General features: G+C 59.9%; 212 protein-coding genes, 11 tRNA genes and 2 pseudogenes (2 of these 225 running past the window's edge). 167 read left to right on the top strand and 58 right to left on the bottom strand.

Going from position 1 to position 230,686, the window contains the following annotated elements; translation table 11 throughout:
• The 9 genes from LPC22_RS02535 to LPC22_RS02495 form a co-directional block, all read left to right on the top strand.
• Positions 1-482: the final stretch of a C1 family peptidase gene (locus LPC22_RS02535; RefSeq protein ID WP_229131886.1), read on the top strand. The gene continues 883 nt to the left of window position 1, outside the view; 482 of the gene's 1,365 nt are visible here — the last part of the coding sequence; its start codon lies off the left edge, out of view; its stop codon occupies positions 480-482.
• A 170-nt stretch (positions 483-652) separates the two neighbouring features.
• Positions 653-1,774, top strand: a complete 1,122-nt coding sequence (locus LPC22_RS02530; protein WP_373312882.1) for a 3-deoxy-7-phosphoheptulonate synthase — start codon at positions 653-655, stop codon at positions 1,772-1,774.
• A complete protein-coding gene (locus tag LPC22_RS02525) occupies positions 1,771-2,991 on the top strand; it encodes a 3-deoxy-7-phosphoheptulonate synthase (RefSeq protein ID WP_229131884.1) in 1,221 nt (406 codons plus the stop codon). Before LPC22_RS02530 ends, LPC22_RS02525 begins: the two co-directional genes overlap by 4 nt.
• Positions 2,992-3,055: 64 nt before the next feature.
• Positions 3,056-3,790, top strand: coding sequence for a 5'-methylthioadenosine/S-adenosylhomocysteine nucleosidase (gene mtnN, locus LPC22_RS02520; protein ID WP_229131883.1), 735 nt, complete (start codon positions 3,056-3,058; stop codon positions 3,788-3,790).
• 280 nt (positions 3,791-4,070) lie between these two features.
• Entirely contained in the window at positions 4,071-4,592 is a 522-nt protein-coding gene (gene rplJ, locus LPC22_RS02515) for a 50S ribosomal protein L10 (RefSeq protein ID WP_024626821.1), read from the top strand.
• A 103-nt stretch (positions 4,593-4,695) separates the two neighbouring features.
• Positions 4,696-5,076, top strand: a complete 381-nt coding sequence (gene rplL, locus LPC22_RS02510) for a 50S ribosomal protein L7/L12 (protein ID WP_045924837.1) — start codon at positions 4,696-4,698, stop codon at positions 5,074-5,076.
• Between the two features lie 394 nt (positions 5,077-5,470).
• Positions 5,471-7,045, top strand: coding sequence for a variant leucine-rich repeat-containing protein (locus LPC22_RS02505; RefSeq protein ID WP_229131882.1), 1,575 nt, complete (start codon positions 5,471-5,473; stop codon positions 7,043-7,045).
• Positions 7,046-7,053: 8 nt separating this feature from the next.
• The gene (locus tag LPC22_RS02500; RefSeq protein ID WP_229131881.1) at positions 7,054-10,761 is read left to right on the top strand and encodes a PDDEXK-like endonuclease domain-containing protein; all 3,708 of its coding nucleotides are present in this window, start codon (positions 7,054-7,056) and stop codon (positions 10,759-10,761) included.
• A complete protein-coding gene (locus LPC22_RS02495) occupies positions 10,761-11,006 on the top strand; it encodes a hypothetical protein (RefSeq protein WP_229131880.1) in 246 nt (81 codons plus the stop codon). The genes LPC22_RS02500 and LPC22_RS02495 overlap by 1 nt, the downstream gene beginning before the upstream one ends.
• Positions 11,007-11,015: 9 nt before the next feature.
• Here LPC22_RS02495 and LPC22_RS02490 read toward each other — a convergent pair whose 3' ends face one another.
• The 4 genes and pseudogenes from LPC22_RS02490 to LPC22_RS02480 all read right to left on the bottom strand — a co-directional run bounded on the left by LPC22_RS02490 (position 11,016) and on the right by LPC22_RS02480 (position 13,517).
• A complete protein-coding gene (locus LPC22_RS02490; protein ID WP_373312880.1) occupies positions 11,016-11,426 on the bottom strand; it encodes an MscL family protein in 411 nt (136 codons plus the stop codon).
• 688 nt (positions 11,427-12,114) lie between these two features.
• A pseudogene (locus LPC22_RS08440) lies at positions 12,115-12,453 on the bottom strand (SAF domain-containing protein); the annotation flags it as partial.
• A gap of 72 nt (positions 12,454-12,525) precedes the next feature.
• Positions 12,526-12,738 carry an FmdB family zinc ribbon protein gene (locus LPC22_RS02485; protein WP_024626815.1) on the bottom strand — a complete coding sequence of 71 codons (213 nt, stop codon included), beginning with the start codon at positions 12,736-12,738 and terminating at the stop codon, positions 12,526-12,528.
• Positions 12,739-12,839: 101 nt separating this feature from the next.
• On the bottom strand, positions 12,840-13,517 hold the full coding sequence (locus LPC22_RS02480) for a 5-formyltetrahydrofolate cyclo-ligase (protein WP_229131878.1): 678 nt from the start codon (positions 13,515-13,517) through the stop codon (positions 12,840-12,842).
• Between the two features lie 80 nt (positions 13,518-13,597).
• Here LPC22_RS02480 and LPC22_RS02475 point away from each other — a divergent pair, with 80 nt between their 5' ends.
• From LPC22_RS02475 to rpmG, 13 genes are all read left to right on the top strand, one after another.
• On the top strand, positions 13,598-14,251 hold the full coding sequence (locus LPC22_RS02475; protein ID WP_229131877.1) for a GNAT family N-acetyltransferase: 654 nt from the start codon (positions 13,598-13,600) through the stop codon (positions 14,249-14,251).
• Positions 14,252-14,327: 76 nt separating this feature from the next.
• Positions 14,328-15,758: a hypothetical protein gene (locus tag LPC22_RS02470; protein ID WP_229131876.1), complete on the top strand. Its 1,431-nt coding sequence runs from the start codon at positions 14,328-14,330 to the stop codon at positions 15,756-15,758.
• A gap of 178 nt (positions 15,759-15,936) precedes the next feature.
• Positions 15,937-16,230, top strand: coding sequence for a co-chaperone GroES (gene groES / locus LPC22_RS02465; RefSeq protein ID WP_015022393.1), 294 nt, complete (start codon positions 15,937-15,939; stop codon positions 16,228-16,230).
• A 119-nt stretch (positions 16,231-16,349) separates the two neighbouring features.
• Entirely contained in the window at positions 16,350-17,450 is a 1,101-nt protein-coding gene (locus tag LPC22_RS02460; protein WP_229132309.1) for a histidinol-phosphate transaminase, read from the top strand.
• A 178-nt stretch (positions 17,451-17,628) separates the two neighbouring features.
• Positions 17,629-18,117: a class Ib ribonucleoside-diphosphate reductase assembly flavoprotein NrdI gene (nrdI, locus tag LPC22_RS02455; protein WP_229131875.1), complete on the top strand. Its 489-nt coding sequence runs from the start codon at positions 17,629-17,631 to the stop codon at positions 18,115-18,117.
• 65 nt (positions 18,118-18,182) lie between these two features.
• On the top strand, positions 18,183-19,178 hold the full coding sequence (gene nrdF / locus LPC22_RS02450; protein ID WP_229132307.1) for a class 1b ribonucleoside-diphosphate reductase subunit beta: 996 nt from the start codon (positions 18,183-18,185) through the stop codon (positions 19,176-19,178).
• A gap of 175 nt (positions 19,179-19,353) precedes the next feature.
• Entirely contained in the window at positions 19,354-19,851 is a 498-nt protein-coding gene (nrdI, locus tag LPC22_RS02445; protein WP_015022389.1) for a class Ib ribonucleoside-diphosphate reductase assembly flavoprotein NrdI, read from the top strand.
• 51 nt (positions 19,852-19,902) lie between these two features.
• Positions 19,903-22,098, top strand: a complete 2,196-nt coding sequence (gene nrdE, locus LPC22_RS02440) for a class 1b ribonucleoside-diphosphate reductase subunit alpha (RefSeq protein WP_229131874.1) — start codon at positions 19,903-19,905, stop codon at positions 22,096-22,098.
• 170 nt (positions 22,099-22,268) lie between these two features.
• The gene (nrdF, locus tag LPC22_RS02435; protein WP_029678084.1) at positions 22,269-23,264 is read left to right on the top strand and encodes a class 1b ribonucleoside-diphosphate reductase subunit beta; all 996 of its coding nucleotides are present in this window, start codon (positions 22,269-22,271) and stop codon (positions 23,262-23,264) included.
• Between the two features lie 116 nt (positions 23,265-23,380).
• A tRNA-Tyr gene (locus LPC22_RS02430) sits at positions 23,381-23,462 on the top strand.
• A gap of 1 nt (position 23,463) precedes the next feature.
• Positions 23,464-23,535 (top strand) — tRNA-Thr (locus LPC22_RS02425).
• A gap of 4 nt (positions 23,536-23,539) precedes the next feature.
• A tRNA-Met gene (locus LPC22_RS02420) sits at positions 23,540-23,613 on the top strand.
• A gap of 46 nt (positions 23,614-23,659) precedes the next feature.
• Positions 23,660-23,827 carry a 50S ribosomal protein L33 gene (gene rpmG / locus LPC22_RS02415; protein ID WP_015022386.1) on the top strand — a complete coding sequence of 56 codons (168 nt, stop codon included), beginning with the start codon at positions 23,660-23,662 and terminating at the stop codon, positions 23,825-23,827.
• 160 nt (positions 23,828-23,987) lie between these two features.
• Here rpmG and LPC22_RS02410 read toward each other — a convergent pair whose 3' ends face one another.
• From LPC22_RS02410 to LPC22_RS02390, 5 genes are all read right to left on the bottom strand, one after another.
• On the bottom strand, positions 23,988-25,319 hold the full coding sequence (locus LPC22_RS02410; RefSeq protein ID WP_229131873.1) for an O-acetylhomoserine aminocarboxypropyltransferase/cysteine synthase family protein: 1,332 nt from the start codon (positions 25,317-25,319) through the stop codon (positions 23,988-23,990).
• A gap of 112 nt (positions 25,320-25,431) precedes the next feature.
• Positions 25,432-27,213, bottom strand: a complete 1,782-nt coding sequence (locus LPC22_RS02405; RefSeq protein WP_229131872.1) for an ATP-binding cassette domain-containing protein — start codon at positions 27,211-27,213, stop codon at positions 25,432-25,434.
• Positions 27,210-29,030 (bottom strand): ABC transporter permease, encoded by a 1,821-nt coding sequence (locus LPC22_RS02400; protein ID WP_229131871.1) that lies wholly within the window; start codon positions 29,028-29,030, stop codon positions 27,210-27,212. The genes LPC22_RS02405 and LPC22_RS02400 overlap by 4 nt, the downstream gene beginning before the upstream one ends.
• 9 nt (positions 29,031-29,039) lie before the next feature.
• Complete coding sequence (locus LPC22_RS02395; RefSeq protein WP_229131870.1) at positions 29,040-30,230, bottom strand: ABC transporter substrate-binding protein; 1,191 nt, start codon at positions 30,228-30,230, stop codon at positions 29,040-29,042.
• 50 nt (positions 30,231-30,280) lie between these two features.
• A complete protein-coding gene (locus tag LPC22_RS02390) occupies positions 30,281-31,345 on the bottom strand; it encodes a uroporphyrinogen decarboxylase family protein (RefSeq protein WP_229131869.1) in 1,065 nt (354 codons plus the stop codon).
• A 392-nt stretch (positions 31,346-31,737) separates the two neighbouring features.
• On the opposite strand from LPC22_RS02390, the gene LPC22_RS02385 reads away from it, so the two are divergent.
• From LPC22_RS02385 to dapC, 4 genes are all read left to right on the top strand, one after another.
• Entirely contained in the window at positions 31,738-32,967 is a 1,230-nt protein-coding gene (locus tag LPC22_RS02385) for an FAD-binding protein (protein WP_373312863.1), read from the top strand.
• Positions 32,968-33,060: 93 nt separating this feature from the next.
• A complete protein-coding gene (locus tag LPC22_RS02380) occupies positions 33,061-34,584 on the top strand; it encodes an amino acid permease (protein WP_229131868.1) in 1,524 nt (507 codons plus the stop codon).
• A gap of 57 nt (positions 34,585-34,641) precedes the next feature.
• The gene (gene fdxA / locus LPC22_RS02375) at positions 34,642-34,959 is read left to right on the top strand and encodes a ferredoxin (RefSeq protein WP_015022367.1); all 318 of its coding nucleotides are present in this window, start codon (positions 34,642-34,644) and stop codon (positions 34,957-34,959) included.
• Positions 34,960-35,029: 70 nt separating this feature from the next.
• A complete protein-coding gene (gene dapC / locus LPC22_RS02370; RefSeq protein ID WP_229131867.1) occupies positions 35,030-36,184 on the top strand; it encodes a succinyldiaminopimelate transaminase in 1,155 nt (384 codons plus the stop codon).
• Here the strand turns inward: dapC and dinB are convergent.
• Entirely contained in the window at positions 36,181-37,452 is a 1,272-nt protein-coding gene (gene dinB / locus LPC22_RS02365; RefSeq protein WP_229131866.1) for a DNA polymerase IV, read from the bottom strand. The two genes, dapC and dinB, sit on opposite strands and share 4 nt — an antisense overlap.
• Before the next feature lie 226 nt (positions 37,453-37,678).
• Between dinB and LPC22_RS02360 the strand changes: the two genes are divergently transcribed.
• Positions 37,679-37,765, top strand: a tRNA-Ser gene (locus tag LPC22_RS02360).
• A 209-nt stretch (positions 37,766-37,974) separates the two neighbouring features.
• Here LPC22_RS02360 and LPC22_RS02355 read toward each other — a convergent pair.
• Positions 37,975-38,637 (bottom strand): IMPACT family protein, encoded by a 663-nt coding sequence (locus LPC22_RS02355; RefSeq protein WP_229131865.1) that lies wholly within the window; start codon positions 38,635-38,637, stop codon positions 37,975-37,977.
• Between the two features lie 107 nt (positions 38,638-38,744).
• Between LPC22_RS02355 and LPC22_RS02350 the strand changes: the two genes are divergently transcribed.
• The 29 genes from LPC22_RS02350 to LPC22_RS02210 all read left to right on the top strand — a co-directional run bounded on the left by LPC22_RS02350 (position 38,745) and on the right by LPC22_RS02210 (position 60,044).
• Positions 38,745-39,377: an AbrB family transcriptional regulator gene (locus tag LPC22_RS02350; RefSeq protein ID WP_024626795.1), complete on the top strand. Its 633-nt coding sequence runs from the start codon at positions 38,745-38,747 to the stop codon at positions 39,375-39,377.
• 204 nt (positions 39,378-39,581) lie between these two features.
• Positions 39,582-40,031: a 50S ribosomal protein L13 gene (gene rplM, locus LPC22_RS02345; protein WP_024626794.1), complete on the top strand. Its 450-nt coding sequence runs from the start codon at positions 39,582-39,584 to the stop codon at positions 40,029-40,031.
• A 20-nt stretch (positions 40,032-40,051) separates the two neighbouring features.
• A complete protein-coding gene (rpsI, locus tag LPC22_RS02340; RefSeq protein ID WP_229131864.1) occupies positions 40,052-40,543 on the top strand; it encodes a 30S ribosomal protein S9 in 492 nt (163 codons plus the stop codon).
• Positions 40,544-40,906: 363 nt separating this feature from the next.
• Positions 40,907-43,636 carry a bifunctional acetaldehyde-CoA/alcohol dehydrogenase gene (adhE, locus tag LPC22_RS02335; RefSeq protein ID WP_373312878.1) on the top strand — a complete coding sequence of 910 codons (2,730 nt, stop codon included), beginning with the start codon at positions 40,907-40,909 and terminating at the stop codon, positions 43,634-43,636.
• A 285-nt stretch (positions 43,637-43,921) separates the two neighbouring features.
• Complete coding sequence (rpsJ, locus tag LPC22_RS02330) at positions 43,922-44,230, top strand: 30S ribosomal protein S10 (protein WP_006295278.1); 309 nt, start codon at positions 43,922-43,924, stop codon at positions 44,228-44,230.
• A 16-nt stretch (positions 44,231-44,246) separates the two neighbouring features.
• Entirely contained in the window at positions 44,247-44,900 is a 654-nt protein-coding gene (gene rplC / locus LPC22_RS02325; protein ID WP_229131863.1) for a 50S ribosomal protein L3, read from the top strand.
• A gap of 4 nt (positions 44,901-44,904) precedes the next feature.
• On the top strand, positions 44,905-45,579 hold the full coding sequence (gene rplD / locus LPC22_RS02320) for a 50S ribosomal protein L4 (RefSeq protein WP_015022358.1): 675 nt from the start codon (positions 44,905-44,907) through the stop codon (positions 45,577-45,579).
• A 5-nt stretch (positions 45,580-45,584) separates the two neighbouring features.
• The gene (rplW, locus tag LPC22_RS02315) at positions 45,585-45,887 is read left to right on the top strand and encodes a 50S ribosomal protein L23 (RefSeq protein ID WP_015022357.1); all 303 of its coding nucleotides are present in this window, start codon (positions 45,585-45,587) and stop codon (positions 45,885-45,887) included.
• Positions 45,888-45,922: 35 nt separating this feature from the next.
• Positions 45,923-46,753, top strand: a complete 831-nt coding sequence (gene rplB / locus LPC22_RS02310) for a 50S ribosomal protein L2 (protein WP_015022356.1) — start codon at positions 45,923-45,925, stop codon at positions 46,751-46,753.
• Between the two features lie 15 nt (positions 46,754-46,768).
• Positions 46,769-47,047: a 30S ribosomal protein S19 gene (gene rpsS / locus LPC22_RS02305; RefSeq protein ID WP_015022355.1), complete on the top strand. Its 279-nt coding sequence runs from the start codon at positions 46,769-46,771 to the stop codon at positions 47,045-47,047.
• Between the two features lie 21 nt (positions 47,048-47,068).
• Positions 47,069-47,428, top strand: a complete 360-nt coding sequence (rplV, locus tag LPC22_RS02300; protein WP_024626790.1) for a 50S ribosomal protein L22 — start codon at positions 47,069-47,071, stop codon at positions 47,426-47,428.
• Positions 47,428-48,273 carry a 30S ribosomal protein S3 gene (rpsC, locus tag LPC22_RS02295; protein WP_024626789.1) on the top strand — a complete coding sequence of 282 codons (846 nt, stop codon included), beginning with the start codon at positions 47,428-47,430 and terminating at the stop codon, positions 48,271-48,273. The genes rplV and rpsC overlap by 1 nt, the downstream gene beginning before the upstream one ends.
• Positions 48,274-48,276: 3 nt before the next feature.
• Positions 48,277-48,696, top strand: coding sequence for a 50S ribosomal protein L16 (rplP, locus tag LPC22_RS02290; RefSeq protein WP_015022352.1), 420 nt, complete (start codon positions 48,277-48,279; stop codon positions 48,694-48,696).
• Entirely contained in the window at positions 48,696-48,959 is a 264-nt protein-coding gene (rpmC, locus tag LPC22_RS02285) for a 50S ribosomal protein L29 (protein WP_015022351.1), read from the top strand. The genes rplP and rpmC overlap by 1 nt, the downstream gene beginning before the upstream one ends.
• A 2-nt stretch (positions 48,960-48,961) precedes the next feature.
• Entirely contained in the window at positions 48,962-49,228 is a 267-nt protein-coding gene (rpsQ, locus tag LPC22_RS02280) for a 30S ribosomal protein S17 (RefSeq protein ID WP_015022350.1), read from the top strand.
• Between the two features lie 79 nt (positions 49,229-49,307).
• A complete protein-coding gene (rplN, locus tag LPC22_RS02275) occupies positions 49,308-49,676 on the top strand; it encodes a 50S ribosomal protein L14 (RefSeq protein WP_015022349.1) in 369 nt (122 codons plus the stop codon).
• Position 49,677: 1 nt separating this feature from the next.
• The gene (gene rplX / locus LPC22_RS02270; RefSeq protein WP_015022348.1) at positions 49,678-50,013 is read left to right on the top strand and encodes a 50S ribosomal protein L24; all 336 of its coding nucleotides are present in this window, start codon (positions 49,678-49,680) and stop codon (positions 50,011-50,013) included.
• Positions 50,010-50,582, top strand: a complete 573-nt coding sequence (rplE, locus tag LPC22_RS02265) for a 50S ribosomal protein L5 (RefSeq protein WP_024626788.1) — start codon at positions 50,010-50,012, stop codon at positions 50,580-50,582. The genes rplX and rplE overlap by 4 nt, the downstream gene beginning before the upstream one ends.
• A 1-nt stretch (position 50,583) precedes the next feature.
• Entirely contained in the window at positions 50,584-50,769 is a 186-nt protein-coding gene (locus tag LPC22_RS02260; RefSeq protein WP_015022346.1) for a type Z 30S ribosomal protein S14, read from the top strand.
• An 80-nt stretch (positions 50,770-50,849) separates the two neighbouring features.
• Positions 50,850-51,248 carry a 30S ribosomal protein S8 gene (rpsH, locus tag LPC22_RS02255; protein WP_024626787.1) on the top strand — a complete coding sequence of 133 codons (399 nt, stop codon included), beginning with the start codon at positions 50,850-50,852 and terminating at the stop codon, positions 51,246-51,248.
• 16 nt (positions 51,249-51,264) lie between these two features.
• Complete coding sequence (gene rplF, locus LPC22_RS02250; protein ID WP_024626786.1) at positions 51,265-51,804, top strand: 50S ribosomal protein L6; 540 nt, start codon at positions 51,265-51,267, stop codon at positions 51,802-51,804.
• 1 nt (position 51,805) lies between these two features.
• Positions 51,806-52,177 carry a 50S ribosomal protein L18 gene (gene rplR / locus LPC22_RS02245; protein ID WP_015022343.1) on the top strand — a complete coding sequence of 124 codons (372 nt, stop codon included), beginning with the start codon at positions 51,806-51,808 and terminating at the stop codon, positions 52,175-52,177.
• A complete protein-coding gene (gene rpsE / locus LPC22_RS02240) occupies positions 52,174-52,935 on the top strand; it encodes a 30S ribosomal protein S5 (RefSeq protein WP_024626785.1) in 762 nt (253 codons plus the stop codon). Before rplR ends, rpsE begins: the two co-directional genes overlap by 4 nt.
• Positions 52,935-53,120 (top strand): 50S ribosomal protein L30, encoded by a 186-nt coding sequence (gene rpmD / locus LPC22_RS02235; protein WP_045924814.1) that lies wholly within the window; start codon positions 52,935-52,937, stop codon positions 53,118-53,120. The genes rpsE and rpmD overlap by 1 nt, the downstream gene beginning before the upstream one ends.
• A 2-nt stretch (positions 53,121-53,122) precedes the next feature.
• Entirely contained in the window at positions 53,123-53,587 is a 465-nt protein-coding gene (rplO, locus tag LPC22_RS02230) for a 50S ribosomal protein L15 (RefSeq protein ID WP_029676013.1), read from the top strand.
• Between the two features lie 185 nt (positions 53,588-53,772).
• The gene (gene secY, locus LPC22_RS02225) at positions 53,773-55,101 is read left to right on the top strand and encodes a preprotein translocase subunit SecY (protein ID WP_024626782.1); all 1,329 of its coding nucleotides are present in this window, start codon (positions 53,773-53,775) and stop codon (positions 55,099-55,101) included.
• A 239-nt stretch (positions 55,102-55,340) separates the two neighbouring features.
• On the top strand, positions 55,341-55,913 hold the full coding sequence (locus LPC22_RS02220; RefSeq protein ID WP_229131862.1) for an adenylate kinase: 573 nt from the start codon (positions 55,341-55,343) through the stop codon (positions 55,911-55,913).
• A 242-nt stretch (positions 55,914-56,155) separates the two neighbouring features.
• Complete coding sequence (locus LPC22_RS02215) at positions 56,156-58,039, top strand: ABC transporter ATP-binding protein (RefSeq protein ID WP_229131861.1); 1,884 nt, start codon at positions 56,156-56,158, stop codon at positions 58,037-58,039.
• Entirely contained in the window at positions 58,032-60,044 is a 2,013-nt protein-coding gene (locus tag LPC22_RS02210) for an ABC transporter ATP-binding protein (protein WP_229131860.1), read from the top strand. Before LPC22_RS02215 ends, LPC22_RS02210 begins: the two co-directional genes overlap by 8 nt.
• Before the next feature lie 231 nt (positions 60,045-60,275).
• Here the strand turns inward: LPC22_RS02210 and gdhA are convergent, their stop codons facing one another.
• Positions 60,276-61,622, bottom strand: a complete 1,347-nt coding sequence (gdhA, locus tag LPC22_RS02205) for an NADP-specific glutamate dehydrogenase (protein ID WP_229131859.1) — start codon at positions 61,620-61,622, stop codon at positions 60,276-60,278.
• A gap of 383 nt (positions 61,623-62,005) precedes the next feature.
• Between gdhA and LPC22_RS02200 the strand changes: the two genes are divergently transcribed.
• The 14 genes from LPC22_RS02200 (at position 62,006) to yicI (ending at position 74,095) form a co-directional block, all read left to right on the top strand.
• Positions 62,006-62,467, top strand: a complete 462-nt coding sequence (locus tag LPC22_RS02200) for an Hsp20/alpha crystallin family protein (RefSeq protein ID WP_029678055.1) — start codon at positions 62,006-62,008, stop codon at positions 62,465-62,467.
• Between the two features lie 184 nt (positions 62,468-62,651).
• Positions 62,652-62,870 carry a translation initiation factor IF-1 gene (gene infA / locus LPC22_RS02195; RefSeq protein ID WP_015022331.1) on the top strand — a complete coding sequence of 73 codons (219 nt, stop codon included), beginning with the start codon at positions 62,652-62,654 and terminating at the stop codon, positions 62,868-62,870.
• 25 nt (positions 62,871-62,895) lie between these two features.
• Positions 62,896-63,009, top strand: a complete 114-nt coding sequence (gene rpmJ / locus LPC22_RS02190) for a 50S ribosomal protein L36 (protein ID WP_015022330.1) — start codon at positions 62,896-62,898, stop codon at positions 63,007-63,009.
• Positions 63,010-63,142: 133 nt separating this feature from the next.
• The gene (gene rpsM / locus LPC22_RS02185) at positions 63,143-63,520 is read left to right on the top strand and encodes a 30S ribosomal protein S13 (RefSeq protein ID WP_015022329.1); all 378 of its coding nucleotides are present in this window, start codon (positions 63,143-63,145) and stop codon (positions 63,518-63,520) included.
• Between the two features lie 80 nt (positions 63,521-63,600).
• Entirely contained in the window at positions 63,601-63,999 is a 399-nt protein-coding gene (gene rpsK / locus LPC22_RS02180; protein ID WP_015022328.1) for a 30S ribosomal protein S11, read from the top strand.
• Between the two features lie 75 nt (positions 64,000-64,074).
• Positions 64,075-65,070: a DNA-directed RNA polymerase subunit alpha gene (locus tag LPC22_RS02175; RefSeq protein WP_015022327.1), complete on the top strand. Its 996-nt coding sequence runs from the start codon at positions 64,075-64,077 to the stop codon at positions 65,068-65,070.
• Between the two features lie 124 nt (positions 65,071-65,194).
• A complete protein-coding gene (gene rplQ, locus LPC22_RS02170; RefSeq protein WP_229131858.1) occupies positions 65,195-65,839 on the top strand; it encodes a 50S ribosomal protein L17 in 645 nt (214 codons plus the stop codon).
• Between the two features lie 78 nt (positions 65,840-65,917).
• Positions 65,918-66,880, top strand: coding sequence for a tRNA pseudouridine synthase A (locus tag LPC22_RS02165; RefSeq protein ID WP_229131857.1), 963 nt, complete (start codon positions 65,918-65,920; stop codon positions 66,878-66,880).
• Positions 66,881-66,988: 108 nt separating this feature from the next.
• A tRNA-Ser gene (locus LPC22_RS02160) sits at positions 66,989-67,074 on the top strand.
• A 134-nt stretch (positions 67,075-67,208) separates the two neighbouring features.
• On the top strand, positions 67,209-68,237 hold the full coding sequence (locus LPC22_RS02155) for a LacI family DNA-binding transcriptional regulator (RefSeq protein ID WP_229131856.1): 1,029 nt from the start codon (positions 67,209-67,211) through the stop codon (positions 68,235-68,237).
• 200 nt (positions 68,238-68,437) lie between these two features.
• Entirely contained in the window at positions 68,438-69,730 is a 1,293-nt protein-coding gene (locus LPC22_RS02150; protein ID WP_229131855.1) for an ABC transporter substrate-binding protein, read from the top strand.
• Between the two features lie 112 nt (positions 69,731-69,842).
• Positions 69,843-70,811 (top strand): carbohydrate ABC transporter permease, encoded by a 969-nt coding sequence (locus tag LPC22_RS02145; RefSeq protein WP_024626773.1) that lies wholly within the window; start codon positions 69,843-69,845, stop codon positions 70,809-70,811.
• Positions 70,812-70,815: 4 nt separating this feature from the next.
• Positions 70,816-71,673: a carbohydrate ABC transporter permease gene (locus LPC22_RS02140; protein ID WP_024626772.1), complete on the top strand. Its 858-nt coding sequence runs from the start codon at positions 70,816-70,818 to the stop codon at positions 71,671-71,673.
• 1 nt (position 71,674) lies between these two features.
• Positions 71,675-74,095, top strand: coding sequence for an alpha-xylosidase (yicI, locus tag LPC22_RS02135; RefSeq protein ID WP_229131854.1), 2,421 nt, complete (start codon positions 71,675-71,677; stop codon positions 74,093-74,095).
• Between the two features lie 432 nt (positions 74,096-74,527).
• Here yicI and LPC22_RS02130 read toward each other — a convergent pair whose 3' ends face one another.
• A complete protein-coding gene (locus LPC22_RS02130) occupies positions 74,528-75,412 on the bottom strand; it encodes a hypothetical protein (RefSeq protein ID WP_229131853.1) in 885 nt (294 codons plus the stop codon).
• Positions 75,413-75,483: 71 nt separating this feature from the next.
• Here LPC22_RS02130 and nusA point away from each other — a divergent pair, with 71 nt between their 5' ends.
• From nusA to ribF, 5 genes are all read left to right on the top strand, one after another.
• On the top strand, positions 75,484-76,542 hold the full coding sequence (gene nusA / locus LPC22_RS02125) for a transcription termination factor NusA (protein ID WP_229131852.1): 1,059 nt from the start codon (positions 75,484-75,486) through the stop codon (positions 76,540-76,542).
• A gap of 183 nt (positions 76,543-76,725) precedes the next feature.
• Entirely contained in the window at positions 76,726-79,494 is a 2,769-nt protein-coding gene (gene infB / locus LPC22_RS02120) for a translation initiation factor IF-2 (RefSeq protein WP_229131851.1), read from the top strand.
• 129 nt (positions 79,495-79,623) lie between these two features.
• Entirely contained in the window at positions 79,624-80,127 is a 504-nt protein-coding gene (gene rbfA, locus LPC22_RS02115; protein WP_229131850.1) for a 30S ribosome-binding factor RbfA, read from the top strand.
• Positions 80,111-81,169 carry a tRNA pseudouridine(55) synthase TruB gene (gene truB / locus LPC22_RS02110; protein WP_229131849.1) on the top strand — a complete coding sequence of 353 codons (1,059 nt, stop codon included), beginning with the start codon at positions 80,111-80,113 and terminating at the stop codon, positions 81,167-81,169. The genes rbfA and truB overlap by 17 nt, the downstream gene beginning before the upstream one ends.
• 119 nt (positions 81,170-81,288) lie before the next feature.
• On the top strand, positions 81,289-82,422 hold the full coding sequence (gene ribF, locus LPC22_RS02105; RefSeq protein WP_229131848.1) for a bifunctional riboflavin kinase/FMN adenylyltransferase: 1,134 nt from the start codon (positions 81,289-81,291) through the stop codon (positions 82,420-82,422).
• A gap of 21 nt (positions 82,423-82,443) precedes the next feature.
• On the opposite strand, the gene LPC22_RS02100 is transcribed toward ribF, so the two are convergent.
• The 4 genes from LPC22_RS02100 to radA form a co-directional block, all read right to left on the bottom strand.
• Complete coding sequence (locus LPC22_RS02100) at positions 82,444-83,211, bottom strand: amino acid ABC transporter ATP-binding protein (RefSeq protein ID WP_229131847.1); 768 nt, start codon at positions 83,209-83,211, stop codon at positions 82,444-82,446.
• Positions 83,208-84,065, bottom strand: a complete 858-nt coding sequence (locus LPC22_RS02095) for an amino acid ABC transporter permease (protein WP_144085064.1) — start codon at positions 84,063-84,065, stop codon at positions 83,208-83,210. Before LPC22_RS02095 ends, LPC22_RS02100 begins: the two co-directional genes overlap by 4 nt.
• Positions 84,066-84,090: 25 nt before the next feature.
• Complete coding sequence (locus LPC22_RS02090) at positions 84,091-84,954, bottom strand: ABC transporter substrate-binding protein (protein ID WP_029676010.1); 864 nt, start codon at positions 84,952-84,954, stop codon at positions 84,091-84,093.
• Between the two features lie 123 nt (positions 84,955-85,077).
• The gene (gene radA, locus LPC22_RS02085; RefSeq protein ID WP_229131846.1) at positions 85,078-86,484 is read right to left on the bottom strand and encodes a DNA repair protein RadA; all 1,407 of its coding nucleotides are present in this window, start codon (positions 86,482-86,484) and stop codon (positions 85,078-85,080) included.
• Positions 86,485-86,574: 90 nt separating this feature from the next.
• Here radA and LPC22_RS02080 point away from each other — a divergent pair, with 90 nt between their 5' ends.
• Together LPC22_RS02080 and LPC22_RS02075 are read left to right on the top strand one after the other, a co-directional pair.
• A complete protein-coding gene (locus tag LPC22_RS02080; RefSeq protein WP_198199798.1) occupies positions 86,575-87,225 on the top strand; it encodes a hypothetical protein in 651 nt (216 codons plus the stop codon).
• A 67-nt stretch (positions 87,226-87,292) separates the two neighbouring features.
• Positions 87,293-87,382, top strand: a complete 90-nt coding sequence (locus tag LPC22_RS02075) for a 30S ribosomal protein bS22 (protein WP_004268639.1) — start codon at positions 87,293-87,295, stop codon at positions 87,380-87,382.
• Between the two features lie 86 nt (positions 87,383-87,468).
• Here the strand turns inward: LPC22_RS02075 and rpiA are convergent, their stop codons facing one another.
• The 4 genes from rpiA to LPC22_RS02055 all read right to left on the bottom strand — a co-directional run bounded on the left by rpiA (position 87,469) and on the right by LPC22_RS02055 (position 92,208).
• Positions 87,469-88,167 carry a ribose-5-phosphate isomerase RpiA gene (gene rpiA, locus LPC22_RS02070; protein WP_198199799.1) on the bottom strand — a complete coding sequence of 233 codons (699 nt, stop codon included), beginning with the start codon at positions 88,165-88,167 and terminating at the stop codon, positions 87,469-87,471.
• A 106-nt stretch (positions 88,168-88,273) separates the two neighbouring features.
• Entirely contained in the window at positions 88,274-89,317 is a 1,044-nt protein-coding gene (locus LPC22_RS02065) for a ribonuclease H family protein (protein WP_198199801.1), read from the bottom strand.
• 60 nt (positions 89,318-89,377) lie between these two features.
• Positions 89,378-91,051 (bottom strand): phosphoglucomutase (alpha-D-glucose-1,6-bisphosphate-dependent), encoded by a 1,674-nt coding sequence (gene pgm, locus LPC22_RS02060; protein ID WP_229131845.1) that lies wholly within the window; start codon positions 91,049-91,051, stop codon positions 89,378-89,380.
• A 62-nt stretch (positions 91,052-91,113) separates the two neighbouring features.
• Positions 91,114-92,208, bottom strand: a complete 1,095-nt coding sequence (locus LPC22_RS02055) for a diacylglycerol/lipid kinase family protein (RefSeq protein WP_101432755.1) — start codon at positions 92,206-92,208, stop codon at positions 91,114-91,116.
• Between the two features lie 221 nt (positions 92,209-92,429).
• Here LPC22_RS02055 and LPC22_RS02050 point away from each other — a divergent pair, with 221 nt between their 5' ends.
• The 7 genes from LPC22_RS02050 to LPC22_RS02025 all read left to right on the top strand — a co-directional run bounded on the left by LPC22_RS02050 (position 92,430) and on the right by LPC22_RS02025 (position 98,432).
• The gene (locus LPC22_RS02050) at positions 92,430-93,107 is read left to right on the top strand and encodes a serine dehydratase beta chain (protein WP_198199805.1); all 678 of its coding nucleotides are present in this window, start codon (positions 92,430-92,432) and stop codon (positions 93,105-93,107) included.
• A gap of 12 nt (positions 93,108-93,119) precedes the next feature.
• Positions 93,120-93,995, top strand: a complete 876-nt coding sequence (sdaAA, locus tag LPC22_RS02045; RefSeq protein WP_229131844.1) for an L-serine ammonia-lyase, iron-sulfur-dependent, subunit alpha — start codon at positions 93,120-93,122, stop codon at positions 93,993-93,995.
• A gap of 143 nt (positions 93,996-94,138) precedes the next feature.
• Positions 94,139-95,425, top strand: a complete 1,287-nt coding sequence (gene serS / locus LPC22_RS02040; RefSeq protein WP_121914100.1) for a serine--tRNA ligase — start codon at positions 94,139-94,141, stop codon at positions 95,423-95,425.
• Positions 95,426-95,518: 93 nt separating this feature from the next.
• Positions 95,519-95,603, top strand: a tRNA-Ser gene (locus LPC22_RS02035).
• A gap of 170 nt (positions 95,604-95,773) precedes the next feature.
• A complete protein-coding gene (locus tag LPC22_RS02030) occupies positions 95,774-96,271 on the top strand; it encodes a hypothetical protein (protein WP_045924785.1) in 498 nt (165 codons plus the stop codon).
• Positions 96,272-96,446: 175 nt separating this feature from the next.
• Positions 96,447-96,578 carry a hypothetical protein gene (locus LPC22_RS08380; RefSeq protein ID WP_284143454.1) on the top strand — a complete coding sequence of 44 codons (132 nt, stop codon included), beginning with the start codon at positions 96,447-96,449 and terminating at the stop codon, positions 96,576-96,578.
• Positions 96,579-96,872: 294 nt separating this feature from the next.
• Positions 96,873-98,432, top strand: coding sequence for a ClC family H(+)/Cl(-) exchange transporter (locus LPC22_RS02025; protein WP_373312877.1), 1,560 nt, complete (start codon positions 96,873-96,875; stop codon positions 98,430-98,432).
• A gap of 11 nt (positions 98,433-98,443) precedes the next feature.
• Here LPC22_RS02025 and LPC22_RS02020 read toward each other — a convergent pair whose 3' ends face one another.
• Positions 98,444-99,055, bottom strand: coding sequence for a Type 1 glutamine amidotransferase-like domain-containing protein (locus tag LPC22_RS02020; RefSeq protein ID WP_229131842.1), 612 nt, complete (start codon positions 99,053-99,055; stop codon positions 98,444-98,446).
• A 147-nt stretch (positions 99,056-99,202) separates the two neighbouring features.
• Here LPC22_RS02020 and LPC22_RS02015 point away from each other — a divergent pair, with 147 nt between their 5' ends.
• Positions 99,203-99,922: an HAD family hydrolase gene (locus LPC22_RS02015; RefSeq protein ID WP_229131841.1), complete on the top strand. Its 720-nt coding sequence runs from the start codon at positions 99,203-99,205 to the stop codon at positions 99,920-99,922.
• A gap of 8 nt (positions 99,923-99,930) precedes the next feature.
• On the opposite strand, the gene LPC22_RS02010 is transcribed toward LPC22_RS02015, so the two are convergent.
• Together LPC22_RS02010 and LPC22_RS02005 are read right to left on the bottom strand one after the other, a co-directional pair.
• Positions 99,931-100,632, bottom strand: coding sequence for a LuxR C-terminal-related transcriptional regulator (locus LPC22_RS02010; protein WP_229131840.1), 702 nt, complete (start codon positions 100,630-100,632; stop codon positions 99,931-99,933).
• 99 nt (positions 100,633-100,731) lie between these two features.
• Positions 100,732-101,982, bottom strand: coding sequence for an ATP-binding protein (locus tag LPC22_RS02005; protein WP_229131839.1), 1,251 nt, complete (start codon positions 101,980-101,982; stop codon positions 100,732-100,734).
• A gap of 176 nt (positions 101,983-102,158) precedes the next feature.
• On the opposite strand from LPC22_RS02005, the gene LPC22_RS02000 reads away from it, so the two are divergent.
• Both LPC22_RS02000 and LPC22_RS01995 read left to right on the top strand, forming a co-directional pair.
• On the top strand, positions 102,159-104,063 hold the full coding sequence (locus LPC22_RS02000; protein ID WP_229131838.1) for a PspC domain-containing protein: 1,905 nt from the start codon (positions 102,159-102,161) through the stop codon (positions 104,061-104,063).
• Entirely contained in the window at positions 104,056-104,463 is a 408-nt protein-coding gene (locus LPC22_RS01995; protein ID WP_229131837.1) for an ABC transporter permease, read from the top strand. The genes LPC22_RS02000 and LPC22_RS01995 overlap by 8 nt, the downstream gene beginning before the upstream one ends.
• On the opposite strand, the gene LPC22_RS01990 is transcribed toward LPC22_RS01995, so the two are convergent.
• From LPC22_RS01990 to LPC22_RS01965, 6 genes are all read right to left on the bottom strand, one after another.
• Positions 104,413-105,969 (bottom strand): alpha/beta hydrolase family protein, encoded by a 1,557-nt coding sequence (locus LPC22_RS01990; RefSeq protein ID WP_229131836.1) that lies wholly within the window; start codon positions 105,967-105,969, stop codon positions 104,413-104,415. The two genes, LPC22_RS01995 and LPC22_RS01990, sit on opposite strands and share 51 nt — an antisense overlap.
• 65 nt (positions 105,970-106,034) lie before the next feature.
• Positions 106,035-106,670 carry a DUF4125 family protein gene (locus tag LPC22_RS01985; protein WP_229131835.1) on the bottom strand — a complete coding sequence of 212 codons (636 nt, stop codon included), beginning with the start codon at positions 106,668-106,670 and terminating at the stop codon, positions 106,035-106,037.
• A 12-nt stretch (positions 106,671-106,682) separates the two neighbouring features.
• Positions 106,683-108,722, bottom strand: a complete 2,040-nt coding sequence (locus LPC22_RS01980; RefSeq protein WP_229131834.1) for a DUF4037 domain-containing protein — start codon at positions 108,720-108,722, stop codon at positions 106,683-106,685.
• A 128-nt stretch (positions 108,723-108,850) separates the two neighbouring features.
• A complete protein-coding gene (locus tag LPC22_RS01975; RefSeq protein ID WP_229131833.1) occupies positions 108,851-109,432 on the bottom strand; it encodes a hypothetical protein in 582 nt (193 codons plus the stop codon).
• Positions 109,425-110,627 (bottom strand): AAA family ATPase, encoded by a 1,203-nt coding sequence (locus tag LPC22_RS01970; protein ID WP_229131832.1) that lies wholly within the window; start codon positions 110,625-110,627, stop codon positions 109,425-109,427. The genes LPC22_RS01975 and LPC22_RS01970 overlap by 8 nt, the downstream gene beginning before the upstream one ends.
• A 250-nt stretch (positions 110,628-110,877) precedes the next feature.
• Positions 110,878-110,951: transfer RNA gene (locus LPC22_RS01965), tRNA-Pro, on the bottom strand.
• 128 nt (positions 110,952-111,079) lie between these two features.
• Here LPC22_RS01965 and lysS point away from each other — a divergent pair.
• The 4 genes from lysS to LPC22_RS01945 all read left to right on the top strand — a co-directional run bounded on the left by lysS (position 111,080) and on the right by LPC22_RS01945 (position 115,545).
• Complete coding sequence (lysS, locus tag LPC22_RS01960) at positions 111,080-112,708, top strand: lysine--tRNA ligase (protein ID WP_229131831.1); 1,629 nt, start codon at positions 111,080-111,082, stop codon at positions 112,706-112,708.
• Between the two features lie 34 nt (positions 112,709-112,742).
• Positions 112,743-113,723: a 1,4-dihydroxy-2-naphthoate octaprenyltransferase gene (gene menA, locus LPC22_RS01955; protein WP_229131830.1), complete on the top strand. Its 981-nt coding sequence runs from the start codon at positions 112,743-112,745 to the stop codon at positions 113,721-113,723.
• Positions 113,724-113,789: 66 nt separating this feature from the next.
• A complete protein-coding gene (gene menA, locus LPC22_RS01950; RefSeq protein WP_229131829.1) occupies positions 113,790-114,737 on the top strand; it encodes a 1,4-dihydroxy-2-naphthoate octaprenyltransferase in 948 nt (315 codons plus the stop codon).
• 67 nt (positions 114,738-114,804) lie between these two features.
• Positions 114,805-115,545 carry a phosphoglyceromutase gene (locus LPC22_RS01945; protein WP_024626731.1) on the top strand — a complete coding sequence of 247 codons (741 nt, stop codon included), beginning with the start codon at positions 114,805-114,807 and terminating at the stop codon, positions 115,543-115,545.
• A gap of 166 nt (positions 115,546-115,711) precedes the next feature.
• On the opposite strand, the gene LPC22_RS01940 is transcribed toward LPC22_RS01945, so the two are convergent.
• Together LPC22_RS01940 and LPC22_RS01935 are read right to left on the bottom strand one after the other, a co-directional pair.
• Positions 115,712-117,943 carry a hypothetical protein gene (locus tag LPC22_RS01940; protein ID WP_229131828.1) on the bottom strand — a complete coding sequence of 744 codons (2,232 nt, stop codon included), beginning with the start codon at positions 117,941-117,943 and terminating at the stop codon, positions 115,712-115,714.
• A 238-nt stretch (positions 117,944-118,181) separates the two neighbouring features.
• Positions 118,182-119,195, bottom strand: a complete 1,014-nt coding sequence (locus LPC22_RS01935) for a LacI family DNA-binding transcriptional regulator (protein ID WP_229131827.1) — start codon at positions 119,193-119,195, stop codon at positions 118,182-118,184.
• A 334-nt stretch (positions 119,196-119,529) separates the two neighbouring features.
• Here LPC22_RS01935 and LPC22_RS01930 point away from each other — a divergent pair, with 334 nt between their 5' ends.
• Genes LPC22_RS01930 through LPC22_RS01920 form a run of 3 tightly spaced genes read left to right on the top strand, consistent with a single transcriptional unit; the run spans position 119,530 to position 122,623 of the window.
• Positions 119,530-120,804 (top strand): ABC transporter substrate-binding protein, encoded by a 1,275-nt coding sequence (locus tag LPC22_RS01930; RefSeq protein WP_229131826.1) that lies wholly within the window; start codon positions 119,530-119,532, stop codon positions 120,802-120,804.
• A gap of 14 nt (positions 120,805-120,818) precedes the next feature.
• The gene (locus LPC22_RS01925) at positions 120,819-121,715 is read left to right on the top strand and encodes a carbohydrate ABC transporter permease (RefSeq protein WP_229131825.1); all 897 of its coding nucleotides are present in this window, start codon (positions 120,819-120,821) and stop codon (positions 121,713-121,715) included.
• A 53-nt stretch (positions 121,716-121,768) separates the two neighbouring features.
• Positions 121,769-122,623 carry a carbohydrate ABC transporter permease gene (locus LPC22_RS01920; protein WP_373312876.1) on the top strand — a complete coding sequence of 285 codons (855 nt, stop codon included), beginning with the start codon at positions 121,769-121,771 and terminating at the stop codon, positions 122,621-122,623.
• A 93-nt stretch (positions 122,624-122,716) separates the two neighbouring features.
• Here LPC22_RS01920 and phoU read toward each other — a convergent pair whose 3' ends face one another.
• Entirely contained in the window at positions 122,717-123,394 is a 678-nt protein-coding gene (gene phoU, locus LPC22_RS01915) for a phosphate signaling complex protein PhoU (protein ID WP_229131823.1), read from the bottom strand.
• Positions 123,395-123,595: 201 nt separating this feature from the next.
• Between phoU and LPC22_RS01910 the strand changes: the two genes are divergently transcribed.
• Positions 123,596-124,846: a sensor histidine kinase gene (locus LPC22_RS01910; RefSeq protein ID WP_229131822.1), complete on the top strand. Its 1,251-nt coding sequence runs from the start codon at positions 123,596-123,598 to the stop codon at positions 124,844-124,846.
• On the opposite strand, the gene LPC22_RS01905 is transcribed toward LPC22_RS01910, so the two are convergent.
• Positions 124,779-125,066 (bottom strand): hypothetical protein, encoded by a 288-nt coding sequence (locus tag LPC22_RS01905; protein ID WP_024626728.1) that lies wholly within the window; start codon positions 125,064-125,066, stop codon positions 124,779-124,781. The two genes, LPC22_RS01910 and LPC22_RS01905, sit on opposite strands and share 68 nt — an antisense overlap.
• A 140-nt stretch (positions 125,067-125,206) precedes the next feature.
• On the opposite strand from LPC22_RS01905, the gene manA reads away from it, so the two are divergent.
• The 4 genes from manA to LPC22_RS01885 all read left to right on the top strand — a co-directional run bounded on the left by manA (position 125,207) and on the right by LPC22_RS01885 (position 129,789).
• Positions 125,207-126,592, top strand: a complete 1,386-nt coding sequence (gene manA, locus LPC22_RS01900) for a mannose-6-phosphate isomerase, class I (protein ID WP_229131821.1) — start codon at positions 125,207-125,209, stop codon at positions 126,590-126,592.
• Positions 126,593-126,876: 284 nt separating this feature from the next.
• Positions 126,877-127,788, top strand: a complete 912-nt coding sequence (locus LPC22_RS01895; RefSeq protein ID WP_024626726.1) for a CHAP domain-containing protein — start codon at positions 126,877-126,879, stop codon at positions 127,786-127,788.
• Between the two features lie 69 nt (positions 127,789-127,857).
• Complete coding sequence (locus tag LPC22_RS01890) at positions 127,858-128,571, top strand: C40 family peptidase (protein ID WP_229131820.1); 714 nt, start codon at positions 127,858-127,860, stop codon at positions 128,569-128,571.
• A gap of 171 nt (positions 128,572-128,742) precedes the next feature.
• A complete protein-coding gene (locus tag LPC22_RS01885) occupies positions 128,743-129,789 on the top strand; it encodes a universal stress protein (protein WP_024626724.1) in 1,047 nt (348 codons plus the stop codon).
• An 88-nt stretch (positions 129,790-129,877) separates the two neighbouring features.
• Here LPC22_RS01885 and LPC22_RS01880 read toward each other — a convergent pair whose 3' ends face one another.
• Positions 129,878-130,291 carry an OsmC family protein gene (locus tag LPC22_RS01880; RefSeq protein WP_024626723.1) on the bottom strand — a complete coding sequence of 138 codons (414 nt, stop codon included), beginning with the start codon at positions 130,289-130,291 and terminating at the stop codon, positions 129,878-129,880.
• A gap of 142 nt (positions 130,292-130,433) precedes the next feature.
• On the opposite strand from LPC22_RS01880, the gene LPC22_RS01875 reads away from it, so the two are divergent.
• The 3 genes from LPC22_RS01875 (at position 130,434) to LPC22_RS01865 (ending at position 132,606) form a co-directional block, all read left to right on the top strand.
• Positions 130,434-131,309, top strand: coding sequence for a thymidylate synthase (locus LPC22_RS01875; protein ID WP_229131819.1), 876 nt, complete (start codon positions 130,434-130,436; stop codon positions 131,307-131,309).
• A gap of 89 nt (positions 131,310-131,398) precedes the next feature.
• Positions 131,399-132,067, top strand: coding sequence for a dihydrofolate reductase (locus tag LPC22_RS01870; protein WP_229131818.1), 669 nt, complete (start codon positions 131,399-131,401; stop codon positions 132,065-132,067).
• Entirely contained in the window at positions 132,067-132,606 is a 540-nt protein-coding gene (locus LPC22_RS01865; protein ID WP_024626720.1) for a low molecular weight protein-tyrosine-phosphatase, read from the top strand. Before LPC22_RS01870 ends, LPC22_RS01865 begins: the two co-directional genes overlap by 1 nt.
• 66 nt (positions 132,607-132,672) lie before the next feature.
• Here the strand turns inward: LPC22_RS01865 and LPC22_RS01860 are convergent.
• The 3 genes from LPC22_RS01860 to galE form a co-directional block, all read right to left on the bottom strand.
• A tRNA-Phe gene (locus LPC22_RS01860) sits at positions 132,673-132,748 on the bottom strand.
• Between the two features lie 47 nt (positions 132,749-132,795).
• Positions 132,796-132,869: transfer RNA gene (locus LPC22_RS01855), tRNA-Asp, on the bottom strand.
• A 72-nt stretch (positions 132,870-132,941) separates the two neighbouring features.
• A complete protein-coding gene (gene galE / locus LPC22_RS01850; RefSeq protein WP_229132290.1) occupies positions 132,942-133,952 on the bottom strand; it encodes a UDP-glucose 4-epimerase GalE in 1,011 nt (336 codons plus the stop codon).
• Positions 133,953-134,095: 143 nt separating this feature from the next.
• Between galE and trmB the strand changes: the two genes are divergently transcribed.
• The 4 genes from trmB to LPC22_RS01830 all read left to right on the top strand — a co-directional run bounded on the left by trmB (position 134,096) and on the right by LPC22_RS01830 (position 139,024).
• Entirely contained in the window at positions 134,096-134,908 is an 813-nt protein-coding gene (gene trmB, locus LPC22_RS01845) for a tRNA (guanosine(46)-N7)-methyltransferase TrmB (protein ID WP_229131817.1), read from the top strand.
• Between the two features lie 42 nt (positions 134,909-134,950).
• Positions 134,951-136,933 carry an elongation factor G gene (locus tag LPC22_RS01840; protein WP_284143453.1) on the top strand — a complete coding sequence of 661 codons (1,983 nt, stop codon included), beginning with the start codon at positions 134,951-134,953 and terminating at the stop codon, positions 136,931-136,933.
• A gap of 114 nt (positions 136,934-137,047) precedes the next feature.
• Positions 137,048-137,434, top strand: a complete 387-nt coding sequence (locus LPC22_RS01835; RefSeq protein ID WP_229131816.1) for a VOC family protein — start codon at positions 137,048-137,050, stop codon at positions 137,432-137,434.
• Between the two features lie 57 nt (positions 137,435-137,491).
• Positions 137,492-139,024 (top strand): xylulokinase, encoded by a 1,533-nt coding sequence (locus LPC22_RS01830; RefSeq protein WP_373312856.1) that lies wholly within the window; start codon positions 137,492-137,494, stop codon positions 139,022-139,024.
• A gap of 292 nt (positions 139,025-139,316) precedes the next feature.
• Here LPC22_RS01830 and LPC22_RS01825 read toward each other — a convergent pair.
• Both LPC22_RS01825 and LPC22_RS01820 read right to left on the bottom strand, forming a co-directional pair.
• Positions 139,317-139,388: transfer RNA gene (locus tag LPC22_RS01825), tRNA-Glu, on the bottom strand.
• 60 nt (positions 139,389-139,448) lie between these two features.
• A complete protein-coding gene (locus LPC22_RS01820) occupies positions 139,449-140,342 on the bottom strand; it encodes a glycosyltransferase family 2 protein (RefSeq protein ID WP_229131814.1) in 894 nt (297 codons plus the stop codon).
• A gap of 90 nt (positions 140,343-140,432) precedes the next feature.
• Here LPC22_RS01820 and LPC22_RS01815 point away from each other — a divergent pair, with 90 nt between their 5' ends.
• From LPC22_RS01815 to LPC22_RS01770, 10 genes are all read left to right on the top strand, one after another.
• Complete coding sequence (locus LPC22_RS01815; protein ID WP_229131813.1) at positions 140,433-141,872, top strand: AI-2E family transporter; 1,440 nt, start codon at positions 140,433-140,435, stop codon at positions 141,870-141,872.
• Positions 141,872-143,098: a glycosyltransferase family 2 protein gene (locus LPC22_RS01810; protein ID WP_024626710.1), complete on the top strand. Its 1,227-nt coding sequence runs from the start codon at positions 141,872-141,874 to the stop codon at positions 143,096-143,098. The genes LPC22_RS01815 and LPC22_RS01810 overlap by 1 nt, the downstream gene beginning before the upstream one ends.
• A 55-nt stretch (positions 143,099-143,153) precedes the next feature.
• The gene (locus LPC22_RS01805; RefSeq protein WP_229131812.1) at positions 143,154-143,999 is read left to right on the top strand and encodes an ABC transporter ATP-binding protein; all 846 of its coding nucleotides are present in this window, start codon (positions 143,154-143,156) and stop codon (positions 143,997-143,999) included.
• Positions 143,996-145,627, top strand: a complete 1,632-nt coding sequence (locus LPC22_RS01800; RefSeq protein WP_229131811.1) for a hypothetical protein — start codon at positions 143,996-143,998, stop codon at positions 145,625-145,627. Before LPC22_RS01805 ends, LPC22_RS01800 begins: the two co-directional genes overlap by 4 nt.
• Before the next feature lie 110 nt (positions 145,628-145,737).
• On the top strand, positions 145,738-147,162 hold the full coding sequence (locus tag LPC22_RS01795) for a D-alanyl-D-alanine carboxypeptidase/D-alanyl-D-alanine-endopeptidase (protein WP_229131810.1): 1,425 nt from the start codon (positions 145,738-145,740) through the stop codon (positions 147,160-147,162).
• A gap of 37 nt (positions 147,163-147,199) precedes the next feature.
• Positions 147,200-148,291 (top strand): tRNA lysidine(34) synthetase TilS, encoded by a 1,092-nt coding sequence (tilS, locus tag LPC22_RS01790; RefSeq protein ID WP_229131809.1) that lies wholly within the window; start codon positions 147,200-147,202, stop codon positions 148,289-148,291.
• Positions 148,278-148,880, top strand: a complete 603-nt coding sequence (hpt, locus tag LPC22_RS01785) for a hypoxanthine phosphoribosyltransferase (RefSeq protein ID WP_024626706.1) — start codon at positions 148,278-148,280, stop codon at positions 148,878-148,880. The genes tilS and hpt overlap by 14 nt, the downstream gene beginning before the upstream one ends.
• The gene (ftsH, locus tag LPC22_RS01780; RefSeq protein WP_229131808.1) at positions 148,877-150,991 is read left to right on the top strand and encodes an ATP-dependent zinc metalloprotease FtsH; all 2,115 of its coding nucleotides are present in this window, start codon (positions 148,877-148,879) and stop codon (positions 150,989-150,991) included. Before hpt ends, ftsH begins: the two co-directional genes overlap by 4 nt.
• 82 nt (positions 150,992-151,073) lie before the next feature.
• Complete coding sequence (locus LPC22_RS01775) at positions 151,074-152,156, top strand: dihydroneopterin aldolase (protein WP_229131807.1); 1,083 nt, start codon at positions 151,074-151,076, stop codon at positions 152,154-152,156.
• A gap of 20 nt (positions 152,157-152,176) precedes the next feature.
• The gene (locus LPC22_RS01770; protein ID WP_229131806.1) at positions 152,177-152,707 is read left to right on the top strand and encodes a DUF3180 domain-containing protein; all 531 of its coding nucleotides are present in this window, start codon (positions 152,177-152,179) and stop codon (positions 152,705-152,707) included.
• A gap of 104 nt (positions 152,708-152,811) precedes the next feature.
• On the opposite strand, the gene LPC22_RS01765 is transcribed toward LPC22_RS01770, so the two are convergent.
• Both LPC22_RS01765 and ettA read right to left on the bottom strand, forming a co-directional pair.
• Complete coding sequence (locus tag LPC22_RS01765; RefSeq protein ID WP_229131805.1) at positions 152,812-153,726, bottom strand: acyl-CoA thioesterase; 915 nt, start codon at positions 153,724-153,726, stop codon at positions 152,812-152,814.
• A gap of 39 nt (positions 153,727-153,765) precedes the next feature.
• On the bottom strand, positions 153,766-155,442 hold the full coding sequence (gene ettA, locus LPC22_RS01760; RefSeq protein WP_229131804.1) for an energy-dependent translational throttle protein EttA: 1,677 nt from the start codon (positions 155,440-155,442) through the stop codon (positions 153,766-153,768).
• Positions 155,443-155,747: 305 nt separating this feature from the next.
• Between ettA and LPC22_RS01755 the strand changes: the two genes are divergently transcribed.
• The 3 genes from LPC22_RS01755 (at position 155,748) to LPC22_RS01745 (ending at position 158,240) form a co-directional block, all read left to right on the top strand.
• On the top strand, positions 155,748-156,374 hold the full coding sequence (locus LPC22_RS01755) for an ECF transporter S component (protein ID WP_229131803.1): 627 nt from the start codon (positions 155,748-155,750) through the stop codon (positions 156,372-156,374).
• A 90-nt stretch (positions 156,375-156,464) separates the two neighbouring features.
• Positions 156,465-158,093 (top strand): peptide ABC transporter substrate-binding protein, encoded by a 1,629-nt coding sequence (locus tag LPC22_RS01750; protein WP_229131802.1) that lies wholly within the window; start codon positions 156,465-156,467, stop codon positions 158,091-158,093.
• Positions 158,094-158,163: 70 nt separating this feature from the next.
• Positions 158,164-158,240 (top strand) — tRNA-Ile (locus LPC22_RS01745).
• Positions 158,241-158,575: 335 nt separating this feature from the next.
• Here the strand turns inward: LPC22_RS01745 and LPC22_RS01740 are convergent.
• Together LPC22_RS01740 and LPC22_RS01735 are read right to left on the bottom strand one after the other, a co-directional pair.
• The gene (locus LPC22_RS01740; RefSeq protein ID WP_229131801.1) at positions 158,576-159,283 is read right to left on the bottom strand and encodes a hypothetical protein; all 708 of its coding nucleotides are present in this window, start codon (positions 159,281-159,283) and stop codon (positions 158,576-158,578) included.
• Positions 159,284-160,681: 1,398 nt separating this feature from the next.
• The gene (locus LPC22_RS01735) at positions 160,682-161,458 is read right to left on the bottom strand and encodes a helix-turn-helix transcriptional regulator (RefSeq protein WP_229131800.1); all 777 of its coding nucleotides are present in this window, start codon (positions 161,456-161,458) and stop codon (positions 160,682-160,684) included.
• Positions 161,459-161,599: 141 nt separating this feature from the next.
• Here LPC22_RS01735 and LPC22_RS01730 point away from each other — a divergent pair, with 141 nt between their 5' ends.
• Positions 161,600-162,811 carry a MalY/PatB family protein gene (locus LPC22_RS01730; protein WP_229131799.1) on the top strand — a complete coding sequence of 404 codons (1,212 nt, stop codon included), beginning with the start codon at positions 161,600-161,602 and terminating at the stop codon, positions 162,809-162,811.
• Positions 162,812-162,899: 88 nt separating this feature from the next.
• Here LPC22_RS01730 and LPC22_RS01725 read toward each other — a convergent pair whose 3' ends face one another.
• Entirely contained in the window at positions 162,900-163,673 is a 774-nt protein-coding gene (locus tag LPC22_RS01725) for a (S)-acetoin forming diacetyl reductase (RefSeq protein ID WP_229131798.1), read from the bottom strand.
• Positions 163,674-163,880: 207 nt separating this feature from the next.
• Between LPC22_RS01725 and rpmE the strand changes: the two genes are divergently transcribed.
• The 8 genes from rpmE to LPC22_RS01685 all read left to right on the top strand — a co-directional run bounded on the left by rpmE (position 163,881) and on the right by LPC22_RS01685 (position 172,121).
• Positions 163,881-164,093, top strand: coding sequence for a 50S ribosomal protein L31 (gene rpmE / locus LPC22_RS01720; protein ID WP_015022244.1), 213 nt, complete (start codon positions 163,881-163,883; stop codon positions 164,091-164,093).
• A gap of 103 nt (positions 164,094-164,196) precedes the next feature.
• Positions 164,197-165,285 (top strand): peptide chain release factor 1, encoded by a 1,089-nt coding sequence (gene prfA / locus LPC22_RS01715; RefSeq protein WP_024626694.1) that lies wholly within the window; start codon positions 164,197-164,199, stop codon positions 165,283-165,285.
• Positions 165,282-166,241 carry a peptide chain release factor N(5)-glutamine methyltransferase gene (gene prmC / locus LPC22_RS01710; protein ID WP_229131797.1) on the top strand — a complete coding sequence of 320 codons (960 nt, stop codon included), beginning with the start codon at positions 165,282-165,284 and terminating at the stop codon, positions 166,239-166,241. Before prfA ends, prmC begins: the two co-directional genes overlap by 4 nt.
• A 40-nt stretch (positions 166,242-166,281) precedes the next feature.
• Positions 166,282-166,977, top strand: a complete 696-nt coding sequence (locus LPC22_RS01705; RefSeq protein WP_373312855.1) for an L-threonylcarbamoyladenylate synthase — start codon at positions 166,282-166,284, stop codon at positions 166,975-166,977.
• Positions 166,974-168,164: an MraY family glycosyltransferase gene (locus tag LPC22_RS01700; RefSeq protein ID WP_024626691.1), complete on the top strand. Its 1,191-nt coding sequence runs from the start codon at positions 166,974-166,976 to the stop codon at positions 168,162-168,164. The genes LPC22_RS01705 and LPC22_RS01700 overlap by 4 nt, the downstream gene beginning before the upstream one ends.
• A 66-nt stretch (positions 168,165-168,230) precedes the next feature.
• Positions 168,231-169,778 carry an IMP dehydrogenase gene (gene guaB / locus LPC22_RS01695; protein ID WP_229131796.1) on the top strand — a complete coding sequence of 516 codons (1,548 nt, stop codon included), beginning with the start codon at positions 168,231-168,233 and terminating at the stop codon, positions 169,776-169,778.
• A 194-nt stretch (positions 169,779-169,972) separates the two neighbouring features.
• Positions 169,973-170,674: an oligoribonuclease gene (orn, locus tag LPC22_RS01690; protein ID WP_229131795.1), complete on the top strand. Its 702-nt coding sequence runs from the start codon at positions 169,973-169,975 to the stop codon at positions 170,672-170,674.
• A 40-nt stretch (positions 170,675-170,714) separates the two neighbouring features.
• On the top strand, positions 170,715-172,121 hold the full coding sequence (locus LPC22_RS01685) for a PIF1 family DEAD/DEAH box helicase (protein ID WP_229131794.1): 1,407 nt from the start codon (positions 170,715-170,717) through the stop codon (positions 172,119-172,121).
• A 45-nt stretch (positions 172,122-172,166) separates the two neighbouring features.
• On the opposite strand, the gene LPC22_RS01680 is transcribed toward LPC22_RS01685, so the two are convergent.
• A complete protein-coding gene (locus tag LPC22_RS01680; protein ID WP_229131793.1) occupies positions 172,167-172,637 on the bottom strand; it encodes a GNAT family N-acetyltransferase in 471 nt (156 codons plus the stop codon).
• Between the two features lie 229 nt (positions 172,638-172,866).
• On the opposite strand from LPC22_RS01680, the gene LPC22_RS01675 reads away from it, so the two are divergent.
• Positions 172,867-174,681, top strand: a complete 1,815-nt coding sequence (locus tag LPC22_RS01675) for a proline--tRNA ligase (protein WP_229131792.1) — start codon at positions 172,867-172,869, stop codon at positions 174,679-174,681.
• 127 nt (positions 174,682-174,808) lie between these two features.
• Here the strand turns inward: LPC22_RS01675 and LPC22_RS01670 are convergent, their stop codons facing one another.
• The gene (locus tag LPC22_RS01670) at positions 174,809-175,663 is read right to left on the bottom strand and encodes an exodeoxyribonuclease III (RefSeq protein WP_229131791.1); all 855 of its coding nucleotides are present in this window, start codon (positions 175,661-175,663) and stop codon (positions 174,809-174,811) included.
• Between the two features lie 371 nt (positions 175,664-176,034).
• On the opposite strand from LPC22_RS01670, the gene LPC22_RS01665 reads away from it, so the two are divergent.
• On the top strand, positions 176,035-176,544 hold the full coding sequence (locus LPC22_RS01665; RefSeq protein ID WP_229131790.1) for a single-stranded DNA-binding protein: 510 nt from the start codon (positions 176,035-176,037) through the stop codon (positions 176,542-176,544).
• 119 nt (positions 176,545-176,663) lie between these two features.
• On the opposite strand, the gene LPC22_RS01660 is transcribed toward LPC22_RS01665, so the two are convergent.
• Entirely contained in the window at positions 176,664-178,757 is a 2,094-nt protein-coding gene (locus tag LPC22_RS01660; RefSeq protein ID WP_229131789.1) for a M13 family metallopeptidase, read from the bottom strand.
• A 176-nt stretch (positions 178,758-178,933) separates the two neighbouring features.
• Here LPC22_RS01660 and LPC22_RS01655 point away from each other — a divergent pair, with 176 nt between their 5' ends.
• From LPC22_RS01655 to LPC22_RS01645, 3 genes are all read left to right on the top strand, one after another.
• Positions 178,934-179,632: an HdeD family acid-resistance protein gene (locus LPC22_RS01655; RefSeq protein WP_229131788.1), complete on the top strand. Its 699-nt coding sequence runs from the start codon at positions 178,934-178,936 to the stop codon at positions 179,630-179,632.
• Between the two features lie 103 nt (positions 179,633-179,735).
• A complete protein-coding gene (map, locus tag LPC22_RS01650) occupies positions 179,736-180,512 on the top strand; it encodes a type I methionyl aminopeptidase (RefSeq protein WP_024626681.1) in 777 nt (258 codons plus the stop codon).
• A gap of 325 nt (positions 180,513-180,837) precedes the next feature.
• Entirely contained in the window at positions 180,838-182,127 is a 1,290-nt protein-coding gene (locus tag LPC22_RS01645; protein WP_229131787.1) for a citrate synthase, read from the top strand.
• 19 nt (positions 182,128-182,146) lie between these two features.
• On the opposite strand, the gene dapD is transcribed toward LPC22_RS01645, so the two are convergent.
• On the bottom strand, positions 182,147-183,106 hold the full coding sequence (dapD, locus tag LPC22_RS01640) for a 2,3,4,5-tetrahydropyridine-2,6-dicarboxylate N-succinyltransferase (RefSeq protein WP_229131786.1): 960 nt from the start codon (positions 183,104-183,106) through the stop codon (positions 182,147-182,149).
• A gap of 146 nt (positions 183,107-183,252) precedes the next feature.
• Between dapD and LPC22_RS08375 the strand changes: the two genes are divergently transcribed.
• The 12 genes and pseudogenes from LPC22_RS08375 (at position 183,253) to LPC22_RS01585 (ending at position 197,641) form a co-directional block, all read left to right on the top strand.
• Positions 183,253-183,384: a hypothetical protein gene (locus LPC22_RS08375; RefSeq protein WP_259465285.1), complete on the top strand. Its 132-nt coding sequence runs from the start codon at positions 183,253-183,255 to the stop codon at positions 183,382-183,384.
• 107 nt (positions 183,385-183,491) lie between these two features.
• Positions 183,492-184,625, top strand: a complete 1,134-nt coding sequence (prfB, locus tag LPC22_RS01635) for a peptide chain release factor 2 (protein WP_101432689.1) — start codon at positions 183,492-183,494, stop codon at positions 184,623-184,625.
• Positions 184,626-184,722: 97 nt separating this feature from the next.
• Positions 184,723-185,754: pseudogene (gene ftsE / locus LPC22_RS01630) on the top strand (cell division ATP-binding protein FtsE); the annotation flags it as partial.
• Positions 185,755-186,578: 824 nt separating this feature from the next.
• Positions 186,579-187,502 (top strand): permease-like cell division protein FtsX, encoded by a 924-nt coding sequence (ftsX, locus tag LPC22_RS01625; protein ID WP_229131785.1) that lies wholly within the window; start codon positions 186,579-186,581, stop codon positions 187,500-187,502.
• 87 nt (positions 187,503-187,589) lie between these two features.
• Positions 187,590-188,978 (top strand): CHAP domain-containing protein, encoded by a 1,389-nt coding sequence (locus tag LPC22_RS01620; RefSeq protein ID WP_229131784.1) that lies wholly within the window; start codon positions 187,590-187,592, stop codon positions 188,976-188,978.
• Positions 188,979-189,071: 93 nt separating this feature from the next.
• The gene (smpB, locus tag LPC22_RS01615; RefSeq protein WP_024626674.1) at positions 189,072-189,548 is read left to right on the top strand and encodes an SsrA-binding protein SmpB; all 477 of its coding nucleotides are present in this window, start codon (positions 189,072-189,074) and stop codon (positions 189,546-189,548) included.
• 289 nt (positions 189,549-189,837) lie between these two features.
• Entirely contained in the window at positions 189,838-190,776 is a 939-nt protein-coding gene (locus LPC22_RS01610; RefSeq protein ID WP_229131783.1) for an ABC transporter substrate-binding protein, read from the top strand.
• A 109-nt stretch (positions 190,777-190,885) separates the two neighbouring features.
• Positions 190,886-191,860 carry an amino acid ABC transporter permease gene (locus LPC22_RS01605; protein ID WP_229131782.1) on the top strand — a complete coding sequence of 325 codons (975 nt, stop codon included), beginning with the start codon at positions 190,886-190,888 and terminating at the stop codon, positions 191,858-191,860.
• Between the two features lie 16 nt (positions 191,861-191,876).
• Positions 191,877-192,689: an amino acid ABC transporter ATP-binding protein gene (locus LPC22_RS01600; RefSeq protein ID WP_229131781.1), complete on the top strand. Its 813-nt coding sequence runs from the start codon at positions 191,877-191,879 to the stop codon at positions 192,687-192,689.
• Between the two features lie 87 nt (positions 192,690-192,776).
• Positions 192,777-194,669 (top strand): glutamine--fructose-6-phosphate transaminase (isomerizing), encoded by a 1,893-nt coding sequence (gene glmS / locus LPC22_RS01595; protein WP_229131780.1) that lies wholly within the window; start codon positions 192,777-192,779, stop codon positions 194,667-194,669.
• A 6-nt stretch (positions 194,670-194,675) separates the two neighbouring features.
• The gene (locus tag LPC22_RS01590; RefSeq protein ID WP_229131779.1) at positions 194,676-195,428 is read left to right on the top strand and encodes a pseudouridine synthase; all 753 of its coding nucleotides are present in this window, start codon (positions 194,676-194,678) and stop codon (positions 195,426-195,428) included.
• A gap of 110 nt (positions 195,429-195,538) precedes the next feature.
• On the top strand, positions 195,539-197,641 hold the full coding sequence (locus tag LPC22_RS01585) for a beta-galactosidase (protein ID WP_229131778.1): 2,103 nt from the start codon (positions 195,539-195,541) through the stop codon (positions 197,639-197,641).
• Here LPC22_RS01585 and LPC22_RS01580 read toward each other — a convergent pair.
• Entirely contained in the window at positions 197,598-198,395 is a 798-nt protein-coding gene (locus LPC22_RS01580; protein ID WP_198189307.1) for a type III pantothenate kinase, read from the bottom strand. The two genes, LPC22_RS01585 and LPC22_RS01580, sit on opposite strands and share 44 nt — an antisense overlap.
• Positions 198,396-198,540: 145 nt before the next feature.
• Between LPC22_RS01580 and LPC22_RS01575 the strand changes: the two genes are divergently transcribed.
• The 10 genes from LPC22_RS01575 (at position 198,541) to LPC22_RS01530 (ending at position 208,897) form a co-directional block, all read left to right on the top strand.
• Positions 198,541-200,187, top strand: coding sequence for an ABC transporter substrate-binding protein (locus LPC22_RS01575; RefSeq protein WP_229131777.1), 1,647 nt, complete (start codon positions 198,541-198,543; stop codon positions 200,185-200,187).
• Positions 200,188-200,189: 2 nt separating this feature from the next.
• The gene (locus tag LPC22_RS01570; protein ID WP_229131776.1) at positions 200,190-201,167 is read left to right on the top strand and encodes an ABC transporter permease; all 978 of its coding nucleotides are present in this window, start codon (positions 200,190-200,192) and stop codon (positions 201,165-201,167) included.
• A 77-nt stretch (positions 201,168-201,244) separates the two neighbouring features.
• Positions 201,245-202,195, top strand: a complete 951-nt coding sequence (locus LPC22_RS01565; RefSeq protein WP_229132283.1) for an ABC transporter permease — start codon at positions 201,245-201,247, stop codon at positions 202,193-202,195.
• Positions 202,186-202,980: an ABC transporter ATP-binding protein gene (locus tag LPC22_RS01560; protein ID WP_229131775.1), complete on the top strand. Its 795-nt coding sequence runs from the start codon at positions 202,186-202,188 to the stop codon at positions 202,978-202,980. Before LPC22_RS01565 ends, LPC22_RS01560 begins: the two co-directional genes overlap by 10 nt.
• Positions 202,967-203,815, top strand: a complete 849-nt coding sequence (locus LPC22_RS01555; RefSeq protein ID WP_229131774.1) for an ABC transporter ATP-binding protein — start codon at positions 202,967-202,969, stop codon at positions 203,813-203,815. Before LPC22_RS01560 ends, LPC22_RS01555 begins: the two co-directional genes overlap by 14 nt.
• A 245-nt stretch (positions 203,816-204,060) precedes the next feature.
• Positions 204,061-204,426, top strand: a complete 366-nt coding sequence (locus tag LPC22_RS01550) for a GntR family transcriptional regulator (RefSeq protein WP_045924708.1) — start codon at positions 204,061-204,063, stop codon at positions 204,424-204,426.
• Entirely contained in the window at positions 204,423-205,283 is an 861-nt protein-coding gene (locus LPC22_RS01545) for an ATP-binding cassette domain-containing protein (RefSeq protein ID WP_229131773.1), read from the top strand. The genes LPC22_RS01550 and LPC22_RS01545 overlap by 4 nt, the downstream gene beginning before the upstream one ends.
• Entirely contained in the window at positions 205,280-206,242 is a 963-nt protein-coding gene (locus LPC22_RS01540) for a hypothetical protein (protein WP_101432673.1), read from the top strand. Before LPC22_RS01545 ends, LPC22_RS01540 begins: the two co-directional genes overlap by 4 nt.
• Positions 206,243-206,332: 90 nt before the next feature.
• Positions 206,333-208,336: a RecQ family ATP-dependent DNA helicase gene (locus LPC22_RS01535; RefSeq protein ID WP_229131772.1), complete on the top strand. Its 2,004-nt coding sequence runs from the start codon at positions 206,333-206,335 to the stop codon at positions 208,334-208,336.
• Positions 208,337-208,414: 78 nt separating this feature from the next.
• A complete protein-coding gene (locus LPC22_RS01530) occupies positions 208,415-208,897 on the top strand; it encodes an S-ribosylhomocysteine lyase (protein WP_029678668.1) in 483 nt (160 codons plus the stop codon).
• A gap of 79 nt (positions 208,898-208,976) precedes the next feature.
• Here LPC22_RS01530 and LPC22_RS01525 read toward each other — a convergent pair whose 3' ends face one another.
• The 5 genes from LPC22_RS01525 to LPC22_RS01505 form a co-directional block, all read right to left on the bottom strand.
• A complete protein-coding gene (locus tag LPC22_RS01525; protein ID WP_229131771.1) occupies positions 208,977-209,876 on the bottom strand; it encodes a dihydrodipicolinate synthase family protein in 900 nt (299 codons plus the stop codon).
• A 2-nt stretch (positions 209,877-209,878) separates the two neighbouring features.
• Positions 209,879-210,676 (bottom strand): amidohydrolase family protein, encoded by a 798-nt coding sequence (locus LPC22_RS01520; protein WP_229131770.1) that lies wholly within the window; start codon positions 210,674-210,676, stop codon positions 209,879-209,881.
• Between the two features lies 1 nt (position 210,677).
• Complete coding sequence (locus tag LPC22_RS01515; RefSeq protein WP_101432670.1) at positions 210,678-211,946, bottom strand: MFS transporter; 1,269 nt, start codon at positions 211,944-211,946, stop codon at positions 210,678-210,680.
• Between the two features lie 8 nt (positions 211,947-211,954).
• Entirely contained in the window at positions 211,955-212,746 is a 792-nt protein-coding gene (locus LPC22_RS01510; protein WP_229131769.1) for an SDR family oxidoreductase, read from the bottom strand.
• Positions 212,747-212,829: 83 nt separating this feature from the next.
• A complete protein-coding gene (locus LPC22_RS01505) occupies positions 212,830-214,113 on the bottom strand; it encodes an enolase C-terminal domain-like protein (RefSeq protein WP_229131768.1) in 1,284 nt (427 codons plus the stop codon).
• Between the two features lie 150 nt (positions 214,114-214,263).
• Here LPC22_RS01505 and LPC22_RS01500 point away from each other — a divergent pair, with 150 nt between their 5' ends.
• The 7 genes from LPC22_RS01500 (at position 214,264) to LPC22_RS01470 (ending at position 222,336) form a co-directional block, all read left to right on the top strand.
• Positions 214,264-215,319, top strand: a complete 1,056-nt coding sequence (locus LPC22_RS01500) for a LacI family DNA-binding transcriptional regulator (protein WP_229131767.1) — start codon at positions 214,264-214,266, stop codon at positions 215,317-215,319.
• A 146-nt stretch (positions 215,320-215,465) separates the two neighbouring features.
• Positions 215,466-216,101, top strand: a complete 636-nt coding sequence (locus tag LPC22_RS01495) for an N-acetyltransferase (RefSeq protein WP_229131766.1) — start codon at positions 215,466-215,468, stop codon at positions 216,099-216,101.
• Positions 216,102-216,144: 43 nt separating this feature from the next.
• Positions 216,145-217,503, top strand: a complete 1,359-nt coding sequence (gene alr / locus LPC22_RS01490; protein WP_229131765.1) for an alanine racemase — start codon at positions 216,145-216,147, stop codon at positions 217,501-217,503.
• Positions 217,504-217,573: 70 nt separating this feature from the next.
• Positions 217,574-218,032, top strand: coding sequence for an Ohr family peroxiredoxin (locus LPC22_RS01485; protein ID WP_024626651.1), 459 nt, complete (start codon positions 217,574-217,576; stop codon positions 218,030-218,032).
• Positions 218,033-218,050: 18 nt separating this feature from the next.
• Positions 218,051-219,334 carry a deoxyguanosinetriphosphate triphosphohydrolase gene (locus LPC22_RS01480; RefSeq protein WP_229131764.1) on the top strand — a complete coding sequence of 428 codons (1,284 nt, stop codon included), beginning with the start codon at positions 218,051-218,053 and terminating at the stop codon, positions 219,332-219,334.
• A gap of 57 nt (positions 219,335-219,391) precedes the next feature.
• Positions 219,392-221,482, top strand: a complete 2,091-nt coding sequence (gene dnaG, locus LPC22_RS01475) for a DNA primase (RefSeq protein ID WP_229131763.1) — start codon at positions 219,392-219,394, stop codon at positions 221,480-221,482.
• A gap of 80 nt (positions 221,483-221,562) precedes the next feature.
• Entirely contained in the window at positions 221,563-222,336 is a 774-nt protein-coding gene (locus LPC22_RS01470) for an HAD family hydrolase (RefSeq protein WP_229131762.1), read from the top strand.
• Positions 222,337-222,346: 10 nt separating this feature from the next.
• Here the strand turns inward: LPC22_RS01470 and LPC22_RS01465 are convergent, their stop codons facing one another.
• The gene (locus LPC22_RS01465) at positions 222,347-222,679 is read right to left on the bottom strand and encodes a nucleotide pyrophosphohydrolase (protein WP_229131761.1); all 333 of its coding nucleotides are present in this window, start codon (positions 222,677-222,679) and stop codon (positions 222,347-222,349) included.
• A gap of 67 nt (positions 222,680-222,746) precedes the next feature.
• On the opposite strand from LPC22_RS01465, the gene LPC22_RS01460 reads away from it, so the two are divergent.
• The 4 genes from LPC22_RS01460 to LPC22_RS01445 all read left to right on the top strand — a co-directional run bounded on the left by LPC22_RS01460 (position 222,747) and on the right by LPC22_RS01445 (position 228,811).
• Positions 222,747-224,900: a DUF2075 domain-containing protein gene (locus tag LPC22_RS01460; RefSeq protein WP_229131760.1), complete on the top strand. Its 2,154-nt coding sequence runs from the start codon at positions 222,747-222,749 to the stop codon at positions 224,898-224,900.
• A 106-nt stretch (positions 224,901-225,006) separates the two neighbouring features.
• Positions 225,007-225,951, top strand: coding sequence for a uridine-preferring nucleoside hydrolase UriH (uriH, locus tag LPC22_RS01455; protein ID WP_229131759.1), 945 nt, complete (start codon positions 225,007-225,009; stop codon positions 225,949-225,951).
• A 5-nt stretch (positions 225,952-225,956) separates the two neighbouring features.
• Positions 225,957-227,384, top strand: coding sequence for a uridine transporter UriT (gene uriT, locus LPC22_RS01450; protein WP_229131758.1), 1,428 nt, complete (start codon positions 225,957-225,959; stop codon positions 227,382-227,384).
• 245 nt (positions 227,385-227,629) lie between these two features.
• Positions 227,630-228,811, top strand: coding sequence for an SLC13 family permease (locus tag LPC22_RS01445; RefSeq protein ID WP_229131757.1), 1,182 nt, complete (start codon positions 227,630-227,632; stop codon positions 228,809-228,811).
• Positions 228,812-228,822: 11 nt separating this feature from the next.
• On the opposite strand, the gene LPC22_RS01440 is transcribed toward LPC22_RS01445, so the two are convergent.
• Positions 228,823-229,005: a hypothetical protein gene (locus LPC22_RS01440; RefSeq protein WP_229132338.1), complete on the bottom strand. Its 183-nt coding sequence runs from the start codon at positions 229,003-229,005 to the stop codon at positions 228,823-228,825.
• Between LPC22_RS01440 and LPC22_RS01435 the strand changes: the two genes are divergently transcribed.
• Complete coding sequence (locus LPC22_RS01435; protein WP_308443377.1) at positions 228,947-230,113, top strand: MFS transporter; 1,167 nt, start codon at positions 228,947-228,949, stop codon at positions 230,111-230,113. The genes LPC22_RS01440 and LPC22_RS01435 overlap by 59 nt on opposite strands.
• A gap of 48 nt (positions 230,114-230,161) precedes the next feature.
• On the opposite strand, the gene LPC22_RS01430 is transcribed toward LPC22_RS01435, so the two are convergent.
• Positions 230,162-230,686, bottom strand: the 3' portion of a protein-coding gene (locus LPC22_RS01430; protein WP_229131755.1) for a DNA-3-methyladenine glycosylase. 81 nt of this gene lie beyond the right edge of the window; only the last 525 of its 606 coding nucleotides appear in the window; its start codon lies beyond the right edge, outside the window — the gene reads right to left on this strand; the stop codon is at positions 230,162-230,164.

Here is a 230,686-nt window from a genome sequence, read left to right as displayed (position 1 = left end):
GTGGTGATCCCACCGAGTACCTGAACGTTCCTGTGGAGGTCATGAAGGACTGTGCCCGTCGTCTGATGAGCGAGCAGGGCCTGCCGGTCTGGTTCGGCGCCGACTGCCACCCCATGATGGACCGCAAGGCCGGTCAGTGGGCGACTGACCTGTTCGAGTACGGCAGGGTCTACGGAGTGGACTTCGACATGGACAAGGAGCAGCGGGTGCGCTTCGGCGATTCGGCCCAGAACCATGCCATGGCATTCGTGGGCGTGGATGTGGCCGATGACGGTCGAACCACCAACCGCTGGCGGGTGGAGAACTCCTGGGGCGGTGACATCGCCAACAAGGGCTACTTCACTATGAGCGACGACTGGTTCAGTCAGTATGTCTACGAGGTGGCCGTGCCCAAGTCCATGCTGTCCGAGGAGTATCGCCAGGCCTTCGACCAGGAGGCCATCATGCTGCCCGCCTGGGATCCCATGGGTGCCCTAGCCTGAGCAACCACACCTAATTTATCCATCTAATTGTTCGTTTCCGCGGTCTGCATGGGCTGCGGGAACGAGCCGTCCGCATTGGCCCGGATGTGGGCGGTCATAAGGAATTCGGGCAAGATCGTCGCAGTACGACAGAGAGGAGAGCGACCGTGGCATTCGTCAAGGAACCGGATATCATCCCGGAAGAGGAGCGGCAGTATTTTGCCGATACGGCCGTCTTTCCCGAAACAGTGGATGTCAACATTCGTCAGCTGGATCCCATCCCGGCTCCCAGGGTTTTTCTGCGCTCGCGACCCCTGGATCCGGAGCGTATGGAGCTGGTACGGGACTCCCGCCAGGCCATTCGCAATGTTCTGCATGGCAGGGACGACCGGCTGCTGGTCATCACCGGCCCCTGCTCAGTCCACGACCCGAAGGCTGCGCTGGAGTACGCCCGTCGCCTGTCGGCGGTCAATGAGCGATTGAAGGATCAGCTGCTGATCGTCATGCGGGTCTACTTCGAGAAACCCCGGACCACGGTGGGCTGGAAGGGGCTGATCAATGACCCCGATCTGGATGGAACATTCAACATTCGCAAGGGGATTCGCCTGGCACGTCAGGTGCTCTGGCAGGTTCTGGGACAGGGGATCCCGGCGGCCACAGAATGGCTGGATCCCATCACCCCACAATATCTCTCTGACGCGGTCAGCTGGGGGGCCATCGGTGCTCGGAACACGGAGAGCCAGGTCCACAGGGAACTGGCCAGCGGCATGTCCATGCCCATGGGTTTCAAGAATTCGACCGAGGGCAGCGTAAAGGCAGCGGTTGATTCCTGCCTGGCAGCAGCATCCGAGCATCACTTTCTGTCCATCAATCTGGACGGCCATGTCATCGCTGCCGAGACCAGGGGCAACCCTGACTGCCACATAATTCTGCGCGGTTCCAGCCATGGCCCCAATTACGATTCGGAATCCGTCCGGTCCGCCCTGGAAGCCATGCATCAGGCTCCGCTGGGTCCTGGAGCCTGCCGGGGCCTGATCGTTGACGCAGCCCATGGCAACTGCAGCAAGGATCCAGTGCGTGAGGCCCAGGTGGTTGAAGAGTTGGCAGACCGCCTCGCCAAGGGTGAGCAGGGCCTGTCAGGCATCATGATGGAGAGCTTTCTTGAGGGCGGCCACCAGAAACCGGCCCCACTGGATCAGCTGGTCTTCGGCCAGTCCGTCACCGACGCCTGCATTTCCTGGGACAGGACCGAGGAACTGCTGCAGATCCTGGCCGATGCTGTGCAAGCTCGTCGGGAAAGGATGAAGGCATGAGCCGGATGAAGGATGAGCCGCAGGAGCCTCTGCCCCGACCCAGTAAGGCCTACGAGGTTGAACTGGTGCATAAGGCGCTGGCGGCAGGTGTCAACCCCCTGCAGACAGGAAACGTGCCCAGGTGGGAGGACGAGGTAGGCATAGGCCGGATCGTCAACAGGCGAGTTTTTGAGCTTGACCGTTTGCCTTCGCCCGCGCAGATGCTGACTCGTTATCCCTTGGATGGACCGGCCAAGGACCTGGTCATCCGCTCCCGGCAGGAGATCGTGGATTGCCTGCATGGGCGGGATGACCGGTTGCTGGTCATTGTGGGCCCCTGCTCCATCCATGACCCCGATGCCGCACTGGACTATGCTCGTCGTCTGTCGGCCGTCAATGAGCGGTTGAAGGATCGGCTGCTGATCGTCATGCGGGTCTACTTCGAGAAACCTCGGACCACGGTCGGTTGGAAGGGTCTGATCAACGATCCCGACCTGGATGGCAGCTATAACATCCAGAAGGGCCTGGTCCTGGCACGGCGCATTCTGCTGGGGGTGCTGGAAACCGGACTTCCGGCGGCCACGGAATTTCTTGAGCCTACATCGCCGCAGTACATTTCTGACGCGGTCAGCTGGGGGGCCATTGGTGCCCGGAACACGGAAAGCCAGGTCCATCGGCAGCTGGCCAGCGGCATGTCCATGCCCATCGGCTTCAAGAACGCCACGGACGGCAGCGTGGATGTGTCCATTGATTCCTGCTACGCGGCCTCCCAGCGCCACACCTTCTTCGGGATAGACCATGAGGGTCAGGCTGCGGCAGTGGCGACCATGGGCAACCCAGACTGCCATCTGGTCCTTCGCGGCTCCAAGTCCGGCCCCAACTATGATCAGGATTCAGTGCGGGCAGCCCTTGCCGTACTGCGCAAGCGCATGCCTAAGGACAGCGCGGCTGCCCACGGACTGCTCATCGATGCTTCCCACGGCAATTCCGGCAAAGACGAGCGGCGCCAGATCCAGGTTGTCCATGAGCTGGCCCGGCGGATAGGCGACGGTGAGGAAGGCGTCACTGGCCTGATGATGGAGAGTTTCATACGTGGAGGCAATCAGAAGCCGGCCCCATTGGACCAGCTGGTCTACGGGTGTTCGATCACCGACCGTTGCATCTCCTGGCCTGATACCCAGGACCTGCTGGAGGAGCTGGCAGGAGCAGTGGACCGTCGTCGAAGCGCGGCTCGTTGACTTGCGCCTGCAGTAGTCTGGTCGGGCTGCAGTTGCAGGTGAAATCTTGGATAAGGAGTCAGGTATGAGCGAAGCGGATGCTTCCCTGGAGGGTGAAGATCGGCGGCCGGTTGCCGTCATCGGGGCCATGGATGAGGAAGTGGCCCTGATCGGCCGAGGTCTGAAGCAGGCGGACCGGGATCCCCATGCTGGTGATGCTGGCCTGAAGGTCATATGTGGCACCCTTGATGGGGCACACGGCCCGGTTCGTCTGGCTGCCACCGTGGGTGGCATGGGCACTGTCAACATCGCCGCCACCACACAGTATTTGATCGATGCCTTCCATCCCAGGGCCGTTATCTTCTCTGGTATTGCGGGCAACCTGAACAAGGATCTGCACATCAACGACGTGGTCCTTGGAGGTACCCTGCGGTATCTGGACACTGATATGCGCTTGGTGGCCCAGTCGGCCCCCGGCACCGAGGAGTTCCACTCGGATCCTCACCTGCTGGATCTGGCAAGCCGTACTCTGGACTCCATGGGGATCAAGCACATCGTCGGCACCATTGCGACAGGTGACTACTTTGTGGACAGCCCTGAGAAGATTGCCGAAGTCAAGGAGCAGACCGGGGCCGATGCGGTCGAGATGGAGGGGGCAGCTGTCTGCCATGTGGCGGCCCGCAACAAGGTGCCCGCCCTGGTTATTCGCGCTCTGAGCGACAATGCCGACACCGACTATGAGGTCTTCCGGGAGTTCGATATCTCCGAATATGCCGACACGGCCGCCAGGCTGGTGCTGGGCATCGTGCGCGAGCTCTGAGCGCCGGTTAGCAAGAAGCCCTCGGCCGTGCAACTTGGCACCTATGGGCCTGCGAACTTGACGGCTGCAGCTGACCTGTGTACTATTTCCCTTTGCATACCAAAGACCGTTGGTCGGGACCCTTGGGTCTCCTAAGTTCGGTTGATCGAGCCAGCACAGGTTGAGTTTTAGATTGGTCCTCGTGGCCTGTTTTCCGCTCTGCCTGTCGGCAGGGCTTTCTTTTTGCCTGCCATGCTCGGTCGTCCGGCTCCCTCCAGAGGTCTGTCTAGGAAGGAACGCCATGAAAAGGCCCGAAAAGGAAGAGGCTGTCGCCAGGCTGACGGACAAGTTCCGTGACGCCGATGCCATCATCCTCACCGAGTACCGCGGGCTCAGTGTTCCGCAGGTCGCCGATCTGCGAAACAAGCTAGGCCGCGATACTTCCTACAACGTGGCGAAGAACACGCTAGCCCGGATTGCGGCCAAAGAGGCCGGAATCGAGGGTCTCGATGAGATGCTTGCCGGCCCCTGCGCCATCACCTTCGTCAAGGGTGATTACGTCAATGCCGCCAAGACGTTGCGTGATTTCGCCAAGGACAACCCGGCACTGATCGTCAAGGGCGGCTTCATCGATGGAGCCGTTGCTGACGCGGATGCCATGAAGAAGATCGCGGATCTGGAATCCCGCGATGTTCTGCTCTCCCGTATGGCCGGCGCGCTCAAGGGCACCATGTCCAAGGCCGCCAACCTGTTCGTCGCTGTGCCTACCAAGGCTGTGCGCACGTTCGATGCCCTGCGCGAGAAGCAGGAAAAGGCCGCCTGAGTCCACGGCCACTGGCCCGGATCCATACGGTAAACACAAAAAAAGATGTTCGGTGATCGGCCTACCAGTCAATGCCGGTCGCCACAAATGAAAGGAAGCCATTATGGCCAAGCTCTCCGCTGACGAGCTCATCGACGCGTTCAAGGAAATGACTCTGGTCGAGCTGTCCGACTTCGTCAAGAAGTTCGAGGACGAGTTCGACGTCGAGGCCTCCGCCCCCGTGGCCGTGGCCGCTGCCGCCCCCGGTGCTGCTGCTCCTGCTGAGGAGGAGAAGACCGAGTTCGACGTCGTGCTCTCCGCCATCGGCGACAAGAAGATCCAGGTCATTAAGGCCGTCAAGGCCATCACCAACCTGGGCCTTGCCGACGCCAAGGCTCTGGTTGACGGTGCCCCCAAGGCCGTCCTGGAAGGTGCCAAGAAGGAGGACGCCGACAAGGCCAAGGCTCAGCTGGAAGAGGCCGGCGCCACCGTCGAGCTCAAGTAGTCATCGGCTCTTTCCGAGCCCTTGCATGCTGGAAAGCCCTGTGTCGTCACCGACGGCCCGGGGCTTTCCCATACCCGGCCATACCCTGGGGGATGGGTATGCCTGTTGGGTCGGCCTTGGACCAAACGATTATGAGTCGTTTGCTTTCCGCACAAGAGTGGATCGAAGTGTCTGAATTGATTCATGGCAGGCAATGAACCGCCTGCCGTTTACCACAATCAGACCTGCAGATACTCCCGATCCGGACGGCTCCAAGAGGTGCGCTATGCCTGCGAGCCTCTCATGTGTCCTTTATCAGGTAATTCGGCACGCAATCAATCCTATCTCTGGGTTTCATGACAGAATAGGCGGTAGTACCGAGTGAAGGCGGCTGCAGATTTGGGAGGTCGAAAACGTGAGTGACGATCGGCGACCGGGGCAGGTGTGGATAATCAAGTTCAATGGGGCGGAAGAGACCCGGCTCAAGCCTGGCGAGACCGTCGAGATTGGCCGCAAACCCCTGCGTCCGCTGGCCGATGACGGTCGGCGCCGTCTGGAGGTGCCCGATCAGACTAAATCCATGTCCAAACGACATGCCATTTTTTCCGTCGACCAGGACGGTCTGGCCACCCTGCGCGATATGGGTTCCACCAACGGCTCCTATCTGATCCAGTCCGACGGCTCCCTGGTCAGGCTGCCTGTGGACGCCGCCTTCCCCCTGTCCAGCAGCTCGGCTCGCTTCCAGTTCGGTGATGTCCCGGTCGACTTCGTGCGCATCAACAATCCCGAAGAGGATACGACCAATCCCTCGCCCCGGGTGCCTGACCTCTTCTCATACTCCACACAGCCCCGGGGCATGGTGGAGCCTGATGCGGCTGAAATGTCCGTCGACGACATTCTGGACATGCGCGCCGGCGAGCCCACTGGCATCTTCAAGGCCGACGGGGTTCGCAACCGGGTCACTGCCCTTCACGATATGGCCTTGGGCGCTGCCAAGACAGCCGATTCTTCCCCAGAGGCCGGCGGCGCTTCACCAGATCGTCCCAGGAATGCCCCAGCCGCTCGCGGTTCAGAGGGCAATCCGTCGTCACCTTTCTCAGGAAGACCGGAGCCAGCAGATTCCCGAGGCCAGCAAGTTCGTTATTCTGACAATGCTGATTCAGCCGAGCATGGCCAGACCGACAGGAGGCCGGCCGATGTCGGCTCGGCTGAGGGCCAGGAATCATACCCTCGCGGAGCCTATTCCGACCAGCCGGATGATGGAGTATTCGAGGATCGCGAAGGTGACCGGCGTGGTGGCGAAGCCCGCCAGCCTCTGCCATGGCAGGAACGCGAATCCGAGCAGAGTCTGCCCTTGGTCGGCACTCGGGAGGAGGATAGCCAGCCGGTCGATCGCGATCTTTTCGCTGATGCTCGTCGTTCCCGTTCCGCTGAATCGGCCCCCGATCAGGATCGCTATGACCAGGATGCTCGCGATGCCCGTGATGATCGTCGTCATCGCGATGATCGCGCAGCTTCTGGCCGCAGGGGTCATGCAGATGGTCAATCTCGGCAAGGCCGGGTGAGCCAAGCGGACACGGGCCAGGGATTCACTCCGCTGGGAGCCGTAGAGCTGGCCCGCCTTTCCAAGAAGGAATCAGATCAGGATCGGCGTCCTCAGCCAGCGGATCAGCCGGATGATGACCAGCGGTATCAGCCGGCTTTCGAGCCTGGATCCGTTTTTGAGCGGGTTTCCAAGGGTGACTATGACCGTGGTCAGGAGGCCATCGAGGTGGATGGGATGAGCTCCGATGATGCCAAACGCACCGGGGATTTCGCCCTGCAGTTCGCCATGGCCAAGCATCGCCAGTTGCTGCCCTTCCTGGCGATGAATCCGGCCCTTTATGATGATCTGTACGCCTGGTTGGAGGCTCAGGGTGACCAGGACATCGACGCGGCCCTGCGCAACAATGACGGGTATCACGAATATCTGAACGCCGTGCGGAAGTGAGTGGACGGATGAGCGAGACGGTAATGAGCACCGGTGGATCGGAAGAGGACAAACGGGCTGATGCACAGGCATCAACGGCTGGGTCCTCCTCCGAGCGTGCGGCAGAAGAGGTCAAGGCTCCGTTGACTCCCCTGGAGCGAATCCGGGGATGGCGCCAGGACTATCAGAACCAGGTGGGACTGACTCCCTTGGAGAATGTGTCGCAGCTGGCCGCTCAGATGGATCTGACGCACGCGCATCCTTCCGGGATTGCCCAGCTTTTCGCCAGCGGCCAGGTTCATCTGGATGCGCTTTTCCGGGATCGCGGCATGCTGCGTGCGGCCCACCGTCGCATGGAGCGGGTTCTGGATGATCAGGCCGCCAAGGAGCGTGCCAGCGGTTTCGCCCAGCTCTCCATGGTGGTGGGGGTGGCTGCCTGGCAGGGGCGTGACATGCCCGTACTGCTCTATCCCGTGCGCATCGATGAGAGCACACAGGGGGCCTCCAGGGCCTCCATCAGATTCACAGGCAAGGTGGATCTTAATCCTGCTTTGATCTCGGCCATGCGCGAGCGGGGTATCACCCTGGATCCGGATCGTCTGTTTTCCGCCTCCCATTATCAGGGCGGCACCCCTGAAACCTCGTCGCTTTTCAAGGACATGACGGCCCTGATCACGCCGCATATCAGCGACTTCACCATTGAGCGGAAAATTGTTCTGGGGTGCTTTATCGAGCCATCGGCCCAGCTGCTGGGCGAAAGCCTGCGGATTCTGGACCGGATGACCGCTGGATCCACCGGCAACGATTTGCTCGATGCCCTAGCTGGCGACCAGGCGGCCTCCGAGCGGCTCAAGGGCGGACCAGTGCCCGACTACAGCCCCTTCGATGCTGACCCTCACAGCGAGTTTGAGGCTGGAGATGTGGACAACCGGGTCCGTTATGCCGCCCAGCTGGTGGCGACCGGGCACAGCGTGCTTGTGGATGAGCAGACCGGCCGTCACAGCGCCGATGATGCCCTGGCCATCGCCTCGCGCTGCGTCACCGCCGGCAGGACCGTGCTCTATGTGCCCTGCGTGGTGGAGGAGAAGCGGCGTTTCCAGCATCGTTTGGATGCCGCTGGGATGGCTGACATGGCCCTTGATCTGACTGACGACCAACTGGGCAGGATCCTGGACCAACGATTGATCGATGCAGTGGGGTTCAAACCCGGCAAGTCCAGCGAGCATTTTGATCAGGTGGCTGACGAGCTTGTGGGTGTCCGCTCCCGACTGACCCGCTACCTGGGCGATCTGCATGGGGTGGATTCCAGCTGGGGGGTTTCGGCCTACCAGACCATTCAGAATCTGGCCAACATCGCCAATATGCCTACGCATCCTGCCACCCGTGTCCGTCTGGGCGCGGCCACGGCCCACAACCTGCAGCCCGAGTTGGATACGTGGGCGGACAAGCTGGAGAGGGCTGCTGAGCTGGGCGAATTCGTCATCGGCCCCCAGGACACCCCCTGGTACGGCGCCACCCTGGTCAGCGAGAACGAGGCTGTGGACGCTTACTCCCGCGTGGTCCGTCTTCTGCAGCGGCTTCTGCCGGACACCCGTGAGCAGGTCAAATCCACTGTAGAGACCTGTGGATTCCCTGTGCCGGCTACCGTCAAGGATTGGGGGCGGCAGGTGGTGGTCCTCAAGAACCTGCGACGGGTTCTGGATGTCTTCCAGCCTTCCATCTTCGAGCGTGACATCCCCGCCATGATCGAGGCCACCAAGTCCAAGGCCGATCGCAAGGCCAATGGCACCAATCTGGGATTCTGGGAACGTAGACGTCTGGTCAAGGAGGCCAAGAGCCTGCTCAGGCCCGGCGCCCAGGTCGAGGATCTGCATGAGTCGCTGGTGGTGGTCTCCAAGCAGGCCGAGCAGTGGCGGACCTTCGTCCCCCACGGCGGCTGGCCGGTCCTGCCGCCCAAACTGGACGTCATCATCGACACGCAGGAATCCCTGATCCGCGACATGACAGCTCTTGACACCGTCCTGGACTCGACTCCGGCAGGCGGCGATCTGGAGACCATGGACTTCAACAAGGTGGAGGAGCGGCTCAAGGCGCTCTTTGACGACCATACAGCCTTGGATACCTTGCCTGAGCGCTGCGCTTTGGAGGGTGAATTCAGCGAGGCAGGGCTGCAGGACCTGGTCCAGGACCTGCGCAACCGTCAGGTTGAAGGCAAGGCGGTACGGGCCGAGCTGCAACTGGCCTGGTGGACCACGGTCTTCGACGACATCATGCGCTCCTCGCAGATCATCTCCAACCAGGATGGTTCCGCCCTGTCCAACGCAGCCGACCGTTTCAGCCAGGTGGATGCCCAGCATGTGGCCAGCGTAGGGCCCATGGTTGCCCAGGAGAGCGAAAAGCGTCTTTCCGAGCTGCTCTTCTCGCGCACCCAGGAGGCCAATCAGCTGCACACCATGCTGGCCGGAAACCCCGGTGCCTCCCTTGCGGTCTTCCAACAGGCCCACCCTGGCATACTGTCGGCGGCCAAGCCCATCATCATCGCGACTCCGGCCACGCTGGCAACGAGGACCAATCCGACACAGCTGGCCGACACGGTCATCATCGATGCCGGGGCCCATATGCCCTCCATCCAGGTGCTGACTGTGCTGGCTCGGGCCCGGCAGGTGGCGGTCATCGCCCACCGGCCTACCATCACTTCGGATGGCCTTTTGCAATTGATCGACCATCTGGTCCCAGTCACCGTCAAAGCCCGCCCCTCACGCCGCTCGACTCGGTTGGACGCCTTCCTGAAGGATCACGGCTATGGGGATCTGTCGGCACCTGTCCCCGATTGTCGGGAACCTGGCAGGGTGACGCTGACCAGGGTGGAGGGCGCTGGCGTCCCGGTCATGGCCACCGGTCTGGTCGAGTCCAGTCAACAGGAGGTCGCTGCCGTTGTCGACATGCTCAAGCGCAGGGCAGGATCCTTCTCCCTGGTGCCGAATAGTTATCTGCTGACTGTGGTCACCCTGTCGGCAACCCATCGCTCCCGGCTGGGCGCCGAACTCAAATCGGCAGCAGCCAAGGACAGGGTTTTTGCCAAGTTCCTGCGGCATGTACGCATCGTCGGCATTGACGAGGTCTGTGGTGCTCGAGCCACGGATGTAATCCTCACTCTGGGCTTCGCCAAGACCACTCACGGCCGTCTCCTGCAGCAGTTCGGCGATCTGGAAGGCGAAGGGGGCAAGGGTATGCTGCTGGATGCGCTTGTTCTGCCGGATCGGAATCTGGACATCGTCGCGGCATTTTCCGCGGAGGATCTGGAGGACGACCGCCTTCACCAGCCCGGGCCGCGTCTGCTCAAGGATCTGCTGACCTGGGCTGAGCACCCTGATGCGGAACCGGTCCGACCCGAGCAGGCCGAGCAGTCCACCAATGTGCTCTTCCGGGATCTGGCCCAGCGGCTGCGGACCCGGGGGCTGGATGTAGCTCTGGATTACGGATACGACCAGGCGCCCAGAATTCCGCTGGTGGTCGGGCTCAAGAACAAGCCCTATGCTTTGGCGGTGCTGACAGACGACGCCGAGTTCATGCATACCCAGTCCACCCGGGAACGTCACCGGTTCACCACCGAGGACCTGCAGTATCTCGGATGGTCGGTCATGACCGTCTGGAGCGTTTCGGCCTTTGTCAACCCTGACAAAGAAGCCGACAGGATCGTCGCCCGCCTTGCCGATATCTACCAGCAGGCGCGTTAATGGCGAAGGATGATCAGCCAGAACGCGGGAAGCAGACCGGTGAGCCTGGTGAGCCTGCAACTTCGCGCCCGCGCCGGCATCACCGGGTGGTTCGCCCAGGCAGGGAACGGTTCGATGTTGATGGCATCGAGGAAGATCCTCAGGACCGGGTCTGCCCGCAGGATCGTCTTGACGGGGATGACCGGAGGATCCTGGGCGAGCTGCCTCCGCATTGGGGGCTCTTCCCCAATGAGCGTGGCGACTGACCGCTGATCCTAATCCTGACCCTTGGGCAGTTCGGTTCCGTCCTGTTGCCTGTCTGTACCTGTTGACCGGTGGATATCGTCGGCGATCTGGCGAAGCAACTGCAGGCTCTGGTCTTGCGGGCTGGGTGCATTGGGCTGGTCCTTGATGCCCGAGGCCGCCCGGCTCAGTTGCCGCAGCTTGTTGATGGGCATGATGATGCAGAAGTAGACGGCGATGGCGATCAAGAGGAAGTTGAGCAGGGCCGTCAGAATGGCGCCAAAGGAAATAGTGGCGTTCCGGTAGCTGATGGTCAGGAGTCCTGACAGGTCCGGTTTGCCGAAGATCATGGCGATCAGCGGGCTGATCAGATTGTTGACGATGGCGTTGACCACGCTGGTCACCGCAGAACCCATGACCACGCCCACGGCCATATCCACCATGGATCCGCGCGAGATGAACTGCTTGAACTCGCCCAGCACGCCCTTGTTGCTGATCTGTGAGATTTTGTGGACTGCTTCGGCGGTATCCTTGGCCGCCACTTGATTGATCGAGGCCATCCTGCATCCTTCCGTAGCTGATGTCAGGCATGGAGTGCCCATACCTGCTTCTTCCTCCATTATCGTGGGCCCAGAATGGTTTCGGTTTTCCGACATGATTAGAGGGTGTTGGTGCGGGAGTGCTGTCGGGGCGGATGGCGATGACGGGGGTTGATGGATCCAGCGACAGCAAGAGCAGAGCCTGACCAGCGTTCAGAGCGAAGACGGCCTGGGACGCTTGCCGGACTTGGTCGCCCTCCCGTCCTTCCGGGTCGGATCGGTCCCTGGGAATTGTCTGCGCCGGTTGTAGCGCCAGAGCTTTCTCGGCTATCATGCAGTTTCCGCTGCCTGAGGCCTGCCCGGAAGTAGGTGTCTGCAGGTCGCTGGTTTGCTGGCTATGGGGAAGCCCTGGTGTCCTATCAGAACCTGGTCGGTCTTGGGCGGGATGCGGGCTGGCGGCGGATGGGCAGTTCCCCGAAGCCAGCAAACTCACCTGGTCGCCAGCCTGCAGGTTGCCCGGATCGTCGGCAAGGCGGACCGTCACCGGGGTCGTTCCGGGTGGCTGTGCCGGTCTGCTACTGATCATGGCCGTGGTCAGCGGTTGCCCCGAATGGACGCTGATCATCAGCCGCCGTCCGCGGACTTGTGCAAACGAGGAGATCAGGCCGGGCAGACCTTCCCTATCATGCATGATCCGCGTTTCGACCATGGCAGGTTCGATGGCTGATCCGCGTGCAATGGGTCGTGCGGCGACCAATATAGACAGGTGGCCTTGGGCCTGGATCAGGATCTGCAAGGTGCAGAAAACTGCCAGCCCCAATGCCAGGGCGGTCCCCAGGCGCCTCAGCCGAAAAAGTCGCCGTCGGCGGGTCAGGGATCCGGCTGCCGTTGAGGGCTTACCCTTGTTGCTGAAGATGGAAAAATCGACCATGTCCCCAGCCTGCCAGAAGCTTGGCCGGCGTCAGGGTCTGCATGGTCGATGTGGTCGAATGTGCCTCTTGGTCTACTTGCTGCTTGTAGAGCTCGAAGAGGAGGATGAGGCTCCGTCGGTCCGGTAGAAGCCATGGCCCTTGAACTCGATGGGCACTGCGGAGAAGATCTTACGGACCTGCTGTTGCCCGCACTTGGGGCAGATGGTGATGGGTTCGTCGTTGAAGGACTGCTCCTTGGTGAAGTCGTATCCGCAGTTCTTGCAGCGATAATGATAGGTGGGCACCGTTCTTTCCCTCCGCTGATGGTCGGTTCGCGCGACGATTGGTTCAACACCCAATATCCTAGTGGTGGCTTCGACCAGAAGAATCGGTACCGGGCCTCTCGTCAGCCTTGTTCATCACTATTATGGTCTGTGCCGGGCCTTCGTGACAGACCTGTGGCTGTGGGCGTGAAACCTTCAGGCGTCAGGACTGCATCCACGGGGAGATCATGGTCCAGATGGGGCAGGGGGGCTTCCACGAATTCGCCGGGCCAGCAGATGCCCACCACTGGGGACTGTTCGGCACGCAGGCCTAGAGCCCGGTCATACCAGCCGCCGCCCCGACCCAGACGAATGCCGGCATGGTCGATGGCCAGCGCTGGCACCAGAATCAGATCGGCCTTACCCAAGACCCGTGCCGGCAGGGCAGGCATATCGGGTTCGTCAGGCCGCCAACCTGGAATCCGCTTCATGTCATCCAGATCCTGCCGGGATTGCAATCGACCCCAACCTACCTGGGTGCCTGTTCCCAGCATGGGGATGAGCACCTGGTCGCCCCGGCCCAGTAGCAGGTCCAGGCTGGGGTCCATGGCTATCTCCCCGCGAATGGAGGCAAAAGCAGCTACGGTCAGGCTTTGGCCGCCTCGGGAGCGTTCGACCCTGGCAAGTACCTGGCCTGCCAGCAGATCGGCAAGCTTGCGCCCTGCGTCCAGGCACTGGGTCAGGTCGATACGTCGTCGGGCTTCAAGCAGCCGGCTGCGTCGATCCTGCTTGTCCCTATCGATGCGTTCCTGCTCGTTCATGTCCTCAGTTCTACCAGCAGGGGGTTCTCCCTGGTGGACGCATGTCTGCCTCAGCTGCCGTTCGGTGAGAACATGGAGTCATGTCGGTTCTGCATACCTTCCGCCAGGTCTGGCAGGGTTCCCGAGCCCGTTCGGACCATGCCCTGGATTTGCCTGACGGTCTGACTGCGCCCCCGGGTCATGGGGACTTCCTACTGAGGCCCATCCGCGAGGGCGACCAAGCAGCCTGGAACGCGGTCCGATGGAGAAATCGCGATTGGCTGGCCCCGTGGGAGTCAGGGGATCCCCGCCACGGGCCTGGCATGACCTATGCCCAGTGGATGCAGGAGCTGGAACGTGCCCGGCAGGAGGGCACTACCGCGGTCTTTCTGATGGAGTTTCATCAGAGCATCGTGGGGCAGATTTCCCTGGGCGCCATCCGCTACGGATCCATGCGTACAGCGACAGCGGGCTACTGGGTGGATCAGGATTGGATTGGTCATGGGTTCGCACCCCTGGCTCTGGACATGCTGGCTGACTGGGCATTCAGAGACAGGAGGGGACCCCATCTGCACCGGCTTGAGGTGGCGATTCTGCCTGAAAACGAACGATCCCTGCGCGTAGTCCAGAAGCTGGGCATGGAGCCGGAGGGGCTGCGCCGCAGTTACATGTATGTCAACGGACAGTGGCGGGACCACCTGACCTTTGCCTGGATCAGCGACCAATTCGATCCGGATTTGCTGGCTCGTCTATGAGCCCCTGGGACGGACATGGTCGACACGCTGAGTTTGACTTGCCGCTTGGGGCATACCGTCAACTAACGTAGTACCTATGGTTTATGAATCACTCAGCAGCATCGTGGTTTTGGTGATTGCAGTGATTCTGGTGCTGGGTTGGTTGCCGTTTCGCACCGTCAAGGGCATGAAGCGGGCCTCGGAGCATCGCCAGGACAGGCTTTCCACCTCCCTGCATATGGTGGGTCGGGAAGACGGCATGAGGTTCTGCGACAGGCAGTCGAGGACGGTGAAAGGGTTGGTCATGCAGCAAGGGCAGCAGGATGGCAACCGGCGCAGTCAAGCCCAGCGCATCAAGCAGATCAGACAGTTGCGCCGCGCGGCCATACGTCGTCGTCGCATCCTGGTCCTTGCCCTCTTGGTCGTCACCCCGCTGGTGGCTGGTTGCTCCTTCCTTATGGACTACAGCCCATGGTTTACTCTGATTCCCCTGGCGCTGGTGGTGGTGGTGTTGGTCGCTGGCGCGCATGCTTCGGCCCAGGCCCGGGCCTGGGAGCGCAATTTAGCCCAGCGGCGTGCCCGGCAGCGTCGTCAGCAGGCAGCCATTCTGACTAAGAGCAGGACCCCCAGCAAACCTGGGCAGGCCAAGAATGAGGGCGGCACGGAAACTGCCACGGATGTGCTTGATCAGGGTGAGATTCGTCAAACACTGGCCCAGGCCAAGGCTGATCAGCAGGCAGCCCTCAAAGCCAGGCAGCACAACTCGGCCAAGCCTGCAAAGTCTACAGTCAATAGCAACAAGGCCAAGAGTTCAGCCGGGTCCGCCAAGTCGAGCGAAAAGACTGCTGCACAGACCGCACATACGTCGAACAAGCCGTCCGCCGCCAAGAAAGCCTCTGCACGGATCCCAGCCAAACAAACGGCTTCTCGACTGGAGGCTTCGAAACCGGTAACTACCAAATCTTCAAGGGCCCAAGAGGCTGCCTCCAAGCCAGCAGCGCCCAAGTCGTCAGTGGACAAGTCCGCCGCCTCTCCGCAGTCGGCATCCGTGCAATCCGCTACCACACGGGCAGGTAAGTCTGGATCGGTCTCTGTGTCTGCCGGCAAAGAGCGCCCAGCTTCGTCGGCTCAGTCCTCCACATCCGGGGGATCATCGTCCTCGGCAAAGGCTCAGGACGATGCCACCAATGAACTCAAGCGCATCAATCCCTCTCCGGCCTTGGACGCCTTCGGTATGGCGGCGGGCCAGGATCTGATCTCCTTCTCCCTGGGTTCAGCCCGTGGTGAGGGATCGGACAAGGGCGGCAAGAATAACGAAGACGAGGGTCCTCACAGCCTGGAGATCAAGTCCACCCGGCAGGTCTCCGTGGCCCGTCCCCCCGAGAAGAAGAAGGCCGATGGGCAGCCCGACGACTTTCACAAGAGGGAGATGCAGGCTCAGGTCGAGGTGCCCGACCGCAGCGAGGACTCCCTGTCCATCGGCGTGGAGGCCATATTGGCTCGGCGTCGTCCGGCGGACAAGTCCTGAGGGACCAATCGGCGATCATTCTTTCACCACCAGCGTTAGCACTCAAGTTGGCAGAGTGCTAATTTCGCGCTACTATGACTTGTAGCGCAAAGGAATGCGTGGTGAGTGTTCGTCAGCCTCTCATCGACGTTCCGGCGTGGGTTCATTGGCTGTTCTCACAAGATGTAGGAGGTCCACAGTGTCGATTTCACTCACACCGTTGGAAGACAAGATCGTCATCAAGCAGGCTGAGGCGGAGACCAAGACCGCTTCCGGGCTGGTCATTCCCGATACCGCCAAGGAGAAGCCCCAGCAGGGCGAGGTGCTGGCGGCAGGCCCCGGCCGTCGTGACGACAAGGGCGAGCGCATCCCTATGGATGTCAAGGTTGGCGACAAGGTTCTGTACTCCAAGTACGGCGGCACCGAGGTCAACTACGGCGGCGAGGACTACCTGATCGTGTCCGCGCGCGACGTTCTGGCCATCCTCAAGTAAAGAGGCGGTGATATTGGCCCCTGGTCCTGCGTAAGGACCGGGGGCCATTCGCGTCTCGGGAGGACCGTGCAGCGGAACAGACACTGCAGGAGCATATGGCGGCCACTAGCATGGTGCCCATGTACTATCGTCATCGCGCCAGCATTGATTCCCTTCCCGGATACCGGCAGGGCAGTCCGGCACCAGCCGTTCCCGGGTTGACCAGCTACAAGATCTCCAGCAACGAGAACCCCTATCCGCCCCTGCCCGGCGTGGTCCAGACCGTCTCCGAACAGGCCTTGGGCCATCTGAACCGTTATCCGGATATGCGTGGCACCTCTCTGGTAGAGCGGCTGGCCCAGCTGCACGGGGTGGATCCCGCATGCATCCAGCTGGGATGCGGGTCCACTGAGGTCATTACCCAGCTGGTTGACCTGGTGGCCGGCCATGGCGACCAGGTGGTCTATCCCTGGCGCAGTTTCGAAGCCTATCCCATCATCGTCACCTCGGCTGGAGCCACAGGTGTGCCCGTGCCCTTGGATAAAGAGGGGCGGCATGACATCGATGCCATGATCGCCGCGGTCAACGACCACACCAGACTGGTCATCGTCAACAATCCCAACAATCCGACTGCGACCAACGTCGACCGCGACCAGGCCGAACGTCTGCTGCAGGCTCTGCCCGCCGACCTGCCGGTGCTCTTTGACGAGGCCTATATACAGTTCAACGACGACCCTGACCGCGCCGACGGATTGTCGCTCATGCGCGAGCATCCCAATGTGATAGTGGCCCGGACCTTCTCCAAGGCCTACGGACTGGCGGGGCTGCGGATCGGATACGCCGTGGCTGCCGAGCCGATCATTGCCGGCATGAACAAGGTGGCCCTGCCCTTCGGCGTCTCCGATGTGGCCCAGACGGCGGCAATGGCCAGCCTGGACGCACAGGACCGCCTGGCCGAACGGGTCCAGGCACTCAAGCAGGAGCGGGCTAGAATCCTGGCTGGTTTGCAGGAGCAGGGGTGGAATATCCCCCAACCTCGAGCCAACTACTACTGGCTGCCTCTGGGCCAGGCCGCCACGCAGGCTGATCAGCGTTTCCGTGATGCAGGCCTGTCGGTCAGAACCTTCCCTGGTGAGGGCATCCGCATCACTGTGGGGGAGCGGGAGGCCAACGACCGTGTCCTGGAGGTTTGCGCCGACCTGCGGCGACAGGGTCTGCCACAGGGGCCAATCTCTGACTGACGGCCGCCATGGTGCGAGTGTAAAGGCAAATGCTTGCCGTCTCTGTCCTTGTATGGAATCTCACAGCGGAGGTGGTTTTGCTTCTGTGAACTTGTGTCGTCTTGGATAAACCTATATATTGTGGTTGGCTGGCCAAGTCAATCCAATATATAGTGTTTACCAAGGAGCAGCAGTCCCTATGTCTTCAGCAGATATGGATCGGCACGATCCTCCCGATGGTGCCTCCAGGCTGGTGTATTTCTCCAGCGTCTCCAACAACACCCACCGCTTTGTGCAGCGGCTGGGCGTGGAGGAGCCCATCCGCATCCCCTTGTACGAGCGGCGCCAGCCCATGCCCGTTATGGATGCGCCCTACCTTCTGCTGGTGCCCACCTATGGTGGTGGGTCAGCCAAGGGGGCCGTGCCCAAGCAGGTCATCCACTTCCTGAACAATCCGGTCAACCGCGGACTGATTCGCGGGGTCGTCACCTCGGGTAACCGGAATTTTGGCAGCGCCTATTGTGCGGCCGGCCCGCTGATAGCCCGCCGGTGCGGTGTCCCTGAGCTCTATCGCTTCGAGCTGCTGGGCACCTCGGAGGATGTTCAGGCGGTCAGAGCCATTCTGGCCGGAATGGGAGTGCAGCTCCAGCAGCAGTCGACTGATTCACGAAAGGCGGTTTTGTCATGAGCCAGCAGGAAAGCACCAAAGAGAGCACCAAGTCAGAGGCCGGTGTCTATGCCGACGACGAGATGATGCGCAAGTCCATCACCCCGCCCCAGTACCGTGTCACCCCTGAGGCCAGGATCCGTCCGGTCAACTGGAACAACATCACCGACGAGAAGGATCTGGAGGTCTGGAACCGCCTGGTCTCCAACTTCTGGCTGCCCGAAAAGGTGCCGCTGTCCAATGACATCCCATCCTGGAATACCCTGACCGATCATGAGCGTCAGACCACCGTCCGCGTCTTCACCGGACTGACCATGCTGGACACCACCCAGGCCACCATCGGCGAGCTGGTGCAGATCGATCACGCCCGCACCGAGCAGGAGCAGGCCATCTATACCAATATCGCCTTCATGCAGTCGGTCCACGCCCGCTCCTACTCCTCGGTCTTCTCCACCCTCTGCTCCAGTGAGGAGATCGACAAGGCCTACCGCTGGGCTGTGGCCAACGACGTCCTCCAGGAGCGCGTCCACACGGTCCTGCACGAGTACGTCAGTGAGGATCCCCTGAAGCGCAAGGTGGCCTCCACCATGCTCTCCTCCCTCATGCTTTACGCGGGCTTCTACCTGCCTCTTTACTTCTCCAGCCATGCCAAGCTGATGAACACGGCCGACATGATTCGGCTGATCCTGCGCGACAAGGCCATCCATGGCTATTACTCGGGCTACAAGTATCAGCGGGGTCTGGAGGAGAGGACCCAGGCCGACCAGGCCATGCTGGAGAAGTTCACCAACGATTTGCTGGACAAGCTCTACGACCTGGAGATGGTCTACTCCGGGCAGATATATGACGGCTTCCCCTTCGTCGATGATGTCTTCGCCTTCGTTCGCTACAATGCCAACAAGGCACTGATGAACCTGGGCTACCCGGCCCGGTTCGCAGCCGACCAGACTGATGTCAGTTCGGAGATCCTGGCGGCCCTGTCGCCATCGGCCAACGAGAACCACGATTTCTTCTCGGGTTCGGGCTCCTCCTACGTCATGGGGCACTCCGAGTCCACGGACGACGACGACTGGGACTTCTGAACGAATCGGAACCGGTGTGATATTGGGCACAGAAAACCCTAGATATGCTCACCGTTTCCGATATCAACAGCACATATAGTAGTTCAGGCTCGCGCTGGGCGGGTTCTGATCGGTCCGTCCTCAGGGCGGGCATCACCGTCAAGACAGGCTCTGGATGGCCTGATCAGGAGGAAGCATGGAGCAACAGCAGACCGCCGGAACTGATTCGGAGCTCAGCGCTCCCGAGTTCGCCGCCCAGGGTCAGCGCCTGGGGGCTGTGGTCTACTTCTCGTCGGCCTCGCGCAACACCGCCCGGTTCATTGCCAACTGCCATTTGGATGACGAGGGGATTGACGTCTTCCGTATCCCTCTGAGACCCAAGGATCCGCCGCTCAACATCCGGCAGCCCTACATCCTGATCGTTCCCACCTATGGGGGCGGATCAGCCAAGAAGGCGGTCATGCCGCAAATCAAGCGCTTTCTGAACGACCCGGCCAACCGGGCCGGCATCCGCGGGGTCATCGCCTCGGGCAACACCAACTTCGGGGAGGCCTTCTGCATGGCGGGGGACATCATTTCCCGCAAGTGCAATGTGCCCTTCCTCTACTATTTCGAGCTCATGGGCACCAAGGAGGACCAGGAGAAGGTCCGCCGCGGGGTTGTGGATTTCTTCCGCAACCACCCCGAGTCCTGAGCCAATTTCATTACACGCACTATCACAGCAATACTCATGAAAGGACACCCGATGGGAGCAAACGAGGACACGTCCCTGGCCCTGGATAGGACCGCATCCGAGGATGAGGAGACCTTCGATCCGGCTCACGACTACCATGCCCTGAACGCCATGCTGAACCTGTACGACAAGGACGGCAGGATTCAGTTTGACAAGGACCATGAAGCCGAGCGCCAGTACATGGACCGGCACGTGCGGCCCAACACCATGACCTTCCCCTCCACGGCTGAGAGGATTGCCTACCTCCTGGATCACGAGTACTACGACCGGAAGGTTTTTGATCGTTACACACCGGAGTTCCTGGACAAGATCTATCAGCATGCAGCCGAGAGCGGTTTCGAATTCGAGACCTTCCTGGGTGCCTTCAAGTTCTATACCTCCTATGCGCTGAAGACCTTCGACGGCAAGCGCTACCTGGAGGACTTCCCCCAGCGCTGCGTGGCCGTGGCCCTGGAGCTGGCCGACGGGGACGAGCAGGCCGCCATGAAGTACACGGATGAGATCATCTCCGGCCGCTTCCAGCCCGCCACCCCCACCTTCCTGAACCTGGGCAAGGCCCAGCGCGGTGAGCCGGTCTCATGCTTCCTGGTGCGCATCGAGGACAACATGGAGTCCATCTCCCGCGGCGTCAACGCCGCCCTGCAGCTGTCCAAGAGGGGCGGCGGCGTGGCCCTGCTGCTCAGCAACCTGCGCGAGATGGGTGCACCCATCAAGCACATCGAGAACCAGTCCAGCGGCGTGGTCCCGGTCATGAAGCTCCTGGAGGATTCCTTCTCCTATGCCAACCAGCTGGGTGCCCGCCAGGGTGCCGGCGCCGTCTACCTGTCAGCCCACCACCCCGACATCATGCGCTTCCTGGATACCAAGCGGGAGAACGCGGATGAGAAGATTCGCATCAAGTCCCTGGCCCTGGGCGTGGTCATCCCCGATATCACCTTCGAGCTGGCCAAGCGCAAGGAGCCCATGGCTCTCTTCTCGCCCTACGACGTGGAGCGGGTCTACGGCAAGCCCTTTGCTGACATCTCCATCACCGAGCACTACGAGGAGATGGTCAAGGACAAGCGGATCCACAAGAAGTACATCGACGCCCGCGACTTCTTCATGACCCTGGCCGAGATCCAGTTCGAGTCCGGTTACCCCTACATCCTCTTCGAGGACACGGTCAACAAGGCCAACCCCATCGACGGCCGGATCACCATGTCCAACCTCTGCTCGGAGATCCTGCAGGTCCAGGAGCCCAGCACCTACTCCGAGAACCTGAACTATGAGCATATCGGCCGCGACATCTCATGCAACCTGGGGTCCCTGAACATCGCCAAGGCCATGGACGGCGGCCTGGCCGACACGGTCGAAACCTCGGTGCGGGCACTGACCTCCGTCTCCGACCACACCAACATCGAGGCTGTTCCCTCCATCAAGCGGGGCAACGATGAGGGCCATGCCATCGGCCTGGGTCAGATGAACCTCCATGGCTTCCTCGCACGCGAGGGCATCCACTACGGATCCGAGGAGGGGCTGGACTTCACGGACATGTACTTCATGACCGTGGCCTACCACGCCTACAGGGCCTCCCATGCCCTGGCCGTGGAGCGGGGGAAGGCCTTCGCCTCATTCGCCAAGTCCGACTACGCCAAGCCGGCAGGCCAGGGGAACTACTTCGACAAGTACACCGAGGGCAGCCGTTCCCTGGAGCCCAGGACCCAGCGGATCAAGGACCTCTTCGACCAGTACCAGGTCCACATCCCCACGGTTGAGGACTGGAAGGAACTCCAGGCGGCCATCCTCAAGGACGGCATCTACAACCAGAACCTCCAGGCCGTTCCTCCGACCGGGTCCATCTCCTACATCAACCACTCCACCAGCTCCATACACCCGATTGCCTCCAAGATCGAGATCCGCAAGGAGGGCAAGATCGGGCGCGTCTACTACCCGGCTCCCTACATGACCAACGAGAACCTGGACTACTTCGAGGATGCCTACGAGATTGGCTGGAAGAAGATCGTGGACACCTACGCCGAGGCCACCCAGCATGTGGATCAGGGGCTCTCGCTGACCCTCTTCTTCCCTGACACGGCCACCACCCGCGACCTGAACAAGGCTCAAATCTACGCCTGGCGCAAGGGGATCAAGACCCTCTACTACATCAGGATCCGCCAGCAGGCGCTGGAGGGCACCGAGGTCGAGGGCTGCGTCAGCTGCATGCTCTAAGGCGTCTGCCCCAAGGCATATGCAATCCCAGGTCGGTGCCGTCTTTGAGGGCGGCGCCGGCCCTTTGGTATCCACATCCACAGGCCGGGTCCGTCCATGCGGTAGACTGACGGTCCAGTCATGATCCGCTTCGCACTGTCGAACACCTATCCAACAAGGAGCAATCAACCATGGTCCCACCCATTTCCATTCCCCGGCAGCCGCTGAAGCTGATCGACCGGGTCTCCGCCATCAACTGGAACCGTCTGGAGGACGAGAAGGACCTGGAGGTCTGGGATCGTCTGACCGGCAACTTCTGGCTGCCCGAGAAGGTTCCCGTCAGCAATGATCTGCCCTCCTGGCAGGCCATGAGCGAGGAGGAGCACACTCTGACCATGCGGGTCTTCACCGGGTTGACCCTTCTGGACACCATCCAGGGGACCGTGGGTGCCGTCAGCCTGATCCCGGATGCACTGACCCCCCATGAGGAGGCTGTTTACACCAACATCGCCTTCATGGAGTCGGTCCATGCCAAGTCCTACTCCTCCATTTTCTCGACTCTGGCTTCCACCCCTCAGATCGATGCCGCCTTCGAGTGGAGCGAGCACAACGAGTTCCTCCAGCGCAAGGCCCAGATCGTTCTGGACTACTACGAGGGCGACAACCCTCTGAAGCGCAAGGTGGCCTCCACCCTGCTGGAGTCCTTCCTCTTCTACTCGGGCTTCTACCTGCCCATGTACTTCTCCAGCCATGCCAAGCTGACCAACACGGCTGATCTGATCCGTCTGATCATCCGCGATGAGGCCGTGCATGGCTACTACATCGGCTACAAGTACCAGAAGGGACTGGCCAAGGTCTCCGACTCCGAGCGCCAGGCCATGAGCGACTACACCTACGAGCTCCTGGGCGACCTGTACGACAACGAGGTGGAATACACCGAGAGCCTGTACTCCGGGGTGGGCCTGGTGGAGGACGTCACCAAGTTCCTGCGCTACAACGGCAACAAGGCGCTGATGAACCTGGGCTATCCTGCCCTCTTCCCCTCGGACACCACCGATGTGAATCCCGCCATCATCGCATCCCTGAGCCCCAATGCCGACGAGAATCACGACTTCTTCTCCGGCTCGGGCTCCTCCTACGTCATGGGCAAGGCCGTGGAGACGGACGACGACGACTGGGATTTCTGACCTGTCTGTCCCGCTCTGACGCGGAAGACACGACGTTGGAGCGGGACTTGCGGAAAACAGAAAAACATGTCATTATAGGCAAGTTGCCGTACGGAGCTCCGGTTCTAGTGCGACATGGCGGATTTCCCAAGCGGTCAAAGGGAGCTGACTGTAAATCAGCCGCGTAATGCTTCAGAGGTTCGAATCCTCTATCCGCCACGCCTCGGTAGCTCAGTGGCAGAGCACTTCCTTGGTAAGGAAGAGGTCGTGAGTCCGATTCTCACCCGAGGCTCTCTGGCGGGGTAGCTCAGCTGGCTAGAGCGTACGACTCATAATCGTAAGGTCAAGAGTTCGAGTCTCTTCCTCGCTACTGTGGCCGACATACGTCGGTCGTGCAACGACTATAGAGGTGAACCATGGCAAAAGCCGCAGATATCCGTCCTGGCATTACGCTGGCGTGCACCGTGTGCAAGGAGCGTAATTACATTACGACCAAGAACCGTCGTAACACTCCTGACCGTCTGGAGCTCAAGAAGTTCTGCCCCCGTTGCGGCAAGCATACCCTGCACCGGGAGACCCGCTGAGTTCTTCCTGTCTTTTGGCTTCATCAGGACCCGACCAAATGGTCGGGTCCTTTTTTATACACAGGTTTTTCTTTATGCAAATCTGCCTATATGCCTGTTCCGCATTGTTTGAAGATACTGCTGGGAGCAGAACGGGTTTGGTGATGTAGGGGACTCAGCCTTAGAAAGTGCCCTGGTAGGCGGTCGCAAATGCCTGATCCAGATCGGCGATTAGGTCGTCCGGGTTCTCCAGGCCTACGGAGATTCGAATCAGGTCGTCGCCCACACCGGCGCTGAGGCGGTAGGGTTCTGGAACCTCCCTGTGGGTGATCCTGGCCGGGTCCACAATCAGGGTGCGACAGTCGCCGATGTTAGGCATATAGCTCATGAGATGCACCGAGTCCACAATGCGCTTGACCTGCTCGTAGCCTCCCTGGACTTTGAAAGACAGGATCGTGCCGACGCCCTTGGGCAGCAGGGTCGAGGCCAGGCGGTCCTGCTGGTCTGCATCCCCTTGGTGCCGACCCTCGGGAATGCCCGAATAGTTGACCTGCTCCACCTGGGGAATGGTCAGCAGGTGGCGGGCCAGAATTGTCGCCGTCTTCACCTCGGTGGCGACCCGCTGGGGCAGAGTCTCAAGGCCGGTCAGCTGCAGGTAGGCGGTGAAGGGGCTCATGACCGCTCCGAAGGTATGTAGGTACTTGGTATGGACCCTGCGGAGAAAGGCCATCTTGCCGAAGGCATCCAGAAAGCTGACCATGGACCCGTGCCGCTCGTCGCTGATGATCAGTTCGGGCTGGCTCATCTGTGGGAAGCGGCCGTTGCCCCAGTCGAACCGTCCTGCGTCCACGATGACCCCGCCCAGGGAGTTGCCATGGCCGCTGATCCCCTTGGTAGTCGAATGGACGACGATGTCGGCACCGAAGTCGATCGGGTTGAGCAGGTAGGGCGTGGGCACCGTATTGTCGATGATCAGGGCCAGCCCATGCCGATGGGCCAGGTCGGCCAGGCCGGGGATGTCGGCTATGGCCGTGGACGGATTGGCTACGGACTCAGCGAAGATGGCCCTGGTGTTGTCCTGGATCAGAGATTCCACCGCGTCAAGGTCGTTGATGTCGTCCACAAAATCCGTTTCAATGCCGAAGTTGGGAAAGAAGGTCTTCATGGTATCCACGGAGGTTCCATAAAGATCGACAGGGGAGATCAGCCTCCCGCCACCTTCGGCTGCGCACATGAGGGCGGATGACACGGCGGCCATCCCTGAAGCCATGGCCACAGCCCCCTTGCCACCCTCCAGACTGGCAAGACGCTCCTCCAGGACCTTGACCGTGGGGTTGGCCAGGCGCGAGTAAGAGAACCCTTGAATTTCGCCGGCGGCCAGGGCATCTCCCCGGTCGGCGGTGACCATGTCAAAAGCCGCCGACTGATAGATGGGGACGCTGGACGCGCCTTCGCCCTGGCTTTGACAGTCATAGCCGTCATGGACGGCTTTTGTTGCAAATCCTTTGCTCATGCGGGTGTCTTCCTCTGCTTATGTCCGGTCGTGAATCCTTCACTAGCCCACCATCGAATCTTCTTTCTGGGTCTCGGGCAAGGCTCCGCTCATAGGTGTTCCTTATTGCCCGCTATCGGGAGGTTGCCTTGCCCAGGTATGCCTGGCGGACACGTTCATCATTCAAGAGCTGTCTGGCGGGCCCCTCCAGACGGATCAGGCCGTTCTGCAGCACGTACCCGTAGTCGGCGATGGACAGGGCCAGCTCGGCCTGCTGCTCGACCAGAAGGATGGAGATGCCCAGTTGATCCCGAAGGGAGGCGATCTGCTCAAGCACCTGGTCGACCAGCTTGGGGGAGAGACCCATGGTCGGCTCGTCCATGCATATCAACCGGGGATGGCTCATCAGGGCCCTGCCGAAGGCCAGCATCTGCTGCTCGCCTCCTGAAAGGGTGCCGGCCTGCTGCCCACGACGTTCGGCCAGGCGGGGGAAGCGCTCATATATAGCTTCCAGATCCTGCTCAATCTGACTGCGTTCCCTTTGGGTGTAGGCACCCATGCGCAGGTTCTCTTCCACGCTCATGGCGGCGAAGACCCTTCTCGCCTCAGGCACCGAGGCGATTCCGGAACGGACCCGATCCTTGGTGGGGGTGTGGGTGATTTCCCGTCCATCCAAATGGATGGTCCCCTCCTTTGGGGCCAACAGGCCCAGGATGGTCTTCATGGTTGTGGACTTGCCCGAAGCATTCCCGCCCAGAAGGGAGACGATGCCGCCTTGGGGAACGCGAAGACTGACATGGTCCAGGGCCTTGACCGGGCCATAGCTCACATTGACGGCATCCAGGGAAAGCAAGGTTCGGTCCCCTTCGGTGGTTGGCTTCCCCCCATCGTCATCAGACGACTCAGCTTTGGTTTTTAGCTTGGTTCCTGTGCTGTCGGAATCCTGGCCATCGATCGGTTCTACAACGGTGGCCGGAGCCAGGGCGTTCTGCCGGGCCAGAACATCTGCCTGCCCGTTCATGGGGGCATCGTTGCGGGGTCTGCGGTCGCCCAGGTATGCGGTGATGACGCGGGGATCGGCACTGACCTGCTTGGGAGGTCCGGAGGCGATGATCCTGCCGCCGTCCATGGCGATGACCTGGTCGCACAGTGCTTCGATCAGGTCAATCTTGTGCTCTACCAGGAGCATGGTCTGGCCCTGGGCCTTGAGTTCCAGGAGCTGCTGCAGCACCTCGGCGGTCTCCGACTGGTTCATTCCTGCCGTGGGCTCGTCCAAAACCAGGATGTCGGGGGAGCTGACGTGGGCTCTGGCTATCTCGGTGCGTCGTCGGTTGGCGTAGGAGAGTGTGTAGGCGGCCTGGGTGCGATGTTCCTCCAGGCGCTCGCTGAATCTGTCAATTTCGGACTGGACGGCCTTGCGCTCGACGACCGCCTCCCTCCGGCAGGCGGGACCGGGCACCAGCGTCAGCCAGGTCTGCGTCAGCAGGGGGATCCATCGCAGGATGGGCCACCGCTCCAGGCGGCGAAAGGGTCTGCGGGCTTCCAGGCGTCTATGGAACCCTACAGCTACATTCTCCTCAACGCTCATGGTCGGAAAGACCCTGCCGTTCTGGAAGGTGCGGGACACCCCCTGCTCGGCCATGTCCGTAGCGGGTAGGCCGGTCACGGTGCGTCCCTTAAGGCTGATCTGGCCCGAGTCGGGCTTGAGAAAGCCGCAGATCAGGTTGATGGTCGTGGACTTGCCTGATCCGTTGGGGCCGATAATGCCTATCACCTGGCCGGATGCCAGATCCATGTTCACGTCGGCCACTGCCTGCAGTCCCTGGAAGCTCTTGCTCAGATTGCGCACGCTGAGCAGGGGCTGATCGGGACTGTCGCGTACAGGTTCGGGATTGTGCCGGCTGCCCGTCATCATGCCCTCCTTTTGGTTGAGAACAGACCCTGTGGTCTGCAGATGATGAAGATGATCAGGACGAGTCCGTAGGCCATGATTCTCACCTCGGGCAGGATGCGCAGCAGTTCAGGGGCCCCTACCAGGATCAGGGAGCCGATCACGGCTCCGGTCGGGGATTTCATGCCACCCAGGACGATGATGGTCAGAATCAGGGTCGACATGGTCGGGTTGAAGAGGGTCGGGTCGATATAGGTGTACTGGTGCGCCAGCAGGGCGCCTGCGATACCCGTAGCACCGCATGCCAGGGCGTAGGCCAGCGCCTTGTAGGCCCCTGTCCTGATCCCCAGGGACCAGGCAGCTTGTCCGTCCTCGCCGATGGCTTCGAAGACGTGACCCAAGTGTGAGGACCTGATCCGAGAGATCACTGCGAGGACTAGTAGAAGAACGATCAGGTCCAGTAGGTACTGCATCTGCTGGGTGTAGAGCGGCTTGCCAAGGAAGGTCGGTAGCGGAATGCCCTGCAGACCTAGCGAGCCCCTGGTCAGAGGTTCCCAGATGCGGATGATGGCGACCATGACTGCTCCCACCCCTATGGTGGCGATAGCCACATAGTGGCCACTGAGCTTCCATACCGGGAATGTCAGCAGGGATGCGGCCAAGGCCGCGATGACGGCCGCGCCCAGCAGGGAGAGCGTGAAGGGCCAATGCAGACGCATGGTTAACAGAGCCGAAGCGTAGGCTCCCACGGCCACAGGTCCCGCCAACCCCAGGATGGTCTGCCCGGCCGAGCCCGAGATCAGCGTCAGGCCCACTGCGGCAATGGCGTAGATGGCAACCTGGGTCCCGATGCCGGCCAGATGGTCGGAGAAAATGAATGGGGTGGCCAGAGCGGCTGCCGCAAGGCCGAGGTTGGCCCAAAGTGGCAGTCGGATGGGTCTGGCGGCTTCCGGGAGGGTTCCGGTCATGGGCTCCTTGCCCATGTCTGCCTTGCGGCCCAGGAATCCTGAAGGTTTGAGGATCAGAACCAGCAGGAGGGTGCCGAAGGTGATCAGGTCATGCACACCATCGCCGAAGAGTCCTACGCCGACGGCCTCGGCCAAACCCAGCACCAGGCCACCGATGATGGCTCCGGGGATGGAGCCCAGCCCGCCGATGGCGGCGGCCACAAAGGCCGTCATGCCGATGGCGTTGCCGTCCATGGGGTTGATGTTCGTCTTGAACAGACCGATGAAAATTCCGGCGATACCAGCCAGGACCGAGCCGATAACGAAGGCTATGGTGCGAATGGAGGTGACCGGTACTCCCATCTGCAATGCGGCCTGGGAATCCTGGGAGGTGGCCCTGATGGCCTGTCCGGTCCTGCCGTAGGTCAGGAAGGCCCAGAGCGCAGCCATGCTGGCCAGGGCGACCAGACCCATGACCAGGTCGGAGGTGCCGAAGCTGATGCCCAGCGCATGCAGGTTGTGGGTGGGCAACAGCTGGGGGAAGGCCCTGGTCTGAGAGCCGAAGATCAGCTGCATCCCGTTATCCAGGACCTGTCCTAGGCCAACGGTGCCCAGGAGGGCTGCAATTGGCTGCCGGCCCTCCAGGGGGATGATGACCAGGAGATTGGTGACCAGACCGACCAGGCCTGTGACCAGGACGACGGCCAGGATGGTGGGGATGAGCCCCCAACCGAGGGTGGAGCCCACCCACCATCCTGTCATCATGCCGACCGCTACCAGCGACCCCTGTGCGAAGTTGGCCACATTGGTCACTCCGAAGACCAGGGACATACCCACGGCGGCCAGGGCGTATACGCCGCCGTGGATGAGTCCGGAAAAGAGCGTCTCGACCATGATCGCTGCTCACTCCTCGATCTGTTTGAATTTGCCCTGATCCACCTGGAGGAGGATGGGCTTGATCGTATCCGCCCGGCGGGTCTTGGTGTTGAACCGGAAAGTCCCTCCCTGGCCTTGGTAGAGCGGGAAGTCCTTGACCTTGCTTAGGGCCTCCTGTATGCCCTCCCTGGTGGGGCTGGTCTTCTCGCCCGCGTAGGCCAGGTCCTTGATGGCCTGGTAGGCAGTGATTTCGAAGTTGCCGGGGACGGTGTGATACCGGTCCTCAAAGCTCTTGACGAAGGCTTTGGCTTTCGCATCCTTGGTGCCTGTTGCCGAAAAGACGCCGGTGATAATGGCCCCTTGGGCGTTCGCTCCGGTCAGGGAGAGGAACTCCTTGGTCTCCTGACCGCCGAAGAAGGGTCCCTTATAGTCCAGTTTGTCCCGCAGGGTGTTGGCGATCAGCGCCCCATCTGGTCCGTAACCGATGTCCACCACGGCCTCGGGGGCGGCATTCTTGGCCGGGATCAGTATTGGAGTCAGGTCCGTGGAATCGGGCAGATAGGAGGACTGGTAGACGATCTGCACCCCGAGCCGTTCCGCAGCCTCCTTGAAGTACTGGAAGGATTCCTTCCCCCAGTCGTTTTCTATATAGACGACGGAGATCTTCTTGGCTCGCTTGGACACCGCTTCAGCGTTGGCTTCCTGGTAGGTCTTCTGCGATATTTGAGGTGTCCATACATGATCACCCGAATTCGTGAAGGTCGGCGAGGAGTTGTTGAAGCCGTAATGGACCAGCCCGGCCTGTTGGAAAATAGGCGATGCGGCTGAGGAGGCCGGCGAGGAGTAGTCGCCCACAACGGCGATGACCGACTTGTCGGAGGCGATCTTTGGGGCGACGGCGGCATCCTGTTTGGCATCTGATTGGGTGTCGTAGTAGTCGATGTCCAGGCGCTTGCCCTGTATTCCGCCCTTCTTGTTGACCTGGTCCTTGGCCAGGTCGAAGCCCTGCTGGAACATCTTTCCGTACTCGGCGTAGAGACCGGTCTTAGGGTAGATGGCAGCGATGGTCACATGGTCTGACGATCCTGCGGAGGAGCCCTTGTCGCCTCCCAATCCGCAGGCCGACAGCGCCCCGGCCATGGCCATGGTGGTCATGAGGGCAGCCATTGCCCTGATGGTGCCACGATGCTGCCGGTGCTGCTTTGATGTGATGACCATGATGTCTCCCTTGGAGTTTGACGGTTGATGTCGGTGGGTTGTTTGTGGTTTCAGACTTGCTTGGGGGCCCGGGTTCCGCTCAGAAGGCGCAGGGCCTCCTCGTCGGCGGGCGTCGGGATGGTGCATGAGGGCGCCAGGAGGAAGGGACGGCCTTGACGGGCCTGGATGGTCTGATCCAATTCCTGGCGGATCTGGTTTACATCGCCGCCTGGGTTGAAGAGTTCGAAGTCGGCTCCTCCCACGGGTACCGCTGGAAAGTCGGTACTGATTTCAGGATTGCCTGGGCGGAACTGGTCCCAGTGGAGAAAATCGGGATTCAGGTCGGTGAATTCTTCGGGATGGGCATCCTCCCGGCAAGTATGCACCAGGTCCAGGGCTTCCGGATTGGCCTGTCTGACCGCTTGGATCACGATCCGGTCATAAGGCTTGGCCCATTCCTCCAGCTGCGCCTGGTTGAAGTAGCCATGGCTGGCCAGACCCGTCTCGGCGAAGAAGATGCCGTCCAGACCAGCCCCGCCCTGCTCCTTGGGGCTGACCAGCAGAGCTGCGTAGTCGGCAAGGGTCCGGGCGATCTTGTCCAGCGCCGACTTGGCCGCCTCGGGCTGGTCGAAGATCAGCGTCTGTCTGTTCAGACCCCTGTCATCCTCCTGCGCGGAGCCCTGCCCCTCGGGATAGAGGGGGAGATCGGCCAACTGAAGGAGGACTGAGAGTGGGGAGAAGACCGTGTCGATGACTGCTCGGTCCTCAAGGCCGTCTCGGATGCCTCTGGCAGCTTGGATCTGCTCTTGGAGCACCTTGTTGGTTTCAGGGTCGCGATAGTCGATGCGGGCGATATCCCCTGCCTCCTGGATGGCCGTGCGGACGGTGCGCGGGATCAGCCAGTCATAGTGATCCTTGTCGTAGACTGCGTCCCAGACCTCGGCGTAGTAGATGGCCCTCGGGTTGATCTTGACCCAGTCCCAATCCCACTTGCGAACGAAGTCCAAGGTGGCTGCGGCAAAATTCTCAGCACCGTACTCGTGTCCGATGTGGTGCTGCCAGGCAGAGGTCAGCCAGGGGCGGCTTGTCTGGCCATGGGCTGTCTGATGGAACTGGGTTCTTCTGTCTTCTGTCATTGCATGCTCATTTCCTGGTATGTGTCCTATGGACGCCCGGTCAGGTGTCCAGGTGGTTCCGGTGCCCTTCGTCCGGAAACAGGGCTTTGGAGATTCCCCTTCCCAAAGCTCTTGTCACATAAAACCCCCAGGAAGCAGGCCCGTCAACGACCTGACATATAGGTAATATCTATCGCCGCTAATCGTCCCCTGACCCTGCGCGGGTCTTGCGAAAGCTATAGGAAAAGCTAATAGGGGGTCAGACAGGACTTCGCAGTCACCTTGATGCCCTTGCTTTGCTATCCGAGTATGACCGATTGATGATCGCCAAGGGAGACAGGGGGCATTTCAGGTCTGGCATGGCTCCTGCTCGGGAGAGGCCCTCATAAGGGGACGATGATACAGTGAATTGCATGTCTGACGTATCCTCCAGAGACACCATTCCGACCTTTGCCGATATCACCACTGTGGGTGTGGGCGGGAGCATGGCCGCCTTCGTTCAGCCCCAAAGCCGTGTGGGCATGATCGAGGCTGTGGAGGACGCGGATTCCAAGGGGTTGCCCCTCTGCCTGATCGGCGGGGGATCCAACCTGCTGGCCTCCGACCAGGATTTTCCTGGCGTGGTTGTGCGTGACACCCGTCAGGACATCAGCGTGCCCGACGAGGTGGCTCCGCCTGAAGGTGGTGCTCCTGTTGTTCACATCAACGCAACGGCTGGGACCAACTGGGATGATCTGGTCTCCTACTGCGTGCGCATGCACCTGATCGGGGTAGAGGGCCTATCCGGCATCCCCGGGACTGTCGGGGCCTCGGTGGTCCAGAACATCGGCGCCTACGGCCAGGAGGTCGGCCGCCTGGTCGACTCGGTCGAGGTCTGGGACCGCCAGGACAAGGTCACTGCCTATCTGCGAGCCTCAGATCTAGATTTCGGATACAGGACCTCCCTGCTCAAGCAGACCATGTATCAGGCGCCGGCTGTGCCCGACGCACGGTTCTTCCCCACGCCGCGCTACGTGGTCCTTTCGGTCACCCTGGTCCTGCGACATGGGTCCGCCGCTCAGGTGGGTTCCGCCCAGCTGGCTAAGGCCTTGGGTGTGGAGGTCGGGGCAACCCTTCCCCTGGAGCGGATCCGCCGGGCGGTTCTGACCGTCAGAGCAGGCAAAGGGATGCTGGAGGATCCCTACCGGTACCTGACCGATTGGATGGGATCCTGCCGTCGAACCTCCGACCTGGAAGAAGCTCTGGAGGCAGTCCAGGATGACCTTCACGGCCCCAGGGGCGAGCGGGTGCTACTTGACCGCCACAGCTGCGGGAGTTTCTTCACCAATCCGATCATCAGCCCTGAGGCCGCGGATGCCCTACCGGTGGATGCCCCGCGCTATCCTGTCGAAGACTCGGCGTTGGTCAAGACCTCAGCGGCTTGGCTGATCGATCATTCAGGCTTCCACAAGGGATTCGCCTTGGAGGAGGCGTCGGCTGCCGCCCTGTCCGACGTGCACACACTGGCTTTGACCAACCGCGGAGGTGCCGGCTCCGATGACATGGTGGCCCTGGCCCGTGCCATCCAGAAAGGCGTGGATTCCACCTTCGGCATCCGCCTGATTCCCGAGCCCGTTACCCCAGGCATCGACCTGGCTTGGTAGCTCCTGCTTTCACCTGATGAGCGTATTTCGGTTTTGTACGGCATCATATCCTATGATTACTGGCCGGAGCGGGACTCGTGAGTCGGGAGCAAGATGGAGTTATTCAGGAAGAAATCGGTTGAACAGACCCTGGCAGAGACCGGGGAGGAGGGCAGGTCGCTCAAGCGGACGCTGACCACCTGGGACCTGGCCATCATGGCCGTCGCAGTGGCCGTGGGCGCCGGCATCTTCTCGGTGGGAGCCCAGGCAGCGGCCTTCCATGCGGGTCCGGCCGTCATCATCTCCTTCGTCATAGCAGGCATCGTCTGTGCTGCGGCCGTCATGTGTTACGCGGAGTTCGCCTCCATGATCCCGGTTTCAGGCTCGGCCTACACCTTCACCTACAACACCATGGGCGAACTTGTGGCCTGGATCATCGGATGGGACCTGATTCTTGAGATGCTCATGGCCGCATCGGTGATCTCCAAGTACTGGGGCGTCTACCTGAACGACTTCATCCACCTGATGGGCGGTACCTCCTTCAGCTCCAGCTTCCATCTGGGTAGCCTGGATGTGGACCTGGCCCCGTTGGCGGTCGTCACCCTCTTCACGGTTCTCCTGGTCCTGGGCACCAAGCTTTCAGCCCGGTTCGACGGCGCCCTGACCGTCCTCAAGATCGGCATTGTGGTCTTCGTCATCGTGGTGGGCTTCTTCTACGTCAAATTGGACAACTACCGGCCCTTCATCCCGCCTTCCGAGCCGGCCTCGGCCGTTCCGGGTGCCAGCGTGCCAGGGATCATGGGCCAGCCCCTTTGGCAGTGGGTTTCAGGCATGCAGCCCACCATCTACGGTATCCCTGGCATCCTCTCAGGCGCGGCACTGGTCTTCTTCGCTTTCGTAGGTTTCGATATCGTCGCCACCACCTCCGAGGAGGCCAAGGAGCCCCACAAGACCATTCCCCGCGGAATCGGCCTGGGCATGCTGATCGTCATCACCCTGTACATCCTGGTCGCCATCGTCACCACCGGCATGGTCTCCTACAAGGATCTTGCCAAGGCCAAGAACCCCTCACTGGCCACCGGCTTCGAGATGGTGGGGGCTCCCTGGGCTGCCAAGATCATCTCCTTCGGCATCGTGGTGGGGCTGACCACCGTGGTCATGGTGCTCCTGCTGGGGCTGACCCGCATTGTCTTCGCCATGAGCCGCGACGGGCTTCTTCCGCGTGCCTTGTCCCGCACCGGCCGCCATGGCACGCCGGCCCGCATTCAGATCCTGGGTGGCATCGTAGTTGCCGTGGTGGCATCCTGCTTCCCCATAGACGTCCTGTCCGACATGGTCAACATCGGCACGCTTTCGGCATTCCTTCTGGTGGCCATCTCCCTGCCCATCATGCGCAAGCGCCGGCCTGACCTGCCCCGGTCCTTCAAGATGCCCGGCAACCCTTGGGTGCCCATTCTGATCGCTCTGGCCTGCCTCTGGCTCATGCTCAACCTGACCGTGCTGACCTGGATTCGATTCGTGGTCTGGCTGGCTGCAGGCCTGGCCATTTACTTCGGCTATTCCTACTGGCACTCCCTGCTCGGTCGTCATCAGCTCAGCGGGAAGATATCCAAGGCCACCCAGGCCGGTCTGGACTGACCTGGAGCGTCGGCGCTGCAGTGTAGAGTGAATACTCGCATACTCAGGAGGTAACCCATGACCTACGTCATCGCTCAGCCCTGCGTGGACGTCAAGGACAAGGCCTGCGTGGACGAATGCCCGGTGGACTGCATCTACGAGGGCGTCCGTTCGCTCTACATCAACCCCAACGAGTGCGTGGACTGCGGCGCCTGCGAGCCGGTCTGCCCGGTGGAGGCCATCTTCTACGAGGATGATCTGCCCGAGGAGTGGACCTGGTACAAGGATGCGGCGACTGATTTCTTCGCCCAGGTGGGGGATGCCGGCGGCGCTGCTGCGGTCGGCCCCTACGATCATGATCCGGAGGGTGTGGCAGCCCTGCCCCCAAACAAGTAGTCAATTCAGGCTGACGAGCCGCGGATGGGATCCATCCCTCCGCGGCTTATTCATACGAGAAAGGCTGACCATGGGTTTCCACTCCTTCGAATCCCCCTATGACTGGTCGAGGATTGACCCCTACCGGAGGCGTGCTGAGCAATGCCCCGGCGGTCTGGTCGATCTGTCGGTAGGTTCGCCGGTGGACCCTGTACCCAGGTCGGTCAGGGATGCCTTGGCTGCCGCTTCGGATGATGGTCAGGCACGAGGTTATCCCAAAACTGCCGGTGATGGATCTCTGAGGCAGGCCGCGGCCGACTGGTTCCGTCGTCGCCGGGGGGTAGATCTGAATGCTCTTGGCGCGGATCTGGTGCCCACGGTCGGGTCCAAGGAGGCGGTGGCGCTCATGGCCTCCCTTCTGCATCTGGGACCGGGGGACCGGGTGGTGCAGCCGACGGTATCCTATCCCACCTATGCCATCGGAACCCAGCTGGCTGGGGCCCAGGTGACGACCGTGGACGATCCGACTGATACGGATTCATGGGTGAATCTGCCCGGCGTGCGAGCAATATGGATCAATTCGCCAGGCAACCCCAGTGGGCGGATCATCGACCGAGCCGGGCTGGCGAAGATTGTACGGGCGGCCCGTTCGATAGGGGCCACGGTCCTAAGTGACGAGTGCTACGCCCTACTGGATTGGTCAGAACCCGCCCAGGTCGGGCAGGATGTGCAGATCACCGCCTCGCCTTGCATCCTGGAGCCCCAAGTCTGTGGCGGCGATGCCAGCGGGATACTCTGCCTGTACTCAATGAGCAAGCAGTCCAACATGGCCGGATACAGGGCAGCTTTGGTGGCGGGAGATGCTCATCTGGTGGAGGCCATGACCGCCTACCGCAAGCAGGTGGGGCTGATTGTGCCGGGTCCGGTGCAACGGGCCATGCGGGCCGCCTTGGAGGATGGCGATGCTGTGATGGCCCAGCGCGAAGTCTATGCCCGCCGCCTGCATGCCTTGGCTGAAGGTCTCAGATCATACGGATACGATGCCGTCATGCCGCAGGGCGGCTTATATATCTGGGCACAAGCCCGCTCGGGCGACTGTTGGGCCGATGTGGCAGACCTATCCCGTCTGGGTATTCTGGCCAGTCCCGGGGAGTTTTACGGGGATGGCCACTATCTGCGATTTTCGTCAACCATCACTGACGAGCAGCTGGAACTGGCCCTGGGACGTCTGCGGAGTGCGGCTTAGAGGCCCATGGTGACTGAGCCCCTGCCGTAGCGGCTCCTGATGGAGTCCATGGTGGCCTCTGCCTGATCCAGGCGCTGGGCCTCGCTGCCGGTGCGGCGTTTGCTCTCGTGGATGATGTCATCCAAGGATGGCTGGATGGGCGTGTCTTCCACCCGGCTCAGACCGGATGCGCTGACACCGGCCAGGCGGATCAGCCTGGGCAGGGGTGTGTCCATGGGCACACCATCGGGCAGCCCCAGCATGGCCTTGAGCAGACCGACTGCCTGCGGATAGATGCGGTTGGCTGAGTTGACCGGGGTCTCCAGGGTGTGGGCCTTGGTCATATAGCGCAGGTCATCGAAGCGTAGTTTGACGGTGATGGTTCGGGCGATCAGGTCGTGCGATCGCAGTCCGGTCGCCACTTCGTTGCTGCAGACGCGCAGGAGGTCGCAGACCTGCTTCATGCTGGTGGTGTCGTGCAGAAAGGTGCGTTCCGCACCTAGGGACTTCTCTGGCGCTCGCGGCTGGACAGGATCGTCGTCCAGACCGTGGGAGGCCTGCGCCAGCTTCCTGGCTGTAAGGTTCGAACCTGTGGCTCTAGTCAGATCCCGCTCGCTCATGGTAGCCAGGTCGGCCACGTCCTTGATGGCCCAGGCGTTGAGCCGCTTCTCCAGGGCCGGTCCGATACCGGGGATGCCGCGCAGGGGCATCAGCTGGACGAACTCGGCCTGTCGGGCCTTGGGAATCAGCAGCATGCCGTCGGGCTTGGCGTTGGTGGAGGCCATCTTGGCTACCAGTTTGTTGGTGGCGATGCCCACCGAGCAGGTCACGTGGAATTGGCGGGCCACGCTGGCTCGAATCCACCGGGCTATGGCCGTGGGCATGCCCCAGCGCATGAGTGCCCCGGACACGTCCATGTAGCACTCGTCTACTGAGACTTGCTCGATCTGATCAGTAATTCGTGAGAAAACCGTATCAAATATCCTACGTGAGATATTCCGGTAATAGGTCATATCGACCGGGAGGAAGACCCCTTGAGGACACAGTCGTTCGGCACGTGCCAGAGGCATGGCCGAGTTGATGCCGAAAGCCCGGGCTTCATAGCTGGCCGCAGAGACCACCGAACGCCGTCCGGTGCCGATGATGACCGGCCGGCCCTGCAATTGAGGGTGTCGGGCGACTTCGCAGGAGGCGTAGAAAGCATCCATGTCAATGTGCAGCACCGTGCAGCCGGTCTCGTCATGTCCCCAGTCTTTCTTGGCGGCTGCAAGCCTTGGTGCGGTACTCATGGCTCCATGATAGAAGGGGGTCCCAGAGGAACATGCAATAAATTATTCTCAGCCGTAAATTCTTGAAAAAGATTCACATTTATGGTTTTTATCCATGAAAATGAACGAATCCGCACTGTGCTGCATCGCACCCTGTCGCACCGGCGAGTCAGGTCGGTCTAGCATGGTATTCTATTGTTTTGTTCTCGAGACTTTGGGACTGGGGTCCTGAACCGGGAGCCTGCATGGAGACGTGCCTGAGTGGCCGAAAGGGGCACCCTGCTAAGGTGTTGACTGCGCAAGCGGTCCAGGAGTTCGAATCTCCTCGTCTCCGCCTGATGACCGGTGATCGCTGATTTTGCACGATCGCCGGTCTTATTCATTACTGGCGTTCATTGCCAAAGGTGCTTATTCCCATTTCCTTTGTGGAGCTCGGGCCTGGAAGGTCGCGGTCTACATGGCGGAAGAGCGACGGCGTGCGGCGTGAGCCTGTCCGGCGAGTAAGGCTGCAACCGAGCAATGGTTGCATGACCCTCCCGACAGTCATGAGGCAGACGAAGCCTGGTTTCCGGACAGGGGGATCAGCCTGCGGCCTTCGCCCAATGCGCGCGGCTGAGCCCGGCCTTGCAGAAGGTCGTCCAGCCGACCATGGAAGGCTGGCACCGCGGTGGGTTCCAGGTCGTAGGTCAGCTGGACCTGATCAGTGAAATCCTCAGTCTCCACCTGCCCCCCGGAGGTGCGGATCAGACGGCGCAGGGGATCGTACTCCGAATAGTCCACGGTGATCGTGAATCGCTGGGTCGGGAGCACACGTGCCTGCTTTGCCGCCTTGAGTGCCAGGGAGGCTGCTGAGGAGTAGGCCCGGATCAACCCCCCTGACCCGAGAAGGATCCCTCCGAAGTAACGGGTCACCGTCAGGACGCAGTCCGTCACCCCCTGCCGACGCATGACCTCAAGTATGGGCTTGCCGGCCGTCCCGGAGGGCTCCCCGTCATCGCTCATGCGTTCGCTGGTGCGGCCCTCCGGTCCCCAGATCGCGCAGTGGCAGACGTGCCGGGCCTTGGGGTGCTGCACACGGACCTCTTGGACGAAGGCCATGGCTGCCTCCTGATCCTCCACATGGCAGGCCTGGCCGATGAACTCGGACTTCCGCTCAGTCAGAGAGCCCGTAGCCGGCTTCTGCGGCGTATCCAGTATGGTGAGCAATCGGCTTGCCTCCTATGCCTATCGTCTCCTCGGTTCTTGCATTATCTCCATGCTAAAGGGGATCTCGGGCCGGGTCTGATATCAAGGAGGCGACCTAAGCTGACCGCATGACCAATCCCCAGGACCAACCGGAAACCGAATCCCCATCACCCGGCAAGCCCCATGAGGCCCTGACCGTTTTCTATGAAAGGCTCAGGCACTCCACAGATACGGCCGAGCTGCACGAATTCGCCCGCAGCCCCCTGCCCGACAGGTCCGACCAGGCCGCCTTCTCACGCTTCACGGCACTGCTGGAGGCGGTGGCTGGCAATGAGCACACGCCGGTGGAGGACAGGGTCTACCTAGCGCAGACCATGCCCTTCCCCAACATTCTGGTCAAGCTCTCCCAGGATTCCAGCGCAGACGTCCGCCGGGCGGTGGCTGCCAACAAGGATGACAAGAACTGGCTGGCCGGTCTGCTCACCAAGGACCAGGACGCCGGAGTCAGGGCTGCTGCGCTGACCAATCCCATGACCTCCTGGAAGATGCGCCTGGAGGGTGCCCAGGATGAGCGTACCGATGCCGATACCCTGGACTTTCTGGGGGCTCTGGGCACGCGCGACGAGCAGAATGCCCCCCATGTGCTGGCCGCCATGGTCCGCCGGGCAGTGGCTCTGAATCCCAACACCGGGCAGGCGACCCTTGAGGCTCTGCGCAAGGACCCGGATGGGCAGGTGGCACGGGCAGCCGCCTCGCGCTGAAACTTAGGGCCGACGCGAATTTTGACGAACGGCACTCAGGCGTTACAATAATGGATTGTTGTGTTTCCCTAAGGGGTCCTCAAAGCGCTTTTCCCACTCGCCGTCTAGGACTTTCAGGGAGCCCACGGAATACATGGCTTTCGGCCAGCATGGCAGCATGCGGTGCGGAGAGCCCGAAACACAATGCAAGGAAAAGGTTGAATCGTGAAGACTTTCACCCCGAAACCAGCCGATCTGACACATGACTGGTATATCGTCGACGCCTCCGGTGTGGTGCTGGGGCGTCTGGCAGCTCAGGTGGCCGATCTGCTGCGCGGCAAGAACAAGCCCACCTATGCGCCCTACGCCGACTCCGGCAACAACGTCATCGTCATCAATGCGTCCAAGATGGTGCTGACGGGCAACAAGAACGACAAAGTGCTCTACACCCACTCCGGCCGTCCTGGCGGTCTGCGTCGCGACTCCTACGGGCAGTTGATGGAGCACAACCCCGAGCGCATCATCACGACGGCGGTCAAGGGCATGCTGCCCAAGAACAAGCTGGCCAAGGTCCAGCTGACCAGGCTGCGGGTCTTCGCAGGCGAGGAACATCCTCACACCTCTCAGCAGCCCATTGAGTACAAGATCCACCAGGTCGCCCAGCAGGCCAAGTAGGACCAGAGGAGATAATCACCATGGCTGACAACAACAACAGCTCCGCGGTTCTTGAGGCCGAGGAGACCAGCGCTTCCTACACTTCCGAGACCAACGCCGGTGCAGGTACCGGCACCTCCGCCATCGAGCCGGGCTATGGCACCGGCCGCCGCAAGGAGGCAGTCGCCCGCGTTCGTCTGATTCCGGGCTCTGGCAAGTGGAGCATCAACGGGCACACCCTGGAGGAGTACTTCCCCAGCAAGCTGCACCAGCGCGAGGTCAACTCGCCCATTGTGCTGCTCAAGCTCGAGAACAAGTTCGACGTGGTTGTGCGCGTCGAGGGCGGCGGCGTGACCGGCCAGGCCGGAGCAGTCCGTCTGGGCGTCGCACGTGCCCTGAACGCCATCGATAGGGAAGCCAACCGTCCTGCCCTGAAGAAGGCCGGGTTCCTGACCCGTGACGCCCGCGTGGTGGAGCGCAAGAAGGCCGGTCTGCACAAGGCCCGTCGCGCCCCGCAGTTCTCCAAGCGCTGACGTCCGCAGTTTCTTCCATCCCCGAGGTTCCCCCGGACCTTGGGGATTTTTCATGCCTGGATTCACGCCTGGACGGCCCATTCTGAAGCGAACGGCAAAGTGCACGTTCGGGTGCGGAAAATGACCAGAAAAACCACGAATTCCCACACGACACGCTTCAAGCGAACGTTCGCTCATCCTGGGGCTCAAAGGTGCCCCCTCTGGTCTATATTGTGACTTTCGTCACGTTATGACGGATGCCTTTCGTGGACCGGCGCGGTCTGAGACCGCCTCAGACTTTCTGCTGGCCCTCATCGGTATTCGCGGAACATGAGGAGGGCCAATATCTTGGCTGGAACGCAGAAGCAGAAGCATGACCATCAAGTGAAGGAGCCAGAAGCCGGCAGGGAAGGCGCCCGGGCCGACAGCACTGAGCTGGCCCGCAGGGAGGTGGATGCCCTGGTCGTCCGAGCGCAGTCGGCTTTGCACGCCTTTGAGGAGCTCGACCAGGAACAGGTGGATCGGATCGTGGCCAAGGCCTCGATCGCGGCCCTGAACCAGCACCTGCCCCTGGCACAGATGGCCGTCGAGGAGACCGGTCGAGGCCTGGTGGAAGACAAGGCCACCAAGAACATCTTCGCCTGCGAGCATGTGACCAACTACCTGGCCAGGCAGCGCACTGTGGGCATCATCAGTGAGAACGATGTGGACGGTATCATCGAGGTGGCCGAGCCGGTTGGAGTCGTGGCTGGCGTGACCCCGGTGACCAACCCCACTTCGACAGCCATCTTCAAATCGCTGCTGGCCCTGAAGACCCGCTGTCCCATTGTCTTCGGATTCCACCCCTACGCCCAACGTTGCTCGGTGGAGGCGGCAAGGATCGTCCGCGACGCCGCCATCGAGGCAGGCGCACCGCAGGATTGCATCCAGTGGATCGAACACCCCTCGGTCGAGGCCACCGGTGCGCTCATGCAGCACCCCGGCGTGGCCACCATCCTGGCCACCGGCGGTACCGGTATGGTCAAGGCCGCCTACTCCTCGGGAAAACCGGCCTTGGGCGTAGGTGCAGGCAATGCCCCGGCCTATGTGGATCGCAGGGTCAACGTCCCACGGGCCGTCAACGACCTTATCCTGTCCAAGCATTTCGACTACGGCATGATCTGCGCCACAGAGCAGGCCATCATCGCCCATCAGGATGTGCATGACCGGGTGGTCGAGGAGATGAAGCGGCGCAAGGCCTACTTCGTCAACCCTGAGGAGAAGGCCAAGCTGGAGGAGTACATGTTCGGCGTGCGGGCCCATGCCGGTGCTGATGCTCCCGCTCCCAGGCTCAACTCCGAGGTACCGGGCAAGTCCCCCCAGTTCATCGCCCGCCAGGCCGGCTTCGAGATCCCCGAGGATGCGACCATCCTGGCAGCCCAATGCGACCAGGTCGGCCCCATGGAACCCCTGACCCTGGAGAAGCTGGCTCCGGTGCAGGCCGTGCTCAAGGCCAGCAATAAGGAGGAAGGTTTCACCCTCTGCGAGCAGATGCTGCGCTACGGCGCCGGGCACACGGCGGCCATCCATACCGATGACGAGAGGCTGGTGCGCGAGTACGGCCAGCGCATGCACGCCTGTCGGATTGTCTGGAACCAGCCCAGCTCCCTGGGCGGCATCGGCGACATCTACAACGCCATCGCCCCCTCCCTGACCCTGGGCTGCGGGTCCTACGGCGGCAACTCGGTCTCGGGGAACGTCCAGGCGGTCAATCTGATCAACATCAAGCGGATTGCGCGGAGGAACAACAACATGCAGTGGTTCAAGGTGCCGGCCAAGACCTACTTCGAGCCCAACTCCGTCCGCTATCTGCGTGACATGTTCGGCATTCGCCGGGCCGTCATCGTCTGCGACAGGGTCATGGAGCAGCTGGGAATCGTCGACAAGATCATCGATCAGCTGCGGGCCCGGCCTGAGCCGGTCACCTTCCGCATCATTGACTACGTAGAGCCGGAGCCCAGCGTCGAGACGGTGGAGCGCGGCGCGACTATGATGCGTGATGAGTTCGGCCCCGATACCATCATCGCCGTGGGCGGCGGCAGTCCCATGGACGCGGCCAAGATCATGTGGCTGCTCTATGAGCATCCGGAGATCTCCTTTGCCGATGTCCGCGAGAAGTTCTTCGACATCCGCAAGCGGGCCTTCAAGATTCCGCCCCTGGGCACCAAGGCCAAGCTGGTCTGCATTCCCACCTCCTCGGGCACAGGTTCGGAGGTCACCCCGTTCGCGGTCATCACCGACCATAAGACCGGATACAAGTACCCCATCACCGACTACGCCCTGACCCCCAGCGTGGCCATCGTGGATCCGGTTCTGGCCCGTACCCAGCCCAAGAGGCTTGCCTGCGACTCGGGCTTCGATGCCCTGACCCACTGCATGGAGGCCTTCGTCTCGGTCTACGCCAACGACTACACCGACGCCATGGCCCTGCATGCGGCCAAGCTGATCTGGGACAACCTGGAGCCTGCCGTGGGCACCGCGGGCGGCGAGGTCAAGGTACGCGCCCAGGAGAAGATGCACAATGCGGCGACCATGGCGGGCATGGCCTTCGGCTCGGCCTTCCTGGGCATGTGCCACGGCATGGCGCATACCATCGGAGCCCTCTGCCATGTGGCCCATGGGCGCGCCAACTCCATCCTCCTGCCCTATGTGATCCGCTACAACGGACGCATCCCGGAGGAGCCGACCAGCTGGCCCAAGTACAGCGAGTATGTGGCCCCGGAGCGCTACAGGCAGATGGCCCATGTGCTGGGTATCGAATCCGCTACTCCCGAGGAGGGGGTGGAGCTCCTGGCACGTGCTGTGGAATCCTACAGGGACGAGCGCCTGGGCATGGATGCCTCCTTCCAGGCTGCCGGAGTGGATGAAGACCTCTACTGGCAGTCCTTGGATCAGATTGGCATGCGGGCCTATGAGGACCAGTGCACGCCAGCCAACCCCCGCATTCCGCTGATTGAGGACATGAAGGACATCGCCGTGGCCGCCTACTATGGGGTCAGCCAGGAGGAGGGCCACCGGATGAGGGTGGCCCGCCAGTGCGAGGATGTGGTCCAGGAGGCCTCCCAGCGGGCCTGACAGGGCCGGAATTGAGGCGAGGGTTCCCCTGGAAGCGGCGCGACACGCCCGGATTCTTCTAGGGGAACCCTCGTGCTTTAATAAGAAAGTTGCCTGTTTTGGGCTCGCATTTTGTCAATCACAATAGCGGGTGCAGCGAGGAGTCCCATCCCCACGGGATTCTCCACGGCTGCGCATGGATCCGGCTGAGGCCTGTCGGGAGGAATGTCTCCTGTGGCTGTCGTTCCGTGCCCTCGAAACAGACTGGGTAATCAGTTCATAGATCGCTAGAAAGGGCGGACGGCAATGGCGGGACAGAAAATCCGCATCAGGCTAAAGTCCTATGACCACGAGGTCATCGACCAATCGGCGAAGAAGATCGTCGAGACGGTGACGAACGCGGGCGCAACTGTGGTTGGCCCCGTTCCGCTGCCGACTGAGAAGAACGTGTATGTCGTCATCCGTTCTCCTCATAAGTACAAGGACTCCCGCGAGCACTTCGAGATGCGCACCCACAAGCGCTTGATCGACATCGTGGATCCCACGCCCAAGGCTGTGGATTCGCTGATGCACATCGATCTGCCGGCGGACGTCAACATTGAGATCAAGCTGTAGGGGAGGAGGAAACCGCATGGCTGAAGAGCAGAGGAACCACAAGGCTCTCCTGGGCCGCAAGCTGGGCATGTCCCAGGTCTGGGACGAGAACGGCTTCTTCGTCCCGGTGACCCTGGTGGATGTGTCCACCAACGTGGTGACCGCGGTCAAGAATCAGGAAAAGGACGGCTACCAGGCCATCCAGATCGGCTACGGACAGATCGACCCCACCAAGGTGACCAAGCCACTGGCTGGACACTTCGCCAAGGCCGGAGTGACCCCGCGTCGCCACTTGGTCGAGGTCCGCACCGCCGATGCCGACAGCTATCAGCCCGGCCAGGAGCTGGGCCTGGATCTGCTGCCCGAGGGCAGCGAGGTCGATGTGACCGGCACCACCAAGGGCAAGGGCTTTGCCGGCACCATCAAGCGTTGGGGCTTCAAGTCCTACCGCCGCACCCACGGCTCGCACAAGAACGAGCGCCGTCCCGGTTCGGTGGGCGCCTGCGCCACGCCCAGCCGCATCCTCAAGGGCAAGCGGATGGCCGGCCGTATGGGTCATGACACCTCGACCGTCCAGAACCTGACCATCGTCTCCGCAGATGCCGAGAAGGGCGTCATCGCCATCAAGGGTGCCCTGCCCGGGCCCCGCGGCGCCATCGTCCTGGTTCGTTCGGCAGTGAAGGGAGCCTGAAACCATGGCTAAGTTGACTCTGAACATCACCGACGCCCAGGGCAAGAACACCGGGACCGTGGATGCACCCGAGCAGATCTTCGGCATCGCCGAGGAGGATGTCCGCTCGCATGTGCCGCTGATCCACCAGGTGGTCGTGGCCCAGCTGGCTGCGGCCCGCCAGGGCACACACTCGGTCAAGACCCGGTCCACCGTCTCCGGCGGCGGCCGCAAGCCTTGGAAGCAGAAGGGCACCGGTCGTGCTCGTCAGGGCTCCATCCGTGCTCCCCAGTGGACCGGTGGCGCCATTGTCCACGGCCCGCAGCCGCGTGACTACTCCCAGCGCACCCCCAAGAAGATGAAGGCCGCAGCCCTGCGCTACGTCCTGTCCGACCGGGTCAACGCCGGACGCGTGCACGTGGTCGACTTCGGCATTGGCGAGACCCCGTCCACCAAGGCCGCCAAGGCAGCACTGCTGCCCCTGGTCGACAACCGATTCACCACCGTCGTGCTGTCCCGCGAGAACATCAACGAGTGGCTCTCCGTCAGGAACCTGCCCACCGTCCATGTCCTCTTCGCCGATCAGCTCAACACCTACGATGTGGTCACGGCCGAGGATGTCGTCTTCAGCAAGGATGGCTTCGATGCCTTCCTGGCTGTCAAGGGCGGCGCCAAGTCCGAGACCGTCAAGGAGGCCTGATTTTCATGGCAGCTATTCACAAGCCAGCACACGACATCATTCTGCGCCCGGTCGTCTCCGAGAAGAGCTACGCCAACTCGGACCGCGGCCAGTACACATTCGTGGTGGACCCTGATGCCAACAAGGTCGCCATCAAGCAGGCCATCGAGCAGATCTTCAACGTGAAGGTCACATCGGTCAACACCCTCAATCGGCAGGGCAAGCGGACCCGGACCCGTACGGGCTGGGGTCGTCGCGCCGCCGAGAAGCGCGCCATCGTCAAGGTGGCCGAGGGCCAGTCGATCGATGTCTTCGGTACCAACAACTGAAGGCTAGCCGAGAAAAGTTAAGGAAGAACTAGATTATGGCTATCCGTACATACAAGCCGACGACCGCGGGCCGTCGCAACGCCTCGGTTTCGGACTTCGCCGAAATCACGCGCTCCAAGCCCGAGAAGTCGCTGGTTCGCAAGCTGAGCAAGACCGGCGGACGTAACTCCTATGGTCGCGTCACCAGCCGCCACCGTGGCGGCGGGCACAAGCGCCAGTACCGTCTCATCGACTTCCGTCGTTGGGACAAGGATGGCGTGCCCGCCAAGGTGGCTGAGATCGAATATGATCCCAACCGCTCGGCCCGCATTGCCCTTCTGCACTTTGCAGATGGCGAGAAGCGCTACATCATCGCGCCGCAGGGCATCAAGCAGGGCGATGTCATCGAGACCGGTCCCCAGGCCGACATCAAGCCCGGCAACAACCTGCCTCTGCGCAACATCCCCACCGGCACCATCGTCCACGCCATCGAGCTGCGGCCCCTGGGCGGCGCCAAGATCGCCCGCTCGGCTGGCGCTGCCGTCCAGCTGGTGGCCAAGGACGGAGCTTACGCCCAGTTGCGTATGCCCTCGGGCGAGATTCGCAACGTCGACTCCCGCTGCCGTGCAACGGTGGGCGAAGTCGGCAACAACGACCACGCCAACGTCCAGCTCGGCAAGGCAGGACGTGCCCGTTGGATGGGACGCAGGCCTATCACCCGTGGTGAATCCATGAACCCGGTCGACCACCCGCATGGCGGACGCACCCGTGGCGGCAAGCCGCCAGTGTCTCCCTGGGGCAAGGGCGAGGTTCGCACCCGCAGGCCCAAGAAGGCCTCCAACAAGATGATCGTGCGTCGTCGTCCAAATGGTAAGAACCGCAAGTAAGGGAGTGTCGGAAAGATGACTCGTAGCATCAAGAAGGGCCCATTCGTCGACGCCCACTTGCAGAAGAAAGTCGACGAGCAGAACGAGAAGGGCACCAAGAACGTCATCAAGACCTGGTCCCGTCGTTCCATGATCACCCCGGACTTCATCGGGCACACTTTCGCTGTGCACGATGGCCGCAAGCATGTCCCGGTCTTCGTCACCGAGGCCATGGTCGGCCACAAGCTCGGCGAGTTCGCCCCCACCCGGACCTTCAGGGGTCACGTGAAGGACGACAAGAAAGCACGCCGCTGAGGCGAGGGAGAGTAGAGACACATGGAAGCTAAGGCAATTGCACGTCACGTTCGCGTGACGCCTCGCAAGGCTCGCCGCGTCGTCGACCTCATCCGAGGCAAGCAGGCGACCGAGGCCGTGACCATTCTGAAATTCGCCCCCCAGGACGCGGCCGTTCCGGTCCGCAAGTGCCTGGAGAGCGCCATCGCCAACGCGCGTGTCAAGGCGGACAAGGCCAACCAGCCCTTCCGCGAGAACGAGCTGATGGTTCGTGAGACCTACGTGGACGAGGGAACCACCCTGAAGCGGTTCCGCGCCCGCGCCCAGGGTCGTGCGGCCCGCATCAACAAGCGGACCAGCCACATCACCGTCGTGGTGGCCGACAAGGAAGGAGCCCGATAATGGGGCAGAAGATCAACCCGTTTGGGTACCGACTCGGCATCACCGAGGAGCACCGCAGCAAGTGGTACTCCGACTCCAACAAGGCGGGGGAGCGTTACAGCGACTTCGTGCTTGAGGACGACAAGATCCGCAAGGAGATGAACAAGGACCTGGAGCGCGCAGGCGTCTCCAAGATCGTCATCGAGCGGACCCGTGACCGTGTGCGCGTCGACATCCACACCGCCCGGCCGGGCATCGTCATCGGCCGTCGCGGAGCCGAAGCCGAGCGTGTGCGCGCCAAGCTGGAGAAGATCACCGGCAAGCAGGTCCAGCTGAACATCTTCGAGGTCAAGAACGCCTCCATCGATGCCCAACTGGTGGCTCAGGGCATCGCTGAGCAGCTGACCAACCGCGTCACCTTCCGCCGGGCCATGCGCAAGGCTCAGCAGGATGCCATGCGGGCCGGCGCCAAGGGCATCAGGATCAAGCTGTCCGGCCGTCTGGGTGGAGCCGAAATGAGCCGTTCGGAGTTCTACCGCGAGGGTCGTGTGCCCCTGCAGACTCTGCGCGCCCTGATCGACTATGGCTTCTTCGAGGCCAGGACCACCTACGGTCGCATCGGCGTCAAGGTCTGGATCTACAAGGGCGATATGACCGAGCGTCAGTTCGAGGAGCAGCAGGCTCAGCAGAACAACCGCCCCGGTCGGCGCGGCGATCGTCGTCCTCGTCGTGGCGTCCGTCCCTCCGAGGGGCGTACCCGCCGCGAGCAGGATGCAGCCAAGCAGAACAGCGGTGTGGCCACGCCGCCGGCGGCGACTCAGGAGCAGACCGCCTCGGCACCCGTCGCAACCGAAGCAAAGGAGTGAGCCGTGCTTATCCCAAAGAGGACTAAATACCGCAAGCAGCATCGTCCGGGTCGTTCGGGCATGTCCAAGGGCGGCAACGAGATCGCTTTCGGCGATTACGGCATCCAGGCCCTGGCTCCGGCTTACCTGACCAATCGGCAGATCGAGGCGGCCCGTATCGCCATGACTCGGTACATCAAGCGTGGTGGCCGAGTCTGGATCACGGTCTTCCCGGATCGCCCCCTGACCAAGCACGCTCTGGGATCCCGAATGGGTTCCGGCAAGGGTGCGCCCGAGTTCTGGGTGGCCAACGTCCGTCCCGGCCGGGTGCTCTTCGAGATCGGCGGCGTGAGCGAGGATGTGGCCCGCGAGGCCCTTCGCCGCGCTACTGACAAGCTTCCCATGAAGTGCCGGATTATTGCACGTGAAGGCGGTGACATCTGATGTCAGTCGGAACAGCCGAGTATTCCATCAAGAATCTGAATGAAAAGACCAATGCGGAGATCGAGGATTTCCTGAAGAAGTCCAAGGAAGAGCTGTTCAACCTGCGCTTCCAGTCGGCCACCGGTCAGCTGGAGAACACCTCTCGCCTCAAGGCCGTCAAGCACGACATCGCCAGGATGTACACCGTCCTGCGTGAGCGCGAGCTGGGCATCAGCCAGGAGCCCGCCGAAGCAAAGGCCGAGAGCAAAGCTGAGGAGAAGTAAGCATGGCTGACAAGCAGGAGCGCAACTTCCGCAAGGTTCGCAGCGGCTACGTCGTGTCCGACAAGATGGACAAGACCATCACCGTAGAGCTGGAGCAGCGTTCGACCCACCCCCTGTACGGCAAGGTCGTCCGCAGCAACCGCAAGGTCAAGGCCCATGATGAGAAGAACGAGGCCCATGTGGGCGACTTCGTGAGTATCATGGAGACCCGTCCTCTGAGCAAGACCAAGCGCTGGCGTCTCGACTCCATCGTCGAGCGCGCCAAGTAACAAGTTCGGCCAGGCTCCGCATTTCATCCCGCCCTGGTGCGGGGTGTCTGCGGAGAACCAGCGCGGCTAAGGAGAATCAATGATTCAGCAGGAATCGCGGCTTCAGGTCGCCGACAACACGGGTGCCAAGGAGATCCTGGCCATCCGCGTGCTCGGCGGGTCGAAGCGACGCTATGCCGGCATTGGCGATGTGATTGTCGCCACCGTCAAGGATGCCATTCCCGGCGGGTCGGTCAAGAAGGGCGAGGTCGTCAAGGCGGTCGTCGTCCGTACGGTCAAGGAGCATCGTCGTCATGACGGCTCCTACATCAAGTTCGACGAGAACGCGGCGGTCATCCTCGGCACCGGCCGTGAACCCCGCGGTACTCGTATCTTCGGACCGGTTGGTCGTGAGCTGCGCGACAAGCGCTTCATGAAGATCGTGTCCCTGGCACCGGAGGTGATCTGAAGTGGTAGCCAAGATCAAGACAGGCGACCAGGTCAAGGTCATCCGCGGCAAGGATCGCGGCAAGGAGGGCAAGGTTCTGCGGATTCTGCCCAATGACCGTCTGATCGTCGAGGGTATTCAGATCGTCAAGAAGCATGTGCGAGCCACCCAGCAGGGTCAGGAGTCGGGCATCGTCCCGACCGAGGCTCCCATCCATCGCTCCAATGTGATGGTCATCGACCCGGAGACCAAGAAGCCGACTCGCATCGGCGTGAACATCAAGGAGGAGGCGCGTGACGGCAAGGTCAAGGTCGTGCGCACCCGCTTCGCCAAGAAGTCAGGCAAGGAGCTGTCATGAGCGATACCACCGTTGAAGCACCGGCAGTCCCTCGTTTGCTGCAGCAGTACCGCGAGAGCATCGTGCCCGAGCTGGAGAAGGAGTTTAAGTTCTCCAACCCCATGCAGGTGCCCAGGATCGAGAAGGTTGTGGTCTCCATGGGCGTGGGGGCCGCGGCACGCGACTCCAAGCTGATTGAGGGCGCGGTCAAGGACCTGACAGCCATCACAGGCCAGAAGCCCAAGATCACCAAGGCCAAGAAGTCCGTGGCGCAGTTCCACCTGCGTGAGGGACAGGCCATCGGCGCCTTCGCCACCCTGCGCGGCGTGCGCATGTGGGAGTTCCTGGATCGACTGCTGACCCTGGCTCTGCCCCGTATCCGCGACTTCCGCGGCATCAGCGACCGTCAGTTCGACGGCCAGGGCAACTACAACTTCGGTCTCACGGAGCAGTCCATGTTCCACGAGATCGATCCTGATCAGATCGATCACCAGCGTGGTATGGATATCACCGTGGTGACCTCCACCAAGAACGATCAGGAGGCCCGGGCGCTGCTCAAGCAGCTGGGCTTCCCCTTCAAGGAGAACTGATATGGCAAAAACCGCTCTGAGAAACAAGGCGGCACGCAAGCCGAAGTTCAAGGTGCGTGGCTACACGCGCTGCCAGGTCTGCGGTCGTCCTCATTCCGTCTATCGCAAGTTCGGCCTGTGCCGCATCTGCCTTCGCGAGAAGGCCCATCGCGGCGAGCTGCCGGGTGTGACGAAGTCCAGTTGGTAAAGATCGACGCTGAAGGTCCGCGGTCGAGGCAGATTGCTGCCCGGCGGCGGAAACCACGGCGAGGAAGGGCATAAGCCCACATGACAATGACAGATCCCATCGCAGACATGCTGACACGTCTGCGTAATGCGAGTGCGGCCAAGCATGAAACAGTCGACATGCCGTACTCCAAGTTCAAGGCGAACATCGCGCAGATTCTCAAGCGCGAAGGCTTCATCGCCGATTACCGCGCCAAGGAGGCGCGTGTCGGGCAGGATCTGGAGATCACGCTCAAGTACGGTCCCGATGGACGCCAGTCCATTCAGGGCATCAAGCGCGTCTCCAAGCCCGGTCTGCGCCGGTACGCCAAGTCGGATTCCCTGCCCATGCCCCTGGGCGGGCTGGGAATCGCCATCATCTCGACCAGCTCGGGACTGATGACCCAGAAGGAATGCCTCGACAGGGGCATCGGCGGCGAAATCGTCGCCTACGTATGGTGAGAAAGGAGAGCTGAACATGGCATCGCATATTGGTAAGCTCCCCATCGCCGTTCCGGCAGGTGTGGAGGTGGCCTTCAAGGGCCAGGAATTCACCGCCAAGGGCCCCAAGGGTTCCGACGCATACACGCTGCCTGAGGGCATCACCGGCAAGGTTGAGGGCAACGAAATCATCATGACCCCCGCCGACGAGGACCGCACCACCAAGGCCAAGCACGGACTGAGCCGCTCCATCGTGGCTTCCATGGTTGAAGGCGTCTCCAAGGGCTACAGCAAGCACCTGCAGATCGTCGGCACCGGCTATCGCGTGGTCGCCAAGGGCAAGTCCCTGGAGTTCTCGCTGGGCTACTCGCACACCATCACTGTCGACCCCCCGGAGGGCATCACCTTCGAGACGCCGAACGCCAACGAAGTGGTCGTCTCCGGCATCGACAAGCAGGCTGTCGGCCAGGCCGCGGCCAACATCCGCGCCCTGCGTGCTCCCGAGCCTTACAAGGGCAAGGGCATCAAGTACGCCGATGAGCACATCCTGCGCAAGGCTGGAAAGGCTGGTAAGTGATATGACGGTCTCGATACTAGGCAAAGGCAAGAAGATCGCCCGTCTGCGCCGCCATGCCCGTCTGCGCAAGCACGTCTCCGGCACGGCAGAGCGTCCCCGTCTGGTGGTTACTCGGACCAACCGCAATATGATCGCCCAGATTGTCGACGACACCAGGGGCGTCACCCTGGTCAGCGAGTCGACCATGGCTTCGGACTACGGCTCCTTCAAGGGCACCAAGACCGAGGCCGCCCGCAAGGTCGGCGAGCAGATCGCGGCCAAGGCCAAGAAGGCTGGCATCACCACCGTGGTCTTCGACCGTGGTGGCAACAAGTACCACGGAAGGGTCGCAGCGGTTGCGGAAGGCGCCCGTGAGGGAGGTTTGGCACTGTGAGCGACAACGAAACGACAAAGGAAACAACCCAGGTGACTGAAGATTCCACAAACGCTCAGTCCAGCCAGGGTGGCAGAAGGGATCGGAACGACCGGAACGATGATCGCCGAGGCGGTCGTCGGGGCGGTTCCCGTGACGGCCGTAGGGATGGCCGTCGTGGCCGTCGCGACCGCGACGAGCGTGACGACATGCTCGACAGGGTCGTGACCATCAACCGCGTCTCCAAGGTCCACAAGGGAGGCCGTACCTTCAGCTTTGCGGCCCTGGTGGTCGTGGGCGACGGCAAGGGCACCGTGGGCGTTGGCTACGGCAAGTCCCGCGAGGTTCCCGCAGCCATCTCCAAGGGTCAGCTGGATGCCAAGAAGCATATGTTCACCGTTCCCCGCATCCGCGGCACCGTCACCCACCCGGTGATCGGCCACGATGCGGCCGGTACTGTCCTCCTGCGGCCTGCAGCCCCAGGAACCGGCGTTATCGCCGGCGGTCCGGTTCGCGCCGTCCTGGAGTGCGCCGGCATCACCGACATCCTGAGCAAGTCCATGGGATCGGCCACGGCCGTCAACATGGTGCGGGCCACTGTAGCTGCCCTGAAGCAGCTGGAGGAGCCCGAGGAGATCGCGGCACGCCGCGGTCTGCCCCTGGAGGAGGTCGCCCCCGACTCCCTCCTGCGTGCACGGGCCGCCGGCATTGCCGACGAGCGCAAGGAACGCGAAGAGGCCAAGGCCAAGGCTGACGAGCAGTCGAAGGCAGGTGAGTGATGACCAAGCAGATCAAGATCACCCTGGTCAAGGGCGTGGCTCATGCCACCGACCGCCAGAAGGAGAACGTCAGGTCTCTGGGCCTTCACAAGATCGGCCAGACCGTCCTGCGTGAGGACACCCCCGTCTACCGGGGGATGGCCGACAAGGTCCGCCACCTGGTGAACGTAGAGGAGGCAGACTGATTATGGCCAGCGACAAGCAAGAGCCCACCATCCTGCAGATGCACGATCTGCGTCCTGCTCCGGGCGCCAAGCGCGACCGCATCCGTGTGGGTCGCGGTGAGGGGTCCAAGGGCAAGACCTCCGGTCGTGGCACCAAGGGCACCAAGGCACGCTACCAGGTCCGTCCGGGCTTTGAAGGCGGCCAGCTGCCCCTGTACATGCGGCTGCCCAAGCTGCGTGGATTCAGGAGCCCCTTCAAGAAGGAGTATCAGGTGGTCAACCTGGGTGCTCTGGAAGGACTCTTCCCCAAGGGCGGCGAGGTCACCGTCGAGGATCTGGTCAACAAGGGAGCGGTTCGCAAGGGCCGCCCTGTCAAGGTCCTGGGTGACGGCGACGTCAAGGCCGCTTTCACCCTCAAGGGCGTCAAGGCCTCGGCCTCGGCCAGAAGCAAGATAGAAGCCGCAGGCGGGTCCGTCTCCGAGAACTGATGCTCGCAGGGGACAGACCGCAAGGCAGATGATTCCGGCCCTCCCCGCTCCAAGCGGGCGGGGGCCGGAATTCGTTTCCGACCCGGTTGCCATCATGATTTGACGGAACCATCGGTTAAGCTGGTCGGAGCAAGAAGGTGCGATGCACCGAGACCAACGCGCGGTCGCGTAGGGAGGGAACTTAGGTGAGGACGTTAATCCAGGCCTTCAAGACCAAGGAGCTGAGGAAGAAAATCTTCTTCGTTCTTGGCATCATCATCATCTATCGCATTGGGTCGTTCATACCTACCCCAGGCGTGGATTATCCTTCCGTGCAGAAGTGCATCACCACGGCCGGCAATGAGGACTTCATCGGTCTGGTCAACCTGTTCTCGGGCGGAGCTCTGCTGCAGCTGTCCATCTTCGCACTGGGCATCATGCCCTACATCACCGCATCCATCGTGGTGCAGTTGCTGCGCGTGGTCATTCCTCGCTTCGAGGCTCTGCACAAGGAGGGTCAGTCGGGCGAGGCCAAGCTGACCGAATATACCAGGTATCTGACCATCGGTCTGGCCGTGCTGCAGTCCACGACCATTCTGGTTACAGCCCGCAACGGTGCGCTCTTCAACGGGGCATGCCAGCAGCAGGTCATTCCCGACAGCTCCGTTTGGAATCTGGTGGTCATGGTCCTGATCATGACCGGCGGCACCGGTCTGATCATGTGGATGGCCGAGTTGATCACCGACAAGGGCATCGGTAACGGCATGTCCGTCCTGATCTTCATCTCCATCTGCTCCGGCTTCCTGCCCCAGCTCTGGAACATCGGCTGGGGGACCAACGGCAAGAACGGTGACTGGGTCAAATTCGGCATTGTGGTGACTGTTCTGGTGGTCATCCTGATTCTGGTTGACTACGTGGAGCTGGCGCAGCGCCGCATCCCCGTCCAGTACACCAGAAGAATGATCGGCCGCAAGATGTACGGCGGATCCTCCACCTATCTGCCGCTCAAGATCAATATGTCAGGCGTGATTCCCCCTATTTTCGCCTCCTCTATTCTGGCTATTCCCACCCTTATCGCCCAGTTCGGCAAGTCCGATCAGAACTGGGTCAAGTGGATCAACGCCAACATGGCCAACACGACCTCGGTCTGGTACATCGTGCTCTATTCGGTCATGATCGTCTTCTTCTGCTTCTTCTACACCTCCATCACCTTCAACCCCGATGAGACGGCTGACAATATGAAGGAGTACGGCGGCTTCATCCCGGGTATCAGGGCCGGACGGGCCACCAGCCGGTACCTGTCATACGTGATGAACCGGCTTAACACGGTTGGAGCCATCTATCTGCTCTTCGTGGCCCTGATTCCCACGGTGCTGATCATGCTGCTGAAGATCAACTCCAAGCTACCCTTCGGCGGGACCACCATACTGATTATCGCCGGCGTCGGCCTGGACACCCTGCGTCAGGCCAGGGCGCAGACCGAGCAGTTCCAGTACACCGGTTTCCTGCTGGAGGGCGACCACAAGGAGGGCTGACCCTTCGGCCAGACACCTGCAAGTGGTATCAATCCAAACAGCTTATGGTCCGACCCTGTCACTTGTTGACATGGAGCCGGACCATTTTGTTTCAGGCCCGCGCCAGGAAGGCAGTTCGTATGAGTTTGAGTGCGCTGAACCTCTTGGACCGGGCAGACGCTAGCATACGGTAAAGAGGGTTCTGCGCGGTTTGGTCCGCCTAGGACTGTAGACCAAGAACAACAAACAAAGGATAGGGAATGGCACAGCGACTGTTGATCATGGGACCTCAAGGTGTAGGCAAGGGCACGCAGGCGGCCTTGCTCAGTAAACATTATGGGATTCCGGCCATATCCACTGGTGACATTTTCCGATACAACCTGAAGAACGGAACCGAGCTGGGTAAGCAGGCCAAGGCCTACACCGACAAGGGCGAACTGGTTCCAGACGAGCTGACCAATAAGATTGTCAAGGACCGCTTGGGCATGGATGATGCCGCCCAGGGCTGGATTCTGGACGGCTACCCCCGTTCGGCATCCCAGGTCGAGGCGCTGGACGAGATGCTCAAAGAGCTCGGTACACCGCTGACAGCTGTGGTGGCCCTGGATGCCGACCATGAGGTGCTCATGCAGCGCATCGCCAAGCGTGCCAAGGAGGAGGGCCGGGCGGACGATACCCCCGAGGCCATCGCCAAGCGGCTGGATATCTATGCCAAAGAGACCGCCCCGCTGCTGAACACCTATAAGACTCGTGGCCTTCTGATCGCAGTGGACGGCCAGGGTGAGGTCGATCAGATATCCAAGAATATCATCACTCAGCTTGACGAGCGTTAACTCATCACCTGCCAGGCGAGAGGCCTGTCACCCCTTGAATCAGACATTGCCAGATAAAAACCAAAATTAAGAGTGGCTGGTTCGCAAGACGCTGATAAGGCCGGCTAAGGCAAAGAAGCTGCATGACCCAAGTGGCATGGCAGCTTCTTTTTGTGGAGGGCGGAAATCCCTGCGCGTCCGCCCAACACTGGCGGACAGGGTGATAGCCTTGGTGCATTCAGACCCTCTGGCGAGGGTATTGCATGTCGGTGATTGGCCGGGAAAATACAGAAACCAGTACAGTAACAGAAGAGGTCTACTTGAAGGGCTCTACGGCATCCGTGGTCAGATCGGATAAGCAGGAACCAGCGCGTCCAAAGCACACCATCCGAACCATTCTGCGCTCCCTGCGCGAATACCGGAAGGCCAGTTTTCTGGCTCCGGCCTTCGTCTTTCTGGAGAGCGTCCTCGAGATTGTGATCCCGACCATCATGGCCTCCCTGATTGACCAAGGGGTCTCGGGGAGGTCCATGCCGGCCATCTTCAAGTTCGGGCTGATATTGCTGGCCTGCTCGGCCGTCTCCCTGTTCTCCGGGTTCATGTCCGGGCGGTATGCGGCCATCGCCTCTTCCGGCCTGGCCAAGAATGTCCGCAGCGATCTGTTCGCCAAAGTGCAGTCCTTCAGCTTTACCAACATCGACCGCTTCTCAACTGGGTCCATCATCACCAGGCTGACCACCGATGTGACCAACCTGCAGAACGCCTATCAGATGGTGATCAGGGTCGGGGTCAGGGCGCCGATCATGGTCATCGTGGCCTGGCTCTTCTCTTATAGGATCTCCAGGCCCATATCCCTGGTCTTCCTGATCGCCATCCCCATCCTGGGCTTTGGCCTGATCGGTCTGTCCCTGCTGGTTCATCCCATCTTCGAGCGGGTCTTCCACACCTACGACCACCTCAACAATGTGGTGGACGAGAACCTTCAGGGCATCAGGGTGGTCAAGTCCTATAACCGGGAGGACTACGAGGAGCGCAAATTCAACGGTATCTCCCTGGCTATCTACCGTGCCTTCTGCAAGGCCGAGCGGATCATGAGCCTGAACCCGGCATTGCTGAACTTCTGCATTTATGCCTCTCTGCTGGTCATATCCTGGATGGGCGCCTCCCAGATTGTGGCATCCGGGAACAATGCGGCCCTAGGACTGACCACAGGCGATCTGACCGCCCTGGTCACCTATGCCATCCAAATCATGATGGCCATGAACATGGTCTCCATGATCGTGGTCATGGTCGTCATCTCCCAGGCCTCGGCGGAGCGCATCTGCCAGGTGCTGAATGAGGTCAGCACTGTGCATGATCCCGCCAAGCCGGTCATGAAGGTGGCCGACGGGTCCATCAGCTTCCAGGATGTGACCTTCCGCTACTCGGAACGATCCGAACGCCCTGTTCTGAGTCATATCAATCTTGACGTTCCCTCGGGCTCCACCCTGGGCATCGTGGGCGGGACCGGCTCCTCCAAATCCAGCCTGGTCCAGCTCATACCCCGTCTCTACGACGTGACCGAGGGGTCCCTCCAGGTGGGCGGCGTGGACGTACGCCAATACGACCTGACCGTCCTGCGCGACCAGGTGGCCATGGTGCTCCAGAAGAATGTCCTTTTCACCGGGACCATCGCCGAGAACCTGCGCTGGGGTAATCCTCAAGCCACGGACGAAGAGCTGGTGCGCGCCTGTACTCTGGCCCAGGCCGACGGTTTCGTGCGGGAGTTTCCCGATGGCTATCAGACCTACCTGGATGAGGGCGGTACCAACCTCTCTGGCGGCCAGCGACAGCGTCTGTGCATAGCGCGTGCCCTGCTGAAGAAGCCCGACATCCTGATTCTGGATGACTCTACCAGCGCCGTGGACACCAAGACGGACCAGCTGATCCGCCGGGCCTTCGGCCAGGAGATCCCCGACACCACCAAGATCATCATCTCCCAGCGTCTGGCCTCTGTGGAGGACGCCGACATGATCGTGGTCCTGGACGAGGGCAGGATCCTCGACAAGGGCACCCACCAGGAGCTCCTGCGAACATGTCAGGAATACCGATCCATCTACGAGTCACAGACCAGGAACCAGAGCGAGGAGGACAAGGACCATGAGTGACGGATCATTCAAGGACCGCAAGCCCCGTCTGGACAAGGCCGCGCCGGGAACGACCCGTCGCATCCTGCGCTACCTGCTGGCCTACCGTTGGCAGTTGGTGGTGATTGTGGTCTGCATCATCATCAGCGCCGGGGCCCAGGCGGCATCGGCCTTCTTCCTCCAACCGCTGATCGACCATTACATCCTGCCGCTGGTCGGAGCCGCCGACCCTGACTGGGGACCGCTCATGAGGACCCTGATTCTGATGGGCTGCCTCTATGCAGTGGGGACCTTCTGCTCCTGGTTCTGGAACTGGCTGATCGTCAAGGTGGAGCAGGGCACTTTGAAGACCATCCGCGACCAGATGTTCGCCCACCAGCAGGAGCTGCCCATCGGCTTCTTCGATACCCATGAGCACGGCGACACCATGAGCCGCTACACCAACGACACGGATACCCTCCGTCAGGCCATCTCCCAGTCCTTCCCGCAGATGGTCTCCTCGGTCCTGTCCGCCTTGGCAGCCCTGATCTCCATGCTCTGGCTCTCCATCCCCTTCACCGTTCTAACCCTGGTCTTCGCGGCGGTCCTGATTGTAGTGGTCCGGGTTCTGGTCACCCGAAGCGGTCGCTACTTCGTTCACCAGCAGCGCTATCTGGGCCAGGTGAACGCCTTCGTGGAAGAGGCCGTCAACGGACAGAAGGTCATCAAGGTCTTCAACCATGAGGATGCCACCGCCAAGGTCTTCGAGCAGAGGAACCAGGAGCTCTTCCAGGCTTCGGCCGAGGCCAACACCTACGGCAACGTCACCATGCCGGTCGTGGGCAACATGGGCTACCTGCTCTATGTCATCCTGGCCATCGTTGGCGGACTGGCCGGCATCGCCGGCATGGGCAATGTGGGGCTGACCGGGGCAGGGCCGCTGACCCTGGGAACCATCGTCTCCCTTCTGACCCTTTCCCGCTCCTTCATCAACCCCATCGGCCAGGTCTCCATGCAGTTCAACATGGTCATGATGGCCCTGGCCGGCGCCTCCAGGATCTTCGATCTGATGGACCAGCCTGTCGAGTCCGACCAGGGCACGGTCAGATTGGTCAGCGTCGAACTGGCCTCGGACGGCCGGACCATGACCCCCGTCGACCATGAAACCGGGCACTGGGCCTGGAAGCGTGAGGCCGATGACGACGGCAGGCGCTCGCTGGAGGCCGCCATGAAGCTTCCAGGCGATGCCCGGGATGTGGCCCTGAAGGCCAAGGATCAGGCGATCACCTCGCCTGATGGCCGATACACCCTCCTGCAGGGGGATGTCCGATTCACCGATGTCAGCTTCGGGTATGACCCGAGCAAGCCTGTCCTGCACGACATCACCTGGTTTGCCAAGCCCGGGCAGAAGGTGGCTTTGGTCGGCGCCACGGGGGCCGGCAAGACCACGATCACCAACCTCATCAACCGTTTCTATGACATCCAGCAGGGGCAGATCCTCTATGACGGGATCGATGTGAGGAACATCCGCAAGCCTGACCTCCGCCGCTCCCTGGGCATCGTCCTTCAGGATGTCAACCTCTTCACGGGCACCGTCCTGGACAACATCCGCTACGGGCGCCTGGATGCCACGGACGAGGAGTGCATCGAAGCTGCCAGGATGACCAACGCCGACAGCTTCATCCGCATGCTTCCCCAGGGCTACCAGACCGTTCTAGAGGGGGATGGAAGCGGGCTGTCCCAGGGTCAGCGCCAGCTGATATCCATTGCCAGGGCGGCTGTGGCCGATCCTCCGGCCATGATCCTTGACGAAGCCACTTCCTCAATCGACACACGCACCGAGGAGGTGGTCCAGCAGGGCATGGACGCATTGATGCGCGGCCGAACGGTCTTCGTCATCGCCCACCGGCTCTCCACGGTCCGTAACTCCGATGTGATCATGGTTCTGGATCACGGACGGATCATCGAGCGCGGCAATCATGATGAGCTGATAGCCAGGCACGGCGAGTACTACCAGCTCTACACCGGAGCCCTGGAACTGGAGTAGGGTTCTCCTGAATTGCCGAACCTTGGGAGAAGGCACCGATAGTTTGCGATTCGACAATAAGCAAAACCAGTGGGGCGGGGCGACACGTGACTGATGCTTCCGCCCCTACACGTAGCTGATGGCTTGGCAAATTCAATCCCCTTCTGAGTTACTGGTATCCCCATGAAAAGAAGGGCCTGACCTGCAAATTCAGCAGGTCAGGCCCTTTATGAATAGGAATCAGGTTCGATCTCAGAGGATGCCCTGGGCCACCATGGCATCGGCCACCTTGGTGAAGCCGGCCACGTTGGCACCCAGCATCAGGTCGCCCTCATGCCCGTATTCCTTGGAGGCTTGGTAGGACTTCTGGAAGATTCCAGTCATGATGTCCTTCAGTCGCTGATCCACCTCGTCGAAGGTCCACTGCAGGCGCAGGGAGTTCTGGCTCATCTCCAGGCCGGAGACGGCCACGCCGCCGGCATTGGCGGCCTTGGCGGGCCCGTAGAGCACCTTGTTATCCTGGTAGACCTGGATAGCCTCGGGGGTGGAGGGCATGTTGGCGCCCTCGCAGACCACGGTGCATCCGTTGGCGACCAGGGTCTTTGCGGATTCCTCGTCGATTTCGTTCTGTGTGGCGCAGGGCAGGGCGATGTCGCAGGGCACGGTCCAGACGCCCTTGCAGCCCTCGTGGTACTCAGCGGAGTCCACGCGGTCCGCATACTCGCGAATTCGGCCGCGGTGGCCCAGTTTGATGTCCTTGACCACGTCGAGGTCAATCCCATTGGGGTCATAAACGTAGCCGTTGGAGTCGGATGCCGTTACCACCTTGGCGCCCAGCTGTTGGGCCTTTTCGGTGGCGAAGATGGCCACGTTGCCCGAACCGGAGATGACGACGGTCTTGCCCTGGAAGGAATCCTTGCGCAGTGTCTGCAGGGCCTCCTGGGTGTAGTAGCACAGGCCGTATCCCGTGGCCTCGGTCCTGGCCAGGGAGCCGCCGAAGGTCAGGTCCTTGCCAGTCAGAACACCCGAGTACTCGTCCCGCATTCTCTTGTACTGGCCGAACAAGTAGCCGATCTCGCGGGATCCTACGTTGATGTCGCCGGCGGGCACATCGGTGAACTGTCCGATGTGGCGCTGCAGCTCGGTCATGAAGGCCTGGCAGAAGCGCATGACCTCGGCATCCGAGCGGCCCTTGGGGTCGAAGTCGGATCCTCCCTTGGCGCCGCCCATGGGCAGACCGGTCAGCGAATTCTTCAGAATCTGCTCGAAGCCCAGGAACTTGATGACCGACTCGGTCACGGTCGGGTGGAAGCGCAGGCCACCCTTGTAGGGGCCGATGGCCGAATTGAATTGGAACCGGTAGCCGCGGTTGACCTGAACGTGGCCCTGATCGTCGGTCCAGGCCACACGGAACTTGACTGCACGTTCGGGCTCGACCAGACGCTCCAGCACGCCATTGGCCTCATACTCGGGATGCCGCTCCACCACGGGTTCCAGGCTGGAGAAAACTTCGCGAACAGCCTGCAGGAATTCCGGCTGGTCGCCGTCGCGCTTCTCAACCTGCTGGTATACGCGCTTGATGTATTCGTTGGTGAGCATCTGAGCTCCTTTGACTAGGAATGGCCGGTCCGTCCGGTCCACATGCGATTGGGTCCGCCCTCAAGAGCCTGCGGGGGCTGGCGGAATCTTATCCTATGGTAAATGCCTCAAAGTTACGTCACAAGAATTCTGTCCCGTAATGTCTGACATGTGGTCATTGAAGGCCCGAAGAATGAGAGGACCAGGAAGAGCAAGCTGGGTTACTGTCAAAAGTTGAGTCTTCTAGACTCAACTTTTATTCCTTGGGTGAACATTGGGCATGAAACTCGGGGCCTGCGGTTTGGACAAAGTGAAGGGCAGGGAGCCCGGGAGGACAGGTCAGGATGTCCACCTGGGGTTCTGGTCCGCAGAAACTATGACTTAGAGAATCAGGAGATGTGATTATGGCTATGTTTCCCGCATTGATGAACAATTCGATCTTCGGCGACTTCTTCGACGATCCCTTCTTCAACAACTGGCGTGACGGGCGTCGGCAGGGCCAGGGCGCCAAGAACGCGCTGAACAGCCCCTTAATGAACACGGATGTGCGTGAGAAGGATGGACAGTACCAGCTCTCCATCGACATGCCCGGCTTCGACAAGAAGGACATCGGCCTGCGTCTGGAGGACGGTTACCTGATTGTCTCCGCCCAGAAGAACGGTGACCAGGGTGACAAGGATGACCAGGGACGGTGGATTCGGCGTGAGCGCTACACCGGATCCTGCTCCCGTAGCTTCTACGTTGGTGACAAGGTCCGCCAGGAGGACATTCATGCCCACTATGCCAACGGCACCCTGGAGGTGACTCTGCCCAAGACCAGCATCGAACCTGCTGACAACACGCAGAACATCGCCATCGAAGACTGAGGGACTCGGATCCGTAACGGACCGCCTGAATGACTGCTATACTGATTGAGCGGCAGCCGTCCAGACGGCCCTTTTGTCGTGTCAACACGCTATTGCCCAATTCTGGGTCTACTCATGCTATACTTACCATTTGGCGTGTCTTTCGACGCGCTGTGTAACCGGCCGAGGATCGGATAGAAGGCTTATGGCAAAAGATGGTGTGATCGAGGTGGAAGGGCGTGTGGTCGAGGCTCTCCCGAATGCGATGTTCCGCGTCGAGCTCGAGAACAAGCACCTGGTGCTGGCCACCATTTCCGGCAAGATGCGTAAGAACTACATTCGCATTCTGCCCCAGGATCGGGTGGTGCTCGAAATGAGTCCCTATGATCTGAACCGCGGACGGATTACGTACCGGTATAAGTAACAAGGTACACAAGCAAAGGAAAACCATGAAGGTCAGCCCTAGTGTGAAGAGAATCTGCGAGAACTGCCGCGTGATTCGTCGTCACGGCCGCGTCATGGTGATCTGCAAAAACCCACGCCATAAGCAGCGCCAGGGCTGAGCGGATTCCCAGCGGCAACGAACACCAAAGGCGCTGAGTCACAGCCAACAGGCTGAACCCCGGGTGCGCAGGCCCGGGCCGGGAGACCGGAAGACTCGGTGCACGACCTGCGTAGAACAAAAAAGGAATCGCAATGGCACGTCTTGCCGGAGTCGACATCCCCAACGAGAAGCGCATAGAGATAGCCCTCACCTACATTTTCGGTGTTGGGCGTACCCGCGCCAAGGAAACACTTGCCGCGACCGGAGTGAATCCGGACACCCGCGTCAAGGATCTCACGGATGAGCAGCTCATTACGCTGCGTGATTACCTCGAAGGCAACTATAAGATCGAGGGTGATCTGCGTCGTGAGATCGACGCTGATATTCGCCGTAAGATCCAGATCAATTGCTATCAGGGCCAGCGCCACCGCAGGGGTCTGCCCGTGCGTGGTCAGCGGACCAAGACCAACGCCCGCACCCGTAAGGGACCCAAGCGCACCGTCGCCGGAAAGAAGAAGGCGACCAAGTAAGGCCGAATGCGAAGCGGGGATGAGGGTCCCCGATGAATCGCACTAGCAATCAGTTATTCGTGACAAGGAAACGAGGATCAATGGCAGCAGCAAAGCAGGCCGCGCGCAAGCCTCGTCGTCGGGATCGCAAGTCGGTTCCGGTCGGGCAGGCGCATATCAAGTCAACATTCAACAACACCATCATCTCCATCACCGATCCTTCCGGTGCTGTAGTGGCCTGGGCTTCAGGCGGCGACGTAGGCTTCAAGGGCTCCCGCAAGTCCACTCCTTACGCAGCGGGCATGGCCGCCGAATCCGCAGCCCGCAAGGCCATGGAGCATGGGGTCAAGAAGGTGGATGTCTTCGTCAAGGGCCCGGGTTCGGGCCGCGAGACCGCCATCCGCTCCCTGCAGTCCGCAGGCCTGGAGGTCGGTTCCATCTCTGATGTGACCCCACAGGCACACAATGGCGTTCGTCCTCCCAAGCGCCGTCGCGTCTGAGCACTAAAAAACCCATGAATCCACCCGCGAAGACCGGTGAGTGCACCACCGGTTGGAGCTGAAAGGATAGCAACAGTGCTTATTGCACAGCGTCCGACTCTTACTGAAGAAGTCGTCAATGCCCAGCGCTCCCGTTTCACCATCGAGCCGCTGGAGCCCGGATTCGGGTACACCCTGGGCAACTCCCTGCGTCGTACCCTGCTGAGCTCCATACCCGGTGCGGCTGTGACCTCGGTCCGCATCTCGGGTGCCCTGCACGAGTTCACCACGCTGCCTGGTGTGGAGGAGGACGTCACTGAGATCCTGCTCAACATCAAGGGCATCGTGCTGACCAGCGAGTACGACGAGCCTGTGGTCATGTATTTGCGCAAGAGCGGCAAGGGCGAAGCCACCGCCGGGGACATCACCCCGCCGGCCGGTGTCACCGTGGCCAATCCTGATCTGCATATCGCGACCCTGGCCGAGGATGGCGAGTTGGAGATCGAGTTTACGGTGGAGCGTGGGCGTGGATACGTCCAGGCCCAGCTCAACAAGCAGGACAACGATGAGATTGGCCGCATCCCGGTCGATTCCATCTACTCTCCAGTACTCAAGGTCAGCTACAAGGTCGAGGCCACCCGTGTCGAGCAGCGCACGGATTTTGACAAGTTGATCCTGGATGTGGAGACCAAGCCGGCAATCTCGCCGCGTGACGCGGTGGCATCCGCCGGGTCGACCCTGGTTGAACTCTTCGGTCTCTGCCGCGAGCTCAACACCCAGGCTGAGGGCGTGGAGGTCGGACCCGAGCCTGTGGTGGAAGAAGCCGATCCGCAGATGTCTGTGCCGATTGAGGATCTGAACCTGACGCAGCGTTCCTACAACTGCCTCAAGCGCGAGGGAATCCACACCATCGGCGAGCTGGTCTCGCACACCGAGCAGGATCTGCTGGACATTCGCAACTTCGGCATGAAGTCCATCGACGAGGTCAAGGAGAAGCTTGAGGGCATGGGGCTGTCGCTGAAGGCCTCCCCGCTGGGCTTCGACACCAATAATCTCGAGGGGGGCACCTTCTTCTCGCCTGACGACGAGTGAGAGGCTGCAGCCTTCGTATGAGCGGGCGAGGGGAAGGGTTCCTTTGCCTGCTGACAGCAATTCCGGGAAGTCGGATGTTCGGGCGTATGCCCACCTGTCCTCCCGGCCGTAAGGAGATAATCCAATGCCAAAACCTAGCAAGGGCCCACGTCTGGCCTCCAGCCCGGCACACGAGCGGCTGATGCTGGCCAACATGGCCACCAGCCTCTTTGCCAACGGCCGTATCACGACCACTCTGCCCAAGGCCAAGCGCCTGCGTCCCCTGGCTGAGCGGCTGATCACCTTCGCCAAGCGTGGGGATCTGCCTGCCCGCCGTCGTGTCATGCGTGTCATCCGTGACAAGTCTGTGGTCCACATCCTGTTCACGCAGATCGCCGAGCAGATGCAGCAGCGTGAAGGTGGCTACACCCGCATCACCAAGATCGCGCCCCGCCGTGGAGACAACTCCCCACAGGCCGTGATCGAGCTGGTCACCGAGCCCCTGTCGGCCAAGAAGGCCGTGGTCAAGGAGGCTGAGTCCGCAGCCAAGGTGGCCGCCAAGGACGAAAATGCCGAGGTGGCAGCAGCCACCGATGCCGCTGTCGCCGAAGGCGCTGCCAAGGATGCCGTCGACCAGGCTGTCGAGGCCAATGAGTCCGATCAGGACGTGGCCCAGGCTGACCAGGCCGCTGAGGATCTGGAACAGACCGCCGACAAGGCGGATCAGGCCGAAGCCCAGGCTGAGGAAGATGCCGACGTGGCTGAGGATGCCGAGAAGTCTGCCGAGTAATCGGTTATTGCATTCGATGACGGGGTCGGGGAGCATGGCTCTCCGGCCCCGTTTGTCATTGCTGCCAGGGAGGTCTTGATGGAAGGTCAGGAGGGGAAGATGTCCCTTGTCAGGCTGCGCATGGATCTGGCCTACGACGGCGGTGGCTTCCATGGTTGGGCCCGGCAGCCAGGGCTTCGCACGGTCCAAGGTTGCATCGAGCAGGCCCTGTCTCTGATCACCGGAGCCCGCGGCTCACAAGGCGGAGTTCCTCATAACCACGACGTCTGGGAACCAAGACTGATCGTGGCTGGCAGGACCGACACCGGGGTTCACGCTTCCCACCAGGTTGCTCACCTGGACATTCCCGATATTGTGCTCGATTCCTGCAGGGGCCATATGGAGGTCGATGGTGTTGAGGCCCTGGAACGCCGCCTCCGGCACCTGCTGCCTGCTGACATCGTCCTGCTCGGTCTCAGATTGGCCCCAGCGGGTTTCGATGCCCGTTTTTCTGCCCTGGAACGCACCTATCTGTATCGGGTCAGCCAGGGAGGCCAGCCAGGGGATCCTCGCATGCGAGGCTTTGTGCTGAATCTGGAGGGAAGCCTGGATCTGCGAGCTATGAACGAGGCTGCAGCGGAGTGCATCGGGCTGCATGACTTTGGGTCTTTCGCCAGGCCAAACCCCGGCGGCACGACCATCCGCAAGATCCTGGCCGCACACTGGGATCTGGTTACGACTGCGAATCTGTTCGGTACTGCTCCGGATCAGAGCGCCGTCGGATACCTTCCGGCTTTCATGGAATCCGGGCTGACCGTTTTTCGGATCGTAGCTGATGCATTTGCCCATAATATGGTCCGCTCACTGGTCGCAGCCTGCATTCAGGTGGGCCTGGGACGCCGGTCCGTGCAATGGTTTGCCGACAAGGTAGCCCACCCACTGCGCGAAGGTTCCACCGGTCCCATAGATGCCCGGGGCCTGACCCTGGAGCATGTGGCCTACCCACCTGATGACCAGCTGGCTGAACGGGCGCAGGCCATCCGGGCTCGCCGTACACTATGACTCTCTGACTGTTCATGGTAACTGTTAACTGCGCCACGCCGCTTGCCAGGTAGGGACTCTGTGGCATAATAGAAAAGTTGTTGTTCGGCAGTGTCGGGCAACGACCATGGTTGAGTGTCCGAGCGGTCTAAGGAGCACGCCTCGAAAGCGTGTGAGGGCAACTCCCTCCGCGAGTTCGAATCTCGCCTCAACCGCCCCCATTGGTCCCGGCCCGACGGTCGGGGCCTTTTTTCATATACTGTCTGGTGAGGGTATGTGCATGAGCCTTGGTGTGCAAGACTAAACCTTAAGATAAAGGGGCTCATGTTTTCCTGCTGAAGGAGGTTCTTTGGCCGGTATCAAGGATGTGGCTGCTCTGGCGGGAGTTTCCATAAGTACCGTTTCTTATGTATTCTCGGGCAAGCGGCCTGTAAGCGATACAACGAAGATCAGGGTTCTCAAGGCAGTCCAGCAATTGGATTACCACCCCGGTTCCGGAGCCGCCATACTCCGCAGGGACCGCAGGACCCACCTGATCGTGCTGAGCTCACCCATGCATCCCTATACCGACTATTCGAACTATGCCACCTTTTTCTTCGCCGTGGTGGCCAGGGCCAGACACTACCACTACAACGTGGTGCTTCTGATGGATGAGAACGATACGGACGAACTCCTTCGAATGTCATACAGCGGCATGATTGATGGCGTCCTCCTCTTGGATGTGACCATGGAGGATCCACGTGTGGCCCAGGCACATACCTCCTTGGTGCCCTATGTCTCCATTGGATATGCCAGAGATCCGTCCAATTTGATTTCCGTTGACGTGGATTTTCATGCCATGGGCCGACGAGCTGTCGATGAGTTCTATCGAATGGGTCATCGGCATATGCTCATGGTCGGATCCAACAGCCAGTCCTATGAGCAAGGTTCCAACTTCCTGGTTCGAACCAAAAAAGCTGCCATCGACAGAGCCCAGGTGCTGGGGATAAAGACGACTTTCCTGTATTCCACCGGCGACGATGCCAGGCATGTCAGTCAGTTGATTGATCAGGCTTTTCGGCTGGACCCTGAGATCACGGCGATCATGGCTCAGACCAGCATCAGTCACATGAACAACGTCATTGTTGCGCTGTCAAGACGTGGACTTTCGATTCCAAAGGATGTTTCCATGCTGGCATTAAGTACTTTCGGCAATGCCTCCGTTCTGGAACGTCCTCTTGATGAGATTCCCATGAGACCTCATGAAACATGCTCTCGCGGGGTGGATATGTTGATGGAGTGTTTGGAAAGCGTTGGGGAAAAACCGGGAACAGTGGAGCTGATCCGTTCCGACTACAAACGCAGGGGATCTGTTGGGCCGGTCCGGCTACATAGCTGAGAACCTTAAACTGATGTTCTGTGCACCGTCGCACAGGGGATAAAACCGGGTTTCATGTAGCGTCATAGGTTATCGAAAAACATCGAAATACTATGTCAATTATAGTCAAATCATTAAATTAACAAATGGTTGTCCAATAAGGAGAATCGTCAAGCGATGAAGCTAGGAAAAGAGGAGCGATGAAGTTTCCCCGGAGAATCATGGCAGCTGTTACGGCTGTGGCAAGTCTGGCGGGCATCATGGCCTTATCCGGATGCGGCGGCAGTGACAGCGCCCAAGAGGAGCATCCTGATTCCATCAAGATCTGGTATTACGAGGAGGATAACGGCGCCCAGGGCAAGGCCTGGAAGCAGGCCATTGCTGATTTTCAGAAGAAGACCGGTATCAAGGTCAACTTCGAGAAGAAGACCTTCGAGCAAATCAGACAAAACGCCAGCCAGATCCTCAACTCTGATGACGCCCCAGATGTGATGGAATACAACAAAGGCAACGCCACTGCGGGCCTGCTCTCAAGCCAGGGTCTGCTGTCCAACCTCAATGACTATGTCAAGAAATACCAGTGGAACAAGAAGATCACTGGATCCTTGGCGGTCCCGGGCCGGTATGACGAGAAGGGCGTCATGGGATCCGGCGACTGGTACGGCATCACCACCTATGGCGAGGAGGTGATGATGTACTACAACAAGGACATGTTCGACAAGTATGGCATCGCCATACCGAAGACCATGCCCGAATTGGAGCAGGCCATGCAAAAGTTCAAGGACAACGGCGTCACAGCCTTGTCCGAGGGCGTGGCTGAATACCCGCTCCAACATCTCTGGTGGCAGTTGGTCCTGCAAAAAGCCGACCAGCGCTTGATCGACGCCTATCAGCGCTACGACGGGAAGGTGGACTGGCAAGGCCCGGCCATGACCTATGCGACTGACACGATCAAGGACTGGGTCAACAAGGGTTACATCAGCAAGGACTCGACGGGTCTCAAAGCCGAGGATGCAGGACAGAACTTCATGAAGGGGACCTATCCCATGCTGTTCTCGGGTTCTTGGTGGTTCGGACGTTTCCAAAGCGATATTCCCAATGTCAATTGGGAGGTCGGCCTCTTCCCTGAAACCAAGAAGATCCCCGGTGGATCGGGCAACATCTGGGTGATTCCCGAGCGTTCCAAGAAAAAGGACGCTGCAGCGAAGTTTATCGACATAACGCTGAGCAAAGAGAATCAGAACCTGATGGGCAACTCCGGCGGATTGCCCATTGCAGCAGATCCTGCACAGATAAGCGATCCCAAGAGCAAGGAGCTGATCGCCGGTTTCAACCAGGTCATCAAGGATGATCGTCTGGGCTACTATCCGGACTGGCCTACCTCAACCTTCTATGACGAGCTCAACGCGGGTCTACAGGAATTGGTCAACGGGACCAAGGACACCAAGGCCGTGCTGACGGAGCTTCAGGGCAAATATGACAAAGGCGTCGAGACATCGGGGCTGAAAAAGTAGTCAAACCATAGGCCGGCGGGTGCGCTCTTGATACGGCCTCGCCGGCTTCCATCCCGCTGCCATCTGCAGCGGGCCCTGATAGACACATTTTCAGGCTGAGGAGAAACGAACAATGGGATCTCGAAGTGCAAATCCTGCACCGGTCGCTGCCAAGACCGATGAGGAACGCGGGATGTCCAGGATACCGGGCAATCCCTCAAATCGATTCTGGTGGTATCTGATACCGGGGTTGTTGGTTCTTTTATGGATCATCATCGTGCCGGCAATCTGGAACATTTATTTAAGCTTTACCAACTACCGCGGGATACGGCCTCCGCGGTGGATCGGGATTGACAACTGGTCGCGGCTGATCAGGGATGCTACATTCTGGGCTTCTTTCCGCAACTCCATCTGGATGATCGTGGCCATGGTCGTTATCCCCATTCTGATCGGCCTGATTCTGGCCTCGCTGGTCTTCGATGTGGTCCAAAAACGGTTCGGAGCCAAGACCGCTTCAACCATGCGCGCTGTTTACTACTTCCCTCAGCTTCTGCCTATCTCGGTGGCGGCTCTGGTCATGGGCTGGATCTTCCGACCCGAAAACGGCGCTCTCAATGCCATACTCAAAGGGCTGGGACTGGGACGTTTTCAGCATAACTGGCTGGGATCGCCCGATACCGCCTTGATATTCCTGATGATCATCATGATTTGGATCCAGCTGGGTTATCCCCTGGTCATATTCATGTCCGGTCTGCAGCGTGTCGATCCTGAGCTCTACGAAGCGGCGAGTCTGGACGGGGCCAATTGGTGGCAACGGTTCAAAGTCATTACCCTGCCGGCAATCAAGCCGGAAATCTTCGTGGTAGCCCTGACCTGCACCATTGCAGCCTTGAAGGTTTTCGCTCCGGTGTACATGCTGACCAAGGGAGGGCCGGGCGACAGCACCATCGTGCCCTCATACTATTCGTACACGCAGTTCTTCCAATCTCAACAGGTCGGCTATGGCGCCGCCATATCCACGGCTCTGACCATCGTGATCATCGTGATCTCTGTCGTTTTCACCAACGTCCAGCAGCGGGTCGAGCAAGAGGACGAGGAGTAACATCATGACAGCTGTAAGCAAGATTCCCAAGGCACGGAAGAATCGGACGACAGGAGATTGGCTGATTCTGGCCTTGCTGATCGTCGGCGGACTGATCATGCTCTTTCCGTTTTTTGTTCTTCTGCTGAACGCCTTCAAAACCACGGCGGACTACAACGCCTCAGGTCCTCTTTCCTGGCCGCACGAATTCAGCGCCGTTGGACTGGTGAAATTCTGGACCAGAGTTCGATTCCCCCAGAAAGTCTGGAACAGCGTATGGATTTGTGCACTGGTGTCATTTCTGGCTGTCGGGCTGTCGGTGCTCAACTCCTTCGCTCTGGGCATCGGCCGCGTCAAGGGCAGGCGCTGGATCGTCCTGCTGATTATGCTGGCCAACATGATGCCGCAGGAAGCTCTGCTCTATCCGCTCTATATCATGTTCAAGGCCATGGGCCTATACAACTCACAATGGTCGATCGTCATCATATTCACAGTCATTCAGAGCGCGTTCGGCACCTATCTTCTCTCCAGCGTCTACGGAACCTTCCCCAAGGCCATTTTGGAAGCTGCCACAATCGACGGGGCCAGCCGGTGGAGGATTCTCAAAGACATTGTCTTCCCCATCTCCAAGCCCACGCTGAGCGTCATGCTGGTCTTCTTCTTCATCTGGACCTGGAATGAGTACATGATTCCCATGGCCTTCCTGATCGATAATTCCAAGCAGACGGTGCCCATTGCTATCGCGTCGCTGACCGGAGACAGGTTGATGGATGTGACCACCACGGCTGCGGCCTCGCTGATCAGCATCGTACCTACGCTGATCTTCTATCTGATCTTCCAAAGAACCCTTTCCAAGGGCATTACTACAGGAGCTGTGAAATAACATGAAGTTCACCAATGGATATTGGCTGACCCGGCCCGGCGTCGAGGCTCTCTACGCACGTTCTCCCTATGAATTATCGGTAGGACCTGATGGGAGGAGCATCGATGTCCTGGCTACGACCAGGGTCGTGACCGGCAGGGCCGACACTCTGAACCTGCCGACCTTCCGGATCCATGCCACCTCGCCGGCTGAAGGGGTCATCCGGGTGCAGGCAACCCATTGGAAGGGGACCAGGACCTGTCCGGGCTTCCCTGTGCACGAGCAGGATCCTGATTCCGGATTCGTCAAGGCTACCGCTCAAGGCGCTGGCGACGGCGAGGTCGGAGAGGATGGGGCTTCGGTGACTCTGACCTCGGGCAATCTGAGCCTGACCATGACCAAGGGTCCTGTTTTCGACATGGCCTTTGCCTGCGAGGGCAAGGAACTCACCCATGCCAGGGGCAAGTCTTTGGCAAGGTTCGCTCTGGCTCCCGACGCCGCCGTAAGTACGCAACCGGTGGGTGAGTTCGGCGTCGCGCCCACGGCCAGAGCTTATGATGAGTCTCCGGTCTTCACTGCCATGCAACTTGGGCTGACAGTCGGGGAGAGGGTCTACGGCTTCGGCGAAAGATTTGGCCCCTATCTGAAGAACGGGCAGAGCATAGACATCTGGAACGAAGATGGCGGCACAGCCAGCGAACAAGGGTATAAGGACATTCCCTTCTATATGACCAGCAAGGGCTACGGTGTACTGGTCAACAACCGCGGGCATGTCTCCTTCGAAGTGGCCACAGAAAACACGGAGACCGTGCAGTTCAGTGTGCCCGGGGAAGTTCTGGATTTCTATCTGATCGCCGGTCCGAACCCTGAACGAATCCTGGAGCGATACACGGCATTGGTGGGTCGTCCGGCCAAGGTCCCCGCCTGGTCGTATGGGCTCTGGCTGACCACATCCTTCACCACGAAATATGACGAGGAGACCGTGACCTCCATGATCGATGGCATGGCTCAACGGCATATTCCCCTGAGCGTCTTTCACTACGACTGCTATTGGATGAGGGAATTCCACTGGACAGACTTCCAATGGGATCGACGCTTCTTCCCTGACATAGAGGGGACCCTGGGGCGCCTCCACCGGGAGAAGGGGCTGCACGTGTGCGCCTGGATCAATCCATATATCGGGCAGGAAAGTGTCCTCTTTGACCAGGCTGCAGACAAGGGCTACTTGGTTCGCAAGCCCAATGGAGACATATGGCAGACCGATCTTTGGCAGGCTGGCATGGGGTTGGTGGATTTCACTAATCCAGACGCATGCAAGTGGTTCAAAGAGAACGTCAAGCATCTTCTCAAGCAGGGCGTAGATGCCATCAAGACCGATTTCGGCGAGCGCATCCCTGCCGATGTGGTCTGGTTCGACGGTTCGGATCCCGCGAGCATGCATAACTGGTATACGCAACTGTACAATCAGACCGTCTTCAAGGCCATCGAAGAGGTCTACGGAAAAGGGCAGGCTTGCCTGTATGCCCGATCTGCCACGGTGGGAGGCCAGCAGCAACCTGTTCACTGGGGCGGTGACTGCGAGTCCACCTTCAACGGCATGGCGCAGACCTTGCGGGCTGGCCTGTCGTTGGTAAGTTCCGGTTTTGGTTTCTGGAGCCACGATATCGGCGGTTTTGAGGGAGCAAGACCCGACCCTGCCGTTTACAAACGCTGGATAGCATTCGGTCTGCTCTCCTCTCACTCCAGGCTGCATGGCTCCACTGTCTACCGGGTTCCCTGGCTCTTCGATGAGGAGGATCAGCGCAGGGGAGTGGTCAATCCTCCTGAGCAGACCGCAGTGAGTGTGCTGCGAAAGTTCACCAGGTTGAAGATATCCATGATGCCCTACCTCTACCAGGTCGGACTTGGTGCACATGAGCGGGGGATCCCGGTCATGCGTTCCATGTTCATGGAGTTTCCTGACGACAGAACGGCACTGGATTGCGACCGCCAGTACATGCTGGGACCATCGCTTTTGGTGGCGCCGGTTTTTTCCTACACGGGTGATGTGGAATACTACCTGCCCCAGGGGGTATGGACGGATTGGTTCACAGGCCGGCAGGTGGACTGCCGACAGTCCGGCCAGTGGATGCACGAAAAGCATGGCTTCGACACGGTTCCGCTCTGGGTGCGTGATGGCACTGTTTTGGTCACTCGCCCGGGACAGGACTCAACAGAATATGCCTATGGAACCGATTCTACGGTCTCAGTCTTCCTGGCTCACGATGGAAGAGCCAGTGCGACGGTAACCGAGGAAGATGGAAGCAGCCTTGTCTTCCAGGCGGAACGCTCAGGAAACGCAGTAACCATCACTTCCTCCGATGGTCGGGAATTCACCGGTTGCCTAGGTGTGGGCGAGGGTAAGGCTTCCCGGAACGGGCGTCTGGTTCTGTCAGCAGATTGAACAAGGAGGGCTGCATCCGTATAAAGGCTGTCGGTTTGCCGGTCGAGTCGTATGTTCGCGTAATACCACAAGCAGCCCGACACGGCTCTGAGCTTCGAGTTGAGCAAATGAAAAAAGACCGCCCAATGCAGAAGGCGATGCGATGGCCAGCACCCGGTCGCCTCCTGCATTGCACGGGTTCATACCCCCCGCGTTCCTATGGAATGCTCCTGTGGAACACGTTCTATAGTATCACTGCCTGAACCTTTAACGCCACCCGCAAAGTTTCGTGAAATCTACGGTAAGTGATGGTTAATCTATTGTGCTTGGCGATTGATCTTCATGTTTGATCAGGTCTTGAGCACGCATTGGCAGGGCTTGTTCGTATATGCGGATGAGGAAACCTGAGGGTGCGATCAGAGCGGCCTGCGGGCGGCTGATCCGTCTTGGAAGTCAGCGCTTTGGTGTCTGCAGCAGGGTTGACGAAGTGGTCGGGTAGCCAAGGTTCATGGCCATGGACAAGTGGGCTACGATCATGTCAACCAGGGCAAATGTGGCCTCCTGGCGGCTTTTCGCGTTCTGGTTGACATCAGTTCGTATCGTGCCTGAGGATCCGTTCAGTTTTCTCCCCACGGCCAGAAGGGTCCGGGCCGTATCCATCTCGATCAGGGCAGGAGTGGGGGCCTGTATTCCGTTGGCGGGATCGGTGCACTCGTCAGGGTGCGCCAGCAGATCAGTGGTGGGATAGACCCCCTGCCGGGGATCGTGCTTGGTGTGACCGACCAGAATCTGCGCCGCAGTAGTGTGTGCATCGGCTAAGGTCAGCATCCATGCAGCATCCGTCTTGCGGGCCGCAAGGACCGAGAGTTCGAATCCGGAACGGTCTTCGCCGGTGATGGCTTGATCGGCTAATTCGGTGGGCAGCGCCTTGGCCAGCGGATCCAACCGCTGTGCAGCCTGGACCAGCCTGAGCGTAGCCTTTTGGCGATTTACCTGTGCGTCGTCCTGGGAGGCCGTCAAAGCCTGGGCTGCGTGTACCGTAGCTTCGTCCAGGCGAGCAGGGCACTCGCGGGCCGCTTGGACCCAGGCCTGGGCCCGGCTGTCTGCCTGATCCTGCTGAACCCGCTCCGACTGCCTGGCTTGCGTCCACGCCTGCTCGCAGGCTGTGGGGCGGAGATTGTCGGGGTCGTGCTGACTGACATGCACCGCTGAGGATGCGCATCCTGAAATGGTGACGGCCAGCAGAAGCACGCCGATACCGGCTCTCATCCGTCGTGCCAGGATCGCTGGCCGACGACTCGCCCACCCGTGGTATTCAGGAACCGGCTGTGTCTGCATGAAAGGCTAGAATAGTAGGCATTGCAGACTAAAAGAAGCGCAGTCTGAATAACTTCATAGGAGGTCTTGACATGGAACTGGACCTGGCTGAAATTCATCAGCTGGCACACGAACAAGGGATTGATGCCGAGACCTTGGATCAAGCATTGAGCGAGGCCCTTCTTCTGGCCTACCAGAAGTCGCCTCACGCAGCCAAGCACGCACGGGTGGAGCTGGACGAACGTGCGGGGACTTTTACCATTTGGGCACAGGACGAAATCGCTCGGGAGCCCACGCCAGAAGAGCCTGAACCGGGACATGACCTGGGCGAGGAATATGACGACACACCGAAGGACTTCGATCGGTTGGCGGCCTCCACGGCCCGCCAGGTCATCCGCCAGCTCTTCCGCCAGGCTGATGACGAGCGTGTCTTCGGAGCTTTCTCGGGTCAGAAGGGCCATCTGATCACCGGAGTCGTGCAGCAGGATGCCAGCGATCCAGGCAATGTGCATGTGGCCGTAGACAATGTCGAAGCCATTCTGCCCCGCCGCGAGCAGGTGCCTGGAGAGCATTACCGGCACGGCCAGCGGATTCGCGTCTACGTGGTCAATGTCTCCCGTGGGCTCAAGGGGCCGGAAATCATCGTGTCGCGTTCCCACCCGGAGCTGGTCCGTCGCCTCTTTGAGCGGGAGGTGCCTGAGCTGGTCTCCGGCGCAGTCTCCATCATGGCCATCGCTCGTGAGGCCGGGGCCAGGACCAAGATCGCGGTCCGTGCCAACACCAAGGGGGTCAATCCCAAGGGTGCGCTGATCGGTCCGGCTGGCGCTCGCGTCCGTGCCGTCATGGAGAATCTGGGACCCGAGAAGATCGACATTGTGGACTGGTCCAAGGATCCTGCTGAATTCGTAGCGGCGGCCCTGTCCCCGGCCGTGGTCCGCCAGGTGCAGATCGTCAGCGAGTCCAACCGCACGGCCATTGCCTTTATCAAGGACGCCCAGCTCTCCCTGGCCATCGGCAAAGAGGGCCAGAACGCCCGTCTGGCCGCCAAGTTGACCGGCTGGAAGATCGGCATCGAGTCCGAGGAGGCCCACCAGCAAAAATTGCGTGAGCTGCAGGCGCAATCGACTTCGGCTGCTGGTGAAGACGCCTGAGAGCAAACATCCGACGACGCGAGTATGCTGGATCCGGTATCCCGAGTCCGGTGGTTCATGCCGTCGGCCCCGGCACAGAGACGAGGTAACACGATCATGGTCGCACGATGAGACAGGATATGTTCGCCGTCATCAAAGAGTGATCGCGCCGGTCATATGCGCGGTCCGGTAAGGAGAAAGTAAGTGCCCAAAGCACGCGTGTATGAGCTGGCCAAGGAATTTGGCGTAGACAGCAAGACTGTTCTGGCGAAATTGAAGGACATGGGCGAGTTCGTCAAGTCCGCATCCTCTACTGTTGAGGCCCCAGTGGTTCGTCGACTCAAGAACGCTTTCCCTCAGAAGGGACAGGGTGACGCCGGTCAGGCCGCTGCACGAAATGCACGTCCCGGCAGTCCCAATCATGGAAGCAGCCAGGGTCAGCATGGCCGCCCGCAGTCCGGTGGCACTCAGAAATCCATGTCTGCGCCCAAGCCCGGACAGGACCGTCGGCCCTCGGCGGGTGGCGACGCCCCACGGGGTCAGCAGCGTCCCGGTGGTCACTTCCCCAAGCCCGGTGCCCCTCAGGGCAACCGCAATGAGCATGGGCAGCGCAATCAGTCCCGTGGGCCCAAGCCTTCAGCCATGGGTAGGCCCGGCCCTCAGGGGTCGCGCAACAATGGTCGCCCCGGCGGATCCAACGCTGCAGCAGCGCGTCATGGCGCACGGCCGGGAGCGTCCACGCCTCGTCCAGGCAACAATCCTTTCAGCCGCAAGCAGGGGATGAAGGCCCCTATGCCTTCAGACATCCCCAGGCCACACCCCATGGCCAGGCCCACCGTCAACGACTCCCGCAGGGGCCGGGGCGGGTTCCGCAACGGTCGTGGTGGCCGTTCCGGGCAGGGCGCCCGTCCAGGGCAGTGGGGCCATAGCCGTCCCGGTCAGCAGACGCATCAGGGCGGCGGCCGTTTCGGTGGCGCTTCATCGGCACCCTCAGGCGGTTTCCGCGGCGGTTCAGGCCGTGGCGGTCGCGGTCGTGGCGGCGCTGCTGGAGCCTTCGGTCGCCAGGGAGGCAAGTCCTCCAAGGCCCGCAAGAATCGGATGGCCAAGAGGCATGAATTCCAGGAGATGAAGGCACCCGTCATCGGCGGCGTGCGCATCCCTGCAGGCAACGGTCGTACTGTCCAGTTGCGTCAGGGCGCCACCCTGGCCGATCTGGCCGACAAGATCAACGTCAATCCCGCCGCCCTGGTTACGGTGCTCTTCCACCTTGGCGAGATGGCCACGGCCACCCAGTCCCTGGATGAGGCCACCTTCCAAATCCTGGGCGACGAGATCGGATGGAAGATCCGCATCGTTTCAGCCGAGGAGGAGGACAAGGAGCTTCTTCAGCAGTTCGACATCAACCTGGACGAAGAACGTGAGGGCCAGGATGACGCGAACCTGCAGCCCAGGCCTCCGGTAGTTACGGTCATGGGCCACGTCGACCACGGCAAGACCCGTCTGCTGGACACCATCCGCAAGACCAATACGACCACCCAGGAGGCCGGTGGCATCACCCAGCGTATCGGTGCCTACCAGGCCACGGTCACCCTGGACGGGGAGGATCGCAAGATCACCTTCCTGGATACCCCTGGCCACGAGGCCTTTACGGCTATGCGTGCCCGTGGTGCTGAGCTGACCGATGTGGCCATCCTGGTGGTGGCCGCAGACGACGGCGTCATGCCTCAGACCGTTGAGGCCATCAATCACGCCCAGGCTGCTCATGTACCCATCGTGGTGGCTGTCAACAAGATCGATGTCGAGGGAGCCAATCCCCAGAAGGTGCGCGGTCAGTTGACCGAGTTCGGTCTGGTATCCGAAGAGTACGGCGGCGACACCATGTTCGTCGACATCTCCGCCAAGCTGGGCACCAACGTGGACAAGCTCCTGGAGGCCGTCCTGTTGACTGCCGACGCTGACCTTGACCTTCGGGCCAACCCCGACATGGACGCTCGAGGCGCCACGGTCGAGGCCCGTCTGGACAAGGGCCGTGGAGCAGTAGCCACCGTGCTGGTCCAGCAGGGGACCCTGCACGTGGGCGATGCCATCGTGGCTGGATCGGCCTACGGCCGTGTGCGCGCCATGCTCGACGAGAACGGTCGGCAGATGGATGCCGCCGGTCCTTCCACACCTGTCCAGGTGCTGGGGCTTACCTCGGTGCCCACTGCCGGCGACCTCTTCCTGGTTGCGCCCGACGATCGTACCGCTCGACAGATCGCCGAGAAGCGCGAGGCCTCTGCCCGTGCCGCTCAGCTGGCCAAGCGCCGCAAGGTGGTCTCTCTGGAGAGCCTGAAGGAGCAGTTCGCCAAGTCCGAGGTGGACATGCTCAACATCGTCATCAAGGGCGATTCCTCCGGCTCGGTCGAGGCCCTGGAGGACTCCCTGATGAAGATCGAGGTCTCCGACGAGGTCGGGATCCAGGTCATCCACCGGGGCGTGGGCGCCATTACCCAGAACGATGTCAACCTGGCCACGGTCGACAAGGCCGTTATCATCGGCTTCAACGTCAGGCCCAACCGGCAGGTCCAGGATCTGGCCGACCGCGAGGGTGTGGAGATCAAGTACTACTCGGTCATCTACAACGCCATCGAGGACATCGAGGCTGCGCTCAAGGGCATGCTCAAGCCGGAGTACGAGGAGGTCACCACCTCCCACTCCGAGATCCGCGAGATCTTCCGTTCCTCCAAGTTCGGCAACATCGCGGGTGTCATGGTTCAGGACGGCACCGTCAAGCGGGGCACCAAGGCTCGCATCGCCCGCAACGGGGTGGTCACCATCAACGACCTGGAGATCTCCTCCCTGCGCCGGTTCAAGGACGATGTCAACGAGGTGTCCGAGGGCTACGAGGCTGGTATCAACCTGGGCTCCTTCAACGACATCGAGGTGGGCGACATCATCGAGACCTACGAGATGCAGGAAGTGGAGCGCAAGTAGAGCCTGTCGACCTTCCGACTACATGTCGGAGGATCTGTGGCGATCCGCCCCGGTCTGGGTACTCCCTGGCCGGGGCGGATGTCCATGAATGCGACGATTGGTCATAGACGGTTCGAGAAAGGAATCATGATGGCTGGAAATCCCCGCGCTGTACGCATAGCGGCCCTGATACAACGGGTCGTGGCTTCTGCGCTGGAGTCCCAGATGCACGACAAGCGCCTGGCAGGGGTCACCGTCACTGAGGTTCGGGTCACCAACGACCTGCAGATAGCCAAAATCTACTGGACCCAGCTGGGTAGGTCCGGTCATGAGGCTGGGGAACGCAAACGCGCCCAGCAAGCCCTGCGGCAGGCCTCCGGTCGGCTGCGTACCCTGGTCGGTGCCCGGGCTGGTCTGCGGCTGACACCTACGCTGCGCTTCATCTATGATGAGGTGCCTGCCGAGGCGACCGAGATCGAGGATGTGCTGACTGCAGCCCGTCACCGGGACGAGGCCATGGCCAAGGCCCGGGTCAATGCCAGCTATGCTGGCGACCCCGATCCATACCGCCATGACGACAAGGAAGAGGCCGATGGTTCGGACTCTGCTCCTAATGAGTCTGCAGCTGAGGATGCGGATGAAGCCGACCGCTGAGCCGTCGGGCCTGATGGATTCCAGTCATGGTGAACCGACCTCGGGCATCATCCTCGTTGACAAGCCGAGCGGTGTGACCAGCCATGACGTGGTGGCAGCCGTCCGGTCCAGCCTCGGCATGCGCCGCGTAGGCCACGCCGGGACCCTGGATCCCATGGCCACCGGCCTGTTGGTTATTGGATTCGGTCAGGCCACGCGCTTGCTGACTGTCATCGTCGGTCATGACAAAACCTACCGGGCCACCATGCGTCTGGGGCTGGGCACCACCACGGATGATGCGGACGGGGATTTGTTGCCGGTGCGTCCTGGAGCTGCGCAGAGGGTGGACGAGCTGACAGCTCAGGGTCTGCAGGATCTGATTGATCGCTGCTTCACCGGCTGGATCGACCAAGTGCCCGATGCCTTCTCCGCCATTAAGGTCAAGGGCAGGCGGGCCTATGACCTGGCTCGGGCAGGCCAGGAGGTCAAGCTGGAACCCCGCCGCATTCGGATTGCATCCTTCCGTCTGCTGGACTTGCGCCGTGTGGACCTGCCCGACCAGGGCACCAGGGTGGTCGATGCGGATGTGGAAGTGACCTGCTCCAGCGGCACCTACATCCGAGCCCTGGCTCGCGATCTGGGCGAGCGACTGGATCTGGGCGGCCACCTGACTGCCCTAAGAAGGATTCGTGTGGGTCCATTCGACCTGGAGGATTCCGACCTGACATCCAGGGTACTGGGCGGTCATGTGGCCCCTCACACCTACCGGAACCGGCAAGGTCAGACGGCTGTCCGCAGTCGTATGGTTCTGGACCGTGACCGACAGGCGATCTTGGATGATTCGCTGAGTTTGGCACAGGCGGCACGTATGAGCATGCCCGTCCTGAGCCTGGATACCGATCAGGCCGCCAGAGTGGCCAATGGTGGATTCTTGGATCTGCCTGTCGCCGGGCCCACGGCCGCCCTGGCCGGACCTGCTGGCAGGCAACGTCTGGCTGCCATCCTAGTGCCCAGTTCACGGGGCGGGGCCAAGCCGGATGTGGTCTTCCATACAGAGGCCTGAGCGGGCAGGCTCGGGTTTGGCCCTAGGGTCTTGCCAGGGTGCGACGGTAGGCATACAGTGCTTAAGGAATTTTCGGCGCCCGGGTTCGGGGGCCGCCATGACTAAGTGATGGGAAGCGGATGAAGGTCAGCCATGTCAGCCCGGATGAGTCGGGCATTGTCAGGTGGCCGGGAACCTTGGGGGCCCGGTCCAGCGTGGTCACCATCGGTGTCTTTGATGGCATGCATCGGGGTCATCAGGCCCTCCTGCGCCGGGTGGTCGAGCTCGCGGCCAAGGGTCGGGATCGGTCCATGGCCATGGTCTTCGACCCCAGTCCCAAACTGGTCCACAGCTATGCTGACAGCCATGACATGACTGAACCGTCCCTGGATCTGATTCGCCATGACCCTGATCAGATCATGCGGCTGGAGGAGCGCCTGCGGCTCATGGCCCAACTGGGGCTGGAGCAGGTTGTGGTGGTGCGATACACGCTGGCCTTTGCAGCCAAGTCCTATCGGTTCTTCCTCAAGCAGCTTACCGAACAGTTGGCCATGCGGACGTTGGTCCTGGGCCGCGACGCGCAGATGGGCGCAGGGCGGGTCGGCGATATCAAGGCCATTGGTGATCTGGCAGATACAGGACTGTTCAACTTGGAAGTCGTGGATGACCAGGGTCCGGGTGACTGCACCCTGCCTGACGCTGACGGCCTGGCGCGACGTCGGGTAAGGGCCTGGAGCAGCTCTCATCTTCGGCAGCTGATCCTGGATGGCGATGTGGATACGGCCCTGGATATTCTGGGCCGGCCACACATGGTTCAAGGCATCGTGGTCCATGGGGAGCAGCGGGGCCGCCGCTTGGGATTCCCGACTGCCAATCTAGCACCCGACAGTCAGGGGATGATGCCCGCAGACGGGGTCTATGCGGGCTGGCTGGTCGACCTGGGTCTGCCTACGGATCCTATGGCGACGCCGGAGGGACGAGAGGGTCGGCTGGCTCAGGGTTCGCCCTGGCGAATGCCTGCCGCCATCTCCATTGGCACCAAGGAGACCTTCCTAGCCCCAGGAGAACAGGTGCCAAGAATCCTGGAGGCCAACGCTGTACGGCAGGATTGGGTGGATCTGTACGGCCACTGGGTCCGCGTGGAGTTCCTCAGCCATCTGCGCGGTCAGAAGCGGTATGCGGGCGAGGAGCCCCTCAGGCGACAACTGGCTCTGGATGCCGATCGCACCCTGGAACTGACCCAGGCGGCAGAAAGAGCGTTTTCCGCCGACTGAAGACTGTAGGCACCTGGGAACTCACAGTCCTCGGAAGTGGCTGAAGAATTCCCTGGTGCGCGGATTCTCGGACTCGTCCATGACCTCTTGCGGTGTTCCGTTCTCGGCGATGACGCCGTCCAGCAGCAGGACCACCCGGTTGGCCGCATGATGGGCGAAACTCATCTCGTGGGTGGCCATGAGGATGGTGGTGCCACCAGCGGTCAGTTCCGATACCATGGCCAGAACCTCGTCCACCAGCATGGGGTCCAGGGCTGAGGTGATCTCATCCAGCAGGAGCAGTTCCGGGTCGGTCATCAGGGCTCGGGCGATGGCCACCCGTTGCTGCTGTCCACCGGAGAGCTGATCGGGGTAGGCTCCGGCCTTCTTCCTCATGCCGATCCGGTCCAGGAGTTCCAGGGCTCGCTCTCTGGCTTCTTCCTTGGGCATGCCATGAACCTTGACGGCCCCCAGGGTCACGTTTTTTAGGACGTTCATGTGGGGGAAGAGGTTGAACTGCTGGAAGACCACGCCGATTCTGGCTCGGCAGGCATCCTGGTTGATACGGGGGTCGGTAATATCGGTGCCGCCCAGCCAGATCCTTCCGTCGTTGACGGTCTCCAGCAGGTTGATGCACTTCATCAAGGTGGACTTGCCCGACCCGGATGGGCCCAGCAGGGCCACGGTCTCATGGGGCATGATGGTCATGGAGATGCCGCGCAGGACCTTGTTGCCACCAGGGTAGGTCTTTCGCACATTCTCCAGACGGAGCACCGGCTGGTTCTGTTCGGCGCCTGCCTGTTCGCTCATACCATGCCTCCGCTCTGTTCGCGCTTGCGCAGCCGGTTGGAATACCAGTCGTTGAGAAGAATGAAGGGGACCGAGGTGGCGATGAAGAGCACCGAGGCCACCACGTATGGAGTGAAGTTGTAGGAGGTGGCCACGATGATCTGGGCCGCTCTGACCGCGTCCACAGCACCTAGAACCGAGATCAGTCCCACGTCCTTCTGCATGGAGATGAAGTCGTTCATCAGTGCCGGTGCCACCTTGCGCAGGGCCTGGGGAATGACGACCAGACGCATGGTCTGCCCCGAAGTCAGGCCCAGTGAGCGGGCCGACGCCCTCTGGGAGGGGCCGACATCCTGGAAGCCGGCCCTAAGCACCTCGGCGATGTAGGCCGAATAGGAGAGGATGATCGCCACGGTGCCCAGCAGGGCTGCCGGAATCCGGTTGAAGATGGCCAGCCCGGGAATGCCGAAGCCGATCAGGTAGAGAACCACGATCATGGGGATGCCTCTCATGATCGTGGTGTAGACCTGGGCAAGCACCCGCAGGGGGAAGAGCAGTGGGTTCCGGCTGGTGCGGATCATGGCCAGCAGGGTGCCCAGCAGTGCCACGCCGATGACTGCGAAGAAGAGGACCTCCAGATTGAGCCAGAGCCCCTGGAGGACCTTGGGGAAGGCTTGGGCGAAGTAGGCGCCGGAGAAAAACGACTGTTTGACTCGGGGCCAGCCGGGTGAGGCGTGCAGCCCTAGGGCAATAAGCAGGGCCAGTACAAGCGTGCTGGCGATGCTGATTGCCACGGAGCGCAGATTCTGTCGACGGCCATAGCGTTCCCGTTCCCGTTGGATATCGCTGACCGCGTCCTGTGCCGAGGGGGCCATGAACGACAAGGTTTCCTTTCTTCTCTCAGCCCAGGGTGGGCAGGGAGGTGTAGACGTGCAGCCACTGCTTCTGCAGCTTGTCCAGGGTTCCATCCTTCTTCAGGGTGGTGACAGCCTTGGAAGCGGCCGGGGTCAGCTTGGAGCCCTTAGGCAGGACTATGCCCATGCCCTCCGGGTCCTGCGATCCCTTGATCTGCCCGAGGATCTTGGCATCCTTGACCTGCTTGGAATCGACCATGGTCACGGCTGAAGGAGTATCCACAACAAGCGCGTCGATCTGGTTGGCATCCAAGGCCTGGGATGAAGCCACGTCGTCATTGAAGGTGTCGATGTCAGGCTTGACCAGCTTGTGGGCCATCTCGTAGGAGGTGGAGCCGACCATGGCTCCTATCTTGGCGTCCTTGATCTGGGCAAGGGAGGTGGCAGAAGCGTATGGCGAGTTTTTCCTGACGACCAGCGACTGGGTGGAGTTGTAGTAGCTGGGTGTGAAGTCCACAGCCTGACGGCGCTCCGGGGTGATGGAGAACTGCTGGATGTTCAGATCGTAGTCCTTGCTGCCTGGGGCGATGGCGGCATCAAAGGTGGTCCGGGTCCAAGTGACGTGTGCCTTGTCGAAGCCCATTTTCTCTGCCACTGCATAGGCCACGGCCGCCTCGTAGCCCTTGCCGGATTCTGGCTTGTTGTCCTGCACGTATGGGGCGTAGGCCGGATCTCCGGTGGCAATGGTCAGGTTGCCGGGTTTGATGGTCTGCTGGGTGATGTCTTGCTTGTCTGCTGACTGCCCGCTGTTGCCCGATGAGGAGCCACAGGCCGCGCCGGCCATGAGCGTGACTGTCGTGAGTGCGGCCGCCGTCAGCCTGCGTATGGTTTTCCTGGTGAAGATGGTCATGCTGATCTGCTCCTCGCGATGATGATGGGTGTCGGTCTTCCGGCGACTCCATCCTAGTCCGGCAGGTTAACGAGTCGGCAGGTGAGCGCCATAGGGTGCGATAGGGGACCAGCGGCCGCTGGCTCAGACCAGTCCCAGGGCCTCCAGGGCCTCGGCCAGATAGGTGACCTCGACCACTTCCAGTCCCTGAATGGGCTTGCGACCTCTTGAATGCCGGTCGGGCGGAACCAGCGCTCGCGTAAATCCCAGACGAGCGGCCTCCTGTAGGCGGTGGTTGAGCTGAGGCACAGGCCTGACCTGCCCTGTCAACGAAATCTCGCCCATGGCACAGGTCGTGCGCAGGATGGGCCGGGACTTGGCTGCACTGGCCAGGGCGGCCACGATGGCCAGGTCGCATCCGGGTTCCTTGGCCAGCCCGCCGGCGATGGTGGACACATACAGGTCCCTTGTCAGCAGATTGACACGGCCGTGGCGGTAGAGCACCGCGGCCAGCATGGCCAGGCGGTTGGCATCGATCCCGTTGGTGTTGCGTCTGGGCGTGGGCAGAACCGAGGAAGTGACCAGGGCCTGGATCTCGATGGGCAGACTGCGGTGGCCGTCCAAGGTAAAGGTCACACAGGTGCCCTCCACCTCCTGCCCGGTCGTGGACAGGAAGAGCCCGGTGGGATCGCTGACCTCCTCGATACCCTGTTCACCCATGTCGAAGCAGCCCACCTCGTCGGTGGGGCCGAACCGGTTCTTGACGGCTCTCAGTAGGCGCAGGGCGGTCTGGGAGTCGCCTTCGAACTGGCAGACCACATCGACCAGATGCTCCAGGGTCCGTGGTCCGGCGATGGAGCCGTCCTTGGTCACGTGGCCGACCAGGAGGATGGGGATGTCGTGCGATTTGGCCATGTCGATCAGGCTGATGGCCACCTCACGCACCTGTGTGGAGCCTCCGGAGATGCCGTCAACCTGGTTGGAGACGATGGTCTGGGCTGAGTCCACGATGGCCAGTGCCGGCTTTTCACGCTCGATCAGCCCCAGCACCGTGGCCAGGTCGGTCGTGGAAGCCAGCAGCAGCGAGTCCTTGAGGGCCCCCACCCGACTGGCCCGCATTCGCACCTGGGCCTGGGACTCCTCGCCCGACAGGTAGAGCACCTTGCCTCCCTGGCCGCCCCGGCCGGCTACGCGGCCGGCTGTCTCCAGCAGGAGGGTGGACTTGCCTATTCCCGGCTCGCCGGCAAGGAGGATGACCGACCCGGGTACGATGCCTCCGCCCAGCACTCGGTCGAACTCCTCGAATCCTGTGGGGATGCGCTTGACCTGGTCCGTGCCCACCCTGGTGATGGGCCGGGCCAGGCCGGTCTTTGGAGGCGCAGGCGCCGTGTGGCTGCCTCCTGAGGAGGACAAGCCCCCTCCTGCACCCACGCGGGCTTCGTGGAACTCTTCGATGGTTCCCCACTGGCCGCATTCCGGGCAGCGTCCGAACCACTTGCCGCCGGTCCATCCGCACTCCGTGCATACGTATTGCGTCGTCGTCTTGGCCATACCTGCACGCTATCGGGATTCAGGGACGAGGACCCGGGCTTTCACGCCATCTTCGCAGTGCCGACACCCTGCCCATGAGAGAATGGAGACATGGCTGACAATCCTTCTGCACCCCTGTCCTCTTCGCCCGATTCCTCTGCGCATGCCCGGCAACGCCGTCGACGTATAGGCTTGGTCATCGCCTTGGCTGCGGTAGTGGTTCTGGTGCTCCTGTCGGCTTTCGTATGGCCGCACTGGGCGGTGCGCAGCCAACAACCAGATGCACAAGCCCAGGCCTCCGCTTCTTCACGACCCTCCCAGGCCAGCCCGAAGGCCACGGCGGCGCCCCTGCCGGATTCGGCCTCGGAGCTGCTCAAGGCCATGCCTGACACTGTGGGCGGCTTCGCCCGAGTCAAGGCTGATTCCGACAGCGAGTGGAGCACCCGTACGCCTATAGAGGAGTACAGCCTGGTCTACTCCACCGGCAGGTCGGGCGGGGACGTGACCCTCCACCTGGCCCAGTGGTCCAGGAGCGAGGATGCCAAGGCCCTCTACGACAGCCAGTCCACAGGCATGTCCGGCAAGGAGCTGGCCTCGGGCAAGGTTCGCAGCGGCGGCACGGTCACCGGATCCTACCTGGAGAAAGCGGATGGTGACGACGAGCACAAGGCGCTGGTCATCTGGCAGAACGACACGGTGGTCTTCCGCGCTCAGGGTCAGCGGACAGCGCTGGAGGCTTTCTATAAGGCCTTCCCGCTCTGATCGTCCCCCAAGCGGTGTACGATAAGCAAGTTGGACACTTCCAGGTAACTAAGGATCGGAGGCTCGGATGGGTTCTGTCATCAAGAAGCGCCGCAAGCGGATGAGCAAGAAGAAGCACCGCAAACTGCTGCGCAAGACTCGTCACCAGCGCAAGTAGCTCTTTATGGCTTATGGCCCGCTAGGGCCGACGAAGCCCCCCGTATCGATTGGACACGGGGGGCTTCGTGTATATCCGTCTATTTTTCACTTGTTGGCGTTGGTCATGACCCGGGGCCCGTTGGGGTCGCCCACGATGACTGTGTCAACCATGTTGAGGAAGAGACCATGTTCCACGACGCCCACGGTGGTGATCAGGTCCTGGGCCAGGTCCTGCGGGTGCTCGATCCGATCCAGATGCAGGTCGATGATGTGGTTGTGCTCGTCGGTCAGGACCGGCTGTCCCTGGCCGTCCAGCCGCAGTACCGGGTTGTAGCCGCGCTCCTTGAAGCGGTCCAGGACGTGGCGTTCGCCGAAGGGAATGACCTCCACTGGCAGGGGGAAGCGGCCGATGGTGTCGACCACCTTGGACTCGTCCACGATCCAGATGATCCTTCGAGAGTTGGTGGCTACGATTTTCTCCCAGAGCAGGGCTGCGCCGCCGCCCTTGATGCCGTTAAAGTTCTTGTCGACCTCGTCGGCACCGTCGATGGTGACGTCGATGTGGTCCACCTGGTCGATGTCGACGATACGGATTCCGTAGCCTTCAGCCTGTTCTTTGGTACGCCGAGAGGTGGTCACGCCGGTGAACTCCAGGCCCTCTTCCTTGACGCGCCGTCCCAGCTCATCCACGAAGAACCGGACCGTGGATCCGGTGCCCAGCCCGGCGGTCATGCCGTTCTCGACCAGCTTGGCTGCCTCGATGCCGGCGGCCTTCTTCAGTCTGTCCTGCTCGGTCTTGTCCATAGACGCTCCTTCATGCCCGTCATGCCTTAACGGCTGATATCTGCGGGTCTTGTTCGTTCAGGTTCACTCCAGTGTAGACGATGGCCCTTGACGGTCCATGAACGGCTCAATCCTTGACTTCGATGGCATGCAGACGGAATGGGGCCTCCTGGATGTTCACGTAGCCGTCAGGGTCGATGGCGGCGTCCAGATCAATGCTGCCGACTATATGCAGGTCCTGTCCGGTGAACATGCTGCTGCCAGAGGGAGGAGGCGTGATGCGGATCCGGCCGCTGGCTCTCAGCCCTCGAGCGCCGGAATTCTTGGTCTCTTGATCAACCGTGTCGGTGTCCGAAGTATCGTTGAAAGCCGGCGAGGGGTTGTCTTTTTGATCATCGGCTATGTCAGAAGCGGGCGTGTCATTGATGGCTTTAGACGGCACGTCGTCCCGCTCATCTGCTGCTGCGGCCGGCGACCCTGAGAATGTTGCGGCTACGGACTCGGCTTGCTCGGCATCCACGGCCTCGGATTCGACGGCGGTTTCGGCCAGGTCCTTCTGCTCTTTCTGGTCCAGGCGAACCTTCTTGCGGCCAAGATCGTCCAGAACCTGGGGTCCTCCGTCCAGCTCCTCCTTGACTGTGGACGGCACCTGCGTGCCCTTGGCGTAGGGGGAGGCCAGCAGTGATCGCCAGCCCTCAACGGGCAGACAGCCTTCCCGATCGCCTTTGCCTGCAGCTGTGGCATAGCCGCGGGCCAGCGTGTCCACTTTCTCGTTGAAGGTGTCGCCGGCGTGGCCCTTGACCCAGACAAACCTGACTGATCCCGGCCGTGCCTGGATCTCCCGATCGATAGCCTCGATCAGAGGACGGTTCTTGACCGGCTTGCCCTGGGAGTTCTTCCAGCCCTTCTTCTTCCACCCGGGCACCCAGGTGGTGGAGCAGTTGATGGCGTATTGGGAGTCGGTTTCGATGACCAGCGGGCGCTCGCCTGGGTGGGCGCGCAACGCCTGCAGCACGGCGCATAGCTCGCCGATCTGATTGGTGCCGTTGCTTGCGCCGCCTGCATCCGCGTCGCCGCCCTCATGGTCGGCCCAGGCCCAGCCCATGGGGCCGTTGGGATTGCTCAGTGCGCTGCCGTCGGTCGAGACGACCAGATTCTTGTCATTGGTCATGATTCCAGTCTAGACAGGGAAACAAAGAACCCTCGTGCCAGCGATGGTCTTGTCCGCAGCTCAGCCCAGGGCCTTGGCTACTACCTGGTCGGCGTCGTCCAGAACCTGATCCAGGGCCTCGGGGGAAACAAAGGATTCGGCGTAGACCTTGTAGATGTTCTCGGTGCCGGAGGGGCGGGCGGCGAACCAGTTGTTCCGGGTGGTCACCTTGATGCCGCCGATTTTGGCCCCGTTGCCCGGGGCTTCGGTCAGCTTGGCAGTGATGGGCTCGCCGGCCAGGGTGGAGGCCGTTACATCGTCGCCGTTCAGCCGGGCGAACTTCTGCTTCTGCTCCAATGTGGTCGGGGTGTCCACCCGCTTGTACCAGCTTTGGCCGAAGCGCTCCACCTGCTCCTGGTGGAGCTGGGCCGGGTTCTTTCCGGTCTTGGCTGTAATCTCGGCAGCCAGCAGGTCGGGGATCAGCCCGTCCTTGTCGGTCGTCCAGACGCGGCCGTCCCGACGCAGGAAGCTCATCCCGGAGCTCTCCTCGCCGCCGAAGGCCACCTCTCCCTTGAAGAGGGGGTCGACGAACCACTTGAAGCCCACAGGCACCTCGATCAGCCTGGCGCCTATGGAGACAGCCACACGGTCGATCAGGGAGGAGGAGACCAGGGTCTTGCCGATGCCGGCGCTCTTAGGCCATCCGGGACGGTTGCCGGAGAAGAGGTATTCCACGCAGACGGCGATGTAGTGGTTGGGGTTCATGACCCCTGTTCCTGGGCAGACGATGCCATGCCTGTCGGCGTCCGGATCGGTACCGCCCACCAGGTCGTAGGAGTCCCAAGCCCCTGCATTCAGGCGATCCACCAGGCCCTTCATGGCATAGGGGGAGCTGGGATCCATGCGAATCTTCCCGTCGTGGTCAATGGTCATGAACCGCCAGGTCGGATCCACCTCGGGGTTGACGACGCCGATGTTCAGCCCATACTTTTCGTTGATCAGCGGCCAGTAATTGACCGAGGCCCCGCCCAGCGGATCGATGCCCAGGCGGACCCCAGAGGATCTGATCAGGTCGAAGTCGATGACATTGCCCAGGTCGGCCACGTAATGTTCCCGGTAGTCGAAGCGCTCCACCAGGTCGGATTTGATGGCATCTTCAAAGGGGATCCGCTTGACCTGCCTGTAGTCGCCCAGGAGCTCGTTGGCCCGTTGCGCTATGGCATTGGTGGTTTCAGCCGGAGCCGGGCCGCCTGTGGGCGGGTCATACTTGAATCCGCCGTCGGTGGGCGGGTTGTGGGAGGGGGTGACCACGATGCCATCGGCCAGGTCCTTGCCGGAGAAGCGCTGGGTCCCGTCGGCCGCCCGGTTGTGTGTCAGGATGGCCTGAGAGACGGTGGGGGTGGGAGTGTAGTCATCATTGGCGTCAATGCGCACCCGTACGCCGTTGGCTGTCAGGACCTCGATAGCGGTCTTCCAGGCAGGCAGGGAGAGGGCGTGGGTGTCGCGGCCCAGATAGAGCGGTCCGGTGACTCCATCCTTGGCTCGCTGTTCGGTTATGGCCTGGCTGATGGCCACAATGTGGGCCTCGTTGAAGGAGGTGGTCAGGGCGGAGCCACGATGCCCGGAGGTGCCGAAAGACACCCGCTGGGAGGGTATGGAAGGGTCTGGGATGGAATCGTAATATCTGCCGATCAGATCGTCGACGTTGATCAGATCTTCTGGGCTGGCAGGCTTGCCCGCGTTCTGTGCTGTCATGGCTCCCATCATGCCACCCCGGCATGAGAAAGCATGCAGATGGGGAATAGACTCCTTCGGTCTCAGTCGGACTGGGGGACCCGCACGTTCAGAGCCCGGTGCTCAACACTGAGTGCGAGGTGGCAGGTCTCGCCCAGAATGTCGCCGTCCACCTGAGCCAAGGCGGGCTTTTCCAGGCGGATTTCTGCCTTGGTTCCCTGCAGCTGGACGATGGTGGAGTTGGTCGACAGGGGGCTCTGGCTGGCCTTTCGGGTGATGGTCTGATGCATGACGTCTCCGAAGAGGTTGGCCCAGCCGATCAGGCCAGCGGAGGTGTCGATGATCTCGAAGTCCAGGATGCCGTCCTCGTAGGAGGCGTCGGGCATCAGGGAGAATCCTGGGATCTCCCCGCAGTTGCCGGCCATGAAAGTGCGGAAGGTCACCGAGGTGTTGGTCTGTGTGACCTGGTCGGGCCGGGTGATGGTGATGTCGGCTGTGTACTTGGGCGCGAACAGATGTTTGGCGCCGCTGATGAAGTAGGCCAGCCAGCTGACCGTCTTCTTCAGATTGGGGTCGGTGTCATCAATCATCAGGGCGTCGAAGCCGATGCCGGCGATGATCAGGAAGGCATGACCGCGGCCTTGTTCCTGATCGTCCTGGTCCAGCAGAGCCATGCGACCCACGTCGACCTGGGTGGATCCGTACGAGGTGGCCACGGCCAGGGCGGCGTCCAGATCGCCAACGGGAATGCCCATGTTCCTCGCGAAGAGATTCCCGGTCCCTATAGGGATGATGCCCATGACATGGTCGCTGGATGCCATGGCGCTGGCTACGGTGCGTACGGTCCCGTCCCCGCCCACGGCAACGACTACGTTGGCTCCGCGCTCCAGTGCCATGCGGGCGCAGGCCTTTCCGTCCCGATCCAGCTGGGTTTCGATGAAGCTGAATTCGCGGATGCCCTTGTCGCGGCAGTATTGCTGGATGCGCTCGCGGGCAGCGGCGGCCTGGGGCTTGGAGGGGTTGATGACGAAAGCGTAGCTGAGCTGGTCGTCATCCCGAGCCAGGATCTGCATGGCGAACCTATGCCGTCTTTGGGCGCGGATGATCAACACCACTGCTGTGACGACAATGGCCGCCACCGCCAGGATGCCGAGGATGACGACCGCTGGAATTGGCATGATTCTATTGTGCGCGCGGTGTCGACCCGAATCCCCCTGGGTGTGTCCGACGTGAACGAACCCTCTACAGCAATCACGCTGACAGTATCAGTTGATTGAGTTATGAAAACCGGAAAGTTATGATGTCATTCGGTCCATGTGGTCCCTTCGGTCTGGAGCTGCAACGGCTTCGTGCGCTGGAAGTCCGGGAAAGCCCGGGGGTATGGGAAGAGGAGGCAGGCATGGATAAGTACAAGAGCGTGTTCGACATCATAGGACCCATCATGATCGGACCCTCCAGCTCGCACACAGCCGGGGCAGTGGCCATTGGACGGGTTGGGCACATCCTTGCCGGCGGTGTCCCCAGCCGTGCCGACATTCATTATTATGATTCTTTCGCTCGCACGCACAGCGGCCACGGTACCGACTATGCCATCATCAGCGGCCTGCTGGGTTTTGCGCCGGATGACTCCCGGGTGCCGGATGCCATCGGCATCGCCCGCAGACAGGGCATGGATTTGACCTTCCACGAGGAGGACGAACCCAGTCCCATCGACCACCCGAACACCGCCGTCCTGGACTTGCAGGGCCCAGCCGGTCGGGTGATCTACGCGGCTTGTTCCATCGGAGGCGGAACCATTGAAGTGCGGCGTATCAACCTGGACGGCTGCCTGATCACTCCTCCAGGGCTGCTGCCCATCCTGCTGGTGGAACTGGATGAATCCGACGAGGGCTCCGGTCGGCGCTTGGAGGGCATACGCGATCTGCTCCGGGAAGAGGGCGTGACCAAGCAGACCAGGTATGAGCCCGCGGGTCCGGCCGGCACGGCAGTGTACGAGTTCGATTTGGACAATCCGCTGTCCACGCAGCGGCAGCAGCAGATTGCCGGTCACTCGTCCCGGATGATTTATATCGACTAGGAGGCATGGCGCATGTTCACTTCGATCGCTGAACTCGTGAGTATGGCTAAAGAGCGCGGCTCGTCGATATCTGAAGTGGCCATCGACGAGGAAGTGCGGCGTTCGCGCCAGACGCGTGAGCAAATATGGGCAAGAATGGCCAAGAACCTGCAGGTCATGCAGGCTGCCGTGGCCAGGGGGTCCCAGGGCGATGGCGTGTTTTCCAAGACTGGGCTGAGCGGTGGCCAGGCTGCTTTGCTGGAGCATTACCGGAAGACGCGAACCAGTCTGAGCGGCGATGCCATGCTGCAGGCCGTTGAGGCCGCCATGGCCACCAATGAGGTCAATGCGGCCATGGGCATCATCTGCGCGACGCCCACGGCCGGTTCCTCGGGAACCCTGCCCGGAGTGCTCGCCGTGCTCAAGAACCGACTGGGGCTGGATGACGATGGGCTGATCCGCTGCCTGTTCACGGCAGGCGCTTTCGGGTTGGTCACGGCCAACAAGGCGATGATCTCCGGAGCTACAGGCGGCTGCCAGGCCGAGGTGGGCAGCGCATCCGGCATGGCTGCCGCTGCGGCGGTTGAGGGCGCAGGGGGCGATCCCGATGCCTGCGCCCAGGCCTTCGCCATCGCCATGAGCAATCTGCTGGGACTGGTCTGTGATCCCGTGGCCGGACTGGTGGAGGTGCCTTGCGTGAATCGCAACGCCATCGGAACAGCCAACGCTTTGATCGCTGCTGACATCGCCTTGTCGGGTGGCGTCAGCAGGATCCCGCCCGACGAGGTCATCGCAGCCATGAAGTCCATCGGCGAAAGCATGCCCTCATCACTGAGAGAGACAGGCATCGGCGGACTGGCTGGCACTCCCACCGGCAAACGGTTCCGCAAGACTGTATTCGGCAAGTGATGCGTGGCAGACGCATATAAGGGACGGATGGTTCGCGTCTGCCTTCCCGCCGCGGCCGGGCCGGTTGCAGCAGAGGCCATGGGACTCGGAAAGAGGTGTGCGGGGCCGGTTTCCGTGTCCTTTGAAAGTCATACAATTCAGATATGTTAGATATCAGGTTCATTCAGGAACATCCGGATGTTGTCCGTGAATCACAGCGTAAACGCGGCGAATCGGTCGAACTCGTCGACGAAGTGCTGAAGGCGGACAGCGAGCGCAGGGCTGCACTCCAGGATTACGAGAGCTGCAGGGCCGAGCAGAAGTCGCTCGGCAAGCGCATGGGTTCGGCGTCTCCTGATGAGAAAGCCGACCTTCTGGCCCGGACCAAGAGCCTGTCCGAGAAGGTGAATGCCTGCAAGTCAGCCTCCGACGAGGCCAACGCCAGGTACACCGATCTCATGTGGAAGTTCAGCAACGTAGTGGAACCCGAGGCGCCGGAGGGCGGCGAGGACGACTACGTGGTGGTCAAGAAGGTCGGCACCCCGCGCGACTTCGCCAAAGAGGGCTTCGAGCCCAAGAACCACCTGGACCTGGGCGTGGGCGTGGCTGGCATCGACATGCGCAGAGGCGTCAAGATTTCCGGTTCCCGCTTCTACTTCCTGAGGGGGGACGTGGCCCGGCTGGAGATCGCCATGCTGACCATGGCCGTGGACCAGGCCATGGAGCATGGATTCATTCCCACCATTACACCCACCTTGGTCCGTCCTGAAGTCATGGCCGGCACTGGCTTCCTGAATGCCCACGCCGACGAGATCTACCGTCTGCGTGAGCCTGACGATCAGTATCTGGTGGGCACGTCGGAGGTCTCCCTGGCCGGCATGCACGAGGATGAGATTCTGGATCTGAGCCAAGGCCCGCTGCGCTACTGCGGCTGGTCCAGCTGCTACCGGCGGGAGGCTGGCTCTGCCGGCAAGGACACCATGGGCATCATCCGTGTCCACCAGTTCGACAAGGTGGAGATGTTCGTCTACTGCAAGCAGGAGGACTCCCGTGACCAGCACCAGCAGTTGCTGGCCATGGAGCAGGAGATGCTGGCCAAGGTGGACGTGCCCTACCGGATCATCGACACCGCTGCAGGGGACCTGGGGTCCTCAGCCGCGCGCAAGTTCGACTGCGAGGCCTGGGTGCCCACCCAGGGTCGCTACCGTGAGCTGACGTCAACCTCCAACTGCACCGAGTATCAGGCCCGCCGCCTCAACGAACGTGAGCGGTTGGAGGACGGCTCCACGCGTCCCGTCAGCACCCTGAATGGGACCCTGGCCACCACCCGCTGGCTGGTCGCCATCCTGGAGAACCACCAGAACGCCGATGGCTCCATAGTCATCCCTGAGGCCATGCGCTCCTATGTGGGCGGCAAGGAGGTCATCGAGCCCAAGACCTGGGAGGCCTGAACCGCCTCTGCCGAGGTTGGTCGACATTCCGTTGGTGGTTGGACCAACCTTGATGTCGTATGATGAGTGACGTGCCTGATCGGCACGTCTTATGGACAGGTGTCTGAGCGGCCGAAAGAGACGGTCTTGAAAACCGTTGTGGCGCAAGCCACCGCGGGTTCGAATCCCGCCCTGTCCGCCTGGTGGATGCCCCGGAGCTCATTCCGGGGCATTCTTGTATTCGCTCAAAATCCCGTGTTCGCAGAGCGGTTTGGGCTGGAACCTGGTGCCTACAATGATGGATGGTAGCCATGCGTAATCACGCGAGCCGACCCTTGGGTGTCGGCTCTGCAAGGGAAAGGTCGGGTCGTGGATCAATTCATCGCCATTGTCTCTTTGATCGGGGATTGGTTGCTTTTCACATTCCCGCTCTTCCAGGGGCTGATGGAGCTGCAGGAATATCAGGAGCTCCTGGACGACTTTGATCAGCTTAGCAAGAATTGGGATGAGGTCTCGCCCTGGTGGTGGCTGGCCCCCATCGTCAAGATCCACTTGGAGCGCAAACGCGGGCACGAAATTCTCCGCCAGGCCACCAGGACCCGGTCAGAACGGCGACGGGCGCTGAGCTTCCTTGACCAGGCGACTGCCTGGTACTTCGTGTCAGTTGCAGGTTGGCTGAAGATGATCTCCTCCTCTTATGAATTGCTTGAGACATACGATGCCGAAGAGAACATATGGCTGCTGGTTCTTCTTGTCTTCCTGCTGACCTCCGGCGGTCTCTTCAACGCTTACTATCGCATAGACAGAAAGCGGATAGGCCAGAAGGAGAAGGAGCTGAAGCCCGACTCAGAGGTGGCCAACGACTGACAAGGTGCTCATGAGCCTAGACAATGACAACGCTGAACCTGCAGCAGCGGATCTCGGCGTCCTGGACGATATGGGAAAGAAGTCGATGGACTCGGGGAACAGGATGGTTCCCTTGTCCGTGTGAGAGCATTTGGACGGCTTGGGGACGAATCGGCGCGTCGTTCAGCATCCGCCCTTGGACACTATCGACCAGGGCATGGAACTGGGCATTGCTGACATGCTGGGGCTCTCTGTAGAAAACCTCTCCAAGTTCCTGCTGCTGGAGGACGCTGGAGGTCTGCTAATACTTCTGGTGTCCAAGGCATAGTGCGCCCTGATTTGCACCAGGTGCGGGAAGTGGTCGGATGCCGAAGGCTGCACATGGCCTCGGCTGCCACCCTGCACCAGTGTCTGGATACGGTGCCGGGCCGGGTCTCGCTGCTGGATCTTGCACGGAAGCTGGCATCCCAGGTGTTCATACTGCCGGAGAGTTGAAGCCGTCGACTCAGCCATTGCTCCTGGTCTCTGCCGTGAGAGAAGCTGGAAACCGTTGTGCGCGAAGGAGGGAAGGAGCAGACCGGTGAGGCTGAATCTGTCTAGGGGAAAGCCGTCGGCAGATGAGATGGATCAAACCCATCGTTCCGACCAGCTGCAGGCGACCAGATCGGGTCGAGCAAGCCGGTGGCTGGTGGCGTTCAGGGCCGCCTGTTGCGGACTGTTGGTGGGAGTGCTGGTGGTGCTCTACCGGCAGGGCATCGGCTACGGCACACAGTTCGCTCGATGGGCCTACGCACAGATGCGTGACCGGCCCCTGATGATTTTTCCTTGGCTGCTGGCCGCCCTGCTGGTGGGCCTGGCCCTGGCCTGGATGGTCGGCCGGGTTCCCATGGCCTCCGGTTCCGGCATTCCGCAGGTGGAGGGCGTGGTCATCCACGGTATGCGCATGCCTGCCCTGCCTGTGCTGGGCGTACGATTCCTGGGCGGTCTGGCCTGCGGCATGTTCGGCCTGTCTCTGGGGCGTGAGGGGCCCTCGGTACAGATCGGCGCAGCCGGTTCCCAGCTGGTTTCCCGAGGATTGCGTCGGGACCGTGTGGAGGAGACCTGCCTGGTGACCTCCGGCGCGGCTGCCGGTCTGTCTGCAGCCTTCAACGCGCCCTTGTCGGGGATGGTCTTCGCCCTGGAGGAGATCCACCGGTCCTTTTCTCCAATGATTCTTCTGTCAGCAGCCATGGCCTGCCTGAGTGCTGATTTTATTGCCAAAAACCGTTTCGGCCTGCGTCCGGTCCTGGACTTCACAGCTATGCCACAGCTGACCATCGCCCAGTATCTGCTGATGATCCCCCTTGGGCTGGTGGCCGGCCTTGTGGGAGCTGCCATGAACCGTCTGCTGCTGGGAGCGCAGAGCCTTTACAGCCATCTGCCCTCGAAGCTGGGACCGGTGATCTCCCTCTTCCTGGCCCTGCCGGTCGGATTGGTGCTGCCTGCTGTTCTGGGTGGCGGCGAGGATCTGATCGGCAAGGCGGAAGGCGTTCGTGAGCTGGCCTGGTCGGTGGCCGTCAACCTGCTGGTTCTGCTTCTGGTCAAGATGCTCTTTACGGCCAGCTCCTTCGGCAGCGGCGCCCCTGGTGGCATCTTCATGCCCATCCTGGCAGTTGGCACGCTGACCGGATCACTGTGCGGGATGGGTGCGGCCGCTCTGGGAATGCCCGTTCGGATCATTCCGGTCTGCGCGGTCTGTGCCATGGCAGGCACCCTGACGGCCTCGGTCAAGGCCCCCATAACCTCCATCCTGCTGACGGTGGAGATGTCCGGCTCTCTGGTCCATATGCTCCCCGTGGCCCTGTGCGCCTTCACAGCCCTGATGGTGTCTGATCTGCTAGGCGTCGAGCCCATTTACGAGGCTCTGTTGGAGCGTTACCGCCGAGGGCATGCTCCCGATGCCCAGGCCCCTGACAGGGTGACTGTCGAGTTCCCCATAGAGCATGGCAGCCCGGCGGCTGGTCGTCTGTTAGGGCAGGTCCCCTGGCCGAACGGATGCGCCGTAGTCGGTCTTCGCCGGGGCGAGCATCGGCTGATTCCCGCAGGAGATTTGCGGCTGCTTGCCGGAGACGGTGTCATCCTGCTCTGTCCGGGCGATCGTCTGGACCAGGCCCGTCAGGTCATGGAAGGCCTCTGTCGCTGACTTGTGGTGTTCTAAAGGATGGTCAGGCACTGCCCGCGTACTGCCACGGCCTGGGTGTTGCTGATGGCCACCATTGGCCCCTCGTCACCGTAGCGGTCCAGAATTTTCCTGGTCACCTCGGCGAAAGGCTCGGAATCAAGGTGGGGGAGGAGACGGAAGTCCACCAGACCCAGCCCGGCGGTGGAGTCCAGATCCGGGGCGGCCGAGCGCGGATCCATGGCATCCAGAAAACCGATATCGGGACCGGTCACCACAGCGCCGGCCGATTCGCCGATATAGGGTTTGCCTTGATCCACCTGCTGCCTGATCAGATCAGCAGCCCCTGAGCTGCACAGCTCCTGCAACAGGAAGAAGGTGTTGCCGCCGGACAGGTAGATCAGGTCGTCCTCCTCCAGGCTGCGACGTATGGTCTCCGGATCGGCGGTCGAGACTTCCAGGTCGTCGATCCGGCAGCCCATGTCGGTGAAAGCCCGGCGAGCCTCCTGGACATAACCATCCGAACGCTGTGGAAGGTTAGCCGTGGGGATGAAAGCCACCGTATGATTCTTGGGCGAGTCCTCAAGGAAGACGGGCAGCCTGTCAGCGGTAGCGGAGAATGAGGATGTGAGCAGCAGTCGACGCATGACGGCTCCTTTCAAGCCAGGCGGGACTTCCGCCCCGGGCAGGTCGCAAAACGAAAGATCCGACCATTGCTGGTCTCAATATATCCAAGCAATGGTCTTCGCCTAGTGATTGACCACGTTGTAGGCTCAGATGCCTAGTCTGGGGGCATGGCAAGGCAGCATCAGGAGTTACGGCAGGGATCTGGTCAAGGCGTATCGCGCGACATGTCAGGCGAGGATTCATACAGCGACGACCGCCCCGATACCGTAGCTCCAGGCGGCAGTATCCTCTTCGCTTTGCCCGGAACCCTGGTGGATCGGGACCAGCGCCGAGCCCTGGTTGGGCAGTATCCTGATGGTGTAGTTGATATGGTGCTGGATCCGAATGACCCTTGGGGCTTTGCCTGTGTCAGCAGACAGATCAATCTGGGCGTGGATCCGCAACGAGCTTTGGCCGACTATGAAACCACTCATGGGCCCGCCGTCGCCTGGGTGGTTCGCGTCTGCTTGGAAAACTACACCTTGGCAGTGAAGGGCCTGCTTCCCGGAGCATCTGATCTGCTGGAGGATCTGCAGCGAGCTGGCCTGACCCTTTGGGGTCTGGCGGCAACGACCCGTCAGCTGACTGAGTCGGCATCCAAGGTCCTTTCGCCGCTCTCTGCCTTGAAGGACATCCTGATCTCGTCAGAGGAGCATCTGGATCTTTCCGATCCGCTCTTCTATCGTCTGGCCCTGCGTCGTTTCGCCATCAGCCCCGGACATACGATCTTCGTTGATGCGGATCCTGAGCATGTCGCTGTGGCTGACCGACTGGGCATGGATGGGATTGTTGCCCATGACATCCGCGGTCTGCGTCAGCTGCTTCGTCAGCGCGGCATCGCCTGTTGAGCGGACTTTCAGACGATGCGGCGGTCAGCGGCCCAGCGGGTCAGTTCGGTTCGGTTGGATAGCTGGAGCTTGCGCAGGACGTTGGAGACGTGGGTCTCAACCGTCTTGATGGAGATAAACAACTCGGAGGCCACCTCGCGGTAGGTGTAGCCCCGGGCGATCAGGCGCATGACCTCCTGCTCGCGCGCGGAGAGCCGGTCCAGTTCGTCGTCTTCTGCCTGGCCGGTGTCTGCGGCCTCGTCCTCCTGGAAGGCGGAGAGCACGAATCCGGCTAGCTTGGGGGAGAAGACCGCGTACCCCTCGTGAACCTGGCGGATTGAGGAGACCAGGTCCTTGGCGGAGATGGTCTTGGTCACGTAACCACGGGCTCCGGCGCGGATGACCGAGCCCACGTCCCTGGGCGAGTCGGATACGGAAAGAGCCAGAAAGACCGACCGGGGGGAGAGGGGATGCGAGCGGCTCAGGATTTCTGCGCCCCCGCCGCCCTGGCCACCGGGCACGTGCACATCCAGCAAAACCACATCGGGCCTGGTCTGCCTGACCATGAGGATGGAGGATTCCACGTCTGCCGCCTGACCCACGATGTGAAAATACGGCTGCAGGGTGGTGATGACGCCAGTGCGGAACATCTCATGGTCGTCAACGACGGCTACGCGGATGCTTGCGGACCCATCCTTGGCTTGATGGGGTTCTGCTGCAGTCGTGGTCATGGGCGTGGTTCAGCCCGCCTTTCCCGACGCGGGTCCTCATGTACAAGTGAGATCCGGACCGGCATGCGTCTGTGAATGAATGGTTCACCATGCATCCTATCATTGCTGGGCATCGGTCCCCTTTTCAGCCTGACCGACCTTGCCCTCCTGGTGCTGGCTGGCCTCGGACAGCGGCATGTGCATTCTGACCTCGGTGCCCCAACCAGGGCGGGAGACGATCTCGACCCTGCCGCCGCGCCGCCGAATCCGGCCGATGATGGACTCGCGGATTCCCAGACGGTCAGCTGGAATCGCATCCATATCGAAGCCTGAACCGTGGTCGCGTACGTAGACTTCAACCTGATTCCTGCGGGCCTCGCAATACACGGAGATGGGTTCTCCGCCGTGGGTGACGGCATTGACCAGGGCCTGTCGGGCCGCGTTGAGCAATGCATCGGTCTGGGCACAGGGCATGGCATCGCCGACGGTGACCACCTCGATCGGCTTGCCTGAATCGTCCTCCACCTGTGCAGCTATCTGGCTCAGCCCTGTGCTGACTGACCGGTCTGAGGGGGTGCGTTCCTGGTAGAGCCAGTTGCGCAGATCACGCTCCTGGGAGCGAGCCAGGGTGAAGACGGTATGCGGGTCGTCGGCATGCAGCTGGATCAGGGCCAGGGTCTGCAGGACGCCATCGTGCAGATGGGCTGCCATATCGGCCCGCTCTTCCTCGCGTTCCTTCATGGCTCGTTCATCGCCCAGTTGGCTGAGGATCGAGCCTACCCAGGGCACGACCACTGCGGTTACGCCTATAAGAAGCAGGCCGGCCAAGACTATCAGTGTCAGGGCCCAATGCAATTCCTGAGTGGACAGCAGGAAGATCACCGCAGCAGACAGGATCAGGGCCAGGCTGCCTATCAGGGTCGGCAGGTGGTAGCCGGTTCCTTGGTTTTCCGGCTTCAGCCAGGCCAGAACCAGTCCTGCGCAGAAAAGCAGGCAGGGGACGACAAAGGCGGGGCGCATACCGCTGTTGAGCAGAAAGACCGCAGTCAGCAGGAGGATGATGCCCAGGCCTGCCAGCAGTCTGGTTATCCGCCCGGGACTGATGCTGTGATCCTCCTTCTGATCTGGCTGTTCAGTGAGGATGCTGGGTGCCAGCGGGGCTGACTTCGGGTCATTCGGTTGGACTGCCTGGGTGGGGTCGCCCTGGGGGAGCGTCAACCACAGAAAGCAGTAGATTACACAGGTGATCAATTTGGGGGCCATAAGCACCATGACCAGGCGGATCCAGAAGACGGGAATGCCCAGGTGTAGGCTGACGCCCTTGCAGACTCCGCACAGGATCCTGCCCTTGTGTGGCCTCATCAGGGGCATGCGCGCAGGGTGCAGAGGAGGTGGTTCCCTCAACGTTTGTTCTTCCTGCATGGCTGCGTTCATGCCTCCATTATCGGTTTCGGATCGTACCGATAGGGCAATAAGGGGAAGAAATCAGGGTCGAATCAGGGTGTTCCCCCATGAGATTTGCGCTCGCAGGGTGTTGTAATGAAGATATGAGTAGCGACATGAACGGCAATGGCCCCGACAACGGCTGGCAGTGGAAGTTCGACAGGTTCTTCCGCGCCTGCAGGGAGTCCTATCTGATCCGTGACCAGGGATGGGTAGGCGGAGTTTGCGTAGCCTTGGCCCGTCGCCTGGGTTGGAGCGTGACCCTGGTCAGAGCCTTGATGATTCTGGCGGTCTTTTTCTTCGGCGCCGGTGCCGCCTTCTACGGCTTTGCCTGGTTCGTCCTGCCGGACCGGCGTGGGGTCATTATCGCCCAGGAGCTGATCCACGGGATTTGGCATGCTTCCATGGTGGGCATCATCATTTACTGGCTGCTGGCCATCCTGATTCCTGGAGTCGGAATCTTTTCACTGGCCTTCGGTGCCCTGGTCCTGTATCTGTTCATCCGGTGGAGCCGCAACAAGGCCCTGGAGTACCAAAGAGGGTACTGGACTGGGCCGGATGCCGGCAGACCGGTTTCGGGCGATCCCTGGGTGATGGGACCGCAGTATTCGGACCGGCCGAGTGGTGCAGGCTCGCAATGGTATCCGAATCAGCCTGAGTACCCAAGCTTTTCGGGGTATAAGGGGTACCAGGATTACACAGGGACGCGAAGCAATACGCAGACAGACGGCAATGCGAGCACAGAAGGATACAGGAACCAGCCAGGGGATTCCGATTCGTATGGAACTCGGGAACAACAAGGGGATGCGACTGCTTCCGGACATATTTTTGAGACAGCGGATTCGGCAAACGCTGCCAGCGATTCGAACAATACGCAAGGCTGTGAGAATCCTGTCACCGGTGCAGCTCCCGGAGGTTGGACGGGGGCAGAAGGCCCTGCAGAACCTGCTGGGAACATGAATCAGTCATATGGATTCAGTGACTGGCCGGGCTATGGCACAGCCGGGTCATTCTCGACAGGGCCGGGAATAGCCCGTAAGACTCCGTCGGTTCCGCCCCGGATACGGCGTCGTCCCGCCGGACCTGCGCTGGTCAGTCTTCTGTCAGGACTGATCCTGGTCTCCGGCGCAGGGGTCTGGTGGATGGCCACGAACCCCTATCGCGGATTGAATGTGGCCTTGACCTTCGCTCTGATCTGGGCTGGAGGCGTTACGCTGATACTTGGCGTGGTCATACTGATCCTGGGCTTGATGGGCCGCAGGTCCGGAGGACTGACCCCCATTGCCCTGATGGCCTGCCTGGTTGTCCTGATGCTGGCTTCTGGTTCGGCCATACCAGGCATTGAGCAAACCCAGAACCGCAGGATCCTGGCCGAATACGCCACAGTTCAAGTTAACGGCAACAACCATGGGCGCTTGTTGGGGGCGGACAGTGCAGACATGAGGCGTTACCGCCGCGGAATCGCACTGGTCGGAGACCCGCAGGATCAGGGAAGTGCCGTCATTGACCTGACTGGTTATGAGCAGAAACACGGCACCCATCGTGTTCAGATTATGGATGATGCGGAGAGTACAGTCTCAGGCTGCCCGACGGGCACCGTCCGCCTGGCTGTGGCCTATGCGGACGTTCGCCTGCTCATTCCTAAGGGATGCAGTTTGTCCTATAGGGAACACACCGACCTCTATAGGGTCTTGGGATCAGGCGCGGCTGACTGGATAACCGAGACGGAACAGGGAAACCGGATGTGGTGGGGCAATACGTCGCCATCAGCTGAACGACGCAATTGGGAGGAAGCCCTGCGAGCGTCCAAGGAGGATCAGTGGCATATGCCCGACGATCCCGAATTGATCGTCGAAGCCAATCTCATGGCCGGTGCGCGGGTCACCGTGCAAGCCCAGGGGAGCGCTACCCAGCCGAAGCGGGCGCAGCTCTTCAGCGGATCGATCAATGAATATTGGGATTATAGCTACAATCCATGGCAGTTTGGGGAGGATCAGGAAGATGACTGATATGCAGCAACCAGAAGGAGGCCAGCCGCTGGATCGTCAGGAGCGCACCACCAAGGTCATGCCGGTTGAATCACAGGCACCCCCGATATACCAGGTTCGGATGCAGCCGCCGGAGCCGGTCCGTCCTAACGGCCCCAGCATGCCTACCATCATTTTTGGCATCCTGGTTGGACTTTTGGCTCTGACCATGTTGGCTTTAGGATTGGTCTTTCTGCGTTACGGTACGGATCTGACCCTAGTCATACCCTGGCAGCGGATTATTCCATTGATTTTTGCTGGCCTGGGCGTGGTGCTGATTGTCGCTGCTATATCAACTTGGCTGGCATCAACAAAGCGCGCTCGTCATGACTCAAAAGACCAGGATATTCCAGAAGATCAGGCTGCCAAGGATGGCCAGTGACCCCAACAAGGTCAGAGTCAGGGTCAGCCAGTGGCCAGCGCCAACCACAGCTGGTTTGCCGTCAGGCCGGCTGAAGATGGAGGTCAGGGTGCTCGCCAAGAGCAGGATGAACATCAGGCAGAGACCTGACAGTAGGAACCAGGAGAATGTCATCATCGAGGACAGATGGACCAGGCCGAAGGCCTGGCGGACCACAGTGAGGGCATAGGCCAGCAGTGCGGCTATCAGTCCTGTGGCCAACAGGCCCAGTGCCCAAAGCCGCCCGGCCAGACCTTTGCTGAAGCCGGACCGTTGTCTGACATTGCCTTGAGTCCGCAGATGTGAGTTCAAGGCTCCTATCAGGGCAGTTATGAGGGCAGCAACCAGCAGAACGGGGCCACTGGCCATCAAGGTCAGCAGGGCGGTCAGCGAGGAAATCAATCCGGAATCAGTGCGATCAGGTACTTGATTGAGCTGGTGGGGCTGGCTGCCGGCGATCATGGGAGTGGACCATTGATCGGCCTGGGTGCCTAAGGCTACAGCGTTGATCCAGTCTTCCAGATTATGGGTATACCGGGGTTCCAGAGGTAACCCGTCCTTGGCCAGCCGACTGCCGGTGCGAATCTGATGGTTGGTGGGGTAGTAGCGCAGGGTCACGTTGTCATTGCCGCTTGCATGAGTTCTGCGGATGATCTCCTGCGCTCCCTGTTCGACTGGCATGGAGAAGTCCATGGTGCCGAAGTTGATCATGACGGGCATCCGCAGCTGGTCCAGATAAGGCAGGGAGGGGAAGTCGGCGTACTCCAGGCCCAGCAGGGACAGGTCCATGCCAATGAACCGGGGTATAACGTTGCGGATTCCCTTGGGCGCGCCAATCAGATCCAGGTAGTTGGTAGCCGCCATGGCCATCTGCCGCCGTCCCGGGTAGACGGGGGGCGAAGTCAGGATGGAGAAGGCGATACTGGAGTCCTTGGCGGTCATGATGGACGATATCCAGGTGCCCTCGGACTCGGCGTACAGGCCAACTTTGGTTGGATCCACACCCGGCCAGGAGCGTAGACGGTCAAGGGATCGTCCATAATCGGCGGCCATGGCCTGATAATCACGGTGAAAGGTGGTGTAGGTGTCCAAACGCTTGTCAGGCACCAGGGTGGTAATGCCGGCCGAGGCCATAGCTGAAGCCAGATCGCCGTATACTTCGGAGGATTTGCCTGTTCCGGCGCCGTGGATGAACAGACAGGCTGGTCCAGTGCCCTTTCGGTCGCTTGGCTCTCTGACAATGGCCTGGATGTGGACTCCGCCATCCAGAGTGATGCTGATTTTCTGTTCCCTGACTTGGTGGGTGCCCTCAGGGGTGGTGGTTCCAAGGCTCGAGGCGACTGCGGTGGATCGGGTCGAGACCTGCAGATGGTCACGGTAGGGTTCCACCCGCCAGTCCGGCGTCATGGCTTGGCCTAAAAGGAGCATGACCAGCAGGATGACCACGAAGGAGGCGGCAGTGAAACCCGCCCGTTTCAGCTTTTGCACCCGTCAACTCTACCCGACCGCGCGACTGGTTGGAAAGATGAACCTCCTGATTGGGGTTCAGGAGGTCAGTCCTGGGCCTGCTCGGCTTCGTCCAGGGTTTCAAAGCCATTCATCTGCACTGTGGCCAGGATGGTTTCCTCGGTCAGGTTGCCACCACGGGCCTCGATCTGGTCCACCATGGACTGGTAAAGATCCAGGGTCCGAGCCGAATAGGTGCCCAGTTCGCCACGCAGATAAGTCTCAAAGGAGGTGGCTTCCGGCGTGTCCTCGCTGGTGCGCAGGACCCGCATCTCCTGGCCTAGACGGGGGTAGCGCTCGCGAAAGTTCTTGGCCCAGGCCACTTGCCTGTCGATGATGCGCTCCTGCTGCTCCTGGCGGTCCAGGCCCAGCCGGGGCAGGTAAGGGGCGATGTTGCTGTGGTACAGATCCGGGGCTGTGGACTCCATCATCCGCCCGTACTTCTCGGTCAACAGGTTGCGCCCCTGTTTGTCGGCTTGGTCAAGGTCGTCCGCGTAGCTGGTCAGCAGGAGATGCGGCCAGGTCAAAAACTGGCTCAGGCGCATCTGGTGGAACATGGGCCAGTTGCCCTGACAGTTGGCCGGGCCACCCTCGTTGTTGACCTGCTGGAACTGTTCCCATTCGTGGCGGACGATCCGCTCGCGCAGGGATTCCTCATCCTGACATTGCTCGTCGTTTGCCATCTTTGGCTCCTTTCAGATGCTGTGCAGAACCGGATCGTCGCTGGAGATGTGAGCCTCGACGTAGGGGCGCTGCCATTCCAGGAAGGTTTCCGGGCTGTTGGTCAGGCCTTCCGCTTGCAACTCTTCTACGATTCTTGCGCAGATGGATTCCACAAGCTTGGTGACGCGTTCGGCAGCCGGCCGGGCCCCCTTGCCGCCTTCGCCGAAGCCTTGTCCTCCGTAACAGGCAGCCGAAGCCAGTCGCAGGATGTCCTCCAGCTGCTCGGACAGGTCGGCCAGCCTGGTGGCCATTCGTCCGCTCAGCCGCCGCAGGGCCGCGAAAGTCCACTTGTAATAGGGCAGATACCCGACGGTCAGCGGATTGTTGATCAGGAAGATCAGGGAGGCGCAGGCTTTGATGAATTCATTGATTGACAGCATTGCCGCAGCCCCGTCGCCCCGCCGTAGACTCCGCGGCAGGTTGTATTGGCCCGCCTGGGCGATCATGCCCAGCCGGCGTGAGATCAGACAGAAGCGCACATCGTCAGGCATGGCCTTGAACCCCTGCCGTGTGGCCAGCATCTGCCCCAGAGGATCCGCGAAAATCTTGCCATTGGTGGCCGCAGCCAGCGTAGCCTCATCCAAAAGCAGCCACTCGTGGGGATGATCTTCCGGGGGCGCCTGCCGGTAACCGGTCAGGGATTCGAAGAAGGCGCCGATCTCAAAGACGCCCACACGTCGATTAGCCCCCTTAGCTCTGACGCTGTCGGTCCGCGAACCGAACCCCATGAACTCGGTGGGCAGGGCCTCATAGTCCTTCTGCAGCTGGTCGCCGATGGCCTGGTAATCCTCGCTGGTCAGCCACAGGCAGAAGCCGGGGCCGAAATCATGATCCCGGGAGATGGCGTCGTCAAAGCCATAGCAGTCCGAACCATGGCCCATCAATCCCACGGCAATCCGGCCGCGATACTGGGGGTAGCGTTCCTCCAGCATGGGGCGGCCCACTTGCTCCCAATAGGCCTTGGCCAGATCCAGCCCTTGAATATCCGTGCGGGAGTCATGCAGATTGCTGTCATTGTTCTGATTCCTGGCCGGAGGCCGGTTTGAACCGGTTTTTGGCTGGCTGGATGCTGCTTGCTTAGCCTGGTCGGATTGATTCATGTCCCCGTTTTTATCAGCAGCGGCCTGTGCCTGGTCCAGATTGGCCTTGGTGATCTGGTAGTAGTCGCTGCCCTTACCGTATCGATCCTCGATGATGGCCAAGGCCTTGCGATAGGTGTCTGCCGACTGACTGAAGCGGCCGGTCATGTAGCAGACTTGGGCAAAGCCAGCCAGGGCTGAGGCATAGTGTGCGCTGTTTTCCAGGTGGCCGGTTCGATAGATGTCCAGGGCTGTGCGAGCCTGGTCCCAGGCCTCTTGCAGAGCCTGTGGACTGTCGCTGCGCTGCATGAGTAGAAGGGCCAGATTGGTGTGGGTGGTGGCCAGATCCAGATCCCGGGAAGGATCAGTGCTGGAATTCTCCAGGATGCCCATGGCTTGGCGCAGCTCCTGCTCGGCCTGGTCGGGTCGGTCGGTTTCGCTGTAGAGCATGGACAGGTTGTTGTGTAGGGCCGCCAGACGCCGATCCTTGGGCCCAAGGGTCTTGGCTGCGGAGGCAAGCGCCTGCCGGTAGAGGTCTTCGGCCTGGTCGTACTTCTTGGCTGCCCGCAGTCCTGTGGCTGCATTGATCAGAGTGGTCGTCCAGGCCTCGGACCCCTCAATGCGCATGCGTGTGGCCAGTTCGATGGCACGCTGGATCATCCACATATTCTCCTGGTGGCGACCCTGGGACCGGTAGAAGCCCATGATTTCGTTCAGCACGGTCAGCAGTCCGGCATCATTACCCGCATTCTCCGCATCCACCAGCGCCTGCTGCAGATAGGGTTCAGCTTCGTCGCGAGCCTTGCCCGCATTGAAGATGGCATCCAGTCCGTCCAAGAAGGCTTGGGTGTCGAAGCTGCCGTCCGGTTGCAGGTAGGACTGTTGAGTCTTTTCCTGCTTGCTGTCTGGGGTCGGTGTCTGGTCCTGGCTCATTTGGCTCCCTTGCTGTCAGGGTATCTGTAGGTGCGGGTCCCTCATGGAGCCCTAGCGCCCTGGTCGCTTCTATCTATCAGTCTAGGCTGATGGTCTTTGATGGACTTCAGTCGGCTATGTCGCCTAGGTCACACCTGTCCGGTGTAGCTGCCTGAATGGGTAACGAGGAGCTCGGCCAAACATCGCTCATGGTTTTGGAAGTAATGGTTTCTTCGATACAACTCGATGACACGACAGAGCTCATCTGCGTCATTCCAATATTGGTGCAAGAAAGCATACTGCTTGATCTTGTGCAGCCCCAGTTTCTCCTTGCAGAATTCGCTGGGTTTCATGTTATTGACGTGCGTCCAATCCCTATAGGCCCCCTCTTTGATGATGGCCAGGATCTCGATCTCAGGACGAGTAGTCAGTGTAAGTACACGGGCTTTAGACTGGTACAGAGGCGACAAGTGAAAGCGTTCATTTGGCGAGTCAATAATACGGACGATATTTACGCATGAAGAACCATAGGTCACGGAAAGGAACCGTTCCTCGATTTCCCTATCTTTACGGCAGCGGGTATAAAGCCGACCAGTCTGCGGATCTTCAATAAGGGAATCTTTAGGGATGATCAGTTTTCCTTCTGTCAGTAGGAGTTCAAAGATGACGCTTTCGGCAGACCCTTCGCAGGTAACCAAGGTAGGTTCATTATAAATCGCTTGACTATCCATGAACCGTTTCCTTGACGTAGCTCCGCAAGGCGCTGATGGAAGCGGCTGAGGGCGCGGTTCCTTGCAGGGCACCTGACATGAACTGGACACTCTTCTTGAGCTCGCCTCTGGTGACCAGTTTGTTATACCGGACCAGTTGGAATCCGGCATTCTCATGCCTTACAGCGAACCAAATGTTGTCTTTTCTGGTGAAATGGTCCAGCAGTTCTGGATAGTGCGTAGAAAAAACGAGCACCGCCCCATGCGGGTTAGTAGCAGGAGAGGAGAACAAATCGATGATAGCGAAGACCAACTGCTTGTTTATGCTGTTTTCGATTTCGTCGAATAGTAGGTAGCCTCCTTGCGCAAGTGTTTCGATAGCACGTTGTGCCAAGGATGTTCCACGCAATGTTCCAGCCGATATCATGGCCATAGCTTGCGAGGGGTCATAGTCGCGCTCAACCTTTTCATTGCGGAACTTGATATGCAACTGGTGATCGCTTACTTCCAAGTGTTCGATGGTCGGATCGAATAGACGTACCACTTGCGATGGGGGAGTGACAGGAATGGACATTTGCAGCGGATTTTGCAGACAGAGGGTGACCATGGTCTCCTTGGTGCGCAGCATCCCCGTCGTCAGAGAGCGATCGGGGGGCAAGAATCTCTTGATCTCCTCGGCCAGCTCTTTTTTGTCGCCCGACTTATTCATTCCTCGAGTCGCTACAGTCATCCAAGATTCTTCATCGCCATCTATGGTTCTTTTCAAACGAATCTTGCTCAGACTTCTGCCTGCATACTGGCACAGCCGTTCCTTTTCGAAAACTAAGGGGGAGTCGGCGGTGGTCTCGTTCTTGTCGGCGCGCCGGAGTGTGGCATTGAGCAGCCAAGCCTCGCCGTTTTCTTCGAAGATAATGCGTGCTGTAATCGTGGGCTCAAGAATGTCTATCAGCGGATCGATGGTGGAGCGTTGAGTTCCCAATGAAGCGCCTCTGGCAATGTTGATGATTAGAGAAAGCAGGCGTAGATCAGTGGTTTTGCCGGAGGCATTGATACCGGAGATGCCAATGGCTGTGACGATGCCAAGCGGTGATGTGGTGCCCTGAAGGCGATGGGTGAAGCTGCCATCGGTAATCCTATCTTCGGCGAACAGGATCATGCGTAGTGCGCCCTTGTCGTATAAGCGAAGTCCTTTGAGGGCAAAGGCTAAGATCCGCATTATGCTCCTTTGAACAGAATATTTGTTTATATACTACATCTGGATGCTGATGATCCGTCTTTCTGTTCCGAGGAACCTAAATATTAATGCAGTGGAAGATTTCGGGATCGTTGGGGCTTTGATCCTGAACTCATAAAATGCAAGAGCTTATTAGAAAAGCAACAGATAAGATAAGTTTTTATTCCTGCATACAGCTATGTCTAAAAGTTGCGAATACAGAAATTCCGGCCCCTGGGAGCCGGAATAATTGTCGGGGTAGGGGGATTTGAACCCCCGGCCTCTTCGTCCCGAACGAAGCGCGCTACCAAGCTGCGCTATACCCCGTGACAACGTTCTATATAGTACACGTACCGTCGGCCAAACGCTATCGTCTGCGCGGCGTGACCATTCAGATACTTGGCGTTAGGTGGCGACCAGGGCCAAGTACCGGCTCATGCGTAAAATAGCAATTTATGAATGACTCATCGGAAGAAACCCCTCGTCTGACGACGGTCGAGCGTGCTCAGGCACTGCTTGACCAGGATATGGCCATCACAGAGAAGATTGATCAGGGCGCCCAGTTGGATGACGCCATTGATTCCGGCAGCTTGGCAGACGGAGCCGAAGGCCATCCCGAACAGGTGCGCATGCGTGTGGCCAAGAGGGCGCTCATGCTCAAGGAGGGCATAGAACCCTATCCGGTCCATCTGGATGTGACAGACCGCATCGAGGATGTACGCCGCAAGTATCAGGACCGCCTTGAGCCAGGCCAGGAGACTGAGGATGTGGTCGGCATCGCCGGCAGGGTCCTCTTCCTGCGCAACGGCGGCGGCCTCTGCTTCGTCCAACTGGCAGCGGGCGACGGCACCCGCATTCAGGGCATGATCTCCAAGCGTGAGATCGGCGCTGATTCTCTGAAACGGTTCAAGCAGCTGGTCGACCTTGGCGACCACCTCTACCTGCGTGGTCGCGTGGTCGCCTCCAAGACCGGCGAACTCTCCGTCTTCGCCACCGAGTGGAATATCGCAGCCAAGGCCTTGCAGCCTCTGCCTGCCCTTCACAAGGAGCTGACCGAGGAGCAGCGTACTCGCAAACCCTACCTGGCCATGATCGCCGATGAGGATGTGCGGGCCATGGTCCGCCGTCGTTCCAAGGCCGTTTCCTCCCTGAGGCGCACCTTCGAGGACCACGACTTCATGGAGGTCGAGACCCCCATGCTTCAGACCGTGCATGGCGGCGCTGCGGCCCGGCCATTCACCACGCATATGAACGCTTTCGACATCGACCTCTACCTGCGCATCGCCCCTGAGCTCTTCCTCAAGCGCTGCCTGGTGGGCGGCATTGAGCGGGTCTTCGAGATCAACCGCGACTTCCGTAATGAGGGCGTGGATGCCACCCATGCCCCGGAGTTCACCATGCTGGAGGCCTATCAGGCTTACGGCACCTATGACACCATAGGGGATCTGACCAAGGAGCTGATCCAAAAGGCGGCCATGGCCACGGCTGGATCGCTCAAGGTGACCCTGCAGGATGGCAGCCAGTACGACTTCGGCGGCGATTGGCGCCAGATCAGTATGTATGAGTCCCTTTCCGAGTCCCTGGGTGAGGAGATCACCCCGCAAACCAGTGTGGACCATCTGCGGACCATCGCTGACAAACTGGGCCTGGAGGAGGAGCCTGCCGAAAACCACGGCAAGCTGGTTGAACACCTCTGGGAGCACTTCTGGCAGGACAAGCTGTACGAGCCCACCTTCGTGCGTGATTTCCCGGTTGAGACCTCGCCTCTGGTCAAGGCCCACCGCACCAAGCCAGGCGTGGTCGAGAAGTGGGACCTCTACGTTCGCGGGTTTGAGCTAGCCACGGGCTATTCCGAGCTCAACGATCCGGTCGTTCAGCGGCAGCGGTTCGTTGAGCAGGCCAAGATGGCCAGCCGCGGCGATGTCGAGGCCATGGACATTGACGAGGACTTCCTGGAGGCCCTGGGCGTAGGCATGCCTCCCGCTGGCGGCATGGGCATGGGCATCGATCGTCTGTTGATCGCCCTTACCGGTGCATCCATCCGCGAGACCATCACCTTCCCCTTGGTCAAGCCGCTGATCTGAGAGGGTCTGAGATGATAACAGGGGAGGGACGGTCATGAATATCAGGCTGTGGATGGATGGCATGCGTCCCCGGACGCTGCCTGCTTCGGTGGCGCCTGTCTGCGTGGGCGCTTCGGCTGCACTTTTGGAGCGGTCACGGCTCCTGGAACAGTGCACCAGCTCCTGCTCACCCCCTCCTGTCGACCCTGCCCTGAAGGCGGCCACACCGGGAAGGCTGGCCCTGATCGTGGTCTTGTTGGTCCTGCTCGCCCTGTCGATGCAGATCGCAGCCAACTTCGCCAATGACTATGCCGATGGTGTTCGTGGCACTGACTCCGGCCGTGGAGGCGAGGAGGCCGCCTCCGGCAGACCCAGGCGTCTGGTGGCCGCCGGCGTGCCGCCCAAGAAAGTGCTGTACGCCACCATGATCTCGGCGGCTTTCACCTGTCTGATGGGCCTCATCGTCATGGCATTGACCGGTCATTGGTGGATGATCCTGGTCGGGGTCTGCTGCCTGATAGCGGGCTGGTGTTATGTGGGCGGCCCGCATCCATATGGCTACCATGGGTTGGGCGAGGTCAGCGTCTTCATCTTCTTCGGACTGGTGGCCACCCTGGGTACCGAGTACTTTCTCATTGATAGGGTCGATACCGCCGGCATCCTTGGTGCTTGCGCCTGCGGGCTCAACGCTGTGGGCCTGCTCATGCTCAACAATTACCGTGATCTGGACGACGACCGCCGAGCCGGCAAACACACATACGCGGTTCTGGTGGGGGCGCGTGTAGCGGCCATCTCCATTTACCTGGTCTACATCCTGAGTCTGGTTCTGGGCCTGATCCAGTTCGTTCCGGCTGTCATGCGACGTGGTCTGCCCGGCTTCCCTCTAGTGCTGATCCTCCTGCCTGTAGCCGCTGTCTTTCTGCTGATCTGTCGAGCTTTTGCCCGTGGCCAGGTGCCCAAGGCTTTCGGCTTGGCAGGCAAGGGCACTCTGGTCTCCGCCCTGTGCTGGTCGGCGGGCCTGTTTCTGCAGCTGTGAAAATCTTGATAGGCTCATAAGAGAGCAGTCCGACTTTCGAGCGATTTGGTGGATAATCAGGCAATCATGTTCATCACACTTCGGGAATACAAGGACGCACTGCGACCCTCGGCCTTGCTCTGCTCACCCACGCCGGTCCTGATCGGCACAGCGGTGGCCCTCCGGCAGCTGTTCGACCAAGGGCTGGGACCAGATGCGCGCTTCTGGCTGATCGGTCTCTTATGTTGTCTAACGGCTGTGTTCATCCACAGCACCTGCAATCTGGCCAATGACTACTTTGACGGGATCAGGGGTACTGACGAGGGCCGGAGCAGCCTTTCGGGTGCGGGCGCTGACGGCTCGGTGCCTGATCTGCCCAGAAGAGGGGTGGCCGGTGGTGTGGAGCCTCGTAAGGTTCTGCTGTCTGCCTACCTCAACATCCTTATGGCTTGCCTGTCCGGTCTGATCCTCTGCTGGGTGACTGGCCACTGGTGGATGATCCTGGTCGGCATCTTCTGCCTGCTGGGAGCCTGGTTCTACACGGGAGGCAAGCACCCTTACGGCTATAGGGCTATGGGCGAGCTGAGCATCATGATCTTCTTCGGCCTGGTGGGCGTGTTGGCCACTCAGTACATGGAGACCGGCATCGTCGACCGCCATGGGTTCATCGGCGCCTTGGTTGGCGGTCTTATCTGCATTCCCGTTCTGGAGATTAACAACTATCGGGACATTGATGCAGATCCTCTGGCCGGCAAGTACACGCTGTCTTCGTTCATCGGACCCAAAGGCACACTGATTCTGATGGGGTCCTGCTATGTCCTGGCTGTGATCCTGGGCGTGGTGGAGTCATGGTCCCTGTCGGGCGGCTCTCTTGCAGCCGCTTGGCCTCGCCTGCTCTGCCTGCTGCCTGTCCTGGCCCTGGCCATTGCCACCACGGTGGCCAGCTGCCGGAACCGCTTCAGCAGGGCGTTCGCACTGTCGGGCTATACCGATCTGCTGACTGGATTCTGCTGGTTGGGTGTCTGCCTGCTTTAAGTGACCGCTCTACAGGGGGAGGTGTAGGTCCGCCAAACAGTCCCTCTTAGGTTTTAGAATTTTCACTATGACCTACAAACTAGTATTGCTCAGGCACGGCCAGAGCGCATGGAACAACACCAATCAGTTCACCGGCTGGGTGGACGTCCCGCTGACCGAGCAGGGAGAGCAGGAGGCCCGTAAGGGCGGCAAGCTGCTCAAGGATAAGGGTGTTCTGCCGGACATCGTCTTCACTTCTCTGCTGCGCCGCGCCATCAACACTGCCAACATCGCCTTGGACGAGGCCGACCGCCTTTGGATCCCCGTCAAGCGCGACTGGAGACTGAACGAGCGTCACTACGGAGCACTGCAGGGCAAGAACAAGACCGAGATCCGCGAGAAGTACGGTGACGAGAAGTTCATGCTCTGGCGTCGTTCCTATGCCACCCCGCCGCCCGAGATCGACCCTGACGACGAATACTCGCAGTCCCATGATCCTCGGTATGCCGGAGCCCCCGTGCCCCGCGCCGAGGCACTGGCCAACGTGGTCAAGCGCGTCACCCCCTACTGGGAGAGCGACATTGTTCCTGAGCTCAAGACCGGCAAGACCGTCCTGATTGCCGCTCACGGCAACTCCCTGAGGGCCATCGTCAAGATGCTCGACAACCTGACTGAGGATGAGATTGCCAAGGTCAACATCCCCACGGCCATCCCTCTGGTCTATGAGCTGGATGAGAACTTCAAGCCCATCAAGCCTCGTGGCGAGTACCTGGATCCGGAAGCAGCCGCGGCCGGTGCTGCTGCTGTGGCGGCCCAGGGCCAGAAGTGAGATCAAAATCCAACCGATGATCTCAATCGGACTTTGAATGCAGCACGTCCAAAGTTACTGAGGTGGTGCCGTCTCCTTTGTGGAGGGCACCACCTTTTCGTATTCCTGATACTTTCATACGGGAAAGGGCGGGAACGATGTTCTCGCCCCTGATGTTTGCGTGTACCTATCTGGTCCTAATGGTCAAAGCGATACTCTGCCCAGGTTCGACCTGCTCCTCCACGCCGACTGCTGAGCCATCGTGAAGATGGATAACACTGGCTTGGTATCGTCTGCTCTGACCGTTGAGCGTGACATCTTCCAGCATGGTGTTCGGTTGCATGGCAATTTGTAAATAGGCATGCAGGGGTTCATCGGTTCTGTTCGTGAAACGAAGCGTGTCGTCTTCTTGCTCGAAATCGACATAGCCACCGCAGAAAGCCAGATCCTTCCAGCTAAAGCGGCGCCACGGCGTGTAAGGAGCGATTCTGATGCTGCGGGTTTCCTGGTCGCGCTCGACTCCCATGATGTCGTGCAGGAAGAAGCTCACGAATTCACCCGCACACCAGCCGCACTTGCCCAGGCCACGTTTGACCTTGGCGGGTTCTTGCTCAGCATGCTCGAAGGGCCACCACCAGAAAGATCCATCCAGATCGGTGGTTCTGCGCAGCTCAAGCAGGGCATCTTTGAGTTCTTCTCGGGTGTTCGCCCTGCAGAGGCCATGGATCTGGCCGGGATAAGTAATTCCGTTGCTGTCGTCAAAGTCCCAGAAGTCGATTCCACCTGTAATCGGGGCATAATATGGGTCTCTGGTGCTGTGGGCCCATCTGGCGTGGTTGCGTATGCGCTCGTCGTCACGACTCGTGAATCCGTAAACGGAGGCCAATGTCAGGTCGCTTTCCTCTCCGTCATGGATGCCGATGATGCTTCCATCCCTGTTGGCCCCTTCCACATACATGGGGCTGCCATCAATGCTGCGGACGCATTTCTCGTTAAGTGACTGATGAAGTTCTTCAGCTATTTGCTCCAGTTGCTCTGCCTGACCGGTATCCAAGAGATCCGAGAAGTCCTCGGCCATGACCTTGGCGGCCTTCCAGGCCAGTATGTTGGATCCGGTGTGGTAATCGCCACGTGACGGCCCGTCCGAAATGTAAAGGGTCTCATACAGTTGACCTTGCTTAGGTCGTTCGGCGATCAGATCAGAGGCCAGCCCACGGACGTACTGGGTGAATGTACTTTGGTCCGCTGTGAAAGCCTTGCGGCCATGCCGATGAACCAACATGGAAGCCAGAACTACAGCAAGGCAGGAATTACCCAAGGAATGTTGGAATCCGCTGGCCTCGGGATGCATTCTGGCCTCGCGCTCCCAGGCATGGTCGGGTATGCCATACTGCGCAAGGAACTCGATCATGGGATTGGCCAGGTCAGGGTTGCTGTCGACCAGACCCATGGCGCAGTAGCCGAAGTCTCTGGTCCATACGTCAGGGAGTGGGTTGGCGTTGGATCCCCAGAATGAGCCAGCCGCTTTGCCGTCTGCCAGCAGAAGAAGACTTTGTCGGGCTAGTTCCGCCGAACGGGTGATGAGTTCACCGTACCATGGGTCTTCCGGAATCTGTACCTTGCCCAGGCTGCCTTTAAGGGCTTTCAAGGTAACGTTCAGAGCTTTCCGGCATTCCGGAATGGAGTTGAATGTCTGGAGGTTATCCTCTTGCTCCGAAAAATCGAAGACACTGGCCACGCTCCGACTTTCTCCTGGAGCAAGCCTGAGCATGGCCTTACATGTGTCGGGCGCGACAGGACTGTCCGATTCGCTTAGAAGATTGAATTTCAGGGGTAAAAGTTCTGTACCATCCTTGCCCTGCGTTGACGACAGAATCGATACATTTACGTCTAATGGCGTCGTTCCCCTATTGGTAAGTCGACAAAGCTGAATCAGACACAAAGGTCTGCTGGTGCTTTTCTGGGGCACGAAGATGATGGTCTGGCTGTGCAGATCGCCTATCGATGCATCGAAGACTGGTATGAGATCGTCTATGAAGCTAAGTGCGGGCGATAGACATTGACGGTTCAGACAATTGATCTGCATTCCAATGTGCCCTTGGCAGAAGGCCAGCTTCTTGTACACGTAGACACCAGGGATGGTCTTGCCTCGCATATCCTGGCGTCCTACCGCAACAACCGCGCGTCGCACCTGTCCAGTTCTGTCTAGGGCGGCCAGAAGGCGATTGTTGGATATATCGACGCTGAAAGGATAATCAGTGTATCTGCCCAGGTCGTATTCCATGACCATATCGTCAGGCCATTCGAGGCCTGCGGCGGCAAAGAAGCTTGCACGATTGCCAGCGGCACCCTTCGCATTGAACCCCATTAAGGTTTTCTCTGTTTTGGTTTCTTGTCGATCCGAGGTTGGCAACGGCATCAACTGCTCCTTTCAGCAAGTTTGTGCGGAACGCGGGTATCGCTTCATAAGCATGCTCGAGGGCCCATCTATGGTCATGGAGTCCGCATGGCGCAGCCATGCTTCCAAGCACATGATAACGTATACATCTGCAAAGGACAAAGAGATCTTCGCAAGTTTGACCATCATCTACTTAAGCTAGTGTCCGGTTGCGGATACTAGCCTTTGAAAATCCTGCCGTTGACATGCTAGCGGCGAGTCAGCGCTCCGGAGGGGCGGTTGTACTGCGAACAGCTAAGAAAGATGGCTGAATTTGCACGTTCTGGTCAGGGTTCTCGCCTTCCAACAATTTCAGTAGTGTCTGAGCGGCCGACTTTCCCATCTCGTAGGGATCCTGATGAATAGTGGTCAGCCCGATTTCGCGGGCATATGTCGAATCGTCGAAACCTGCAACCGATACATCTCGGGGAATTGTGTATCCCGAGCGCTGCATGCAGAAAAGCAGAGGGAGGGCATATTCGTCATTCATGCAGATTACGGCTGTCGGGTACTGGTCCAACCTGGCCAACTGGGATAAGGCGAAGTCTGCTCGAGTATCGTCTTTGGGTGCATATACAACTGTTGGACTGACCTGATCCCCTAATTGGGAGCAGATCGAGCGGAATGCCTGCAGACGTGCCCGACCATTCCATTTGAAATGTTCAGTCTCTGGGTCCAAGCAGACATAGGCGATTTTATGATGCCCGAGGTTGACCAGATGGTTGATGATCAATCTCATGCAGCTGGTCTCGTCTATGCCTACGGTTGCCGAAAATTCCGGAATCGGTTCGGTGTTGATTCCGATAAGCGGGATGCCCGTCGTGGCTAATTTGTCGGCCTCTGTGCAGGGTATTTGGAAGGAGACCACAAGTACAGCATCAGCATTGCGTTTGATAGACATATCCGAAAAGAATGCATGGCGTTCCTGCGTATCCGATACGGCGTATAAAGCGATGTCATACCCCGCGTCATGGAGAACGGAGTTGAGGCCAGCCAGAACATGTGAGTCATACCAGGAGTCCAATTCTCCGCCAGTCAAGAAGGCGATTCGTGCCGACTTGCCCGACTTCAATGCTGAAGCAGATCGTGAAATGGTGTAGTCCAGGTCCTGTGCGACTTTGAGGACTTTTTCCCTGGTTTGCGGAAGAACCTTGTCGGGGAGAGTAAATGTACGGGACACCGTGGCTATTGAAACCCCGGCTCGATCTGCTACGTCTTGAATGGATGCACCCACGATGCCCTCCTATTGTTACCGGGGCTCTTGCCTGCAAAATTTTACCATGCTTGATTAAATAATGGATACGTATACATTATGTATTGGTCTTTTGCTAGAGAGACTTGTCTCTGAACAAAGGCGATGAAGCCTGATCAAACCTAATATCAGGCAGAACTTGCTGAATTGCTTGGCGTCTAAAGAACTTGCAGGGCAAAATTATAGGTGCTAACGTTTACATCAGCTGGTCGGAATGCCAATGTGGGTTTCTGTAAGTTCCATTTCGACTGGTCTAACCACAGGTCGAACCGTATTGTGCAGCGCTGCGGTTCGAACGGGCAGAGGAGAAACGTCAATGAAGATGACGAAGAACACATTGGTGCGTGTGCTCGCGGCAGCTCTTACTGCCGTGGCTCTGGCACCTCTGTCGGCATGCGGTGGATCCGGAGGCGCCAATGTGACGACGCTCAGCTTCTTCCAGACTAAACCAGAAGCAGTAGAAGATTACACCAGGATTATCGCGGACTTTGAGCGACTTCATCCGAACATCAAAGTGGTGCAGAATCAGGTCTCTTCAGCCGACACAGCCTTGAGGGCTCTTCTAGTCAAGGATCGCACGCCTGATGTTATAGCGTTGAATCCCAACGGAAGCATGGGCAAGATGGCCAAGGCTGGAGTATTTTATGATTTCAGCAACACGCCTATAAGCCATAGGATCCGCCCGGTCATGCAGTCCGTGATCAATGGGTTGGGACGAGATGGCAAACAGATCAATATTGTGCCTTATGCCGGCAACGTATGCGGCATTACTTATAACGTCGATTTGTTCAAGCAGCATGGCATCAAGGTGCCCAAGACCTGGAAGGATCTTGAGCAGGCAGTTGCCACTCTGGAAGCCGACGGTGTTGCTCCCTTTATCGGAACATTGGGCGATCCCAATCGCGTTTCAACGCCTTTCGACGGTCTGGCTCCTTACTACGACAACAACGGGTTCTGGGACAAAATGCGCGCTGAAGGTAAAAAGGTAGGGCCGGATTCGCCCGTTTCCTTCCAGAAAAACTTTAAACCTCTGATGGAACGGCTCTATTGGATTTATCAGCACTCGACCAAAGACGTGAGAACCATGACTTACGAGGACGGAACTTCCGCTTTCGCGAGGGGTGAGGGAGCCATGCTCTTGGCGGGGAACTGGTCCATGGCGCCGGTCCTGCAAATCAACCCCAAAATGCACATAGGCTTCTTCCCCTATCCCACAGATGAGGCCGACAAGGCCATTCTCGTCTCTGGCGGAGATGTGGCGATCACCATGGGTGCACATCCCAAGCATGAGAGGGAATCAATGGCCTTTATCAACTACCTATACTCGGACGAAGTTCAGCGTCGTTTCGTAAAGTCACAACAGCTTATTCCTTCACTCTCGTCTATTCCTGTGGACGAGAACCCGGCCATGAAGCCGGCCAAATACTGGATAGATTCTGGCAGGATCCAGGGATATGCGGATCATCAGATACCCTCCAGCATCAGCTACAACCCAATATTGAACAAAGCCATGCTGGACGGCGACCTGGATTCGGCCCTCACCACACTCGACAAAGAGTGGGGCAAGGTTGCGGCCAGAACCATCGAGTGATTGGAGGCAAACGCATGACTATGACACAGACGACAGTCGCCACAGGCACTCACCGGCATCGTCGGTTTGCCGAGGCCACTTATTACTGGATGGTATGGCCTTTTATCATTCTCTTCGCCATCTTCCACACCATCCCCATGCTGGCGGGTATCTTCTTCAGCTTCACCAACTATGCCGGTTACGGAAAATGGCACATGGTGGGTCTGTCGAACTACGTCAATCTCTTTGGGGATGACAGGGTTCTTCACTCGTATCTGTTCACCATTTTCTTTTCATTGGTGGCTACCATCCTGACCAATGTCATTTCCTTGGCGATTGCCTTGGCCTTGAATGCCCGGATCAAGGCAAGAAATCTATTTAGGGGCATCTTTTTCATTCCATACGTGCTGTCCATGCTGATCATCGGATATGTCTTCCAATTCTTCTTTTCCAAGTCAGTACCGAAGATCTTCTCAGCAGTTCCTCTGCTCAGGGATAACATCCTGACCAATGAGCACTGGGCCTGGGTGCCTATCGTTATCGTGACGGTATGGCAGGCCTGCGCTTTTGCGATCATCATCTACCTGGCAGGTCTGCAGACTATTCCTGCAGATATCTATGAGGCGGCTTCGCTCGATGGGGCCACGGGATTTAAGGCGTTCAGATCCATCACATTGCCTCTGATCATGGGCTACGTGACCATAAACGTGGTGCTCAATATCAAGAACTTCATGCAGGCATTCGATCAGATAGTCGCCTTGACCGATGGCGGGCCAGGGATGGCTACTGAATCGGTGACTCTGCAGATTTATCAGGGTGGATTCACAGGCGGCGAATTCGCCTACCAGTCTGCTGATGCAGCCATTCTCTTCCTGATCATCACGGCTCTTTCAGTTATACAGCTTCGTTACCTTAATCCGAAGGAGGATTAAGCGCCATGACCTCCAGTCAAGTTATGAATGCCATTCCGGCAAAGTCCTCAGGTATGAATCCACATGCACAACAAGGTCATGGAAGGCGTCTCCATAGGGTTAATTGGTGGTTGACAGCCCTAGTGGCCGTATGTTCATTGACTGTTCTTGTACCGCTGTATTTTGCAGTGGCGGTCGCGCTTAAAAGTCCTGAACAGCTGGCTAAGGGGACAGGCTTTGAATGGCCCAATCCAGTGCATTGGGGCAATTTTGCGGAGGCCTGGGCCCGGACCAATTTCCCCAGAGCGCTTATGAACACGGCCATGATCACGGTGTGTTCAGTGATACTGACTCTGCTGACCAGTTCGGTCTTGGCTTATGCACTAGCCCGGAATATGCACAGGCCCTTCTTTAAGATCGCTTACTACTACTTCTTGGCAGCCATGTTCATTCCGTTCCCTATTGTGATGCTCCCGGTTGTCAAGGAAACGGGATTGCTTGGCCTTGATAACCAAGCAGGTCTGATTGTGCTGTATACGCTGTATGGGTTCTCGATGAACATCTTTCTGTATACGACTTACCTGCATTCCATTCCCATGGAGTTGGAAGAGGCTGCTCGGGTTGATGGGGCATCGACCTGGCGGGTGTTCTGGCAGATTATTTTCCCACTTCTCATGCCGATGAATGCAACCGTGGGAATTCTGACCTGTGTATGGGCATGGAACGACTTCATCATGCCTTTGGTGGTGCTTACGGATCCTGGTGCAAGAACCCTGCCATTGGCCCAATATGTGTTCCAAGGTCAGTACAACACCAATTACACCGTGGCTTTCGCTTCCTACCTGATGGCTATGGCTCCCTTGCTGATCGTCTATATATTCTCTCAGCGGTGGGTCATCTCCGGCGTAGTGCGCGGCTCCATAAAATAGACAACTCTGGATCCAACACCACTCGAGTATAAAAAAGGAACGGCCCGCCACCCGATGAACTGTCGGGCAGCAGGTCGTTCCTTTGTTGTTTATTCAGTCCAAGTCGATGTCCAGATCCTTGGGGTCCTTGGAGGGGTCGAAGCCTGAAACGATGTAGACCACACGTCGGGCTGCCGAGACGCCGTGGTCTCCCAGGCGCTCCATGAATCGTGCCACCAGAACCAGGTCGATCAGCTGCTGTCTGCTCCCCTTCCAGTCGTCCGAGAGGGCATAGCTGAAAGTTTTCTGATGAAGCTTGTCCATCTGGTCATCGCTGACGATGATCTGCTCGGCTATAGTCGTGTCCCTGTCGGAGAGCATGTCGACCAGGCGATCGGCCATGACATCCAGAAAATTCTGCATCTGTTTGAACAGGGGAATGACCTCGTCGGGCAGGGTCGGTTCGGGGTAGGAGCGCCTCGCTGTCTCGGCGATGTGCCTGGCCAGGTCTCCCATGCGCTCAAAGGTGGCTGACAGACTCAGCGTGGAGACCACCACCCGCAGATCAGTGGCCACAGGGCTCTGCTTGGCCAGGAGCCTGATGCATTGGTCAATGATGCTGGCCTGGAGGTTGTCTATATCGGCATCCCCGTCGATGACCTCCTGGGCTGTCTCCACGTCACAGTCCATCAGGGATCGTCCGGCCTTTTTAATGGCATCGCGAACCTTGGCGGCCATCCGATCGAGATCGTCGGCCACCAGCCCCAGCTCCTCGTTGAAAATCACGCGCATTGTTCTTCCCTTTCGGCCTCGGTCAACGATATGACTCCAGTCTATGTGACCGGCATGGCAAGAAAAAGCCAGTCCTGAAGAATGTCGGGCCATTGGAGCGGCGATCGAAGTCGGATATGCGAGAATAAAGCCGAAACTGCCGATGAGACTTGGTTAATGTCGCAGCGTCCGGGGTCGGCGCCGGACTGGAGGGAAGTCCTTATGAGACGGTTCATGGACCGCCTATGCAGCTTTATGGGCAACCGGAGCAAGGATGGTGAACAGGCCGATAGCGGGGCATTGGAAGGCTCGACCCAGGCTCTGCTGGCGCTCATTCCTGCCGCCACGGTTGTGGTCGATGGCGATGACGAGGTTGTTCGCTCCAGTCCGGATGCCTACAGGCTGGGAATTGTCAGCAACGACGAGATTGCGGATCCGAAGATCATCGAGGCCATTGCGCAGGTACGTCGCTCGGGTGGTCGACGCAGCTTCAATCTGACCACGCGAACGCCTACGGAATTCGCTCTGGATGCCGCTACCGGGAGCTCGGAATCCGATGATTGGGATATTGCCGAGGTCGAGGATTCCGGGGAAGCGACCCATGTTCAAGCCCAGGCGGTATCCAGAAGGAACTGGCTCAAGGTCACTCTGGGGCGTATCGACAAGTCCTTGGTCGTGGTGCTTATCGATGATGTGAGCGATTCGGTCAGGTTCGTTCGGACCAGGGATGCCTTCATGACCAATGTATCCGAGCAGATGCTCAAGCCGGTTCAGGCCCTTGAGGAGCTTGCGGCGCAACTGAAAACCACCTCGCATCTGGAGGGGGACGACCCGGATCTGCTACGCAGCCACCTGCGCAGCGTCTCCAAGGATGCCTCCTCGGTCCAGCGTTACAGTGCCTATCTGGGGCATGTGCTCAAGGATCTTCTTCTGCTCATCCGGGCTCAGGAGCGGATCAAGCCCAGCAGGGAGAACGTGCTTGACGTGGCTGAGCAGATAAGGACAGTGGTTCAGGATGAGCAGGATGGAGCTGATCAGGCCCATGTGACGCTACGGTGGCGATGCGACCAACCACTGACTATTCACGGCGACGGGCAGCAGATCAGAGTGGCCTTGGCCAAACTGGTGGAGAATGCCATATCCTATTCAGCTGCTGGCTCGACTGTCTCCTTGGTGGCACAGGCCTCCAAGGACGGGAAGTACGGGATCATCAGGGTGGTCGACCACGGCCGTGGCATATCCAAGGAGGACCAAGGCAGGATCTTCGAACGCTTCTACCGCGCAGACAATCAGAATGAACAGACGGCGGTGGGCATCGGCCTCGGGCTGGCCATTGTCAAACATGTGGCCCTGACCCACCATGGATCGGTCACTGTCTGGAGTGCGCCGGGAGAGGGGAGCACATTTACGCTGATGCTTCCTCTGGCTCAGGGTCCGGTTGCTGGGCCAGACGGCGATAATCCCAGCGATTGAAGTGCTCCCAGATCATCAGCAGGATACCCACACCAACCCCGGAAAGGCAGACAATAAGGGGCTTGGTGACCGTCATTCCGGTCAGGGCTAGGATGCCCACGACGGCCAGTGCCAGAATCCAGGCTCCTGTGCCGAGCAGGAAGATGCGTCGCAGATCCACCTGCACGGGACGCGGCGATGGCCTGCGGGCGTCCGGATCGAAAATGGGAGCCAGCTTCATACCCCCCACTGTACCGTTCGCAATGACATGCGGCGACTCCCACGCCTTGCCCAGGCCTCGGCCCTTGTCCTATCATGACGGGGATTGGTGGGTTCGTATGCACCGGCCCATGGAGGGATTTCCCGTGGAAAGGGGAGTGCGTGTATCCGATCCAAGCTGTGGAGAAGCACTACGCCTGGGGCTCACATGACCGACTGCAGCGCATGTTCCATCTGCAGGAGTCAGACGAAGGCCAGGGGGATACCTTGGCGGAGATGTGGTTCAGCGGGCACACCGAATCCCCCTCGCCCCTGACCCTGCCCGACGGCTCGCTCATGCCGTTGACCGAGGCCATTCGCCGCAATCCCATGACCATGCTGGGAGAGCGCGACTCTCGCCTCTTCGGCCCTACATTGCCTTACCTGTTCAAGATCATTTCGGCCCGCATCCCTCTCTCCCTGCAGGTGCATCCCCTGGATTTCGAGGCTCGTGCCGGTTTCAACCGTGAGAATGCCCAGGGGGTGCCTGACGACGATCCGAGACGCTCCTTTCACGACAGTCTGGCCAAGAACGAAATGGTGGTGGCCTTGGAGCCCTTCCAGGCCTGTGTAGGCTTCGCGACCATTTCCACTCAGCTGACCCTTTTGCGCGCCGTGGACCACCCTCTGGCTGAGCTGATGACCCAGGCGCTGACCGCCCGTACCTTCCACTTGGGAGTTCCGCCGGCCCGCTTCGCTTCGGCTGATGCCATGATGCCGGTCTCCTCTTTAATCTGGCCGGATTCCCGCCGGCGTATTTTCCGGGCCTTCCACGCCGCCGTGACTGCCGAGCCAGAGGCGGCCCGCGGTATGGAAGAAGCCTTGGAGGCTGCCGCTGGGCGACTGCGTTCGAAACGAGCGGGCGCCGTACTGAATCATGCCCTGTGTGCTGCACGGGCCTTTCCGGAGGACCCGGCTGTGCTCTGCCTGCTCATGCTCAACCCTGTGGATCTGGAGGAGGGCGACTCGGTCTACATCCCCGCCGGGACTCCTCACGCCTACATCCGCGGCACCGCGGCAGAGATCATGACCAACTCCGACAATGTGCTCAGGGCTGGCATGACCCCCAAGCATCGGGATATTCCCAACCTCCTGCACAGCCTGGACTGCCAGCCTTCAGCCCCCATCGACCCGTCCAGCTCCATGATTGCCACCCTGATCATGCACAATATGGTGACCTACCGGCCCAAGATCAACGAGTACATGCTGGTCTACGGGCATGTGGAGGAGGGTGGAGCCACATGGCCCCTGCTTAACAGACTTCAGCAGCGTTACGGGGATCTGATAGAGCGCCTAGGGCCTCGTCACCTGATGATTCCGCGCCGCGGGCCGCGCATCATCGTCTGTACTGATGGTCGGATCCGTTGTGCAACTGCTGACCAGTCCTGTGTACTGGATCAGGGTCAGGCCCTTTTCATTCCTTCCCAGGACGGCCGTATCGACATCACCATGCCCCAGGATTCCGACGAAGCCGGCGGGTCCTTCCTCTTGGCTTCGACCCCGGTTTAAATCAGGGTTCGCTCAGGGTGGACCATACAGGACTCAAAACCGAGAGACACGCCGTGGCGGGCGGCACGCATGCGGGTTTGCCCATGTCCGCCTTATGTCCGTATAATCCTAGCGTATTCCGTGGTTGTCGAAGATGAGCGACCACCGAAGCCATGCTTGAGTACACCAGTATGGACAATTCAGGTCATTTGGCCTGGGTTCTCGCTTGCGTTATGGTGTTCCCTTGTGATGGTTCGTGATACGGCACGAAAGTCGCGTCGGAACATAAACGGGAGTGATTCTACATGAAGCATGCTGCGCACAGGGCTTCGGCCACGCGGGGCGCAGGTGTCGGCAGTTCGCCGACCAGCCGATCGACTGGCGCAACCCGGGAAGCCGGCATTCAGGGCGTTGATGATGCCTTGGCGGCCAAGCTCAACGAGGTGGCTCCTCGAACCCGACGTTCCATTCGTTTGGCGGCCAAGGCTTCAGCCCGTCGCTCCCATATCATGACCGGTTCGGCCCTGACTGTTCTTGTCGGTGCGGCCGCTTCCTCAATGGCTGTTAACCAGGCTCGGGGCGACTGGTCCCTGCCTATGGCCGGCAGCGTCGCGATCAACCTTGTCACCCCTTCATCCTCCACCGGCTACTCCGGTGCTGATGGCAGTTCAAGGGTTTCTCGCTCCGACTACCGTCAGCCTTTGCCGACGGCTTCACAGCGCAACGAGGGCAGTTGGGACCTGGGCGAGTCTGCGCTCGATGCCGGGCAGATGTCCAAATCCTCGGCAAACAATCCGGCCGTGGCGGCGCTAATGGATGCCAACCGTTCGGTCCTGCCGGCAGGGTTCAACCCCAACCATGCCACGGGAGACGTGGGCAACGCCTACGAATTCAGCCAGTGCACCTGGTGGGCCTATGTCCGTCGTCACCAGCTGGGTTTGCCGGTGGGGTCCCATATGGGCAATGCCAAGGACTGGTCAGGCTCGGCTCGGACTTTAGGCTACTGGGTGGATGACACTCCGCGCAACGTCGGCGACATTGTGGTCTTCCAGGCTGGCCAGGAGGGTTCGGATTCCACCTATGGCCATGTGGCTATCGTAGAGAAGATCAATCCCGATGGTTCCATCGTCACCTCAGAGTGCGGCGCTGTGATGAACGGAAAGACTTACTCCCGCACCCTGACCAACGTGCACGCTCTGCGCTATATCCATTACTGATCCTTGGTTGCGCGGATCGTGTTCCCCAAAGTCAATTTTTGTTCCCTACACGTGATAGAATTGTGCACGATGAAAAAAACACGCAAGTATGTGAGCATGATGGCAGCGGCTACTATCTGTGGCACGCTTTTCATCGGTATACCCGCCGTGGCTCAGGCCAGTGACGGTAGTGAGGCCGTAGCCACTTCGTCGCGTTCATTCACCCCCGGCAGCAAGGTGCGTGCCGACCTGCTGACCGAATCGACGGCGACCACCGTCGAAAAGGACAGCCGCTGGGGTGGCATCGAGTCCTTGAACGTCCCTGCTACCAAGTCACAGGCCGAGAAGGATGCTGAGGCCAGAGCTCAGCAGGCCCAGGCGGCGGCCAGCCAGCGCCAGGCCGCGCAGGTCAGTCGTTCGGCTGCTCGTAGCAGTGCCGCTAGTAGAGTCGCTGACGTGCCGGCCACCGGCACAGGTGCAGATGTGGTCAACTACGCCCTTCAGTTCCAGGGGATTCCCTATGTGTGGGGAGGAACAGATCCTGCCACGGGCTTTGATTGCTCTGGATTTACCCAGTACGTGTTTGCCCACTTCGGCATTGGTCTGCCCCGCACAGCCGATGCTCAGGGTTCGATGGGCGTGCCGGTTACGGATCCTGCTCCTGGCGACCTGATGGTAGCCCCCGATGGCAGCCATGTCGGCATCTATGTCGGCGGTGGACGCATGATCCACGCCCCGGCTCCTGGCCAGAGCGTCAAAGTTCAGGCGGTCTATCAGACTTTCAACTACCGTCGTCTGGTCTGAGGCATAGGTTTTATGCAGTGTTAACGCCCCCTTTGGGGGCGTTTTGCATATTCGGAGTCGAGGTTCCTCGCGTGTTGGTCCCTGCAAACTTATTGATCAGACCCGCATGCGATATTCTGACAGAAGGAGCGATGTCGGTTTGTCATCGCCAAGTTTAAAGGAGGTCGTCGGATGAGCAACGACAAGGCTGTTCTGGTAGGCGTCGATGGCTCGGACGCCAGCTACAAGGCGGCGTGGTGGGCCGCCAACTACGCTAAGCATGCAGGGTTGACCCTGCAAATCGTCTGCGCCTATTCCCTTCCCTCGTATGCCGCAGTCTCCTTCGATGCGACGTATACCACCATGGGTGACGACGTGGCCGCTCACAACGACGCCCAGGAGATCCTCTCCAAGGCCAAGGCCATCGCCGACGAGCAGGGTGTCAGTGCAGCCACGCTGATCGTGACAGGAGATCCTTCATCGGTCTTCGTGGAGCTGAGCCGCAATTACCGGCTGATTGTTATAGGCAACCGGGGCAAGGGCGGCCTGGCCGAGCGTCTGCTGGGAACCACCAGCTCAAGCCTGCCCGCCTATGCTTACTGCCCTATCGTGGTCGTTCCCTACACCGACGACGACGGCAATCTGATGCATCTGAGCAATGACATCAAGCGGGTTGCTGTGGGCTCCGACGAGTCTAAGTGGGGCCTCAAGGCCTTGCAGATCGCCGCCGCCTTCGCCGACAGCTGGGATGCCGAGCTGGACGTCATGTCTGCAGTGCCCAATATTTCCGGACTGACCGGTACAGGTTCGGCCGAGGAGCGCAGCGTCATGGATTCCTACCTGGATGACCTCAATACCCGAATTGCACCGCTTATGAAGACCTACCCGAATCTGCGCATCAACAAGACCGTGGTGCCGGGATCGGCTGTGGAAGCTCTGACCCAGGCCAGCAAGACCCATGATGTGGTTGTGGTCGGCTCGCGTGGTCGCGGCGGCTTCACAGGGCTTCTGCTGGGGTCGACCAGCCAGGGGCTCCTGCAGCATGCAGTCAGCCCGGTCTACGTGGTGCCGCGCAAGTACGTGGAGGCTGAGGAGTCCGGGCTCAAGGCCGCAGCAGAGGCGGCTGAAAGCACGGATGTGGCTGAGATTACCGGCGTGGAGCGTATCTCCGTGGATTCGGCCAAGCCCGAGCAGTTGGCTGACCTGGAGTCGACCATCGATCCCGAGCATAAGGAGTAGGCAGTCGATTCTGTGACGGCCCCTACGAAGAGCGGGAACCCCCGAGTTCAAAGAACCTGGAGGTTCCTGCTTCTTTATTGTCGCCAGATCAGTGGCGAACCTTGACGGAGATCCTGACCGGTGTCTCCCTCTGATAGGTGTGGGCCACTGTGCAGGACTTGGCTATATGGCGGCGGACCCGCTCCTCCAGCTTGTCTGCATCATCCTGGGCCAGCCTGGCTGAAGTGGCATCGACGTCCACCTGCTCGTCGAAGCTCAGGTAGGCGTCGTCGTCGGCGTCATAGGTGCCGTCCACCACGATTTTCGCCCCCTTGCCCTTGCCTAGGGCGCTCTCCACGGCGAACTGGCTGGAGAGGGCTCCGCAGGCGGCCAGAGCGATCTTCATCAGATCGCCGGGGTTAAACTGATCCTCGCCCTTGCCGAAGGTGATGTGCGCCCCATTGTCGCCATAGGCGTTCCAAGTGCCGTCCTTGTCGCGTTCGACCCAAAGTCTCTTGCCCATCTGTTCCTCCTTGTTTGGCACCCGGCGGGTGCGTCATCCGGATCCGACCCTATGGTCGGACCTGTTCCTCCAATCTAACCCGGACTGTGCAATTCGTCACCGGGGCACGCTCAGCTGGCGGAGGACTTGATAGTATGGCCGCATGGCCTTGACTCCTGAAGAACTGCAGCGTATTCGCACACGTATCCCTGAGCGTCCCGACTCGGACATTCCCACCCCCTATGAGGACTTGGTGCGCACCATCCTGCGCGAGGGCACTCTGAAGTCCGACAGGACGGGTACCGGGACCATCTCTCTGTTCGGGAGGCAGATGCGCTTCGATCTGTCGCATTCCTTCCCGCTGATCACCACCAAGAAGGTCTACTTCCGTGGCATCGCCTACGAGCTGCTCTGGTTCCTCAAGGGGTCGCAGAACGTGCGTTGGCTGCAGGAGAACCGCGTGCATATCTGGGACGAATGGGCCGACCCGGAAACAGGGGACCTGGGACCGGTCTATGGGGTCCAGTGGCGCAGCTGGCCCGCTCCGACGCCCGAGGACCCCCATCACACCATCGACCAGATCGCCAAGGTGCTGGATCTGATTCGCACTCACCCGGACTCCCGTCGAATGATCGTCACTGCTTGGAATCCGGCCCAGGTTGACAGCATGGCCCTGCCTCCCTGCCATGCGCTCTTCCAGTTCTATGTGGCCGACGGCAAGCTGAGCTGCCAGCTCTATCAGCGCTCCTGCGACATGTTCCTGGGGGTGCCTTTTAACATCGCCTCCTACGCCCTACTGACCTTGATGATGGCTCAGCAGGCCGATCTTGAGCCTGGGGAGTTTGTCTGGACCGGCGGCGACTGCCACATCTACGACAACCATGTGGAGCAGGTTCTGGAGCAGCTGTCGCGCAAGCCCTATCCCTATCCAACCATGCGTATTCGCAAGGCCGACTCCATCTTCTCTTATCAGTACGAAGACTTCGAGGTGGTGGACTATCACTGCCACCCCGTCATCAAGGCCCCTGTGGCAGTCTGATGGTGCGGTGAGCGGAATACGGGCACCGTCGGATCCGCAGATTAGAATGTACTCGTATATCTACTCGCTATGAGGAGTGAACGCAACAGATGGAGCATGACAATAGTCGAAGCGGCTATCACGAACCCGAGCCCGGTCAGGCCGGGCTTTTAGGTGATGAGGAATGGCGGCATCAGGAAGAAGAGATAGGCCGCCGCTCATCGGTCAATATGATCTGGGCGCAGGCGCAGGCCACTGACGGTCGGCGCGGCGCCATTGGTTACCACAATGCGCTGCCCTGGCATCTGAGTGAGGACATGCGGCACTTCAAGGAGCTGACAGTCTCCCATCCTGTCATCATGGGGAGGCGAACTTGGGTCTCCATGGGGGAGCGGCCCCTGCCCAAGAGGGACAACATCATTCTGTCCAGTGATCCAGAGTTTCGGGCACCTGGCGCCACGGTGGTATCTGCGGCTGACGATGCTCTGGAGCTGGCCAGGCAGGAAGCCATTCCCGACGATGGGATGGATCGCAGTGAAATCTGGGTTATCGGCGGCGCAGGGGTTTTCAACACCTTCTTTCCGCTGGCTGATGCAGCCTATGTGACTGATCTGGATCTGCAGACCCCAGCTGATGTCTTTGTGCCTGATATGGAGGAGCTGGTCAGCAAGCGGTTCTGGCAGGTGCGCGATGAGAGCCAATGGATGACCCCTGCCAAACCGGATCAGGCGGATGCCATCCCGCGGTTCCGGTACATCACCTATGGGAAGGTGCGTTGATGGGCCAGGATTCTGAAGGAAAGGCCTCACAGGGTCCATACAACGTCATGACCGTCTGCACCGGCAACATCTGCCGGTCACCCATGGCTGAGGTCATCCTGCGCAAGTTCTTCCAAGATCGCGGACTGGATGAGGATCAGGTCAGGGTGGAATCCAGCGGGGTCAGCGACGAGGAGTTCGGTAACCCCATAGATCGGCGTGCTCAGAAGGTTCTGCGCGAGCGGGGCTATGAGGTACCGGCTGACCACTTCGCCCACCGGATCACCCGGGAGGAGGCCGAAGACGCCGACCTGCTGCTGCCCATGACAGCCGACCATATGCGAGCCCTACTGCGTCTGCTGCCCTCAGGCAAGCGATCCGCTGTTCACCTGTACCGCAGCTTCGATCCGGATCTGCCCAAGCCGGCACCGGGCCGGGAGAGCCAAATCGACCTGGTGGACCCTTGGTATGGCGGCCCCCGTGAGTTCGAGGTGGCCATCGATCAAATCGAGCACACGGCGCCCTACATCGTCGATTGGGTGACGCGTCAGCTGTCGTGAACGATAGATGAACGCAAATATCAATTAAGCCCCTGGATTCCTTATGAATCTCAGGGGCTTAATGGCTGGTGGCTCCGAGCGGGATCGAACCGTTGACCTAGCGATTTTCAGTCGCTCGCTCTACCAACTGAGCTACAGAGCCATGAACAGTCGAAAAGACCCGGAAAAACCGGGTCAGACCATTCCCAGCGACTCCGGCCGGACTTGAACCGGTGACCTCCGCCGTGACAGGGCGGCGCTCTAACCAACTGAGCTACGGAGCCGAGGCTGCTCGAACAGCCAAGAGGAAAGTTTACATGAGCGCCGGAGGAATGCAAGCCCCGGCGCGTCGCTGCCTAGTCCTGCTGCTTCCAGCCATCGGTGTCGATGTGGTGGGCAGGGTTGGCCTGCCAGGCCTTCCATGCAGATTCGACGATCTCCTCGACGCCATACTTGGCATGCCAGCCCATCTCGGTGTTGATTCGGGTGGGGTCGCCGATCAGGTGCGGCGGATCGCCAGCGCGGCGGGGCTTGATGGCCTCAGTGAAGGGCAGGCCCGTCACCTTCTTGACCTCGTCCACGATCTGGCGGACGGATGTACCCTGGCCGGTGCCCACATTGAAGGCATCGTAGCGGCGCTGGTCGCGGTCCAGGTAGTCCAAGGCGGCGATGTGGGCGTCGGCCAGGTCGGAGACATGGATGTAGTCTCGCACGCAGGTGCCGTCGGGGGTGGGGTAGTCGTCGCCGAAGATGGCGGGTGCCTTGCCCTGCCGCAGCCTGTCGAAGAGCATGGGGATCAGGTTGAGGACAGCCGGGTCCTCCAGGCTGACCGGTCCGCAGCCGGCCACGTTGAAGTAGCGCAGGGCGCAGAAGCGGATGCCGTAAGGCTGCTCGCAGGCCCGGGCCATCCACTCGCCGACCAGCTTGGTCTGGCCGTAGGGGTTGATGGGGACCATGGGCTGTACGTCCTCGGGAACCACATCGACCGGAGGCTCGCCATAGGTTGCTGCCGAGCTGGAGAAGACCAGCTTCTTGGCATCGGTCTTTGCCATGGCGGACAGGACATTGATCATGCCGTTCAGGTTCTGCCGGTAGTACCAGATGGGCTTCTCCACTGACTCGCCTACCTGCTTTCGGGCAGCAAAATGGATGACGGAGTCGACCTTGTTCTCCTGGATGATCTCGGCCAGACGCTGATCGGCGCCCGGTGCGGCCACGTCAGCGCCATAAAGACGGGCATTCCCGATCCGATCGGGCCTGCCGTAGCTGAGGTCATCGACCACGACGACCTCCTTGCCGGCCTCTTGCAGGGCGTGAACCACATGGGCGCCGATGTATCCGCAGCCGCCTGTAACCAAAACTGACATCTGCATGCCTTTCCTATCCAAAATCGGACTCTTGTTCGATTTTGCAATATTTTGTTGTATTTTGTTCTGAATTGAGTATATCACGGGCACATATGCCCGCTATGCCCGCTTGTTTGTATTTTCTAGGATATATATGAGCTGTGATGAGTGAAGAAAGACAGAGCATGGCCCCTCGGCGGTCCATTGTCTCCTACGTGAGGCGCTCCGAGAAGCTCAGCGAACGACTGGCGAGGGCTTGGTCCCGGTATTCCTCCAGATACCTGCTCGATCTGGGTCAGGCTGAGGGCTCGCTGACAGTTGCCGAGGATCTGCGTTGTGATGCAGCCATGGTCAGATCGCTCTGGGGGAGGGATGCCCCGCTGATCGTCGAGATTGGATCCGGGCAGGGAGAGAATGTCGTGGCTTCGGCACGGGAACATCCTGATCGGAATTACCTGGCCTTGGAGGTCTATCAACCGGGGTTGGCCCATACCATGCTGATGGCCGGTAAATCGGACTTGGATAATCTGCGGCTTGCCCGGGTCAATGCCCCGGACCTCCTGGCCCGGATGGATCCCGGACTGATCAAGGAAGTGTGGACCTTCTTCCCCGACCCATGGCCCAAGATGAAGCACCACAAGCGTCGTCTGGTCCAGCCGGCTCTGGCTGCTGACTTGGCGTATTGTCTGGAGCCGGGTGGCCTTTGGCGAATTGCAACTGACATCGAGGATTACGCCCTGCATGTGCATGAGGTGATGGATGGAAATCCGAGGTTCAGAAACCTGGGCACTCTGCCAGTCAGTCTGCCCACCCAACATGTAGGCAAAGGGACGGCTGATCAGGCCAAATCCCTGCCTCATGCCATGTTCATGGAGTCGGAGCGGTTCGAGGGCAGAATCGTAACCAATTTCGAGCGTAAGGGGATCAAGGCCGGCCGGGTCATCCACGACCTGACCTATCAGGTTTCGACAGACTGACCATAGAGTACACAGAAATATGAAGAGCGAGGGAGGCCCCCTGTGGTCAAGAGAATAGTGGTGGGAATGCTGGCCCATGTGGATGCCGGCAAGACCACGCTCTCGGAAGCCATGCTCTACCGGGGCGGGGGAATTCGCCGTCTGGGCAGGGTGGATCATGGCGATGCCTATCTGGACACCAACGATCTGGAGCGTCAACGTGGTATTACCATCTTCTCCAAACCAGCCCGGCTGACCTATCGCGATGTGGATCTGACCCTTATCGATACACCCGGCCATGTCGATTTCTCAGCCGAGATGGAGCGGGTCCTGTCAGTCTTGGATTATGCCCTCCTGGTCGTTGATGCTACCGCTGGATTGGAAGGATATGTCGATACGCTCTGGCGACTCCTGGCGCGTTACGGGGTACCTACCTTCATTTTCATCAACAAGTTGGATGCCCCTGGATCTGATGCTGCCCGTATTCTTGAAAGCTGCAAGCAGCGCTGGTCTCCGGGCTGCTTCGATTTGAGCCGTGGACTGGAGCATGGCGATATGGAGGATGTGGCCCTGCTCGATGAGGACATCATGGACGAGTATCTCAAGACCGAGGGCATATCGGATGGGAGTCTGGCACGGCTGGTTGCCGACCGTCGTCTCTTCCCATGCTTTCTTGGGTCTGCCCTGCGTCTGGACGGGGTGGATGCCCTCCTGGAGGGGCTGGAGCGGTACACCCTTTCGCCGGGGTATGGCAGCGAGTTCGGCGCAAGGGTCTTTAAGGTATCGCATGATGACAAGGGCGCCAGGTTGACCTGGCTCAAGGTGACCGGTGGCGACCTGCCGGTCAAGTCGGCTGTGATTACCGATGCCCACAATGGTTCCGAAGGCCAAGCAGGTTCCGGGAAGACCGGATACCGGGAGGCCAGCGAGACTATTGACCAGCTTCGGCTCTATTCCGGAGCGTCTTATAGGCTGACGGATTGCGCTCAGGCCGGGAGCGTCGTGGCTGCAACCGGGCTTGATCTGACACGTCCAGGCCAGGGGCTCGGCTGCGAGCGAAAGAACCTGGAGCCTGTGCTGGAGCCGGTGCTGACCTACGCAGTAACGGCTGAAGGGCTGGATCCACACCAGGTGTTGAAGGCCTTGCGCATCCTGGAGGATGAGGATCCTCTGCTGCATGTGGTCTGGCAGGAGCAGCTCCAGGAGATTCACTTACGACTGATGGGACAGGTCCAGTTGGAGGTAATTCAGGAGGAGCTGGAGCGGCGGTTCGGTATGCAGGTCTCCTTCAGTCAGGGCGGAATCCTCTATAGGGAGACCATCGCAGCTCCCGTCGAAGGGGTTGGACATTTTGAGCCCCTCCGACATTATGCCGAAGTCCATCTGCTCCTCGAACCTACGGAGCCGGGCAGTGGTCTCAGCTTCGCGTCGACCTGCAGCCTGGACCGTCTGGACGGGAACTGGCAGCGGCTCATCATGACCCACCTGGCGGAGAAGGAGCATCTGGGCGTTCTGACAGGCTCGCCCATCACCGATATGCGCATCACCTTGCTTGACGGTCGTGGGCATATCAAGCACACCGAAGGCGGGGACTTCCGCCAGGCCACATACCGGGCCGTCCGGCAGGGGCTGATGAAGGCCCGCAATATTCTGCTGGAGCCCTGGTACCATTTCAGACTTGTCATTCCTCAGGCGAACCTCGGCAGAGCAATGTCGGACATCTACCGGATGAAGGGCAACTTCTCGGAACCGCAGGCAGACGGGGATACTGTCGAACTGGAAGGGGATGCGCCGGTATCACAGATGCGCGATTATGCCATCGAGGTCAGCACCTACAGTCATGGCCGTGGGCATCTGGTCTGTTTCTTCAGCGGATACCGTCCCTGCCAAGACCAGGATGCCCTTGTGGATTCCATCGGTTATGACCCCGAGTCCGACCTGGAGAACACCCCTGACTCGGTCTTCTGCGCCCACGGAGCGGGATACCCGGTCAAATGGAACAAGGTGGAGGACTTTATGCACCTGCCTGGCGGGCGGTATATCTGAAACGCAGCCTTGAGGATTCGAGCTCGATCGTTCACCGGCATCGAGCGGCATGGGGAAAAGATCATTCTGGGTTGCCGGCCGCTGTTGGCTGACGATTTACCTAGAATTATGGACATGATTGATCATTTGACGCTGAAGGTTCGGGACATCCAAGCTTCCATCGATTTCTATAGCAAAGCCTTGGCGCCATTGGGGTACGTGGCCAAGGCCCACCATGAGCCCACTATTGGGTTCGGGGCAGAGGACGATGGGGCCCACTCGGACTTCTATCTGACACCGAGTGAGGATGGGACTGCTTCGCCGGTGACCCATATAGCTTTCAGGGCTGCCGATGCCGCAACGGTGGATGCCTTTTACAGGGCGGCGCTCGCTGCCGGGGGCCGTGACAATGGTGCTCCCGGACTGCGCGATTACCATCCCCATTACTATTCGGCTTTCGTCTTGGATCCGGACGGGAACAATGTCGAAGCAGTGGTGGACTGGTCAGGGTTCCAGGGCTAACTGCGTCCGTCCACATACGGGTTCACGCCGGTATCCGAATGGTCGGGAAGGCCTAGGATGACCGGTATGACCTTTACAGCCGCATTCGACGTGGGCACCACGCAGGTCAAGGCCGTTCTTGTGGATGACCAGGGTTCTGCCAGGGTGTGTGCGTCCAGCGGTCTTTTGCCGCTCGACACAGGTGATGGGCATATCGAGCAGAATCCCGAGGATTGGTTGCAGGCTTTCATCGAGGTGTCCCGTGACCTTTTGGCCCGAGCCGGGCGGAGCATCGAGCACTTCAGGAGTGACCAGGTCACCGGCATCATCATGAGCGGACAGATGCAGGACCTGATTGCTCTGGACGCGCAGGGACAGCCCGTCGGGCCGGCGATCCTGTACGCGGATGGCAGGGCCGAAGAAGAGTCGGCGGAGCTGACTGAAAACTATGGGGTCGAGTCCTTCCGCACCCACGTGGGGAACCCATGCGATGGGTCACTGCCGGTGACCAAACTGATGTGGCTGTCCAGGCATCAGCCCGACCGGTATGCGCAGGTTCGCCATGTGCTCATCGATGCCAAGGATTATCTGATTTGGTGGCTGACCGGTGCCTACTGCGGCGATGTAACAGCCTGCTCGACGGCAGGTGCCATGGATCTGCGCTCGCGGACCTGGAGAAGAGACATTCTGAAGTCAGCAGGCGTGGATGCCGCGATCTTCCCGGAACTCTATTGGCCATGGGAAAGCGTCGGCACCAGCACGCCGGGCGCATCCGCTGCCACGGGGTTTGCTCCGGGAACCACGGTATATGCGGGAATGGGGGATGCTGGCGCATCTACCTTGGGCGGCGGGGTATTTCATCCCGGTCAATTCAATATCAACCTGGGCACATCCGGATGGATCGCCACAGTGACAGACCGGGCTGTAACTGACCGCCCTGGAATGGTCAACCTGGCCTATCTGGGCACAGACAGCATCATCAACACGGTGCCATTCCTCAATGCCGGCAACGTGCATGCTTGGGCCACCGGAGTCTTCGCGGGGGACAGTCCGACTGAGGGTGACGGCGACCCCTATCAGCGCATGGGGCGTTTGTTGGAATCCAGCCCGGCAGGAGCACGCGGCGTGATTTGCCTGCCCTATCTGGTGGGGGAGCGCTTCCCTATGATGAATCCTTCGATTCGGGGAGCCTATGCCGGCATTTCTTCCGAGACCGAGGCCAGTGACCTTGCCCGAGCCGCGCTGGAAGGCGTGTCTTATTCGATTCGTCAGGGGCTTGACCTGCTGGGCACGCCCATCGAACGCGTCACCCTGATTGGTGGCGGCACCCGCGAACCCCAATGGTGCCAGATGCTGGCGGATATCCTTGACGCGCCCGTTCAGGTGCTTGATGATGCCCATCTCATGCCTGCGGTGGCCCTTGCTCAGCTGGTCTCTGTTGGCAAACAGACCGGCTCGTCTTCACAGCCTGATTTGCAGGCCTTGGAGGAGTTGGTGGAGGCGAACTTAGTTGGACGGGTCTATTCCCCTAACGACGCAAATCGCCAAGTGTACGATGTCGGTTACAACCGGTTCAGGCGGCTATATCCGGCTTTGGATGCTCTCCGGTAAGCGCCCATCGGATGCAGTCGTCCATCGTGAATGATCAGAACGATTCAAACTGGCGCAACGGCGGCAGCAATTTTGACTGCTTTTGCATGTTCGCAGACTGCGCCACGCAAAGCCTTAGCAATTCAAAGAAGTGTGTCTTCGCCATGCTGGCGGATTCTCGTCGGTGTTGATCTATAAGTGTGTACTATTTTGGCTCAAAATGGGCCGCATGAGCCCAATCGGAGTTTTACGCTTATATTCTTGCGAATCTGTTGAATGGCGGAATACCGCCGTTTTCCAACCCTTGGCCTTGTACCCCCGGAGAGAGTCGAACTCTCGCTGTCAGATTGAAAGTCTGGTGTCCTAACCGTTAGACGACGGGGGCGAACGTGCCCATGATACCCGCCCCCTATGGACCAGGCAAACCTGGTGTGCCGTCCGCCGGTCAGTGATCCTCCTGATCCAGCTCCTGATCGCGGCGATGGAAGAGCTCCATCTGTTCGCGGATCCAGACACGTTCCGCAGGGTTGATGTCGGCGGATTCCAGGTACTTCTGGTAGACGGGGTAGAAGGCTCTGAGTATGGGGTAAATGGCGTAGAGAGTGTGCTCGGGCTTCTGCTCCCTGGTGTGTTGCGGGTGGGCGTCGAAGGTGTTCTTGAAGCGTTGCATGTAGTGGCGGAAGGACGTGAAAGAGGTGTCCATCCGGCGGGCGCTGATGCCCACGTTCATGTCCTTGCAGTAGACCGTCTTGAACCCTTGATCAATCAGGTGCAGGGAGATATCGACGTCCTCGTGCATGATGTCTTCTTTGTCCCTGCAGACATGGCTGCGTATGGCCCGCCAAGCCGTGGCGCGCAGGGCCATGTTGGAACCGTAGAGCAGGTATTGCCCGTCGTCGGCCCGGTAGATGGCCTTGCGGATGGTGTTGTCGCCCTTGAGTCCGATCCGCTTGCCTGGCATGTCATAGTAGGCCACCGGTCCGGTGGCGCCCATGGCCTTTGGATCCCGGGTGAAGATGCCGGAGACCACTTCGACCCAGTTGGGACGAAGCATGCAGTCGGCGTCAATCCTGCCCAGCACGTCGCCGGTTGCCCGGTCAAGTCCGTAGTTGCGGGTGGGGATCAGCCCCTGTTCGCTGTCCTGGTGGAGAAGCTTGACATGCTGATCAGGGTGCTGGGCGATGAATTGTTGGACGATGGAGGCCGTTGCGTCCGTGGAGTGGTTGTCGACTACCAGTACCTCCTTGGGTGCCTGGCTCTGCCTGGTGGCGTTCAGGAGGCAGTCCTCAATTCGTTCTTCCTCATTCCAGGCGGGTATGACTATGGAAACGGTCAACATACCCCTCAGGATACGTGTGCCCGGATACACCGTCGGCTCAACCTGTGCCCTACAGCCCGCCATGTCAGCCATCTTGGGATAATGGAACATATGGCCAACGAGCAAAAGCAGCGCTTCGATTTCGCGACGGTCTTCCCGCCCAAAGGGGATCCGCGCCGACCTCCGGAATGGTTCGGCCGCGCCCTCCTCTATGTAGTGATAGCTGTCTTTCTGGCCTGGTTCGCCTACGCATCCTGGTGGAAGATCGAATTCCTGGTGCTGGATGTGGTGATCGCCATTTTCGTTTCCCTGGCCATGGAACCTCTGGTGCTCAGACTGGTCAAGCATGGCTGGCGGCGTGGAGCGGCCTCTGCGGTTACGTTGATAGGTCTGATCATCATTGTGATCGTGCTTATGGGGATGTTCGGCAATTTGCTGGTTCAGCAGGTCATCGGCATGGCCAACGGGGCGCCGGCACTCTATGAGCAGGTGGCGGAATTCATCGCCAGCCGCACCCCTTGGCACCTGCCGGCCATGCAGGACCTTGGCGGGGAGATCGTCAAGAACATCCAGACCTCCTGGGTGACGGACTTCGCCGGACAGGCCCTGAATACCACCGTAGGCCTAGTGGGGTCATTCATTAATATCATGACCGTCCTGCTGGTCATCTATTACATCTCCGCTGCAGGTCCCAAACTGCGCCGCAGCCTCTGCCAGTGGCTGGCTCCCAGGAGCCAGCGTCGTTTCCTCTTCGTTTGGACCATCGCCCAGGATCAGATCTCCAGCTTCCTGTTCAGCAGAACCATTCTGGCACTCATCTCTGCCGCCTGCATGTCGGTCTTCCTGGTCATTCTCAAGGTGCCCTACTGGTTGCCGCTGGCCCTCTTCTGCGGGCTGGTATCCCAGTTCGTGCCCACCATCGGCACCTACATAGGCGGGGCTGTTCCCATAGTGGTGGCCTGGGGAAGCCGCGGACTGCTGATGGCTGTGATTGTGCTGGTCTACATCATCATCTACCAGCAGATCGAAAACATGATCCTGGCCCCCAAGATCTCCCAGCGGACCATGGACCTCAACCCTGCTATCGCCTTCCTCTCCGTACTGGCCCTGGGTGCGGTCTTCGGCGCTTTGGGCGCCTTCCTGGCCCTGCCTCTGGCGGCCAGCTTCCAGGCCATATTCTCGGCTTCGGTCAAGCATTACGAGCTGATCGACTCCCCGCTCATGCAGGATCCGAAGCCAGTCGGCAAATCCAAGGTGGTCGAGGGTGTCGAGGCCTTCAACGAGCACGTGGTTCAGCCGGTGGCCAGCCATGTGGGCAGCCGGTCGGCCAAGGGGACCAGTGCCAGGGTCCGAGTGGACGATCCCGTCATGACGATTGCCCGGGAGCTCTACCCGACCTCTTCCCCGACGGCCAAGGATCTGGATGAGTCGGCCACGGTTCCCATACCCAAGTCCGCCTCGGCTCCGGTAAGGCACAGGTCGCTCAAGGGCACCGAGACCACGAACGAGGCCTCCGAGGAAGAGGACAACCCTCGCAAGGAGTGGCGCTGATGGCTCTGCTCAAAGTGCTGGACGTTCTGATGATGTTGCTGGGCGGGGTGGGCATCGTCTACCAGGCCATCTGCATCGTCATCTCCTTTGTCTCCAAGCCCACGGTTTTCCCCGAGGCCCCTTTCGACAAGCGGTTCGCCGTCCTTATTTCCGCCCGCAACGAGGAGCAGGTGGTCGGTCATCTGATCAATTCCATCAAGGAGCAGACCTATCCGTCCTCCATGATCGACATATGGTTGGTGGCCGACAACTGCACCGACGACACCGCCGGATTGGCCAGGTCCCTCGGCTGCCATGTGGTCGAGCGGCAGGATCCGAACCAGGTGGGCAAGGGCTACGCATTGACCTTTCTGTTGGACCAGATTCTTGAGCGGGGTCTAGCCTCTCGGTACGATGCCTACTTCGTCTTCGACGCGGACAACCTCCTGGACCGCCACTACATTGAGGAGATGAACAAGGCCTTCCAGTCCGGTTTCCGCATACTGACCAGCTACCGCAACTCGGTCAACTTCTCGGACAACTGGGTCTCCTCCGGCTCAGCCCTATGGTTCATTCGTGAATCCCGGTTCCTTAACACATCAAGGATGGTCATCGGCTCCAGCTGTCACGTGGGCGGCACCGGGTTCATGTTCTCCAAGGAGGTTATGGAACGCAACAACGGCTGGAAGTTCCATCTGCTGACCGAGGATCTGGAGTTCACCATGGATTCGGTTCTACATGGCGAGCGCATCGGTTATTGCGGCACAGCCATCCTCTATGACGAGCAGCCGGTCACCTTCAAGCAGAGCTGGCGGCAGCGGTTGCGTTGGAGCAAGGGCTTTCTTCAGGTCTTCCGTTACTACGGGCCCGCCCTGATTTCCCGGGCCTTCCGTGAACGCGACTTCTCGGCCGTGGACTTGACCATCCTGATCTGCCCGCTGACCGTCCTTGGTTTGGTCCGCTGCTTCTTCGGTCTGCTCTTCCCGGCTTTGGGCTTCGTGACCTGGGCCAGCCAGGTTACCGAACTGATCAATGGCATCGCGGCCGGGGTTCTGGGTGTCTTGGCCATGATGGGCCTGGCCGCACTGACGGTCCTGGCCGAGCGGGACAAGATCGGCGCATCCAACAAGGAGCTTTTCGCCTACTGTCTGAGCTTCCCCATCTTCATGCTCAGCTACCTGCCCATCTCCTTCCAGGCCATCTTCGCCAATCCGGGATGGAAGCCCATCGAGCACTCAGGGCATTAAAGGCCAGTCGTCCCTTAATCGGTAGCGAGAGGGGGCATACGGTAGACTTAAGGCCATGTCCGACGAAGTGCAACCACCCAGTATGCCCGCCCAAACGGCAATGGTCCCTCCGCCAGATCCACAGGCAGCGGTTTCAATCCGTGCCTTGGTCAAGTGCTACCAGGGCCGTCCTGCTGTCAACGCCCTCTCTCTGGATATTCCCAGGGGGTCCTTCTACGGGATAGTTGGTCCCAACGGCGCAGGGAAGACCACCACGCTGGACATGATGACAGGCCTGCTGGTGCCCGACTCCGGCAAGGTCATGATCCTGGGCAGGGACGTGTGGTCGGACGTGGACACGGCCAAGCGGATCATCGGCATCATGCCCCAGGGCGATCAGATCTTCGACAGGCTGACAGGTCTGCAACTGCTGGTCTACTCGGGAATGCTTCGGCGTATGCCGCGCAATGAGGCGCTGGGCCGGGCCAAAGACTTGCTTGACGCCTTCGACCTGACTGATGCCGGCGGCAAGCGGGTCTGTGATTATTCATCGGGCATGACCAAGAAGATCTGCCTGGCCACAGCTATGATTCATTCCCCCAGACTTCTGGTGCTGGATGAGCCTTTCGAATCGGTTGACCCAGTCTCCAGCGCCAATCTCAAGGACATCCTGGCCGAATATGTCGATACCGGAGGAACCGTGGTCATTTCCTCGCATGTCATGGCCCTGGTGGAGCGGATGTGCACCCATGTGGCCATCATCGACCATGGTCTGGTTCGGGCTGATGGCACGGTGGCCCAGGTTGCCGCCGGCGAGAATCTGGAGGACCGCTTCCTGGACCTTGTCGGCGGCCGCCACCAGGCTAAGCGAATCGCCTGGCTGAACGGTTCCGGGTCCGAGGAAGGCCGGGAGACGGAATGAGCACGGTAGCCACCATCATCGCTATGCGTTGGTCCATTACTTGGAACACGATCAAGCACTCCTCCTGGCAGATGGTCGGGGCCATCGTCAGCCTGCTCATGGCCATAGGCATTTGCCTGGCCTCATGGCAGGGGGCGCTGACACTGGGGGGCTGGCTGCCCAGTGCTGGTCTGGGAGACCGGCAGCGTATGGGGACCATTTTGGTTCTGCTCCTGGTCGGACTGACCCTGGGAATGCTTCTGATTCAACTGGCTTTTCTGGGCCAGGGGTCGATCCTTGGTCCTTCGCGATTCGTTCTTTACGGGATTCCTGACAGTCAGCTGCAGGTGGGGCTCTACCTGGCCGGGCTGACCGGGCCTGCGGGATTGACCGGTCTTGTCTGCTTCTTGGCCCTGACGGCCATCTATGCCCACATGGGTGTCGGAGCCGCGATCGTGGCTGTAATCGCAGCCCTGTTGGCTGCCATGGTAATGCTGGCCCTATCTAGGGCTGTTTTGGACCTGGTCGGTACCTTGGTGGTCCCCCAACGTAACCGATCAGGGCTCTACCTGTTGGTCACCATAGTGATCATGGTTTTGTGCATGCTGCCCTCTCTGCTGGACAGCGGGATTATGGATGGCATGGAAATTGACACTGATTCTCTCAAGTCCGTGGCCGACATGCTGGCCTGGACGCCACTGGGCGCCGCTGTCCATCTGCCGGAGGATCTCCTTTCGGGATCATGGTGGGCTCTGGTCGGACGCCTGTTGATGGAGCTGACCACCCTGGCTCTTTGCTTCATGATCGGCATGTTGTGTCTGCGTCATGACCGCTTGCATGTTGGAGCGAGTGCTGAACGGTCGACCGCTCCCAAGGGGCTGGGGATGCTGGGCCGGTCCCAGAACGTTGTGGATGCGATGGCTGCGCGATTGCTGATCTATCTTCGTCAGGACTCTCGCAAGCTTATTAGCTATCCGCTTCTGCTGGTCGTGGTGATTGTATACGCAATAATCTTCCGTCAGATGCCCATGATGTTATGGCTGGGACCGGTATTGGGCGCCCTGATTCTGGAGATTCCTGAGGGCAACGCCTTGGCCTACGATGGGCTTGCCCTGCGCATGGAGATAGCGGCGGGAGTGAAGGGTCGTGAGGACCGGCTGTCCCGTGTCCGCAGCCATCTGAGCGTGGCCATGCCTTGCATACTCCTGCTTGGGCTGGTGACTTTGGCCTTCTCCGGAGCAATGAAGGGCGGACGAAATCTGGTCATCTCCCTGGATATGCTGGCTGTGACCGTGGGATTGCTCCTGTCTGGACTGGGAGTAGCCCAGGTCTTCTCGGCCCTGCTCATCTATCCGGTGCCCTCCATGGATCAGCCCTTCACCTCACCGCAGGGACGTGCTGTTGCCCAAGGCTTCCTGCCAATGCTGCAGTTGTTGGTTAGTCTGGTGATCATGCTGCCCACTTTCTCGGTGGCATTGTTGGCCTTGACCACGGGCGGGATGCTTCCCATCTGGCTGCCCGTGCCGGTCGCACTGGCGAACGGTCTGATTGTGCTTGCTGTGGGTGTCGCTTTAGGGTCCCGGATCTTCGATCGTCGACAGTCGGCCATTCTGCTGACTCTGGATCGCTATGCCGCTTTGCAGTCCTGAGACAGTGGAAGGGCCAGTACTAGGCTAGTTGGATGGTGCCTACCGATCCGAACTCGGTTGGCGAAGGCAAGTCCGGGAGTGAGCAATTGGGTGACAGACATCAGCTGCGCATGACACGTCGTCGGCGGATCAAGCGACGCTGGCGGGTGGCCTTGTCCACGCTGGTGGCTGTCATGCTGGTCGTCGGCTATGCATGCATGGACCTCACCGACCTGGTGCCCGGACCGCTGACCCTGGCGAAGACCAGCCATTCTTCGATCCCCCCTGCAGTCATGGTAGGAGAGCCGCCGACTCTCGCCGCCGACAAGCCTGGGTCGGCTGTGGATGCCAGCCAGGTCCAGCAGCTGGTTGATGCCTTCACCAGCGTACCTGGCCTGGGCAATGGGTACTCGTTGGTCATACGACAGGCTGACGGACGGGTGCTGGCCCAGAAAAACGCGGACCAGGCACGCCAGCCAGCCTCCACTATGAAGACCCTGACCGCAGCCGCAGCCGCCTCTGTTCTGGACATGTCCTCACAGCTGGATACTGAGGCGGTTCTGGATTCCTCTACCCCCTCGCAGGCAACGCTGACCCTGCGCGGTCACGGCGATATGCTCCTGGGGGTAGGCAAAGACGACCCCCTGCATGTCAATGGCCGGGCCGGACTAGGGACTCTGGCCGAGAAGACGGCTCAGGCTCTGCACCGGCAGGGGATCGACCGAGTGTCCCTGGCCTACCAGGACACGCTTTTCGGCGATGATCAGGAGCCGGAGGGAATTGCAGAAAATAATCCTGATGGGATCTACTTCCAGGTGCCTGTCTCCATGGCTGTGGATGAGGCTCGGCAGGGACGGGATGAGCCTGTTGCCTATCCGGATGCAGGGGTCTACTTGCCCAGGGTCGAAAACCCAGCGGGGGCCGCTGCAGTATCCTTCGCCAGCAGCCTGACGGAGGCAGGGATCCAGGTGGACAATGCCCAGGGGCCGGATCGGACTGACCACGCCCAGGGTAGGGTTCTGGCCCGTGTCCACTCGGCGCGGCTCAGTGAGGTTATGTCGCTGATGCTGCGCAACTCCGACAACAGTCTGGCCGAGCTTTTCGGCCGCCTGACCGCTCTGGCCCTGAACATGCCCAACAGCCCAGCTGGTGCTGTGAAAGCTGTTATCAGCACACTGAACAAGCTGGGCGTGGACACTGCGGGACTCAAGATGGCCGACTGCTCGGGGCTTACCCCCGGCTCCGTCCTGCGGGTGGGCACCTTGGCTGACGTCCAGCAGCTGGCTCTTGCTGACAAGGGTTTGACCCCCCTGGTCAAGGGCCTGTCTGTAGTGGGCCTGACCGGCACAGCGGCCAGCCGAAAGGTGGATGACCAGGCTGATGGACTGATTCGGGCCAAGACCGGCACTCTGGATCAGGTGACTTCGTTCACGGGCAATGTGATTCGTCGCTCCGGCGGTGTTTTGGTCTTTGCTGTGGTCGTCAACGATCCCGAGGATGCGGCTGCCGCCCGACAGGCTGTAGACACTCTGGTCGGATCCCTGGATCGGATTTGAGCAGGAAGAAGCCGGGACGATGGTCTATTCAGCGGCAATGAAAAAGGCGGTGGGGCTCCTGCGCTCGACCTTGGACCATGAGGGTCTGGGCCTGCAGGATCAGCGGTTCGCCCATCACGGGGTTCATCGGCCCGATCCGGATGCTCCATTGATTCTGGTGGCCTGCTCGGGAGGCCGGGATTCCCTGGCCCTGGCCTGTGTGGCCCATCTGGTGGCCGATATGACCGGGCTGCGGTGCGGGGCCCTGCTGATCGATCATGGTCTGATGCCTGATTCGAATCGGGTTGCTGAACGCGCGGCTGGAACCTGCCGGAAGCTGGGATTGGATCCGGTTCGCGTCACCAAGGTGGATGTACCCGTTACCTCGGCTGGCCCGGAGGCCGATGCCCGTGAAGCCCGCTATCAGGCCCTTTCCGGACAGGCTCTCGAGCTGGAAGCCAGGGCCGTCCTGCTGGCGCACACCCGTGACGACCAGGCCGAGACGGTGCTGATCGGACTGATTCGCTCCCAGGGATTGGAGGCCATCACCGGCATGGCCCGGCGTGTGGAGCGTGGAGGAATGCGCTACCTACGTCCATTCCTTGACCTGGACCGGAAGGACACCACTGCCATTTGCCGCCAGCAGGGAATCGACTGGTGGGACGATCCCACCAACGGCGATGATCAGCCGACTGATACCACGCTTCCCGAGACGCTGCCGCTGCGCTCGCGGATCCGCCATGACCTGTTGCCCGCTTTGAATCGCTTCGCTGGCCGGGACATGGTACGCCGCCTGGCCCTTGGCGCGGATATGGCCCGTCTGGATCAGGATTATCTGGACACCCAGGTGGATGGGTTGTTCCAGCGGCTGGTCTCCCGCCCTGACTCAGATCAGACAGCCAAGGGGGTACTGGCCTGCTTGGATGCCCACGGATTGGCAGACTGCCATCCGGCTCTGCGCACCCGGCTGCTGGCCCAGGTGCTGACCAAGCTGGGCATACGGTTCACGGCCGTGCAGGTCCGGGCATTGGATGATTTGGTCTGCCGATGGCACGGCCAGCAGGGCCCCCGTTTTCCCAGCTCCCATACAGCAATCCGTAAGGGTCAAGTCATTCTCATATGCAATGATGGAGACCATGCGCATCGCTGATATTCAATCCCATATCGACCATGAACTGGTGTCCAAGGAACGGATAGAGGAGCTGATCAACCGGACGGCCGAGCAGGTCAGCCGGGATTACCGGGGCAAGAACCCGATCATGCTGGCCGTGCTCAAGGGGGCTTTCAACACGCTTGCCGCCCTCTCACAGGCCGTCACCATTCCGGTTCAGATTGAGTTCATGAGCATCTCCAGCTATCCGGCAGGCAAGACCAGCGTTTCCAAGGGAGACCTGGACATCAGGATGGATTTGGACTGTGATGTGCGCGGTCGGCATATTCTGATCGTTGAGGATATTATCGATTCCGGCTACACCTTGCACTGGTTGGTTGAGCATCTCAAAGAGCGAGGGGCTGCATCGGTGGAGATCTTCACTCTGCTGGATAAGACCTCGCGACACGAGGTCGAGGTGGATGTCAAGTATCCAGGGTTCGCCATACCCGACGAATTCGTTGTGGGCTTTGGGCTGGATTACGACGAGCAGTACCGTAATCTGGACTCGATAGCCGTACTCAGGTCCGAGGAATACATGGACCCGACCCAGGAACAGGATCATCAGGATCAGGGGGAGCAGTCATGAGCTACTCGCAGGGACCGCAGCAGGGTCCGCCCAATGGGGGCAAGGACAACGGAGACAAGGGCAACAACCCCTTCAACTTCAACCTGGGCAATAACGGTTCTGGTCCCAATGGGGGCAACCGCTCCTTCTGGCGTTCCCCTTGGCTCTGGGGGATTCTGGCTGTGGTCATTATCCTGGCCATCTTCGGTTTCTTCAGCAGTCAGAATGGCGCACAGACCATCGACACGCAGGATGGCCTGGAGCTGCTGAATGACCGCAGCAGCATGGTCAAGAAGGCCGAGATCACCGAGAAAATGCAGGTCGTCGAGCTCAAGCTCAATAGCGACTTCGTCAAGGATGTGCCTGGCTTCCGCGGCAACCGTACCTCCAAGAACTTCGGCAAGGACGTGCAGTTCTACTACGTGGAGGCCCAGGGGGAGCAGGTGGTCAAGGCAGTAGAGAAGGCCAAGCCCTCCGAGGGGTACAACTCGGTGGTGCCGCAGACCAGCATGATGAGCTACCTGATCTCCTCCATCCTGCCCATGCTGATCATTCTGGGGGTTTTCTGGTTCCTGCTCTCGCGCATGTCCTCGGCGGCCGGCGGCGGCATGTTTGGCATGGGGGGCAAGAAGAACTCCGCCAAGCTCAGCGACGGGCAGACCCCCAAGACGAAGTTCTCGGACGTGGCCGGCGAGGAGGCCGCAGTCCAGGAGGTGGAGGAGATCAAGGAGTTCCTCAAGGATCCCTCCAAGTACAAGGCTCTGGGCGCCCGCATACCACGTGGCGTCCTGCTCTATGGTCCCCCTGGAACCGGCAAGACCCTGCTGGCCAGGGCCATCGCCGGCGAGGCCAGTGTGCCCTTCTATTCCATGGCAGGTTCTGACTTCGTCGAGATGTTCGTCGGTCTGGGCGCCTCCCGTGTGCGCGACCTGTTCGATGAGGCTAAAAAGAACGCGCCGGCCATCATCTTCATCGATGAGATCGACGCAGTGGGCGGCAAGCGTGGCTCCGGCATGAGCGGTGGCCATGACGAACGCGAGCAGACCCTGAACCAGCTGTTGGTTGAGATGGATGGCTTCGACAATGACACCAACCTGATCATCATTGCAGCTACCAATCGTCCCGACATTCTGGATCCGGCTCTGCTCAGGCCCGGCCGGTTCGACCGTCAGGTGGCTGTGGAAGCTCCTGACCTGGAGGGCCGTGAGGCCATCCTCAAGGTCCATGCCAAGGGCAAGCCTTTCGTGCCTGACGTGGATCTGCACACTGTGGCCGTGCGGACGCCCGGCTTCACCGGTGCCGACCTGGCCAACGTGCTCAACGAGGCTGCTCTGCTGACCGCACGCTCCGATGCCCAGCTGATCGACAATCGGGCCATCGACGAGGCCATTGACCGTGTGCTGAGTGGACCTCGGCGGCGGACCAAGGGCATGGCTCTGGCCGAGATGCGCAACACCGCCTACCATGAGGGCGGCCACGCCATGGTTGCTGCGGCCCTGCACCACACCGACCCGGTTACCAAGGTGACCATTCTGCCGCGTGGACGGGCCCTGGGCTACACCGCGGTCATGCCCACCACAGACCGCTACTCGCAGTCCCGCAATGAACTGCTGGATCAGATGGCCTACGCCATGGGCGGCCGCGTGGCGGAGGAGGTGGTCTTCCATGACCCGACCACCGGCGCCTCCAATGACATCGAGAAGGCCACCAGCATCGCCCGTCAGATGGTTCTGCAATACGGATTCTCCTCCAAGTTGGGCGCTATCAAATGGGCTGACGAAAACGACCAGGATTCCGGGCTCGATGCCCTGAAGCCTCACAACTACTCGGAGAAGACGGCCGAGGCCATCGATGAGGAAGTCCATAATCTTATCGAGACGGCTCACGAAGAGGCTTGGCGGATTATCACCGAGAACCGTGACGTGTTGGACGAGCTTGTTCGACAGCTGTTGGTCAAGGAGACCCTGAATAAGGACGAGCTGGCTGCGGTCTTTGCTGGTTTGCGCAAGGCTCCTGAGCGTCAGCTCTGGCTGTCCGCACCGGATCGGCCGGACTCCGATCAGCCTCCAGTAGAGATTCCTGAGGAGCTCAGGCGCAGCGTAAACGGACCGTCCACAACGGAGCAGCACTGAATTCTGGATCGGCTCGGTGCCCTGCATATGGTCGCGGGGCCTGCAGCAGTGAATGTTCCAAGGCAAGTGAGGAGCGTACAGCATGGATTCCATCCGTTTGAGCTCCATCAAGGTCGCACCCTTGCATGACCAGCAGAAGCCTGGGTTCGGCTACCAGGTCGATGCTGTTCTCTATCTGGATTTGAGCGAGGCAGGCAGGCTCAACGACGGTACTCAGACCGTGGACTATGTGCAGATTGTCCGGCGGATCGTCAACCTGATTCAAAACGAGCCAGGTGATGAGATTCTGGAATCTCTGACTGCCAAGGTGGCTGATGCCATCCTGCTCTCCCACCAGATCCGCCGCACACGTGTCACGGTCACCCGTCTGGGTGCTGACCAGGGCACAGGGGTCGATTTTCAGGTGGGCGTCACCTTGGAACGTGCGGCCGACGATCAGATGGACGGCAACCCGGCCAGCATGGAATCTGGACGAGTTAGCGGCAGCGGGAATGCTTCTTTAGGGCACCCCTCCTTCCTGCTGTCTGGTCAGGCTGATTCTGGCCATGTGTCGCAAGCCCGACTGCGTCACCCCGTGACCTCCTCCACACAGAACGGTTTGTCCTCAGATTCGGAGAACGATAACCAAACATCGGGTCAGCCGTCTGTTGGGGGAGTCAAGCTACAGGGCCTTCTGATGCGTGATGTGATTGCGCTGGAGGGGGCATCGGGGACCGATCGGTTGACCATGCTTCGTGCCCTGGCGGCCTTGGACGGGATCCCCGGCAGTCAGCTGGTTGGCATCTCGCCCCTGTATGCCTACCGGGACGATCAGGGGGATCAGCGACTATCGGCCGTGGTCATTCTTCAAACGCCATTGGATCTGGAGGAGCTGCGGTCGGCCCTGGACATGGTGGCCGCCCCTATCAGACAGATGGGCGGACTGGATGCCGATGTGGTGGAGGTGGAGACCTTGGATGGTTCGGTGCTGTCCTCTCAGGATCGTCCGCCTCTGTTGACCGCTGATGCTCCATCGCGCATTCTGATTCCCTGGGCTTATTTGGAGCCTGAACACTGCCTGCCGGGAGCCGACGGAACCTGTCTGGCAAGCCTGGCAAGCCGTGCTCCTGACCGCGATCGCATCAACCTGGTCTCGGAGGACTGGATTCTGGACGGGCTGTCATGAGGGCCCGCCGCACTCCGCTCGTGCACTATCTGGTCGCCCTGGTTCTTGGGCTGATGGGTGGTGCCGGCATCTCGGAACTGGGCATGTCCACCAGGACGGATCTCATGGGGGTTCCCTGGCTGGTCAGCGTGCTGCTTTTCCTGCTTGGGGTGGCCATCCTGATCATGGCCTTCCAGGTGCATCGCTACGCCAAGGGAGACCGCAAGGAAATGGATTTGCGCTTCGCGGTCAACGTGTTGATCATGAGCAAGGCCTTGGGCATTGCCTGTGCCGCCCTCTTGGGCTGGTATGGCAGTCAGGCACTGATCAGCATGGGCCATGCAGGTGCGCCCTATTACACACGGGTCATGCAGGAGTGCCTGGTCGCCTCCCTGGTCTGTCTGATCGATGTGGTGGCGGGGGCTGTGGGGGAGTGGCTCTGCCAACTGCCCCCGGACGACGGGCCTGAGAACTCCGACCGTCACAAGTCCGCACGAAGACCTATGACCGATGCGGCCGATGCCGCTGATAGGGCGGAGTTGAAGGCCGATTCCAGTGAAAAGCATCGCTGATCAGCCTTCAAGGCCGTTAATGTGGAATTCCTGAGGACAGCCCTGCTGTCGACCTCACTGTTGATCCCCTGCTTGGGAAGAATACGCGATGATCTAGTGAGCGTTCAGTCCTTGGGTACTCTGATCATGGCTTCCTGAACCATGTAGGCGGCTAGGTCACCCTGGCGGTTGTAGACCTTGGCCATGCACAGGCTGCGTCCATGGTCGGCCACTGGGGATTCCTGAATAAAGCAGTGCCAGTCGCAGGGGTCCAGATCCTGATACCACCACATGGCATGGTCGATGGAGGCGAAGGAGATCCCCGGGGTGGTCATACTCAGTCCGGCACGGCGCAGGGCGGGCTCCATCATGATCTGATCGCATTCCATGGCTAGCAGGGCCCGGCGCATCAGCGGTTCCAGGTCAGCTCTTCCTTGGGTGCGGCTCCAAACGGCCTGACGACTCCTGCTGTCGTCCTCGGAATCCTCATCGTTTGCATCATCTGCATCATCCAGCAGGACTGTGCCGCCGACGTGACGCATGTCAAAGGGGCTCTGACGGGCGTAATAATCCGCGAAAGCTGACTGATCAGCATAAGGTTCCATCAGTTCCCTGGAGCCAGGCAGGTCCTCCGGGTCAGGCAGCCCCGTCGGCATGGGGTCGGTATAGCGGATGCCCTCCTGGCCGACCTGCTGGTAGGAGAGCAGAGCGTTCAGGATGGTCCGTTCCTCCTGATGCAGATCAACCCGTCTGGAGGAGAAGGAACGCCCGTCACGGATGGTCTCCACTTCCGCTTGAACGTCCTGATCCAGGAGCCCAGTGCGCAGGTAATAGGCGTGCATCGAGTGGGGCAATCGACCTTCAGGCACGGTCCGCCCGCCGGCCATGATGGCCTGACCCAGCAGCTGGCCTCCATAGAGGCGGCCAGTGGGGAAGTTCAGCGATTTGCCCAGAAAGCGGGAACGGCCATCGGCAGGCTGCTGCTTTTGCAAATTCAACCCGGCGATGGCCTGGGCCAGTGCTTCATCCTCGGTGCTCATGCTTCTCCTTGGCCCTCGATCCCTTGTGATGTGCTTCGTTCAGCGGGTCAGCTTGCGGTGGATGCGGTGGGGCCTGGAGGCCTCCTCGCCCAGACGCTTGACCTTGTTCTCCTGGTAGGCCTGGAAGTTACCCTCGAACCAGTACCAGGAGGCCGGATTCTCGTCCGTGCCCTCCCAGGCCAGGATATGGGTGGCGATCCGATCCAGGAACCAGCGGTCGTGGGAGATGACCACAGCGCAGCCGGGGAAGGCGAGCAGGGCATTCTCCAGGCTCTCCAGGGTTTCCACATCCAAGTCGTTGGTTGGCTCGTCCAGCAGGAGCAGGTTGCCGCCCTGCTTGAGGGTGAGTGCCAGGTTCAATCTGTTGCGTTCGCCACCGGAGAGGACGCCGGCCGGCTTCTGCTGATCCGAGCCCTTGAAACCGAAGGAGGCCACATAGGCGCGGGTGGGCACCTCGACGCCGCCGACCTCGATGAAGTCCAGACCTCCGGAGACCACCTCCCAGAGGTTCTTGTTGGGGTCGATGCCCTCGCGGTTCTGATCCACGTAGGAGATCTTGACCGTGTCGCCGACTTCCAAGGAACCCGATGTCAACGGCTCCAAGCCCACGATGGTCTTGAAAAGCGTGGACTTGCCCACGCCATTGGGGCCGATGACACCCACAATGCCGTTTCGAGGCAGGGTGAAGCTCAGATCATCGATCAGGACGCGGTCACCGAAGGCCTTGTGGATGTGCTTGGCCTCCAGCACCTTGGAGCCCAGACGGGGACCCGGCGGAATCTGGATCTCGGAGAAGTCCAGCTTCTTGTTGTTCCGGGCCTCGTTCTCCATCTGCTCGTAGCGTTCCAGGCGGGCCTTGTTCTTGGCCTGCCGGGCCTTGGGGGAGGAGCGGACCCATTCCAGTTCGTTGTTGAGTCTCTTGGCCAGCTTGGCATCCTTCTGTCCCTGGACCTCAAGACGCTTGGCCTTGGTCTCCAAGTATGTGGAGTAGTTGCCCTGGTAAGGGTAGAGGTGGCCGCGATCCACCTCGCAGATCCACTCGGCAACATTGTCAAGGAAGTACCGGTCGTGGGTCACGGCCAGGACGGCACCCTTGTAGGTGTGCAGGTACTGCTCCAGCCAGAGGATGGACTCGGCGTCCAAGTGGTTGGTGGGCTCGTCCAGGAGGAGTAGGTCGGGTGCTTCCAACAGCAGCCGGCATAGAGCCACACGGCGGCGCTCGCCTCCCGAAATGACCGAGACCGGGGTGTCCGGGTCGGGGCACTGCAGGGCATCCATGGCCTGATCCAGCTGGGAATCCAGATCCCAGCCGTTGGCGGCATCAATCTGCTCCTGGAGCTGGCCCATCTCGGTCATGAGAGCGTCGTAATCGGCATTGGGGTCGGCCATCTGCTCGCCGATCTGGTTGAAGCGGTCCACCTTGCTCATGATGTCGCCGAAGGCCATACGAATGTTCTCACCGACGGTTTTGTCCTCGTCCAAGGGCGGCTCCTGCTGGAGGATGCCTACCGTATAGCCGGGGGTGAGCTGTGCCTCGCCGTTGCTGACCGTGTCCAGGCCGGCCATGATCCGCAGCAGGGTGGACTTGCCCATGCCGTTGGGGCCCACCACGCCGATTTTGGCGCCGGGCAGGAAACTCAGGGTCACATCGTCCAGGATGACGCGGTCGCCGAAGGACTTGCGCGCCTTGATCATCTGATAAATGAATTCGGCCAAGAAGCTACCTCACAGAACCATAGAAAAGACAGTGCAAACTGCATTCATGGTAGTGGGAACTTCTGACTTATGCGCCGGGCTGATAAGCAAGGTGAGGCAGGCGGATGGCCGCCTATAAACAAGACCTATGACCAGACTCTGGTTCTGCCGTCGTGGTCGGGGTAGCCTTGAGTCGACGTTCCCGCCCGGCATGCGCAGGTCAAGGAACGCCGGACGGGCCCTTGCCTGCTTGGACGGGTCCCTTCTTATCGCTGTGCGCATGAGGGACGGGCCGCGCGCTCTATGGCGGTCGTAAGGGAGTATCAATGACGGTGAAACAGCACCAGGGTCAAATTTCCGCATCTCATCGGTTGCGCTGGAGGCCGCTCGACATTGCGGTCGGCGCAGGCCTGGGCGCGGTATCGGGGTTAATTTACTGGTTGGCCAGTTTGCTCGCCTCGTGGATATTCCCGCTCATGACCGCCCTACTTCCCGGGGCGGCGGCCCTTTTGCACGGGGTCTTCTACTTTCCCTGTACCCTGTCCCTGTTGATACTGCGCAAGCCAGGTGCGGCCGTATATGTCGGAATCATCAGTGTTCTGGTCGAGATTCTGCCTGGTAACGCCTATAACGTGCCGATGATTTTGGTGGAGGCCATCGTTGAGGCCCTTTGCGCGGAACTGGCTTTCGGAATTTTCCGCTACCGCCGGTGGACCCTGGGAACGACCGTTCTGGGGGGTATCCTGATAGCCTTGGTCTATAACGCTTTTCTTCTGGCTTTCTACTATCAGGGGGTCTCCCTCCTCAGCCCGAGGGGGATCATCGGCACCATCTGCGAACTGATCAGTGGAGTAGTCCTGGCTGGGCTGACCAGCTGGTTCCTCTTCCGGGCTATTGGCAGCACTGGTGCTCTGGATCGGCTTGCATCCGGACAGGATGTCAGGCAGGTCTGAACATCGGTATCCGCGCCAAACCGACTGTATTGACCATATGTTTGTTTTGCAGCTGTGACAAGGCCCGCACCGGGCAGGAAGGGTCCTATCATGACCAAACTTCGTTCATACATTGCAGCAGCGGTGTTGCCCCTCATCCTGGCAGCGGGCGCCTGCGGCACCTCCCAGACATCCCAAGAAGACCGGATCGACCCCCGGGCCGCCATCAGCGTTAACAATGCCGAACCTACGGCGCCCCTGATTCCCTCCAGCACCAACGACACCGCAGGTTGGAAGGTGGTGACCCAGCTCTTCGACGGGTTGGTCACCTTCGATGCCAAAGGTGGGAAGACGCTGGTCGAGGCCAAATCAATTACTCCCAATGAGGATGCAAGCAAGTACACGATTGTCCTCAAACCAGGACTCACCTTCAGTGATGGTGAGAAGATCACAGCCAAGACCTATGCCGATTCCTGGTCCTTTGCGGCGAATGCGGCCAATGGACAGCTGGGGGCCTCGGCTTTTTCGACCATCGCCGGGTATGAACAGGTGCAGGACGAACATGGCGATCCCAAGGCCCCTCTGTCTGGTCTTCGGGTGGTTGACGACCTGACCCTGGAGGTGACCATGAGCAAGCCTGATTCCTCCTTCCCCTACAAGGTGGGAGATGTGGCCTTCCTTCCCCTGCCGTCGTCCGCCTACAAGGACATCAAGGCCTTCGGTAAGAAGCCAATCGGGAACGGGCCCTACCGCTTCAAATCATGGGTGCCCAATCAGGGAATCAAGCTGGAGAAAGATCCTGCATACAAGGGGCCTCGCAAGGCTAGGAACGGAAGCCTGGAATTCAGGGACTACCAGAGTCTCGATGCCGCTTACGCCGATGTTCAAGCCGGTCACCTGGACGTGCTTGATACGGTTCCGGTCTCTCGCCTGAAAACCTTCCACACCGATTCGGGCCTGCAGCCCTTGATCAAGCCCGGGCCGGCCTTCCGTTCCCTGACCATTCCGCAGGGCCTGCAGCATTTCCAGGGGGAGGAGGGCGCTCTTCGCCGGAAGGCTCTGTCATATGCCTTGGATCGCGCGAAAATAGCCGACAAGGTCTTCGCTGGTTCGGTTACGCCGGCCACTGATTTCCTCGCCCCCACCATCAAGGGGAATGCTTCCGACATCAAAGGCAAAGAGGTACTGAAGCACGATCCGGACCAGGCTCGTAAACTATGGAAGGAGGCTGACGCCATCGCTCCCTGGGAGGGCACGCTTCGCATTGCTTACAGTGCTGACGGAACCGACAAGGATTGGGTTGATGCGGTTCTGCATGAGTACGCCCAGGTTCTGGGCATCAAGACGGAACCGAATATCTTCCCGACGGGCAAGGAATTCAATACGGCAGTTCATAACCGTCAGGTCAACAGTATTTTCAATTCGGGTATTACCTCGGACTATCCTCACCCCGAGGGTTACCTGGTTCAGGGATATGCCTCCAGCCAGGCTGATGGCAAGGGTCTGAACAACGGGGACTACAAGAGCGCAGAATATGATGCCATCCTCTCCCGTGCCGCCTCCAAGACCGATCAGGACGAAGCCATGCAGGATTACCGCCAGGCCGAGGCCGTCCTCTTCAAGGATCTTCCGGTGCTGCCGCTCTGGTACAGGAAGGTATCGGCGGTGGCCAGCAAGCAGGTTCGCCAGGCTCCTTTCGGATACATGGGTCTGCCTGTCTACAACCAGGTCACCAAGTAGGTCCGACAATCCGGATCTGCTTGATGACGAGTCGTTTTGATACCATGACTCTGGCCGGTACAATCGGCGCGGGGCCTTAGCTCAGTCGGTTAGAGCAAACGACTCATAATCGTTCGGTCCAGGGTTCAAGCCCCTGAGGCCCCACCAAGCGAAACCCCTACAGGCACAGAGCCTGCGGGGGTTTTACATTGCACCAAGATAAATGATAGAACGAGTGTCTTTTAAGTTTCACGAGAAAATCATTGGCTTGTCACGGTTCCAAAAGAGTCTTCTCGACTTTATTCATCTGAAAGTAATTTAGAAATTAGATACTCATCAGGTGGAGCTTTTCGTTTAAGGGTTTATATTACAGCTTGACGTTTCTTCTCATGGACTGGGGTGAGAGCCTGTTTTTTAGCATTTGAAGCTATACCTGCTCATGTATTAATTGAACTTTCTATGTCGGGTCTTCTCATTTTGGATTCAAGTGCTTTTCCTCCCTGTTAGTTCATCCATCGCAGGCGACCATCTTTGGCTGTTCTGCAGGTTAGAGTGGTGCCATTTTGGTCAGATGCTCCAGTGGACCCTGCTCCTGAACAAAATGCTCCGCGGTGTACAGTGCTTTGTGAGCGAGGTTGTAGCTGCATCTGCTGCTGTTGGGCTTGCTGTTGGGCTTGGAATTGTTGCTGTTGAGCTTGTATTTGTGCGGCTTGATCTGCGGCTGCTTTCTCTTGTGCAGCTTTGTCTGCTGCAGCTTTCTCTTGGTTCGCCTTGTCTTGTTCGGCTTTTTGCTCGGCCTCTTTTTTATCGGCCTGCTCCTTATCCCACTTATCGGCTTTGTCTTGGACTTTTTTGACTTGTCTTTGCGCGTCAAGCAATTCCCTACGAGCCTTGTGCAGATTGCTTTGTGACTTTGAGTAATCCGACTGGAGGTCTTTGTAGTCTTGAGAAGCTTTGGGATCAGAGCCGTGACATGAGCTGAAGCTTAATCCGATGATGAAGGCGAGCAAAACTATGCAAGCTGTCTTCCATATAGATTTGCCAGATTTGCTTTTGTGGGTGTGGTGCCCGGTAGGTTTAGCGTTGCCGCTGTCGGGAGGCGGAACTGGAGGAGTGGCAGCATCTGTTGATGCTGTACTTTTAACTGGAGTCAATACGCTTGTACTTTCCTTAGTATCAGCAGGGAAGAGCTCACTAGTTTGTTTATTCATATCTATGATCGCTCCTTGGTACAATCATCGATGACCGAACGAGCAGCACACTATTAGTGTAAAGCGCTGAAAGACTTGCACGCTCAGGTACTTTTCACGACATTTGTCTTTGCGTGCATAAATCACTTGCTGACTCGGCTTCTTGATATTATTGCTTGATTGCAAATGCTGAATTTGGTCTTGTGGAAATGTACTTTGGTTGTACCCATATATAGATCGTCGAAGAAGTAACTAGCTTTGACAAAGATTTACAGAGCAGATAAACGCCAACCACACAGAAGGCCATGTCAGAGTCCTTCGAATCATTTCGATTAAAGACGTATGCATTTTCTATCCAACTATGACAAGTATTCGCGGTTCTTTATATTACCTACAATGTCGTCTGAGTAACATGATCGCGTTTTCGCCATGGCTGTTGCATACATTTAAAATGCAGCTCACGGAGCAGGCTGTTGTGCTTGCTGGCGTTTTGTAAAGCGGCGTCGACTTTGCATGCGTTTCAGTTTTCGAGGGAGTTATGCGACTTGTTTTAGTGGTTTAAAAGATGTTCTTCTTGCTGTTTTGGAATCTCTGCATAGATAGATAATTTATGCCTGCACTATCGTCCTAATACACAGTCATTGAGTGAACTCGTAAATGAACGTGCGGCACCATAGGCAATTGATTGGTTCTTAGTGAATTGAACAATCCTGTTTTCTCGCGTGTCTTGAGAATAAGGACCGTGAGGATAACGATGTTCGTTTATGCTTTAATTCCTCACTTATGCTTCAAATATGCCGGATGTATCACTGAAAATCTCAAAGTTGTTTAGACAAAGAGATGATCTCGCTCATCGAATAGAGAGTAGACGCAGTATTTGTCAATGAGCTAAGTATATTAGTTGGCCATCATTAATATGCATCTTTGCTGACCGCCAGTGGAAGAGCGATAGTTTTGTCCCCCGAACTTTCTTGATAGTCTTAGTAGAAGGACTAGCCCCGGCTATTGTCGGGGCCGTCCTCTCGCCGCCTAGCTCTAGCATCCATGATTCACCGATGCAAATATGTATGGCTTCACATGTAAGCCGGGGGAAAAGAGCTAGGCGCGTTTTTTATGTCGGATCATAGAGCACTCTCGGTGTATATCCACTTCTCGGTGCCCCAAGCGTGCATACGTAGACAGCCATAAGATCTGCGCATAACACAATAATCCGGAAGCGTTTCCGTAGAACCGCTAAGTATGGGAATTTATCAGGGAAAAGAATACGGGACGTGCTCGAGTAGGAGCCGTCGGCATATGCCGGGAAACTATACGCATGTACATCTCCTCTGGAACTGAAAATAGTTCAGCCCCTGTAGGTCCATCGTGTATACGTCCCCCGTATATCTGTTCTTAATCATACACCTTGGAGGGGGTGTGTCAAAGCTGAGTAGGGCGAGCCGATGTGCTCTGATCAGGGCCTGCAGCAGCACTGCGTATCGTATGCAAGTAGCGGTAGACGCTGGGGGAGGAGATCCCGAGAGTCCGGGCAACCGTGTCCACTGAGCCCTTGATCAGGAAGACCCCCGAGCCCTCCAGGCGTGTGATCAGTTGCAGGCGCTCCTGCCGGTTCATCCTTGCCGGAGGAATACCGAGCTGCGCAGCAAATTCGGCGATATTATGCGTAACTACTTCGTCTGTGTTGACTGAGAGCACTTCACGTGTCGATTGATCGATCCCGTTCTCGGTATCTGATTTTTCTGGTACGGCCCCATCGTCTTTCAGCTCCGCAATAGGATCGGCCAGTCCTAGAGCGTCCAGATAAGCGCTTGCCCGTCTGAGCTCTTGGCTGGCCTGTCGGAAGGCGGAATTGTCAAAATTGATGCAGAGAAAGCCAATCACCCGTCCTCTGGAATTCCGCACGAAAAGAGTAGAGGAGACCATAGGGTGTCCCTGGATGGTGTAGCTCGTGTAATGGGTCAGATAGTTGTGCTGATCGTATTCGTGGTTCTGCCAGATGTGCATGACCAGGTCGGTGGCGGGGCTGCCTATAGTGCGTCCGCTCAAATTGCCGTTGGCGATGGCAACCACCGAATGCGAGAAATCCTTGACATTCTGAAGCACCACTTCCGTTTTGGGCCCGAGGATTTTACCCAGAAAATCCACGAGCGGGACGAAAAGCTGTAGAGAAGATGATACAGGCTTTGATGCTCTCATTCTGGTCACCCCATCCACTGACTAAAGCCAGATAGTACCATCGAGGTTTTGGTATTAGACGCAGACACTCGGATGGAGCCCACGGCAGTAGACTGGCTGGAGGTCGCTGCGAGCGCATCTGCACGGGATGAGAGGTTGACTATGACATACGATTTCACCAGCATCATGGATAGGCACGGCAAGGACGCCATTGCGGTTGATGGCCTGGGTGCCGAGCCTGGATTCGCCCCCGAACCTCCCAAGGAGGGCTTCGATGTCATCCCCATGTGGGTGGCCGATATGAACTTTCCTACGGTGCCGACCATACCTGAGGCCATCATCGAGCGTGCCAAGCATCCGGCCTTCGGCTACTTCAATCCCACTGACGAGTACTACAATGCCATCATCAACTGGCAGCGCACCCGTAATGGTGTGGAGGGCCTGACGGCCGAGGATATCGGCTATGAGAACGGGGTCCTGGGCGGTGTCGTCTCGACTTTGACCGCCTTTGCGGCGCCCGGCGATGCGGTATTGCTCCACAGCCCGACCTATGTCGGCTTCACGTCCTGCATCGAGAACAACGGCTACCACATCGTGCACAGTCCCTTGAAGAAGGACGAGCAGGGCGTTTGGCGCATGGACTTCGAGGACATGGATCGCAAGCTCAAGGAGAACAACATCCATGTGGCGGTCTTCTGCAGCCCGCACAACCCCTGCGGCCGCGTCTGGGAGAAGTGGGAGATCGAAAAGGCCATGGAGGTATATAAGGAGAACGACTGTGTGGTCATCTCCGACGAGATTTGGTCAGATCTGATCCTGTCGGGCCACAAGCACGTCCCCACCCAGTCGGTCAGCGAGGATGCGCGCAACAGGACGGCTGCCTTCTATGCGCCCAGCAAGACCTTCAACCTGGCCGGGCTGGTGGGCTCCTACCACATCATCTACAACAAATACCTGCGTGACAGGATTGTGGCCAAGGGGTCCAAGGCCCACTACAACGACATGAACGTGCTGTCCATGCATGCCCTGATCGGGGCCTACAAGCCCCAAGGCCAGGAGTGGGTGGACGAACTTCGGCAGGTCCTGACCGGGAATGTGGACTATGCCTACGATTACATCCGGCAGCATTTCCAGGGAGTCGAGCTCTCCAAGCCCCAGGGCACCTATATGCTTTTCCTTGACTGCACGCAATGGTGCAAGGACCACGATCTGAGCCTGGACCAGCTGCTGAAGCGTGCCTGGGATGTAGGTGTGGCCGTCCAGGACGGGCGGCAGTTCAAGGCTCCCTGCGCCATCCGCATGAACCTGGCGCTGCCTTTGAGCCGGGTCCGGGAGGCTATGGACCGTCTGGACAAGTACGTCTTCAACGCCTGAACGATCTCTGCATAATCGTGGACCCTCACCATCGGAAAGAACCGATCGGCGAGGGTCCATCATATGTGGGCGAATCCGGACGGGAGACTCACTGGAATTGCATGCCGCCGTCCACGATCAGGGTCTGGCCGGTTACGTAGTCAGAGTCGTGTCCGGCCAGGAAGGCTACGGCATTGGCCACGTCCTCCGGTTCGGAAAGCCGTCCCAGGGCGATGCCGTCCGAGAAGGTGGACATGCCCCACTCGTCATCCTTGCCGGCGTTGACTCCCACCTGATGAGCGATATCCATCATCATCGGTGTCTTGACGATGCCGGGGGCGTAGGCGTTGGCGGTGATGCCCTCCTTGGCCAGATCGCGCGCAGCCACCTGGGTCAGGCCGCGGATGGCGAACTTGGTGGAGGAATAGAGCATCAGGTTGGGGTTGCCCACCACGCCGGCCTGGCTGGCGGCGTTGATGATCTTGCCCCCGTGACCCCGATCACGGAAGGCTTGAACGGCGGCCTGCATCCCCCAGATGGTTCCTGCCACGTTGACGTGGTAAACCTTGTCGAACAGCTCCGGGGTGATGGACTCGATGGGGGTGGTCGGCCCCAGGCCGGCATTGTTGACGATTACGTTGAAGTCGCCCAGTTTGGTAGCCGTCTTCTCGACGGCGGAGCGCACCTGGACACGATCGGTCACGTCCAGGGTGACAGCCATCGCCCGTCCGTCTGATTGATTGATGGAGTCGGCCACTGCCTGGGCCTTATCGGTGTTCATGTCGGCCACGGCCACGGCGAACCCATCCTTGGCCAGGCGGCGGGCGATGGCCTCGCCGATCCCCTGAGCCGCTCCTGTAACGAATGCCACTTCCTGCTGCATTGCTGCCCTCCTTTGTCGCCTCGCCGGGCCGGTCGGTCCGACTGTTTGATTCTAGAGGGCTCGCGGCTCGCCACACCGGTTGGTCGATTCGGCGTGTGGCGCAAGGGGGTCGTATTCTCCCCGGGTTGCGCTAAACTATTACGCGGTTGCCGGTTCACGTCCGCCACAGGGGCGGTCGACCCGGGGCCCTTGGATCTAGGAGTAACCATGAAGCAGGGAATTCATCCCGATTATCATCCCGTTGAGGTCACGTGCTCGTGCGGCAATACCTTCATCACCCGTTCGACCGCTCCCGGCGATCATATGACGGTTGATGTCTGCTCGCACTGCCACCCCTTCTACACCGGCAAGCAGAAGATTCTGGACACCGGTGGTCGCGTGGCTCGGTTCGAAGCCCGTTACGGCAAGAGGACCAAGTAGCACTTCCAACGCCAGTCCCTTCCGGGTCGCTCTGCTATGCCCGGTGGGGACTGGCGTTTTTTATGACTTGAATCAAGCTGATGAGCGGACGGGAAGGGTGTAGATGAGCGAGGAGCAGTTTCCGGCGGCGGTGGCTGCCGTCGAGGAGTACGGTCGCCTGGAAAAGCAGATGAGCCAGCCCGAAACGGCTTCCGATCCGGCGCAGATCCGCAAGTTGGGCCGCAGACATGCTGAGCTCGCTCCCATTGTTGAAGCCTACAAGGCCTATCAAAGCGCCTTGGAAGACAGCCAGGCAGCCGAACAGATGGCACAGGAGGATCCTGACTTCGCCGAAGAAGCCAAAGCCATGGCTGACCGCATACCGGATCTGGAGCAGACCCTGCGCACCGCTCTTATTCCGCGTGACCCCGATGACGGCCGCGATACGATCATGGAGATCAAGGCCGGCAGCGGCGGCGAGGAGGCGGCCCTCTTCGCTGGCGATCTGATGCGTATGTATGTGCGTTATGCCGAAAAACGCGGTTGGACCACCGAGATCATGAGTGAGAACCGTACTCAGCTGGGCGGGGTCAAGGATGCCCAGCTGGCCATTCGTGCTCGCGGTCAGGTGGCTCCGGCCGACGGCGTCTGGGCTTCCCTCAAGTACGAGGGCGGCGTGCATCGGGTCCAGCGCATTCCCGTCACCGAGTCTCAGGGTCGTATTCAGACTTCAGCCGCTGGAGTCATCGTCTTTCCCGAGGCTGACGAGGACGACGACGAGATCGAGATTGACCCCAAGGACCTCAAGGTTGACATCTTCATGAGCTCCGGCCCGGGAGGACAGTCCGTCAACACCACCTACTCCGCTGTGCGCATGACCCACATTCCCACCGGCATCGTGGTCTCCATGCAGGATGAGAAATCCCAGATACAGAATCGTCAGGCCGCCCTGCGGGTGCTCAAGTCCCGTCTGCTGGCCATGAAGCACGAGGAGGAGGCCGCTCAGGCCGCCGACATGCGCCATTCCCAGGTACGTTCCCTGGACCGGTCCGAGCGCATCAGGACCTACAACTTCCCCGAGAGCCGGATTGTGGATCATCGTACCGGCTACAAGGCCTACAACCTGGAGCAGGTGTTGGATGGCGATCTACAGGCCGTTATCGACTCCGATATCCAGGCCGACGAGGCCCGCAGAATGGCTTCACAGGGGTGAATAAGCAGGAGCATGGGACCAGTCTGGCTGCGCTGGTTGATCAGGGCCATCGTCTGTTGGCTCAGGCCGGTCTGCCCACCCCGCTCAATGATGCCAGGCTACTGCTGGCCGATATCCTTGGGTGCGATCTTCATCAGCTGGATCAGGCTCTGCTCTTGGATCGGACTGTTGAGGAACTGCTGACAAATGGAGTTGGTCGCGGGCAGGCCGATGTTCCCCAGTCGGCTGCCTTGGATCGTTATCAGTCCTATCTGCAAAGGCGAGCCGGGCGCGAACCCTTGCAGTACATTCTCGGTCACGCCTACTTCCGGTATTTGGATCTCCGCCTGGGGCCGGGGGTCTTTATCCCTCGTCCTGAGACCGAAACGGTGGTCCAGGCGGGAGTGGATGCCTTGATTGGAATGGATCATCCTCTAGTGGTGGATCTGTGCTCCGGCAGCGGGGCCATTGGGTTGTCCCTGGCTATAGAAGTTCCAGGAGCGCGGGTCCGGGCCGTAGAGGTGGACAAGGAGGCATATCGGTGGGGTGCATTGAATGCCGCCGCTCAAGAGGCTGCCATTCGGGAGGCTGGATCCGACTATCAGTTGCTCTTGGCTGATGCCACGGAACCCGCTACCCTGTCTGATCTGAATGCCCAGGTGGATCTGGTCATCAGCAATCCTCCCTACGTCCCCATGGATGCGATTCCTAGCCAGCCGGAGGTGCGTGACTGGGATCCGGACCTGGCCCTCTATGGCGGTTCGCCCGACGGGTGTCTTTTGCCTTGCCGCATTCTGGACAGGGCCATGATTTTCTTGGCTCCCGGCGGTCTGCTGGTCATGGAGCATGATGCCTCCCAGGGGCCGGCCATGGTCACTGCCGCACTGGATCGGGGGTACCTTCAGGCGCATACGAACCAAGACCTAACCGGCCGCGACCGTTACCTGACAGCTCGGCGGCCAGACCCTGCATCCTAGCGGTCTGCCGTGGTCCTGGGATAGATTGGTAGCTGGTCACATGAACATGTCGAGCCGAAAGGTCGTGATGCAGGGTATGAGCCGGGTGATGACCTATGACAGTCGGTCGCCGCAGTTGCTGGCCCAGGTGGTGGCCGCAGGGGGGCTGGCGGTCATTCCTACCGACACGGTCTATGGCATCGTCTGCGATCCATGCAATGACGCGGCCATCGATCGGCTCTTCCAGGCCAAGCACCGTCCCAGGACCAAGTCCATCCAGGTACTGCTGGATGGGGTCCAGGCCATGGACCGGCTGGATCTCAGCCTGCCCGAGCCTCTTGATCGCCTGGCCGACGCACTGTTGCCGGGTCCTTTCTCGCCTATTGCCCTTGTGGGGAAGTCCTGCCCTCTGCGCACCCCTCGGATGGAACCCGATGGTCCTACTCAGGCTGTCAGAGTGCCTGACTCGTCCATCTGTAGGGCACTCCTGCAGGTGACCGGACCTTTGGCGGCTTCCAGTGCCAATCGATCGGGTAACCCAAGTGTGGAAACCATCCAGCAGGCCAGAGCCGATCTGGGTGATAGCGTCGATCTTTACCTGGACGGGGGACCGACCCCTGGCTCAGTGGCCAGCACGGTGGTGGAAGCCGACAAGACTGATTCTGACGGAATACACGTGCTTCGGCAGGGCGTAATCGGTGAGGCTCGGGTTCGTGCAATACTGTCTAGCCAAAGCAGCAAAGGGGAGGGCCAGTGAGGGTATACCTGTTCATTGCTGCCATCGCTGGCGGAGCCACCTGGCTGGTCATGCCCATGGTTCGTCATCTCGCCATCCGGGTTGGTGCTGTAGGTGTGGTTCGCGCTCGCGACGTACATAAGGTGCCCACCCCCCGTATGGGCGGCCTGGGCATGCTGATTGGCTTTGCCGTGGCCATGTGCTTCGCCTCCCGCATCCCCTTCATCACGGGCCTCTTCCAGTCCGGCCATCAGGCCTGGGTCATTCTGGCCGGGGCCGTGGCCATCTGCCTGCTGGGCATAGCCGACGACCTCTGGGACCTGGATTGGATGCTCAAGCTGGCCGGCCAGCTGCTGATTTCGGTCTTCGTCTCTTGGGGTGGCATCCAGATCATCTCCCTGCCTCTGGGATCCCTGGTGGCGGCCTCGCCCAGTCTGTCCATGGCCATCACGGCCTTCCTGATCGTGGCCTCCATCAATGCGGTCAACTTCGTGGACGGCCTGGACGGCCTGGCTGCGGGCATCGTGGCCATCGGGGGCATCGCCTTCGCCATCTACTCCTATATCATCGCCCGCATCTCGCCCGACTATGCCTCCCTGGCCACGCTGATCGACGTGGCCATGGTGGGCATTTGCGTGGGGTTCCTCCTGCACAACTGGCATCCGGCCAAGCTCTTCATGGGCGATTCAGGATCCATGCTGCTGGGATACTTGATCACCTGCGCCTCCATTGTGGTCACCGGACGGCTGGATCCAGCCACCATTCATGCCAGCATCTATCTGCCGGCCTTTATGCCCATTCTTTTGCCCATCCTGGTGCTCTTCCTGCCTGTTCTGGACATGTGCCTGGCCATTGTCCGGCGGCTCAGCCACGGACAATCACCCATGCACCCCGACCGCATGCACTTGCACCACCGTATGCTGCGCATCGGTCACACCGTTCGTTCCGCGGTCCTGATCCTCTGGGGCTGGGCCGCCCTGATTGCCTTCGGCTCGCTCTTTATTCTTTTCTTCCCTCTGAGATATGTCTTGATCGGTCTGGCCCTGGCCGCCATACTGCTGACTTTCGCTACCCTCTACCCTTACTACCGTCGTCGCCTTCCCGAAATCAGGCGTGAGAACGCTCTTCTCGCCGCCCAAGGTTCACAGCATGCGGCCAGACCGCACTGGCATCGCAAGAGCCGCCACGACAAAGATCAGGACAATTGATTCACCCAATGAAATAGTGCGGACACGGTGCAGTGAACGGTCAAGAAGCACTTGTAGCATGGTGCTATGGCTATGGAAAACCCACAAAGCGAACCCTCCTCCTACACTCAACTTCCCGACGCCTTCCAGAAAATCGGTCTGGCTTATGACGACGTCCTCCTGCTTCCCAACGAATCCGATGTCATCCCCTCCGAAGTAGATACCACTACCAGGCTGACTCGGAACATCACTATGAAGTCCCCGGTCCTCTCGGCTGCCATGGATACCGTCACCGAGGCCACCATGGCCGTGGCCATGGCCCGCAACGGCGGCATCGGCGTCCTTCACCGCAATCTCAGCATCGAAGATCAGGCCAATCAGGTCGACATCGTCAAGCGGTCCGAGTCCGGCATGATCTCCGATCCCCTGACCGTCACTCCGGATGCCACGCTGACCGACCTGGACAAGCTCTGCTCCACCTACAGGGTCTCCGGTCTGCCTGTGGTGGATCGTCGGCAGCGGCTGGTGGGCATCATCACCAACCGCGACATGCGCTTCGTCAATCCTGCTGACTTCGACAGACTCAAGGTCAGCGACATCATGACCAAGGATCATCTGATCACCGGTCCATCCAACATCACCAAGGAAGACGCCCATCAGCTTTTGGCCAAGTACAAGGTGGAGAAGCTTCCCCTGGTCGATAGCGAGGGCAAGCTGACCGGGTTGATCACCGTCAAGGACTTCGTCAAGACCGAGCAGTACCCCGAGGCCACCAAGGATGATCGCGGACGGCTGCGTGTGGCCGCCGCCGTGGGCTTCTTCGGTGATGCCTGGCAGCGCATCACCGCCCTGGCCGATGCCGGGGTCGATATTTTGGTCGTGGATACCGCCCATGGCCACGCCAAGCTCATGCTGGACATGATCCGTCGGATCAAAGCCGATCATGCCTTCGACCATGTGGATGTGATCGGCGGCAACGTGGCCACCCGTGAGGGTGCCCAGGCGCTGATCGATGCCGGCGTCGACGCGGTCAAGGTCGGCGTGGGCCCCGGTTCCATCTGCACCACCCGGGTGGTGGCCGGTGTGGGTGTGCCCCAGCTGACCGCCGTCTACGATGCCGCGCTGGCCTGCCGTCCTGCCGGTATCCCGCTGGTGGCCGACGGCGGAATCCATTACTCAGGCGATATTGCCAAGGCCATCGTGGCAGGAGCCGATTCGGTCATGCTGGGCGGTCTGCTGGCAGGCACTGAGGAGGCTCCTGGCGAGAAGGTCCTCCTGCACGGCAAGCAGTACAAGGTCTATCGGGGTATGGGCTCACTGGGTGCCATGGCCCCGCGCGGCAAGAAGAGCTATTCCAAGGATCGATACTTCCAGGCCGATGTGACCAGCTCCGACAAGGTGGTGCCCGAGGGTGTCGAGGGCGAGGTGCCCTACCGCGGTCCGCTCAACTACGTGCTCTACGAGCTGGTCGGCGGCCTGCACCAGACCATGTTCTATACCGGTGCCCGCACCATCCCCGAGCTGCAGCGCAAGGGCCGGTTCATTCGGATCACCGATGCCGGTCTGCGTGAATCGCATCCCCATGACATCGTCATGACCAAGGAAGCCCCCAACTACTCAGGCTTCCACAACTGAGCCTAGATAGGCAGGTGATCGGCGCAGGATCTCATCAGGACCTGCGCCGATTGCATATCTCATGTCAGTTACGGTCCGGTCGGCCGGGCTGATGAACCCTCCGCCGGTCACGCACTGGCGGTATCTTGTAATGTTCCGTCCAAGGTGGCGGAAGGAGCGATCCGGTGCGCAATCCGGATCTGAAAGGCGTACAGATGAGCGATACGAATGATCTGACTTTCACTGCGGAGGAATCCCGCATGATCTGGATAGACTGCGAGATGACCGGTCTGGATATCTTCCACGACGAGCTGTGCGAGGTCTCCGTGGTTCCCACTGACTTCAACATGAAGGTCCTGGACAAGGGCATCGACCTGGTCATCAAGCCCTCCCAGGCGGCCTTGGACCATATGGGGGACTTCGTCAGGAAGATGCATACCTCCTCCGGCCTGATCGAGGAGATGAAGACCGGCCTGGACCTAGAGGAGGCCCAGCGTCAGGTGATCGAGTATGTCAAGCCATTCCTGCCCAAGAACGGCAAGGCCCATCTGGCAGGCAACTCCGTGGGCTCCGACAAGAAATTCCTCGACAGGTACATGCCTGATCTGATGGATCTTCTGCACTACCGGGTCATCGATGTGAGCACCCTCAAGGAGCTGTCCCGTCGCTGGTACCCGGACGTCTACAAGAACAAGCCGGCCAAGCATGGTGGCCACCGGGCACTGGCTGACATCATCGAGTCCATGGATGAACTGCGCTACTACCGCTCCATGTTCTTTGTTCCTGCCCCCGGCCCCGACCAGGCCCAGTCCAAGGCCGGAGCGGAACAGATCGAACAGACCAGCCTGCTGCGCCATTACGAAGAGTCCGGCAACCCGGTCGAGGATGCCAACAAGCCTGAGAAGACCGACTACTGACAGGCGTGGCCATGTACCGCTGAGGTGGCACCATGGAGGCATGCAGCAATCCGAAGCCTTGACCATATTGAGTGCGGGAGCCAATGCTTTCATCACGGGCGCCCCCGGGTCAGGCAAGACCTTTGTGCTCAATGAGTTCGTCGACCAGGCTCGTCAGGCCGGGGCGGTCGTGGCGGTGACCGCTTCGACCGGCATCGCCGCCACGCACATCAACGGCCAGACCATCCACTCCTGGAGCGGAGTGGGCATCGCCACATGCATGACCGAATCGCTCCTGAAACGGATCAAGACCCGCCGCCGCAGGCAGATCGAGGGCACTGACATCCTGGTCATCGACGAGGTTTCCATGATGCACGCCTGGCTCTTCGACATGGTGGATCAGGCCTGCAGGGCCGTCCGTCACAGCCCAGAGCCTTTCGGAGGGATTCAGGTGGTCCTTTCGGGGGATTTCTTCCAGTTGCCGCCAGTGACCCGGTCCAACCGAGCTGCAGGAATACTGCCCAGCCCTGAATTCCAGGCTGCCCGAGAACGCTATGCCCAGGCCGGCAAGGATCCGGACGGGTTCGTCACTGAATCATTGGTCTGGCAGGACCTGGACCCGGTCATCTGTTATCTGACCGAGCAGTACCGCCAGGACGATGGCCAGCTCTTGACCGTCCTGACTGACATCAGGGAAGGTGGCGTCACCCAGGAGGACCATGATGTCCTTGCCACCCGTGTCGGCGTAGTGCCGGCTCCTGGCCAGGTGGCGGTCCACCTCTTCCCGGTCAACAAGCAGGCTGACATGCTCAACGACCAACGCTTGGCCTCCATTGACGAAGAGGCTCACCATTACCAGGCCACATCCCGGGGCGAGGCCAGACTGGTGGAGCGGCTGAAGAAGAACATGCTGGCCCCCGAGGATCTGGCCCTGAAGACCGGGGCCGCGGTCATGGCCTTGCGTAATGATCAGGATCATCAATATGTCAACGGCTCCATCGGCACCGTCAGTGGATTCACCAGCTCGGCCAAGGGGGGATGGCCCACCGTCTCCTTCCTGAACGGCAACGTGGTCACCATGAAACCGGCCGCCTGGGAGACCATGGATGGAGACACGGTCTTGGCCTCCGTCAATCAGGTTCCCCTTCGCTGCGCCTGGGGGATCACCATCCACAAGTCCCAGGGGATGACCCTGGACAGGGCAGTCATGGATCTGAGACGGACCTTCGCGCCAGGGATGGGCTATGTGGCTCTCTCCCGTGTGGAAAGTCTGGATGGGCTCTACCTGACGGGCATCAATGAGCATGCCTTCCTAGTCTCTCCTGATGCCGTCGTTCTGGATGCAGGTTTGAAGGCCGAATCCAAGGCGGCCTGTGCCCGTCTGAAGGATGAAGGTCCAGAGTCCTTCACCAAGCGCGCCGTCGGTCAGGAACCAGAAGACGAATTCAGCCAGGACCAGCTTTTCTGAATGGTGGCCCTTATTGGTCTTGGCCTGGTGTGGTTATTCGGGTCGCTAGAGATGCCATGACAGGCGGACCATGTCTCTCAGGGTGATTCCGTTCTCGACAATGGGATGCGCGTAGCGATTGACAAAATAATCCCGTTCAATGCGGTCCATGCGAAATCCGCATGTTTGGTAGAAGCAAAGGGCTCCAAAACTGGTGGATCCGGTCCCGACTTCCAGCCTTCTCAGACCCAGTCTGACGGTCTCCATCTTGGCTCGGTCTATTAATCTGCTTCCGACTCCCAGTCTGCGTAAAGCGCGGTCCACGCTGATGTTGGCAATTTCCAAGGTATCCGTGTTTGGTCTGACAAGCAGCATGACACCGGCCAGAGTTTGTTCCACTCGGATTTCGTAGGCGCGGGAATGGGCGAAAACGTCATGGATTATCCGTTCTGAGGGATCAGCCTCCAGAAGGAGCGTCATGTGCTCTGCATCGAGAGTGGTAAAGGTCTGGATGGTCACACCCGGCTCTGATGACATAGGTGCCCGCCTCGTCCTTGTAAATCAGAAAACCTGTTCGATATACAACCATCATATCTTGGCTGCCCTTATGAGGGAGGGATAGAGCTGGATAGATGCCAGATGTCAGGTTGCGGATTTACTGACCTTCACCTGTATGTGCTGTCTGGTTTCTGGTTCGGTTTTTGCGAATTGTCATGCGGCATCCTCTATGGTTGCTTGTCCCTTTGCGCGCATATCTTTGGGAGGTATGAGAACCAAAGCCATGCGCATGTCAACCCTCTTTCTGCGGACCCTCAGGGAGGATCCGGCCGACGCCGATGTGGACTCGGCCAAACTCCTGCAGCGGGCCGGATACGTTCGCAAGGTGGCCCCTGGCATATTCACCTGGCTGCCACTGGGTCTGAAGGTCCTTGACAAGGTCCAGGCCGTGGTCCGGGAGGAGATCGACGGCATTGGCGCCCAGGAGGTCCATTTCCCGGCCCTGCTGCCTCGCGAGCCCTACGAGGCCACCCACCGCTGGGAGGAGTACGGCGAGAACCTCTTCCGCCTCCAGGACAGGCACGGCGCCGACTACCTGCTAGCTCCAACCCACGAGGAAATGTTCACCCTTTTGGTCAAGGATATGTATTCCTCATACAAGGATCTGCCGGTAGTTCTGTACCAGATCCAGACCAAGTACCGCGACGAGTTCCGTCCCCGTGCCGGGCTGATTAGGGGTCGTGAGTTCATCATGAAGGACGCTTACTCCTTCACCGTGGACGAGGAGGGGTTGAAGAAGGCCTACCAGGATGAGCGCGGCGCCTATGAGCGAATCTTCAAGCGTCTGGGTGTCAATTACGTGATCGTCCATGCGGTCTCCGGACCCATGGGAGGATCAGAGTCCGAGGAATTCCTGGCTCCGCTGCCCATAGGCGAGGACACTTTTGCCTTGGCGCCCTCGGGGAAGGCATGGAACGTGGAGGCGCTGACCACCCCGCGTCCTGATCCCCTCGACTATGCTGAAACTCCGGCTATGAAGGAGTTGGACACGCCGGACTCAACCACTATCGACACCCTGGTAGAGCGGTTCAACCAGTTGCATCCTCGTGAGGATGGCCGTGACTGGACCGCTGCCGATACTCTGAAGAACCTGATTGTGGCCGTCAAGCACCCCGCGGACGATGACCACCCCGAGGGCTGGCGTGAGCTGGTGGCCGTCGGCCTGCCGGGAGACCGTCAGGTGGACATGAAGCGCCTGGAAGCCCAGTTCGCTCCTGCCGAGATCGAGGAGGCCAGCCAGGCTGACCTTGCTACCCACCCCGAGCTGGTCAAGGGATACATCGGACCCTGTGTTTTGGGCCCTCAGCGTTCGGATACCGAGTCGGCCGCCCATATCCGCTACTTCCTCGATGCCCATGTGGCCCCTGGCTCAGCCTGGGTGACTGGTGCTGACGCCCAAGGCGTGCACCTGGCCAATGCGGTCTATGGGCGTGACTTCCAAGCCGACGGTGTGGTGGAAGCCGCCGAAGTCCGTCACGGGGATATGAGCCCTGACGGATCGGGGCCGCTCAGCTTTGAACGTGGCGTGGAGATCGGCCAGGTCTTCCAGCTCGGATTGAAATATTCTGACGCACTGGGTCTGAAGGTTCTGGACCGCAACGGCAAGGCTGTGCCGGTCTGGATGGGCTGCTACGGCATCGGCATCTCCCGCGTGCTGGCCTGCATTGCCGAGATGCATCACGATGACAAGGGTCTGGCATGGCCCAAGGCTGTCGCCCCTGCCGCAGTCCATGTGGTGGCTACCGGCAAGAAGCAGGAGGCCTTCGATGCCGCCGAGAAACTGGTCGCCGATCTGGAGGAGCGTGGTGTGGAGGTCATCTACGACGACCGGCCCAAGGTGTCTCCCGGGGTCAAGTTCAAGGATGCCGAGCTGATTGGGGTGCCCCTGGTCGCCATCGCAGGTCGCGACACCATTGCCAACGGTACTATCGAGATCCGCAACCGCGACGGCTCGGATGTGCAAGCGGTTCCTGCCGATCAGTCCGCTCAGGTGATCGTGGATCGGATCGCAGCTCTGCAGTAGGGTATGCCATACTCATAGTTGCTTATCGCAACAATATAGAGGGGTGGGGTCTTGGTCACGTCATGATATACGCGACCAAGATCCCACCCCTCTGCTTGTATCGGTTTGGGCTCAGGACTCTTTCCGGTCAGATGCGCAGCAGAATAGGCAGGTGATCCTGGCGCTCGCCGGTGCCCACGGGTTCGCTGGTGCTGACCTGGTCAGCGATCCGATTGGAGGTCAGCCAGTAGTCGATGCGCCAGCCGGAGTTGTTGATCTTGCTCTTTGGTGCCCGTTGGGCGAACCAGGTGTAGACGCTGCGGTGATCATCGTAGAAGCCGGCGGCATCGCCATGGATCTTTCGGAATGTGTCGGTGAAGCCCGCATCCAGCAGAAGACTGAACTTCTCGCGCTCCTGGTCAGTGAAGCCGGCGGAATGGTGGTTGGAGGCGGGGTTGGCGATGTCGATCTCCTCGTGGGCCACGTTGAAGTCGCCACAGGCCAGGACCGGCTTGCGGGCATCCAGCTCCTGCAGATAGCGTCGGTAGCAATCGTCCCAGACGCCGCGTGGTTTGAGCCTGACCAGTCCCGATCCTGAATTGGGGGTGTAGACCGTGGTGACAAAGCAGTCCGGGAACTCCAGAGTGAGCATACGGCCCTCGTCGTCCATGGTGTCTGGAGCGCCGATGCGGGGGCGGGTTACGGTAGGCTCCGGCAGGCTCTTGCGGTAGAGCATGAGCGTGCCTGCGTAGCCTGTGCGGGCCGGGGCCTCGGAGCGGCGGTCCGCCTCCTGATAATCGGGAAAGTAGCGCATGAGCGCCTTAAGGATGCCTGCGGATTTCTTCTGGTCACCGTTGAGTTTGGTTTCCTGGATGGCTACGACATCAGGATCCAGATCCCGGATGGTCTCCACCACCTTCAGGGAGAGGGCGCTGCGGCTGCTCTTGCCCAACAGGGCGGCGTTGAGCGAATCGATGTTCCAACTGACCAGCGTGTGAACCATGACTGCGGGTCCTTCCAAACCGTGCCGACATATCTGCTCTCACAGTTTAGCCCAGGACCAATGTTTCGATGCCCTTGCGCAGTGAAAGAGGCATTGCCAAACCAGCCATGGGCAGGGTTGTCCACTACGCGAAACAGGCCGAGCCCATTCGACCACAATGACCTTCTGGTCAGGTGCGGGGACGTGCGCGGAGGCAGGATGGATTCACCGTTCGACGGAGGGTTCCTGGCCGGGGCCAGTCCCTTCCCCCGCTCCGATTATCCGCGCTCTGGCTAGGGATTCTTTGTCGGACGGCTTCGCCGCCACGCAATGAGCAATCGACCGGCGGGTTTACAGCGCCGGATTCATGACATCGACAGAGAGGTTCCGATATGTCCATCAACGAAATAAAAACGACCGTCTTCGGCTTTATGGGAACCAAGCCAGCCCGTCTGGGACAGCCGGGAACCACACCAGTCTGTTCCTTCAGGCTTGGCTCTACGCCGGCCTATTACGATGCTGCGGCTGGGGTATGGAAACGAAAATCCACCACCTGGCTGACAGTCAAGGCTTTCAGGACTCTGGCGGTTAATGCTCTGGCCTGTCTGCACAAGGGCGATCCGGTCATGGTGACGGGATCCTTGGTTACGGAGGAGTGGACCAGCGACGGCCAGCCGCATAGCAGTCTGGTCTTGGTAGCGGATGGCATCGGTCACGACCTGGCTAGGGGACAGGATACCTTCACCAGGATCCGATCGGGTACTGCGCCCATCGATGAGGGGGCCGCCGGTGCGGATCCTTGGACCACTCCGCTGACATCTTCACCCTCTGAAACCGCCCCAGCATCATCAGTACCATCTGCAGCCGAGCGGACACCAGTGGGGACTTCCAATGCTGGATGAGCAAAGGTTGTTTCGGCCGAGCAGGAAGAAGGCGGGAGGCCGGCTGATTCCAGTCGACATCCCGCCTTGGTCAACAGGCTGATTGAAACCGTCAACCGATGATTTCAATCAGAACAGGCTTACCAAATCTTGACCCTTGCCTCGGGTTCCAGCCACATGCCGTCGTCAGCGGTGACGCCGAAGGCCTGATAGAAGCGATCCACATTCCTGACGATGCCGTTGGTGCGGAATTCAGCAGGGGAGTGGGGATCAATCTGCAAATACTGTTCAGCAAGCTGATCCCTGTTCTTGGTCCTCCAGATGGAGGCATAGGACAGGAAGAACCGCTGCAGGCCGGTGTAGCCGTCCATGACCGGAGCCGAGGCCAGCGCCTGGTCCATGGCCGCATCGTCTGTCCCTGCTGTGCCGCCCTGCCGCTTCTGCAAGGAGAGGGCGTAGGCCTTGATGGCGATGTTGACACCTCCCAGGTCTCCGATGTTCTCGCCGATGGTCAGCGCCCCATTGACATGAGGTGCCTGCTCGGGCTTGTCGGCGTACTTCTCGGCAAGTTGTTGGGGCACGAACCCGTTGTACTGCTCGATGAGCGCCTTGGTCCGCTGCTCGAAGTTCTCACGGTCCTGCGGGGTCCACCAGTCCTGCAGACGTCCATCGCCGTCGTACTTGGAACCCTGGTCGTCGAATCCATGGCCGATCTCGTGGCCGATGACCGACCCGATGCCTCCGTAGTTGACGGCATCATCGGCTTCCGGGTTGAAGAAGGGTGGCTGCAGAATAGCTGCGGGGAAGACGATGACGTTCAGGGTGGGCTCGTAGTAGGCGTTGACCGTCTGAGGGTTCATCAGCCACTCTTCCTTGTCCACAGGCTGACCGGCCTTGCCGAACTGGTAGCCGGACTCGTAGAGGTTGGCCCGCCGCACGTTGTCGACCAGACCTAGCTTTTCGTCCACAGCCAGGGCCGTATAATCGCGCCAGTGCTCGGTGTAGCCGATCTTGGGCGAGAATTTGTCCAGCTTGGCCAGAGCCTTGACCTTGGTCTGTTCGCCCAGCCAGTCACTGGAGGTGATGGAGACCCGGTAGGCATCAATCAGATCTGAGACCAATGCCTCCATGCGGGCCTTGCTGGAGGCAGGGAAGTGCCGGCGCACATATTCGCGTCCGACCTCCTCGCCGCAAATTCCGTTGACCAGGGAGACGGCTCGCTTCCAGCGGTCCCGCATCTTGGTCGTGCCTGAAAGAACCTTGCCGTAGAAGTCGAACCTGGCCTGATCGAAGTCGCTGCTGAGCAGACCTGCCCACTCGATCAGGGTGTGCACGCGGGCCCAGAGTTTCAGATCCTCCAGGTCGCTGGTCTTCCATAGCTCGTTCAACCCCTGCAGGAAGGAGGGTTCATGCACGATGGTCCTGGATAGGGCTGTGCTCAGATCGACCGGTTGCAGATTGGCGACAGGGCTGGCTGCATATGCCTTCTGCCAGGACTCGATCCAGGTGTGCAGATCGAAATCGGTGAGCGTTGACTCCAAGTCGGCCAGGGTGGTGGGATTGTAGGTGCGATCCTCATCTCGTGTGGATACGTTGTCCCAGTGGCGTGCTGCTATGCGCGTCTCGACCTCAAGGAAGGACTCTGCCTGCCTGTGGGCATCCTCCTGGTCGTCGGCGTAGCCGGAGAGCCTGAGCAGTGAGGCGACCATGTCGGTGTAGGCCTGGCGTACTTGAGCGTAGCTCTTCTCCCGGTAGTAGGCCTCGTCGGGGAGCCCTAGCCCGGCCTGCTCCATATGAGCCACGTTGACGCCAGCGTTGCCTGGATCACCATAGATGGCGATACCGAACAGATCAGGGCCGCCAGTGGGGTTGAGTCGGCCGAGCAGGCTGGTCAGCGCCTTCTTGTCCGGAACAGCATCAATGGCCTGCAGATCGGGGCGGATGGGTTCCATTCCCGCAGCCTCGATGGCATCGGTGTCCAGGAAGCTGCGATAGAGCAGGGCTGATTTGACTGCCGGGGATTCCGGATCCTCGAGGATTTCATGGATCTGTGCTTCGGCATCCTCGGCAAGCTTGTCGAAGGAGCCGAACCGGGAGCGGTCCTCGGGCAGACTGTAGGTGTCGATCCAAGGGCCGTTGACAAAACGAAAGAGGTCGTCCTGGGGTCGAATGACCGAAGAGAAGGAGGCCGGATCAAGTCCGGATGAGGTCGTGGATTCAGTAGATTGTGCCATGCCACAAGCCTAGCCATCTTTGGTGACATGCCATGCCCTGGGGGTCGCCCGGAATCAGCGGACCGGCGAATCATCCGCCGAAGGGAAAAGCCGCGATTGCTTCGTTGGTGATTTACACTTGGAAGACGGTAACAGGACGGCCGCTCGGTCGCCCTGAGCGAGTGAAAGAGGACGGTATGACGGATCCCATGCAGGGCGGTCAGCCCAATCAGTACGGTGGTCAGGATTCTGGGCAGAATGGCGGCCAATACCAGAATAATTATGGTCAGTATGGGCAATACCCCGGCTATCAGGGACGCCCGCCACGTATGGACCCGTTCTCCATGATCGCTGAAGATCTGGGATTCAGAACCCTGCGAGCTATCCGCATCATCATGGGCGTCATGGGCGTGATTGGTGTCATCCTGGGCCTGGCCCTGCTGCTCAGGCCGGACAAGACCCTGATTGCCGTGACCGTGGTGCTGGGCATCTACTTCATCATCTCCGGCGTGGTCCGTCTGGCCACTTCCATCGTGTCCAGGGGACTTCCTGGCGGCTGGAGGGTGCTGGGTGTCCTCTTTGGCGCCCTGATCGCCGTCGGCGGCATTGTCATCGTCAGGAACACGGCTCTGTCCGCTTCAGCGCTGACCCTGCTGGTCACCATCATCGTGGGCATCAGCTGGATCATGGAGGGCGTGATGAGTCTGGCTGCCTCCTGGGGGCTCCCACATTCAGGCTGGGCCATCTTCTCGGGCATCGTCTCCATCATCGCCGGGATCATCGTCATGATTTACCCGCTGAGCTCTGTCATCTTCCTGGTTATTTTCAGCGGGTGCGCTCTTCTGGTGCTGGGAGTCGTCTCTATTATCAGGGCCTTCACCTTCGGCCGGAACTGAGAGCCGGACTCGTCCGACTGACCCGATAATACTGAGAGGTAGTACTTGGGCAGGATCCTGAGGGGCGGCACCCGCGGGCACCAATTATGAAAGGACGTAGAGGATGATCGAGCTCAAAACCAAGCAGGAGATCGAACAGATGAAGCCGGCGGGCAGGTTTGTCGGCAGCATCCTCAAGGAGCTCAAGGCCATGAGCAAACCCGGGGTCAATCTGCTGGAGCTGGACGACTACGTCAAGGACAGGATCAACTCCCGCAAGGGAGCCACCTCCTGCTACGTGGACTACGCTCCTGATTTCGGCACCGGCCCCTTCGCCCACTACATCTGCCTATCCGTCAACGATGCCGTCCTGCATGGGGTGCCTTATGACTACAACCTTAAGGACGGCGACCTGCTTTCCCTGGATCTGGCCATCAACGTGGACGGATGGGTGGGCGACTCAGCCATTAGCTTCGTGGTGGGCGAGCATGCCGATCCAGAGGATCTGCGGCTGATTCGGACCACTGAAGAGGCTTTGAAAGCGGGCATTGCCCAGGCTCAGCCCGGCAACCGCCTGGGTGACATCTCCGCTGCGGTCGGTCAGGTTGCCCACGAAAACGGATACAGCGTCAACCTGGAGTTCGGCGGCCACGGGGTAGGGCGGATCATGCATGGCGATCCCCATGTGCCCAACGATGGCACTCCTCATCACGGCTACAAGCTGCGCCCCGGTCTGGTCATCGCCATCGAGCCTTGGTTCCTGGCGACCACCGATCAGATTTATCAGGATCCCAAGGATGGATGGACCCTGCGTTCTGCAGATGGATCGCGCGGTGCCCACAGCGAGCACACCATTGCCATCACCGAGCAGGGACCTGTCATTCTGACGACCAGGGACTGATTCGAGGGCTGTCAGGACTATATAAGGGATCGAGGAATGTCCACAATGTGGATGTTCCTCGGTCCCTTGTTTGATGCCGTCCTTTCTTCCTTGGAATTGTTACTTGCAGGCTGGTGCGGGAAGGCAGACGGCCCTGCCTTAGGCTCGCAGGTCGTGACCAGGGACGGACGGATTCCTGCTTGCGGTTACAAGCCGGTAATCGAAGTCGTGATTGTTTCTGTTAGCATGTCGGCAATTCCACGCCGGTACAGGTGCCGGTAGCCTGATCTGGCATGGCCGTCGACTCTCACTGGCACCTCACTGGTTGATTGACAGGAGGTGCGTGGTGTCTACAGCACGGTTGTCCATCGGTTCCGACCAGGTTGATCTGCCATTGGTTCGCGCCACCGAGGGGCCCGACGGCATTCTGGTCTCCTCCCTGCGCAATGACGGCTGGGTCACGCTCGATCCCGGCTTCCAGACCACAGCTCAGTGCGTTTCAGGAATAACCTTCATTGACGGCAAGCGGTCCATACTGCGCTACAGGGGCTATGCCATAGAGGACTTGTGCGCCCAGTCCAATTTCCTCGAAGTGGCCTGGCTGCTGTCCCATGGCGAACTGCCTGATGCCGAGCAGTACAAGCGGTTCCGCAGCCATGTTCTGGGTCACACGGTCGTAGGGGAGGACTTCCGTCATCTGCTCTCGTCCTTCCCTCGCCAGGCTCATCCCATGAGTGTGCTGGCTGCGGCGGTCAACGCTCTTGCTGGCTTTCATCCGGACACTTGTGACGTAGACGATCCCGAGCAGTTGGATGAGGCCAGCGCCATCATCATGGCCAAGGTGCGCACCATCGTCTCTTTGATCCACCGTCGTCGTCGCGACCAGCCCCTGCTCTACCCGGACAGGAACTGGGGCTATGTGGAGGACTTCCTGAGAATGAGCTTCGCCATGCCTTACCAGCCTTATCAGGCCGATTCTCTCAAGGTGCAGGCCCTGGACAAGCTTCTGATTATCCATGCCGACCATGAGCAGAACTGCTCCACCTCTGTGGTCAGGATTGCCGGATCAGCCCGGGCCAACCTGTATTCGGCAGTGGCTGCCGGCATCAATACACTTTCAGGCCCCCTGCACGGCGGCGCCAACGAGGCTGTGCTGCGCCAGCTGAAGAGCATACGTGATTCCGGTCTGGGTGTGCGAGGCTATGTGGACCAGGCCAAGAGCGAGGGGCGGAAAATTGCGGGTCTGGGCCATCGGGTCTATAAGTCCTATGACCCGCGCGCGGCCATAGCCAAGCAGTGGCTCTACAAACTTATGGACGAACCCGACCAGGATAGGAATACGGAGGATGCCGGGCTCTTTGATGTGGCCCTGGAGCTGGAGGATTTGGCCCTGCATGATGACTACTTCGTCGAGCGCCACCTTTACCCCAACGTGGATTTTTACACCGGGCTTATCTACCGCGCCATCGGCTTCGACCCGGAGATGTTCACCACGCTCTTCGCCTTGGGTCGCATCCCTGGATGGATCGCCCAGTACCGGGAGATGCTGGACGATCCCGACACGAAAATAGGTCGGCCCAGGCAGGTCTATACCGGTCAGGGGCCACGCGACTACCTGCCTATAGAAGAGCGCTGAGTCCTATGACCGCCTGGGTTCAGTTGGCGTGCAGTCGCTCGTTCAGCTCGATCCCCTTCTTGCGGGGCAGGGCTCTGACCTGGCCCGTGCGGGAGTCGCGGATGAAGAGCAGATGATCCCTTCCGCTGAGTTCTGCCCCCTTGACCTCCTGGTCGCCCAGGCCGATCTTGGTACCGGCGGTGACATAGAGTCCGGCTTCAACCACGCAGTCGTCGCCTAGGGAGATGCCGATGCCGGCGTTAGCCCCCAGCAAGGAGTGCTGACCAATGGAGACCCGGTGGCGGCCTCCGCCGGACAGGGTGCCCATGATGGAGGCTCCGCCACCGATGTCCGAACCGTCGCCGACTACGACTCCCTGGGAGATCCGTCCTTCGACCATGGAGTGGCCCAGAGTTCCAGCGTTGAAGTTGACGAAGCCCTCATGCATGACCGTCGTTCCCGGAGCCAGATGGGCGCCGAGCCGAATCCGGTCGGCGTTGCCGATGCGGACCCCATCGGGAACCACGTAATCCACCATGCGGGGGAACTTGTCCACGCTCAGCACTGTTACTTGTGTCACCGGAATGCCCGGCATGGAACGGCTGGCCGCAGCCATGACATCTGATCTGCGCAAGGCGAAGTCCTCCACAGCGAAGGGTCCGTAGTTGGTCCAGACCACCGTGTTGAGCTGTTCGAAGATCCCGTCCAGGTTCATGCTGTTGGGAGGGGTCAGGCGCATGCTGAGTAGATGAAGCCGCAGATAGGCGTCGGCTGCATTGGTTATTGGGCCATCCAAATCGGCCACAGTGAAGACCGCAACCTTTCGGATGCCGCGGGCGTCGGGCTGGTTGTTGACTTGGTCGCCAAAGTCGTGGTTGGGACGGTTCGCCGGGGTCGGCGGTGTCGAGATCTTGGCCTTGGGGTACCAGACGTCCAGGGTACGGCCCTGCTCATCCTGGCTGGCCAGGCCCCAACCCCATGCGGTGCGTGCTGTGCTCATCGTTCCTCCTTCTGGCTGTGCAGTCATATTGACATAGGTTGTCTTACAGGATAAACCGGTCGACGCTCAAACACAGACGGTCCGTCCGACAGTCGGCTCTGGGTGGTCGCCAGCCAGGTCGCAGCCGATAGGTAAAATTATCAACTATGAGTGCCTACAGTCATGAGCGTGAGCGCCGGGAGCGTCGGCGCCGCAATATAGCCAGGGCGGTCTGCCTGGTCATTGCCGTGGCTTTGCTGGCCAGTCTTATCATCCCCGCCATTTTCAGCGGCCTTTGACCTGATCCGTCCGGTCGGCGGGAATCCGGCCGTCACAGGCACGGGCAAATGGCAATCAAGACGGCGGCCGACTCGTGTGGAGCCGGTCTGGAAAGCGGTGAGACGGTATGGCAGAGATGGATTTTGCTCAAGCATTGGAGCAGGCCAAGGCCAAGTACGAGATGATCTCCAAGGCGCTGGACCCGGAGGGTTTGCGCTCGCGGATTGCGGATCTGGAGCGTCAGGCCAGTGCGCCCGGACTCTGGGATGATCAGGAGAATGCTCAGAAGGTGACCAGCAGGCTCTCAGCCCTGCAATCCCAGCTCAAGCATCTGGAATCCGCATCCTCCCGGCTGGAGGATGTCCAGGCTCTGGAGGAGTTGGGCCAGGAGGAGCATGACCAGGACACCCTGGTGGAGGCCCGCAAGGAGATCGACTCGTTGAGGTCCGACCTGGCTGACATGGAGATCCAGACCCTGCTGGACGGGGAGTACGACGAGCGCGCCGCCGTGGTCACCATTCGTTCTGGTGCCGGCGGGGTGGACGCGGCCGACTGGGCCCAGATGCTCCTGCGCATGTATATGAGGTGGGCTGAGCGGCACGGCTTCTCCACCAAGGTCATGGACACCTCCTACGCAGAGGAGGCCGGCATCAAGTCGGCCACCTTCCAGGTGGATGCCCCCTATGCTTACGGTCGGCTGTCTGTGGAGGGTGGCACTCACCGTCTGGTGAGGATTTCGCCCTTTGACAACCAGGGCAGGCGGCAGACTTCCTTCGCCGCTGTCGAGGTCATCCCTCTGGTGGAACCCACTGACCACATCGACATCCCCGACTCGGATATCCGAGTGGACACCTACTGCTCTTCCGGCCCCGGCGGTCAGGGTGTCAATACCACCTATTCGGCCGTGCGTATCACCCATTTGCCGACCAACATTGTGGTCACCATGCAGGATGAGCGCAGCCAGATCCAGAACCGTGCGGCTGCTATGGCCGTTTTGCAGTCCAGACTACTGGTTCTGCGGCACGAAGAGGAGGCCAAGAAGAAGAAGGAGCTGGCCGGCGACATCAAGGCCAGCTGGGGGGATCAGATGCGCTCATATGTGCTGCATCCCTACCAGATGGTCAAGGACCTGCGTACCGGATACGAGACCTCGGATACCCAGGGCGTTTTCGACGGCAACATCGATGCCTTCATAGAGGCAGGTATCCGTTGGCGGCATCAGCAGCGGGTTCAGGCCCGTGAGGAGGAAGCCAGCAAATAAACCTGTACTCGGCCTCATCCGGGTCGGTGTTTCATGAGTGTGTAGTGTCGGTCTTGTTGATAGCCTCTGTAGGGGAATACCGAGGAACGGAGAGTCAATGGCGTTGATTTCGCTCAAGGACGTGACCAAGATCTACCCCAAGGGGTCCCGTCCCGCCTTGGATGACATCAGCCTGGATGTCGATCGTGGGGATTTTGTCTTCCTTGTGGGCGCCAGCGGGTCGGGCAAGACCACCCTGCTCCGCCTGCTTCTGCGCGAGGAGGAGGCCACCGAGGGGGAGATTCGCGTGGCCGGCAACGACCTGCGACGTCTGCGCAATCGTGAAATTCCCGGATATCGGCGCTCCATTGGTTTTGTGTTCCAGGATTACAAGCTGCTCAATAACAAGACCGTATGGCAGAATGTGGCCTTCACGCTGGAAGTCATCGGCGCTCGTCGGTCCACCATCAAAACCCTGGTTCCTCAGGTGCTCAAGACCGTGGGGCTGACGGGCAAGGAGCAAAATTACCCCCATGAGCTTTCCGGCGGCGAGGCTCAAAGGGTGGCTTTGGCCCGCGCCTACGTCAATAACCCGGAAATCCTGCTGGCTGACGAGCCCACCGGCAATCTTGATCCCACAACCTCCCTGGGCATTATGGAGGTTCTGGACGCCATCAACAGGACCGGCACCACCGTGGTCATGGCCACTCACAACGAGGAGATCGTCAACTCCATGCGCAAGCGGGTGGTGGAGCTGCATACGGGCCGGATCATGCGCGACGAGGCCCACGGCTCCTACGATTCTTCGCGCTTCTTCCCTGATGCCGAGGTTGCGGCGCGCGCTCATCATGCCATCGGGGATCCCGCTGACGGCGATGCCCTGGATCGTGCTCGTGAGGTTGGAGTTGGAGGGCGCCGTCCGGTGCAGGTTGTCGTCCAGGATGGGAATAGTCCGGCTACCGAGCCCATCGCGGATGGGACCAAGGGGGCCAAGCAGGTGGTCCAGGCGGCGGCACAGGCCGTCGACCAGGGCCAGTATGGCGACGAGGGAATCGCACGGCTGGCCAAGTCCATGCATTCGGGGAGAACAGGACGTTATGGGCAGGTCTTCACCTCGGTGGAGGACACCCTTACCTGGGGGAAGGGCCTGGGCAGCCTTGAGTCTGCGCAGGAAGATTCCAGTCAGCATGAAGGCGCCTCTGCGGGGCAGTCCGAGGGGAAGACCGACTCTGACCCTGACGAACGGTTCCGCAGACCTGTGCCGGTGTCCCAGGGCAGCCAGGATTCACCCGGTCAGTCGCATGAAGGTTCCAGTGACAAAGACCAGGGCAAGGCAGGAACCGATCGGGCCGAATCCGGGAATCGCCCCCAGGCAGAACCAGCAGAACCTGCAGTCACCCGGAAATCTCGGAAGTCCGCTCGTGGTTCGGATACTGTTCGGCCCAAGTCGACCGCAGAAAGCAGGTCCCAGGATCGGCGGTCCGAAGATTCGAGCAGTCACGAGCAGGATAGGAAACCAGGTAGTGACCGCAAGGGTCTTGCGCATGATGATCACAATCATGACCGCGATCAAAGGGGGTCCAAGCAAGATGACAAGGTCAAGGGCCGCCAACCGTTGAAGGAAACCTCCGCTGAGGCTGCCGATCGTGAACAACAGTTCAAGAAGCCCGATCAGCCTCCGCGGCCCGATGTTTCCAGCTCATCCGAACCGACCGGCAAATCCGGTCAGGCTACGGCTCAAATGAAGCAGGACGACGCGCAATCCTCAAAGCAAGCCTCCAGCAAGAGCAGGACCAGTAAAAAGGACTCGACCGGCGAAATCGATCATGATGTCGAGTCTTACGATGCCGAGTCCATGGAGGCACCGCCGGCTCCGCCCGCTCCACCTGAAGCCCCCAAGGCGGCCAGGAAGTCCCAACAAAAGAGCGACGCACAGGCTCGGGATGAGCATCATGACAAGAAGAAGGCGGCACGATGAGACTGCGGTTCATCCTTTCCAGCACCTGGGACAACCTGCGGCGCAACGGGTCCATGATCCTCTCGGTCATGCTGGTCACTTTCATCTCCTTCCTCTTCATCGGCGCATCGGGCCTTATGCAGGCCCAGATCAGCAAGGCCAAGGAGGACTGGTACGACCAAGTAGAGGTGGTGGTCTGGCTGTGCCCGGACGGCGCCAGCCAGGCGGCATCCTGCGCGACCGGCAAGGCGCCCACCAACGACGAGATCGTCAAGCTGGAGAACACCATCAATACCGAGCTGCGCGACTCTGTGGCAAAAATCACCTACCAGAGCCGGGAGGACTTCTTCAAGAACACCTTCCTCAAGCAGTACCCCAACGGCACATACGAGGGAAGGACCATGACCGCAGCGGACATGCAGGCCTCCCTGCGTCTCAAACTCAAGGATCCAACCAAGTATCAGGTGGTCTCCGAGGTGCTGTCAGGACGTGACGGCGTAGAGGAGGTGTCCGACCAGCGTCAGATATTCGACCCGGTCTTCAAGATCCTCAACAGGGCTACGGCAGTCACCTTGGTTCTGGCCGTAGTCATGGTGATCGTGGCCATCCTGCTGACTGGCACCACCATCAGGATGAGCGCAGCCTCGCGTCGCAACGAGACCGAGATCATGAGACTGGTGGGAGCCTCCAACTGGACCATACGACTGCCCTTCATCCTGGAGGGTGTGGTGGCATCCTTGCTGGGATCTCTTCTGGCTGTCGGCGCTCTGAGCGCCATCGTCAAGCTTTTCATCACGGATTGGCTGGCCCGTACGGTCCAGTGGATGCCCTACGTGGATCAGTCCACGGTCCTGCTCATGGCCCCGGCGCTGATCCTGGGGGCCATGCTCTTGTCCGCATTGGCCTCTTCCATCTCCCTGCGGCGGTATCTGCGGACCTGATCCGCGGCGACGGGCCGATCGATCTTATGGGTACGAACTCTGCCATAATGATGACTAGCATGGATAAGTGATAGTGAGGACTTGACCATGAATCGTACGAAACACTTGGAAGCCATCTGCGGCCTGGTGGGGTCGTTGGCCATGATGCTGGGCGGTGGGATCCTGGGGTTGACAGTGGCCCCCGCACCGGCCCGGGCCGATTGGAGTAGCTATCAGCAGAAGGTACAGAGCCATGAGGCTCTGAAGAGCAAGCTGGCGGGTGTCAACAGCGAGCTGGCCAACCAGATTCTCAGTCTCAACGATCTGACTGCCAACCAGATCCCGGCGGCTCAGCAGAGTGCCGTCGAAGCTCAGCAGCAGGCCGAGCAGGCCGACAGTCTGGTTCAGGCAACCAATGACCGACTGCAGGCGGCCCGCAAGGATCGTGCCGACCTGGAGGCCAAGATCCGTCAGACCGGCATCGACTATGACGACGCCAAGGCCGGTGTGGCGCAGATGGCGAGAAAGAGTTTCCATGGCTCTGAGGCTTCCCAGGTCATGGACGTGGTGACCAAGTCCTCCAGCACCAAGGACTTTGTGGACAAGATGCAGTCTGACGCAGCCGTGACCCGATCCGAGGCCAACACGGCCAATGATGCCGCCAACACCCTCAATTCGTCCATGAATCGTAAGCAGCGTCTCGAGGCCATTGAGGAGCAGATCAGCACCTTGAAGGCTAAGGCCGATCAGCAGCAGGCGGCGGCCCAGCAGGCGGCAGCTGCGGCGCAGGCCAAACAGGACAGTCTGCAGGCCCTGCGCGATCAGGGAACCGCAGCACGCAAGCAGCTTGAGGGGCAGAAGGCTGCCCTGACCACTCAGTCAGCCCGTGAGGCCGCTGATATCGTGGCCACCGAGTCTATGATCGATTCCCTCAACACAGGCAATGCCGGCGGCGGGGCCGATCCTCATGCCGGTGGCGCCCAGCAGGTTGGCGGTGGTGGTTCTGCACCATCGCCGTCTCCGCGCCCTTCTCCGCCGAGCAACGGAGGCGGTGGAGGTGCCTCCGGTATGAATTATGGGGTACCTGGCAGCTGTCCTGAGGGCTCTGGGTTCTGCTACGGCCATCCTACCGGCAACTCGGTGGGCGGCAGTGCTTACCCCGCCCGTCAGTGCACGCTCTGGGCCTATATCCGCCGCTCGCAGCTGTCCCTGCCTGTGGGATCTTATATGGGTAACGGAGCTGACTGGGCCAACACTGCACGTAGTCTGGGCTACCTGGTCAATAACACTCCGCACGTCGGAGCCGCCATGGTCTTCGCCCGTGGTCAGCGGGTCGGTTACTGGAACGCCGACTGGACCTATGGCCATGTGGCCGTGGTCGAGCGGGTCAATGGGGACGGGTCTGTGCTCATCTCCGAAGGAGGCACCGGATTTGCCTCATTCCCTGCCTATGAGACGGTTTACGGGGCTGGCAACTACCAGTACATTCATTACTGACATCGAAGCGGACCAGGTCCGCCACCTGGGACGCCACTCCTAGCCGTCCGGCCTACCAGGCGACATGATCGGCATGGTCCGGAGGAGGACATCATGGCTAAGGAGACTGGCACGTCGATGATTGCCCAGAATCGCAGGGCCCGGCATGACTACCAGATCGAGGATCGGTATGAGGCCGGCATCGCCCTGACCGGGACTGAAGTCAAGTCCTTGCGCGAAGGGCGGGCCTCCCTGGCTGAGTCATTCGTTAGTATCGATCGTCGGCACGAGGTCTGGCTGGAGAACGCGAATATCCCCGAATATCTCAACGGCACCTGGAACAACCATGCCCCCAAGCGCAAGCGCAAACTGCTTCTGCATGCCAAGCAGATCATTCGCCTGGAGCGGCAGATTCAGGCCAAGGGCTACACCATTGTCCCCCTGAGTCTGTATTTCAAGGATGGCAGAGTCAAGGTGGAGATCGCCGTGGCAAGGGGCAAGCGCGAGTATGACAAGCGTCAGTCCCTGCGGGAGGAGCAGGACCGCCGTGAGGCCCAACGGGCCATGCGCTATCGGAACCGTCGGGGCTGAAACACGTGCTGATGCACTTTCCGATTCTCAGATGATTCTTGGATAGGGACAACTGACTCCTGATATTGCCTTGCACTATGCAGGTCGACACGCCCGGAGCTAAGGCGTCCGGCAGTGTTCTATAAGCTTCTGAAGCTTGCATTAGAGCCAAAATCCGTCCTGAAGAGCAAACCATGCTTGAAGATCATTGGTTAGCTGGATGCATAAAAATACAAATGTGTGCATAATAGTGCATGTCAATCAAGGGATACGGAGGGTCGCCTCGGGGCGGTCCGGAAGAGGAGAAGACATGGGCAAGATCAAGGCGATGCTGACGGCGGCTCTGAGTGTCGCCCTGCTGGCCTCCATCGGGGCCTGCGGAACTACCGACGAGGCGGACAACAGCAGTGCATCGGGTAAGGCCACAACAAGTTCCCATCCGGCGGCTTTTGACGTCAGCGGCATCAAGAAGGATCCGGCCATCGCGGCCAAGGTGCCTGAGTCGGTTTCCAAGGACGGCAAGTTGACCGTGGGCATGGAGACCTCGTACGCTCCGGGTGAATTCATGAATGAGGACGGAAAGACACCGATTGGCTATGACGTGGACCTGTCGAACGCCATTGCCAAGGTGATGGGGCTCAAGGGGGAGATGGTCAGTGCCTCCTTCGATACCATCATCCCCGCCATCGGCAGCAAGTACGACGCGGGTATCTCCAGCTTCACCATCACCAAGGAGCGGATGCAGTCGGTCGACTTCGTCACCACCTTCAAGGCGGGTACGGCCTTTGCCGTCAAGAAGGGCAACCCCTCAAAGATCAATCCTGATGACATCTGCGGCGTCAAGGTCGGCGTGCAGACGGGCACTATCGAAGAGCAGCAGGCTGCTGACAAGATCTCGGCAGAGTGCAAGGCCAAGGGCAAGAAGCCGGTGGATGTGCAGTCCTACAAGCAGCAGACTGACGCCGCCACGGCAGTGGTCAACGGCAAGATCGACGTCTTCTACGCCGACTCCCAGGTGACCGGATATGCCATTAAACAGACCGACGGCCAGTTGGAGAAGCTGGGCAAGGATACCGACATCGTCCTGCAAGGTGCTGCCCTGAAGAAGGGCAGCGGCATGGCCGAGGCCACCCAGGCGGCTCTTCAGAAGTTGATCGACGATGGCACCTACGCCAAGATCCTCAAGAACTGGGGCGTACAGAGCGGTGCGGTCGACAAGGCTGAGATCAACCCTGCGGTCTCTGACTGAGGCAAGCCTCCAGACGCGGGTCGGTTCAACAACCGGTCTGCGCCTAGCGGTTGGCCCGGCTGGATAGGCTAGGCCTGAATAAGTTCAGCGGTGCGGAAGGAAGCAGGAGATGCATACCAAGAAGGGGACGGACCAGATTCAGATCCCCGGCAGAATAGAGGCCAGGCCGGTACGCAAGCCGGGGCCGATTGTGGCTGCCGTCATCGTGGCCATTTTCGTGGCCATGTTGATCCACGGCATGGTGACCAATCCCAACTTTGATTGGCCTACGGTCTGGAAGTACCTCTTTAACGAACATGTCCTGGATGGCATCAAGTGGACTCTTCTGCTGACTGTCTACGCCATGGTTCTGGCCACAATTCTGGCCATCATCCTAGCAGTGATGCGCAAGTCGTCCAATCCGGTCCTGCGCTGGGTCAGCTGGTTCTTCATCTGGTTCTTCCGCGGCACTCCTGTATATACCCAGCTGGTCTTCTGGGGTCTGCTTTCCGTGCTGATTCCCAAGCTGGCCATTGGCATTCCCTTCGGGCCCGAGTTCTGGAGCGTCGACACCAAGACCGTGCTCAACGCCACCGTGGCCACGGTTCTGGGCCTGGGACTGAACGAGGCTGCCTACCTTTCCGAAATCGTCCGTGCCGGCATCGAGGCCGTAGACCCTGGCCAGGAAGAGGCCGCCAAGGCCCTGGGCATGCCGCCCGCCATGATCATGAGGCGGATTGTTCTGCCTCAGGCCATGCGCATCATCGTGCCGCCTACCGGCAATGAGACCATCGGCATGCTCAAGACTACATCCCTGGCTCTTGCCGTGCCCTTCACCCTGGAGCTCCAGTTCGCCACCAATGCCATCGCCAACCGCATCTACAAGACCATCCCGCTGCTGATTGTGGCCTGCATCTGGTACCTGGTCATCACTTCTGTGCTGATGGTCATCCAGGCCCAGCTGGAGAAGCACTACGGCAAGGGCTTTGATTCGCAGCCCCTGGCCGGATCGGGGGCCAAGGACGGCAAGGATGGCGAGGATCCGCAGACCCGTCAGGAGACCGAGAAGGTCAACAAGGTCATGATGGCCGGGCTGAACGCCTGAGCGCAGGAGGAGAATCATGGACGAGGACAGGCAGACCAAGAAAGACGGTCAAGGCGGCAAGGATCCGGCCATCGTCATCAGGAATGTCCACAAGGTATTCGGCGATCAGCATGTGCTGCGGGGGATCAACCTGGAGGTCATGCCCGGCACAGTAACAGCAGTTTTAGGGCCTTCTGGTTCGGGCAAGTCAACGCTGCTGAGGCTGATCAACCAGCTGGAGACCCGCACAGCCGGCGAAATCTATGTGGACGGCGAGCTGACCGGATACCGGAAGATCGATACGGGTAAGGGCCCTGTGCTGCAGACCCTGGATGACAAGGCCATTGCCAAGCAGCGTTCCAAGATCGGCATGGTCTTCCAGCGCTTCAACCTCTTTCCCCACATGACAGCCTTGGAGAACGTCATGGAGGCGCCTGTCCATGTGGGCCGGGTTCCCAAGACCGATGCCCGCCAGGAGGCTCAGGCCCAGCTGAAACGTGTAGGGCTCGAGGACAGGATGGATTACTATCCTGCCCAGCTCTCCGGTGGTCAGCAGCAGCGTGTGGCCATCGCGCGAGCCCTGGCCATGCACCCCGACATCATGCTCTTCGACGAGCCCACCTCAGCCCTGGATCCGGAGCTGGTGGGGGAGGTCCTAGGGGTCATGCGACAGGTTGCCCAACAGGGCATGACCATGGTGGTGGTCACCCACGAGATGGGCTTCGCCCGAGAGGTGGCCGAGCAGATCGTCTTCATGGATCAAGGCGTTGTGGTGGAGCAGGGAGGCCCTGATATCATCGACCATCCTCGCACCGACAGGTTCGCCGAATTCCTGCACACTGTGCTCTAGCCTCAGGCTCTGTTCAGGTTGTAGAAATTCCGGCAAGAAGCCCCATGGGCGGGCAGCGGCGAAACTCCCAAGGTTAGACTGGGGCCCATGTGTGGAATCGTCGGTTATGCGGGATCAGTACGGACGGCCTGCGGCAGGCCCTTGGAGGTCTGCCTCAAGGGTTTGGAGCGTTTGGAGTACCGAGGGTATGACTCGGCCGGAGTGGCCCTGGCTGCCCTTGGGATGACGCGGGTGGCCGTACGCAAGAAGGCGGGACGCCTGGGCAATCTGGTCGCCGATCTGAAGGCCAAGCCCATGCCCGAGGCCACCGTAGGCATCGGCCACACCCGTTGGGCCACCAACGGAGAACCCACTGATGTCAACGCTCATCCCCACATCAGCCGTGACGGCAAGGTCGCGCTGATCCACAACGGAATCATCGAGAACGCCTCCAGGCTGCGGCTGGACCTGGAGACCGAGGGATACACTTTTGTGTCCTCTACGGATACCGAAGTGGCTGCCAAGCTTCTGGGCAAGATCGCCCAGGAGATCATCGATGCCACCGGTCAGCCCGATATCTTCGAGGCCATCAGGCGTCTGGCCCGCATGCTCAAGGGAGCCTTTACCATCCTGGCAGTGGATTCAAGGCAGCCCGATCTGGTAGTGGGCATCCGGCACGATTCGCCGCTGGTGGTCGGTCTGGGAGACGGGGAGAACTACCTGGGCTCCGACGTGGCCGCCTTCGTAGCCTATACACGCCAGGCCATGGAGCTGGGGCAGGACCAGGCCGTCTGCATCAGCGCGGACCAGGTCAAGGTCACCGACTTCCAAGGGCATCCGGTGGAGCATCCGCGCCGTTACACCATCGATTGGGATGCCTCAGCCGCCGAAAAAGGCGGATGGGATTCCTTCATGGACAAGGAGATCCACGAGGACCCTGCGGCGGTCTCCAACACTCTGCTGGGCCGGTACGACGAGTCGGGCGACCTGGATTTGGACGAGGTTCATATCGACGAGGAGGTCTTCCGCCAGATCGACAAGATCATTGTTGTGGCCTGCGGGACGGCATCCTACGCGGGGCTGGTGGCCAAGTACGCCATAGAGCACTGGGTCCGTATTCCGGTGGAGGTCGAGCTGGCCCATGAGTTCCGCTACCGTGATCCCATCCTGACCCCACGCACCCTGGTCGTGGCCATTTCCCAATCAGGGGAGACCATGGACACGCTGATGGCGCTTCGGCATGCACGGGAGCAGGGTTCGCGGGTTTTGGCCATCTGCAACACCCAGGGGTCCACCATCCCCAGGGAGTCCGATGCCGTGCTCTACACCCACGCCGGCCCCGAGGTGGCTGTGGCCTCCACCAAAGCCTTCCTGGCTCAGATCGTGGCGGCCTACCTGTTGGGGCTGTACCTGGCCCAGGTCAAGGGGACCATGTATCGAGACGAAATCCACCAGACCATCGACAGCCTCAAAGCCATGCCAGCCAAAATCCAGAAGGTGCTGGACGGGCAGGCCGAGGTCATCAGCCAGACGGCTCAGCGCATGTCCAAGGCCCGCTCCTTCCTCTTCCTGGGTCGGCATGTGGGCTATCCGGTGGCCCTGGAGGGGGCCCTCAAGCTCAAGGAGATCGCCTACATCTTCACCGAGGGGTTCGCCGCTGGTGAGCTCAAACACGGGCCCATCGCCCTGGTGGAGCCGGGGGAGCCTGTGGTGGTCATCGTCCCCAGCGCCCGGGGCCGCAATGTGCTGCATGACAAGGTCATCTCGGCCATTGAGGAGGTCAAGGCCCGTGGTGCCTTCACCATCGTCGTGGCCGAGGAGGGCGACCCGGATGCCGACCGCTATGCTGACGTGGTCTTTTGGCGGCCGCCCTGCCCGACCCTGCTCAGCCCCCTGGTTGATGTGGTCCCCCTGCAGCTGTTCGCCTTGGACATGGCCCGGCTCAAGGGTCTGGACGTGGACAAGCCCCGCAATCTGGCCAAGTCGGTCACGGTGGAATAGGATCCCATGGCTGTCGGGTCCGAGCAGCAGGGACACCGGATGGTTCTGGAGGAGCCGCAGATTCCCTTCGAACCCAGAATCATATACGAGGATCAACGCATCATCGTGGTCGACAAGCCCCATTTTCTGGCCACTATGCCGAGAGGGATGTGGTATGCCAGTACCGTGCTGATCCGGATGCGTCGGCTCTACGGGGAGCCCGACATCATCCCTGCACACCGGCTGGACAGGGCCACGGCAGGCGTGCTGGTTCTGGTACGAGATCCGTCTGCCAGGCGGGCCTATCAGATGCTCTTCCAGGAGCATCGCGTGCGCAAGATCTACCAGTGTCTGGCGCCGGTACGACCCATAGCTCGCCCGCGGACCGGCACCGTGCGACACCTGGATCCGCCCCGGGTCTTCCCGCTAGAGCGCCGCTCCAGGGTGATCAAACGTCGAGGGATTCTCCAGGCCTGGGAAGAGCGCGGGCCGGTCAATGCCGTTACTCGAGTCGAGCTGACAGCGGGCCATGGATGTCTGGCCACCTACACCCTCTACCCAAAGACCGGCAAGACCCACCAGCTACGTGTGCACATGAACGCTCTGGGTCTGCCCATAGTGGGCGACGACCTGTACCCACGAATCCAGACCCGGGCCTATGACGACTTCTCCCGACCACTGCAATTGGTGGCCCGTCGCTTGGAATTCACCGACCCCTTCACCGGGGGTAGGCGCGCCTTCGTCTCTTCCGTTCCCTTGGATCCTCAAGGCGAGGCCTAAACAGTCAGCCTGGTGGGACATAATGGTCAGGGGATCCCGGAGCCGCGGGACGACGTGGACGCGGCAGGTATCCCCGTCCGAGGTTTGAGACGGACCAGGAGGTTCTACCCATGAGCAAACCGACACGGCGGCCCTATCGATGGCCCAAGCATCTCAAGGGTCAGCAGTCCCTCTGGTACGGCTGCGACTACAACCCCGATCAGTGGCCTGAGGATACATGGGATGAGGACATCAGGCTGATGACCAAGGCAGGGGTCAACGTGGTGGCCTTGGCGGTCTTCTCCTGGTCGCGCATAGAGCCCAGCCAGGGTGTTTTCGACTTTGACTGGCTGGACCGGATTATTGACAAGCTTGGTCGGGCCGGCATCGGAGTCAACCTGGCCTCGGCCACGGCTTCGCCGCCGCTCTGGCTGACCCAGGCCCATCCTGAGGTTCTGCTCAGGGACGAGCGTGGCGACACGGTTTGGCCCGGGGCCCGGCAGCATTGGCGGCCTACCTCGCCGATCTTCCGGTCCTACGCCTTGAAACTCTGCCGGGCCATGGCCGAGCACTACCGGGACAACCCCTATCTGGTGGCCTGGCATGTGGGCAATGAGTATGGCTGTCACAATCGCTTCGACTATTCCGATGATGCTATGCGGGCCTTCCAGCGCTGGTGCCGCCGCCGTTACAAGGACATTGAGGCCGTCAATCGCGCCTGGGGCACGGATTTCTGGTCACAGAGGCTGAGCGATTTCTCGCAGATTCTGCCGCCGCGTTTCATTGGCCAGGGGAATTTCCAGAATCCGGGCCGCATGCTGGACTTTGAGCGGTTCAGCTCTGACGCCCTCAAGGATTTCTACATGGCCGAGCGCGATACCTTGGCTGAGATCACCCCGGATATACCTTTGACCACCAACTTCATGGTCAGCGCCGGCGGATTCGCCCTGGACTACGACGACTGGGGCGACCAGGTGGACTTTGTGGCCAATGACCACTATGTGACGCCTGGCAGGGATCATCTGGAGGAGCTGGCCTATTCCTCCAGCCTGGTGGATGCCATCGCCCGTAGGCGCCCCTGGTGGCTCATGGAGCAGTCCACCTCGGCGGTCAACTGGCGGCCGGTCAACCCCCGCAAGGAGCCCGGACAGCTGGAGCGAGACTCCCTGGCTCACCTGGCGCTTGGTGCTGATGCCATCTGCTACTTTCAGTGGAGGCAGTCCCGGGCTGGCGCGGAAAAGTTCCACTCGGCCATGCTGCCTCATGCCGGCGAGGACACGGCAGTCTTCCGTGACGTTTGCCAGCTGGGAGGGGACCTGCAGGGCCTCTCGCAGGCTGGTTTGGCTGGTACCACGCTGGCCAAGGCCCCGGTGGCCCTGGTCTTCGACTATGCAAGCCAGTGGGCCAGCTCCCAGGCAGCATCGCCCAGCGACCGGGTCGAGCATGGCCAGGAGCCGCCGGTCTGGTACCGGGCCTTTCTGGACAACGCCATCCGGCCCGATGTCCTGCCGGTCAGGGCCGGATGGGAGGAGTATCCGCTGGTGGTCCTGCCAGCCCTCTATCTGATTGACGCTGACCTCTCCAAGCGGCTGCACAAGTATGTGCATGGTGGAGGGCGGCTGATCGTCACCTGGGGCAGCGGCATCGCCGACGAGCAGGACCGCGTCTGGACGGGAGGATATCCGGGGCCGCTTCGGGACCTGCTGGGTCTGTCGGTCGAGGAGTTCGCACCCATAGCCCCCGGTGTGCCCGGTCTGCTCGACCATTTGGATCTGACCAACGGGGTTACGGCGCACGACTGGGCCGATGTCATCGGCCACCTGGACAAGGGCACCGAGGTCCTGGCTAACTACCGGGCGGATCCCTGGACAGGGATGGATGGCATGCCGGCCATGACCGTCCATGACTGGGGTCATGGCAAGGCCGCCTACCTGGGCTGCCGTCTGGATGCCCAGGATCTGGCCAAGGTTCTTCCTGCCCTGCTGGAGGCCCTGGATATCGCTGATATGAGGTCAGTCCAAGGCGACCCCGATCTGTTGAGAGTTGAGCGAGTCAGCAAGGATGATCGGACGCGTTTCGTCTTTCTGTTCAACCGGACCAGGCATCCGGTGCAGGTTCAGCTGGAGGGCCAAGCCCTGGTGGGTTCACTGGCCAGCGTTGACGGGGAGGGCAAGCAGGCCAGCCTGCAGGTCAATGGCGCGCTGGTGCAGCGTGTGGTCGGCCATCGGCATTGAGCTGGTGAATCCTGTACATGCCGGCGAAGATCAGCTCGGGATCGTAGACCCCGATCAGGTCGGTGTCCTGTGAGAACGTACGGCCCATGCCTCCCGTGGCCACCACGTGGAAGTCACGGCCTATCTCGCTGCGGTACTGACGGATGATCCGCTCCAGGCCGCCAAGGAAGTTGTAATAGAGCCCGGCCTGCATGGCCGTCCTGGTGCCCGTGGCCATGATGGTCTGAGGACGGGTGATCTCCACCTGGGGGAGCTGGGCGGTCTGACCGGCAAGGGCCTGGGCCCCGGAACGGATGCCTGGCACGATCAGGCCGGAGCGGATGGCGCCCCTGTCATCCACATAGTTGAAGGTGGTGGCTGTGCCGAAGTCGATGACCAGGACCGGCCCTCCGTAGCGGTGGAAGGCGCCAACGCAGTCGGCCAGGCAGTCGGCGCCCAGGGAGCGCGGGTCGTCCAGACGGATGTTCATGCCCGTCTTCACACCAGGGCCCACCACCATGGGGTCGATGGAAAAGAAACGGATCAGGCAGGATCTGACGGCGTGCATGACCGCAGGAGCCACCGAGGAGATGATGGCATCCTGCACGTCCGCAGTCTTGTAGCCGGCCAGGGCCATGAGCTGCCCCAGCAGAAGCCCGAACTCATCGGCCGTGTGGTCGATCCTTGTGGTCAGCCTGTAGGAGGCGGCGACCTGGTCGCCCTCCATGAATCCGACCTCGATGTTGGTGTTGCCGATGTCGATGGCCAGCAGCATGTCTCTTCCTCCCTGCCGTCGTCCGGGCGCGTGGCGCTTTCCGAATCCATCCTAAGCGCATAAGCCTGGGTGATGGCTTCGGGGAGTATGCTGGTGGGCGGTGATCGACCAGAATGGCGGTCAACCACAGCATAAGGATTCGTCAATGAACGCAGATCGACACGGCACGCATGCCCATGGCAGCGTGACCGCAGCAGATACAGAGGCGGCCCAGGAGCCAGGCCCCAGCACTGACCCCGAACTCAACGCCAGGATCAGGCCTATGAGGTCGGGCGGCAACACCCTGCCCTGGAAGCTGCTCAGTCTCCTGCTGGCCGTGGCCTTGGCACTCTCCCTGTGGACCGGGCATCGTGGACCTATTGGCCAGGCCGAGGGAGGAACCGTAGCGGACACGGTCACGGTGGGGCTCAAGCTGGCTCCCACCAATCTGGACATCCGCAACCAGTCGGGCACGGCGCTGGATCAGCTTCTGATCGGCAATGTCTATCAGGGCCTGGTGTCACGGGATTCCCGGAACCAGGTGCGCCCGGGCCTGGCCAGAACCTGGAATGTCTCCGAGGACGGTTTGGTCTACACCTTCCACCTGTATGAGGGCATCCGCTTCTCCAACGGTCATGCTCTTCGGGCCCAGGACGTGGTCGACTCCATTCGTGGGCTCATGGCAGGACACTATCAGGGCAGCGAGATGCTGGAGGGTTTCCAGGGCGTTCAGGCTACGGATCCGCTGACGGTGCGCCTGATGCTGTCCAGACCCTACCAGGACCTGCTCTGGCAGCTGAGCGGCCGGGCTGGCCTGGTCTTTGACCGGCGGGCCCATTACGACATGAAGACCCAGGCCGTGGGATCCGGCCCATACCTGCTGGAAAGCTTCCGGCCAAACGATTCGGTCACCCTCAAGGCCGATCCGCACTACTGGGGCAGCGACAAGCCTAAGACGCCAACCATCGTCATCCGCTATCTCAATGACGACAACGCCGCTGTCAACGCCCTGCGCAGCGGGGATGTGCAGGTGCTGGCTCCGGTCACCGAGAACCTGGCCAGTCCCTTCCGCAAGAACCCGGACTTCCAGGTCAAGGCGGGCGACGACACCGACAAGTACGTCCTGGCCATGAATGGCAAGGGCGCCGCCACATCCGACCCGCGGGTGCGCCAGGCCATCCGCCATGCCATCGACCATCGGCAGCTGATCGCCTCCCGGGGCGGATCGGACAGGGCCCTAGGCGGCCCCATACCCTCCCTGGATCCCGGCTATCAGGATCTGACCGGGCTCTACCCCCACGATCCGGAGCAGGCGCGGCGGCTACTGGCCCAGGCCGGGTACGGTCCCGGTCACCGGCTCAAGCTGCGGCTGACCTACGCCAACACCTACGGCAGCGAGTTGGGCGATCAGCTGCGCTCGCAGCTGCGTCAGGTGGGCATCGACCTGGATGTGCGGGTGGTGGAGTTCTCGGTTTGGCTCCAGGACGTCCATGCCAACAAGGACTATGACCTGTCTCTGGTGGATCATGGCGAGAGCCACGACTTCCATCAGTGGGCCAATCCCGGCTACTACTACAACTATGACAATCGTCAGGTCCAGGAGCTCTATAGGCAGGCCATGGCCACGACCTTCGCCGATGACTCCGACAGGCTCCTGGCCCAGGCCGCCCGGATTGTCAGCAACGATGCAGCGGCGGACTGGCTCTTCAACTACCGGGTGACCACGGCCTGGCGGACGGGGTTGGAGGGCTTCCCGGTCGATCTGAACCAGTCCCTCATGCCCTTGTCCGACGTGACCTACAGGCGGGGATAGCCATGGCCAAATTCCTAGTGCGGCGCCTGGTGCTCTTCATCTTGGCGCTGATGGGCATCTCCCTGCTGATCTTCCTGGCTCTGCGCATCCTGCCCGGTGACGTGGCCGCCGTCATGGCCGGGCTGGATGCTCCGCCTGCGCGTGTTGACCGGCTGCGTCGGCAGATGGGCCTGGACCGCTCCTACCCAAGGCAGTATCTGGACTGGATCAGCGGCTTTCTGCAAGGGGACCTGGGCAGGTCCATTCTGACCAACCGTTCCATCGCCTCCCAGGTTGGTGTCCGGGCCCAGATCACCTTCCCGCTGATTCTTCTGGGGCTGGGCGTGGCTCTGCTGCTGGGCATTCCCCTGGGCTGTGCGGCCGCTCTGGCTCGCTCGCCACGGATGCAGTCATTCAGCCACATGGTAGCCATTGTGGGCGGATCAGTACCGGCCCTCTGGTCAGGACTGCTGCTGATCATGCTCTTCGCCAAGGGCAGCGGCCTGATTGGTCTGTTGCCCTCTCAGGGCTTTCCTGCACTCGGCTGGGCTCAGCCGGGTCAGGCCTTGGCGGCATTGATTCTGCCTGCTCTGTCCACCGGCATCATCGTGGGCGCCGGCATCATGCGGTACACCCGCTCCCTGCTGGGCGACATGCTCTCTTCGGGGTATGTGGACATGGGCATGGCCTGCGGGATGACCAGAACCCAGGCCGCCCTGCGCATCGGTCTGCGGCTGGCTTCTCCCCAGTTGGTTTCGGTGGTCGGGCTGACCATGGCCGAGATGATCACCGGGGTCATGGTCAGCGAGAACCTGTTCGCCCTGCCGGGACTGGGCTCCATGCTGGTCACCGATGTGGGCAACCGGGATCTTCCGGCCGTTCAGTCCGAGCTGCTTCTTCTGGCGGCCTTCTTCCTCTTCCTGGGACTCTTGGTGGACGTTATCCATAGATTGATCGATCCGCGCTTTCGAGGTGTGGCCAGGCAGGAGGCGGCTGACTGATGAGTTGGGAACATGCAGACAGTCCTCGCTTGGGATCGAGGGCCGCATTCCCGGGCCGACTGGGATTTTTCGGGCGGATGCGGGTGGTGCTGGCCAGCATGTGGGGCAAGGCCTCGGGGCGGTACTCGCTGATTGTTCTGGCCATATGGATCCTGGTCTCCCTGGTCTCCAGGTTCTGGACTCCGGTCCCTATCTGGACCACCGACGGGTACCGGATCTGGCAGGCCCCCAGCCGCGCCCACCTTCTGGGAACGGATGGTACCGGGGCAGACATCCTCTCCTGGCTGATGGCTGGGTCGGCCACCAACCTGGCCATCAGCCTTCTGGCGGTCCTCCTATCGGGCGTATTGGGGCTCCTTCTGGTCATGGCCATGGTCTCGCGCCGCTCTGGAGTATCCCAGACGGTCGTGGTCCTGGTCGACGCCCTGATTTCCCTGCCCACAGTTCTGCTGGTTCTGATCCTGGCTGTCCCCCTGGGACCCAGCATCGCCGTGGTTGTTGTGGCATGCGGGTTCGGATACGGACTCAACCTGGCCCGGATCGTACGACCCCAGGCGCTCCTGGCGGCAGAGTCGGACTATGTGCAATCCGCCCGGCATAGCGGGGTCGGATCCTTCAGAATCTTCTTGACTCATTTGGTGCCCAATGTCATTCCGGTCCTGTGCGTGCAACTTTCCATGTCGGCGGGGACCTCCGTGCTGGCTGAGGCAGGGTTGACCTACTTGGGGGTGGGTGTTCCCTCCGGTCTGCCCTCCTGGGGTCATTCGCTGACCACCTCGGTCAAGTTCATCAACGTCTTTCCGCTGACCGTGCTCTGGCCCGGCCTGGCGGTCACCATGGTGGTGGTGGCGCTGAACCTGTTCGGCGACGCCCTGCGTGATGCCATCGATCCGGTTACCAACCCCAGGCTCAGAGCCGCCGTGGCTGCCGCCGGACGGTCCACTCTTCAATCCGGGCAATCAGATGACGCTGATCATCATGTCGAGAATGTGGTCCATACAGGCGAGGGAGGCCAATCATGTCGCTGAATATTGACGGCCTGAGCCTGTCTATCAATGGCCGCACCATTCTCGACCAGGTGGACCTCAAAGTCGGGGACGGCCAACGGGTCGGCCTGATCGGCTCCTCAGGCTCCGGAAAGTCGATGATCGCCCGCTGCGTTCTGGGCACAGCACCGCTGACGGCCTCCCTTTCGGGATCCATTCTGGTGGACGGGCTTCAGATTCTCGGTTCCGATGACCGGTCCTTGGCGGATCTGCGCGGTTCCCGGATAGGCATGATCTTTCAGAATCCTTCCACGGCCTTGAACCCGGTCAAGAAAATCTACAGCCAGGTTGAGCTTCCTCTTCGCCGCCACTATCGCTTGAGCGTTCAGGAACGGCGCAGACGGGTCATGGAGATATTGGCCCAGGTCGGGTTGGATGCGGATCTGGCTGGATCCTATCCGCATGAGCTGTCCGGGGGCCAGCAGCAGCGGGCGGCCATAGCCACAGCCCTGGTCACCAAGCCCAGACTGATTCTGGCAGACGAGCCGACCACGGCCCTGGATGCCATAACCCAGCGGCAGATTGTGGACCTGTTGGTCTCCTTGGTCGACCAGAGCGGGGCCTCCCTGCTGTTCATCACCCATGATTTCTCAGTCCTGGCCCGGGTTGCCGATTACTGCTACATCCTCGATGCAGGGCGAGTGGTGGAAAGCGGACAGACGCAGAGCATTCTGCGCAGCCCATCCAGCACACAGGGCAGGACCCTGGTGCGAGCGGCCAGAGAGTTGACGCTGAGCACAGATGGAGGCAAGCATGAGGACGACTGACAGTGCACATGCCGATCCGATCCTGATCGGGGAGGGCCTGACCAAGGTCTATGCCTCCAGGGACAGTGGAACGGCTCGAGAAGCTGCAGTTGACGGCATCGATGTTTCCCTCCTGCCGGGGGAGTGCTTGGCGATCATAGGGGAGTCCGGCTCAGGGAAGACCACGCTTTCCCATATGCTCCTTGGTCAGTTGAGGCCTGATGCCGGGCAGGTGGCATATGAGGGCAGACCAGTTCTGCATGGTTCCCCGGCCGCCAAGGAGCTTGCCCGGGACTCTGCTCTGGTCTTTCAGAACCCTTTTGCCTCCCTCGACCCGCGCTGGACTATCGGTCGATCGGTTGCTGAACCTCTTCTGGCTGCCAGGCGCAGGGGAAGCGGGCACCTATGGCATCGTCGTCAGGGTGGGACGGGCTCTGCTGATCAGGTGGCCAAGGTCTTGTCAGAGGTTCAGCTTGATCCAGGCAGGATCATGACGGCTTATCCCTCCGATCTGTCCGGAGGCCAGGCTCAGCGGGCGGCCATAGCCCGAGCCCTTGTTGTCAAGCCCCGGATACTCTTGGCCGATGAGCCCATGAGCGCCATTGACGTTTCAGCACGCGTTGGGATTCTTCATACCCTTCAGTCCATCATGGCCCAGTCCAGAAAGCAGAGCAATCCGTCAAATGGCATGTCCATGATCATCATCTCCCATGATTTGGGCGTGGTTCAGCACATCGCGGACAGGGTCATGGTGCTCAGTCAAGGAAAGGTGGTGGAGGAGGGGCCTGTGAAAGCCATCCTCGATCACCCCAGTCAGTCTTATACTCGTCAGCTACTGGCAGCTGCGACCCTATAGGTACCGGTGCTCATCGGCATTCTGGCCAAGCAAAATTACATGAGTGCATGCCCGTCCTTGACGGAATGAAGGAGGGCAGCGAGAGCATCTGTGCAGAGAAACGGACGGTTAAAGACTGCACCTGATTTGACGGTTGGTAGAGCAAATCGTAGACTGTTGGTTAGTTACTCAAGTAACTAAGTAATAAACAGTAATGCAGATCCTAATTCGACGCCCCGAATCAAGGCAGACAAGGCGGTCAAACGATGGCGATCGAAATACCAGATGGTCGGCCCGTTTTCGTGAAGGTGGCAGACCGGTTGACCGAAGCCATAGCCGAGGGACTGGTCGCCGATGGTGAAAGGATTCCCAGCACCACGGAAATCTCGACTGCCTACCAGATCAACCCGGCCACAGTCCTCAAGGGGATGAACCTGCTGGTCGACCGGGGCCTTCTGGAGAAACGGCGGGGGCTGGGCATGTTTGTCACTGTCGGTGCGGGCCGGAGCGTTCGTGAGCGTCGCAGGAGGGAACTCCTGAACGGAAGGTTCCAGGATCTGGTCGAAGAAGCCAAGGCTCTGGACGTATCCCGTGAGGACTTGGACGCCATCATAGAAAGGGTCTACCAATGAGTCTGACAGTTTCCAAGGTGGACAAATCGTACGGAAAGCTGAAGGCCCTGGATGAGATCTCACTCTGCTTTGAGCCTGGCAATATATACGGACTCTTCGGGCGGAACGGAGCCGGCAAGTCCACCCTGTGCAATCTGATGACGGGTAGGACACTTCCTGACCAGGGGCTGGTCCACCTGGATGGAAGCGATCTGGTCAGCGACTCAAGAATCGCTCGCCGCGTGGCCTTGGTCAACGAAACCTGGCCCTATCCATCCCGACGACACATTAGACAAGCATTCGCCATGGCCGAGGGGTTTTACGGTGATTTCGACTGGCACTTGGCTGAGCGTATTCTTAAGAGCTTCGCATTGAGGCTGACTGACACTTTTGCTTCCCTCTCCATGGGGCAGCGTCAGGTGGTCAAGGACGTCATCGGACTCTGCCTGCCTGTGGAATACCTCATTCTGGATGAACCGACAACAGGAATGGATGCGGCGGCCAGGGAGAAGATCTACTCCTTCGTTCTGGAGGCCTATCAGCAGCGCGGACCGACCATGATCATCGCCACCCATATCATCAACGAGGTCAGCCAGCTCATCTCCCGCGCCACGATCATCGACCAGGGGCGGGTCCTGCGATCTTTCAGCGTGGATGATCTGTCAGCCCTGGGGATCACTGTCACTGGCCGTCCGCGTGACGTGGAGGGCTACCTTGCCCAGGGCGACCCACAGCCGCTGAGCAGGCAGCGCATCGGCGACCTGCTGCGCGTCAGCTTCGAGGGGCCAGTGTCCGACGAGCAGCCCAAGGGGCTTATTGTCGCCCCCATGGATCTGCAGACCTACTTCGTCCAGATAACGGAAGGAGCGGCACAATGAATAACACGCAAGTTGCGGGGGTAGTGCGGACGAAGACCAAGCTGGGGCCAGAAAGCCCCGACCTGGGTGCTGGACCAGCTGAAGGGTGGGCCCGAATCAAGAGTTTCCTGTCGCCTGCGGTGCAGACCCGGATGGCTCTGCGCGTACAGGTGATGCCGAGGCTGATCGTCTTTTTGATTTGGGCTCTCGTCCTCACTCTGGGTGTTATGGGGTTCATCCCCTTGAGCTCCGGGTTCACCGGTCTGTTCACCGAAATGGTGCTCATGGCCACCGCCTTCGTCTGCTCACTGACGACTTTCCGGCCCCTGATCTCCAACGCTGTGACTCGTTCTACAATCGCATGGACCCAGATCATCTCCAATGTGGTCATGGCCCTGGCGACAACCACTTTCATGATCGTGGTCGCGATTATCAGCAGCCTAGGCCAAATAGGATGGATGCCCTTTACGGAAAGCTACCAAAGGTTTCTCGTGCAGGGCTGTTCGCCTTGGAGACTGACTCTTGATCCCTGGAGCGTGTCATGTTTTAACCAGTCGTATGCTCAGCAGCCGTCCCGTTGGCTGGCTCTGGCGCTGCATGTCTTTATGGTGCAGATAGCCTTCGTTCTGCTTGGCCAGGTGCTGGGTGACCTGGCTGCCCGTCTTGATCGAAAAGGCAGATGTCTGCTGCTGGTAGGGCTGTTGATCTGTGTTGGTTTCTGGCATTCGATTTCCGGCTGGAATTTCTGGGGGTGGCAGCAAACGGCGGTTCAGATGATCAACCTTATGCGCGGCCATTGGATGTACAAGACCTTAAGCCCCTTCATGAATGTTGATTTATGGGGATACGTCACCGTGTATTTACTCTGGCCCCAAGTGGTCTTCACATTAGTCTTCTCCGCCATATGCATCCTGTTCAGCTACTGGCTCACCAGCCGTCGGCAGCTACCAGCTATCCAGGGGCTCAGCATTCTGGGTTAGTGGCAGGATGGCTAAGAATTCCAGCGACGATTGACCACATGGTCGTTCGCCCACTGCTTGACTCCTGCCGGGGCAATAGACTGGGGAATCATGGTGGACATCCAGGATGCAGGGCAGGCGCTGAAGCGGTATTTCGGATATGAGTCCTTTCGCCCGGGTCAGGAGGATCTGGTCAGGACCATCCTGAATGGGCGAGACTGCCTGGGTGTTATGCCGACCGGTGCCGGCAAGTCAATCTGCTATCAGATTCCTGCCACACTTCTGGACGGTCTGACCATCGTCATCTCTCCCTTGGTTTCCCTGATGAAGGACCAGGTGGACGGGTTGGAGGATGCAGGGATCCCGGCTTCGTTCGTCAATTCCACCCAGGACATGGATGAGCAGTCCCTGGCCCTGGCTCAGGCTGCCCAGGGACGCAGCAAAATCCTCTACGTGGCTCCGGAACGGCTGGATGCCCCCAGATTCAGGGAGTTCGCCCAGCATACGAGGATCTCCCTGCTGGCTGTGGACGAAGCCCACTGCGTATCCCAGTGGGGTCAGGACTTCCGCCCTGCCTACTTGGGCATCGGCGATTTCATCAGATTCCTGCCCAACCGGCCCACGGTGGCAGCCTTCACCGCTACGGCGACCGAGAAGGTTCGACGTGACATCGTATACATGCTGGGCCTGGACGACCCTTACGTAGCGGTGACGGGTTTCGACAGGCCCAACCTCTTCTTCGACGTGATCAAGCTGGAGAGCAAATACAAAAATCGCTGGGTGGTCCAGTACGCCCTGAAGCATGGCGATGACTCAGGCATCGTCTACTGTGCCACTCGCAAGGAGACCGAGGCCCTGGCCGATGACCTGACCAAGGCCGGTGTAAGCGCTGTCAGCTACCACGCTGGGATGGATGCCCAGGACAGGGAGCAGGCGCAACGGGACTTCGTCAACGACAAGGTGCAGGTGGTTGTGGCCACCAACGCCTTCGGCATGGGCATCGACAAGTCCAACGTGCGCTATGTCATCCATCACAACATGCCTGAGAGCATCGAGGCCTACTACCAGGAGGCCGGCAGAGCTGGACGCGACGGCGAGCCCGCCCGCTGCTCGCTGCTGTGGAACGAGAGCGACATCGTCACCCGCAGGCGCCTCTTGGACATGGACAACGGCAACGACAGATTGACCGGTGAGCAGGCTGAAGCGGTCAGAGCCGAACACCGGCGTCTGCTCAATGTCATGATTGGCTACTGTCGAACCACGGGTTGCCTTCACCAGTACATGCTGCGGTACTTCGGCGAGGAGGTGGACCAGGCTGCCGCGGGCCTTTCTCCTGCCGAGGCCGACAAGGGCAAATCCGTCCCGGTCGGGCATCCCGACACGGGCAGCGGTGGCTGCCAGAACTGTTCCAACTGTCTGAGCACCTTTAAGACCATCGATGTCAGCGATGTGGCCCGTGCCATCAGCAGGTGCGTGCATGATGTGAACCAGGGATTCGGTTCCGGCAAGATTGCCCAGATCCTCCGGGGTTCACGCTCGCAGGACCTTCTTCGGCGAGGGTTGGATCGGTGCCCCAGCTACGGGGCTCTGGACCAGGTTCCAGAGGCGCGAATCCGCGACGTGCTCAACCAGATGGCCTCGGACGGGTATCTGTACATTACCGAAGGGCGGCTGCCCATGGTCCATTTCGGACCCAAGGCCGCGCAGACGGTCAGTCCGGACTTTCACTATGAAATCAAGCGGACGGAACGCCCACGTGCCTCAGGCAAGGTCTTCGGCGGCGGGTCTTCTTCGACGGTCGACAATGACGGTCTCGATCAGGCCGGTGCAAGCGATGCCAACCCAGAGGATGAGGAACTTTTCCAGAAGCTGCGCGATCTGCGGACCAGCATAGCCCGCAAGATTGGCAAGCCTCCCTACATTGTCTTTTCCGACAAGGCACTGCGGGATATGTGTCGCCTTCGGCCCGCCGATGAGGCCACCTTCCTGGCCGTCAATGGGGTGGGACAGCATAAGCTGGAGCAGTATGGACCCCAGTTCATGGGTGTCATCTCCGAGTTTTCGGCCAAAAGAGGGGTGGATGTGGTCAGGGGAACTGCCGAATCTGATAGGTAGGTCGGCCTACCATGAGACATACACGACTTCATCAAGGTTGCCTTTCATACCGGGCGCCCGACAGGAAAGGAAATAACAATGGCTGACAAACCTATTGTAGAGAGCTTCCAGCTGGATCACACCAAGGTCAAGGCGCCCTACGTTCGACTGATCGACGAGGAGAAGGGGCCCCAGGGAGACATCATCTCCAACTATGATCTCCGTCTGGTCCAGCCCAATCAGAACGCCATTCCAACTGCTGGGCTGCATACCATCGAGCACACCATCGCCGTGCTCCTGCGCGAGCGCATCCCCGGATACATCGACTGCTCGCCCTTCGGTTGCCGGACGGGCTTCCACCTGCTTGCCTGGGGCCGTCATTCGACCGAGGATGTGGCCAAGGCCCTGAAGGAGTCGCTGGAGTTCATCGCCGAAAAGGCCACCTGGGACGACGTGCCCGGCACCGAGATCACCTCCTGCGGCAACTATCGCGACCATTCGCTCTTCTCGGCCAAGCAGTGGAGCCGCGACATCGTGGCTGCCGGCATCAGCTCCGATCCTTATGAGCGCAAGCTGGTCTGATCGCTGACAGACAAACAACTGGGCCTGAGGAAGGGTGGGTGCCTTTCCTCAGGCCCAGTTCGATGTAACAGACGAAAGCTCAACTACGCAGTATGGTTTCGATCTGTTTCATCTGATCGTCATCGATCTGCATGGCTGGTTCGCGGATGCGTGTGCTGATGGGCAGACCCTGCAGTCGCACAGCTCCCTTGATGGCCGACACGAACAAATCCGCAGTGTCGTAAATCGCCATCAGGTGGTTGATGCGTCGGGCCTTGTCGAGCGCAGTCTGGTAATCACCCTCTTGATAGGCCTGATGCATGGCCACGAAGGTTTCCGGTTCCACGTTGGTCAGGCCCGATAAAACACCGTTGCCTCCGCAGATGCGATTGACCATATAGTATTCGTCGAATCCGGAGAACACCGAGAACTCTGGGCTGACACGTCTGACTGCCGATACGACTCGGCGTGTGTGGCTGATTGTGTCCACGGTGTCTTTGATGCCAACGATGTTTGGACATTCTTGGGCCAGTTTAGCGACCAACTCCGGGGAGCAGTCGTTGCCTGTACGAGCAGGGAAATTGTAGAGGATCACCGGCACAGTCGAGGCGTGAGCGATGCTGGTGAAATACCTGTAAGCAGTCGGTTCCGAAGGGCCGAAATAATAGGGGCTGACAGCCACCACGGCATCGGCGCCGATTTGTCCGGCAAACTTGGTCAGATCCATAACCCGGTCCATGTCAGTGTCGCCTACTCCGACGAATACCTTCATGCGCCCCCGTATATGGTCGACGGCGAATTGCAGGGCTGAGCGCTTCTCTTGGAGATCATAGGCATAGAACTCGCCGATGCTTCCGAACAGGAGCACTCCATTAATGCCAGCCTGGATCAGATGGTCCAGATGTCGTCCCCACAGGTCGGTGTCGATGACTCCTTGATCGTCGCTGATGGTAATCGACGGACAGAATATTCCCTCGAATTTGGCTGATGATGTGCTCATGTTCACCCTTCCACAGTAAGCATATCGGCATCGATCCCATAGGCCCTCATGGCATTGTGCTTGAAGAAGTCCTCATCAGGGCCAAAGATGTCCAGCATCAGTTGCCAGTGTTCCCTGAGTGAGGAGTGCACGGTGACGACCGGCCAGTTGGAGGCATAGAGGATCCTATCCGGGGGAAATGTGTCCCTGACGAAGGTGACGATGTCGCGATCGACCGGCAAGTCGCCTGACACCTTGATATAACAGTGCGGCAGGGCCGCCATGGCCTGCATGGCCTTTCTGCAGGCTGGCGACAAGTCGGGCATGTTGCCCAGATGGTCCATGATGACAGTCAGGGAAGGAACCTGAGAGAAAGCCTGAGCCATGTCCGGCAGTTCTACCCCCCGGTTGCATAGCTCAAAGGGCAGGCCCTTATCAGCCATGGCGCGGAGCCCAGCGATGAAGGAGGGTTCCATGCAACGGCCGCGAGGGGCAGAGTCAGTATGCAGCGGCTCTCTGATGCCCGTAGCGTTGATGGGCACTCTCATATAGGGCCCTACCTGGGCTCGGAGCATTCGGGCAAGGATTTTGGGGTCATCGTTCTCATAGACCAAGCGATCCTCTAATAGGGGGTCGTCCGAGTCTACTTCCACATAGACTCCGCCCAGAAATTCCACTCCCAGCTGCTCGTATTCCCTTTCCAGCTCGTGAAGGGGAAAGCTCCGGTTCAGTGAGGGCATTCCGTCCAGCCAAGGCAGATGCTGCCGCGCAAGATCCCACATATGGAAGTGAGCATCGATGACCTGTAGTTGTCGTGTCATGTCAGGCTCCCTGCTTAAGACCTATGCGGCACCCGCGGAAGGCATACCAGGCGATGTAGAGGAATCCGGGCACGGTCACCAGCATGGCGATTTCGATGCCCATGGCATCCTGAATGGCACCCAGCAGCAGCGGGATCAGGGCTGCTCCGACGATACTCATGACCAGCGCCGAAGAGCCGGTCTTGGCGTCGTTGCCCCTGATGCCCTTGAGCGTCAGCGAGAAGATGGTGGGGTAGCCGATCGATATGAACAGATAGGCAACCAGGAAGCAGATGACCGAGAATCGTCCCAGACCTAGGAATACCAGAACCATCAGCACGGCTGTGACGCACATGTAGATGCCCAGTATCTTGCCGGCATCGAATTTGGTCATTAACGGAGTGGTCAGGAACCGTCCAAGGGTGAACAGCAGCGACAGCAAGGCCAACAGTGTGGCAGCCAGACCGGCGGTGATGCCGGCGCCCCAGTGTTTGAGAGCATAAGCGGAGAACATGGCCATGCCTGCCACCTGCAAGCCGATAAAGATGAACTCGGCGATCACGCCCAGTACGAAGTAAGGGCGTTTCAACAGACTTGAGGTGCCGGAACCGGTGCCAGTTTTCCCTTCCTGCTCGTCATCGCCGGGTGGTGTTGGCAGTTTGAAGACGATGAAGACAGCTAACACCAGCAGCAGGACGATGCCGATGACGATATAGATCATTCTGGTATCAGACAGGAACTTGACCTTGGCTTGCTCAAAGCCCGGCTCTTTTGGGGTCAGGGTTTTGGACAGGACTCTGCCCAAAATCAGAGGCCCTACCACGTTGCCGACGCCGTTGAAGCTCTGTGCCAGATTGAGTCTGAAGGATTCTCCTTTTTCGTCGCCCAGCTTGGTGACGTAAGGGTTGCAGTTGGTCTCCAGAGAGGAGGCACCCAACGCTACCACGAACATGGCGAATAAGAAGAGCCCGTAGCTGGCCATATTTGTGGCCGGCACTACGATGAATGCTCCAACCGCGAACAGTATCAGTCCGGAGATGACCCCGCCCTTGTAGCCGAAGCGCTTGGAGATGATTCCGGCTGGGATGGCCATGACGAAGTAGGCTCCATAGTAGGCCACCTGCAGCAGCGATGCCTGGGTGCTGTTCAGCTCCATGTAGTTGCTGAATGGGCTGTTGAGGGCGTTGACCAGATTCATGGTCAATCCCCAAATGAAGAAGAGTCCGATGACCAGGGTTATGGCGACAGTGGCCTTGGATCCGCCCTTGTTTCGTGTATTTGTATTTTCCATGGCAGAGCTCAATTCAGTGCCCGGTCCAGATGGACGTATCCGCCATCGACGAACACCCATTGGCCGGTGGTGTGTGATGCGCGATCAGAGAGCAGGAAAGTGGCGGTGTTCCCGATCTCCTCGGGTGTGGTCATGCGATGCTCCAGAGGAATCTTGTCTGTGATGACCGACAGACGGGCTTGCTGGGCCTTTTCATCGCCAAAGGTCTTGATCCAGTCGGCATAGAGCGGGGTCCAGCATTCCGAGACCACGATGGCGTTCACTCGTACGTCATCATGCACCAATGCCGCTGCCCATTCTCTGGTCAGGCCCAGGACCCCGCCCTTGGCTGCCGCATAGGCGCTGGTCTTGCCCTGACCGGTCACCGCGGTTTTGGAGGTGATGTTGATGACAGATCCGTGGCTTTCCTTCAGGTAAGCACAAGAGGCGTGCATGAGTTCGTAGTAGTGGGTGAGGTTGCCATGTACGGAACGCTCGAACTCCCGCCAGTCAGTAGTTTCCAAAGCCTTGTTGTCGTTGACTCCAGCGTTGTTGACTATGCCATCGATATGGCCGAATTCCTGGTGTACCTGCTCCACAATGGGTGCTATGCCGTCGGTGTCGTTCAGATCCAAAATGAAGGTCCGGTAGGTATCGGTATAGGCCTCGATGTCTTTGCAGAACTGGTCCCTGGCTGACTCGTCACGGTCTATGACTGCGGTTATGGCACCCTCCTGGGCCAGTTGTAGAGTGATGCCCCTGCCGATGCCCTTGAAGCCGCCGGTGATGATGAATACCTTGTTCTTGAGATGCAGATCCATGAGAACTCCTTTGTCTATATGGATGGATGATTTGTTAGAGGTCCAGTGATTGGACCGGATTTTGATTGAGGTGGGGGCCGCTCTCACTCCTGGTGCAGGTAGCGCTGTGCGGTTTCCACGGTCATTTCGGCTCCATTGCCGGGAGCGGTCGGTGCCTGATACATGCCTTGGCTGATATGCACGGGGTTCACGAAATATTCGTGCTGATTGTCCACGTATTCGATCATTCGGCCCTGTGTAGTGCATGAGACGGCTGCGTAGTCGAACATAGCGAAGTGGCAGACCATCTCGCACAATCCGACTCCGCCGGCGTGTGGGCAGACTATCTTATGGAACTTGCGAGCCAGCAGGTATTCCAGAACTATCTCCTGGGGGCCCGCCACTCTGGTGGCGTCGATCTGCATGATGCCGAAGGCATTAGCCTGCAGGAACTGCTTGAACATGATGCGGTTCTGCATCTGTTCGCCGGTTGCCACGGGTATGGGATTAATGGCTCTGGCAATGGTTGCGTGGCCGATGATGTCGTCGGGGCTGGTAGGCTCTTCGACCCATGCCAGGTCGAAGTCATGGAAATGGTTGATCCAATCAATGGCTTGCGGGACATCCCAGACCTGATTAGCGTCGACGGCCAGGCGGACGTCGGGACCGATGGCATCCCTGGCCAGTCCCAGGCGGCGTATGTCATCATCGAGGTTCTGGCCTACCTTGAGCTTGATCTGCTTAAAGCCCTTTTCCTGCGTCTCCCGTTTAGCGATCTCCACCATTTTTTCGTCGCTATAGCCAAGCCAGCCTGGTGCTGTCGAATAACCGGGGTACCCGTGCTGGCGAATGTCCTCGATGCGCTCCTGCTTGCCGGATTGCCCATCCTTGAGGATGTCTATGGCCTCCTCGGGGCGCAGGGCGTCAGACAGATATCGAAAGTCCAATGTGCTGACAAGATCCTCAGGATCCATTTCAGCCAGCAGCAACCACAAGGGTTTTCTCGCCCTTTTGGCTTTCATGTCCCAAAGGGCGCTCAGCAATGCCCCGATGGCCATGTGCTCGACTCCCTTTTCGGGCCCCAACCAGCGCAGCTGTGAGTCATGGACCAATAGGTCCCAGGCCAGGCCCATGCTGTCCAGCAGACGTTCAACCTCCAGGCCACGCAGAGTCTCTCCTATGGAATCGATGGCTCTGCAAACAACATCGTTGCCTCGTCCGATGGTGAAGACCAGGCCACAACCTTTGATGCCGTCGTCAGCCGAGGTGTGTATTTCCACATAGGCGGCCGAATAGTCGGGGTCCTTGTTCATGGCATCCGACCCTGAAAGGGTCAGAGAAGTGGGAAAACGAAAGTCATACGTTTTCACCGCAGTGATAGTACTCATCGTGGCTCCTTTGCCAATCTTGTGAACGTATACCTCAGTATAGGCGTAGAAATAGAAATTTGAAAATTAGAGATGTAAAAATTCTAAATCCGACATGGATGGTTTCGGTGCTTCCTTGGTTACGATTGGTGGGTAATGGAAAGGACGCACATGGCCAGACAGGAACCAGGCAATCCGCACGTTGGCGCCATAGCCGAGCAGCTCGGCATCTCTGCTTCGACCGTCTCCAAGGTGATCAACGGTCGACCGGGCGTGGCGGCAAAAACCCGCCGAAGGGTCGAAAAAGCGTTGGCAGATGAGGGCTATGCGCATCCGCTTGTCAGCACGAAAATTGCTCAGACTATTGAGCTGGTCGTGGATTATATTGCCAACAATGGCACTATCGAGATGATACGTTATGCCTCAAAGTGGGCTTTGGATGCCGGTTTGGCTCTGACGGTGACACAGACTGATCACCAGCGGCGTGCCGAGGAATGCCTGAGGGGGATCATTGATCGCAACCCGCTGGGGGTGATCACCCAGATGTCCTCTATAGACCAGGAGGGCAAGAATGTGCTCAAGGCAAGGGGCATTCCCCTGGTGGCGGTCGATCCGGTGGACTTGGTAAGCGATGAGGACATGAGCATAACGCTAGACAATTGGACTGGAGGATACCAAGCGGCCAAATGCCTTCTTGATGCCGGGCACCGGTGCATTGGCGTCATCGCCGGACCGGCGAATGTGCAATCCGCGCAAGCCAGACTGGCTGGATACCGAGCAGCATTAGCAGCCATTGGTGCCACCCTGCCGTCGAGTATGGTTCAACAGGGAGATTATTTGCCTGACAGAGGGTACCAAGCCGCCTGTGATCTGCTGGACCGCGATCATCGTCCGACTGCGATTCTGGCCTGCAACGACTTGACAGCCGTCAATATCTATAGAGCGGCTCGCGAACGTGGGCTGGAGCCCGGGCAGGATCTGTCTGTGGTCGGATTCGACAACGTATATCCATCCTCTTATCTGATGCCCGCTCTTACCACGGTGGACCAGCCATTTGATTTGATGGCCAGGATGGCGGTGGGAATGATTCTTGATGCACGCCAGGGCAAGGAGTTCCAGCGGCATGTGGTCATGCCAACCCGTCTGGTCAGCCGACATAGCGTGGTCAATCTGACCCGTGCTCGCCGTTTGCGCTCGGAAGGCCGGGTTCAGGAGAGTGCACAATAGCCCGAACTATTCCCCGATTCGCTCAATGCGTACTCACTTCGTGACAGCTTCCTGATGGATACACTCGTACTTCGGCAATCGCGGGGGCGGGTTTCGTCCCTGCCGCACCGGTCGAGAAAGAGGTAGCCACAGTGAGCAGCTACACGATGGAAACTGCACGTTGGATCCGTCATGCCACCATGGACGACTTTGAGGCGATCATGCCTGTCTACGCCTATGCCAGAAAACGGATGGCTGAAACCGGCAACCCCCGTCAGTGGGGGGACAAGTACCCCCTGCCCGAACGCATCCGCGAGGACATCGCCGGGGGCCACACCATGCTCTTGGTCGATGATGCGGCTGGCATGGATCAGATTCCTGACGATCCTGCCTACCCTGAACCTGAGTTGGACGAGCACAAGGGCAGCCACGAGCGCATCATCGGCGTTTTTGCCCTCTTCCATGATCCGGAACCTGATTATCGGGTCATCGATGGCAGCTGGCTGGACGACCGGCCCTATACCACCATCCATCGGGTGGCCGCCTCGGGACTGGGGCGCCATGCCGCCGGGGACCTGCTTAACTGGAGCATGCGCCGGTACGAGAACATCCGCGCCGATACGGGACTGAAGAACTACGCCATGCAGCACATCCTGGAGACTCATGGCTTCACTCGCTGCGGCAACATCATCATGCCTGAGAACAAGGAGATCGAGAATGTGCGGGTGGCTTACCAGCGGCACGATCGTCCTCTTGACCTGGCTGGGCGCGAAAGGGCCGCCAGGCGCTTGGTTGCCGTCTGAGGGGGGGAGGCCGACCGTCGCAGCGCCGTCGCACAATGGAGCCATGACATTGAGTGCAGCACCAGCATGGCGGTTCTCCGGGCCCGAGGGCAAAAGGCACTACGAGCAAGCTCTTCGGGCCTATCCTGGACAGATCATCGTGGACTTGCGAACCCTGAAGGCCAATATGGCCACCCTGGTGAAGCTGGTTCATTCCACGAACCCTGGTGCTGCGGTCATGGGTGTGGTCAAAGCCGATGCTTACGGGCACGGGCTCATTCCTGCCGCCCTGGCGGCCTTGTCCGGCGGGGCAACCTGGCTGGGCACCGCCCAGGCCAGCGAGGCTCTGCGCCTGCGTCGGGCTGGCATCGGCTCCGACCGTTGCCGGATTCTGTCCTGGATGTTCAATGGGAACTGCGCCCCCTTTGATCAGTTGATCCAGACTGACATCGATCTGGGCATCGGTTCCTTAAAGACCATGGACATGGCAGCCCAGGCGGCAGATCGGGTCGGCAGGCCTGCACGCGTCCATATCAAGGTGGACACCGGCTTTGGACGCAACGGCTTCACCCCTGAAACCTTCGGAGATGCCCTGCGCGAGCTCTCCCGCCTGGCCGCCAAGGGGCTGTTGGAGCCCGTGGGGCTTTTCAGCCATCTAGCAGTAGCCGACATGCCTGGGGTGGACGAGTTCGTGTCGTCCACTGACGAGCAAATCGCCCTCTTTGAGCAGTTCTCTGACAAGATGACGGCCGCAGGTTTGAAACCTGAGATCCGGCATCTGGCCAACACCGCCGCCACGCTCACCCGTCCTGGGATACGCTATGACCTGACCCGTCCGGGCATCGGCCTGTACGGATATGAGCCCGATCCCTCCATGGGGGTTTCGGCCGATTACGGTCTGCGTCCGGCCATGACCCTCCAGGCCCAGCTAGGCACTGTCAAGGATATGCCGGCCGGTCATGGCATCTCCTACGGGCGCACCTATTTGACGGAGAAGCCCACCAGCACGGCCATCATGCCCCTGGGCTACGCCGACGGGATCCATCGGTCTGCCTCGGGCTTTGACCGCCAGGGCGCCATGGGCCGGGAGCACCGGGGCGGACCCGTCCGTCTGATGACTCGTCAAGGGCCCAAGTTGGTTCGCGTCGCTGGCAGGGTCTGCATGGACCAGTGCGTGCTTGACCTCAAGGGCATGGCTTCCGATCTGGGAGTGAGCGAAGGCGATACCGTTGTTCTCTTCGGTCCAGGCAGTGGAGAGGATCAGGCCGAGCCAACCGCTGACGACTGGGCCCGGGCCGCCGACACCATCAGCTATGAGATCTTCACCTGCCTGCGCAGCCGGATTCCACGGCTCTACTTGGGCGTGCATGAGGTGATCGACCCTGCCGACCTGCATCTGATGGCCACTGAATCCATTCTTTGAGACCACTATCACAGGTCGAACCCAGGCTTGGGGCCTTGTCAAGGGGCAATATAAGTGGTGAGATGAGGTTATGACTACATATACAGGAAATGAACCCAGCAATATCTCATACACAGCCGTAGCTGACATCACCGGAGGCCGCGAGGGCCATGCGGATAGCCACGAGCCCGATCTCTCCCTGGACCTGGATACACCCAAGGCCATGGGGGGCAAGGGCCAGGGCACCAACCCCGAGCAGCTCTTCGCCATCGGTTGGGGAGCCTGCTTCCAGGGAGCTATGGGACTGGCCGGCAAGGAGTTGCGTGTGCCAGCCACCAAGTTGGCCCAGAGCAAGGTGCGCACTCATATCTCCCTTGGCGACCAGGGCGAGTCCTTCGGCATCAAGGCTCTAATTGAGGTCTGCCTGCCCGGCGTCGATCGTGATCTGGCCACCCGCCTGGTGGAACGCACCCAGGAGCTCTGCCCCTATTCCAAGGCAACGGCGGGCAATGTGCCCACTGAAGTGGTGGTCGTGGACAATCTGGACTGAACGGAGCGGGCGCGCCTGATGGGCACTGACGAGGAGGGCGGATCCCGCCTGCTGGCCGAGGGCTACTCTGCCCAGGATCAGGAACGGTGGGCCCCAGAGCCCCCAAAGACCAGCAGCAGGACCGCCTTTGAACGCGATAGGGCGCGCCTGGTTCACTCTTCGGCGCTGCGTCGGTTGGGGGCCAAGACGCAGATTCTGGTCGCTGGAACTGACGACTTTGCCCGTACACGGCTGACCCACACCTTGGAGGTGGCCCAGATCGGCCGGCAGATTGGCACCATGCTGGGCTGCGACCCCGACGTAGTGGACTGTGCCTGCTTGGCCCATGACCTGGGTCATCCGCCCTTCGGCCACAACGGTGAACGTGCTCTGTCTTCGTTGGCCTCGGATATAGGGGGATTCGAGGGCAATGCGCAGACCCTTCGACTGCTGACCAGGCTGGAGCCCAAGGTCTTCCACCCGGACGGACGTTCGGCAGGGGTCAACCTGACCAGGGCCGCCCTGGATGCTGCGGTCAAATATCCCTGGACCCTGGCCGAGGCCTCGGCCCATCCCAAGGGGGAGAGGACCGCCAAGTTTTGCGTCTACCCTGACGACCAAGAGGTCTTCCATTGGCTTAAGCAAGGGGCGCCGCCGGCCAGCACGCCTATGGAGTGCCAGGTCATGGATCTGGCTGACGACATCGCCTACAGCGTCCATGACGTAGAGGATGCCATCGTGGTCGGGTCCTTCGCGCCTGAGCGGCTGGCTGAGCCCAGGATCATTGATGGTGTGGTCCGGGCCGCCCGATCCTGGTATGGCGACCGATGGGATGCCGACCAGCTGGTCCGAGCCTTGGAGGCCGTCCGTAGCATGCTGCCGACGGGCTTTGACGGTTCACGCCGGGCCCTGGCTACGTTGAAGAACACCACCAGCTACCTGATTGGTCGCTTTGCCGACTCCGTGGAGGCGGCCACGCGAAGCCGTCACGGCCAAGGCCCCTTGACCAGGTACTCGGCTGGGCTGGTCATTCCTCCCCGGACCTCTTATGAGATTGTGGCCTTGAAGGGGATTGCTGTCTACTTCGTCATGGCTCCCCGTGAGAAGGAACCCTTCCACGAGGAGCAATTGAAGATTGTGACCGACTTGGTTGAGGTGATGATGGCCGACTCGCCTGGACCTTCTGATGCCTTGGAGGATGTCTTCCTGGAGGATTGGCGTCAGGCAGGTTCGGATGGGGAACGATTGCGGGTGGCCATCGACCAGGTGGCCTCTCTGACCGACGGCTCCGCGCTGGCCCTGCATTCCCTGGTCTGCCCCTAGGCCTGCGGCATTTACGCCGGGCGCAACACATCGGCCTGGGCCGGTAGGCTGGGTGTCATGTCCGGAATGATCAAGAAGGAAGACATCGAGAAGGTCAGAGCCAAGGCCGATCTGTATGAGATCGTCTCTGAAAGCGTGACTCTGAAGCCTTCCGGTTCCGGCACATACATGGGCTTGTGCCCGTTCCACGACGAGAAGTCTCCTTCCTTTTCGGTGCGTCCCTCCATGGGGGTCTGGCACTGCTTCGGCTGCGGCCTGGGCGGCGATGTCTTTACCTACGTGGAGCAGGAGGAGAACGTCGAGTTCGGCGATGCCGTCGAGATTCTGGCAGACAAGTACCAGATTGAGCTGCATTACGAAAACTCCCGTCAGGACAAGCGCCGTGGGTCCAAACGTTCCCGGTTGCTGGAGGCCAATGAGGAGGCTCAGCGTTTCTTCGTCTCGCAGATCATGAGCAAGGAGGCGCTGGCGGCGCGCAAGCTCTTGGCGGGCAGAACCTTCTCCCAAGCAGACAGCGCGCATTTCGGCTGCGGATACGCCCCACGCGGATGGGACAATCTGGTGCGCCATCTGTCTACCAAGGGTTTCACCCAGCAGGAGATGCTGGATGCAGGGCTGGCCAGGAAGGGGCAGCGGGGGGTCTATGACTACTTCCGGGGCAGGGTCACCTGGCCTATCAGGGATTCCACGGGCCGCACCCTGGGTTTCGGCGCTCGCAAGCTCTACGAGGACGACGGCATCAACGCCAAGTACATCAACACGCCAGACACCCAGCTCTACCGCAAGAACCAGGTGCTCTACGGCATCGATCTGGCCAAGGACGCCATCGTCAAAAAGCGGCAGGTGGTTATCGTGGAGGGCTATACCGACGTCATGGCCTGCCACCTTGCCGGTGTCGACACAGCTGTAGCCACCTGCGGCACTGCCTTCGGCGAGGATCATGCCAAGATCGTCCGTCGGCTCATCTCCGACGATGCCCTTGGTGCCATTCAGCTGGTGGGGCCGGTTCAGGGCTCCCGGGTGGTTTTCACCTTCGACGGTGATGCTGCCGGGCAGAAGGCCGCCTTGCATGCCTTCGGCCTTGACGGGAGCTTTCTGACGCAGACCTTCGTGGCGGTGGCCCGGGAGAATCTGGATCCCTGTGATTTGCGTATCCGCTACGGCGATGAGGCCGTGCGTTCCCTGGTCGAGCATGCCCGACCGCTGTATGACTTCGTCATCGACACCGCCGTGGCCATGTTCGATACCCAGTACACCACTGGGCAGATGGGGGCGGTTAAGGCCGTGGCGCCCATCCTGGCCCAGATCAGGGACCGCTCCCTGGTGGGGGCCTATACCCGTAAGACCGCCAGAAAAATCGGCGTGGATCTGGATCTGCTGCGCCAGGAGGTCAACAGGGCTCGTCGCAAGCTGCATGTGAAGGACCAGGATGCCTATGCGGTCCGCACTCCTCACCGCGGCGCGGGTGAAACGGAGGGTCGTGCGGGCCAGGGCAGTGACGATGCCATGCAACGCCGCAGGATACAACGTGATGATGCCCTCCGACAGGGCTATCATCACATCGATGATGCTGTCTTCATCTGCGAGCAGCAGTTCATGGGGGTGCTCATCCAGATTCCTAGGGCAGTCGGATCGGATGCCTTCACCCAGCTGAGCCCAGACAGTTTCGAGGTTCCGATTTTCCGCTCACTCTATCGGGCTGTGCAGGCCGCCGGAGGGCTGCCCGACAGGAAGACGCCCCAGGGACTGTGGATGCATAATTTAACCAAGGCAGGCGGGCCCATGCTGGAGTCGGCCATCAATGAGCTGGCCGTCATGCCCCTGCCGCTGAATTTGGATAAGCAGGAGGATAAACAGCGGGACTCAGGACCGGGCTCCAAGAGAGGCAATAAGAAAGAAGACCAGGGCGAGGGTTCCAAAGAAGCGGATGTTCAGTTGAGGCAGCCTAGCCCGGAGGAGCGCCAGTATGCCTCCGAGCTGTTGGCAAGGCTGTTGGATGCCACTTACATGCGGCTGATTGCCTCAGTCAAGCACCAGATGAATCAGTTGCCCGACGGTCAGGAGAAGTTCGACCTTCTTGGCCAGCTCACTCAATACGAGACCCAGCGTAACAACTTGCGCAACCAGGTCTTCGGCAACGCCGAGTGATCTGGTGGTCAGGTAAGTTGATCCTGCCTGTCCTTGCTGGCGTTTTGACTGCCGACAAGCCCTGCCGATAGGGTGAATGCATGAATAAGGAGCGTCAAAAGAGAGAAAGTCGTGCCGGTTCGACTGACAAAGCCTGTTTTGTTGAAGGTCGTCGACCGCTTGCTGTCTTCTGGGATATGGACGGAACCCTGATCGACTCTGAGCCTTACTGGCATCAGGCGGAGGTAGATCTAGCGCGCAAGCATGGAGGAGACTGGAATACTGACATGGGTTGGCAGGTTTCGGGCAAACCCCTGCCCAAAGTAGCAAGGGTGATGCGCGAGCGGGGTCTTGACCTTCCAGAGGATCAGATTCCGGATCTGCTGATTGACGGGGTGATTGCCATGGAGGAGCGTCACATGCCATGGATTGAAGGGGTCCGTGACGTCTTGGCAGACCTAGTTGAAGCTGGCATCCCCTCCATTCTGGTCACTACTTCGCCACGCCGCATGGCTCAGGCTGTGGTCGCCAAGGCTCCTGACGGGGCTTTTGCCGACTATGTGTGTGGGGATGACGGACTGGCGCAAAAGCCTGATCCCGCTCCTTATCTGCATGCGGCGGGTCTGCTGGGCATCACAAGTCCTGATCAAATGGTCTCTTGCTTGGCTTTCGAAGACACCCTGACTGGTATCACTTCTGCTGTGGCATCGGGAGCCACCACTGTGGCCTATACCGGCACCAACCCGGTCGACACCTCTTCGGGTCCTCAGTTCGCTTCCATGGATAGCTATGCTGGAGTCACCTTGGATGATCTGTCAGCATTGATCGCCAAGCGACTCGAACAATCGGGGTCACCGGCTGCGCAGACCTGCTGAATCAATCTGTCTACTGCAGGGGTCGATATTTTCGGCTGGATCCGCGCGAAGTGGCCACTGGATATCTGTCGGCCGTCCTGTGCAGTTTGTCCATGATGATCCGATCCATGTCCAGATTCAGCCGATCCGCCAGCTGGATGCAATAGGTGAGCACGTCTGCCAGTTCGTCGGTCACGTGGCCTTCATCTCCGTCCCTGGGATCATCCCCCCATTGATAGCACTCCAAGAGCTCGGCAGCTTCGATGCAGATTGATTTGGCCAGGTTGGCAGGCGTGTGGAATTGATCCCCGTCGCGCTCGTGCACAAAGTTCATCACTGCTGTTTCCGTTTCTTTGCTGATCATGATTTCGAGCCTATCAGTCGGCCCTCCTGCCATGAGATTGGTGTGGGTTCGTGGCATAGTGAAAACCATGGATTCATCAAGCGCGCCGCAGCCCGTGGTGATGACGCTGCCCTATGGCGATTTCAGTGATGAGGATTTTTCCAAGGCTATTGCAGAGTACAAGCAGACGAAAGCTGTTGGCAATCAGGGCAGTAAGGTGGAGGGGAGGCTGCTTGAGGAACTGTTCCTACGCTATCCCACTGTATATATTGTCTCTGCCGATGAAAGGGACAGCAGTAAAAAGCATGGCGGTGGACCTCCTTATGTGGTTTACGTCGGGGAAACCAATGACATTCGTTCTCGAACCAGGCAGCACATTGAGCTGGATCCACGGACCCGGACGGATTGGGAACGCCTGGTGCGATTCATGCGCAATCATCAGGACAGAGTCAGCCAGTACATCATCGGTGACCGCCATTTCAATAAGTCCTTGACTCTGGATATGGAAAATCGGTTGATGGGGTATATGCAGAGCGTCGACGCGGTCAAGCTGGTTATGAACCGTAGAACTAACGCTCAGGACATGTATTACACCAGCGATGAATTCGACAGCATCTTTTCCAAGGCTTGGCAGACTCTGCACGAAATGGAGCTCGATCTGTTCCCGGAAGAGAAGGCGATCTTGGACTCTGCCCTGTTCAAGGCCTCGCCCTTCCGCAAACTTACCGACGAACAACGGCGAGCTGAAGAGGCAGTTCTGCATGTGTTGGAGTCGGTGATTATTCAAAACCCTGGCGAAGGTTTCCACTCGATCACGGAGTCGACGGGCCCGGTGCAGATTGATGGTGACGCTGATACCCAGGTCATTGTCGTTCAGGGTATGTCAGGGACTGGCAAGACCGTTTTGCTCAGCCATCTCTTCTATCAAATATGTGCGCGATATGGCATCTATGGAAACTTGAACGGCAAGGACGATAACCATTCGTCAAAGGCCAGGCAGCGTTCCTACATCATTGTCAATCAGGCCGAGCAGGCTAATGTCTATAACCAGATGGCTCTGAAACTGGGATTGCAAAAGAAACGCGGCCAGTGCGTGGTTGGGGCTGTCCAGTTCATTAACCGGTTCAGCAAGCATACCAATCGAAATGGCCGGTCCACAGGCAGGGCAGCTGACCCCATGAATAGCGTCGATGCCAAGGCAGATGTGGTGCTGATTGACGAGGCGCACCTGTTGCTGACGCAAGGGTCGCAGAGCTACTCCGGGAGCAACCAGCTCTACGACATACTACGACGGGCGAAAGTAGCCATCGTGGTCTTCGATCCCGAACAGGTCTTGCGCGGGTCCCAGTTCGTGGATGCCCAGGAAAGGCGGCTTCTGGGATTGACTGGTTCTGAGCATGACAAGGCCTTCTCGCAACCCATGCTCATCCGCGAAAAGTCACGGGACGGTCAGCATCCGCACGAGGATACCTTCCAGGTCAGTCATGTTCGTTTGGATCAACAGATGCGCATTCAGGCTGACCCTGCAACCTGCGCCTGGCTGGATCGGATGACAGCCAAGGATGGTGTCATTGAATTACTGCATCCGGACCCTTCGGAGCACCCTTATGAGATCAAGGTTTTTGATTCGCCTAAAGATTTAAGGGAGTTCATTCGTTATAAAGACAGGGAGCAAAGGGGGGAGGGGTCTTTGGGCCTTTGCCGACTCCTAGCCACCTATGACTGGCCTTACAGTAGCAAGAAACACCCGGATCCACAGGATTCCTCCTGTCACTGGCAGGTTGTACTACGCCAAGGGGATTCAGGCCAGTGGGTGTGGGCTGAGGAGGGTCAAGACGGGGATGGTGAATTCGCCATGCCATGGAATTACGAACTATATGAGGAGCAGGGAAACTCTACTGCTAATCACCGGATTGCTTGGGCCGAGTTGCCTTTCACCATCGATGAGGTGGGGTCAATCTTTACCATCCAAGGTTTTGACCTCAACTACGCAGGGGTCATCATTGGACCATCAGTCACTTATAGGAATGGAAAGATCGAGTTCGAACCGAAGCTCAGTTGCAACACACTGGCGACTAATCACCGGTCGGAGCCAGAGATGGATCCTGTGGACAACCTTCGGCATGAGTTCAATGTGCTGCTCAAACGAGGAGTGCACGGATTGGGGCTATTCGCAGTGGATCCTGAACTTCGTGATCGACTGGCCTGGGCAGTGGGTGGGATCACTCACATTCGATACTGACCAGCCTGTCTCGCTTATATCGATTGAATGCTAATCAGGGGTATCATGTCCTGGGCCATAAGCATATGGCCCAGGACATATTCATGAGAAAGGTGTAGGCGAGTATATGACGACGCGCAAGATCATCCTGGACTGTGATCCAGGTCATGACGATGCGGTGGCTATCCTTCTGGCAGTAGGCAATCCGCGGATCGACCTGATCGGAGTGACTACGGTTGGCGGCAACCAAAGTCTGGACAAGGTTACCTACAATGCTAGGGCCGTCTTGGAAAAGGCTCATGCGCGCCAGGTGCCGGTCCACGCCGGATGTGATAGGCCCCTGGTGCGTCCTCAGGAGGTCGCCGCCTCCATCCATGGCCAGACCGGTCTGGATGGGGTCGAGCTTCCCGAGCCTACCCGGCCGCTGGATCCTGGCCACGCTGTCGATTGGATCATTGAGACCATCATGCGCGAGGAGCCGGGCACGGTGACCCTGGTTCCCACAGGACCTCTGACCAATATCGCTATGGCTGTTCGCAAGGAACCCCGCATTGTCGACCGCGTCCGTGAGGTCGTGCTCATGGGTGGTGGCTACCATGTGGGCAACTGGAGCGCTGTCGCTGAATTCAATATCAAGGTGGATCCTGAGGCTGCGCATATCGTCTTCAACGAGCCCTGGCCGGTCACCATGGTGGGATTGGATCTGACTCATCAAGCCCTGTGCACGCCGGAGGTTCAGCAGCGCATCGAAGGCATCGGCACCGATCTGGCCCACTTTGTCAGCGGGCTGATGGACTTCTTCCGCAAGTCCTACCAGGACAACCAGGACTTCGTGGATCCGCCCGTGCATGACCCCTGCACTGTGGCCTATCTGATCGACCCGTCCATTGTGAGTACCCGTCGTTGCCCGATTGATGTGGAGCTGCGCGGGGATCTGACCTGCGGAATGACCGTGGCCGATCTGCGCGGTCCGGAGCCTTCTGCCGAGGACTGTCACACCCAGGTGGCTGTCAAGCTGGACTTCCAGGGATTCTGGGATCTGGTGGTCAAGGCCATCGCCGCGATTGGATGAGATCAATGAAGACTTCGAACACAGACGTATCCAAGACTGACAAGCCCGCAACCTCTTCAATCTTCGCTCTGATGACGGCCCTGATGGCTGCTGTCTTCGCCTTCCAGCTTAACGCATCCATGCTCTCGCCGGCTCTGACGACCATGGGGACCGAGTTGAATGCCAGCAGCTCCAGCATTGGACTGACACAGACGGTGTTCTTCACCTCCTGTGCGGTCTTCTCCCTCTTCCTGCCTCGACTGGGCGATCTGGCCGGCCGCAAGAAAGTGTTGTTGGGCATGTTGAGCCTGACGGCGCTGGGATGCGTGGTTTCTGCTCTGGCGCCCAATGTGACGGTGCTCATGATTGGGCGCGTCATTCAGGGGGTGGCCGGCCCGGTTGTGCCCATGACCCTGATCATGCTGCACGCCGAGGTGACCGATGAGGCCCGCTACGCCAAACTTATGGCCGTCCTGACGGCAGTCAACGGCGGCATCGGAGGCGTGGATGCTATCCTAGGCGGTTGGCTGGCCGGCACCTTCGGCTTCCGCTCGGTCTTCTGGTTCATGGTGGCTATTGCGGTGATTGCTGTCCTCCTAGTGGCGGTTTTCGCCCGTGAGAGCTATGCAGACGATCGCCCCCGCATGGACTGGGCTGGTGTGGTCTTCCTCTGCATCGCCTTCCTGGCTGCCTATCTGGCTATCAATGAGGTCGAGAAGCTGGCCCAGGCTCGCTGGATCCTGGTGGTCGTCGAGATCCTAGTTGCTGCGGTCTTCTTCATGATCTTCTGGAAAGTCGAAAGCACCACGTCGGCACCCATGGTCACCACCACCTATTTGAGGCAGCGGCGTACCTGGGGCCTTCTGCTGACGACCCTTACCACCATGGTTGGTGTCTTCGCCATCATGAACGGAATCGTTCCGGCCCTGGCCCAGGATGGCGAGGTCGGCGTCGGCTTGAAGGCCAGCATCGTCTCCTTCGCGACGCTGACCCCATATGCCCTGGTCGGTCTGGTCTTTGGCCCAGTGGCCGGGATGCTGGCCTCGCGCTTCGGCTACCTCAAGGTTCTGAGGGTCGGTCAGTTGGTCAGCGTGCTGGGACTGGTCTTTGGCATTTACGTCTGCCTGGTTCCCAGCATCTGGAGTCTGGTGGCGCTCTCCCTGATCCTAGGCATCTCTTATGCGGGAACGGCCAACATCATGCTCAACGGGCTGGGCGTAGTTTTGTCTCCTGCGGACAACACTGGCTATCTGCCGGGGCTCAACGCCGGAGCCTTCAACCTGGGTTCAGGCCTGAGCTATGCGGTCCTTTATGCCTTCATGAGCGGCCTGGCAGTGTCTGGGGGAGCTCGCACCGGCTATGTGGCGGCCATGATCGGCGGTGGCGTGCTGGTGCTGGTTGCCCTGGCCTTGTCCTATCTGATTCCAGATCCGGAACGAATGAACGACAAGTAATATTGCGGTCTGATAGGGGGTTCTGCGAATGCACTGATTCGCAGAACCTCTTTCCATGATTTATGGGCATCAGACTTTAAGCGTATCCGACCAGGGTTAAAAGTCGGGGCCAGACAGGCTAGCAAACAGTAGCGCCCACGTGTTCCGACCGTTGGGTCAGAAGCGGAAAATAGCGCCTGGCAAGGTCCTGTGAGCTGCAGATGCGCGCGTAAACTAAGTGAGGAATTCGTTCGCCGGAGGTGACCATGCAACATCGGGTGATCGGACTGCTGAAAAACGAGACCGTCCTGGTCGTCGCTGCAGTCGTCGCTCTCGTATCCTGCATCCTCATTCCTCCCGACCGGCAGTATTTGGGCTACATTCATGTCAATACCCTCACCCAGCTAGGTTCCCTGATGATGGTGGTCTGCGGTTTTCAGCGCATCGGGGTCTTTCATACCATTGGAGCCAGCCTGCTGAGTCATGTCCGCTCGGTGCGGGGCCTGGCCCTGGTCCTGGTTTCTCTGCCTTTCTTCTCCAGTATGTTCATCACGAATGATGTAGCCCTGGTCACCTTCGTACCTTTTGCAATTGCTGTTCTCATCATGGCTGGTCTGGAAAACCATGCCCTGCTGATCGCTACCCTGATGACCTTGGGTGCCAATGTGGGCAGCATGCTGACGCCGATTGGCAATGCCCACAACTTATATCTCAAGGCCCGCTCCGAGATGCCTACTGGGGAATTCCTCCTCCTTATGGCGCCTTACGCCCTGGTTGCAGCCCTGATGCTCTTCCTGTTCTGCTGGTTCGCCTTCAGGAATCAGCATTTGAACAAGTTCGAGGGTATGGATGCTCAAGAGATTCGCCGCAGCATACTAGCGCCCAGAGAGGAGGGAATACAGCCTCAGGTCAAGGAGATGCAGCAGTCCAGCGGATGGCGCATCGCCCTCTATCTCCTCCTCTTTCTTGTCTGCCTGCTGGGTGTGGCCAAGCTGATCCCCCAGTGGGCCATGGTCCTGGTGGTGGTGGTGACCTTCCTGATCTGCGACAGACGGGTCTTTCTGCATGTGGATTGGGGTCTGCTGCTGACCTTCGTGGCTTTCTTCGTCTTCATCGGTAACGCCAGGCGGATTCCCCAGTTCTACAACCTTGTCAGCAGCCTGGTCAATATCCATCCCCTGATCACTTCGGTCCTGTGCAGCCAGCTCATCAGCAATGTGCCTACAGCCCTCCTAGTCTCAGGTTTTTCGACGGCTTGGCGTCCGATCATTCTGGGTACCAACCTGGGTGGGCTCGGCACCCTGGTCGCTTCAATGGCCTCGCTGATCTCCTATAAGGCTGTGGTCAAGCAGTACCCTGACAAGAAAGGCGATTACCTGAAGATCTATACATCACTTAATCTGCTTTTCCTGGTTGTTTTGGTTGGCATGGCCCTGCTGCTGGAGTAGACTGCCCTCCATCAACTAAATGGTGCCGCTAACATTGAAAGGGAGGCAAGAACGATGGAACCGGCCCAAGGTACGTCTAAGCCCAAGAACACAGGGATATTGACCAGACGGAATCTTGGGGTTCTGGTCGGAATTATGTCCTTGGCCATCATGTCGCGGTTTGACTCCATCATCTCTCCTTCCGTTGCAGCCATCCAAGCATCTTTTCCTCATACCGATCCCTCAACCGTTGAATCGGTGGTCTCCATCGGCTCTTCTGCAGCTATAGTTTCAGCTCTTTTATTTGGCCAACTCTTGACCCGGATGAGTTTCAAAACCGCTGCCTGCATCAGCTGCCTGTGTGTCGCTCTGGGTGGCTTGATGCCCCTTTTTGTGCACAGCAACGTAAACCAGCTGCTCTTGTTTGCTTTAGTTGTCGGGTTTGGTGTGGGCATCGCCACTACAGTTCTCCCCAGCCTTTCGGCCAGATTCTTCTGCGGGAAGCAGTTGGCTGCGCTGATGGGGCTGGTCCTGGCTGTTCAGGATGGCTCTTCCATGCTGGTCCTTGCTCTTGGCGGTGTTCTGGCCAAGGGAGGGTGGCTGCACAACTATTGGCTTTATTTTTTGGCCTTGCCTGCCCTAGTCTTGGTCATATTCATGGTTCCCGGAGTCGGCGCCGTCGAAGAGGAGTCGGAAAAGGCCGTAAGATCTGAGGCATCGTCGCCTAAAAAAAGTGGACAATGCTGGTGGGCTACCATTTCCTGCATTCTCATTGGGTTTCTGAGCATTTTCCTGGTCGCCGTCCTGTACAACAAGCTCGCGGTCTACATAGCCAAGTATGGTTTGGGCGGCACCAGTGCAGCCGGGGTGGCCCTGATGTTCAACACGGGTTCCTCGGTCGTGATCGGGCTTAGCATCAACGGCATCAAGCGGATATGCCGACAATGGACCATTCCGGTTGCCTTCCTTTTGATGGCCCTGGGCGCCCTGCTCTTCCTGACCACTCGCTCATTCCCGCTGGTTTGTTTATCGGCATTTCTGATTGGTTCGGGCAGTGCCATCAATATGGCCACCTGCCCCTACTATCTGTCCAATCTGACTGAGCACAAGCGCTATCCGCTGGTCATGGGGGTCTTTTCAGCCACCACCAGCCTTGGTTTTACGGCATCCACCTGGGTTTTCAAGGCTTTCTCAACAGCGTTTGGTCTGGATCCGGTGACCGGCAGTTTCATGGGCATGCTGATCATCGCTGTGCTGGCTGCCGTCATTCTCTCGCTTGTCCGCTTCCAGAGCTGTGTCGAATCACGCTTCATTGAGCGATAAGCCACTCTTTTACCCGGTGCGAGCCAGAGGTGAAGCATTGTCGCTTACTTATCGAGACAGGTAGGGATTGCCTGTGACGACGAACCTTCGCAGAGTCTCCTTGGCGTGGGATATGCCTATTCGTGGCGTCGCCGTGATGGTCTCGTCCTGGGCCAGTCCGTCGGCTGCCAGACGGATGGGCGGTTTTCTGAGGTCGTGGCCGTAGTAGCGCTTGTCGATGTCCAATGCCTGGCAGAGCTTGGCGGGACCGTTGGTCAGATCCCGGTCCGGATGACGGCCGTGCCTGTGGATGCGCAGAAGGTCCAGACCCTGCACTGGCTGGCAGGCTCGAATCAGCACGCCGGCACCGAATCCGTCCTGCTGGCAGGAGATGTTCAGGCAGTAGTGCATTCCATAGGTGAAGTAGACATACATGTGTCCGCTGGGGCCGAAGAGGGCGGCATTGCGGGCCGATTGTCCATGGTAGGCATGGCTGGCCGGATCATTCTGATCGTAGGCTTCGGTTTCCACGATCCGTACCCTGGCCTGTTTTCCTTCCGACTCGTAGTCCCGGATGATCAGGCAGCCCAAAAG

It is taken from the genome of Bifidobacterium mizhiense (genome assembly GCF_020884755.1).
Lineage (GTDB): Bacteria > Actinomycetota > Actinomycetes > Actinomycetales > Bifidobacteriaceae > Bombiscardovia > Bombiscardovia mizhiensis.
Note: the sequence above shows the minus strand (reverse complement) of the source record. Positions and strands in the feature narration are given on the sequence as shown.

Coding starts and splice junctions, on each gene's coding strand:
- LPC22_RS02525 (WP_229131884.1), top strand. CDS start 1,771: ATGAGCCGGATGAAGGATGAGCCGCAGGAGCCTCTGCCCCGACCCAGT.
- mtnN (WP_229131883.1), top strand. CDS start 3,056: ATGAGCGAAGCGGATGCTTCCCTGGAGGGTGAAGATCGGCGGCCGGTT.
- rplJ (WP_024626821.1), top strand. CDS start 4,071: ATGAAAAGGCCCGAAAAGGAAGAGGCTGTCGCCAGGCTGACGGACAAG.
- rplL (WP_045924837.1), top strand. CDS start 4,696: ATGGCCAAGCTCTCCGCTGACGAGCTCATCGACGCGTTCAAGGAAATG.
- LPC22_RS02500 (WP_229131881.1), top strand. CDS start 7,054: ATGAGCGAGACGGTAATGAGCACCGGTGGATCGGAAGAGGACAAACGG.
- LPC22_RS02495 (WP_229131880.1), top strand. CDS start 10,761: ATGGCGAAGGATGATCAGCCAGAACGCGGGAAGCAGACCGGTGAGCCT.
- LPC22_RS02490 (WP_373312880.1), bottom strand. CDS start 11,426: ATGGTGGATATGGCCGTGGGCGTGGTCATGGGTTCTGCGGTGACCAGC.
- LPC22_RS02480 (WP_229131878.1), bottom strand. CDS start 13,517: ATGAACGAGCAGGAACGCATCGATAGGGACAAGCAGGATCGACGCAGC.
- LPC22_RS02475 (WP_229131877.1), top strand. CDS start 13,598: ATGTCGGTTCTGCATACCTTCCGCCAGGTCTGGCAGGGTTCCCGAGCC.
- LPC22_RS02470 (WP_229131876.1), top strand. CDS start 14,328: ATGGTTTATGAATCACTCAGCAGCATCGTGGTTTTGGTGATTGCAGTG.
- LPC22_RS02460 (WP_229132309.1), top strand. CDS start 16,350: ATGTACTATCGTCATCGCGCCAGCATTGATTCCCTTCCCGGATACCGG.
- nrdI (WP_229131875.1), top strand. CDS start 17,629: ATGTCTTCAGCAGATATGGATCGGCACGATCCTCCCGATGGTGCCTCC.
- nrdF (WP_229132307.1), top strand. CDS start 18,183: ATGCGCAAGTCCATCACCCCGCCCCAGTACCGTGTCACCCCTGAGGCC.
- nrdI (WP_015022389.1), top strand. CDS start 19,354: ATGGAGCAACAGCAGACCGCCGGAACTGATTCGGAGCTCAGCGCTCCC.
- nrdE (WP_229131874.1), top strand. CDS start 19,903: ATGGGAGCAAACGAGGACACGTCCCTGGCCCTGGATAGGACCGCATCC.
- nrdF (WP_029678084.1), top strand. CDS start 22,269: ATGGTCCCACCCATTTCCATTCCCCGGCAGCCGCTGAAGCTGATCGAC.
- rpmG (WP_015022386.1), top strand. CDS start 23,660: ATGGCAAAAGCCGCAGATATCCGTCCTGGCATTACGCTGGCGTGCACC.
- LPC22_RS02410 (WP_229131873.1), bottom strand. CDS start 25,319: ATGAGCAAAGGATTTGCAACAAAAGCCGTCCATGACGGCTATGACTGT.
- LPC22_RS02405 (WP_229131872.1), bottom strand. CDS start 27,213: ATGATGACGGGCAGCCGGCACAATCCCGAACCTGTACGCGACAGTCCC.
- LPC22_RS02400 (WP_229131871.1), bottom strand. CDS start 29,030: ATGGTCGAGACGCTCTTTTCCGGACTCATCCACGGCGGCGTATACGCC.
- LPC22_RS02395 (WP_229131870.1), bottom strand. CDS start 30,230: ATGGTCATCACATCAAAGCAGCACCGGCAGCATCGTGGCACCATCAGG.
- LPC22_RS02390 (WP_229131869.1), bottom strand. CDS start 31,345: ATGACAGAAGACAGAAGAACCCAGTTCCATCAGACAGCCCATGGCCAG.
- LPC22_RS02385 (WP_373312863.1), top strand. CDS start 31,738: ATGTCTGACGTATCCTCCAGAGACACCATTCCGACCTTTGCCGATATC.
- LPC22_RS02380 (WP_229131868.1), top strand. CDS start 33,061: ATGGAGTTATTCAGGAAGAAATCGGTTGAACAGACCCTGGCAGAGACC.
- fdxA (WP_015022367.1), top strand. CDS start 34,642: ATGACCTACGTCATCGCTCAGCCCTGCGTGGACGTCAAGGACAAGGCC.
- dapC (WP_229131867.1), top strand. CDS start 35,030: ATGGGTTTCCACTCCTTCGAATCCCCCTATGACTGGTCGAGGATTGAC.
- dinB (WP_229131866.1), bottom strand. CDS start 37,452: ATGAGTACCGCACCAAGGCTTGCAGCCGCCAAGAAAGACTGGGGACAT.
- LPC22_RS02350 (WP_024626795.1), top strand. CDS start 38,745: ATGACCAATCCCCAGGACCAACCGGAAACCGAATCCCCATCACCCGGC.
- rpsI (WP_229131864.1), top strand. CDS start 40,052: ATGGCTGACAACAACAACAGCTCCGCGGTTCTTGAGGCCGAGGAGACC.
- rpsJ (WP_006295278.1), top strand. CDS start 43,922: ATGGCGGGACAGAAAATCCGCATCAGGCTAAAGTCCTATGACCACGAG.
- rplC (WP_229131863.1), top strand. CDS start 44,247: ATGGCTGAAGAGCAGAGGAACCACAAGGCTCTCCTGGGCCGCAAGCTG.
- rplD (WP_015022358.1), top strand. CDS start 44,905: ATGGCTAAGTTGACTCTGAACATCACCGACGCCCAGGGCAAGAACACC.
- rplW (WP_015022357.1), top strand. CDS start 45,585: ATGGCAGCTATTCACAAGCCAGCACACGACATCATTCTGCGCCCGGTC.
- rplB (WP_015022356.1), top strand. CDS start 45,923: ATGGCTATCCGTACATACAAGCCGACGACCGCGGGCCGTCGCAACGCC.
- rpsS (WP_015022355.1), top strand. CDS start 46,769: ATGACTCGTAGCATCAAGAAGGGCCCATTCGTCGACGCCCACTTGCAG.
- rplV (WP_024626790.1), top strand. CDS start 47,069: ATGGAAGCTAAGGCAATTGCACGTCACGTTCGCGTGACGCCTCGCAAG.
- rpsC (WP_024626789.1), top strand. CDS start 47,428: ATGGGGCAGAAGATCAACCCGTTTGGGTACCGACTCGGCATCACCGAG.
- rpmC (WP_015022351.1), top strand. CDS start 48,696: ATGTCAGTCGGAACAGCCGAGTATTCCATCAAGAATCTGAATGAAAAG.
- rpsQ (WP_015022350.1), top strand. CDS start 48,962: ATGGCTGACAAGCAGGAGCGCAACTTCCGCAAGGTTCGCAGCGGCTAC.
- rplN (WP_015022349.1), top strand. CDS start 49,308: ATGATTCAGCAGGAATCGCGGCTTCAGGTCGCCGACAACACGGGTGCC.
- rplE (WP_024626788.1), top strand. CDS start 50,010: ATGAGCGATACCACCGTTGAAGCACCGGCAGTCCCTCGTTTGCTGCAG.
- LPC22_RS02260 (WP_015022346.1), top strand. CDS start 50,584: ATGGCAAAAACCGCTCTGAGAAACAAGGCGGCACGCAAGCCGAAGTTC.
- rpsH (WP_024626787.1), top strand. CDS start 50,850: ATGACAATGACAGATCCCATCGCAGACATGCTGACACGTCTGCGTAAT.
- rplF (WP_024626786.1), top strand. CDS start 51,265: ATGGCATCGCATATTGGTAAGCTCCCCATCGCCGTTCCGGCAGGTGTG.
- rplR (WP_015022343.1), top strand. CDS start 51,806: ATGACGGTCTCGATACTAGGCAAAGGCAAGAAGATCGCCCGTCTGCGC.
- rpmD (WP_045924814.1), top strand. CDS start 52,935: ATGACCAAGCAGATCAAGATCACCCTGGTCAAGGGCGTGGCTCATGCC.
- rplO (WP_029676013.1), top strand. CDS start 53,123: ATGGCCAGCGACAAGCAAGAGCCCACCATCCTGCAGATGCACGATCTG.
- LPC22_RS02220 (WP_229131862.1), top strand. CDS start 55,341: ATGGCACAGCGACTGTTGATCATGGGACCTCAAGGTGTAGGCAAGGGC.
- LPC22_RS02215 (WP_229131861.1), top strand. CDS start 56,156: ATGTCGGTGATTGGCCGGGAAAATACAGAAACCAGTACAGTAACAGAA.
- LPC22_RS02210 (WP_229131860.1), top strand. CDS start 58,032: ATGAGTGACGGATCATTCAAGGACCGCAAGCCCCGTCTGGACAAGGCC.
- gdhA (WP_229131859.1), bottom strand. CDS start 61,622: ATGCTCACCAACGAATACATCAAGCGCGTATACCAGCAGGTTGAGAAG.
- LPC22_RS02200 (WP_029678055.1), top strand. CDS start 62,006: ATGGCTATGTTTCCCGCATTGATGAACAATTCGATCTTCGGCGACTTC.
- infA (WP_015022331.1), top strand. CDS start 62,652: ATGGCAAAAGATGGTGTGATCGAGGTGGAAGGGCGTGTGGTCGAGGCT.
- rpmJ (WP_015022330.1), top strand. CDS start 62,896: ATGAAGGTCAGCCCTAGTGTGAAGAGAATCTGCGAGAACTGCCGCGTG.
- rpsM (WP_015022329.1), top strand. CDS start 63,143: ATGGCACGTCTTGCCGGAGTCGACATCCCCAACGAGAAGCGCATAGAG.
- rpsK (WP_015022328.1), top strand. CDS start 63,601: ATGGCAGCAGCAAAGCAGGCCGCGCGCAAGCCTCGTCGTCGGGATCGC.
- rplQ (WP_229131858.1), top strand. CDS start 65,195: ATGCCAAAACCTAGCAAGGGCCCACGTCTGGCCTCCAGCCCGGCACAC.
- LPC22_RS02165 (WP_229131857.1), top strand. CDS start 65,918: ATGGAAGGTCAGGAGGGGAAGATGTCCCTTGTCAGGCTGCGCATGGAT.
- LPC22_RS02150 (WP_229131855.1), top strand. CDS start 68,438: ATGGCAGCTGTTACGGCTGTGGCAAGTCTGGCGGGCATCATGGCCTTA.
- LPC22_RS02145 (WP_024626773.1), top strand. CDS start 69,843: ATGGGATCTCGAAGTGCAAATCCTGCACCGGTCGCTGCCAAGACCGAT.
- LPC22_RS02140 (WP_024626772.1), top strand. CDS start 70,816: ATGACAGCTGTAAGCAAGATTCCCAAGGCACGGAAGAATCGGACGACA.
- yicI (WP_229131854.1), top strand. CDS start 71,675: ATGAAGTTCACCAATGGATATTGGCTGACCCGGCCCGGCGTCGAGGCT.
- LPC22_RS02130 (WP_229131853.1), bottom strand. CDS start 75,412: ATGCAGACACAGCCGGTTCCTGAATACCACGGGTGGGCGAGTCGTCGG.
- nusA (WP_229131852.1), top strand. CDS start 75,484: ATGGAACTGGACCTGGCTGAAATTCATCAGCTGGCACACGAACAAGGG.
- rbfA (WP_229131850.1), top strand. CDS start 79,624: ATGGCTGGAAATCCCCGCGCTGTACGCATAGCGGCCCTGATACAACGG.
- truB (WP_229131849.1), top strand. CDS start 80,111: ATGAAGCCGACCGCTGAGCCGTCGGGCCTGATGGATTCCAGTCATGGT.
- ribF (WP_229131848.1), top strand. CDS start 81,289: ATGAAGGTCAGCCATGTCAGCCCGGATGAGTCGGGCATTGTCAGGTGG.
- LPC22_RS02100 (WP_229131847.1), bottom strand. CDS start 83,211: ATGAGCGAACAGGCAGGCGCCGAACAGAACCAGCCGGTGCTCCGTCTG.
- LPC22_RS02095 (WP_144085064.1), bottom strand. CDS start 84,065: ATGGCCCCCTCGGCACAGGACGCGGTCAGCGATATCCAACGGGAACGG.
- LPC22_RS02090 (WP_029676010.1), bottom strand. CDS start 84,954: ATGACCATCTTCACCAGGAAAACCATACGCAGGCTGACGGCGGCCGCA.
- radA (WP_229131846.1), bottom strand. CDS start 86,484: ATGGCCAAGACGACGACGCAATACGTATGCACGGAGTGCGGATGGACC.
- LPC22_RS02080 (WP_198199798.1), top strand. CDS start 86,575: ATGGCTGACAATCCTTCTGCACCCCTGTCCTCTTCGCCCGATTCCTCT.
- LPC22_RS02075 (WP_004268639.1), top strand. CDS start 87,293: ATGGGTTCTGTCATCAAGAAGCGCCGCAAGCGGATGAGCAAGAAGAAG.
- rpiA (WP_198199799.1), bottom strand. CDS start 88,167: ATGGACAAGACCGAGCAGGACAGACTGAAGAAGGCCGCCGGCATCGAG.
- LPC22_RS02065 (WP_198199801.1), bottom strand. CDS start 89,317: ATGACCAATGACAAGAATCTGGTCGTCTCGACCGACGGCAGCGCACTG.
- pgm (WP_229131845.1), bottom strand. CDS start 91,051: ATGACAGCACAGAACGCGGGCAAGCCTGCCAGCCCAGAAGATCTGATC.
- LPC22_RS02055 (WP_101432755.1), bottom strand. CDS start 92,208: ATGCCAATTCCAGCGGTCGTCATCCTCGGCATCCTGGCGGTGGCGGCC.
- LPC22_RS02050 (WP_198199805.1), top strand. CDS start 92,430: ATGGATAAGTACAAGAGCGTGTTCGACATCATAGGACCCATCATGATC.
- sdaAA (WP_229131844.1), top strand. CDS start 93,120: ATGTTCACTTCGATCGCTGAACTCGTGAGTATGGCTAAAGAGCGCGGC.
- serS (WP_121914100.1), top strand. CDS start 94,139: ATGTTAGATATCAGGTTCATTCAGGAACATCCGGATGTTGTCCGTGAA.
- LPC22_RS02025 (WP_373312877.1), top strand. CDS start 96,873: ATGGATCAAACCCATCGTTCCGACCAGCTGCAGGCGACCAGATCGGGT.
- LPC22_RS02020 (WP_229131842.1), bottom strand. CDS start 99,055: ATGCGTCGACTGCTGCTCACATCCTCATTCTCCGCTACCGCTGACAGG.
- LPC22_RS02015 (WP_229131841.1), top strand. CDS start 99,203: ATGGCAAGGCAGCATCAGGAGTTACGGCAGGGATCTGGTCAAGGCGTA.
- LPC22_RS02010 (WP_229131840.1), bottom strand. CDS start 100,632: ATGACCACGACTGCAGCAGAACCCCATCAAGCCAAGGATGGGTCCGCA.
- LPC22_RS02005 (WP_229131839.1), bottom strand. CDS start 101,982: ATGCCCCTGATGAGGCCACACAAGGGCAGGATCCTGTGCGGAGTCTGC.
- LPC22_RS02000 (WP_229131838.1), top strand. CDS start 102,159: ATGAGTAGCGACATGAACGGCAATGGCCCCGACAACGGCTGGCAGTGG.
- LPC22_RS01995 (WP_229131837.1), top strand. CDS start 104,056: ATGACTGATATGCAGCAACCAGAAGGAGGCCAGCCGCTGGATCGTCAG.
- LPC22_RS01985 (WP_229131835.1), bottom strand. CDS start 106,670: ATGGCAAACGACGAGCAATGTCAGGATGAGGAATCCCTGCGCGAGCGG.
- LPC22_RS01980 (WP_229131834.1), bottom strand. CDS start 108,722: ATGAGCCAGGACCAGACACCGACCCCAGACAGCAAGCAGGAAAAGACT.
- LPC22_RS01975 (WP_229131833.1), bottom strand. CDS start 109,432: ATGGATAGTCAAGCGATTTATAATGAACCTACCTTGGTTACCTGCGAA.
- LPC22_RS01970 (WP_229131832.1), bottom strand. CDS start 110,627: ATGCGGATCTTAGCCTTTGCCCTCAAAGGACTTCGCTTATACGACAAG.
- lysS (WP_229131831.1), top strand. CDS start 111,080: ATGAATGACTCATCGGAAGAAACCCCTCGTCTGACGACGGTCGAGCGT.
- menA (WP_229131830.1), top strand. CDS start 112,743: ATGAATATCAGGCTGTGGATGGATGGCATGCGTCCCCGGACGCTGCCT.
- menA (WP_229131829.1), top strand. CDS start 113,790: ATGTTCATCACACTTCGGGAATACAAGGACGCACTGCGACCCTCGGCC.
- LPC22_RS01945 (WP_024626731.1), top strand. CDS start 114,805: ATGACCTACAAACTAGTATTGCTCAGGCACGGCCAGAGCGCATGGAAC.
- LPC22_RS01940 (WP_229131828.1), bottom strand. CDS start 117,943: ATGCCGTTGCCAACCTCGGATCGACAAGAAACCAAAACAGAGAAAACC.
- LPC22_RS01930 (WP_229131826.1), top strand. CDS start 119,530: ATGAAGATGACGAAGAACACATTGGTGCGTGTGCTCGCGGCAGCTCTT.
- LPC22_RS01925 (WP_229131825.1), top strand. CDS start 120,819: ATGACTATGACACAGACGACAGTCGCCACAGGCACTCACCGGCATCGT.
- LPC22_RS01920 (WP_373312876.1), top strand. CDS start 121,769: ATGAATCCACATGCACAACAAGGTCATGGAAGGCGTCTCCATAGGGTT.
- phoU (WP_229131823.1), bottom strand. CDS start 123,394: ATGCGCGTGATTTTCAACGAGGAGCTGGGGCTGGTGGCCGACGATCTC.
- LPC22_RS01910 (WP_229131822.1), top strand. CDS start 123,596: ATGAGACGGTTCATGGACCGCCTATGCAGCTTTATGGGCAACCGGAGC.
- LPC22_RS01905 (WP_024626728.1), bottom strand. CDS start 125,066: ATGAAGCTGGCTCCCATTTTCGATCCGGACGCCCGCAGGCCATCGCCG.
- LPC22_RS01895 (WP_024626726.1), top strand. CDS start 126,877: ATGAAGCATGCTGCGCACAGGGCTTCGGCCACGCGGGGCGCAGGTGTC.
- LPC22_RS01890 (WP_229131820.1), top strand. CDS start 127,858: ATGAAAAAAACACGCAAGTATGTGAGCATGATGGCAGCGGCTACTATC.
- LPC22_RS01885 (WP_024626724.1), top strand. CDS start 128,743: ATGAGCAACGACAAGGCTGTTCTGGTAGGCGTCGATGGCTCGGACGCC.
- LPC22_RS01880 (WP_024626723.1), bottom strand. CDS start 130,291: ATGGGCAAGAGACTTTGGGTCGAACGCGACAAGGACGGCACTTGGAAC.
- LPC22_RS01875 (WP_229131819.1), top strand. CDS start 130,434: ATGGCCTTGACTCCTGAAGAACTGCAGCGTATTCGCACACGTATCCCT.
- LPC22_RS01870 (WP_229131818.1), top strand. CDS start 131,399: ATGGAGCATGACAATAGTCGAAGCGGCTATCACGAACCCGAGCCCGGT.
- LPC22_RS01865 (WP_024626720.1), top strand. CDS start 132,067: ATGGGCCAGGATTCTGAAGGAAAGGCCTCACAGGGTCCATACAACGTC.
- galE (WP_229132290.1), bottom strand. CDS start 133,952: ATGTCAGTTTTGGTTACAGGCGGCTGCGGATACATCGGCGCCCATGTG.
- trmB (WP_229131817.1), top strand. CDS start 134,096: ATGAGTGAAGAAAGACAGAGCATGGCCCCTCGGCGGTCCATTGTCTCC.
- LPC22_RS01835 (WP_229131816.1), top strand. CDS start 137,048: ATGATTGATCATTTGACGCTGAAGGTTCGGGACATCCAAGCTTCCATC.
- LPC22_RS01830 (WP_373312856.1), top strand. CDS start 137,492: ATGACCGGTATGACCTTTACAGCCGCATTCGACGTGGGCACCACGCAG.
- LPC22_RS01820 (WP_229131814.1), bottom strand. CDS start 140,342: ATGTTGACCGTTTCCATAGTCATACCCGCCTGGAATGAGGAAGAACGA.
- LPC22_RS01815 (WP_229131813.1), top strand. CDS start 140,433: ATGGCCAACGAGCAAAAGCAGCGCTTCGATTTCGCGACGGTCTTCCCG.
- LPC22_RS01810 (WP_024626710.1), top strand. CDS start 141,872: ATGGCTCTGCTCAAAGTGCTGGACGTTCTGATGATGTTGCTGGGCGGG.
- LPC22_RS01805 (WP_229131812.1), top strand. CDS start 143,154: ATGTCCGACGAAGTGCAACCACCCAGTATGCCCGCCCAAACGGCAATG.
- LPC22_RS01800 (WP_229131811.1), top strand. CDS start 143,996: ATGAGCACGGTAGCCACCATCATCGCTATGCGTTGGTCCATTACTTGG.
- LPC22_RS01795 (WP_229131810.1), top strand. CDS start 145,738: ATGACACGTCGTCGGCGGATCAAGCGACGCTGGCGGGTGGCCTTGTCC.
- tilS (WP_229131809.1), top strand. CDS start 147,200: ATGAAAAAGGCGGTGGGGCTCCTGCGCTCGACCTTGGACCATGAGGGT.
- hpt (WP_024626706.1), top strand. CDS start 148,278: ATGCGCATCGCTGATATTCAATCCCATATCGACCATGAACTGGTGTCC.
- ftsH (WP_229131808.1), top strand. CDS start 148,877: ATGAGCTACTCGCAGGGACCGCAGCAGGGTCCGCCCAATGGGGGCAAG.
- LPC22_RS01775 (WP_229131807.1), top strand. CDS start 151,074: ATGGATTCCATCCGTTTGAGCTCCATCAAGGTCGCACCCTTGCATGAC.
- LPC22_RS01765 (WP_229131805.1), bottom strand. CDS start 153,726: ATGAGCACCGAGGATGAAGCACTGGCCCAGGCCATCGCCGGGTTGAAT.
- LPC22_RS01755 (WP_229131803.1), top strand. CDS start 155,748: ATGACGGTGAAACAGCACCAGGGTCAAATTTCCGCATCTCATCGGTTG.
- LPC22_RS01750 (WP_229131802.1), top strand. CDS start 156,465: ATGACCAAACTTCGTTCATACATTGCAGCAGCGGTGTTGCCCCTCATC.
- LPC22_RS01740 (WP_229131801.1), bottom strand. CDS start 159,283: ATGAATAAACAAACTAGTGAGCTCTTCCCTGCTGATACTAAGGAAAGT.
- LPC22_RS01735 (WP_229131800.1), bottom strand. CDS start 161,458: ATGAGAGCATCAAAGCCTGTATCATCTTCTCTACAGCTTTTCGTCCCG.
- LPC22_RS01730 (WP_229131799.1), top strand. CDS start 161,600: ATGACATACGATTTCACCAGCATCATGGATAGGCACGGCAAGGACGCC.
- LPC22_RS01725 (WP_229131798.1), bottom strand. CDS start 163,673: ATGCAGCAGGAAGTGGCATTCGTTACAGGAGCGGCTCAGGGGATCGGC.
- rpmE (WP_015022244.1), top strand. CDS start 163,881: ATGAAGCAGGGAATTCATCCCGATTATCATCCCGTTGAGGTCACGTGC.
- prfA (WP_024626694.1), top strand. CDS start 164,197: ATGAGCGAGGAGCAGTTTCCGGCGGCGGTGGCTGCCGTCGAGGAGTAC.
- LPC22_RS01705 (WP_373312855.1), top strand. CDS start 166,282: ATGAACATGTCGAGCCGAAAGGTCGTGATGCAGGGTATGAGCCGGGTG.
- guaB (WP_229131796.1), top strand. CDS start 168,231: ATGGCTATGGAAAACCCACAAAGCGAACCCTCCTCCTACACTCAACTT.
- orn (WP_229131795.1), top strand. CDS start 169,973: ATGAGCGATACGAATGATCTGACTTTCACTGCGGAGGAATCCCGCATG.
- LPC22_RS01685 (WP_229131794.1), top strand. CDS start 170,715: ATGCAGCAATCCGAAGCCTTGACCATATTGAGTGCGGGAGCCAATGCT.
- LPC22_RS01680 (WP_229131793.1), bottom strand. CDS start 172,637: ATGTCATCAGAGCCGGGTGTGACCATCCAGACCTTTACCACTCTCGAT.
- LPC22_RS01675 (WP_229131792.1), top strand. CDS start 172,867: ATGAGAACCAAAGCCATGCGCATGTCAACCCTCTTTCTGCGGACCCTC.
- LPC22_RS01670 (WP_229131791.1), bottom strand. CDS start 175,663: ATGGTTCACACGCTGGTCAGTTGGAACATCGATTCGCTCAACGCCGCC.
- LPC22_RS01665 (WP_229131790.1), top strand. CDS start 176,035: ATGTCCATCAACGAAATAAAAACGACCGTCTTCGGCTTTATGGGAACC.
- LPC22_RS01660 (WP_229131789.1), bottom strand. CDS start 178,757: ATGGCACAATCTACTGAATCCACGACCTCATCCGGACTTGATCCGGCC.
- LPC22_RS01655 (WP_229131788.1), top strand. CDS start 178,934: ATGACGGATCCCATGCAGGGCGGTCAGCCCAATCAGTACGGTGGTCAG.
- map (WP_024626681.1), top strand. CDS start 179,736: ATGATCGAGCTCAAAACCAAGCAGGAGATCGAACAGATGAAGCCGGCG.
- dapD (WP_229131786.1), bottom strand. CDS start 183,106: ATGAGCACAGCACGCACCGCATGGGGTTGGGGCCTGGCCAGCCAGGAT.
- LPC22_RS08375 (WP_259465285.1), top strand. CDS start 183,253: ATGAGTGCCTACAGTCATGAGCGTGAGCGCCGGGAGCGTCGGCGCCGC.
- prfB (WP_101432689.1), top strand. CDS start 183,492: ATGGCAGAGATGGATTTTGCTCAAGCATTGGAGCAGGCCAAGGCCAAG.
- ftsX (WP_229131785.1), top strand. CDS start 186,579: ATGAGACTGCGGTTCATCCTTTCCAGCACCTGGGACAACCTGCGGCGC.
- LPC22_RS01620 (WP_229131784.1), top strand. CDS start 187,590: ATGAATCGTACGAAACACTTGGAAGCCATCTGCGGCCTGGTGGGGTCG.
- smpB (WP_024626674.1), top strand. CDS start 189,072: ATGGCTAAGGAGACTGGCACGTCGATGATTGCCCAGAATCGCAGGGCC.
- LPC22_RS01610 (WP_229131783.1), top strand. CDS start 189,838: ATGGGCAAGATCAAGGCGATGCTGACGGCGGCTCTGAGTGTCGCCCTG.
- LPC22_RS01605 (WP_229131782.1), top strand. CDS start 190,886: ATGCATACCAAGAAGGGGACGGACCAGATTCAGATCCCCGGCAGAATA.
- LPC22_RS01600 (WP_229131781.1), top strand. CDS start 191,877: ATGGACGAGGACAGGCAGACCAAGAAAGACGGTCAAGGCGGCAAGGAT.
- glmS (WP_229131780.1), top strand. CDS start 192,777: ATGTGTGGAATCGTCGGTTATGCGGGATCAGTACGGACGGCCTGCGGC.
- LPC22_RS01590 (WP_229131779.1), top strand. CDS start 194,676: ATGGCTGTCGGGTCCGAGCAGCAGGGACACCGGATGGTTCTGGAGGAG.
- LPC22_RS01585 (WP_229131778.1), top strand. CDS start 195,539: ATGAGCAAACCGACACGGCGGCCCTATCGATGGCCCAAGCATCTCAAG.
- LPC22_RS01580 (WP_198189307.1), bottom strand. CDS start 198,395: ATGCTGCTGGCCATCGACATCGGCAACACCAACATCGAGGTCGGATTC.
- LPC22_RS01575 (WP_229131777.1), top strand. CDS start 198,541: ATGAACGCAGATCGACACGGCACGCATGCCCATGGCAGCGTGACCGCA.
- LPC22_RS01570 (WP_229131776.1), top strand. CDS start 200,190: ATGGCCAAATTCCTAGTGCGGCGCCTGGTGCTCTTCATCTTGGCGCTG.
- LPC22_RS01565 (WP_229132283.1), top strand. CDS start 201,245: ATGCGGGTGGTGCTGGCCAGCATGTGGGGCAAGGCCTCGGGGCGGTAC.
- LPC22_RS01560 (WP_229131775.1), top strand. CDS start 202,186: ATGTCGCTGAATATTGACGGCCTGAGCCTGTCTATCAATGGCCGCACC.
- LPC22_RS01555 (WP_229131774.1), top strand. CDS start 202,967: ATGAGGACGACTGACAGTGCACATGCCGATCCGATCCTGATCGGGGAG.
- LPC22_RS01550 (WP_045924708.1), top strand. CDS start 204,061: ATGGCGATCGAAATACCAGATGGTCGGCCCGTTTTCGTGAAGGTGGCA.
- LPC22_RS01545 (WP_229131773.1), top strand. CDS start 204,423: ATGAGTCTGACAGTTTCCAAGGTGGACAAATCGTACGGAAAGCTGAAG.
- LPC22_RS01540 (WP_101432673.1), top strand. CDS start 205,280: ATGAATAACACGCAAGTTGCGGGGGTAGTGCGGACGAAGACCAAGCTG.
- LPC22_RS01535 (WP_229131772.1), top strand. CDS start 206,333: ATGGTGGACATCCAGGATGCAGGGCAGGCGCTGAAGCGGTATTTCGGA.
- LPC22_RS01530 (WP_029678668.1), top strand. CDS start 208,415: ATGGCTGACAAACCTATTGTAGAGAGCTTCCAGCTGGATCACACCAAG.
- LPC22_RS01525 (WP_229131771.1), bottom strand. CDS start 209,876: ATGAGCACATCATCAGCCAAATTCGAGGGAATATTCTGTCCGTCGATT.
- LPC22_RS01520 (WP_229131770.1), bottom strand. CDS start 210,676: ATGACACGACAACTACAGGTCATCGATGCTCACTTCCATATGTGGGAT.
- LPC22_RS01515 (WP_101432670.1), bottom strand. CDS start 211,946: ATGGAAAATACAAATACACGAAACAAGGGCGGATCCAAGGCCACTGTC.
- LPC22_RS01510 (WP_229131769.1), bottom strand. CDS start 212,746: ATGGATCTGCATCTCAAGAACAAGGTATTCATCATCACCGGCGGCTTC.
- LPC22_RS01505 (WP_229131768.1), bottom strand. CDS start 214,113: ATGAGTACTATCACTGCGGTGAAAACGTATGACTTTCGTTTTCCCACT.
- LPC22_RS01500 (WP_229131767.1), top strand. CDS start 214,264: ATGGCCAGACAGGAACCAGGCAATCCGCACGTTGGCGCCATAGCCGAG.
- LPC22_RS01495 (WP_229131766.1), top strand. CDS start 215,466: ATGGAAACTGCACGTTGGATCCGTCATGCCACCATGGACGACTTTGAG.
- alr (WP_229131765.1), top strand. CDS start 216,145: ATGACATTGAGTGCAGCACCAGCATGGCGGTTCTCCGGGCCCGAGGGC.
- LPC22_RS01485 (WP_024626651.1), top strand. CDS start 217,574: ATGACTACATATACAGGAAATGAACCCAGCAATATCTCATACACAGCC.
- LPC22_RS01480 (WP_229131764.1), top strand. CDS start 218,051: ATGGGCACTGACGAGGAGGGCGGATCCCGCCTGCTGGCCGAGGGCTAC.
- dnaG (WP_229131763.1), top strand. CDS start 219,392: ATGTCCGGAATGATCAAGAAGGAAGACATCGAGAAGGTCAGAGCCAAG.
- LPC22_RS01470 (WP_229131762.1), top strand. CDS start 221,563: ATGAATAAGGAGCGTCAAAAGAGAGAAAGTCGTGCCGGTTCGACTGAC.
- LPC22_RS01465 (WP_229131761.1), bottom strand. CDS start 222,679: ATGATCAGCAAAGAAACGGAAACAGCAGTGATGAACTTTGTGCACGAG.
- LPC22_RS01460 (WP_229131760.1), top strand. CDS start 222,747: ATGGATTCATCAAGCGCGCCGCAGCCCGTGGTGATGACGCTGCCCTAT.
- uriH (WP_229131759.1), top strand. CDS start 225,007: ATGACGACGCGCAAGATCATCCTGGACTGTGATCCAGGTCATGACGAT.
- uriT (WP_229131758.1), top strand. CDS start 225,957: ATGAAGACTTCGAACACAGACGTATCCAAGACTGACAAGCCCGCAACC.
- LPC22_RS01445 (WP_229131757.1), top strand. CDS start 227,630: ATGCAACATCGGGTGATCGGACTGCTGAAAAACGAGACCGTCCTGGTC.
- LPC22_RS01435 (WP_308443377.1), top strand. CDS start 228,947: ATGTCCTTGGCCATCATGTCGCGGTTTGACTCCATCATCTCTCCTTCC.
- LPC22_RS01440 (WP_229132338.1), bottom strand. CDS start 229,005: ATGGCTGCAACGGAAGGAGAGATGATGGAGTCAAACCGCGACATGATG.